This is a genomic window from Bradyrhizobium paxllaeri, from assembly GCF_001693515.2.
Lineage (GTDB): Bacteria > Pseudomonadota > Alphaproteobacteria > Rhizobiales > Xanthobacteraceae > Bradyrhizobium > Bradyrhizobium paxllaeri.
In genome coordinates this window covers 3,580,452-3,803,821 of sequence record NZ_CP042968.1, presented here as the reverse complement: position 1 = coordinate 3,803,821, position 223,370 = coordinate 3,580,452, and the positions used below count along the sequence as shown (strand labels likewise).

The 223,370-nt window shown below is 62.6% G+C and carries 235 protein-coding genes, 1 tRNA gene and 3 pseudogenes (1 of these 239 only partly in view); 88 read left to right on the top strand and 151 right to left on the bottom strand.

The features are described 5' to 3' along the window. The 5 genes from LMTR21_RS18090 to LMTR21_RS18065 form a co-directional block, all read right to left on the bottom strand. A protein-coding gene (locus tag LMTR21_RS18090) for an SNF2-related protein (protein WP_065755130.1) crosses the window boundary here: on the bottom strand, positions 1-225 show its 5' end (the start). The gene continues 2,259 nt to the left of window position 1, outside the view; only the first 225 of its 2,484 coding nucleotides appear in the window; it begins with the start codon at positions 223-225; its stop codon lies beyond the left edge, outside the window. 339 nt (positions 226-564) lie between these two features. Beyond that, entirely contained in the window at positions 565-1,308 is a 744-nt protein-coding gene (locus LMTR21_RS18080; protein ID WP_065755131.1) for a DUF899 domain-containing protein, read from the bottom strand. A gap of 55 nt (positions 1,309-1,363) precedes the next feature. Further along, positions 1,364-1,900: an SRPBCC family protein gene (locus LMTR21_RS18075; RefSeq protein WP_065755132.1), complete on the bottom strand. Its 537-nt coding sequence runs from the start codon at positions 1,898-1,900 to the stop codon at positions 1,364-1,366. Between the two features lie 14 nt (positions 1,901-1,914). Further along, the gene (locus LMTR21_RS18070; protein WP_430642563.1) at positions 1,915-2,292 is read right to left on the bottom strand and encodes an ArsR/SmtB family transcription factor; all 378 of its coding nucleotides are present in this window, start codon (positions 2,290-2,292) and stop codon (positions 1,915-1,917) included. Between the two features lie 26 nt (positions 2,293-2,318). Next, entirely contained in the window at positions 2,319-3,404 is a 1,086-nt protein-coding gene (locus tag LMTR21_RS18065; RefSeq protein WP_065755134.1) for an adenylate/guanylate cyclase domain-containing protein, read from the bottom strand. A 121-nt stretch (positions 3,405-3,525) separates the two neighbouring features. Between LMTR21_RS18065 and LMTR21_RS18060 the strand changes: the two genes are divergently transcribed. Then, positions 3,526-3,981 carry an SRPBCC family protein gene (locus LMTR21_RS18060; protein WP_065755135.1) on the top strand — a complete coding sequence of 152 codons (456 nt, stop codon included), beginning with the start codon at positions 3,526-3,528 and terminating at the stop codon, positions 3,979-3,981. A gap of 32 nt (positions 3,982-4,013) precedes the next feature. Here the strand turns inward: LMTR21_RS18060 and LMTR21_RS18055 are convergent, their stop codons facing one another. The 3 genes from LMTR21_RS18055 to LMTR21_RS18045 form a co-directional block, all read right to left on the bottom strand. Beyond that, the gene (locus LMTR21_RS18055) at positions 4,014-4,715 is read right to left on the bottom strand and encodes a GNAT family N-acetyltransferase (protein WP_065755136.1); all 702 of its coding nucleotides are present in this window, start codon (positions 4,713-4,715) and stop codon (positions 4,014-4,016) included. 33 nt (positions 4,716-4,748) lie between these two features. Then, positions 4,749-5,726, bottom strand: coding sequence for an SDR family oxidoreductase (locus LMTR21_RS18050; protein ID WP_148635979.1), 978 nt, complete (start codon positions 5,724-5,726; stop codon positions 4,749-4,751). Positions 5,727-5,790: 64 nt separating this feature from the next. Then, the gene (locus tag LMTR21_RS18045) at positions 5,791-6,207 is read right to left on the bottom strand and encodes a MarR family winged helix-turn-helix transcriptional regulator (protein ID WP_065755138.1); all 417 of its coding nucleotides are present in this window, start codon (positions 6,205-6,207) and stop codon (positions 5,791-5,793) included. A gap of 261 nt (positions 6,208-6,468) precedes the next feature. Here LMTR21_RS18045 and LMTR21_RS18040 point away from each other — a divergent pair, with 261 nt between their 5' ends. Further along, complete coding sequence (locus LMTR21_RS18040; RefSeq protein WP_065755139.1) at positions 6,469-7,134, top strand: VOC family protein; 666 nt, start codon at positions 6,469-6,471, stop codon at positions 7,132-7,134. An 85-nt stretch (positions 7,135-7,219) separates the two neighbouring features. After that, entirely contained in the window at positions 7,220-7,711 is a 492-nt protein-coding gene (locus tag LMTR21_RS18035) for a cupin domain-containing protein (protein ID WP_210250582.1), read from the top strand. A 7-nt stretch (positions 7,712-7,718) separates the two neighbouring features. Here the strand turns inward: LMTR21_RS18035 and LMTR21_RS18030 are convergent, their stop codons facing one another. Further along, complete coding sequence (locus tag LMTR21_RS18030) at positions 7,719-8,930, bottom strand: MFS transporter (RefSeq protein WP_065755140.1); 1,212 nt, start codon at positions 8,928-8,930, stop codon at positions 7,719-7,721. 186 nt (positions 8,931-9,116) lie between these two features. Here LMTR21_RS18030 and LMTR21_RS18025 point away from each other — a divergent pair, with 186 nt between their 5' ends. Then, on the top strand, positions 9,117-9,617 hold the full coding sequence (locus LMTR21_RS18025; protein WP_065755141.1) for a peptide deformylase: 501 nt from the start codon (positions 9,117-9,119) through the stop codon (positions 9,615-9,617). A 28-nt stretch (positions 9,618-9,645) separates the two neighbouring features. On the opposite strand, the gene LMTR21_RS18020 is transcribed toward LMTR21_RS18025, so the two are convergent. Together LMTR21_RS18020 and LMTR21_RS18015 are read right to left on the bottom strand one after the other, a co-directional pair. Beyond that, positions 9,646-10,143 (bottom strand): GNAT family N-acetyltransferase, encoded by a 498-nt coding sequence (locus LMTR21_RS18020; protein ID WP_246175661.1) that lies wholly within the window; start codon positions 10,141-10,143, stop codon positions 9,646-9,648. An 18-nt stretch (positions 10,144-10,161) separates the two neighbouring features. Next, positions 10,162-10,896 carry a class I SAM-dependent methyltransferase gene (locus LMTR21_RS18015; protein WP_065755142.1) on the bottom strand — a complete coding sequence of 245 codons (735 nt, stop codon included), beginning with the start codon at positions 10,894-10,896 and terminating at the stop codon, positions 10,162-10,164. Between the two features lie 187 nt (positions 10,897-11,083). On the opposite strand from LMTR21_RS18015, the gene LMTR21_RS18010 reads away from it, so the two are divergent. After that, positions 11,084-11,434 carry a hypothetical protein gene (locus LMTR21_RS18010; RefSeq protein WP_065755143.1) on the top strand — a complete coding sequence of 117 codons (351 nt, stop codon included), beginning with the start codon at positions 11,084-11,086 and terminating at the stop codon, positions 11,432-11,434. 173 nt (positions 11,435-11,607) lie between these two features. Here LMTR21_RS18010 and LMTR21_RS18005 read toward each other — a convergent pair whose 3' ends face one another. The 4 genes and pseudogenes from LMTR21_RS18005 to LMTR21_RS17990 all read right to left on the bottom strand — a co-directional run bounded on the left by LMTR21_RS18005 (position 11,608) and on the right by LMTR21_RS17990 (position 16,599). Beyond that, complete coding sequence (locus LMTR21_RS18005; RefSeq protein WP_084030845.1) at positions 11,608-11,739, bottom strand: DUF1963 domain-containing protein; 132 nt, start codon at positions 11,737-11,739, stop codon at positions 11,608-11,610. Positions 11,740-11,762: 23 nt separating this feature from the next. Further along, positions 11,763-12,398 (bottom strand): class I SAM-dependent methyltransferase, encoded by a 636-nt coding sequence (locus LMTR21_RS18000; protein WP_065755144.1) that lies wholly within the window; start codon positions 12,396-12,398, stop codon positions 11,763-11,765. Positions 12,399-12,527: 129 nt separating this feature from the next. Further along, positions 12,528-13,179 (bottom strand): annotated as a pseudogene (locus tag LMTR21_RS17995) (glutathione S-transferase family protein). Positions 13,180-13,287: 108 nt separating this feature from the next. Next, entirely contained in the window at positions 13,288-16,599 is a 3,312-nt protein-coding gene (locus tag LMTR21_RS17990; protein ID WP_065755310.1) for a DEAD/DEAH box helicase, read from the bottom strand. Between the two features lie 311 nt (positions 16,600-16,910). Between LMTR21_RS17990 and LMTR21_RS17985 the strand changes: the two genes are divergently transcribed. The 3 genes from LMTR21_RS17985 to LMTR21_RS17975 all read left to right on the top strand — a co-directional run bounded on the left by LMTR21_RS17985 (position 16,911) and on the right by LMTR21_RS17975 (position 18,689). Beyond that, the gene (locus LMTR21_RS17985) at positions 16,911-17,375 is read left to right on the top strand and encodes an Rrf2 family transcriptional regulator (protein ID WP_065755145.1); all 465 of its coding nucleotides are present in this window, start codon (positions 16,911-16,913) and stop codon (positions 17,373-17,375) included. Beyond that, positions 17,365-18,066 carry a class I SAM-dependent methyltransferase gene (locus tag LMTR21_RS17980; RefSeq protein ID WP_065755146.1) on the top strand — a complete coding sequence of 234 codons (702 nt, stop codon included), beginning with the start codon at positions 17,365-17,367 and terminating at the stop codon, positions 18,064-18,066. The genes LMTR21_RS17985 and LMTR21_RS17980 overlap by 11 nt, the downstream gene beginning before the upstream one ends. 149 nt (positions 18,067-18,215) lie before the next feature. Then, positions 18,216-18,689, top strand: coding sequence for a VOC family protein (locus LMTR21_RS17975; protein WP_065755147.1), 474 nt, complete (start codon positions 18,216-18,218; stop codon positions 18,687-18,689). A gap of 934 nt (positions 18,690-19,623) precedes the next feature. On the opposite strand, the gene LMTR21_RS17970 is transcribed toward LMTR21_RS17975, so the two are convergent. The 3 genes from LMTR21_RS17970 to LMTR21_RS17960 all read right to left on the bottom strand — a co-directional run bounded on the left by LMTR21_RS17970 (position 19,624) and on the right by LMTR21_RS17960 (position 22,337). After that, positions 19,624-20,235, bottom strand: a complete 612-nt coding sequence (locus tag LMTR21_RS17970; RefSeq protein ID WP_187399366.1) for a helix-turn-helix domain-containing protein — start codon at positions 20,233-20,235, stop codon at positions 19,624-19,626. 267 nt (positions 20,236-20,502) lie between these two features. Continuing rightward, positions 20,503-20,934: a nuclear transport factor 2 family protein gene (locus LMTR21_RS17965; RefSeq protein WP_065755149.1), complete on the bottom strand. Its 432-nt coding sequence runs from the start codon at positions 20,932-20,934 to the stop codon at positions 20,503-20,505. Between the two features lie 143 nt (positions 20,935-21,077). After that, entirely contained in the window at positions 21,078-22,337 is a 1,260-nt protein-coding gene (locus tag LMTR21_RS17960; protein WP_065755150.1) for a serine hydrolase domain-containing protein, read from the bottom strand. Between the two features lie 137 nt (positions 22,338-22,474). Here LMTR21_RS17960 and LMTR21_RS17955 point away from each other — a divergent pair, with 137 nt between their 5' ends. Further along, the gene (locus tag LMTR21_RS17955) at positions 22,475-22,705 is read left to right on the top strand and encodes an AbrB/MazE/SpoVT family DNA-binding domain-containing protein (protein WP_065755151.1); all 231 of its coding nucleotides are present in this window, start codon (positions 22,475-22,477) and stop codon (positions 22,703-22,705) included. Continuing rightward, entirely contained in the window at positions 22,695-23,099 is a 405-nt protein-coding gene (locus LMTR21_RS17950) for a PIN domain-containing protein (protein WP_065755152.1), read from the top strand. Before LMTR21_RS17955 ends, LMTR21_RS17950 begins: the two co-directional genes overlap by 11 nt. 77 nt (positions 23,100-23,176) lie before the next feature. Here the strand turns inward: LMTR21_RS17950 and LMTR21_RS17945 are convergent, their stop codons facing one another. Both LMTR21_RS17945 and guaA read right to left on the bottom strand, forming a co-directional pair. Continuing rightward, a complete protein-coding gene (locus LMTR21_RS17945) occupies positions 23,177-24,076 on the bottom strand; it encodes an HNH endonuclease (RefSeq protein ID WP_065755311.1) in 900 nt (299 codons plus the stop codon). 44 nt (positions 24,077-24,120) lie between these two features. Beyond that, positions 24,121-25,719, bottom strand: a complete 1,599-nt coding sequence (gene guaA / locus LMTR21_RS17940; protein ID WP_065755153.1) for a glutamine-hydrolyzing GMP synthase — start codon at positions 25,717-25,719, stop codon at positions 24,121-24,123. 171 nt (positions 25,720-25,890) lie between these two features. Between guaA and LMTR21_RS17935 the strand changes: the two genes are divergently transcribed. Both LMTR21_RS17935 and LMTR21_RS17930 read left to right on the top strand, forming a co-directional pair. Beyond that, complete coding sequence (locus LMTR21_RS17935) at positions 25,891-26,265, top strand: nuclear transport factor 2 family protein (RefSeq protein ID WP_065755312.1); 375 nt, start codon at positions 25,891-25,893, stop codon at positions 26,263-26,265. A 124-nt stretch (positions 26,266-26,389) separates the two neighbouring features. Then, positions 26,390-26,722, top strand: coding sequence for a DHCW motif cupin fold protein (locus LMTR21_RS17930; protein WP_065755154.1), 333 nt, complete (start codon positions 26,390-26,392; stop codon positions 26,720-26,722). Between the two features lie 211 nt (positions 26,723-26,933). On the opposite strand, the gene LMTR21_RS17925 is transcribed toward LMTR21_RS17930, so the two are convergent. After that, positions 26,934-28,232, bottom strand: coding sequence for an RsmB/NOP family class I SAM-dependent RNA methyltransferase (locus LMTR21_RS17925; protein WP_148635978.1), 1,299 nt, complete (start codon positions 28,230-28,232; stop codon positions 26,934-26,936). A 10-nt stretch (positions 28,233-28,242) separates the two neighbouring features. Then, the gene (locus LMTR21_RS17920) at positions 28,243-28,665 is read right to left on the bottom strand and encodes an MAPEG family protein (RefSeq protein ID WP_065755156.1); all 423 of its coding nucleotides are present in this window, start codon (positions 28,663-28,665) and stop codon (positions 28,243-28,245) included. A 175-nt stretch (positions 28,666-28,840) separates the two neighbouring features. Between LMTR21_RS17920 and LMTR21_RS17915 the strand changes: the two genes are divergently transcribed. From LMTR21_RS17915 to LMTR21_RS17905, 3 genes are all read left to right on the top strand, one after another. Then, positions 28,841-29,533, top strand: a complete 693-nt coding sequence (locus LMTR21_RS17915) for an acriflavin resistance protein (RefSeq protein WP_246175660.1) — start codon at positions 28,841-28,843, stop codon at positions 29,531-29,533. Positions 29,534-29,711: 178 nt separating this feature from the next. Beyond that, complete coding sequence (locus LMTR21_RS17910) at positions 29,712-30,680, top strand: dienelactone hydrolase family protein (RefSeq protein ID WP_065755157.1); 969 nt, start codon at positions 29,712-29,714, stop codon at positions 30,678-30,680. Between the two features lie 202 nt (positions 30,681-30,882). Next, positions 30,883-31,722 carry a metallophosphoesterase family protein gene (locus tag LMTR21_RS17905; protein WP_065755158.1) on the top strand — a complete coding sequence of 280 codons (840 nt, stop codon included), beginning with the start codon at positions 30,883-30,885 and terminating at the stop codon, positions 31,720-31,722. A 6-nt stretch (positions 31,723-31,728) separates the two neighbouring features. Here the strand turns inward: LMTR21_RS17905 and LMTR21_RS17900 are convergent, their stop codons facing one another. The 6 genes from LMTR21_RS17900 to LMTR21_RS17875 all read right to left on the bottom strand — a co-directional run bounded on the left by LMTR21_RS17900 (position 31,729) and on the right by LMTR21_RS17875 (position 36,114). Then, positions 31,729-32,004 carry a hypothetical protein gene (locus tag LMTR21_RS17900; protein ID WP_065755159.1) on the bottom strand — a complete coding sequence of 92 codons (276 nt, stop codon included), beginning with the start codon at positions 32,002-32,004 and terminating at the stop codon, positions 31,729-31,731. Positions 32,005-32,112: 108 nt separating this feature from the next. Beyond that, complete coding sequence (locus tag LMTR21_RS17895; protein WP_065755160.1) at positions 32,113-33,135, bottom strand: NADP-dependent oxidoreductase; 1,023 nt, start codon at positions 33,133-33,135, stop codon at positions 32,113-32,115. Positions 33,136-33,371: 236 nt separating this feature from the next. Then, on the bottom strand, positions 33,372-34,862 hold the full coding sequence (gene guaB, locus LMTR21_RS17890) for an IMP dehydrogenase (protein WP_065755161.1): 1,491 nt from the start codon (positions 34,860-34,862) through the stop codon (positions 33,372-33,374). 223 nt (positions 34,863-35,085) lie between these two features. Beyond that, positions 35,086-35,334, bottom strand: a complete 249-nt coding sequence (locus tag LMTR21_RS17885; protein WP_065755162.1) for a hypothetical protein — start codon at positions 35,332-35,334, stop codon at positions 35,086-35,088. A gap of 119 nt (positions 35,335-35,453) precedes the next feature. Beyond that, positions 35,454-35,864 carry a helix-turn-helix transcriptional regulator gene (locus tag LMTR21_RS17880; RefSeq protein ID WP_065755163.1) on the bottom strand — a complete coding sequence of 137 codons (411 nt, stop codon included), beginning with the start codon at positions 35,862-35,864 and terminating at the stop codon, positions 35,454-35,456. Positions 35,865-35,871: 7 nt separating this feature from the next. Continuing rightward, a complete protein-coding gene (locus LMTR21_RS17875) occupies positions 35,872-36,114 on the bottom strand; it encodes a type II toxin-antitoxin system RelE family toxin (RefSeq protein WP_065755164.1) in 243 nt (80 codons plus the stop codon). Between the two features lie 430 nt (positions 36,115-36,544). On the opposite strand from LMTR21_RS17875, the gene LMTR21_RS17870 reads away from it, so the two are divergent. From LMTR21_RS17870 to LMTR21_RS17860, 3 genes are all read left to right on the top strand, one after another. Beyond that, positions 36,545-37,912 carry a tyrosine-type recombinase/integrase gene (locus LMTR21_RS17870; RefSeq protein ID WP_065755166.1) on the top strand — a complete coding sequence of 456 codons (1,368 nt, stop codon included), beginning with the start codon at positions 36,545-36,547 and terminating at the stop codon, positions 37,910-37,912. Positions 37,913-37,990: 78 nt separating this feature from the next. Then, positions 37,991-38,953, top strand: coding sequence for a hypothetical protein (locus tag LMTR21_RS17865; protein WP_065755167.1), 963 nt, complete (start codon positions 37,991-37,993; stop codon positions 38,951-38,953). A 64-nt stretch (positions 38,954-39,017) separates the two neighbouring features. Further along, the gene (locus LMTR21_RS17860; RefSeq protein WP_065755168.1) at positions 39,018-39,293 is read left to right on the top strand and encodes a hypothetical protein; all 276 of its coding nucleotides are present in this window, start codon (positions 39,018-39,020) and stop codon (positions 39,291-39,293) included. A 128-nt stretch (positions 39,294-39,421) separates the two neighbouring features. Here the strand turns inward: LMTR21_RS17860 and LMTR21_RS17855 are convergent, their stop codons facing one another. The 12 genes from LMTR21_RS17855 to LMTR21_RS17800 all read right to left on the bottom strand — a co-directional run bounded on the left by LMTR21_RS17855 (position 39,422) and on the right by LMTR21_RS17800 (position 53,258). Next, positions 39,422-39,763, bottom strand: a complete 342-nt coding sequence (locus tag LMTR21_RS17855) for a thermonuclease family protein (protein ID WP_430642562.1) — start codon at positions 39,761-39,763, stop codon at positions 39,422-39,424. Then, positions 39,729-39,968, bottom strand: a complete 240-nt coding sequence (locus LMTR21_RS41830) for a thermonuclease family protein (protein WP_430642561.1) — start codon at positions 39,966-39,968, stop codon at positions 39,729-39,731. The genes LMTR21_RS17855 and LMTR21_RS41830 overlap by 35 nt, the downstream gene beginning before the upstream one ends. 56 nt (positions 39,969-40,024) lie before the next feature. Then, positions 40,025-42,004 (bottom strand): ATP-binding protein, encoded by a 1,980-nt coding sequence (locus LMTR21_RS17850; protein ID WP_187399365.1) that lies wholly within the window; start codon positions 42,002-42,004, stop codon positions 40,025-40,027. A gap of 128 nt (positions 42,005-42,132) precedes the next feature. Continuing rightward, the gene (locus LMTR21_RS17845) at positions 42,133-42,795 is read right to left on the bottom strand and encodes an SOS response-associated peptidase (protein WP_065755170.1); all 663 of its coding nucleotides are present in this window, start codon (positions 42,793-42,795) and stop codon (positions 42,133-42,135) included. A gap of 203 nt (positions 42,796-42,998) precedes the next feature. Beyond that, positions 42,999-43,409: a hypothetical protein gene (locus LMTR21_RS17835; protein WP_141688495.1), complete on the bottom strand. Its 411-nt coding sequence runs from the start codon at positions 43,407-43,409 to the stop codon at positions 42,999-43,001. Positions 43,410-43,744: 335 nt separating this feature from the next. Further along, positions 43,745-45,373, bottom strand: a complete 1,629-nt coding sequence (locus tag LMTR21_RS17830; RefSeq protein WP_065755172.1) for a type I restriction-modification system subunit M — start codon at positions 45,371-45,373, stop codon at positions 43,745-43,747. Further along, positions 45,370-46,575, bottom strand: a complete 1,206-nt coding sequence (locus LMTR21_RS17825) for an AAA family ATPase (RefSeq protein ID WP_065755173.1) — start codon at positions 46,573-46,575, stop codon at positions 45,370-45,372. The genes LMTR21_RS17830 and LMTR21_RS17825 overlap by 4 nt, the downstream gene beginning before the upstream one ends. Before the next feature lie 3 nt (positions 46,576-46,578). Further along, positions 46,579-47,664, bottom strand: coding sequence for a restriction endonuclease subunit S (locus LMTR21_RS17820; protein WP_148635977.1), 1,086 nt, complete (start codon positions 47,662-47,664; stop codon positions 46,579-46,581). A gap of 202 nt (positions 47,665-47,866) precedes the next feature. After that, positions 47,867-50,890: a type I restriction endonuclease subunit R gene (locus tag LMTR21_RS17815; protein ID WP_246175659.1), complete on the bottom strand. Its 3,024-nt coding sequence runs from the start codon at positions 50,888-50,890 to the stop codon at positions 47,867-47,869. A 271-nt stretch (positions 50,891-51,161) separates the two neighbouring features. After that, a complete protein-coding gene (locus tag LMTR21_RS17810; RefSeq protein ID WP_187399364.1) occupies positions 51,162-51,983 on the bottom strand; it encodes a hypothetical protein in 822 nt (273 codons plus the stop codon). A gap of 449 nt (positions 51,984-52,432) precedes the next feature. Beyond that, positions 52,433-52,828, bottom strand: a complete 396-nt coding sequence (locus LMTR21_RS17805) for a hypothetical protein (protein WP_141688497.1) — start codon at positions 52,826-52,828, stop codon at positions 52,433-52,435. After that, the gene (locus LMTR21_RS17800) at positions 52,821-53,258 is read right to left on the bottom strand and encodes a hypothetical protein (RefSeq protein ID WP_141688498.1); all 438 of its coding nucleotides are present in this window, start codon (positions 53,256-53,258) and stop codon (positions 52,821-52,823) included. Before LMTR21_RS17800 ends, LMTR21_RS17805 begins: the two co-directional genes overlap by 8 nt. 139 nt (positions 53,259-53,397) lie before the next feature. On the opposite strand from LMTR21_RS17800, the gene LMTR21_RS17795 reads away from it, so the two are divergent. Further along, positions 53,398-53,817, top strand: coding sequence for a helix-turn-helix domain-containing protein (locus tag LMTR21_RS17795; RefSeq protein WP_065755178.1), 420 nt, complete (start codon positions 53,398-53,400; stop codon positions 53,815-53,817). Positions 53,818-53,901: 84 nt separating this feature from the next. Continuing rightward, positions 53,902-54,213 carry a hypothetical protein gene (locus LMTR21_RS17790; RefSeq protein WP_141688499.1) on the top strand — a complete coding sequence of 104 codons (312 nt, stop codon included), beginning with the start codon at positions 53,902-53,904 and terminating at the stop codon, positions 54,211-54,213. Positions 54,214-54,312: 99 nt separating this feature from the next. Here LMTR21_RS17790 and LMTR21_RS17785 read toward each other — a convergent pair whose 3' ends face one another. The 29 genes from LMTR21_RS17785 to LMTR21_RS17650 form a co-directional block, all read right to left on the bottom strand. Next, positions 54,313-54,801 (bottom strand): hypothetical protein, encoded by a 489-nt coding sequence (locus LMTR21_RS17785; protein ID WP_065755180.1) that lies wholly within the window; start codon positions 54,799-54,801, stop codon positions 54,313-54,315. Further along, positions 54,801-55,211 carry a hypothetical protein gene (locus LMTR21_RS17780; RefSeq protein WP_065755181.1) on the bottom strand — a complete coding sequence of 137 codons (411 nt, stop codon included), beginning with the start codon at positions 55,209-55,211 and terminating at the stop codon, positions 54,801-54,803. The genes LMTR21_RS17785 and LMTR21_RS17780 overlap by 1 nt, the downstream gene beginning before the upstream one ends. 3 nt (positions 55,212-55,214) lie before the next feature. Beyond that, a complete protein-coding gene (locus tag LMTR21_RS17775) occupies positions 55,215-56,255 on the bottom strand; it encodes an endo-1,4-beta-xylanase (RefSeq protein WP_065755182.1) in 1,041 nt (346 codons plus the stop codon). A gap of 8 nt (positions 56,256-56,263) precedes the next feature. Further along, entirely contained in the window at positions 56,264-56,701 is a 438-nt protein-coding gene (locus tag LMTR21_RS40050) for a hypothetical protein (protein ID WP_187399363.1), read from the bottom strand. After that, positions 56,682-56,903 carry a hypothetical protein gene (locus tag LMTR21_RS17770; protein WP_065755184.1) on the bottom strand — a complete coding sequence of 74 codons (222 nt, stop codon included), beginning with the start codon at positions 56,901-56,903 and terminating at the stop codon, positions 56,682-56,684. The genes LMTR21_RS40050 and LMTR21_RS17770 overlap by 20 nt, the downstream gene beginning before the upstream one ends. Then, complete coding sequence (locus LMTR21_RS17765; RefSeq protein WP_141688500.1) at positions 56,885-57,130, bottom strand: hypothetical protein; 246 nt, start codon at positions 57,128-57,130, stop codon at positions 56,885-56,887. Before LMTR21_RS17765 ends, LMTR21_RS17770 begins: the two co-directional genes overlap by 19 nt. Next, on the bottom strand, positions 57,127-58,047 hold the full coding sequence (locus LMTR21_RS17760) for a lysozyme family protein (RefSeq protein WP_065755186.1): 921 nt from the start codon (positions 58,045-58,047) through the stop codon (positions 57,127-57,129). Before LMTR21_RS17760 ends, LMTR21_RS17765 begins: the two co-directional genes overlap by 4 nt. A gap of 12 nt (positions 58,048-58,059) precedes the next feature. Continuing rightward, positions 58,060-59,190: a phage late control D family protein gene (locus LMTR21_RS17755; protein WP_065755187.1), complete on the bottom strand. Its 1,131-nt coding sequence runs from the start codon at positions 59,188-59,190 to the stop codon at positions 58,060-58,062. Then, positions 59,187-59,450: a tail protein X gene (locus tag LMTR21_RS17750; protein ID WP_246175658.1), complete on the bottom strand. Its 264-nt coding sequence runs from the start codon at positions 59,448-59,450 to the stop codon at positions 59,187-59,189. Before LMTR21_RS17750 ends, LMTR21_RS17755 begins: the two co-directional genes overlap by 4 nt. Then, a complete protein-coding gene (locus LMTR21_RS17745; protein WP_065755188.1) occupies positions 59,450-59,905 on the bottom strand; it encodes a phage tail protein in 456 nt (151 codons plus the stop codon). The genes LMTR21_RS17750 and LMTR21_RS17745 overlap by 1 nt, the downstream gene beginning before the upstream one ends. Beyond that, the gene (locus LMTR21_RS17740; protein ID WP_065755189.1) at positions 59,902-62,547 is read right to left on the bottom strand and encodes a phage tail tape measure protein; all 2,646 of its coding nucleotides are present in this window, start codon (positions 62,545-62,547) and stop codon (positions 59,902-59,904) included. Before LMTR21_RS17740 ends, LMTR21_RS17745 begins: the two co-directional genes overlap by 4 nt. Continuing rightward, a complete protein-coding gene (locus LMTR21_RS17735) occupies positions 62,547-62,978 on the bottom strand; it encodes a hypothetical protein (protein WP_141688501.1) in 432 nt (143 codons plus the stop codon). Before LMTR21_RS17735 ends, LMTR21_RS17740 begins: the two co-directional genes overlap by 1 nt. 3 nt (positions 62,979-62,981) lie before the next feature. Continuing rightward, positions 62,982-63,527: a phage major tail tube protein gene (locus LMTR21_RS17730; RefSeq protein ID WP_065755191.1), complete on the bottom strand. Its 546-nt coding sequence runs from the start codon at positions 63,525-63,527 to the stop codon at positions 62,982-62,984. 26 nt (positions 63,528-63,553) lie between these two features. Then, the gene (locus LMTR21_RS17725; protein ID WP_065755192.1) at positions 63,554-65,344 is read right to left on the bottom strand and encodes a phage tail sheath protein; all 1,791 of its coding nucleotides are present in this window, start codon (positions 65,342-65,344) and stop codon (positions 63,554-63,556) included. Between the two features lie 18 nt (positions 65,345-65,362). Beyond that, positions 65,363-65,584 carry a hypothetical protein gene (locus tag LMTR21_RS17720; protein WP_065755193.1) on the bottom strand — a complete coding sequence of 74 codons (222 nt, stop codon included), beginning with the start codon at positions 65,582-65,584 and terminating at the stop codon, positions 65,363-65,365. A gap of 4 nt (positions 65,585-65,588) precedes the next feature. After that, a complete protein-coding gene (locus tag LMTR21_RS17715; protein WP_065755194.1) occupies positions 65,589-66,242 on the bottom strand; it encodes a DUF4376 domain-containing protein in 654 nt (217 codons plus the stop codon). A gap of 3 nt (positions 66,243-66,245) precedes the next feature. Continuing rightward, a complete protein-coding gene (locus LMTR21_RS17710; protein ID WP_141688502.1) occupies positions 66,246-66,941 on the bottom strand; it encodes a hypothetical protein in 696 nt (231 codons plus the stop codon). Between the two features lie 4 nt (positions 66,942-66,945). Next, the gene (locus LMTR21_RS17705) at positions 66,946-68,076 is read right to left on the bottom strand and encodes a hypothetical protein (protein WP_065755195.1); all 1,131 of its coding nucleotides are present in this window, start codon (positions 68,074-68,076) and stop codon (positions 66,946-66,948) included. A 13-nt stretch (positions 68,077-68,089) separates the two neighbouring features. Further along, complete coding sequence (locus LMTR21_RS17700) at positions 68,090-68,314, bottom strand: hypothetical protein (RefSeq protein ID WP_065755196.1); 225 nt, start codon at positions 68,312-68,314, stop codon at positions 68,090-68,092. Between the two features lie 10 nt (positions 68,315-68,324). Further along, complete coding sequence (locus LMTR21_RS17695) at positions 68,325-70,574, bottom strand: hypothetical protein (RefSeq protein WP_065755197.1); 2,250 nt, start codon at positions 70,572-70,574, stop codon at positions 68,325-68,327. A gap of 17 nt (positions 70,575-70,591) precedes the next feature. Beyond that, entirely contained in the window at positions 70,592-71,845 is a 1,254-nt protein-coding gene (locus LMTR21_RS17690) for a phage tail protein I (RefSeq protein WP_065755198.1), read from the bottom strand. After that, a complete protein-coding gene (locus LMTR21_RS17685) occupies positions 71,842-72,798 on the bottom strand; it encodes a baseplate J/gp47 family protein (RefSeq protein ID WP_065755199.1) in 957 nt (318 codons plus the stop codon). Before LMTR21_RS17685 ends, LMTR21_RS17690 begins: the two co-directional genes overlap by 4 nt. An 11-nt stretch (positions 72,799-72,809) precedes the next feature. Continuing rightward, entirely contained in the window at positions 72,810-73,298 is a 489-nt protein-coding gene (locus tag LMTR21_RS17680) for a GPW/gp25 family protein (RefSeq protein ID WP_246175657.1), read from the bottom strand. Continuing rightward, positions 73,298-73,513, bottom strand: a complete 216-nt coding sequence (locus tag LMTR21_RS17675) for a hypothetical protein (protein ID WP_065755200.1) — start codon at positions 73,511-73,513, stop codon at positions 73,298-73,300. The genes LMTR21_RS17680 and LMTR21_RS17675 overlap by 1 nt, the downstream gene beginning before the upstream one ends. Positions 73,514-73,531: 18 nt before the next feature. Then, entirely contained in the window at positions 73,532-74,389 is an 858-nt protein-coding gene (locus LMTR21_RS17670; RefSeq protein ID WP_065755201.1) for a phage baseplate assembly protein V, read from the bottom strand. Next, positions 74,379-75,137 carry a hypothetical protein gene (locus LMTR21_RS17665; RefSeq protein WP_210250581.1) on the bottom strand — a complete coding sequence of 253 codons (759 nt, stop codon included), beginning with the start codon at positions 75,135-75,137 and terminating at the stop codon, positions 74,379-74,381. The genes LMTR21_RS17670 and LMTR21_RS17665 overlap by 11 nt, the downstream gene beginning before the upstream one ends. Before the next feature lie 71 nt (positions 75,138-75,208). After that, positions 75,209-75,589: a hypothetical protein gene (locus LMTR21_RS17660; protein WP_141688504.1), complete on the bottom strand. Its 381-nt coding sequence runs from the start codon at positions 75,587-75,589 to the stop codon at positions 75,209-75,211. A gap of 85 nt (positions 75,590-75,674) precedes the next feature. Then, complete coding sequence (locus tag LMTR21_RS17655; RefSeq protein WP_065755204.1) at positions 75,675-76,013, bottom strand: DUF2190 family protein; 339 nt, start codon at positions 76,011-76,013, stop codon at positions 75,675-75,677. Between the two features lie 59 nt (positions 76,014-76,072). Beyond that, entirely contained in the window at positions 76,073-78,604 is a 2,532-nt protein-coding gene (locus tag LMTR21_RS17650; protein ID WP_065755205.1) for a prohead protease/major capsid protein fusion protein, read from the bottom strand. 353 nt (positions 78,605-78,957) lie between these two features. Between LMTR21_RS17650 and LMTR21_RS17640 the strand changes: the two genes are divergently transcribed. From LMTR21_RS17640 to LMTR21_RS17625, 4 genes are read left to right on the top strand one after another with little or no spacing between them, the layout of a single operon-like run. Continuing rightward, on the top strand, positions 78,958-79,263 hold the full coding sequence (locus LMTR21_RS17640; RefSeq protein WP_065755206.1) for a hypothetical protein: 306 nt from the start codon (positions 78,958-78,960) through the stop codon (positions 79,261-79,263). Continuing rightward, on the top strand, positions 79,263-79,598 hold the full coding sequence (locus tag LMTR21_RS17635) for a DUF6804 family protein (RefSeq protein WP_065755207.1): 336 nt from the start codon (positions 79,263-79,265) through the stop codon (positions 79,596-79,598). The genes LMTR21_RS17640 and LMTR21_RS17635 overlap by 1 nt, the downstream gene beginning before the upstream one ends. A 25-nt stretch (positions 79,599-79,623) precedes the next feature. Then, a complete protein-coding gene (locus tag LMTR21_RS17630; RefSeq protein WP_141688507.1) occupies positions 79,624-79,989 on the top strand; it encodes a hypothetical protein in 366 nt (121 codons plus the stop codon). A gap of 46 nt (positions 79,990-80,035) precedes the next feature. Continuing rightward, entirely contained in the window at positions 80,036-81,430 is a 1,395-nt protein-coding gene (locus LMTR21_RS17625; protein ID WP_141688508.1) for a hypothetical protein, read from the top strand. Positions 81,431-81,610: 180 nt separating this feature from the next. Here the strand turns inward: LMTR21_RS17625 and LMTR21_RS17620 are convergent, their stop codons facing one another. The 6 genes from LMTR21_RS17620 to LMTR21_RS40890 all read right to left on the bottom strand — a co-directional run bounded on the left by LMTR21_RS17620 (position 81,611) and on the right by LMTR21_RS40890 (position 87,805). Then, complete coding sequence (locus tag LMTR21_RS17620; protein ID WP_065755210.1) at positions 81,611-81,847, bottom strand: hypothetical protein; 237 nt, start codon at positions 81,845-81,847, stop codon at positions 81,611-81,613. Further along, positions 81,807-83,042: a hypothetical protein gene (locus LMTR21_RS17615; RefSeq protein ID WP_065755211.1), complete on the bottom strand. Its 1,236-nt coding sequence runs from the start codon at positions 83,040-83,042 to the stop codon at positions 81,807-81,809. Before LMTR21_RS17615 ends, LMTR21_RS17620 begins: the two co-directional genes overlap by 41 nt. A 341-nt stretch (positions 83,043-83,383) precedes the next feature. Continuing rightward, positions 83,384-85,072: a phage portal protein gene (locus LMTR21_RS17610; RefSeq protein ID WP_065755213.1), complete on the bottom strand. Its 1,689-nt coding sequence runs from the start codon at positions 85,070-85,072 to the stop codon at positions 83,384-83,386. Further along, positions 85,069-85,344: a phage head-tail joining protein gene (locus tag LMTR21_RS17605; RefSeq protein WP_065755214.1), complete on the bottom strand. Its 276-nt coding sequence runs from the start codon at positions 85,342-85,344 to the stop codon at positions 85,069-85,071. The genes LMTR21_RS17610 and LMTR21_RS17605 overlap by 4 nt, the downstream gene beginning before the upstream one ends. Before the next feature lie 12 nt (positions 85,345-85,356). Continuing rightward, complete coding sequence (locus LMTR21_RS17600) at positions 85,357-87,321, bottom strand: terminase gpA endonuclease subunit (protein ID WP_246175656.1); 1,965 nt, start codon at positions 87,319-87,321, stop codon at positions 85,357-85,359. Next, positions 87,206-87,805, bottom strand: coding sequence for a hypothetical protein (locus tag LMTR21_RS40890; protein ID WP_246175655.1), 600 nt, complete (start codon positions 87,803-87,805; stop codon positions 87,206-87,208). Before LMTR21_RS40890 ends, LMTR21_RS17600 begins: the two co-directional genes overlap by 116 nt. A 134-nt stretch (positions 87,806-87,939) precedes the next feature. Here LMTR21_RS40890 and LMTR21_RS17595 point away from each other — a divergent pair, with 134 nt between their 5' ends. From LMTR21_RS17595 to LMTR21_RS17580, 4 genes are all read left to right on the top strand, one after another. Continuing rightward, complete coding sequence (locus tag LMTR21_RS17595; protein WP_065755217.1) at positions 87,940-88,572, top strand: hypothetical protein; 633 nt, start codon at positions 87,940-87,942, stop codon at positions 88,570-88,572. 91 nt (positions 88,573-88,663) lie between these two features. After that, complete coding sequence (locus LMTR21_RS17590) at positions 88,664-89,047, top strand: DUF6876 family protein (protein ID WP_065755218.1); 384 nt, start codon at positions 88,664-88,666, stop codon at positions 89,045-89,047. Between the two features lie 71 nt (positions 89,048-89,118). Next, entirely contained in the window at positions 89,119-89,346 is a 228-nt protein-coding gene (locus LMTR21_RS17585; protein WP_065755219.1) for a hypothetical protein, read from the top strand. Between the two features lie 11 nt (positions 89,347-89,357). Continuing rightward, a complete protein-coding gene (locus LMTR21_RS17580; protein ID WP_065755220.1) occupies positions 89,358-89,618 on the top strand; it encodes a hypothetical protein in 261 nt (86 codons plus the stop codon). A 47-nt stretch (positions 89,619-89,665) separates the two neighbouring features. Here the strand turns inward: LMTR21_RS17580 and LMTR21_RS17575 are convergent, their stop codons facing one another. The 16 genes from LMTR21_RS17575 to LMTR21_RS17500 form a co-directional block, all read right to left on the bottom strand. After that, positions 89,666-89,962, bottom strand: a complete 297-nt coding sequence (locus tag LMTR21_RS17575; protein ID WP_141688509.1) for a hypothetical protein — start codon at positions 89,960-89,962, stop codon at positions 89,666-89,668. 539 nt (positions 89,963-90,501) lie between these two features. Then, positions 90,502-90,762, bottom strand: coding sequence for a hypothetical protein (locus LMTR21_RS17570; RefSeq protein WP_141688510.1), 261 nt, complete (start codon positions 90,760-90,762; stop codon positions 90,502-90,504). Beyond that, positions 90,759-90,968, bottom strand: a complete 210-nt coding sequence (locus LMTR21_RS17565; RefSeq protein ID WP_065755223.1) for a hypothetical protein — start codon at positions 90,966-90,968, stop codon at positions 90,759-90,761. The genes LMTR21_RS17570 and LMTR21_RS17565 overlap by 4 nt, the downstream gene beginning before the upstream one ends. A 2-nt stretch (positions 90,969-90,970) precedes the next feature. Then, on the bottom strand, positions 90,971-91,156 hold the full coding sequence (locus LMTR21_RS17560; protein WP_065755224.1) for a hypothetical protein: 186 nt from the start codon (positions 91,154-91,156) through the stop codon (positions 90,971-90,973). A 37-nt stretch (positions 91,157-91,193) separates the two neighbouring features. Then, positions 91,194-92,450, bottom strand: a complete 1,257-nt coding sequence (locus LMTR21_RS17555; RefSeq protein WP_065755225.1) for an SGNH/GDSL hydrolase family protein — start codon at positions 92,448-92,450, stop codon at positions 91,194-91,196. Next, positions 92,450-92,680, bottom strand: a complete 231-nt coding sequence (locus LMTR21_RS17550) for a hypothetical protein (RefSeq protein WP_141688511.1) — start codon at positions 92,678-92,680, stop codon at positions 92,450-92,452. The genes LMTR21_RS17555 and LMTR21_RS17550 overlap by 1 nt, the downstream gene beginning before the upstream one ends. Positions 92,681-92,695: 15 nt before the next feature. Continuing rightward, positions 92,696-93,241, bottom strand: coding sequence for a hypothetical protein (locus LMTR21_RS17545; RefSeq protein ID WP_065755226.1), 546 nt, complete (start codon positions 93,239-93,241; stop codon positions 92,696-92,698). A 257-nt stretch (positions 93,242-93,498) separates the two neighbouring features. Next, entirely contained in the window at positions 93,499-93,852 is a 354-nt protein-coding gene (locus LMTR21_RS17540) for a hypothetical protein (RefSeq protein WP_141688512.1), read from the bottom strand. Between the two features lie 13 nt (positions 93,853-93,865). Further along, the gene (locus LMTR21_RS17535) at positions 93,866-94,471 is read right to left on the bottom strand and encodes a hypothetical protein (protein ID WP_141688513.1); all 606 of its coding nucleotides are present in this window, start codon (positions 94,469-94,471) and stop codon (positions 93,866-93,868) included. Then, a complete protein-coding gene (locus LMTR21_RS17530; protein ID WP_065755229.1) occupies positions 94,404-94,937 on the bottom strand; it encodes a DUF6362 family protein in 534 nt (177 codons plus the stop codon). The genes LMTR21_RS17535 and LMTR21_RS17530 overlap by 68 nt, the downstream gene beginning before the upstream one ends. Further along, positions 94,934-96,655: a DnaB-like helicase C-terminal domain-containing protein gene (locus LMTR21_RS17525; protein ID WP_246175654.1), complete on the bottom strand. Its 1,722-nt coding sequence runs from the start codon at positions 96,653-96,655 to the stop codon at positions 94,934-94,936. Before LMTR21_RS17525 ends, LMTR21_RS17530 begins: the two co-directional genes overlap by 4 nt. 57 nt (positions 96,656-96,712) lie before the next feature. Further along, positions 96,713-97,450: a hypothetical protein gene (locus LMTR21_RS17520; RefSeq protein ID WP_210250580.1), complete on the bottom strand. Its 738-nt coding sequence runs from the start codon at positions 97,448-97,450 to the stop codon at positions 96,713-96,715. Between the two features lie 79 nt (positions 97,451-97,529). Further along, a complete protein-coding gene (locus LMTR21_RS17515; protein WP_065755232.1) occupies positions 97,530-97,874 on the bottom strand; it encodes a hypothetical protein in 345 nt (114 codons plus the stop codon). Then, positions 97,871-98,407 (bottom strand): hypothetical protein, encoded by a 537-nt coding sequence (locus LMTR21_RS17510; protein WP_065755233.1) that lies wholly within the window; start codon positions 98,405-98,407, stop codon positions 97,871-97,873. The genes LMTR21_RS17515 and LMTR21_RS17510 overlap by 4 nt, the downstream gene beginning before the upstream one ends. After that, the gene (locus LMTR21_RS17505) at positions 98,404-99,240 is read right to left on the bottom strand and encodes an MT-A70 family methyltransferase (RefSeq protein WP_246175653.1); all 837 of its coding nucleotides are present in this window, start codon (positions 99,238-99,240) and stop codon (positions 98,404-98,406) included. Before LMTR21_RS17505 ends, LMTR21_RS17510 begins: the two co-directional genes overlap by 4 nt. Positions 99,241-99,507: 267 nt before the next feature. Continuing rightward, positions 99,508-99,885, bottom strand: a complete 378-nt coding sequence (locus LMTR21_RS17500; RefSeq protein ID WP_141688514.1) for a hypothetical protein — start codon at positions 99,883-99,885, stop codon at positions 99,508-99,510. Between the two features lie 486 nt (positions 99,886-100,371). On the opposite strand from LMTR21_RS17500, the gene LMTR21_RS17490 reads away from it, so the two are divergent. The 23 genes from LMTR21_RS17490 (at position 100,372) to LMTR21_RS17380 (ending at position 113,184) form a co-directional block, all read left to right on the top strand. Further along, positions 100,372-101,148 (top strand): XRE family transcriptional regulator, encoded by a 777-nt coding sequence (locus tag LMTR21_RS17490; RefSeq protein WP_141688516.1) that lies wholly within the window; start codon positions 100,372-100,374, stop codon positions 101,146-101,148. A gap of 194 nt (positions 101,149-101,342) precedes the next feature. Continuing rightward, the gene (locus LMTR21_RS17485) at positions 101,343-101,552 is read left to right on the top strand and encodes a hypothetical protein (RefSeq protein ID WP_141688517.1); all 210 of its coding nucleotides are present in this window, start codon (positions 101,343-101,345) and stop codon (positions 101,550-101,552) included. Then, a complete protein-coding gene (locus tag LMTR21_RS17480; protein ID WP_084030852.1) occupies positions 101,549-102,535 on the top strand; it encodes a PD-(D/E)XK nuclease-like domain-containing protein in 987 nt (328 codons plus the stop codon). Before LMTR21_RS17485 ends, LMTR21_RS17480 begins: the two co-directional genes overlap by 4 nt. Continuing rightward, complete coding sequence (locus LMTR21_RS17475) at positions 102,532-103,983, top strand: recombinase RecT (RefSeq protein WP_065755238.1); 1,452 nt, start codon at positions 102,532-102,534, stop codon at positions 103,981-103,983. Before LMTR21_RS17480 ends, LMTR21_RS17475 begins: the two co-directional genes overlap by 4 nt. Beyond that, complete coding sequence (locus LMTR21_RS40045) at positions 103,958-104,257, top strand: DUF3850 domain-containing protein (RefSeq protein WP_065755239.1); 300 nt, start codon at positions 103,958-103,960, stop codon at positions 104,255-104,257. The genes LMTR21_RS17475 and LMTR21_RS40045 overlap by 26 nt, the downstream gene beginning before the upstream one ends. A 3-nt stretch (positions 104,258-104,260) precedes the next feature. Next, complete coding sequence (locus tag LMTR21_RS17465; RefSeq protein ID WP_141688518.1) at positions 104,261-105,790, top strand: type IV pilus assembly protein FimV; 1,530 nt, start codon at positions 104,261-104,263, stop codon at positions 105,788-105,790. Further along, a complete protein-coding gene (locus tag LMTR21_RS17460; RefSeq protein WP_065755241.1) occupies positions 105,765-106,091 on the top strand; it encodes a hypothetical protein in 327 nt (108 codons plus the stop codon). Before LMTR21_RS17465 ends, LMTR21_RS17460 begins: the two co-directional genes overlap by 26 nt. Further along, complete coding sequence (locus tag LMTR21_RS17455; protein ID WP_065755242.1) at positions 106,088-106,327, top strand: hypothetical protein; 240 nt, start codon at positions 106,088-106,090, stop codon at positions 106,325-106,327. The genes LMTR21_RS17460 and LMTR21_RS17455 overlap by 4 nt, the downstream gene beginning before the upstream one ends. Continuing rightward, on the top strand, positions 106,296-106,688 hold the full coding sequence (locus LMTR21_RS17450) for a hypothetical protein (RefSeq protein WP_141688519.1): 393 nt from the start codon (positions 106,296-106,298) through the stop codon (positions 106,686-106,688). The genes LMTR21_RS17455 and LMTR21_RS17450 overlap by 32 nt, the downstream gene beginning before the upstream one ends. Then, positions 106,688-106,939 (top strand): hypothetical protein, encoded by a 252-nt coding sequence (locus LMTR21_RS17445; protein ID WP_065755244.1) that lies wholly within the window; start codon positions 106,688-106,690, stop codon positions 106,937-106,939. Before LMTR21_RS17450 ends, LMTR21_RS17445 begins: the two co-directional genes overlap by 1 nt. 13 nt (positions 106,940-106,952) lie before the next feature. Then, entirely contained in the window at positions 106,953-107,420 is a 468-nt protein-coding gene (locus LMTR21_RS17440; protein ID WP_065755245.1) for a hypothetical protein, read from the top strand. Between the two features lie 91 nt (positions 107,421-107,511). After that, positions 107,512-107,820, top strand: a complete 309-nt coding sequence (locus LMTR21_RS17435; protein ID WP_065755246.1) for a hypothetical protein — start codon at positions 107,512-107,514, stop codon at positions 107,818-107,820. 2 nt (positions 107,821-107,822) lie between these two features. Next, positions 107,823-108,341 (top strand): hypothetical protein, encoded by a 519-nt coding sequence (locus tag LMTR21_RS17430; protein ID WP_065755247.1) that lies wholly within the window; start codon positions 107,823-107,825, stop codon positions 108,339-108,341. Beyond that, positions 108,338-108,931: a hypothetical protein gene (locus LMTR21_RS17425; protein ID WP_065755248.1), complete on the top strand. Its 594-nt coding sequence runs from the start codon at positions 108,338-108,340 to the stop codon at positions 108,929-108,931. The genes LMTR21_RS17430 and LMTR21_RS17425 overlap by 4 nt, the downstream gene beginning before the upstream one ends. Next, on the top strand, positions 108,931-109,122 hold the full coding sequence (locus tag LMTR21_RS17420) for a hypothetical protein (protein WP_065755249.1): 192 nt from the start codon (positions 108,931-108,933) through the stop codon (positions 109,120-109,122). The genes LMTR21_RS17425 and LMTR21_RS17420 overlap by 1 nt, the downstream gene beginning before the upstream one ends. Further along, entirely contained in the window at positions 109,119-109,337 is a 219-nt protein-coding gene (locus tag LMTR21_RS17415) for a hypothetical protein (protein WP_065755250.1), read from the top strand. The genes LMTR21_RS17420 and LMTR21_RS17415 overlap by 4 nt, the downstream gene beginning before the upstream one ends. 2 nt (positions 109,338-109,339) lie before the next feature. Continuing rightward, positions 109,340-109,639, top strand: a complete 300-nt coding sequence (locus LMTR21_RS17410) for an HIRAN domain-containing protein (protein WP_065755251.1) — start codon at positions 109,340-109,342, stop codon at positions 109,637-109,639. Next, positions 109,617-109,847: a hypothetical protein gene (locus tag LMTR21_RS17405; protein WP_065755252.1), complete on the top strand. Its 231-nt coding sequence runs from the start codon at positions 109,617-109,619 to the stop codon at positions 109,845-109,847. Before LMTR21_RS17410 ends, LMTR21_RS17405 begins: the two co-directional genes overlap by 23 nt. Positions 109,848-109,856: 9 nt before the next feature. After that, positions 109,857-110,303, top strand: coding sequence for a hypothetical protein (locus tag LMTR21_RS17400; protein ID WP_084030856.1), 447 nt, complete (start codon positions 109,857-109,859; stop codon positions 110,301-110,303). After that, positions 110,303-110,626 carry a helix-turn-helix transcriptional regulator gene (locus tag LMTR21_RS17395; RefSeq protein ID WP_187399362.1) on the top strand — a complete coding sequence of 108 codons (324 nt, stop codon included), beginning with the start codon at positions 110,303-110,305 and terminating at the stop codon, positions 110,624-110,626. Before LMTR21_RS17400 ends, LMTR21_RS17395 begins: the two co-directional genes overlap by 1 nt. Positions 110,627-110,673: 47 nt before the next feature. Further along, the gene (locus LMTR21_RS17390; protein WP_065755255.1) at positions 110,674-112,152 is read left to right on the top strand and encodes a DHA2 family efflux MFS transporter permease subunit; all 1,479 of its coding nucleotides are present in this window, start codon (positions 110,674-110,676) and stop codon (positions 112,150-112,152) included. 212 nt (positions 112,153-112,364) lie between these two features. Next, complete coding sequence (locus LMTR21_RS17385) at positions 112,365-112,835, top strand: phasin family protein (protein ID WP_084030858.1); 471 nt, start codon at positions 112,365-112,367, stop codon at positions 112,833-112,835. A 124-nt stretch (positions 112,836-112,959) separates the two neighbouring features. Next, positions 112,960-113,184 (top strand): hypothetical protein, encoded by a 225-nt coding sequence (locus LMTR21_RS17380; protein WP_065755256.1) that lies wholly within the window; start codon positions 112,960-112,962, stop codon positions 113,182-113,184. A 16-nt stretch (positions 113,185-113,200) separates the two neighbouring features. Here the strand turns inward: LMTR21_RS17380 and LMTR21_RS17375 are convergent, their stop codons facing one another. From LMTR21_RS17375 to LMTR21_RS17365, 3 genes are all read right to left on the bottom strand, one after another. Next, positions 113,201-113,935, bottom strand: a complete 735-nt coding sequence (locus LMTR21_RS17375; RefSeq protein WP_065755257.1) for a Crp/Fnr family transcriptional regulator — start codon at positions 113,933-113,935, stop codon at positions 113,201-113,203. Between the two features lie 295 nt (positions 113,936-114,230). Continuing rightward, positions 114,231-114,920: an RlmE family RNA methyltransferase gene (locus LMTR21_RS17370; RefSeq protein ID WP_065755258.1), complete on the bottom strand. Its 690-nt coding sequence runs from the start codon at positions 114,918-114,920 to the stop codon at positions 114,231-114,233. 139 nt (positions 114,921-115,059) lie between these two features. Next, positions 115,060-116,103, bottom strand: coding sequence for a Ppx/GppA phosphatase family protein (locus tag LMTR21_RS17365; RefSeq protein WP_065755259.1), 1,044 nt, complete (start codon positions 116,101-116,103; stop codon positions 115,060-115,062). 202 nt (positions 116,104-116,305) lie between these two features. Between LMTR21_RS17365 and LMTR21_RS17360 the strand changes: the two genes are divergently transcribed. Then, entirely contained in the window at positions 116,306-118,678 is a 2,373-nt protein-coding gene (locus LMTR21_RS17360) for a xanthine dehydrogenase family protein molybdopterin-binding subunit (protein ID WP_065755260.1), read from the top strand. Positions 118,679-118,823: 145 nt separating this feature from the next. On the opposite strand, the gene LMTR21_RS17355 is transcribed toward LMTR21_RS17360, so the two are convergent. The 3 genes from LMTR21_RS17355 to LMTR21_RS17345 all read right to left on the bottom strand — a co-directional run bounded on the left by LMTR21_RS17355 (position 118,824) and on the right by LMTR21_RS17345 (position 120,706). Beyond that, positions 118,824-119,204, bottom strand: a complete 381-nt coding sequence (locus LMTR21_RS17355) for a rhodanese-like domain-containing protein (RefSeq protein ID WP_065755261.1) — start codon at positions 119,202-119,204, stop codon at positions 118,824-118,826. A gap of 84 nt (positions 119,205-119,288) precedes the next feature. Then, positions 119,289-119,909 carry a 2-hydroxychromene-2-carboxylate isomerase gene (locus tag LMTR21_RS17350; protein ID WP_065755262.1) on the bottom strand — a complete coding sequence of 207 codons (621 nt, stop codon included), beginning with the start codon at positions 119,907-119,909 and terminating at the stop codon, positions 119,289-119,291. 2 nt (positions 119,910-119,911) lie between these two features. Further along, positions 119,912-120,706, bottom strand: a complete 795-nt coding sequence (locus LMTR21_RS17345; RefSeq protein WP_065755263.1) for a hypothetical protein — start codon at positions 120,704-120,706, stop codon at positions 119,912-119,914. 148 nt (positions 120,707-120,854) lie between these two features. On the opposite strand from LMTR21_RS17345, the gene LMTR21_RS17340 reads away from it, so the two are divergent. The 3 genes from LMTR21_RS17340 (at position 120,855) to LMTR21_RS17330 (ending at position 124,376) form a co-directional block, all read left to right on the top strand. Then, positions 120,855-121,349, top strand: a complete 495-nt coding sequence (locus LMTR21_RS17340) for a YaiI/YqxD family protein (RefSeq protein ID WP_065755264.1) — start codon at positions 120,855-120,857, stop codon at positions 121,347-121,349. A gap of 3 nt (positions 121,350-121,352) precedes the next feature. Then, positions 121,353-123,164, top strand: coding sequence for an ABC-F family ATP-binding cassette domain-containing protein (locus tag LMTR21_RS17335; RefSeq protein ID WP_065755265.1), 1,812 nt, complete (start codon positions 121,353-121,355; stop codon positions 123,162-123,164). Between the two features lie 129 nt (positions 123,165-123,293). Further along, on the top strand, positions 123,294-124,376 hold the full coding sequence (locus tag LMTR21_RS17330; protein WP_065755266.1) for a D-TA family PLP-dependent enzyme: 1,083 nt from the start codon (positions 123,294-123,296) through the stop codon (positions 124,374-124,376). Between the two features lie 106 nt (positions 124,377-124,482). On the opposite strand, the gene LMTR21_RS17325 is transcribed toward LMTR21_RS17330, so the two are convergent. The 8 genes from LMTR21_RS17325 to LMTR21_RS17285 all read right to left on the bottom strand — a co-directional run bounded on the left by LMTR21_RS17325 (position 124,483) and on the right by LMTR21_RS17285 (position 133,885). After that, entirely contained in the window at positions 124,483-125,718 is a 1,236-nt protein-coding gene (locus tag LMTR21_RS17325; RefSeq protein ID WP_065755267.1) for a TIGR03862 family flavoprotein, read from the bottom strand. Positions 125,719-125,836: 118 nt separating this feature from the next. Then, positions 125,837-126,754: an SDR family NAD(P)-dependent oxidoreductase gene (locus tag LMTR21_RS17320; protein WP_065755268.1), complete on the bottom strand. Its 918-nt coding sequence runs from the start codon at positions 126,752-126,754 to the stop codon at positions 125,837-125,839. Positions 126,755-126,871: 117 nt separating this feature from the next. After that, on the bottom strand, positions 126,872-127,351 hold the full coding sequence (locus LMTR21_RS17310; RefSeq protein ID WP_065755269.1) for a MaoC family dehydratase: 480 nt from the start codon (positions 127,349-127,351) through the stop codon (positions 126,872-126,874). A gap of 3 nt (positions 127,352-127,354) precedes the next feature. Further along, complete coding sequence (locus tag LMTR21_RS17305; protein ID WP_065755270.1) at positions 127,355-129,085, bottom strand: AMP-binding protein; 1,731 nt, start codon at positions 129,083-129,085, stop codon at positions 127,355-127,357. A gap of 11 nt (positions 129,086-129,096) precedes the next feature. After that, positions 129,097-129,984 (bottom strand): 3-hydroxyisobutyrate dehydrogenase, encoded by an 888-nt coding sequence (mmsB, locus tag LMTR21_RS17300; RefSeq protein WP_065755271.1) that lies wholly within the window; start codon positions 129,982-129,984, stop codon positions 129,097-129,099. Positions 129,985-130,016: 32 nt separating this feature from the next. After that, positions 130,017-131,090: an enoyl-CoA hydratase/isomerase family protein gene (locus tag LMTR21_RS17295; RefSeq protein ID WP_065755272.1), complete on the bottom strand. Its 1,074-nt coding sequence runs from the start codon at positions 131,088-131,090 to the stop codon at positions 130,017-130,019. Beyond that, complete coding sequence (locus tag LMTR21_RS17290; RefSeq protein ID WP_065755273.1) at positions 131,087-132,232, bottom strand: isobutyryl-CoA dehydrogenase; 1,146 nt, start codon at positions 132,230-132,232, stop codon at positions 131,087-131,089. The genes LMTR21_RS17295 and LMTR21_RS17290 overlap by 4 nt, the downstream gene beginning before the upstream one ends. A 156-nt stretch (positions 132,233-132,388) precedes the next feature. After that, positions 132,389-133,885, bottom strand: coding sequence for a CoA-acylating methylmalonate-semialdehyde dehydrogenase (locus LMTR21_RS17285; RefSeq protein ID WP_065755274.1), 1,497 nt, complete (start codon positions 133,883-133,885; stop codon positions 132,389-132,391). A 102-nt stretch (positions 133,886-133,987) separates the two neighbouring features. Here LMTR21_RS17285 and LMTR21_RS17280 point away from each other — a divergent pair, with 102 nt between their 5' ends. Next, entirely contained in the window at positions 133,988-134,902 is a 915-nt protein-coding gene (locus tag LMTR21_RS17280) for a LysR family transcriptional regulator (protein ID WP_065755275.1), read from the top strand. 98 nt (positions 134,903-135,000) lie between these two features. Here the strand turns inward: LMTR21_RS17280 and LMTR21_RS17275 are convergent, their stop codons facing one another. Beyond that, entirely contained in the window at positions 135,001-135,618 is a 618-nt protein-coding gene (locus LMTR21_RS17275) for a TetR/AcrR family transcriptional regulator (protein WP_065755276.1), read from the bottom strand. A 62-nt stretch (positions 135,619-135,680) separates the two neighbouring features. Continuing rightward, positions 135,681-136,217 (bottom strand): PaaI family thioesterase, encoded by a 537-nt coding sequence (locus tag LMTR21_RS17270; RefSeq protein ID WP_065755277.1) that lies wholly within the window; start codon positions 136,215-136,217, stop codon positions 135,681-135,683. A 140-nt stretch (positions 136,218-136,357) separates the two neighbouring features. Between LMTR21_RS17270 and LMTR21_RS17265 the strand changes: the two genes are divergently transcribed. From LMTR21_RS17265 to LMTR21_RS17250, 4 genes are all read left to right on the top strand, one after another. Further along, positions 136,358-137,128, top strand: coding sequence for an enoyl-CoA hydratase (locus tag LMTR21_RS17265; RefSeq protein ID WP_065755278.1), 771 nt, complete (start codon positions 136,358-136,360; stop codon positions 137,126-137,128). Between the two features lie 12 nt (positions 137,129-137,140). After that, a complete protein-coding gene (locus LMTR21_RS17260; RefSeq protein ID WP_065755279.1) occupies positions 137,141-138,832 on the top strand; it encodes an FAD-dependent monooxygenase in 1,692 nt (563 codons plus the stop codon). Beyond that, positions 138,829-139,014 (top strand): hypothetical protein, encoded by a 186-nt coding sequence (locus LMTR21_RS17255; protein WP_065755280.1) that lies wholly within the window; start codon positions 138,829-138,831, stop codon positions 139,012-139,014. Before LMTR21_RS17260 ends, LMTR21_RS17255 begins: the two co-directional genes overlap by 4 nt. Before the next feature lie 202 nt (positions 139,015-139,216). Then, positions 139,217-139,564, top strand: a complete 348-nt coding sequence (locus LMTR21_RS17250; RefSeq protein WP_065755281.1) for a hypothetical protein — start codon at positions 139,217-139,219, stop codon at positions 139,562-139,564. A 440-nt stretch (positions 139,565-140,004) separates the two neighbouring features. On the opposite strand, the gene LMTR21_RS17245 is transcribed toward LMTR21_RS17250, so the two are convergent. Together LMTR21_RS17245 and LMTR21_RS17240 are read right to left on the bottom strand one after the other, a co-directional pair. Then, positions 140,005-141,204: an IS91 family transposase gene (locus LMTR21_RS17245; protein ID WP_065756975.1), complete on the bottom strand. Its 1,200-nt coding sequence runs from the start codon at positions 141,202-141,204 to the stop codon at positions 140,005-140,007. Between the two features lie 14 nt (positions 141,205-141,218). Further along, positions 141,219-142,094 (bottom strand): tyrosine-type recombinase/integrase, encoded by an 876-nt coding sequence (locus tag LMTR21_RS17240; protein ID WP_187399165.1) that lies wholly within the window; start codon positions 142,092-142,094, stop codon positions 141,219-141,221. A gap of 514 nt (positions 142,095-142,608) precedes the next feature. Here LMTR21_RS17240 and LMTR21_RS17235 point away from each other — a divergent pair. Beyond that, on the top strand, positions 142,609-143,895 hold the full coding sequence (locus LMTR21_RS17235; RefSeq protein ID WP_065753035.1) for an MFS transporter: 1,287 nt from the start codon (positions 142,609-142,611) through the stop codon (positions 143,893-143,895). A gap of 117 nt (positions 143,896-144,012) precedes the next feature. Here LMTR21_RS17235 and LMTR21_RS17230 read toward each other — a convergent pair whose 3' ends face one another. Together LMTR21_RS17230 and LMTR21_RS17225 are read right to left on the bottom strand one after the other, a co-directional pair. Next, the gene (locus LMTR21_RS17230) at positions 144,013-145,572 is read right to left on the bottom strand and encodes an acyl-CoA carboxylase subunit beta (RefSeq protein WP_148635975.1); all 1,560 of its coding nucleotides are present in this window, start codon (positions 145,570-145,572) and stop codon (positions 144,013-144,015) included. Continuing rightward, entirely contained in the window at positions 145,502-146,479 is a 978-nt protein-coding gene (locus LMTR21_RS17225) for an IclR family transcriptional regulator (RefSeq protein ID WP_065753037.1), read from the bottom strand. The genes LMTR21_RS17230 and LMTR21_RS17225 overlap by 71 nt, the downstream gene beginning before the upstream one ends. A gap of 141 nt (positions 146,480-146,620) precedes the next feature. On the opposite strand from LMTR21_RS17225, the gene LMTR21_RS17220 reads away from it, so the two are divergent. The 4 genes from LMTR21_RS17220 to glsA all read left to right on the top strand — a co-directional run bounded on the left by LMTR21_RS17220 (position 146,621) and on the right by glsA (position 152,159). Beyond that, positions 146,621-146,842, top strand: coding sequence for an acyl-CoA carboxylase biotin carboxyl carrier protein subunit (locus LMTR21_RS17220; RefSeq protein WP_065753038.1), 222 nt, complete (start codon positions 146,621-146,623; stop codon positions 146,840-146,842). A gap of 160 nt (positions 146,843-147,002) precedes the next feature. After that, positions 147,003-148,166, top strand: a complete 1,164-nt coding sequence (locus LMTR21_RS17215) for a TAXI family TRAP transporter solute-binding subunit (RefSeq protein ID WP_065753039.1) — start codon at positions 147,003-147,005, stop codon at positions 148,164-148,166. A gap of 59 nt (positions 148,167-148,225) precedes the next feature. Continuing rightward, entirely contained in the window at positions 148,226-150,277 is a 2,052-nt protein-coding gene (locus tag LMTR21_RS17210; protein ID WP_430642556.1) for a TRAP transporter permease, read from the top strand. 22 nt (positions 150,278-150,299) lie between these two features. Beyond that, complete coding sequence (glsA, locus tag LMTR21_RS17205; protein ID WP_065753041.1) at positions 150,300-152,159, top strand: glutaminase A; 1,860 nt, start codon at positions 150,300-150,302, stop codon at positions 152,157-152,159. Between the two features lie 153 nt (positions 152,160-152,312). On the opposite strand, the gene LMTR21_RS17200 is transcribed toward glsA, so the two are convergent. Beyond that, the gene (locus tag LMTR21_RS17200; RefSeq protein WP_065753042.1) at positions 152,313-154,646 is read right to left on the bottom strand and encodes a Tex family protein; all 2,334 of its coding nucleotides are present in this window, start codon (positions 154,644-154,646) and stop codon (positions 152,313-152,315) included. Positions 154,647-154,873: 227 nt separating this feature from the next. On the opposite strand from LMTR21_RS17200, the gene LMTR21_RS17195 reads away from it, so the two are divergent. Then, the gene (locus LMTR21_RS17195) at positions 154,874-156,130 is read left to right on the top strand and encodes an Hsp70 family protein (protein ID WP_065753043.1); all 1,257 of its coding nucleotides are present in this window, start codon (positions 154,874-154,876) and stop codon (positions 156,128-156,130) included. A 24-nt stretch (positions 156,131-156,154) separates the two neighbouring features. On the opposite strand, the gene LMTR21_RS17190 is transcribed toward LMTR21_RS17195, so the two are convergent. From LMTR21_RS17190 to LMTR21_RS17125, 14 genes are all read right to left on the bottom strand, one after another. Next, a complete protein-coding gene (locus tag LMTR21_RS17190; RefSeq protein ID WP_065753044.1) occupies positions 156,155-156,682 on the bottom strand; it encodes a carboxymuconolactone decarboxylase family protein in 528 nt (175 codons plus the stop codon). A gap of 530 nt (positions 156,683-157,212) precedes the next feature. Continuing rightward, a complete protein-coding gene (locus LMTR21_RS17185) occupies positions 157,213-157,572 on the bottom strand; it encodes a Zn-ribbon domain-containing OB-fold protein (RefSeq protein ID WP_065753045.1) in 360 nt (119 codons plus the stop codon). Beyond that, positions 157,569-158,705 carry a thiolase family protein gene (locus LMTR21_RS17180; RefSeq protein WP_148635974.1) on the bottom strand — a complete coding sequence of 379 codons (1,137 nt, stop codon included), beginning with the start codon at positions 158,703-158,705 and terminating at the stop codon, positions 157,569-157,571. The genes LMTR21_RS17185 and LMTR21_RS17180 overlap by 4 nt, the downstream gene beginning before the upstream one ends. A gap of 126 nt (positions 158,706-158,831) precedes the next feature. Then, on the bottom strand, positions 158,832-159,998 hold the full coding sequence (locus tag LMTR21_RS17175; protein ID WP_065753047.1) for an acyl-CoA dehydrogenase family protein: 1,167 nt from the start codon (positions 159,996-159,998) through the stop codon (positions 158,832-158,834). Positions 159,999-160,007: 9 nt separating this feature from the next. Next, positions 160,008-161,210, bottom strand: a complete 1,203-nt coding sequence (locus LMTR21_RS17170; RefSeq protein WP_065753048.1) for a CaiB/BaiF CoA transferase family protein — start codon at positions 161,208-161,210, stop codon at positions 160,008-160,010. Between the two features lie 121 nt (positions 161,211-161,331). After that, positions 161,332-161,541, bottom strand: a complete 210-nt coding sequence (locus LMTR21_RS17165) for a hypothetical protein (RefSeq protein ID WP_057856960.1) — start codon at positions 161,539-161,541, stop codon at positions 161,332-161,334. 126 nt (positions 161,542-161,667) lie between these two features. Next, positions 161,668-162,837, bottom strand: a complete 1,170-nt coding sequence (locus LMTR21_RS17160) for an acetyl-CoA acetyltransferase (protein ID WP_065753049.1) — start codon at positions 162,835-162,837, stop codon at positions 161,668-161,670. 55 nt (positions 162,838-162,892) lie between these two features. Beyond that, positions 162,893-163,543: a bifunctional 4-hydroxy-2-oxoglutarate aldolase/2-dehydro-3-deoxy-phosphogluconate aldolase gene (gene eda, locus LMTR21_RS17155; protein ID WP_065753050.1), complete on the bottom strand. Its 651-nt coding sequence runs from the start codon at positions 163,541-163,543 to the stop codon at positions 162,893-162,895. After that, complete coding sequence (locus LMTR21_RS17150; RefSeq protein WP_065753051.1) at positions 163,540-164,478, bottom strand: sugar kinase; 939 nt, start codon at positions 164,476-164,478, stop codon at positions 163,540-163,542. Before LMTR21_RS17150 ends, eda begins: the two co-directional genes overlap by 4 nt. A gap of 33 nt (positions 164,479-164,511) precedes the next feature. After that, entirely contained in the window at positions 164,512-165,498 is a 987-nt protein-coding gene (gene denD / locus LMTR21_RS17145; protein WP_065753052.1) for a D-erythronate dehydrogenase, read from the bottom strand. A gap of 48 nt (positions 165,499-165,546) precedes the next feature. Next, positions 165,547-166,473, bottom strand: a complete 927-nt coding sequence (locus LMTR21_RS17140; RefSeq protein ID WP_065753053.1) for a carbohydrate ABC transporter permease — start codon at positions 166,471-166,473, stop codon at positions 165,547-165,549. 83 nt (positions 166,474-166,556) lie between these two features. Then, positions 166,557-167,510: a carbohydrate ABC transporter permease gene (locus LMTR21_RS17135; protein ID WP_065753054.1), complete on the bottom strand. Its 954-nt coding sequence runs from the start codon at positions 167,508-167,510 to the stop codon at positions 166,557-166,559. Positions 167,511-167,612: 102 nt separating this feature from the next. Further along, positions 167,613-168,932 (bottom strand): ABC transporter substrate-binding protein, encoded by a 1,320-nt coding sequence (locus LMTR21_RS17130; protein ID WP_065753055.1) that lies wholly within the window; start codon positions 168,930-168,932, stop codon positions 167,613-167,615. 51 nt (positions 168,933-168,983) lie between these two features. Next, the gene (locus LMTR21_RS17125; RefSeq protein ID WP_065753056.1) at positions 168,984-170,051 is read right to left on the bottom strand and encodes an ABC transporter ATP-binding protein; all 1,068 of its coding nucleotides are present in this window, start codon (positions 170,049-170,051) and stop codon (positions 168,984-168,986) included. A 193-nt stretch (positions 170,052-170,244) separates the two neighbouring features. Here LMTR21_RS17125 and gntR point away from each other — a divergent pair, with 193 nt between their 5' ends. From gntR to LMTR21_RS17105, 4 genes are all read left to right on the top strand, one after another. Then, a complete protein-coding gene (gntR, locus tag LMTR21_RS17120; RefSeq protein WP_065753057.1) occupies positions 170,245-171,276 on the top strand; it encodes an HTH-type transcriptional regulator GntR in 1,032 nt (343 codons plus the stop codon). A 191-nt stretch (positions 171,277-171,467) separates the two neighbouring features. After that, complete coding sequence (locus LMTR21_RS17115) at positions 171,468-173,288, top strand: IlvD/Edd family dehydratase (protein ID WP_065753058.1); 1,821 nt, start codon at positions 171,468-171,470, stop codon at positions 173,286-173,288. A 112-nt stretch (positions 173,289-173,400) separates the two neighbouring features. Continuing rightward, on the top strand, positions 173,401-174,135 hold the full coding sequence (locus LMTR21_RS17110) for an SDR family oxidoreductase (protein WP_065753059.1): 735 nt from the start codon (positions 173,401-173,403) through the stop codon (positions 174,133-174,135). A gap of 11 nt (positions 174,136-174,146) precedes the next feature. Further along, positions 174,147-174,893 (top strand): SDR family NAD(P)-dependent oxidoreductase, encoded by a 747-nt coding sequence (locus LMTR21_RS17105; protein WP_065753060.1) that lies wholly within the window; start codon positions 174,147-174,149, stop codon positions 174,891-174,893. On the opposite strand, the gene LMTR21_RS17100 is transcribed toward LMTR21_RS17105, so the two are convergent. Then, on the bottom strand, positions 174,890-175,804 hold the full coding sequence (locus tag LMTR21_RS17100; protein ID WP_065753061.1) for a DMT family transporter: 915 nt from the start codon (positions 175,802-175,804) through the stop codon (positions 174,890-174,892). The genes LMTR21_RS17105 and LMTR21_RS17100 overlap by 4 nt on opposite strands. Before the next feature lie 91 nt (positions 175,805-175,895). On the opposite strand from LMTR21_RS17100, the gene LMTR21_RS17095 reads away from it, so the two are divergent. From LMTR21_RS17095 to LMTR21_RS17085, 3 genes are all read left to right on the top strand, one after another. Continuing rightward, positions 175,896-176,807, top strand: coding sequence for a LysR family transcriptional regulator (locus LMTR21_RS17095; RefSeq protein WP_084030610.1), 912 nt, complete (start codon positions 175,896-175,898; stop codon positions 176,805-176,807). Positions 176,808-176,817: 10 nt separating this feature from the next. After that, complete coding sequence (locus LMTR21_RS17090) at positions 176,818-177,498, top strand: site-2 protease family protein (RefSeq protein WP_065753062.1); 681 nt, start codon at positions 176,818-176,820, stop codon at positions 177,496-177,498. Between the two features lie 61 nt (positions 177,499-177,559). Continuing rightward, positions 177,560-177,970, top strand: coding sequence for a hypothetical protein (locus LMTR21_RS17085; protein ID WP_065753101.1), 411 nt, complete (start codon positions 177,560-177,562; stop codon positions 177,968-177,970). A 24-nt stretch (positions 177,971-177,994) separates the two neighbouring features. Here the strand turns inward: LMTR21_RS17085 and LMTR21_RS17080 are convergent, their stop codons facing one another. Next, entirely contained in the window at positions 177,995-178,906 is a 912-nt protein-coding gene (locus LMTR21_RS17080) for a helix-turn-helix domain-containing protein (RefSeq protein WP_065753063.1), read from the bottom strand. A gap of 170 nt (positions 178,907-179,076) precedes the next feature. On the opposite strand from LMTR21_RS17080, the gene LMTR21_RS17075 reads away from it, so the two are divergent. Genes LMTR21_RS17075 through LMTR21_RS17050 form a run of 6 tightly spaced genes read left to right on the top strand, consistent with a single transcriptional unit; the run spans position 179,077 to position 185,093 of the window. Then, positions 179,077-180,303 carry an amino acid ABC transporter substrate-binding protein gene (locus LMTR21_RS17075; protein WP_065753102.1) on the top strand — a complete coding sequence of 409 codons (1,227 nt, stop codon included), beginning with the start codon at positions 179,077-179,079 and terminating at the stop codon, positions 180,301-180,303. Positions 180,304-180,333: 30 nt separating this feature from the next. Continuing rightward, positions 180,334-181,203 carry a branched-chain amino acid ABC transporter permease gene (locus LMTR21_RS17070; RefSeq protein WP_246175652.1) on the top strand — a complete coding sequence of 290 codons (870 nt, stop codon included), beginning with the start codon at positions 180,334-180,336 and terminating at the stop codon, positions 181,201-181,203. After that, on the top strand, positions 181,200-182,144 hold the full coding sequence (locus LMTR21_RS17065) for a branched-chain amino acid ABC transporter permease (RefSeq protein ID WP_065753064.1): 945 nt from the start codon (positions 181,200-181,202) through the stop codon (positions 182,142-182,144). The genes LMTR21_RS17070 and LMTR21_RS17065 overlap by 4 nt, the downstream gene beginning before the upstream one ends. Next, positions 182,141-182,890 (top strand): ABC transporter ATP-binding protein, encoded by a 750-nt coding sequence (locus LMTR21_RS17060; RefSeq protein ID WP_065753065.1) that lies wholly within the window; start codon positions 182,141-182,143, stop codon positions 182,888-182,890. The genes LMTR21_RS17065 and LMTR21_RS17060 overlap by 4 nt, the downstream gene beginning before the upstream one ends. Then, positions 182,883-183,617 carry an ABC transporter ATP-binding protein gene (locus LMTR21_RS17055; protein WP_065753066.1) on the top strand — a complete coding sequence of 245 codons (735 nt, stop codon included), beginning with the start codon at positions 182,883-182,885 and terminating at the stop codon, positions 183,615-183,617. Before LMTR21_RS17060 ends, LMTR21_RS17055 begins: the two co-directional genes overlap by 8 nt. Positions 183,618-183,641: 24 nt before the next feature. Next, positions 183,642-185,093 carry an aldehyde dehydrogenase gene (locus tag LMTR21_RS17050; RefSeq protein ID WP_065753067.1) on the top strand — a complete coding sequence of 484 codons (1,452 nt, stop codon included), beginning with the start codon at positions 183,642-183,644 and terminating at the stop codon, positions 185,091-185,093. On the opposite strand, the gene LMTR21_RS17045 is transcribed toward LMTR21_RS17050, so the two are convergent. From LMTR21_RS17045 to LMTR21_RS17030, 4 genes and pseudogenes are all read right to left on the bottom strand, one after another. Further along, the gene (locus LMTR21_RS17045; RefSeq protein ID WP_065753068.1) at positions 185,090-185,881 is read right to left on the bottom strand and encodes an energy transducer TonB; all 792 of its coding nucleotides are present in this window, start codon (positions 185,879-185,881) and stop codon (positions 185,090-185,092) included. The two genes, LMTR21_RS17050 and LMTR21_RS17045, sit on opposite strands and share 4 nt — an antisense overlap. Beyond that, complete coding sequence (gene exbD / locus LMTR21_RS17040; RefSeq protein ID WP_065753069.1) at positions 185,878-186,345, bottom strand: TonB system transport protein ExbD; 468 nt, start codon at positions 186,343-186,345, stop codon at positions 185,878-185,880. Before exbD ends, LMTR21_RS17045 begins: the two co-directional genes overlap by 4 nt. Before the next feature lie 3 nt (positions 186,346-186,348). Next, positions 186,349-187,287 carry a tonB-system energizer ExbB gene (gene exbB / locus LMTR21_RS17035; RefSeq protein WP_065753070.1) on the bottom strand — a complete coding sequence of 313 codons (939 nt, stop codon included), beginning with the start codon at positions 187,285-187,287 and terminating at the stop codon, positions 186,349-186,351. Beyond that, positions 187,284-187,897: pseudogene (locus LMTR21_RS17030) on the bottom strand (Fe2+-dependent dioxygenase). Before LMTR21_RS17030 ends, exbB begins: the two are co-directional and overlap by 4 nt. Before the next feature lie 485 nt (positions 187,898-188,382). On the opposite strand from LMTR21_RS17030, the gene LMTR21_RS17025 reads away from it, so the two are divergent. The 3 genes from LMTR21_RS17025 (at position 188,383) to LMTR21_RS17015 (ending at position 193,318) form a co-directional block, all read left to right on the top strand. Beyond that, a complete protein-coding gene (locus tag LMTR21_RS17025; RefSeq protein ID WP_065753104.1) occupies positions 188,383-189,555 on the top strand; it encodes an efflux RND transporter periplasmic adaptor subunit in 1,173 nt (390 codons plus the stop codon). Next, entirely contained in the window at positions 189,552-192,695 is a 3,144-nt protein-coding gene (locus LMTR21_RS17020; RefSeq protein ID WP_065753072.1) for a multidrug efflux RND transporter permease subunit, read from the top strand. The genes LMTR21_RS17025 and LMTR21_RS17020 overlap by 4 nt, the downstream gene beginning before the upstream one ends. 62 nt (positions 192,696-192,757) lie before the next feature. Further along, positions 192,758-193,318: an invasion associated locus B family protein gene (locus tag LMTR21_RS17015; RefSeq protein ID WP_065753105.1), complete on the top strand. Its 561-nt coding sequence runs from the start codon at positions 192,758-192,760 to the stop codon at positions 193,316-193,318. Positions 193,319-193,497: 179 nt separating this feature from the next. Here the strand turns inward: LMTR21_RS17015 and LMTR21_RS17010 are convergent, their stop codons facing one another. Next, on the bottom strand, positions 193,498-195,786 hold the full coding sequence (locus LMTR21_RS17010; protein WP_065753106.1) for an arylsulfatase: 2,289 nt from the start codon (positions 195,784-195,786) through the stop codon (positions 193,498-193,500). Between the two features lie 150 nt (positions 195,787-195,936). On the opposite strand from LMTR21_RS17010, the gene LMTR21_RS17005 reads away from it, so the two are divergent. Both LMTR21_RS17005 and LMTR21_RS17000 read left to right on the top strand, forming a co-directional pair. Then, entirely contained in the window at positions 195,937-196,629 is a 693-nt protein-coding gene (locus LMTR21_RS17005; protein WP_065753073.1) for a TetR/AcrR family transcriptional regulator, read from the top strand. Between the two features lie 190 nt (positions 196,630-196,819). After that, positions 196,820-196,893, top strand: a tRNA-Gln gene (locus LMTR21_RS17000). A gap of 41 nt (positions 196,894-196,934) precedes the next feature. Here LMTR21_RS17000 and LMTR21_RS16995 read toward each other — a convergent pair. The 15 genes from LMTR21_RS16995 to LMTR21_RS16925 form a co-directional block, all read right to left on the bottom strand. Next, entirely contained in the window at positions 196,935-197,792 is an 858-nt protein-coding gene (locus LMTR21_RS16995; protein WP_065753074.1) for an ABC transporter ATP-binding protein, read from the bottom strand. A 79-nt stretch (positions 197,793-197,871) separates the two neighbouring features. Further along, a complete protein-coding gene (locus tag LMTR21_RS16990) occupies positions 197,872-199,221 on the bottom strand; it encodes an ABC transporter substrate-binding protein (RefSeq protein ID WP_210250579.1) in 1,350 nt (449 codons plus the stop codon). Positions 199,222-199,279: 58 nt separating this feature from the next. Further along, positions 199,280-200,347, bottom strand: coding sequence for a branched-chain amino acid ABC transporter permease (locus LMTR21_RS16985; RefSeq protein ID WP_065753075.1), 1,068 nt, complete (start codon positions 200,345-200,347; stop codon positions 199,280-199,282). 26 nt (positions 200,348-200,373) lie between these two features. After that, positions 200,374-201,276 carry a branched-chain amino acid ABC transporter permease gene (locus LMTR21_RS16980; RefSeq protein ID WP_065753076.1) on the bottom strand — a complete coding sequence of 301 codons (903 nt, stop codon included), beginning with the start codon at positions 201,274-201,276 and terminating at the stop codon, positions 200,374-200,376. Between the two features lie 9 nt (positions 201,277-201,285). Beyond that, a complete protein-coding gene (locus LMTR21_RS16975; RefSeq protein ID WP_065753077.1) occupies positions 201,286-202,110 on the bottom strand; it encodes an ABC transporter ATP-binding protein in 825 nt (274 codons plus the stop codon). A gap of 2 nt (positions 202,111-202,112) precedes the next feature. Continuing rightward, complete coding sequence (locus tag LMTR21_RS16970) at positions 202,113-204,056, bottom strand: AMP-dependent synthetase/ligase (RefSeq protein WP_065753078.1); 1,944 nt, start codon at positions 204,054-204,056, stop codon at positions 202,113-202,115. A 738-nt stretch (positions 204,057-204,794) separates the two neighbouring features. Next, positions 204,795-206,015 carry a cytochrome P450 gene (locus LMTR21_RS16965; protein ID WP_065753079.1) on the bottom strand — a complete coding sequence of 407 codons (1,221 nt, stop codon included), beginning with the start codon at positions 206,013-206,015 and terminating at the stop codon, positions 204,795-204,797. 142 nt (positions 206,016-206,157) lie between these two features. After that, positions 206,158-207,231, bottom strand: a complete 1,074-nt coding sequence (locus LMTR21_RS16960; RefSeq protein WP_065753080.1) for a DUF3616 domain-containing protein — start codon at positions 207,229-207,231, stop codon at positions 206,158-206,160. A gap of 262 nt (positions 207,232-207,493) precedes the next feature. Continuing rightward, positions 207,494-208,444: a catechol 2,3-dioxygenase gene (locus tag LMTR21_RS16955; protein WP_065753081.1), complete on the bottom strand. Its 951-nt coding sequence runs from the start codon at positions 208,442-208,444 to the stop codon at positions 207,494-207,496. Between the two features lie 88 nt (positions 208,445-208,532). Next, positions 208,533-209,378 carry a substrate-binding domain-containing protein gene (locus LMTR21_RS16950; protein ID WP_084030613.1) on the bottom strand — a complete coding sequence of 282 codons (846 nt, stop codon included), beginning with the start codon at positions 209,376-209,378 and terminating at the stop codon, positions 208,533-208,535. A gap of 7 nt (positions 209,379-209,385) precedes the next feature. Next, positions 209,386-210,078 carry a 4-carboxy-4-hydroxy-2-oxoadipate aldolase/oxaloacetate decarboxylase gene (locus LMTR21_RS16945; protein WP_065753083.1) on the bottom strand — a complete coding sequence of 231 codons (693 nt, stop codon included), beginning with the start codon at positions 210,076-210,078 and terminating at the stop codon, positions 209,386-209,388. After that, complete coding sequence (locus LMTR21_RS16940; RefSeq protein ID WP_057857039.1) at positions 210,075-210,800, bottom strand: PIG-L deacetylase family protein; 726 nt, start codon at positions 210,798-210,800, stop codon at positions 210,075-210,077. Before LMTR21_RS16940 ends, LMTR21_RS16945 begins: the two co-directional genes overlap by 4 nt. A 55-nt stretch (positions 210,801-210,855) precedes the next feature. Continuing rightward, positions 210,856-211,860 (bottom strand): Bug family tripartite tricarboxylate transporter substrate binding protein, encoded by a 1,005-nt coding sequence (locus LMTR21_RS16935; RefSeq protein ID WP_065753084.1) that lies wholly within the window; start codon positions 211,858-211,860, stop codon positions 210,856-210,858. Between the two features lie 15 nt (positions 211,861-211,875). Next, entirely contained in the window at positions 211,876-212,745 is an 870-nt protein-coding gene (locus LMTR21_RS16930; protein ID WP_065753085.1) for an amidohydrolase family protein, read from the bottom strand. Positions 212,746-212,780: 35 nt separating this feature from the next. Beyond that, positions 212,781-213,506: a TetR/AcrR family transcriptional regulator gene (locus LMTR21_RS16925; protein WP_065753086.1), complete on the bottom strand. Its 726-nt coding sequence runs from the start codon at positions 213,504-213,506 to the stop codon at positions 212,781-212,783. A gap of 101 nt (positions 213,507-213,607) precedes the next feature. Between LMTR21_RS16925 and LMTR21_RS16920 the strand changes: the two genes are divergently transcribed. The 4 genes from LMTR21_RS16920 (at position 213,608) to LMTR21_RS16905 (ending at position 219,517) form a co-directional block, all read left to right on the top strand. Beyond that, positions 213,608-214,408: a transporter substrate-binding domain-containing protein gene (locus tag LMTR21_RS16920; protein ID WP_246175651.1), complete on the top strand. Its 801-nt coding sequence runs from the start codon at positions 213,608-213,610 to the stop codon at positions 214,406-214,408. A 57-nt stretch (positions 214,409-214,465) separates the two neighbouring features. Then, entirely contained in the window at positions 214,466-215,443 is a 978-nt protein-coding gene (locus tag LMTR21_RS16915; protein WP_065753088.1) for a Bug family tripartite tricarboxylate transporter substrate binding protein, read from the top strand. Between the two features lie 258 nt (positions 215,444-215,701). After that, positions 215,702-218,104 carry a hypothetical protein gene (locus tag LMTR21_RS40885; RefSeq protein WP_246175650.1) on the top strand — a complete coding sequence of 801 codons (2,403 nt, stop codon included), beginning with the start codon at positions 215,702-215,704 and terminating at the stop codon, positions 218,102-218,104. A 12-nt stretch (positions 218,105-218,116) separates the two neighbouring features. Next, the gene (locus tag LMTR21_RS16905; RefSeq protein WP_065753089.1) at positions 218,117-219,517 is read left to right on the top strand and encodes an esterase/lipase family protein; all 1,401 of its coding nucleotides are present in this window, start codon (positions 218,117-218,119) and stop codon (positions 219,515-219,517) included. On the opposite strand, the gene LMTR21_RS16900 is transcribed toward LMTR21_RS16905, so the two are convergent. The 3 genes and pseudogenes from LMTR21_RS16900 to LMTR21_RS16890 all read right to left on the bottom strand — a co-directional run. Beyond that, the gene (locus LMTR21_RS16900; protein WP_065753090.1) at positions 219,510-220,169 is read right to left on the bottom strand and encodes an ABC transporter ATP-binding protein; all 660 of its coding nucleotides are present in this window, start codon (positions 220,167-220,169) and stop codon (positions 219,510-219,512) included. The two genes, LMTR21_RS16905 and LMTR21_RS16900, sit on opposite strands and share 8 nt — an antisense overlap. Positions 220,170-220,231: 62 nt before the next feature. Then, entirely contained in the window at positions 220,232-221,494 is a 1,263-nt protein-coding gene (locus LMTR21_RS16895; protein WP_065753109.1) for an MFS transporter, read from the bottom strand. 82 nt (positions 221,495-221,576) lie between these two features. Then, positions 221,577-223,346: pseudogene (locus tag LMTR21_RS16890) on the bottom strand (putative bifunctional diguanylate cyclase/phosphodiesterase); the annotation flags it as partial. Between the last annotated feature and the right edge of the window lie 24 nt (positions 223,347-223,370).

Genomic DNA, 223,370 nt, shown 5'->3' with positions numbered 1-223,370 from the left:
GACGCGGTAGCTGGACTTCGAAGCGGGATTACTGACCCGGAATTCGGAGAAAAACGGTTCGCTGCCCAGATTTTCAAGCCCGAAAGCCTGCTCGCGACCGAATTGGCGGCGCAGGCTACGTTGCCACTCCACCGGCGAAAGATCGGCGGGCGCATGGGTTCGCGACAGCTTGGGTTCCTTCTTCGAACGGGCGGCGGCGTTCGGGTTTCGGCGTTCGGGTTTCATCAAGGCACGTTCCGTTCTGCAAGACTGCACGCGCCAGACTACCATCCCTTGCATCGCGAATTGCATTCGCCCGTGACTTTCCCACACCTGTGGCGATCAGCTTCAGCCACGGCGCCAAATGAAAGACGCTCATCAGCATGTACATCGGGATCATCCCGCCCACCGACGAGGCGTTTGCGGCCGAACAAAGGCCATCCAGTGGGCCACGGCCAGCAACAGCCGTAAGCAACGCCATCATCGCAAACGTCGGCGCGGCCGCGAGATACAGCCCGTTGGCTGACTTGAGCGCTGCGGCGCTCCAATGGATCACGCCGCTACTGCCATCGGCGCAAGTCTGGCTCATGACCCCGCCTGCTTGTTGCGGAATGCGGCCTCGCCGGCGTCCGACACCTCGACCCACCTCTTGTCGGGCGCAGCGCCCTCAACGTAGCTGTCGTGCCAATTCCACCATTTGTAGGTCGGCGTCTGCGGATAGCCTTCCGGCGAATCCTCCCACACCTCCTGGCGGCCGAGCGGCGTGATGTCGAGGTAGTTCCAGGTGCCTCCCATCTGCTCGTCGCCGCGATTGTTGATGAAGTAGGTGCGGTAGATCCTGTCGCCGTTGTGGAAGAACACATTGGTACCGTGCCACTCGTCCACGCCGAAATCGGCATCGAAGCTGTCGGTAACGGTGACCCAGGGGATCATCTCCCATCCCATTTGCTTCTTCAGCCGCGCGATGTCCGCCTGCGACGCGCGCGAGGCAAACACCAGCGTCGTATCACGGGCGTTGAGATGGGCGAGGTGCGCGACCTGGTCGGCCACCATCGAGCAGCCGCGGCAGGCATGGTCCGGCCAGCCGAACACGCCGGGTTCGTAGAAGGCGCGATAGACGATCAGTTGATGTCGGCCCTCGAACAGGTCGCGCAAGCTCGCCTTGCCGTTGGGGCCGTCGAACTTGTACTCCTTCTCGACCGCCAGCCACGGCATCCGCCGGCGCTCGGCGGCGAGCGCGTCACGGGCGTGGGTCACCTCTTTTTCCTTCGCGAGCAATTGCTGGCGTGCCGCTTCCCATTCCTGCGCCGAAACGGTGTGAATCTGCATGGCTAATCTCCTGTTTGTCGTGATGCTTGTTGCTTGAGTCGATCGATTTGCAGCATCAGGCCGGCAGACGGGCGTCGTATTCCTTCATCAGGCCGCTCCAGCCATCCCAGAACGGCGCCGGCTCTTCGCCGCTTGTGCGGGCAACCAGGACATCGAGATGCATGTGCCAGCCGGCCATGTGCTTGAGCAGCGTGGCGCGGTCGGGAAAGCGCCGATGCACGATCGTGAGCAGAACGCCCTTGCCTTTCGGCTCCAGTTCGAACGTGACATCACCGGTGCTGTTCCAGGTGATCGACAATTTTCGCGGCGGATCGAATTCGGTGATCCGGCTCTGCATGCGATGCTCGCCACCGCCGAAGCCGGCCGGGCGCTCGCCGGGCGGGTTTGTCAATTCGTCGTTGCGCCAGACGAGTTCGAGGGGCGCGCCGACCTTCGCATCCATATCGCCTGCGGCCAGCCATTTGCGGCGCAGTTCGCTGTCGGTGAGATAAGCCCAGATGCGTTCGATCGGCCCCGGCAACAGCCGCTGGATTTTCAGCGTTCTTGGCTCGGGCAATTCGCCATAGGCTTCGGGCTTCGTCGTTGAATTCATCGCTCCACACTCCTTCACTTCCTGCCCTTCGCCGCGTCTTCTGCGCGCAACAGCGCTTCCAACCGGTCGAGATTGTCGCTCCAGAAACGCTCGTAACGCCTGAGCCACGCATCGGCTTCCGCGAGCCGGGCCGCTTCGAGGCGGCACAGATGGGTACGGCCGCGCACCGTGCGTTTCACGAGGCCGGCATTCTCCAGCACCCGCACATGTTTCGAGGCGCCGGCGAAGCTCATGTGGAACGGCGTCGCCAGTTCCCCGATCGTGCGTTCGCGTTCAGCCAATTGTCCAAGCATCGCCCGCCGCGTTGGATCCGCGAGGGCATGAAAGACGGCGTCGAGATTTTGTTCAACCATGTGGTTTAATATAGCCGCGCGGGGCGAACAGTCAACCATTCGGTTTAACGTTTTCGTGATCCGCCCTAGCTGTCCGGCACGGTGTAGACGGCGCAGGGCGCTTCAATGCCGCGCAGCGCATGTGTTCCCATCGGAACCAGGGTCGTCATGGTTTCGGAAGCCACCGCGCCTGAGATCAGAACTGTTCGGCCGAGCGGGCGGCAAAGCCCTTCGAGCCGGCTGACCAGATTCACCGCCGGCCCGATCGCGGTGAAATCCAGCCGGTCGGCAGCGCCGACATTGCCCCACAGAATTTCGCCAAGATGCAACGCGACGCCGAACGACAGCGAGGGCAACCCTTGCCCTCTCCGCTCGACGTCGAGATGCGCCATGCCGGCCTTCGCGGAAGCAACGGCGCGCACGGCCGCGTCGCAGGCATCGCGCGGCTTGTCCCCGACCGGAAAGATGGCGAGCACGCCGTCGCCGATGAATTTCAGCACCTCGCCACCGAACGCGTGAACCGAACCGGCGATGCAGTCGAACCAGGAGCCCAGCGCTTCGATGACGGAAGCCGCAGGCTCGGCCTCAGACAGCGCGGTGAAGCTACGCAGATCAGCAAAGAGCAACACGGCCCGGATGGTCTCGCCGACTTCGCGCCGCAGCGGTCCCGCCAGCACGCGCGCGGCGCTGCGCCGGCCGAGATAAGCCTCGAGCGCGGCCGACAGCGTCGCGCGCGCCGCGAGCGCGGCAAGCGGCGCCGCGGCAAAGCGGGCGGCTTCGCGCAATCGACCCGCTTCCGCTTCGGTGAAGCGGCGCGGTCCGATCCATCCGAGCAGCGGCCCGCCCTCGCCTGCGCCAACGCTGTCTTCATGCACCGCACCGCCCGCGAGCGCCGCCAGCCAGCTCCGCCCCGCATCGCCGGATGAATGCCCCGCGCTTGCGAATCCCGCCGGTGCAAATCCCACCGCCTCGATCACCTCGCCGTTCCCGGCCCGCCATAGCCAGGTGCGGCGGGCGATGATCGGATGCGGCACGGCGAGTGTCAGCGCCCCGCCGGCAAGCGGCACGCCGTCCGCGATCAGGCGCGTGCCGAGTTCGGCCAGAAACCGGTCGGCGCCCGGCGACGCGCTGGCCGCATCGACCAGCCATGTCAGCGTCGAGCTCAGTTGCATGGGCCGACCACCCGGCAGGAACGATTGATTGTCATCCTCGCTACTTGGTAAATCGTCGCGCCGGCATATGTTCTCGTGCGGGTTGCACGATCCGTCATGCCAGAGAGCAACGAGGTCTTCGATGCCAGAATCATTTGTGGTCCAGCGCGAGACCCAGATCGCCGCGCCGCGCGCCAGCGTGTTCGCCTTCCTGACGGACCCCGAGAAGATCGTGCAATGGATGGGCAGCGAGGCCACCACAGAGATGCATCCCGGCGGGCTGTACCTGCTGAAGGGCGTGGGCAGTGCCACCGCGCGCGGCACCTTCCGCGAGGTGGTGCCGGTGCATCGCCTCGCCTACAGCTTTGGCTGGGAAGGCAATGATGAGGTGCCGCCGGGATCAGGCCTGATCGAGATCGACCTGATCGAGCACGATGGCGGCACGTTGCTGCGAATGACCCATAGCGGTCTTCCCAGCGCGACGCATCAGGCAAGCCATGCCAAGGGTTGGGCGCACTATATCGGCAGGCTGACGCTGGCAGCCGCCGGCCAGGATCCCGGCCCCGACCGGGGCCCAAACGGCACGCGCAACGCGTGAGGATGGCAGCGACCAAGGCATTCATCGCCGGACTATCCATCCGCTTTCTTCAACACCGTCACGTGCAGGCGACGGCGGATTTCCATCCCCTGCCGCCGGTAGAGCGCGATAGCCGAGTGATTGTGGGTGAACACGTGCAGGAAGGGAATTTCGCCGCGCGACACGATGTGGCGGGAGATGGCGGATAGCAGCATCTGCCCGTAACCGCGGCCGCGGTAGGATGGATGCACGCAGACCGCAGTGATCTCGGTATAGTGAGCGGGCTTCATGCGCTCACCGATCATCGCCACCAGTTGTCCGTCGACGTGGATGCCGAGGAAGGTGCCGAGTTCATGGGTTCGCGTGCTGAACGGGCCGGGCTTGGTGAGTTCGGTCAATTCGATCATCGCGGGAACGTCGTCGACGCCGAGGGTGACGATGTCGACGCCATTGGCCGGCGTTTCAAGGATCGTCCCGATCATCTGTTCGCCGGTATCGGCGAGAGCGATCTTGAAATCGGCAGGCAGCGTCACCGGATCGGGCGTGAACAGCACGGCGATATCCTGCGGCGACATCAAGGCGCCAAGCGCGGCAAAACTCTCGGTGGACATATCGGGCATATCGGCGAATGGCGTGATCGCCGTCGGAAAACGCCGCGCACGAGCATCGCCTTCCGCCAGCGCCTGTTGCGTCGTGGTCAGCGCAGTCCAGATCGGGTGGTCGAGTGGATGGGTGGAGCTGTCATGAACGGACATCGGGCTACCCTCATTCTCACATGCACATCAGAACTAGCGATAGTCACCTGGGTCCGCCACCTTGCCGCCTTCCCTCACCTCGGCGGTGTAACGCCAGATGTCGGGCCGCGTGCCGTCGATATCCGTAAAGCCATAGTGGCTCGCGAGTTCGCCGGAGCTGACTGACTTTTGATTCCATCTGCCGCGATCGGGATCGGCGGCGAGCGCCGCCACGGCGCGGCCGACGTAACGCGGCGATTCCGACAGCGCGAAATCCGGCGGCGCCTGATGCTTGCTGCCTCCCCGTTCCGTTAGCGCCTCCCGCCAGTTCGTTTCGGTGACGCCGAAATTTTGCAGCATCATTTCGGAGCGCAGCCAACCCGGCGTGATCGCCACCGCTGTCGCGCCGTGCGGTGCAAGTTCGTGGCCTTGCGAATAAGCGAGACGGTTCACGCTCTGCTTGACGAGATCGTAAAACACCGAGATCCGGTAATGCGTTGCGTTGTAATCGGCCGTGCCGTCGGTGACTTCCACCAGCAGACCACCGGGCTGCGCGACCAGCAGCGGCAGCAGGTAATGCGAGGTCACCAGATGTGTCTCGATGCCGAGCCGCAGAATCCGCAAGCCCTTCTGCAGGTCGAGCTTCCAGATCGGCGTATTCCACTGCGGCGGTCCGCCCTTCAGCACTTCGGCGCCCCAGATATCGTTGACGAGCATGTCGATGCGGCCATGCTCGGCGCGGATACGCTCGGCCAGCGCCGCGACCTGCGCCGGTTCGAGATGGTCGACGGGTATGGCGACGCCTTTGCCGCCAAGGCTAGTCACGAGTTCGGCGGTCTCCTCGATCGTCTCCGGCCGGTCATAGTCGGATCGCGTCGGAGCATCGGCGCGAGCGCTGCTGCGCCCCGTGCAGATCACCGTCGCGCCGGCCTCGCCGAGCGCAGCCGCGATGCCGCGGCCAGCGCCACGCGTCGCGCCTGCCACAACGGCGATCCGTCCGCGAAGCGAAGTCTCCTGTGACACAACATTCATTGCACCGTCCCCTACACGCGCCGCCGCAATCGCATCAAAGCGCCGCTCGAGCGCATTGTCATGCCTACTCTGCCGTCGCCTTGATCAGATTGTCGCGAAGTGTGACGACGTTTTCCTGCAACCGCGCGAACTCGTCGGGCTTCAATCCGGTCGCGCTCACGAGATTCATGTGCATGCCCTTTTCGCGCAACCGCCGGCCGGCCTCGGTCAGGCTGATGCGCACTTGCCGTTCGTCCGCGGGATCGCGCTGGCGGCGCAGATAGCCCGCCGCCTCGAGCTTTTTCAGGATCGGCGTCAGCGTGTTGGATTCCAGAAACATCTTCTCGCCGAGTTCGCTCACGGTCTGGCCATCCTGCTCCCACAGTGCCACGATCGCGATCCATTGCGGGTAGGTCAGGCCGAGTTCGTCCAGGCCCTTCTTGTAGGCCCGCCCGAAGGCCAGATTGGCCGAATAGACCGCAAAGCACAGGAAGTCGCCCAAGCGACGCTCGCCGCCGGCCGGCTTGGGCTTCGGGTTAGTCTTTGAACTGTCTCTGGAATTGTCCCTGGTCCCGGCAGTTGAACCGGACCTGGAACCGTCACTGGGTCTCATGAGGTCGTCCTTTCCGACACGAACATGTGAAGTCTCGCATCCATATATATCGCATCCGATTAAATCGGAAGGCTTGACTTTACACCACGGTGAAGCTTTATAACCCGCATCCGAATATATCGTACACGATCTAATAACAGGAGAGAAACCATGAGCGCTACAGCCCCCCGTACTCCCGCCGTCGACCTGAAGCTCGAAGTCGTCGTCATCCCCGTTGCCGACGTCGAACGCGCCAAGCAATTCTACGCGAACCTTGGCTGGCGGCTCGATGCCGACTTCGCCGGCCCCGACGACTACCGCGTGATCCAGTTCACCCCGCCCGGCTCCAGCGCCTCCGTCATCTTCGGCAAGAACGTGACCCCGGCCGCGCCCGGCTCCGCGCAGGGCCTCTATCTGGTCGTCTCCGACATCGAGGCCGCCCGCAAAGAGCTGCTCGACCGCGGCGTCGCAATCAGTGACGTATTTCACGCAAATGGCGATGTGCACGTCGGCACGGACGAGCCCTATCTGTTCGGACGCAATCGTCTGAGCGGTCCGCATCCTGAGCGCGGCACCTACCGCTCCTACGCTTCGTTCAGCGATCCCGACGGCAATGGCTGGCTGCTGCAGGAAGTCACCGCGCGATTGCCCGGACGCGTCGATGGGAATGCGACGAGCTTCGCCTCTTCCGCCGACCTCGCCGCCGCGTTCCGCAGGGCTGCTGCGGCGCACGGCGAATACGAGAAGCGCAATGGCGGCCAATACGATGTGAACTGGCCGGACTGGTACGCCAACTACATCGTCAACGAGCAGGCGGGCCGACAGCAGGCCGCGTGAGCCGTCGATGCGACGACAAATGTTGGCGGCGGCTCCCGCAGAGTTCGCTGCCAACGCCTCACCCAATGCGTAATGGAGATCTGCAATGCGCAAATTATCCGCGGGCTTCTCACTCATTCCAATGACTGCGCTCGCGCTGTTCATGATGCTTTCAGCCGGACCGGCGACGGCTCAGACCACACAGGGCACGGCCGCCAATCCGCCTGCGGCTGGATCCGAAAAGCCGCATGACGATCTGGCCGGCAAGCTGGTCCGCCGCGTGATCCAGCGCGCCCCGTCATCGATACCCGGCCGCGAGATCGTCCAGGTGGAGACGGAGATTCCACCCGGCGTCGAATCCGGATGGCATGTGCATCCCGGCGAAGAGGTCGGCTTCATCGTCGCCGGCAAGGTCGAGATGCAGGTCGAGGGAAGACCCACCGTCATTCTCAATGCCGGCGACGGCTTCCTGATTCCGCCGCGCACGCCACATAACGCGCGCGACCTCGGCCCGGAGACCGGGCGCATGCTGTCGACCTACATCGTCGAACAAGGCCAGCCGATCGCCACGTTCGTGCATCAGCACGCCGGGAAGTAGGCCTGCCTCACGCCGGAACCGGCGCCGTCCGCACCGCCGGCACCGGCCTGAATGTCATCATGATCAGGAACGCGCCGAGGCCTATGATCCAAGAGCCGATATAGAGCCAAGCGTAGCTCGCAAAGGTGTCGTAGATCAGGCCGCCGGCGAGCGGCCCCGTCGCCATGCCGAGGCTGCCGGCCATCGCCGTGCCGCCGATCACGGTGCCCATCATTCGCAACGGAAAGTTTTCGCGCACCAGAACAGCGTAGAGCGGCATGGTGCCGGCATAGAGGAAGCCGAACAATGCGGCGACGGCATAGAACGCGGCGAGCTCGCGCACGAAGACGTAGCCGAGCGCGCCGAACGCCTGTGCCAGCAGGCCGAACACAAGCACGCGTTTGGCGCCGAAGCGGTCGCCGAGCAGGCCGAAGGCGATGCGGCCGCCCATCCCCGCCAGGCCCTCGATGCTGTAGATGGTGACGGCGGCGATCATCGGAATGCCGCAACTGATGGCGTAGCTCACGGTGTGGATGATCGGGCCCGAGTGCGTCGCGCAGCAGAAGAAATTCGTCAGCAGCAGGATAATGAATTGCGGCGAGCGCAGCGCTTGGGCGAGCGACATTTCCGGTTCCGCCGACGCGGTGGATAGCGCGGCCGACTTGCTTTCGAGCGCGGGCGCACGGCGCACCAGCAGCGAGACCGGGATCATGATCGCCGCGACAACGAGCGCCACGATCTGCATCGAGGTCCGCCAGTCGTGGTTCGAGACCAGCCAGGCGGCGAGCGGTGACATGGTCATGGGCGCCATGCCCATGCCGGCGGAGACCAGCGACACCGCAAGGCTGCGATGGGTGTCGAACCAGCCGGTGACGGTCGCCATCATCGGCGGCAAAATCGCAGCCGCGGCGCCACCGACCATCAGCCCGAAGACGAACTGAAATACGACCAGCGACGTCGCGACGCTGGCGAGTCCAAGACTCGCCGCCAGCACCACCGAGCCGGTCAGCACCACCGGCCGCGGTCCGAGCCGGTCGGACAAGGTGCCCCAGGCCATGCTGGTGAAGGCCATCGCCAGGAAGCCGATGGTCATGGCGCTGGATATGCCGGTCACCGACCAGCCGGTGTCGCGCGCGATCGGCTGCAAAAACACCGGCAGTGAAAACATGCCGCCGATTGCGACACAGCCGAGCAAGCCTCCGGCTGCGACGATGACCCAGCGATAACGCGCGTTTTCCATTCCGTATCTCCACCTTTGGGTTTCTCTGGGTGGAAGACGAATGGGATGGGCCGAAAGCTACAGGTCGCCGGGCACACCGCCTCACTTTTTTGCGAGCAGGAGGCGGCGCGACCTTGCCCTCCCGGCAATAAGCGCGCGCTCGCCGGCCTTGGCGCAAACGGCTAACGGTATTATGCCTGCCGGATCATGGCCATCCGCCCCATTGTTCGCTATCCCGACTCCCGGCTTGCGCTCCCGGCCGAGTCCGTGACCGCGTTTGACGGCGCGCTGCGCGAGCTCGCCATCGACCTGCTCGACACCATGCATGCCGCGCCGGGGATCGGGATCACCGCACCGCATATCGGCATCTTGTTGCGGGTCGTGGTGCTCGAACTCGACCCGGTCGAAGGCGCGCGGACCTATGTCAATCCGGAGATCATCTGGGCATCATCAGAGACGATCATGCATCGGGAAGGCAGCGTCTCGATGCCCGGTGTCAACGACGAGGTGAGCCGTCATGCGCGGGTCCGGATCAGCTATCACGACGTCGACGGCAACCCGCAGACCGAGGAATCGGAAGGCCTGCGCGCCGTCTGCCACCAGCATGAGATCGACCAGCTCGACGGCGTGTTCTGGATCAGGCGACTGTCCCGCATGAAGCGCGAGAGACTGATCAAGCGGTTCGACAAGATGTCGCGTAACGCTTAGAGCGGGCTATCCGAGCGGATGATCGGCTTCACCGGGGCGCCAGCCGCTTCTCGTAGCGCCAGACTTCCAGGTCGAACGAGCCATCGGCCGTGTCGAGGCGACTGACCATCGTTCTGGCGAGATACCATCCGCACTTCTCATAGAATCTGGCGGCGCGCGCGTTGCCTATCGCGCAGGCGAGCCACGCCGTTTCGACCCCGCGCTCCGACAACCGCGCTTCCGCGTCTGTCATCAGCGCGGCGGCCGTGCCGACGCCGCGCGCTTCCGCGGCCACATAGAACTGGTAGAGTTCATCGCCCTTCAGCATCGCGAAGCCTAGCGGCGCGCGTTGCGGCCCGATCACCCGCACGTCGGCGAGCGCGGCGGCCATCCGCTCGGCAAAGCTTTCAAGCGTGCGCGCCTGCGCTAATTTTGGCGGCAGGATCGCGGCGTGGGCATCCTGCCAGCCGTCGTACCACAGGCGCGCAAGCACACCGGTCTCGGACGGATCAGCAGGCCGCACCGTCATCGCAACATCGTCCACCATCGTTCACCTTCATTTGGCCTATGGTTCGACCATCGGCGCGACCTTGCGACCGGCGACTCCGGTGGCGCAGCCGAAAAAGTATTTTGTGAATTTTACCTCAAGGCCGTGGGCGCGCAGCATGGCCGCGATCTCGGCCGCATTGCCGAAATTGGTGCTGTAGGTTCCGATCATCGCAAAATCCTGCGCGCCGCGCAGGAGCGTGCGCTCGATCAGCGGCAGAACCGCCTTGAGGTGAAGCAGGTACAGCGGCCGAAGCCACCACCCTTTCGGGTCCGAAGCCTCGATCATGGAGAAGACGCCGCCGGGCTTCAGCACGCGCGCGAGCAAGGCGGCCAGGCGGGCATGCTGCTCCGGGTTGAATGTCTTCAGGCCGAAGGTGGAGATGACGAAGTCCGCGCTCTCCGGCGGCAGATCGCTCGCCAGCACGTCGTCCTCGATGAACTCGATCCGGTGGGCACGGTGGGCGTGCAGCCGCTCCATGGCGCGGCGATGCATGCCGGAGGAGATATCGACCGCGGTGATCGCGCCGACATCGTCAAAGCGCTGCAACAGATGCGGCCAGACCTCGCCGGTCCCCGCCATCAGATCGTAGCCGCGCGCACCGCCACTGGGAAGCGCCGGCATCGCCGCCACGCATTGCCGGCGCCAGCGCTCGGTGAAGCCGAACGAACAGAGCAGGCTGAAGGTGATGTAGCGGTCCGAGCAGCGATCGAAGACGGCCTTCACGAACTGGGGGTCGTAGATGTCGCCCATTGCGCCTGTTTGTACCCCCTGCTCTCTTCAATCGGACGTCGGTCGCGAGCCCTGGCCGCGCGACCTGGAGAGCACCGCACCATTAAGATTACGCTTTAACCAATAATTAATTATGTCTTTGCGGGCACGAAAGGCCCGGCTTAGCGTTTTGGGAATGCTGCCCAGTAACCTCCCATGGGTGAGTGCCATGACCTATCGAACGACGTTTATTGCATCCCTCAGCGCCGCCGCGCTTGTCCTTGCCACGGGCCAAGCATCGGCCGATCCGGCCGCGGCACGCGGTGCGGGCGCGGCGCCAACGCGTCCGGCTTTCCCGGCATTCCCCAACTCGGGGCACCATCATCACCATCACCGGGGCGTAAGCGGTTTCTGGCCTGGCGGCATCGTCTACGGTCTGCCGAGCGATATCGACCGACCGGTGATCGTAGAGGCCCCGCCGCCAATCAAACAGTCGGACGACCTCCGTTACACCTGCGTCTATGACATTCCCTGGGACTACGTGCATCGCTGTCCGCAGTACAATACGCCGCGGTACTAGTTTTGCGCTTGGTGCAAGGTATTGATACTCCGCGTCTGGCCACGTCATTGCGAGCGCAGCGAAGCAATCCATCTCACGGCATAACGGAAGCATGGATTGCTTCGTCGCTTCGCTTCTCGCAATGACGTGGATATAGTTTCGCGATCTCGCGGCATGTTTGCCCGAGGTTTGCATCAATGACATTCGATGAACATCTGCGCCCTTGAGAAATCCTGCTTCTTCAGCGCATCCGGATTCAGGAAAACATAGTAGGCGCCGGCATCGCCCCAGCACCAGCGCATGGCGTCATCGGTCGCGATCGTCACAACACCCGAGCGGCTAACGACAATTACTTCCTTGCCACAACGAACGGCCGCGCATCCTTGCCGCGGGAGGCATGGCGGGCACGTTCGATGATTTCAAATCCGGCCGCCGATATCTCGCGCTCCAGATCCTCTGCGGACAGAAACGCCACATAGGGCGCCTTGCCGACGAGCTGCATCAGGGGCAGCGCGATGCGCAGCAGCGAATTCATTTCCTTCAGGCACGGGGTCTTGGAAATGAAGTGCCCGCCGGGCCGCAGCAGCCGATGGACACCCCGCAACGCTGCTTCGCGCTCCGCCACCAGATGCAGAACGTTGAAGCCGAAAGCAACATCGAAGCTCCCGTCCGGCCACGGCGCCGCCTCGGGCCGCGCCACCTCGAAGGTGGCATTGCTGCAACCTTCGGCCTTCGCCTTGTCGCGCGCGATCGCAATCATCTCGCCGGATACGTCGGTCGCCACGATGCGCCCGACCGATGGCGCAAGCTTCAGCGCCGTCGTTCCCGTTCCACATCCGAACTCGAACGCCGCCTCGGCCCCCTTCAGGTAATCTCGCGTCCGCTCGAGCGTGCGCTCATAGCCCGCCATATCGGCGATCGGATCGCCGGCATATTTGCGCGCAGCGCGGTCCCAGAACTGCGCGTCATTGACGATACGAAACATGGCGGCCCTCCTGCGCGGCGGCTTGTAGCATATGCGCGGGAATTGAAAACGGCAGATGACAGTCCGCAGGGCGGGCCCCGCAAATTGAACGAAGAACTCGGAGACTTCGAGCCCAGGACGGGACCTCAATCAGCCGGTCAGCGGCTTGCCGGTGTTGACCGCCAGTTGAGCGGCGAAAGCCCGTTGGTAGGCAGGCCGCGCTTCACCGCGGGCGAGATAGGCTGAGAGGTTCGGATATTCATCCAGAATGCCCGATGATTTCAGCCTGAGCAGCACCGATACCATCATCAGGTCGCCCGCACTGAACCCACCATCGAGCCAGCCGGCATCGCCCAGGCGGACGGAAAGTTGTTTCAGCCGGTCGCGAACGCGATCCTCGACCAGAGGCAGGCGCGCGTCATGCCAGGGCTTGTCCCCCTCCAGGATCTTGGCGGTCACAAGTTCAAGGATCGGCGGCTCCACCGTGTTGACCGCGGCAAACATCCAGGTGATCGCGCGCGCCCGGGCATTGGCGTCGTCAGGCAGAAGGCCCGCGTGGCGCTGCGCGATATGGAAGACGATCGCCCCTGTCTCGAACAAGGCGAGATCCCCCTCCTCATAAGTCGGAATCTGGCCGAAAGGATGAAGTGCCAGATGCGCGGGCTCCTTCATCGCACGAAACGAAACAAGGCGAACCTCGTAGGGCTGGTCCACTTCCTCAAGCCCAGCGAACGCGCGTATCACGCGCCAATCCCCTGCCGCCATCGGGTGACCGTTCAAAGGCGGTAATGGTGATGGTCATCGTGAGGCTCCTCCGTAGCCAAAATCATCGGCTTGGCATCGGAACGACGAACGGGGTTTTCGGAGGCCGACATTCTCTGCAAATTTTTCCCGACGGCCGAGGCGCTGCTCAACCTTCAAACAGCGCCCGCACGTCCTCTTCCGTGAGGGCTGAGGAGATCTGCCCGTCCCGGTCGAACAGGCTGTCAGCCAGGGCTCGCTTTCGTTCCTTGAGCTCTTCCATTTTTTCCTCGACCGTGCCGGCGGCCACGAGCCGATAGACGAAGACCGCCTTGTCTTGGCCGATGCGATGGGCACGATCGATCGCCTGTTCCTCCACGGCGGGATTCCACCAAGGGTCGAAAATGATAACCGTGTCCGCAGCCGTCAAATTGAGGCCGACGCCGCCAGCCTTCAGGCTGACTAGGAAGACGTCGTTCGTGCCGTTCTGAAAACCGTCGATCGCGCGCTTACGGTCCCTCGTCTCTCCAGTCAGCACGCCGTAGCGAACACGTTCCGCGTCCAGGCGCCTTCGAACCAGGTCGAGCATCGAGGTGAATTGCGAGAAGACGATGATCTTCCGCCCCTCGCTCAGCAGTTCCAGCACCATTTCCATCAAGCGGTCGAGCTTGGCCGACGGCCGCTCGACACCGTCGTCGAGGTTCAGCAGCGCCGGATCGCAGCAGGCCTGCCGCATTCTCAAAAGCGCCTCGAGCACAACGATGTGGCTCTTGGCCAGGCCGCGCTGCTGGATCGCCTTGCGAACCTTGTCCGACATCGACAGGCGGATCGCGTCGTAGAGGTCGCGCTGGCTACCCTCCAGGGCGATCCGCTCGACGATTTCGCTCTTGGCAGGCAGCTCCGCCGCCACCTCCGCTTTGGTCCGGCGCAGCAGAAACGGCCTGACCCGCCGGGCGAGTGCGGCGGCACGGACCTTGTCGGCGCGCTTCTCGATCGGGGTCCGCCACTGACGGGTGAAGCCGGCCTTGTCGCCGAGATAACCAGGGTTGGCGAAACTCATGATCGACCAGAGTTCGCCAAGATGATTTTCCATCGGCGTGCCCGTCAGGCAGAAGCGGTGTCGCGCCTTGATCTCGCGCAGCCAACGGGTGGTCGCAGCGTCGGGGTTCTTGATCGTTTGCGCCTCGTCCAGCACCGCCATATGCCAGTCGCGCGACAACAGGACTTCCCGGTCGCGCGCAATCAGGGGATAGGTGGTCAGCACGATGTCATGCTCGGGTATCGCCGCGAAGCTGTGCTTTCGATCGGGACCATGCAGCACCAGCACTTTCAAATCCGGCGTGAATTTCTGCGCTTCGTTGAGCCAGTTGGTCATCAGGCTGGTCGGCGCGACGATCAGCACCTGTTGTGTGATGTGCCCCCGCGCCTTTTCCAGCGCGAGGAAGGCCAGCATCTGCACGGTCTTGCCGAGCCCCATGTCATCGGCCAGCACGCCGCCCAGATCGCTTTCGCGGAGCAGATCGAGCCAGGCCACGCCCTGCGCCTGGTAGGGCCGAAGTTCGGCGCGAAAGCTCTCCGGCAGGCGCAGCTCATTCAGGCCGTGAGATTGAAGCAGACCGGCGAGACGGCGAAGATTATCGGTGCCCCGGAATACGAACTTGTCGTTCTCGACCGCGAGGAGCGGCACGACGTCTGCACGCGACAACTTCAGCTTTCCCGAACCGTCAGCGGAAATCCCGCTCAGATTCAGGCCATGCAGCGCCAGCACCAGCGGAAGGAAGCGGTCGGCGGCCAATGAAACATGGCGGCCGTCGGCAAGCGGCAGGTAGAAATAGTCGCTGTTCTCGGCAAGCTCTTTGATCAGATCGGGAGTGAAGTCCGGCTTCGAGACCAGCGCGGCCAGCATCGGCGCAAGATCGCGCCGCTCACCGTCAATTTCGATTCCGAGCGCGAGCTCGAACCAGTCGATGCCGCTGGATTCGAAGCCGGCATCGAAGTCGCCCGACGCCGCCAGCCGGTAGGGAAAGTCGTCGGCGATCTCTATCTCGAAACCCTGCGCCCGCAATTCAGCCGCGTCCAGGTTGAGAAAGTCGAACCAGTCGTAAGGCTCGACGAGCGTGAGGTCGCGGGCATGGCTGGAATCGAGAAAGGAATACTTCGACCTCGCGTCGACGAAACCCAGTCCGGTCAGGTGCTTGCGCGCCTCCTTCTCCTTGGGCTGGCGGCGCTTGATCGCGTAGACCTGTCCGGCGTGAAATGCTTCGATCCGGCTCGCGCGTTCCGACAGGTCGATCTCGACCGGCCCGTAGCGGAAGCCGAGCTGAGCGACTGCGACCGGGCCGCTGGTTGTTCGCGTGTCGCGATAGCCATAGTAGTAATGCTCTGTCGTCTGGCCCCGTCGCAGGCGCAACACCGGGACCGGCTGCTCGTCGATGTGCACGGCCGGCGCGGGCGTCCCTGGCAACAGGTCGTGATGACGTTCCGGCAAACGCTGGCCGAGACGGCGCGATACTTCCATGACCTGGTCGCGCGGAATCTCCGGCGCCGACAAGACCTGACGGGCGAGCCTGGGCGGCAGGCTCAACTCCACCGGGCCGATCGTCCCGTTGAACTCGTCGATATAAACCGGCGGCTCGGCATTGAGCGTAGTCGTTCCCGGCACGAGCAGGCGGGGAACAACACCCCGTTTGCTGGCCTGGCGCCACTCGATCCGTCCTTCGCGCTTGTCTCCCCACCGCAGCGGCTGGCGTTTGTGATCGAGCCAATAGGCACGGCCGGTTGCCACAATCCGCTGCAACAGCTCACCTGCAAGCGGCCGAGCACCATAGTAGGCTCCCCTGGAGGAGGCCGAAAGTTGACTCACAAGATCGATATCGGTGTCGCGGAAATATTTTGGGGCGCGCTCTGGCGCAAAATCGGACACGTGGGGTTGCGTGTAATTGCCGCCGAACTCGCCGCCCTTCGCTATCTTCACCGAGAGCAGCGATATCGCCAGGACAGGGGTCTGCACGCTCTCTCCGGAGGGATGCAGGCGATACAGCAGCCGCTGGTTCAGTTCGGCCGGATAATCGTCGCCGTGCACCGCGTTGCCGACATTCTCGAGCCAGGTGATGACTGAGTGACCCAGAACGGGCGGCTGGGAGGCCACATCTTCCGTCGGCGCCTTCACGCTGTCGGCCTGCAATGGCTTCCCGCTGGTGGCTTCGAGCAGGGTTGCGGCCACATGCTTGCAGTTGAAGGACATCGGACAACTACAGTCGCCGTCGAGCTCGGCGAGCCGGTCGCCCTTGAAATCGAGCTGAATATCGACGCGATATTGGTTCGATCCGCTTCCCCGCACGCTGGCGCGAACGTGCGTCAGGTCTTCGCTGATCTGCAATCCCTTGACGCGCCCTTGCGCCTGATAGGTATGAGCCTTCTCGAAGGCCGAGCGGCTGAAGAAGTCGTAGAGGTCCTTGCGCTTCAATACGTCGGAAAGCACGCGATCAATTTCCACGGCGGTGGCGATTGGTTACATCAGAGGATGAGGCTTGGGCGCCGCCCCTGCTCCACTCGATAATGTACTTTGACCATAGAGTGCCTTGCACTTCCAAGATTTTTCCCAGCGACGGCAACTACGCTGTTGATTTTCCCCAAGGCAGATTCCGCCACATTTTACTCGCCCGCACCATCCGAGGATATGGTTCCGCATTCTCGCGGCGATACGTCCGAGCTTTGCATCTTCTTTTGCCCTCCATTCATCCGTTCACTGCTACTTGACCGGCCGTCCTATCATGTAATATCATTAGTTACATGAGAAGAGACACTCGATTATCAGGCGTGTTGCATGTCCTGCTGCACATGGCCGAGCAGAAAGAGCCGGTGACGTCAGAGGCGCTGGCGAAGGCCATGGACACCAATGCGGTGGTGATACGGCGGATGATGGCCGGGCTGCGGGATCACGGCTTTGTGCGATCGGAAAAAGGTCATGGCGGTGGATGGACCCTCGCCCGCGACCTCGCGAAAATATCGCTGCGGGACATTTACGAGGCGCTCGGCCAGCCGTCGCTGTTCGCTGTGGGGAACAGAGCGGAGTCACCGAAGTGCCTTGTCGAGCAGGCCGTGAACGCCGCGCTCGACCAGGCGTTCGACGACGCGGAGGCGCTGCTGCTGTCGCGCCTCGGCAACGTGACGCTCGCGATGCTGAGCGCTGACTTCCAGAAACGCCTGGGTGACGGGCGCAACCGTCACCGCCTGGAGACCGCCCATGCATCCTGATTCAGCAGCCAAGGTGTGGCAGGCGCACTATGCCGATCCCGAGGCCGTAACACGCTATGCCGAAGGGCCGCCGCGCTTCGTGCCTGGCTACGCGGACATGCATCGCATGACCCGTATCCTGCTCGCGGAACGGGTTCCGCCAGATGCGAAAGTGCTGGTGCTCGGCGCCGGTGGCGGGCTGGAATTGAAGGCATTGGCGGAGGCAGAGCCGCGCTGGCGCTTCGTCGGCGTCGATCCCGCCGAGGCGATGCTGAAGCTTGCCGAGCAGACGCTGGGGCCATCCAACGCGCGCGTGCAGTTGCAGCAGGGTTATATCGACGATGCACCCGATGGGCCGTTCGATGCCGCCACCTGCCTGCTGACGCTGCATTTCCTCGACGCGGAAGAACGACGGCGAACGGCAAGGGAAATCCACCGCCGTCTCAAACCCGGCGCCCCCTTCGTGGCCGCCCATTCCAGCTTTCCGCAAGCCACAGACGAGCGCACGCGATGGCTATCGCGCTACGCAGCGTACGCGATCGCTTCCGGCGCCGATCCGGACAAGGCCAACAACGCGCGTGCGGCGGTCGATGCCAGCCTGAGCCTGCTCAGCCCGGAACAGGACGCGCGAGTTCTCAGCGAGGCCGGCTTCCGGGATGTCGAGTTGTTCTACGCCGCGTTCACCTGGCGCGGCTGGGTTGGCTACGCCTGAGAGCGGACCCCGGGTAACCCTCTGATCTTTCTGCTCTCGCCACCTGCAAAAAAATTCGGTGGCGATGTCGGGACGCCGGATGTTCGAACGTCCTTTGCCAAGAACCAGCCGTCACCGCCGCCCTGAGCGGCTAATCAAGGAGAGGTCCGATGAGCAAGAATACGATCTGCCTTTGGTACAATCACGACGCCGAAGAAGCCGCACAGTTTTACGCAAAGACGTTTCCGAACAGCAGCGTCGACTCTATTCTTAAAGCACCATCCAACTTTCCCGGCGGCAAGGCTGGCCAGGTGCTGACGGTGCAGTTCACCGTGTGCGGCGTGCCGTGCGTCGGCCTCAACGGCGGCGACATGTTCAAGCACAGCGAGGCCTTCTCGTTTCAGATCGCGACCGAGGACCAGGCCGAAACCGACCGCTACTGGAACGCGATCGTCGGCAATGGCGGCACCGCGAGCGCCTGCGGCTGGTGCAAGGACAAATGGGGCCTTTCGTGGCAGATCACCCCACGTGTGCTGACCGACGCGATGGCCAAGGGCGGCGACGTCGCCAAGCGCGCCTTCGCGGCGATGATGCCGATGGGGAAGATCGACGTCGCGAAGATCGAGGCCGCGGTGCGGGGATAGAGCGAAGCGGCGTCAGCCTCCCGCCATCATTCCGCTCGCCCGATCGGCGTGCCGAGACCCTGGTCGTCATGCACGACCTCTATCCCTCGAAAGAAGCTCTCGACGGTGCCATCGGTCATGAAGTCCGCCTCTAGCTGATCTACTTTTCAAAGAGCATGAGGGTGTGAACTCGCATTCTCGCGGCGCGTTGCGTCCGAGCTTTGCATCTTCTTTCGCCCTTCTCTTGTTCAGAGGGCGCAGGGAAGACCGGGTGCTTGCTGCACCCGAGGTCCCGTGTGCGGTTGCGCATGGCAAAAGATGCACACGAGCATACAGGTACAGCGGAAACACTCCGGCCTTCCCTGCGCAATGGCTTTACGGCTTACTTCGTGCTCTTCCCGGAGAACGGCTCTTTTGCCTCCGTCGCCTGCGCTCCTTATCGCACGCTTAACGCCAGCACCGCGGCGCCCGAACCACACGACTTCACCGTACGCTTCCGGCGCGTACGTCGAGCGCGCCATCTGCGTCCATCGCATCTCACCGCACGTTCGTGACGATCGCGAAGCGCCCCTCATCCGCCGTGAGACGGGCGGAGTTATGCGACTGATTTGGGTGAGAACGAAAGCGGAATATTTTTGATTTGCAGGATTGACACGATTTCTGAAAATCAGAAGTGATTTGCCTGCCGCATATGACGGCGCCGACCTCGTGATCGCTCAAGTTTCCGCATCGTCATGGCCGGGCTTGTCCCGGCCATCCACGTCTTTGCTGCAGCGAGAAAGGAAGACGTGGATGCCCGGGACAAGCCTGGACAAGCCCGGGCATGACGAGTTTGCGGACACACCGAACCACTACATGACCGCATATGCGATAGCCTGCCGGGGCGCCATGGATTGCTTGGAATAAAACGTAGCTTGGGAGCTCAGTCGTCGGATAGTTCAGCGCACTGTCACCGTCATTCCGGCTCCCGATCATCGAGCCCCGCGATCGCCACGCTGGGTGACAGTCCGAACATGCTGCTGAATACGCGTGAAAGATGGGCGGTATCGGCGAAACCGGCATCCATCGCTGCCGTCCGCACCAGCTCGCGCTCGGCCATTCTCGCCGCAGCATGCTGCAGCGCCGACCACAGCTTGAACCGGCGAAATGTCAGCCCCGTCGCCGCCTTGAAGCAGCGGAGCGCCCGCGTCCGCTCCATGCCGAGACATCGCACCAGTTCGTCTTGCGACACGCGGCGCATTGGATCGACCTGCATCGCCCGTATGATCTCCGCCACCTTCGCCGGAATCGGATTGGTCGCGAACGCGAGCCTTTCCCGCAATTCCTCCGTCGCGCAGGAATCGCCACCAATTGATCGGCGCGCCAGCTGTTCCAAATTGCCTTTCAGCGCGACGGCCAGCGGGGCCTCGAACGGAAATGTCAGTCCGTTGAGGTAGACGACATCAGCACCTCGACCGAGCCAAACGCTGTGAACGATCCCCGGCCGGACCAGCAGGACGTCACCTGTGACGCTCACGCCTGCATGCTCGACCGTGATCGGCCCCGCCCGCCCCACCAGCACCGCCATGACGACATTCGGATGCGCCGCGAGGCGTGAGACCCCGATGGGTAATATCGTGCTGGTGAAAGGCGTTTCCCCAAACGGCATGGTTCCCTACTATCGGCAACTCCGTGGTTTGGCGCAAATCCTCTAGCCGCACAACATGGCTGGCGTCGGATGCATCCAGCGCATGCTAAAGCGTGATGACTTTTCTTCGAATCGTCATCCCGCTTTATCTTCTTGTTTGAGCATGATCTTTTCGGAAAACCGCTGCGCACTTTTCCGGATCATGCTCTAGCGCTTTATCCCGGCCCGGGCGAACGCCGCCTGTGCTTCACCACCGTTCATGTAGACGTCCTTGCGCGCTACCTCGCCGCGGGAATTGACCGTCACGACATCAAGCATCTCGACCTTGGCCGTGAACGGCGCGCCGCCCGGCTCCTTGAGCGCGAGGACCATTGTCCATTCGAAGACCCAGTGATCGTCGCCATAGAGTCTGCGGCCCATCTCGAACGAAAAGTTGAACTTTTCGAAGGTATCAATGCAGCGCTGCCGCAAGGCCTCCCGCCCATGGACGGCGTCGGATCCGTCGTGGATATGGAAGACCGTGTCCTCTGAATGGAGCGAGGCGATCAGGTCGGGGTTCCTGGTCTCCCAGCCGACATGATAGCGTTCGAACACATCGCGAAGCGAAGTTGCGTGTTTTGCAAGTGCTGTGGCTGTCATTGGTTTTCCTCCCTTGGGTGGGGAGGAAAACTAGCGCATGTGTGAGTTTTCGCGTTGAACAAACGTGCCACCGCGATCATCAGTCCGTGGAGCGAGTTAACGAAAGCGTAGCCCGTCCCTCGATCAGCTATCTGGCGACGGCGTCAGCCGCCCGCCATCAAATCCTTTGCCAGCGCCATGTAAGCCGGCAGCGTCACGGGATCGTTGGCGGCGTTTCCGGCGGCCGGATGCGAGGCATAACGTGCGATCACCATCTCGGCCTTCGGATCGATATAGATGCCCTGCCCGTGAACGCCGCGCGCCATATAGGCGCCGTGTGCATTGTGCGTGATCCACCATTGATTGCGGTACGAGGCGCCGGGCAACGTGGTGTAGCCGGCCGGCTTGAATTTCAAGGGATCGCCGCCGTGCGCGATGTCCTCGACGACTTGAGACGGCACGATCTGGCGGCCGTTGAAGCGGCCGTGATTGCGGATCGTCTCGCCGAAGCGGGCGAGATCGCGCAGCGTCGTCGAAAGGCCGCCGCCGCCGCTTTCGGTGCCGATGCGGTCGACGTGATAATGCGCGTCCTCTTCCGCGCCCATCGGAATCCAGATGCGCTCCGACAGTAGATCGGACAGCGTCATCCCGCTCGCCCGCCGGCAGATCCAGGCCAGCACGTCGGAATTGACGGTCTTGTAGGCAAACGCCTTGCCGTGCTCGCCCTGCTTCTTCTGCGCGCACAGGAAATCGAAAATGTTGGTCGCGCCCTCATAGCCCGGCTCGATCGGCGCCATGCCGTTCGCGCGCCTGAGCCCAAATACGCCGGAACTCTTGTCGGTGTAGACCTCGGTGTATTCGAGTCCCGTGGTCATATCCATCGCCTCGTGCACGCGTGCGTCGCCGAACGCGCTGGCCTTCAGCTCCGGCACATAGTCCGTGACCGGCGCCTGCGGATCGATCCTGCCTTCCGCGATCAGAATGCCGGCCAGCGTGCCGGTGAACGATTTCGTCACCGACATCGCAATATGCGGCTTGTGCGGCTTCAGCGCGCCGAAATAGCGCTCGTAGATCAGCTTGCCCCGGTGCAGCACGGCGATGCCGTCGGCATAGGTCTCCTCGAGCATGCGGGCAAACGTCATGGGACGACCGTCCATCGTGACCGACGCGGACGCGCCGATATCGTGGTCCTCCCGCGGCAGCACCGACGTGGGCCCTGCCCCGCGCCAGACATTCACCGTCGGCACCAACTGGCGGATATTGCTCCACGCCCAGCGCAGTTCGGGGAAGCTGCGGAACGAGCCGTTAGGGAAAGTGATGAGTTTGTCCGGCGGCGGCGGGAAGCCTTGCATCCAGCCCAACGTTTGCGGATCGGTCTCGGCGGCGGTCGGGGTGGATTGGCTAGGGGCGGTCACGACAGACATCAAGCCTCACTCCAAAACGGCGATGCCGACGTCGTATCATGCGGTCACGCGCTGCACATCCCGCGTTTCCGCCTGCTTGACCTTCGCTGACTGTAGATATACATTGTACACTGTGTATATCCACGGAGGGCTTAGGCATGCAGGTCGCAAAATGGGGGAACAGCCTCGCGGTTCGCCTTCCCGCCGTGGTGGTCGAAGCGCTCGGACTCAAGGAAGGCGATGAGATCGAAATCCACGTCGCCGACAGGCGACAGTTCGGGGTGGCGCGCAAGCCCGGGCGCGACGAGCTGTTGAAACGCCTGCGCGCATTCCGCGGCCGCCTCCCTGCCGATTTCAAGTTCGACAGGGACGAGGCGAATGCCCGTTAGTTTTTTCGATACCAACGTCCTCGTCTACCTCGTGTCCGGCGACGCTGCGAAGGCCGATCGGGCGGAAGCGATCATTGCTGGCGGCGGCTCAATCAGCGTGCAAGTTCTGAACGAACTTGCCAACGTGGCGCGCCGGAAAATGCAGATGTCCTGGGACGAGACCCATGCATTGCTGAACACGTTGCGTGGCCTGCTGACGGTTCATCCCATCACCGTCGAGACCCACGACGCCGGACTCCGTATCGCCGAACGATACGGCCTTTCAATTTATGACTCGATGATCGCCGCCTCGGCCCTGGAGGCCGGTTGCGACACGCTTTGGTCGGAGGACATGCAGCATGGCATGAAGCTCGACGAGGGCTTACGCATCGCCAATCCGTTTCGTGGTGTGTAACGGATTGCGGCATCTGTTGTGGTCCAGCCTCAGCGCACGACGGAGACCGTGCAGCCTGCAGCTAATCCACCTTACGGTTATTGCTTGAAGCAATACTCTCGGTGCCATTTTAAGAAATGCGGGTGCGGGCGATCAGACATTCGAGTAGGCGCAAGCGCACGACCGGACTTGTTGATGATTGATCGTATTCCCTGAAGATCATTTGTCTGTCGCGAGATAAGTATCGCTAGGTCGTCGGCCAAGCTAATAAGGCCACGATCAAACATCCAATGCGCAGTGCCGGAAAGGGCTATCCCATTGCTGACAATATCTGGGCCGCTTGCTTCCACAGGTCGGATATGTGCGGCCGCGACTTCTGCCCGACCTCTTCCGTTGATGAGTTTCAGCCCTGTGATAGCGCAGCGCTCGTCATAGGCACGCAATACAACGCGACGGAAGACGCGATCACGCAAGATCCTCGACATCGTGACACTAATGCGGTCGCGCTGTTGGTCGAACCTGAAGGGTGTCTGCTCCTCGTCAAGGCCCTGCAGCGGCATTTCATTGTCGAACCGAGGCAACAGAGGTGTCCTTTCCTCGAATCCGAGTTCGACTATGCTCTTAAAATCTTCGGGAGAGATTGGACGGACCGCTGATTGAGCGCGCCCCGAAATCCGTCCCTGATCGTTTAGGACACCCCGCTCAATTGGTCCCGTCGCTCCGTTGAAAGGAACCGGATTAGCAAAGTCGAGATAACTTCCCGGCTCTATCAACGCGAGATACATCTCTGGAGAACTTGGATCGGGAATAACGTGTCGAACCCTCGCAATGGCAAAGTAGCCGCGCGTGTCGGCGACCTTGCTTGGCTCGTAGTAGATTATCCAGTCGCCGATACAGGCTTCAACGCGACGCAAGTATTGGCGCGGGAATTGGTATTGTTCAGCCGGGCTGTCCTCGTAGATGGAATCGGATCGATGGATGAAGACTCCAAATCCCAAGGCCCTCTCGCGCGATCCCGGCAATTAATCCGGAGATGCTTGCCCTACTCCCACTCAATCGTCCCCGGCGGCTTGCTCGTTACGTCGTACACCACCCGGTTCACGCCCTTCACCTCGTTGATAATCCGCGTCGCGGTTTCGCCGAGGAATTTCATGTCGAAGGAATAGAAGTCGGCGGTCATGCCGTCGGTGGAGGTCACCGCGCGCAGGCCGACGACGTATTCATACGTCCGCCCGTCGCCCATCACGCCGACAGTCTTCACCGGCAGCAGCACGGCAAAGGCCTGCCAGATCTGGTCGTAGAGGCCGTGCTTCCTGATCTGGTCGATATAGACGGCGTCCGCGTTGCGGAGGATGTCGAGTTTTTCCTTGGTGATGTCGCCGGGACAGCGGATGGCGAGGCCGGGGCCTGGGAACGGGTGGCGGCCGACGAAGATTTCGGGGAGGCCGAGTTCGCGGCCGAGCACGCGGACTTCGTCCTTGAACAGTTCGCGCAAGGGTTCGACCAGCTTCATGTTCATGCGATCAGGAAGGCCGCCGACATTGTGGTGCGACTTGATGGTCACCGAGGGGCCGCCGGTGAAGGAGACGCTCTCGATCACATCAGGGTAGAGCGTGCCCTGCGCCAGGAATTCGGCGCCGCCGATCTTCTTGGCTTCCTGCTCGAACACGTCGATGAAGAGGCGGCCGATGGTCTTGCGCTTCACCTCGGGATCGGTGACGCCTTCGAGCTCGCCGAGGAATTGCTTCGATGCGTCAACATGCACGAGCGGGATGTTGTAGTGATGGCGGAACAGGTCGACGACGGTCTCGGCTTCCTTCAGCCGCAACAGGCCGTGGTCGACGAAGACGCAGGTGAGCTGGTCGCCGATCGCTTCATGGATCAGCACGGCGGCGACCGCGGAATCGACGCCGCCGGAGAGGCCGCAGATCACCCTGCCCTTGCCAACCTGGGCGCGGATCTTCTCGATCGCCTCCTCGCGGAAGGCGCGCATGGTCCAGTCGCCGGTGAAGCCTGCGACCTTGCGGACGAAATTGCGCAGCAATTTTGCGCCGTCGGGCGTGTGCGCCACTTCGGGGTGGAACTGCATGGCGTAGAATTTGCGCTTGTCGTCCGCGATCACCGAGATCGGCGAGCCGGTTGCCCGCGCCACGGCGCGAAAACCGTCAGGCAGCGTGGTGACACGGTCGCCGTGGCTCATCCAGACGTCGTAACGCCCGCCCTTCTGCCAGACGCCGTCGAACAGCGCGCAGTCGTCGGTGACCTCGATGGTGGCGCGGCCGAATTCGCGGTGATGCCCGCCCTCGACGGTGCCGCCGAGCTGCTGGGCCATGGTCTGCTCGCCGTAGCAGATGCCGAGCACCGGCACGCCGGCCGTCAGGATCGGCATCGGCGCCGCCGGCGCATTGTCGTCGAGCACGGAGGCCGGACCGCCGGAGAGGATCACCGCTTTCGGCTTCATCTCGTTGAAGGCAGCTTCGGCCTTCTGGAACGGCACGATTTCGGAATAGACGCCTTCTTCCCGCACCCGGCGGGCGATCAGTTGCGTCACCTGACTGCCGAAGTCGACAATCAGAATCTTGTCATGCGCCGAGGCCACTGAAGGCGTCGACGACTCGCGGGCTTTTTGTGCGGCTGTCATGGCAAGCAGATACGCGACAGGGGGCGGCCTCGCAACTGCGGCAAGGCTTTGGCCCACATGCTTCTACGGGGATGGACAAATCGCTATAGGTCAGTATTATTGACCTAATTTGTTCCGCTAAGGGCCGGTCGGGACGATTTGCACAATGCAAATCGCGGAATGGAGGAAACCATGCAAAGCCAGCACTACGCAGCGCCAGACATGGCCGCGCTGGGCCGAGAATGGATCGCGGCCTGGAACTCGCACGACCTCGAACGCATCCTGGCGCTCTATGCCGAGGACGCGGAAATGACCTCGGACAAGATCCAGGCGCTTGGCCTGGAAGAAAGTGGCACGCTGCGCGGCAAGGCGAGCTTGCGGATGTACTGGGGCAAGGCGTTCCGGTTGCTGCCCAACCTGCATTTCGATCTGATCGACACGTATGTCAGCCCGGACAGCGTGGTCGTGTTTTACCAGAATGAGCGCGGCGCGCAGATCTGCGAATATTTGCGGCTCGATGCGAGGGGAAAGATCAGGCAGGGTTCGGCCAATCATCTGGCGCATTAGAGTTAGCTGTCATTCCGGGGCGATGCGAAGCATCGAACCCGGAATCTCGAGATTCCGGGTCTGGTGCTAACGCACCATCCCGGAATGACGAGACCTCTCCCTCCTCTCTCAGGATCATCCCCGCATGAAAATTCCTACCCTGCCCTTTACCGTCACCGACTGGAGTCAGATCGCGGCGACGACGCATCCCGGAGAGACCGGCGAAGCACGCTGGCGCACGCTCAACATCGGCGATCTCCGCGTGCGGATGGTCGAGTATTCGCCGGGCTATCTCGCCGATCACTGGTGCGACCGCGGGCATGTGCTCTACGTGCTGGAGGGTGAGCTCGATACAGAACTGCGCGACGGGCGGAGGTTCAAGCTCACGCCAGGCATGAGCTATCAGGTCTCGGATTTCGGCGACGCCGCGCACCGCTCATCGACCAGGACGGGCGCGAAGTTGTTCATCGTGGATTGAGGCTCTCTCACCGTCATTGCGAGCGCAGCGAAGCAATCCACCTATCCGTTATGCCGCGACATGGATTGCTTCGCTTCGCTCGCAATGACGCAGAATCAGCGTTCACGCCTTGCTCAGAAATCGTAGGGTGGGCAGAGCGCAGCGTGCCCACCATTTCGCGACACATGCTGTTGATGGAGGGTGGGCACGCTTCGCTCTGCCCACCCTACGATCATCGCTTCTTCAACACCGACACGAAAAACCCATCCGTGCCCGTCCGCCGCGGCGTCATCAGCCAGCCTTCTGCAGATTTTAGCGCAGCCTTCTCGAAATCTTCCGCCTTGTCCCAGAGCACGCTCGCCGTCTCGTTCAATGGCTGAATCGAAAACTGCGGATGTCGCGACACGAAGCCGCGCACCTGCTCGCCGTTTTCGGCCGGCAGCACCGAACAGGTGACATACGCGATGCGGCCGCCGGGCTTCACCATCGCGGCTGCGCGATCAAGCACTTCGGCCTGGTCCTTCAAGCGGACCTCGAGCGCGCTGGGGCGCATGCGCCATTTGGCGTCGGGATTGCGGCGCCAGGTGCCGGTGCCGGTGCAGGGCGCGTCGATCAGCACGAGATCGGCTGACGCCCTGATGTCGGCCAATGGATCAGCGTCGCCCTTCGGCGCGCGGATTTCGGCATTGTGGACGCCGGCGCGCGAGAGACGCTCGTAGATCGGCGCGAGCTGGCGCTTGTCGCGGTCGGTCGCGATCAGGCGGCCCTTGCCTTGCATCATCGCCGCGAGCGCCAGCGTCTTGCCGCCAGCGCCGGCGCAGAGGTCGATCACCTGCTCGCCGGGTTTGGCGGCCGAGAACAGCGCGGCGAGCTGCGAGCCCTCGTCCTGCACCTCGATCGCGCCCTTGATGAAATCTTCTTCCGCGTGGATGCCGGGATTGCGCGCGTCGGCGCCGAGTTCGATGCGCAGGCCGATCGGCGACCATGGCGTCGGCGTAGCGCCGAGATGCCTCAGCGAAGCGAGCACCTTTTCGCGCTTGGCCTTCAGCGTGTTGACGCGCAGATCGAGCGGCGCGCGGCTCGCCATTGCGGTGGCTTCCGCGACGCGGCCGTCGCCGAACACGGCTGCCAGATGCGGATCGAGCCATTCCGGATAGTCGCCGGCGATGTGCGGCGGCGCGCCGTCGAGGCTGCGCGAGGTGAGCGCGGATCGTTCGGCCTCGCTCAGCGGTTCCGGCGCGAAGCGGCCGCCGTCGCACAGCGCCGAGATCGCCTCGGTGGTCATGCCGCGCTCGAGCCTGAGCATGCCGAGCACGCGGGCGCGCGGCGTGTCGGCATCCATCAGCCAGGCGCTCGACGCGCGCCGGCGCAGCACGTCCCAGATCAGGCCGGAGATCGCGGCGCGGTCGCCCGAGCCGGCATAGCGATGCGCGGTGCCCCACTCCTTCAGCGCCTTGGCCGCGGGAACGCGGTCAGCGTCGATGGTGTCGATCAGTTCGATGGCAGCAGACAGGCGGGCAGCGGGAGTCATTCAGGACTTTCTAGATCAGAAGCAGGAGCTTCAGCGCGAAGTAGATCCACATCGCCAGCAGCACCAGCGCACCGGCGAACCACGCCAGGCTGCGCTGCTGGATGTTGTTGGAAGTGACGAAAATGCCGGCATGGGCAAAGCGTGTCACCACGAACACCCAGGACATCAGCACGATGAAGAGATCGGCCCGCCGCAGCGGCAGCGCCAGCGCGATCAGGATGTAGAACAGGAGCGGTACTTCGAACTGGTTCGAGAAGCAATTGCCGATCTGGGCGACGCGCGAGGGATATTTCGGTTGCCCCGCCGCGATGTCCTTCAGGCTGGTTTCCCGCGCCTTCACCGCCTTTGTCCGGGCGGTCACCATCCAGAACATCAGGAAGAACGTGAGCCCGATCAGGACAAAGACCGGCAGCAAAACCATTTGAACCGACATGAGAATCTCCCCCGAAGCCCGTGTGAGGCCCTAAAGCAATAACGAGACGTCCCTCGCCTGACAAATCCACTTAACGGGCTCCGTTGAACCGCAAGGAGAGCCCCGGCGACCAACTATCGAGAATTGCAAAAGTTCTGATCACAAACCGGCCTTCAAGCACCCCCGCGAGCTGGCGATGAACATCACCTCCCCGATCCTGACCGGCGCCGGCCGCGCCGCCGAGCTGCCCGGCTACTCCGTGAGCTCCCTGCTCCACGCCGCAGGCTTCAGCGATGGGCCCGATGGCGGCCTCGGCATCGTGATGTCAGCGCTGGCCGGCATCGCCGCGGCGCTGGCGGTCGCGATCGTGCTGTCAGTCTATTTCCGCAGCGGCCACCGCAGCCGCCACGACCTCATCAAGCACGGGCTGGCGGCTTCCGCGGTGCTGGTCCTGCTCGCCTTCGTGGTCTCGGACATGAGGCACGCGGCGCAGGCCTATCTCGGCCTCAATCCGGCAAAGCCTGCGGTGGAATTCGAAATCCGCCTGCCGAAGGCGGCGCTGACCACCGCCGCCGATATCCAGATCGAATTGCTGACCGACCGTAACCAGAAACTGGCCAAGATTCAGGAGGCGCTGGCCGCCGCCGCCGACGGCCGCAGCATCTTGCGCGGCACGGTGACGCTCGATTATCGCACCACCGAGCGCACGATGGTGCTGAACCTGCCGGGTCAGCTCCACAGCACATTCCGGCTGCGGCTGCCGGCAAGCCCCTCGTATCAGCCACAGTTCGGGCCGTGGCATCTGGCCGACGGCATCGTGCCCGTCAACGGCGACGCGGTGAAGACCGAAGTCCACGACGCCTTCGCGATTCGCTACCGCGTGCTCTGACGCATGCGCACCAGGTGTGCCCGCCACCATGCAGATGGTGCGGCGTCGCTGCCCGTTCACATCGAGAAACAAGCCGCCGCAAAACCGCCGGGCACATTTGCTTTGACGGGAACAACCAGGGCTTTACTCTATCCCCGACGGCTACCACACCAAGAGCAGCCGCAGGAGGAGTGTAACTTTGCGATTTCGCGATCAGGACATTGTCTTCGCCAACGGCGCCAAAGGGCAGAATTTCGAAATTCCGACAGCTAATCCAGTCAATTACTTCCACGTCATCAGCAACGCCTCCGACCTGCCGAAGCTGATCATCGACGGCAAGCTGTTCCTGCCGGCCTCGGATCGCCGGAAAGCCGACGGAAAATGGCCGCTGGTGATCGTGGTGCCGGGCAGCCTTGGCGTAGCGCCCTCGCATCTGGCGCATGCCGAAACCGTGTCCAATGACGGCTTTGCGGCGTTTGTGCTCGACGGGTTTGGCGCGCGCGACGTGACGTCCACCGTCGCCAACCAGACCCAGTTCTCATTCGCAGCCAGCGCCTATGACGTGCTCGCAGCCTGGAAAGTGCTCGCAACCCATCCCGAAATCGATACATCGCGTATCGGCGCGCAGGGCCACAGCCGCGGCGGCTCGGCCGTGCTGACGGCGGCGACGCGCCGCTTTGCCGATGCGGTGGTCGGCGCCGGCGCCGGCTTTCGCAGCGTGCTCGCCGCCTATCCCTGGAGCGGGCACCAATTCCTCGACCCATCCGTCGACGAGACCGAGATCCGCGTCATCATGGGCGATGCCGATGAATGGTGCTCGCCGATGCAGGTGCAGGGGCACTGCCAGGCCATCCGCCTGTCCGGCGGAAGAGTGACGATGCGGCTGATCGGCGGCGCGCAGCACAGCTTTGACCGCGGCACTGCGATCGAGAACGTTCCCGACGCTTCCGTCTCCCCCGCCGCGCCGACGATCTACATCGCCAATGACGGCGCCTTCATCCATCCGCTTCATGGCGTCGCCGACAGCCAGCTGACCGACCGCGACCTGATGGTCTATGCGCTGAAGGCCGGCTACGGCCGCAAAGGCGCCCGCATCGGCAGCCGCGACGGCGATGCCGAGCTGTTCAAGGCGGACATGCTGGCGTTCTGGCGAAGGACGCTGGGGTGAGCGAGATGCGCCTCGCGTTGCGCCACACAAACAGCTGTCATCATCCGCGAATGCGGATGATCCAGTATCCCAGAGACGCCAGCGCTTGAATCGAGAGGCCACGGCGTATTGGGTACACCGCTTTCGCGGGGTACGACGATTGAGGGTGGCGTCATCGTTCCGACTTCAGGTCCGGCTATGATCGGACCGAAAGGGATGCTGCATGACCGAATTTCGCCTGACGCAAATTTCCGATACCCACCTTTCCCGCGCCGCCCGCTTCGCCAAACTCACCGACAATTTTCATCGCGTCAGCGAGCATATCGACACGGCGCGCCCCGATCTCGTGATCAACACCGGCGATATCTCCTTCGACGGGCCGACCAGCCCGGACGATCTGAAATTCGCAAAGGAACTGCACGACGGGCTGCCGGTCCCCTGCCGTCATTTGCCGGGCAATCACGATATTGGCGACAACCCGACGGAGATCGGCGCCGCGCCGAAGCAGCCGGCAACCGAAGAAGAGCGGCAGAAATATCTATCCGTGATCGGCGAAGACCGCTGGCGTTTCGATGCGGCCGGCTGGTGCTTTATCGGACTGAACTCGCTGATCATGAATACAGGGATCGAGAGCGAGGCCGAGCAGTTCGGCTGGCTGGCCTCGGAGCTTGGCCGCATCAACGGCAGACCCGTCGCGCTGTTCCTGCACAAGCCGTTGTTTCTGAGCGCGCCCGACGATCCCGAGACAGAGGAAACGGCGATCCGCTATGTGCCGCAACCGCGGCGCAGAAGCCTGATCGAGTTGTTCTCTGCGATCGATTTGCGGCTGGTCGCCTCAGGCCACGTTCATCAGCGCCGCGATTTCACTTATCGGCACACGCGCCACGTCTGGGCGCCATCAACCGGCTTCATCCTTCCCGATCGAATTCAACCCGTGATCGGCACCAAGGAAGTCGGGCTGGTGGAGTATCGATTCCAGCCCGACGCCCTTGAGGTCCGCCACGTCAGAGCGCCGGGACACACCGATATCGACGTGGATTCGCTGTTTGACAGGAAGTCCTAGAACGCATCACCACTGGCGCTCCACGATGCCATAGGAGGAGGACCCGTCATCCCAGGGTGCGGTTGCAAATGCGCCGACGCGCGGGGCCGGATGAAACCGGTTACCGTAATAGTAGCCCGGTCCGGGCGCGGCTCTTACACCGTATCCTCCAGTCGTATAGCTGGAGTTCGGGTAGTTGAATCCCATCACGCCCGGTTCCCGATAGACCTCTTGAGCCATCACCGGAGTGGCCAGCACCGTGCCGGCAACCAGGCCGAGCGATAGTTTCTTGCAGTTCATCATTTGGCTTCTCCATTGGATGTCAAAGCCAAACGATGCTTACGAAGAGCCGTTCCCCTATTCGCCTCAAGTGACCGTGAGGCTCACTTTGCGTGTTCCCCACGGCTCACTTCAGGCCTTATCGGGCCCGACGCGCACGAGTTGCTTGCCGAAATTGGCGCCCTTCAACAGACCCATGAACGCGGCCGGCGCGCTGTCGAGGCCTTCGGTGACGAACTCCTTGTGCTTGACCTTGCTCTCGCGCACCCAACCCGACATGTCGCGCAGGAAGTCGGCGTGACGGGCAGCGAAATCGCTGACGATGAAGCCGCGGATGGTGAGCCGCTTGGTCAATACGTTGCGCATCATTGCCGCCGCCCATTTCGGCGCCACGGCTTGCGTATCGTTGTAGTGCGCGATCAGGCCGCAGACGGGAACGCGCGCAAAGGCGTTCAGCAGCGGAAACACCGCCTCGAACACCGCGCCGCCGACGTTCTCGAAATAGACGTCGATACCCTTCGGGCACGCGTCCTTCAGTTTTGCCGCCAGATCCGGATCGCGGTGATCGAGGCAATCGTCGAAGCCGAGCTCGTTCTTGACATAGGCGCACTTGTCCTTGCCGCCGGCAATCCCGATCGCGCGCGCGCCCTTGATCTTCGCGATCTGGCCGACCGCCGAGCCGACCGCGCCGGAAGCGGCCGCGACCACGACGGTCTCGCCGGCCTGCGGCTTGCCGATATCGAGCAGGCCCGTATAGGCGGTCATGCCGGGCATGCCGAGCACGCCCACCGCAGTCGAGATCGGCGCGATCTTCGGGTCGATTTTCGCCAGGCCCTTGCCGTCGGAAATCGCATGCGTCTGCCAGCCGGCGCGTGACAGCACGATGTCGCCCTTGGCGAAGGCGGGATTGTTCGAGGCGATCACCTCGCTGACGGTGCCGCCTTCCATCACGCCGTCGATCGGCACCGGCTGCGCATAGGACGGCCCATCGCTCATGCGGCCGCGCATGTAGGGATCGAGAGAAAGCCAGATGGTGCGCAGGAGGACTTCGCCGGCGCCGGGTGTGGGGACCGGGCAATCTTCAAGGCGGAAGTCGGAGGGTTTTGGCTCGCCGACCGGGCGAGAGGCGAGAACGATGCGTTTGCCCTGGGACATTTGATTTTCCTCCGGTTCTTGTTGTTGAAACTCGTCATTGCGAGCCTAGCGAAGCAATCCACAGCTCCGCAAGCTGTGAAATGGATTGCTTCGCTGCGCTCGCAATGGCGGCTGAGGGAGAATGACGTCTCGTCCGACGCCGTCATTCCGGGGCGGTCCGCAGGACCGAACCCGGAATCTCGAGATTCCGGGTCTGGTCCTTCGGACCATCCCGGAATGACCGCGAATGGCGAGAACTACACCCCGCCCGGATAGTTCGGGCTCTCACGCGTGATCGTCACGTCGTGGACGTGGCTTTCGCGCAGGCCTGCGCCGGTAATGCGGACGAACTGGGCCTTCTCGTGGAATTCGGCGAGGTTGCGGGCGCCGACATAGCCCATCGCGGCGCGCAGGCCGCCGGCGAGCTGGTGCATGACGTTGCCGACCGGGCCCTTATACGGCACCTGGCCCTCGATGCCCTCGGGCACCAGCTTGAGCGTGTCCTTGATGTCCTGCTGGAAGTAGCGGTCGGCCGAGCCGCGCGCCATCGCGCCGACCGAGCCCATGCCGCGATAGGCCTTGTAGGAGCGGCCCTGCCACAAAAACACTTCGCCGGGCGTTTCGTCGGTGCCGGCGAGCAGCGAGCCGACCATCGCAATATCGGCGCCGGCGGCTAGCGCCTTGGCCAGGTCGCCGGAATATTTGATGCCGCCGTCGGCGATGACGGACACATTTGCTTTCTTGGCAGCCTGAACCGCGTCCATGATCGCGGTGAGCTGCGGCACGCCGACACCGGCGACGATGCGCGTGGTGCAGATCGAGCCCGGGCCGATGCCGACCTTGATCGCATCCGCCCCCGCATCGATCAGCGCCTGCGCGCCCTCTTGCGTGGCGATATTGCCGGCGATCACCTGCACGGCATTGGAGAGCCGCTTGATGCGGTTGACCGCTTCCAGCACGCGGGAGGAATGACCGTGCGCGGTGTCGACCACAATCAAGTCGACGCCGGCATCGATCAGCCGCTCGGTGCGCTCATAGCCGCCCTCGCCGACGGTGGTTGCCGCGGCGACGCGCAGACGGCCATGCGCGTCCTTGCTGGCGAGCGGATGCGCGACCGCCTTTTCCATGTCCTTGACGGTGATCAGGCCGACGCAGCGATACTGATCGTCGACGACCAAAAGCTTCTCGATGCGGTGCTTGTGCAGCATCCGCTTCGCCTCGTCCTGGCTGACGCCTTCGCGCACCGTGACGAGGTTTTCATGCGTCATCAGCTCCGACACCTTCTGCTTGGGGTCGGTGGCAAAGCGGACGTCGCGGTTGGTGAGAATGCCGATGAGCTTGCCGGGCGAATTCTTGCCGGCGCCGGTGACAACGGGAATGCCGGAGAAGCCGTGATCCTTCATCAGCGCCAGCGCATCCGACAGCATCGCGTCGGGGCCGATGGTCAGCGGATTGACCACCATTCCGGATTCGTACTTCTTGACCTGCCGCACCTGGGCGGCCTGCCCTTCGGGATCGAAATTGCGGTGAATGACGCCGATGCCGCCAGCCTGCGCCATCGCGATCGCCATCCGCGCTTCGGTCACCGTATCCATCGCGGACGCGATGATCGGAATGTTCAGCGGGATCGCGCGGGTGACGTGGGAGCGGATATCGGCCTCGGAGGGCAGGATATCCGAGAGACCGGGCTTGAGAAGCACATCGTCGAACGTAAAGGCTTCACGGATAGCCTGAAGTCCCTGCGCCATTGCCAACTCCTTTCGGCGGCACTCGCCGCGATCAGTTCTTATGGATGAACGCCGCCCTCGGCGATGCTACCGGCATCGCCGTCGAATCGGAGCCCATCGGTGGGGTTGACGGTGGTCGATAGCATGGCAGCACGCCGAATCAAAGCGTTTGACTGCTATGCACAGGCTTTTCGGGAAATGCCGTAATCCCAATGGCTTAGCGCAAGGGCTTAGGGCACACCTTTTAAGGCCGGTAGCCCGGCGGCGGGCCGTGCTGGCGGATCGCCTCCACGACCTCGCGGTGCCGGCGGTCCCCCCGCTTCATGTGGACCGCGATCAGGGCATGCGCCGAGGGCACCAGCAGCAGGACGTGGAAAATCAGCCCGAAAATCAGGCAGAACACGATCAGGACCAGGTTGAAGATCGCCGAAAGCGGCTGCCCATTCAGGAGCAACCCGAGCGGCGGCAACAAGGCGGCGAGAACGTAGATCATTTAAGGACCTCCGGCGTCTGGCGCGTGCATACCAGCGTCACGCAGGATTTAGGTGCTGATCCGGCCTGGACAATAGCTGAAGCCTGTCAGCGAACCAACGAACCCAGCACGATGCCGACCTAGTCAATCAGAAGGTCGATCGGCACGCCAAGCGCGCGAGCAAACTTCTTTTGCAATTCGGCGGGTCCCTTCCGCCGACCATTTTCAATTTCCGACAGGTAGTTCTGGCTGATCCCGACCGCTACCGCCAATTCACCTTGAAGCATGTTGCGCCACTCGCGGAGGACGCGCACCGCGTTTGCACCATTTGCGAGACGATCAACGACGGCCTTGGGCAGCACGACCTCCCGCCCTTCCCTAAGAGCCCGAGTGGAATTGCGGACGATCCGGCTCGCGGCGGCATCCTCCTGAGCCTCAGCGGCTAGCGTGACCAGCCGATTATATTCGCTACGCGGCAGCACGGCGAGATCGTCGCCACCCGGCGTATGAATGAATTGAACGTTGCTCTTTACGGTACCGGCCTTTGCCATGGTCTCCTCACTCGTAAATTTCGCGGCGGTGCCCGACAGCGTGGATCGTGATGGTATTGCCCTTGATCGTGAACAAAACCCGCCAGTCACCGGATCGCAACCGCATACCCGACGATCCCTTGAGCGCCTTCACGTCGCCGATCCCCGTTTCCGCGAACGCTTTTAATTTGAGATCAATCTGCGCGCGGGTAGTGGCGGTGAGTTTACGCCATTGGCGGACTGCGGCAGAGGTAAACTCAATCTCTTTCACGCCACATCCATCGCATATTGCGATACAAAAATCAAGAAATTTCGCATAATGCGATATACCTCTCCTCCGCAATTGTCGCATCGCACATCGATCAAAAGCGCTGTCACGTAGGATTTAGCTGGTTTGCCCGGATCCGCAATGGCTTGTGCCGCAGGGGGATGATACAGCGCCCTCGCCTGCCTCTCTTTTCCGAATCCCCCTGATACGATGGACAAGCAACGCCTGATCCCGCTGATCGTCGCTACCGCCCTGTTCATGGAAGACATATTATGGACGCGCTGAAACTCAGTCTTTCTCAGCGGCATCGCAGAAACCCTTGTTTTTAAGGGCCTTCCTCGCAAGCTCCTGAAGAGGCTGACTTCGCCGAGTAGGTTCGGACAGCCTCTTTTAGGGCTGAGCCCTACTCGCCTCTCAAATAGGAGCAAGGCGCATGGCGCGAGTGAAAGAAGCGCTGACGGACGCTGTCTGTCAGCAGAAGGTGACGAAGCAAACCAAGGTTTACGACAACCGCTGCAAAGGCCTGTACGCCAGCATTGCCGCCTCGGGCGGCGCGACGTTCATGCTCAAGTACTACGACAAGCAGGTCGCCAAGCAGCGCACGCATAAGGTCGGCGAATTCCATCCGACCGGCTTCACCGTCGAGATCGCCCGGCAGTGGGTTTCCGTCAATCGCAGCAAGGTTGAGGCTGGCCTGTTGGCTGGCGTCGTGCGCGAGACCAGCGGCGGCATCACCTTCGACGAACTGGCCGAGATTTATGTCGAGTACTGCAAGGAAGAGATCAGCAAGCCGGTCTCGAACCGCCCGGGCGAAGTTGTCGTCGAGCCGCGCCTGCGCACGTGGGAGCATACCCAAAGCTTCCTGAAGCGGCCTCGGGAATTCTTCGCTGGCCGCGCCGCTTCATCGCTGACGAAGGATGACATCGGCGCGGTCCTCGACACGATCAAATCGCCATCGTCGTCGAACCGCACGCGGCAGAACCTGTTTGCGATGTGCCGATGGGCGATGGAGACGACGAACCCGAAAACGCGCAAGCCGTACTTTGCGACGAGTTGGTTCAACGATTTCACCAAGCGCCGCAAGAAAGAGGCACGCGTGCAGAAGCGATTGAAGGGCGAGCCGGTCGGCGAATTCTGGCACGCGCTCAACAATCCGGAGTGCCCCGGCACCGATCACGCGAAGCGCGCGCTGCAACTGATCCTGTGCACGGCGCTGCGGCCGAAGGAAGTTCTCAACATGCGCCGCGCCGATGTCGTCGATCTTGACGGCGACGATCCGCGCGTCGTGATCCATCCCGGCACCGTCAAGAAAATCCGCTACATGGTTGTGCCGCTCAACAGCCTTGCGGTCGAGATCGTCAAGGCCGCGCTGGCATCGCATGACGGCGAATGGCTCTTCCCGGGCCAGAACCCGAGCGAGCACTACGTGCGCGCGTCGTTGTCGTCTCTGATGACCGGCTGTGAGAACAAGGTCGGTATCATGGAATGGCTCGGCTGGAAGGGCAGCCCGGCCAAGCAGATCACGCCGCACGCGCTGCGCCGCACTGCGGCGAGCCTGCTGCGCGCCAAGGGCTTCGGCTACTCGCTGGAAGAGATCGCCTTCATCCTCGACCACCAGAGCGACGAAGAGCACAAGACCACCAGCGGCTATGCCGACGACTTCATCGTGCACGACGACAAGGGCGACGACTTCCACGAGAAGCGGCGGGACTTGGAGCTTGCGCTTGAGAAGGCCTTGCGCGCGGTGATCGACACGCCGCCGCCAGCATCGAACGTCACCCCATTTAGGCAAGCGGCCTGACGCGAGAAACGACACGGGCAGCGGTTCGGACCCACTGCCCGCGTCTAACCACCGAAACCGAATAGGAGCACGGTTCCAATGGCTGAAGACCACACTGCATCAATCATTCCCCTGCATCAATGCCCTCGCCCGGCGGCCAAGGCACCGATGACGCCGGCCCAGCGCGCCAAGGCGTACCGCGAGCGCAAGCGGCAGAAGACCGAGGCTGCGCCGGCCGAGCGCAAGGCCGCGCCGGTTCCAGCTGTCACGGCACCCGAGCCCGCGCCGGCCGAGCCCGTGGCCGTCACGGCGCCGGAGGCCGAGCCCGTCACGCCGGCCGTGACGTCACGCGTCACGCCGTCACGCGAGTCAATCGCCACGATCGCCAACGGCGAAACCAGCGAAAGGCCGCCACGCCGGCCGGTTGCCTCGATCGCCCTGGTCGTCGCATCGTTTGCCCTGGCCGGCGTCGGGATCACCATGAACGGATGGTTCGCCAGGTCGCTCGGTTCGAGCGAAATCGCCGGATGGCTGTTCCTAGCCATTGGCGTGGCCGCTGATCTCGTTGCGCTCGCGGCGCCCTCTTGTGCCGCCTCGCTCTGGCAAGCGCACCAGCGCGGCACAGCGCTGGCGGGTTGGGCCATTTGGGCGATGACCTTCGCCTTTGCCGTGAACGCCGGCATCGGCTTCGCCTCGGTGAACATCACGGACGTGACGGCCGCGCGCGCGTCACGCGTCACGCCGGCCGTGACGACGGCGCAAGCGGCGCTCAGTGACGCAATGGCGTCACGCGATCGGGAATGCGCCGGCGGTGTCGGCAAGAACTGCCGGCAGCGGGAAGAGACCGTCAACGAACGCCGTCACGCCCTCGACCTCGCCATGCGTGGCGTCCAGGAAGCGGCCGACCCGCAGATCGAGGCCGCGACCAGGATCGTTGCCTGGTTGAGCGGTGGCGTGATCAAGCCGAGCGCGGATGACTTCGCGATGCTGCGCCTGGTGCTGCTCGCCCTTCTGCCCCAGGTCGGCGGCATTCTGCTCATGGTCGGGCGCGGCACGCGATAGCGCCGCTAACATTTTGTCAAGCGAGGGCCGCCCTTGTGGCGGCCTTTTGCGTTATGGTTGCACCATGACGCGCTACGTCCTCACAGTGCTGCTCGCGATCGACCAGCTGTTGAACGCGCTGCTCGGCGGCTATGCCGACGAAACGATCTCCTATCGCGCCTCGATCGCGGCGGCCGAGGGCCGTGCATGGGGCTGCATCTTCTGCAAATGGATCGAACGCTGGTGGCCGAGCCATTGCGATCTTGAGCAGCCGCCGAAGGCCTTGAAGCTGTCGCGGGGCGCGACCTGGCCGGGACCGCTCGCCAAGGCCCAGGCCGAATTGCTCGACCGAGGTGTGTGATGCCGGTGGCCTTTCTGGCCCTCGCCATTGCAGCGGCGGTCGACGGGGCCTACGCGGTGCAGCTTGATCTTCTTCACGTTATTGGCGGCCAAGACGTGAGCGACCGAATGTCGGCACTGGTTGACCAATCATGGATGCACGTTCGCGTCATCCGAGCAGCCGCCCGGCCTCCCGCCCGCCCGGATGCAGGCACGATAGAGCCAGCGCGCAACGTAAGACCCCGCCCATATGCCGCGCCCGGCCCGCTCGGCCTCGCGCTGCGCATCGCCGTACTTGCCACCCGAGTAGCGCGGCCAATCGAGTGCATAGCCGTTGCGGACGAGCCAGTCCGCAAGGTCAATACCACCAACCGAGCACGTCGCCACCGTGCGCCCGTATTGATCCAGCGACATGGGGACGCAGATCACCGGCCGGCGCGCGATGAGGGCATCCAGATCATTCGCCGCCTTGGCCCCGCAGCGATATGACAAGCTGTCGTCGCCCCGGCAGAATTTGCGTGCTCTCCGGCGCGTCGATGCCCGACAGCCGGATGCGGGTGCCGTGGATTGCGAGCGTGTCGCCGTCCATGACGCTGGCCTTGCCGGTGAGGTCGGCAGTCAAGGCTGCGCTGGTACACGCAACGAACGACAGCAAGGTGGCGGCGCAATATCGGAAGGCCGTCAGGCACAAATCCAAATGATCATCCTGTCACTCATCTTTCTGATCAGACATATCGCTTCGGTGCTCCCCAGTTAAGTCAGGTCCTCACGATCAAGCGACGCAATCTTCGCCTTCACTTCTTCACTCAGGTAATTGGGATTGACCGTCCTTAGATACCGCAGCGCCTCCATATCGTTGGCTTTGTATTCTAGTCGCCGCTTGTAGAAGGTGAGCCGTCCTTCGGCTTCGGAAATAATCTGGCCCCAAGTTTTCACCCAAACCCGGACCTTTGGATCGTCGTACTCGGCAACTAACCCACGCGGTTTGCCCGTTTGCCGTGTTTCAATCTCGGCATCACGGGTCAAGCCATTCGACACCGCAACGAAATCCCATTCCACACCAGGGGCTTTGAAGCGGTCATCTGAGGCCACAGCCTTTGCGTACTTCTTTACCTGCGAGATGATGTCTTCGTTGATGGGCTGGCTGGGTCTTTTGAGCTCCACCACGAGGTGTTTGCGCTCGTAGTCGGTTGGTGTCGGCATACGGCACGAAAGCATGAGATCGACTATGGCGGGCTTACCTTCGGTGTCGAGCACGGGCTCGGGAGATAGCTCGGTTCGATCGCGCCCAAGCAACTTGAGATGGCTGCGCAGAACAGCAGACAGGTCTTCATCGTCGTTCATCAGGTTAAATTCTTCACCGAAAATCCAAGTTTCCTCGGCGATAATGCGATGGAGCTGTGAGCGCTCGAGAAGTTGTCGCTTTGACTGCGGGTTGAAAACGAGAATTTGCAGAGCCTTCAAAAAATCGAGACGGTCGGTGACAGCTCGCGCAGCATTGATGACTGCCGTCAGCGTCGTCTTCCGCAATAACTCGGCGAGTTCATCCTGCTTTTCTTTGGGAAGATCGATAACCTTTTCTAGGATGGCAGGAAGTGCGGATGGGCCAGTTTCGATAGCCGCCTTGACTAGTTGAAGAATGAGCTGCTGCTGCTTCTGCGGTGCCTTCTCAAAGTCATTGCTGTAGTCGGCAAGGTTCAGAGCTACCACATCGAAAACTTGGCGCTCGTTCCGCTCGATCGGATTGGCTATTGTATCGTCGCCATATGGGTAAATCTTCGCGTCTTTCCATTCCTGAATTTTGCTACGCGATCGTTCGGCCTCTTTGCCGCGAAAATGCTCGCGCAGCTTGGTCTTGGCGGCATCGATCAGCGCGTTTGCAGATGGATTGAGTTCGACCAGCCCCTCGGTGTTTTCGTCAGCCATTTCTTGAAACAAGTCGGCGGTCAGGTAGGCCGTAAAATCAAACCCGCGGGCGTGAATGCCGGGTGCCATAACGTGGAAGCTAAATCGGCCCGGGAGGCAAAGCATCAGCTTGCGCTCGACCCGCTTACGCCATTCTACGATTTCCAGTTTTCCGGAGATCGTTGCGCCATTTTCTAGGGCGGCAGTAACGTCATAGGGTGTTACATCCCGGATTGCCTCGCGTGCGTCAATGCGTTCGCCGTCATAAAAAATCTCAAAGCTGGGGTCCTCGTAAAGTTGGAGCGCGAAAACATCCCTGATCTGATCGCCAAATCCATGTTCGCCCCTTATCTCGAAATCCTTCTGGATTTCACTGATCTCCACAGTGCATCCATGCGCTGCTGTTGGAAAAATGTCGGATATCGTAAATTTCTTGAGGTTAGAGCGATGTCCGGAAATTGAGTAGCGTCCGCCGCTTGCACTCGAAATCCATGTTACGCTTGCGCCAAGCGCAAAGGCTTTAAAGCGACCCTGTCCTCGCTCGCCATGAATGAAGCGCCCCCGCTTCGTCTTCATTCCTTTCCGCTTCCAAGACCCTCCTAGCGACTGAAAAAAACCGTCTACCCGATCGTGAGGAATTCCGTCGCCATCATCCTCGACTTGTATAAGCGAAAGCTTCGTGAGGGCGTCGCCCTGAAAATTCACGGAAACTCTGGAAGCGTCGGCGTCGTATGCATTCCAAATCAGTTCAGAAAGCGCGACGATCGGCTTGGCGCTGGTGACCCGTTCTATGTGATCGTTTTCGACTTGTACGAGGATTTCTTGCAAGGACCTGCTCTTTTCGAAATGAAATAGACGACTAAACAACCTGTAGTCGTTCCACAAATCTGCCGAATTTTCAATTGGGCAAACGGCTATCCTATGCGGCTGGACAATCCGGACCCATTTCATGGGTTTTATGCTGCGGCGCGATCTTCCTTATCTTCACCACGCATTACGATCTTGAGCGCACCATCTGGCAATGGCCGCTGCAAAGCCTTGGCCTCATCCCACGGCGCGCGCATCCAGACGTCGCGCTCCTCGTCGGTGGTCAAGATCACCGGCATTGCCTTGGGGTGGATCGGCTCGACCACGGCGTTCGGCGCCGTCGTCAGGAAGCCATAGACTTGATGCGGGCCGGGGATCGGCTTCGACTTCGTGCCCCTGTCACCGTTGAACGTCGTCCAGATGCCAGCGAAGGCGAACAGCGGCCGATCCTGGCTGAGCGCGAACCACACCACGTCTTTCTTTTTTGTCTCCGGGTTCGGCTCTGGCGCATACTCGGCGAAGCTGTTGGCGGGCACCAAGCACCTGTTCTCCGGCTTGAGCCATCCGCGCCAGTGCGGCGATGACGTGTTGCGGATGTTGGTGACCGGCGGCCCACCGATACGCGGCGGTGGCGGCATGCCCCACCTCATCAAGACCAGCTCGCTGCCTGTGTCGCTGTTGCGAATGACCGGAGCCGGGTAATCCGGAAATACGCCTGGCATTGGCGGCAGGTTGCCGACGTAGCGGTTAATCACACGGAAGAGCGCGCGGACGGCTTCTTGGTTGGTGGTGATGCTGTACAGATTGCACATTCGTGAAACCTAATGCCGCCAGCCCTTCTTGTCGAATTCGGTCCTGAAGCCCTTCGGCGGTCGCGGTGGATGGCCCTTATTGCTCGGATTGCAGCGCGGGCATGGCGCGCCAGCGCCGCCGCAAGTGCAGGCGTGCTCGCCTTCCCATGGCCTGTCCGGGTGATTTTCGCAGACCCAGCCGCAGTCCTCGCACAATGTGCACTTCATCCGGCCGCCGCCGTCCGCTGAGCGGCATAAATGTGCTCGCGATGGACGTAGCTCCCTCCCGGATCGTGGCTGTCGAAGGTCCGGCCGCAAGGGCACTTCATCATCGTGTTCGGCAGTTGTGTGGGCAACTTTTCGCCGCACTCCCACATGGCATATTTCCGCGTGGTCCAATCGCGCTGTCGCCGCCATTCCTCGAAATCAGCATCCGTCCGCTTGGACAGGAACACGGCCCAGGCCGCCATGAATGCGTTGCGCGCTTGATCGAATGTCGCGGCGGTGCCGGCGGTACACTCGCCAGGGCTTGATCCCGGATAGAAGCCGCAGCTCCATTGCCACGGGTCGGTATCGACTGGATTGCCGGTGCGCCGTCCGATGCAGCCAACCCGGACATCGCCGTAGTAGACCAACCAGCTTTCTTGTGAGGCGTCAGAGTCGCGGCGGCGGGTTAGCGTGGACATACCCTAATGATTGCGCCAATTGGGCTGATGGTGAAGCCGCTACCGATTGGGCCGGCGGCGCCGCCTTGGCACAGGATAGGCTGGCTCGCCATGCCCAAATGGAGGTGGAGGGCTCCAGGTGCCGCCCGCCAGGTTCTTTCCCTGTCCGCCCTAGCCTCATGCCACTCATCAAAGTCAGGCGATACGCACCAATGTGCTGCAGCTGTTTCTTGCAAAGAATAATTCGAAAAAAACATCCTCGTAAATCCATTTTCATCTTCACCGGCTGAATAGCCTCGCCTCGATTACTCATCGGGCGCTGGCAAGGGGGATAGTCCAAGTTCCTTCAGGAACGTGTTGTGCTTCGCCGTTGACTCGCGAATCTGCTTCTCGATTTCGACCAACTCGCTATGCGTCGCCGACAGATCGATCGCGACCTCCTGCTTGGCCGTGCTGACATAGCGGGAGATGTTCAGGTTGAAGTCGTTGGCCTCAATCTCGTCCATGCCTACACGTCTGGCGTACCGTTCGATGCTCTCCGGACGCTGTTGGTAGGTGTCGACGATCTTCCCGATATACTCGTCCGACAGGTAGTTCTGTCGCTTGCCCTTCTCGAAATACTCGGATGCGTTGATGAACAGGACATCATCGGGTTTCTTGCACTTCTTAAGGACGAGGATGCAAACCGGGATGCCGGTCGAGTAGAACAGGTTTGTCGGCAGGCCGATGATGGTATCGATGTGCCCGTCGTCAAGGAGCTTGCGGCGGATCTTCGCCTCCGCGCCGCCACGAAACAGTACGCCGTGCGGCAGGATGATCGCCATCACTCCATCATCCTTTAGGTAGTGAAAACCGTGCAGCAGGAACGCGAAGTCCGCCGCCGACTTCGGTGCCAGTCCGTAGTTTTTGAAGCGCACGTCTTCGCCCAACGCCTCGTTCGGGTCCCAGCGATAGCTGAACGGCGGGTTAGCGACCACGGCGTCGAAGTAAGGCTTCTTCGCCGGGTTCGTCTCGCGGAGCACGTCCCAGTCGTTAGTTAGCGTGTCGCCATGGTAGATTTCGAACTCCGAGTCCTTCACCCCGTGCAGTAGCATGTTCATCCGCGCCAGGTTGTACGTAGTGATATTCTTCTCTTGTCCGTAGATCTTGCCGATACCGTGCGGGCCCATGCGCTTGCGAACGTTCAGCAGTAGCGAGCCCGAGCCGCAGGCGAAGTCCATCACGCTGGCGAGGTGCTTCCGCTTGCCGGTCTTCGGCTCCTGGCTGTCGAGTGTGACGATCGCAGAGAGGACGTCGGAAATCCGCTGCGGCGTGTAGAACTCACCGGCCTTCTTGCCCGACCCAGCTGCGAATTGGCCGATCAGGTATTCGTAGGCGTCACCCAGCGTATCGCTATTCGTCGAGAACTCCGCGAGGCCTTCGGCTATCTTGGTGATGATCGTGCAGAGCTTCGCGTTCCGGTCCGAGTAGGTCTTCCCGAGCTTGTCGGAGCCTAGATTGATTTCCGAAAAGAGCCCGGAGAACGTGCTCTGAAACGATTCGTTCTCGATGTATTTGAAGCCGGCTTGGAGCGTGTTGAGCAGCTCGCCGTTCTGGGTGCGGGCCATGTGGGCGATGCTGGCCCAAAGGTGCTCGGGGCGGATGACGTAATGGGCTTTGAGCCGCATCTGCTTCTCGAAGGCCGACACATCGGTGGGGTTCTGCTCGTACCAGACAGACAGGGATGACCGCCCGCCATTACCGATAGCATTCGGGTCAGGGTAGTCGCGCCCAAGTTCCTTCTTCGCGGCCTGCTCGTAGTTGTCCGAGAGGTAGCGCAGGAACAGGAACGCGAGCATGTAGTCCCGGAAGTCGTCCGCGTTCATCGCCCCGCGGAGTTGGTCGGCGATGGCCCAGAGCGTCTTGCCGAGCTGTTTCTGGTTCTGCCCTGTCATGTGGATTTGCTCGTTTCTGTTGCCGGCTCGCTCGGGAATAAGGCGGGGTTAAAGGGATACCGATTGATGAACTCGTGGAGGATCTTCCGGAAGTACCGCTTATTCTCCTCCAGCATCTCCTGCGGCTCGAACAACGAATAGTTGCCGTGGCTGAGGATGTTGATCAACCGTGTGTGAAGGATGCCGTCTTCATCGCCAGCATCGCGTTTGATGCACGCCGAGAAGCTCTGGTAGCCATGAAAGCTTGCGGTCTTCTCCAGGATTGCGCGAAGCATGTTGAAGTGATGGGTGTATAGCCTGCCATCGCGATCCGCCTCGTAGAGCTCAGCGAGCGCGGCTACATGATGGAAGAATGGCGTATCTCCGGTCTTGCGTAGGAGAAGCCCCTCCGGCGACCCGTCGCGGCTCAGAAAGTACTTGTTCGCCTTGTTTAGCTCGTTGCACAGCACGTTGAAGAAAAGTGTGTGGTGCGTTGAGATCACCGTCTTGATCCGGCTCTCCGGCCTCTTGAGCAGCTTTGCCAGATGATTTGCTACGGCGATGGCGTTGTGCTCATCGAGCGATGAGATAGGGTCGTCAATGTAGATGTGCTTGACCCAGTTGTAGGGACCGGTTCCATCGTCATCGAGCGCGAGCTCGACGATGGCAAGGAAGAAGCACCAGATGAAGATGTTTTCCTCGCCCCGGGAGACCTTGATGGCCTCCTCGCGGCGGGTTTCGTACTCGCGCCCACTTTCGTCCTGGTCTCCCCCAGCAATAGCTTCCACATTAGCGGTGGCATCGGTCTTCTTCACCCTCAATTCGCGAGTGAAGACTACCTCCCATCTGGTTGTGTCGATTCGAAACTCGAAATCAGCGTAGCGGTCCAGGAGTGCGCGGATGCGGTTGTCCATCTCCATCGACTCGAGGCCCGCGAAGAAGCTTGAATCCGTGTTGAGCTTCAGCTTCCGTTCGCTGTCCTTCTCCAGGTCGTTGTCCCATGAGAACAGGTCTTCGGTGAATGCGTTGAAATAGAGCGTGTCACGCTGGTCAGTTTTGCCATCGGCGTTTACGTCTTTGCCGAGGTCCTTGAAGGCGGTGGATAGCCGCGTCTTGCCTGTGCCGTTATAGGCATAGAGCAGGATGAACTTCTTGTTTTCCAGCTCTTGCCGCAGTTGTGCGGCGAGGGCATTGAGATTAGTGAACGTCGTTGCGTCGTTCATGACTCACGGGCTCTCTACCGACGGAAAGAGCTGCTGCAGCAGACCCCGCTTGTGTTGCTCGAGCGTGTCGAGCTTGCGGGCTTGTAGGTCGATGTGATCGTCGAGGACGGAGAAGCAGTCGGCGATCTTCTGTTGCTCGGCCAGAGCTTGTCTGTCAGGAGGTAATGGGAGCGGCATGGAGGCATACTCGGCACCGTTGATTCCGGGTTGTCCACTTCGTGCTGAAGTGAGATGAACCCAATCCCAATAGCGCCAGGTCGACAGGTACGCGGCCAAAAATCGCGACAATAACCGCTCTGGATTAGGCCTCACTCGAATCAGGAATCCGGCATGAACCAGACGGCCGTCCTCCTCACGATAGCGATATGACTTGCCAACACTGGCCCCGGTCCGTGCAAGCACGATATCACCATCCTCAAGATAGTGATCATCGGTGGCGTCAATATCGACTGAAGCCCGAGCACTTGAGTCAAACTGACCGTCGTCGTTGATGTCCGTGATCCGAATGTAGGTTGGCAGGCTCTCGGAAAATGGTACCGCGGCAGCACTCACGCCGTAATCAGGTGACCGATCCAGAAGAGTTCCAAGCGTGACCTCTTCCCACTCTGGAGCATCCTCAAACTCTGGGAAGCGAAGCCGGGGCACGGTCTCGCCAGGCTGGGGGAAGAGCTGCTGCATAAGCCCTTGTTTGTGCTGCCGCAGAGCTTCGAGCTTCCGGCCCTCCGCGGCGATCAGGTCTTCCAGCGAGCCGAGGCAGTCGGCGATCTTCTGCTGCTCGGAAATATCCGGCAATCTCAATCGCAGTTGCGAGAGGTCGTCATAGTAAATCCGTACACGGACGCCACCATCGCCGGCTTCAGTAACGAATGCGTCCCATTGGTCAGAGTGCCGAAAGTGGTCCAGATAATCCGCAGAGAGTGCCCTCTGATCTGACCCATCAAGACATCGGAAAACCACATAGTCTGGACTGACGAGAATATCGCTGTCGCCGTGCCACCGCGCGATCGAGCCGATGTTGAGGCGCATCGGGTTGTAGGCGAACCAATTGCTGCGGACGATCTTGTACCGCGAGATATCCGCGGCGACCAATCGCTCCTCCATCGGAACAATGCCATCCTCTTTCCTGACCCCCATCACCGAGGCTTGAGGAAGCTTACTGCCGTTTCTAGTCGTGGACTCCTCAGTCACTTCTCGTAGCTGAACATCATGCAACGACTGTCCCACGAACTCCGGGAATCGCCGCTTTGCTGCTCGACTTGATGGCAAGTTTACCGCCACTTCTCCGCTTCCCCTAATGCTCGTAGGCGTTAAGGCCTGAGATGTCCCGGCCATGCGCGCGTTTGTTCAGGAGCGGGACAAGGTCAGCCATGAGGGCGAGTTCGCGCTCGCGGCGTTCACGCCAGCCGAGGCCGAGCGGCTCCATCAGATCGGTGAGCTGCTCGCCGTCGAAGATCATGCGCTGGAGGATGGTGTCGACGAAGGCCACGAGGGACGCAGTCGGCAGACCATGGGCCTTAGCGAGATCGGCGATCTGCTTGGCCTGCTTCTCGGCCTTGAACTGCTCGTAGCCGGCGCGGATCGCGGCCTCGTCGAGACCTTCGCCCTCCTTGAGTGAGCGGACGTATTCGGTGATCTCCTCCCGCTCGTCGAGGAACTTGGCATCGGACTGGATCAGCCCGATGAGCTGCTCGCGGGTGATCGTGAGCTTCTTCGGGTCCTGACCCGAGTACTTGGCGATCAGCTTCATGATGTAGTCATAGTCGATGACGGCGGAGGCAAAGAGGACGAACTCAAAGTCGAGCTGGTCGACCTCGGGGTTCGCCGGCTCGCCGCCCTTTCCGGGCGTGCCTTGCTGCTCTTTCAGTCGCTGGGCGGTTTCGAGATAGACGCCGCGGAAGGCGCGGAGGTCCTCCTTGGGGAGGGCCTGCTCGACCTGCTCCCGCTGCTCGTCTGTGAGGTCGGTGTACTGGTCAAGCTGGGTCTGGAGGCGCTGGACCTCCTTGAAGCGTTTGATGAACTGGGTACGGGCGTCGTCGCCCATGAGGTTGTTCACCTGATCGGGCCTGGCTTCGAGGCCCTGCGACTGCATGAATTTGCCCAGGTCGGCGACGGCCTGCTTGAAGTTGTCGATGACGACGGGAGACTTGTCGACCAACCAGATCTCGCGAGCCCGGTCAGCTTGCGCACCGGAGAAGAGAGCGATGGCAGCGTCGACGCTGTCCTGCTGGTTGCGGAAGTCGAGAACGTGGCCGTAGGGCTTGGTCGCGTTGAGAACGCGGTTGGTACGAGAGAAGGCCTGGACCAGGCCGTGGTGCTTGAGGTTCTTGTCGACATAGAGCGTGTTGAGGAACTTGGCGTCGAAGCCGGTGAGGAGCATGTCGACGACGATGGTGATGTCGATCTTTTCCTGGCCCTTGCGAGGCAGGTCGCGGTTGGGGAACTGCTGATCCTTGATGCGCTGCTGGACGTCCTGGTAGTAGAGGTCGAAGTTGTTGATGTCGTGGTTCGTGCCATACCGCTGGTTGTAGTCGGCGATGATAGCCTTGAGCGCGGTCTTCTTACCCTCAGGGTCGTGCCGGTTGTCCTCCTTCTCCTGGGGGAGGTCCTCCTGGATCTGCTGAACGTCCTTATTGCCCTCCGCAGGCGGAGAGAAGACGGCGGCGATCTTGAGAGGGACGCACTCTGCGTCGGCTGCCTGGCGCTCGGCCTGGAGCTTCTTGAAGACCTCGTAGTACTCGATGGCGTCGTTGATCGAGGCGGTAGCCAGCAGCGCGTTGAAGCGCCGGCCTGCGGTCGCGGCATCGTGCTTGTCGAGGATGGCCTGGGCGACCGCCTGCTTGGCGAGCGACTGACCGGGCTTGAGGACGGGGGCGTCCTTGGGCTTGTAGTAATCGACGTGGAAGCGGAGGACGTTCCGATCCTCGATCGCGTGAGTAATTGTGTAGGCGTGGAGCTCTTTCTGGAAGAGGTCCTTGGTGGTTCGAAGAGTGGCGACGTCTCCCTCGATCTGCTTAATGGTCGCGTTGTCCTCGAAGATCGGGGTGCCAGTGAAGCCGAAGAGCTGGGAGTTCGGGAAGAACTCCTTGATGGCCTTGTGGTTCTCGCCGAACTGCGACCGGTGGCACTCGTCGAAGATGAAGACCATCCGCTTGTCTCGGATCTGCTCGAGCCGCTGCTTGAACGTTGACCGCCCCTGAGCGATGCTCTGCTTGTTGTGCTTACTGTTCTCGTCGAGGGCGAGCCCGAGCTTCTGGATGGTCGTGACGATGACCTTGTCCGCATAATCGTCGGACTCTAGGCGACGGACGAGCGCCGCTGTGTTGGTATTTTCCTCGACGCAGTTCTCTTGGAAGCGGTTGAACTCCTCACGGGTCTGGCGGTCGAGGTCCTTGCGGTCGACGACGAAGAGGCACTTGTGGATGCTCTCGTTGGTCTTGAGGAGCGTCGAGGCCTTGAAGGAGGTGAGCGTCTTGCCCGAGCCGGTCGTGTGCCAGATATACCCGTTGCCGCAGTTCTGATCGATGCAGTCGACGATGGCCTTGACGGCGTAGATCTGGTACCCGCGCATCATCAGGAGCTTCTGCTCGCTCGCGATGAGGACCATGTACTTGCTGATCATCTGGCCAAGCGTGCACTTAGCGAGGAACCGATCGGCAAAGTCGTCAAGGTGAGTGATCTTCGTGTTGTCCTCGGCCGCGAACTGGTAAATCGGAAGGAACCGCTCGTCCGCGTCGAAGGCGAAGTGCCGTGCGTTGTTGTTGGCGAAGTACCACGTGTCTGTGCGGTTGCTGACGATGAAGAGCTGGACGAAGCAAAGAAGCGTCTTAGTGTATCCGTTACCCGGGTCGTTCTTGTAGTCGACGATCTGCTCCATCGCCCGCCGAGGGCTGATCCCAAGCGTCTTGAGCTCGATCTGAACGACGGGGACCCCGTTGATCAGGAGTATGACGTCGTAGCGGTGATGGCTGTTGTCCGTATTGATGCGGAGCTGATTGGCTACCTCAAAGGCGTTCTTGCACCAGTCCTTGATGTTGACGAGGGTGTAGTTGAGCGGTGTGCCGTCGTCGCGGATGAACGCTTCGCGGTCCCGGAGGGCCCGGGCGGCTCCGTACACGTCCGGTGTGACGATCTCGTCCAGGAGGCGCTGGAACTCGCCATCGGTGAGTGTGACACGATTCAGGGCTTCGAACTTTACCCTGAAGTTTGCTTCAAGCGTGGCTCGATCGCGGATATCGGGGCGATATTCATACTTGAGGTCCCGTAGCTTCGTGACGAGCGCCTCTTCTAGTTGGCGTTCGGGTGCGATCATCGCCATCGCGGGGACTGTCTCCTTTTGCGCGGTGTTGAATGCGAACGCGAGCCGAGCTCGACTTTGACGCCGCGGATGTTGGCTTGATCCATTCTTTTGTCTTCTCGCTCGTGCTTGAGTGGGCTATCAGAGGTGGCGATTCTTGCCAATGCTCTACCCGTTTTTGGTTAATTTTGCCAACAAAACAAGGGCTTCCGGCTTCCGGCGAGAGGCCATTTCTCAAATCTGTGCACATTTTCCAGCGATCACGGCGGGGCCTCTAACCGCGAGACGGCCGTCACCTGGCGTCTCTTGCGCGACCCTTTCCGTGAGTCAGATCGTGCATCTGAAAGCGGTTAGATAAATCCCATCCCTTTGGGATACGGGTGCGATCGCAAAGCATACAGCGGCAGGGGCGGATGCTTCTGGTCCTATTCTTCGATAGGAAATCGCGTACTGCTCCAGTCGCGCTGCCCGACGGATGAGGAAGTGCGACAACGCGCCTTGGGTTGATCCCCGCAGCCTTGGCTGCGTGACGGACGATTCTCGGGCCTTTTTGGCCAAGCGCCACGATGGCGGCATCGGCTGGTACGCTGGCAAGCTCCGCGGCGAGGCAGGTTTCCACGTACTTCCTAAGTTCTGGGTGTTCGAGAGAGTCGATTTGATTGTTGAACAGTTCGCCGTTGATGAAGGTTGGATATCGGATGGTTGACGTGAAGTGCACTTTGGACGCCTCTTTGGTCCAAAGATTGTCGATGTCCTCAATGCCAGCGCCTTCGGCCAAGCCACCATGTTCCAATATGGACTTCAAGTTCGGTTCGATTACGTCGCCGCGGAATGATGCCTCGGCCTTTATTCTTTCAAGGTCTGCCTGGGGATCTTCTCCTTTGGCGACGGCCATTCGCACCGCTTTGTAGCTGCGTCGCGCTTGGTTCGGTCCGGGCGTTACTCCAACGATAACGATCCGGGCGTCTCGGTTTACGAAGTCAAACGGAGCCCAAAGGATCTCGATGTCATAAGCATCGCTGACCCCACGCGGCGGATAAAGACGGAGCGCATTTGGCTTGTTCAGTTCTCCTTCCAAGTCATGATCGGAGAGTGCCAGGAAGGTGTTCATCATCGCAGTATTCCAGGAGTGGTGACATGGAGGGGAGTGCTGTGTCCCATCATAGAGCAGAGCTAGACCTCTAGAGAAGTGTACCATAGAGGTTGCTGGCTTCGGCTTCGTGAGCGGCACGATCCAGCCGGTCCGCACCGCCTTGCGACGGACGCCGAAACTGCTCCCGCGGCCAACCGCGCGCCCATTCTGAAGCAAGCCGGAGCCGCGCTCGGCGCGCAGCGCCCGATCCCATAGGGCGGTTGCCAGATGGTTGTACGGCAAGCCGTCGAGCTTGCCCTGCTCATTGCAGAACACGAAGCATTCTCGCGGCTGCCATCTTCCATCACCATGCTGGTGAAGCCTGGCACAAGCTCGATATAACCGCCGACCGCGCGCTGCAGGTCTTTGAGCGGTGCTTCGGCCGTGATCTGCGTGCGCGTCTCTTGCCTTCCGGTGTGAGGATCAGGAACTCACCTTGCATTTCCGTTGCTCTTGCCGTTGGTCTTTTTCTTCGAGGGCTTGCGATTCTTCCGCTTCGCGAGCAGCGCCCGGTGCAGCTTGAACTGCTCGCGCGCCTTCGGAATCTCACGGTCGTAGTTTGGCGCTTCGTCGCGCTGCAGGCCATATTTGTAGCCCATGGCGCCAGCCATCTTGGCGAACGTCGCATGATGCGGCCGACGCGTCTTGCCGCCGAACATGTTCTTGACGGTCGAGAGCGAGAGCCCCGCGAGCACCGCGAGGTCGGATTCCTTGATCCGCTCCTTCTGATACTTGGTGCGGAACACATCGATCTCCGGGTCTTTGTCGACGTTATTGTAAGAGCGGTGCAGCCAGAGCATTCCCGAATTGTGACCGATCTTACCCATGCTTCGCGCCCCCGCCGTTCATGGGAGCGGGCAGCGCCTTCAGCGCGGCGCCTTTCTTGATCAGCTGGTATTCGCCAGGCGCGATGCGCTTCACGACATTTTGCTTCAGGAGTCCATCGAGCAGCGCAGAGCAGGACGCCTTCGCGCGACCATCCTGCTCGAAGCGCTTTTGCATTCGTGCAAGCGAGACCGGCCTGCCCTTGGCGAGCATGCGCAGCAATACGCGCAAGCCTGACTGCCGAAATTTTGGGCGACCGCCGCCGCCATTGAGCCGCGACTTATTCTGCCGGAAAGCGGCCACATCCGTGACTAGTTCGAACCCGATGTTTTGCATGCCGGCGACGGTCAAGAATTCCAACATGCTACCGACCTGATCCCGCTGGACTTCAAAATGCATTCGGAATCTGCTGCTTACCTCGGGCTTCGGCATGTGGTTCCCCTAGTTTTTTATGGGTGCGATGGGCTAACGATAAACTTTCAACTCCAAGCTTTGCAAGCGTCGCTTGACAGAAATACGAAATAGACACAGACGAGAAAAATCCGATTCAACCACAAGAGACGGGGAACTAATGGCAAAGAAGAGAAAGGTGACGACAGTGGCCAGACGAGCGAACGGAGACGATACGCTGGTCGGCCAGCGCATACGCGCAGCACGCCTATCGGCAGACATCAGTCAGTCCGATCTCGGAACGAAACTCGGCGTGTCGTTCCAGCAAGTGCAGAAGTACGAAAGAGGCACCAATCGGGTGAGCGCGGGAAGGCTGCGACAGATAGCCGATGCGCTCGACAAGCCGTTCGGCTATTTCTTCGAGGGCGCGCAAATGAAGCACGGCAAACCCGAGCCGTCAGACCTGGATGCAATCCTCGCGAACCGCGAGGTGATCGACCTCTTGAAGCTGCTCGCCAGGCTCAAAGACGCCGGCAAGCGCCGCGCCGTGTACAACTGCGCTGTGCAGGTCGCCAGCGTCATTGTCAAGGAGGACACCTGATCATGCGCAAGCTGATCGCTGCCACCGCGCTGGTCCTGTGCGCGACCGTGCCGGCGCTCGCCGAGCCGGTGATGAAGTTTCCGAATGCCTACAAGAAGCGCTTCGCCGAACGGTATTTGCCTCGGCGCGCGGCCACACTTCCAATGCGACTACACCACGCGCACCTGCATGCGCGGCAGCGTCAACTTCCAGGGCGGCTTCATCGGCGAGATACTGGCCGAGGATCGAAGCACCGTGATCGCACACGTCGAGTGCACCGGTTACATCTGCACCAACTTCGACACCGGCGAGGTCACCTATCAATCGCCGAATGCACCGGGACGAATGGACCCGCTGACCTCGGACGCTACCGAGGCAGATGCCGAACGCATGCGCCGCGAGCGCTGCCCAACATAAAAAAAGCCCCGGCCGAAGCCGGGGCATAGTTTTCTCTAGGGAATACACCAGCAAAAGCTGGCCGCTAGGCCAACTCTTCTTCGTCGAGGTCTGTTCCTTTCACTTGCCGATCATTGCCTTCAGCCGGTCCGTCAATGATCCGACGCCAGGGCCGGCGCGCAGTCCCATCACACCGAGACCGAGCAGGCCGGCGAGCAACAGATAGGCCCACTCGACCGTGGTACCGCTCGACGGATAGCGCCACTCTGCATTGCCGTACTCGCGCACGATCAGCACAATCAGCGGGATGAAGAACTGGTGCCAGACCAGCACGAACAATTGCGACAGCGTCGCCACTGCCCAAACGCGCTGCATCAAGACCGAGGTCTGCACGGCGCCGATGAATGCCGTGTACATCTTGACCAGAGCCTCGGCGTGCGCGACCTCGATCGCCTTCACCGCTTCAAGCATCAGGCCGTAAAGCTGCGTGGCCAGTTGCTCTTTGGTGATCAGCTTTTGCTCATGAGCCTTGAAGGCTTCGAGCGCCTTGTCGAGGATGCCGTTGACGATGCCCATGCCAAATTGAGAGAAGATCGCAGTAAGCATCATCAGCCCTCACCAGGCGGTCGCGGCGCCGAATAGAACGCGGCGGCTTTGCGCTCTTCCAGCGGCTCGGTCGTGATCCTGCGCAGCCATTCGAACAGGATGCCAGACCCGAAGAGGAAAGCGGCCAGCGCCAGCGGCCGATACTTCTCGGGAAGGAATTGCGCGAACTCGTTGACGATCGGCGTCCAATCGGCGCCCGCCGCAGCGATCAGATCGTGAAACGCGACCACGATGCCACCAACCCAATAGAGACGCGCGGCCAGGATCGTGCGCGAGTTGTCCCACAGGTACGCCTCGGCCCTGTTCACCTTCTCGAAGAGCACCGGGAAGCGTTCGCCGAGCTTCGGCCGGATGAAGAGCACATAGGCCCAGATCACAAAGATGATGATGCCGGCGATCGTCAGGAAGTTCATGGTTCACCTCCGACCAGCATTGATCAGCGCGCGCTCGATCGCGAAGGCGAGCGGCTTCGGCTGATATGAGTTATCGAAAGGAAGTGGGCGCGGATGCTGGCTGTAGAGCCAGGAATACTTGTCCACCAGCTGCCAGGTGAGCAGCGCCTTGACGCATTTGAATTGCATCACGTCGGCGAGCATAGGCGCCACGAATTCAGCGACCGCCGCGTCGATCGTTGCAGCGTCCGAGCCAAGCGCTACCGCCTGGCCGCTGGCGCCGGCGTGTGCGACGTCTAGCTCGGAAATGTGCACGTCGAGGCCGCGCCGATCCAGCGCGTCGACCAGCCACAAGACGCCTTCGTGACTGACCATCGCCCACATGATCAGGTGACTTTCGAGGCCGACGCCATGCAGCGGGATTCCGGCATCGAGCAAGCGGTCGACCAGCGCCAGAAACTTCACCCGGTTCGGCTCATAGTTGAACCGTTCGAGCGACTGTTCATTTAGGAACAGCTTGGCAGAAGGGTTCGCTGCATGCGCCCGCGCGAAGGCACGCTCGACATACTTCGGTCCCCATACCGTCATCCAGGTCTTGGCGCGCATGCCGTCGCTGCGCTTGTGCGCCGGCTCAATCGCTTCGTTGACGACATCCCAAATCTGGATGCGCCCGGCGTAGCGCTCCACCGTCTCGGTGATGTGCTGGTCGAAACAGCGTTTCGCGTCCTCGACCTTGATCGGCGAGGTCAACGCGCCATAGTTCGGCGCTGTGCTGCTATTCGTCCATAGCCATGCCGGATTGTATTCGTTCCAGATCAGGGTATGACCCTTGACCTTGATGTTCGATGCCTCGGCCCAGGCCAGCAACGCATCGGCTTGCGTCCAAACCGGAGCCATGTCGCTCGACGGTCGCACCGTCCCCCATTTCAGCGCGATGTCGGTCGTGATCAAGCCGCAATGCTCTCGGTAGAGCGCGGCGAGCGAAGCATCGGTCAGAAGCGGCGGCCCAGCCGCTGCACCGAATATCAGGCCGTTGGCCTGTGCGGTTGCATGCAGGCTATCCATGATCGCACCTATGAGAACCCATAGTGACCGACCGCGTTTATCGCAGCATAGAGCAGCGTGGCACTTCCCGCCGCGATCCAAGGCCAATCGCCAAAGCGCGGGCGAGAAAGGACGCGGATCATCCAGAGAATGCCGAGCGATGTGATCGCCGATCCGATCAGAGCAAGGTGGAGTTGCCATTCCGACATCTGCTCACCGCTGCCGAATTGCCGCCAAACCCATAGACTGCCGCGCGTGAGCGCAAAGCCGAATGCCGCCACGGTTATCGATAGCGCCAAACTCAACCCTGCCGGATAGTCGAATAGATCGCGCCAGGAGAGATCGCGGCGATGCAACTCGGCCTTGATATAGGTCACCAAGAACGCCAACAGCACGGCAATCAAGATCACGCTCGTACCGTTGATCATCTCCAGATAGAAATTCACCTCACTGTGCTCGCGGACCATTGCCGGCTCGCATCTGCCGTTGGTTGAACAGGTCGGTCATCAGCGCCACCAGCGGATCGTCAGCCTCCATATAGGGCCGCAGCATTGACGACAGCTTGCCGACATCCCGGCGCAGTTCACCGGCCGCTTGCTTGACCAGCTGCGCGTTGTCGTGCCGGTGCGGCCGACCGGTCAGCTTCTCGATTAACCGCGCGAAGACCATTCGCGTCTCCAGTGGTGCGGATGCGACTGGTTACCGAAGATCGTCACCAGCTGCGCGACCATCGATTTCAGTTCGCTCATCGCGACTGCCGATTGCTCGGCGATCTCCCGCAATTCCCGCTGCGCATCCTTGCGCTCATCGCGCTCCAACCAATAGAGCACCGCAAAGATCGGAGCGGCGAGCCCGCCCGCATTCTTGATGTACTCCATTAGCTCGGGAAGCGTCATGATGGTGCTAGCGCCGCGCCGCCGTCCGGGTTCCTGTTGCGATACCAGAGCCACCACGCTGTCACACCGGCGAGAAGTGCAAGGAAGACGAGAAAGATCGCAAGGCCGATCGAGATCAGGCCATGCGACTGCGCCTGTTGTGCGGCGATGGCGCCGCCGATCGCGATTGCACTGGTCGTGGTGTTCTGCGTGACCGTGGTTGACGGCGGCTTGGTGCGCGCCAGTTCATCTTCGCGCGAGCTTTCGATCACCGTCGTGTCAGGCTTGGCCGGCGCCGGCGGTACGATGGGCGAGGCGACCTCCAGGGTGGTCAGCCCCTTGTTCCACAGGGCAGCCTCTCGATCGCGCCGGCCGCGTAAGCCCTTGCTGTTGGGCCATAGCCGCTTCATCGCGCGAATGTCATCGTCGACCAGGTCCAGCTTGCCCGCCCCGATATGCAGCTTGATCGCGTGCATTTCCCTGTAGCGGTCACTGGTCAGGTTGAACGATGCGCCGCGATTGTAGGCGATCGAGACAATGATGCCGAGGCAGGTCGGCGACAGCTTGTCGGCAGCTGGAATGATCTTGAGGACTTGCGCGGTCCACTGGGGAATGTCGCGGTTGGTGAAGACCTGCATCGCCGCTTCCCAGGGGATCGTGATGCGATTGTGCATCCTGGCGGAAAGGCTCTTTGCCGCCGTGCCCCTGACGCCGACGCATTCGATCATGGCGGCGAGCATGTCAGAGTCGACCAGCGCCCCCCAGTCCGCCTTGACCTTGGCTGCCGTGGCATAGCCGAGGTCATAGCCGATGCCGATGGTGACGCCGCTCTTCTCACCAGGCCATTCCGTATGCGTGTAATGGCGTTTGTAATAGGCCTCGCTGGAGACCTCTTCGGCAACGATCAGATTGATGGATGATTGCGAGATACGCAGCATTGGCCCTGATCCTTAAGGGTTCTGCGGCAGCGTCGGGCTCGCCCCTCCTTCCGTCCCGCTCGGTGCCTTGGCCATCGGAAAACGCAGCTTCAACATCGTGGTGTAGCCACCGCCGCGTTCATACTTGTGATGTGCTTCGTCGATCACATACGTGCCGTCGACATCCGGCCTCGCCCCTCTCACGCTGACAACCATGCCGCCCCGGGCTTGCGGCTCACCGTTGATGCTCACCCATCCGGCGCCCCTGGCCGCATTGGCGAAATTGTTCGAGCCATCATTGCCCTGCTCGGCAACACTCGCGTTCGGCGCCGGGTTCGGCAGCTGCGTGATCGCGTTGGCGCCGCCGAACACGCCCTCGCCGCCGAATTGTTTCTTGGTCTCTTCCCAAATGCTTTGCGCGATATTGAAATGGTCTTGCTTCGAACCTCCCCATTGCGTGCGGCCGATGTAGGGCCTGATGCGCCACTCGATCAGGTTCTTGCCCCACACCGCTTCGATGCCGCCGGAGAGATCAGGTGCGTCGCGCAGGTAAGCCGTCTTGCCCTTGATCTTGAAGTAACCGCCAAGCTCGCTCGCCAGGCGCTCGCCGAAGTGCATGAAGCTCTCGGTCTGCATTGACCAGTAGTCGCGCATGACGTTCTGGAATGACGCCCCGATCTGCACCGTGAAACCGGCCGCCTTCGCCGCTTCCTGGAGCACTTGCGAAAGCGGAATCTTCTGGCCCTCTTGCTGGCCAGGCGGCGCGCCCTCGCCCCAGTTCTTTACTGACGGGCTCTTGCCTTCATTGCGCGGCGTGCCGGTGGCATCGATCCATAACCGCCGGCCGCCGGTACCGCGGGAGAAGCCGCTTTCGACATCGGTGACCCAGCCCTCGAAGGTGTAATAGGTGCTCTCGCTATGCCAACCGATGAAGACCGCGACATAGGACGACCAGGCCACCGGAATTTTCAGCCGACCGTCGCGGTCATCAAGCTCTATGTGGCATTGGTCGACACCGCCAAGCGTGTCGATCGCGGTGACCGATAGCAGGTGCGGATCGAAGCGGCTGGTGACGTCGACCCCATCGATAATGATCGTGCAGCGGACCTTGCGCCGCGTCGACTCGCGCTTGTTATGCCAGGGATCAGTGTCGACGTAGCTCATAGGTTCGGACTAGCCGTCCAAAGCTCGATTTGCTTCGGCTTCGGCCCCTTTGCGATCAGTTCGGCATCGATGGGAATCCGCACCTGCGTGCCGACCGGAATGAATGGCCCTTCGCGATGGATGCGCGCCAGGTGCGGGTTTGCATCCAGCATCGCTTCGACAATGCCAGGCGCGCGCACGCGGTAGCGCCGCCATACGATCAGGTCTGCCGTCACGTTGTCGCCCTTGACGGTCAGCATTTCGTAACTGGTGATGGCCATCAGGTCGGCGCCAATAGGCTCCAGAGAACGGGGAATTCGTCCTCGGCCGAAGGGATTGGCACGCGCGCGAACAGACCTTCGAAGCTGATCTGCTTGCCGAAGCCCTCGACATCGATGAACGTGTGATTGCGCACCAGGCGCTCGCACACATACCAGCCGAGCGAACGGCCCTCGCCTTGGCCGCCGCGCATCATGAGCGCAGCGATACCCTGCCGGCGCATCGTCTCCATCACTTCAAGCTCTTCGAGCCCGCCGAGCTTGAGCGGAAATACCTTGCCACGCAGGTGAAGCTCTTCGTCGCCTTCACCGGTCCACTCACGATAGACCGCAGCGCCGGCGATCTCCTTCCGCGCCCAGTCGGTTTTGCTGTAGTGATCCAGTTCGTGATAGTTGAGCGGCCAGACCTGGAATTGCAGAAGGCCCCACTGCATCAGAACGGGCGTGCTGTTGGTCATGCTGCACCAATGTCGGAATAGGACAGCCAGCGCGCATCGCGTACCTCACGCTGCAGGCTCTCGCGCGCGCTGGCACGGCGGAAGCGCGGCACCAGCTGGCTCGGCATCTGCGGCGCCTCGACCGACATCTTGATCGGCCGTTCGAGGTCACTGCGCAGCCGCTGCGCATCCTCCAGGCTGCTCTGGCGGCCCCTGTACGCGGCGCCAAATCGCTCATCAAACGAAGGCGCCTCGGGTGCACGAAGCTCTGGCGGCGCTTCGGTCGGCGTGTCCGGCATTTGTGTGAGGGCGGGCTGATTCAGCCCGGCTGCCCGCTCCGTGTCGAGGCGTTGCCGCCAGGCGAGATAAGCAGCCCGACTTGCCCGACCACCGCCGCCCCATCCTGGTGAGAAGAAGGTTTCCGTGCCTCGTGTGCCAGTGCCGCGCCCGCCAAACTCGGATTGGAATGTGAACTTGCCCGGTCGCTGTCCCGGCCTGCCATAGCCGCCCATGGCGCCGCCGTATCGTTCGGTATAGGCGAGGCCCTGCGATGAATTGTCGGTCGCATAGTTGGAGACGTTGCTGCCCCCGCGCGCCCGGCGAAAATGCTCTTCAGCCATCGCGCGCATGCGCGGATTACGCATATTCCGCGCGCCACCGCTGAATGTGGTCCCAGGATAGTAGCCGCCTCGGCTGACGTCCTTCATTGCCTCTTCAAGCGAAGTGCCGCGTTGCGACGCGCGATTGTAGATCGTTTCCATAACGGCCTGGTTGGCCTGCGGATCGGTGTTCTCGCCAAGCGAGATTTGCATCATGCGCTCGGCAAGCCATGGCTTCTGCGCGAGCTCGGCATCAAAGCGGGCGCGATCGGCCGCGAGCGCCGGGTCGCTACCGGCAGAACCCTGCGGCTGGTAGTTCTCGAGTCCGCCACCACCGCCACCGACCGCCGGCGGCATCGATTTCGGGACCTGGCCACCGCCTGGCGCGCTCGGGCCTGGTGTGATCCCGCCGCCACCACCGCCGCCAGCGCCACCACCGCCGCCGAATTGCTGGCCTTGCACCGAGTAGCCGCCGCCCGAACGGAAGCCCCGAGGCACGGCGCCGCCTTCCGGCCCACCGAGGCCGCCGAGGCTGGTCGGCATGTAGCTTGCCGGCGCCGCACCGGCGCGCTTGCGCAGTTCGTCGGTGAGGTCTTTCAGCGCCTTGGTGTTCTCTTCCTGGCCGCTGTCCTCGCCACGGAAGCGCTTGTCGAATTCGGTCTCGCCGCGTCCGCCGCGATTCAAGAAGTAGTCCATCATCATTCGTTGGGCAGCGAACGGTGCAGTTAGCGGGTTGGCCAGCTGCGGCCCTCTTCCGAACAGGAAGGAGCTTGGATTCATCGCTCCCTGGAAGAAGTCGCCAAGCTTTTTCAGCGCGCCCATGATGTCGCCCTTCTGGAGCAGTTCGAGCGCTTCCCGGACGTTGTCGATCGCCTTCTTCAGATCATTCAGCGCGGCTGTAAATTGCTTCATGCCAGCGCCGGCACCGAGCGCGTAAGACGTCTCGCCGATCGAGGTTTGCAGTTCATCCCAGGCGTTCGATAAAAGGTGGATGGCCCTCTTAGGGCTCTCGCCCCCTTCCACCATCTTCCGGTTGGTCTCGCTAACTGCAGCGGCGGCTTCGCGCGCGCCGTTTCTGATCGATCCCATATGGTCGCGGATCGCGATCAGCGCGCGCTGCGATTCCGAGTTGACGCCAAGCTTTTCAGCAATGAGCAACCCCTTCTCTGACGGGTCGAGCGCCCCGATCGAATCCAGTTGCCCGATAACTTTTTCCAGCGCATCGGTCAGACCGCTGCCCGCTCGGACGGCTTCATAGAACGTGTGGGCGAGTACCGGCGTGCTGCCGATTGCGCCTAACGTAGCCTGGAAGTGATTGCCGGCGGCCCTGGCATTGCCGAACGTGGTGCCCAGCTGGTTGAAGATCGCGCCAAGCTCGATCGCATTCTGCCGGCCGGTCAGACCGAACCGCGCCATTTCGGCCGTGGCGCGCGGCGCCGCCTCGGCGAATTCGTCCATCGAGCCGGGCAATTCCTTCACCCAGGTCGCCATCACGCCCTTCATGTCTTGCTGTGAGACCTTCAGCGTTCCCATCGCCGCGACATAGGCGCGCGTCATTGATGGTATCTCGACGCCGGCATAGCTCGCCGCCCTCGCGATGTCCCCAAACGCGCTTTTTGCGGCCTCGCCAGTCAATTCGGTCTTGCTCTGGAAGTCGCGATAGGCCTTGCCGATTTCGTCGAAGGCGAACTTGGTCTGGTTCGCGAGCGTGGTGAATTCACGCCGCAGGTTCGCCACCTGGTCTTTCGTAAGATTGCCCTCGCGCCCGATGCGGCTCATCATTGAACTGACGTCCGCGAACTTTATCACCGATTGCCGCACCGTCTCGACGGCGCCGCCGACCGAGGTCACCAGGCCGAGCGTGCCGATCGTGGCATCGGCAATCGATTTCGCGAATTCGTCGGTCGATTCCTTCGAGCGGCGCATACTCTGTTGCGTCGCCTGGCCAGTGCGCCCCACTTCAGTGGCGAGGGTCCGGATATTGCGCGCCGCTTCCGCAAGAATGCGCGCGCTTTCGTCCTGCGCGAGAAGCCGAAGTCTGGCGTCCAGCTGCGGACCGGACATTACTGCTCACCTACATCGAAGCCGACGCCGTGATCCGGCTCCGGTGCCGCCATGGGCGTCGGCGCCACGCCGCGCGCTTGCGCCGCGTCACCCGCCACCGGCACCACGCCCTTTTCGATGTCGGCACGGATCGAGGCCGGCAGCAACGTCATGAACAGCGCCATCACGCGTTGCGCGTCCACCTCGATCATTTCGCGCAACGTCGCCTGGTCGAGGCCAGTCAATTCAGCGAGCAGCGCCGTGCTACCGCCCTCGAACTTGCCTTCGTTCCAGCGCAGCGTGTGATCGAATTTGACCGGCGCGATTTCGACCGAGGTGATGGTCCGGCCCGCGCGCGTGATCGGCACATACAGCGGTACGGAAATAGACAAAGCGCCCGTCTTGGGTTCGGCGGGCGCATCTTTACGGAGAGGTGCAGCGGTCGCGGTCACGGTTTAACCACCCTCACCAATCGGAATCCGCAGAATGCGATTGATGTCGCGATTGATGTCGACACCGCCCGTTCGCCGCGTGTTGAGGAAGAAGTCCCAATAGAACATTTCCTCGCCTTCGAGCCAAAGCGCATAGTGCATGATCGCGCGGATCGAATACTCATGGCTTTGCAGATCGCCACGGCGCCAGTTCTGCGGATTGACGCGACCGAGCCGGCCCTGCATCACGGCCTTGCCTTCGAGGGCGCGGCCATTGCGGCGGTCGCGGATCACGCCGTAGGCCGTGAAGACCTGGTTGGCCGTGGTCGACAATCCGATCATGGTCTGCACCTGCGGCTGCCAGCCGGCGAGCGTGAAGGTTGACTCCAGGCGGTTCATGTTGGTGTCGACCTCGACTGCGATCGGTGCGCCGCCAGGGCGATGGTCGACATAGTTCTCGGCCAACTCCGGAAGCTTCAAGTCCGAGATCGTCAGATGGTTCGAGAGCGATGGATCAGCATCGCCGCAAAACAGGTTGGCGGCTTCCATCACATAGACGTTTGAAGACATCGCGTGCTCCTTTCAGGGCCGAAGCCTCACGCAGCCAGGTTAAGCTGCTGTTCGAGTTGCGACACCATGGCGTCGATCGCCGGCCGGTACCGCGCCGACAGCGTGGTGATCTTGCGCAGCACTGGCGGCTCTTCCGCCGCAAAGCCGACCGTCAAGTGACCGAGGCGGATCTGCTCGGCGCTATTGTACGAACCCTTGAAGTCGACCTTGTAGCCCAGGATATGGTCTTGGGCCTGCAGGTCGCGCAGGAAGAAGTTCATTGTGTTGACGATCGCCTGCACCGTGTGGCCGCTGATGTTGAAGCGACCGAGATAAGTGCGCAGCGCGCGCAATAGCGACAGATGGATGAAGTCGCGACCGCGCGTCACGTTGTAGAACTGCCAAAGCGGATCGTCGCCGGCATTGTCGGTTCCAACGAAGATGAAGCCGCCCGACGAAATGGCGAAGTCCGAACCGGTCTCGCCGCGCACCAGGATGCCGATATTGTTCGCAAGCAGCTGCTGGCCTTCGTTGTCGCCGTCGACCAGGGAGAAGCTGATTGCGCGCGCAGGTCCGACGATGCCATTGACCGGTTGATTGGCTGCCGAGTGGAATGGCGCACCGGTTTCCTTGTCGCGTCGCACCAGGATGCCCGCAACGCGCGGCGCGAGCGGCCTGACCACGATCTCGGATGTGTCCGGGTCCATGATCTTGACGCCGCCAGTGACCGGGATCAGCCGCTGCGAATTCATCGTTTCGCGCCAGTTTTCGTCGGCAACTTCGCTGGTGCCGACCGGCTCGACGATGGCGTGCCCCAGTATCTGGTTGAGCACACCAGGCAAGGCTGCGCACACCGGATTGGCGCCCGCTGCGACCGCTGCGGTCAAGGTCGCCGTGACGACGGCCGGCGCCGCCGGAATGGTGGCGGTCGGCGGCTGCGTCAGGTTCGCGCCAGGGCTGTCGAGGTACAGCTGCTCTTGCCCAATCGCGCCGCTTTCGTCCGCCGTGGCGTGGCCGGTCGGCAGCACCTTGCCGGCATCGGCACCGCCGCCGGCGAAGGTGATCGGATAGACCTCGCCCGGGACATAGCCAGCGCCGGTGGCGCCGATCACAAGCTCACTCACCGCGCCGTTGTTGATCGCGGTGGTCAGCGTCGCCGTCACGGCAGCCGGTGGCGCCGGCAAGGTGACGTTGGGCGCGCCGGTGTACCAGGCGCCATAGGAGTCGATCATCAGATCGGACTGGCGGATTTCGCCGTTGGCATTGGCAATCGCGTGGCCCTGCGCCTGCACCACCGTGCCGACCGAGCCGCCGCCGGTGAAGGTCATGTCATAGCGCTGGCCCGGGATGTAGCCTCGCCCGACCTGCGTGAGATTCAGTGTCGACAGCGAGGTCGCCATCTGGCCGGTATAGCCAGGCGCGCAGATCACACGCGGTGTCACCGCAAGCAGTTCTGGCGACATCAGAAAGGCATGCACGCCAGTCCGGTCGATCGACGAACCCATGATCTTGCCGATGGTTTGCTGCGCGCGAACGGCCGGATCAGGATCGGTGCCTTCAGCGGTGCGCACGATCACCAGCGTGGCTGCCGCGTCAAGCTCGCCAAGCTGATCGTTGATTCCGTTCACCGCGTCGGCGAGATAGCCGGACTCGCCGAGCTTGTTGAGCGTGACGGAGTCGTTTGAGTAGACCTTGACCGGCGTATCGAGCGGAAAGGTGTCGGTATCGGCACTGGATGCCGGACCGATCAGACCGATGGTCGAGAGGTCGGCGGCGATAACCGGCCTCGGCTCTTCGTCGACCCTGCGCAGTACTACGCCAAAGACTGGATCGGACATTGCTCTAAGTCTCCTTTTTCAGAAGGTTTGCACCGGTGCGGTCAGCGATAACGCCGCAGCTGTCGGAGCGGTGAGCCGCAGCGTGAAGAGCAAGGGCCGCGTGCCGCTATCGTCGGCAGCACCGAACGCCCTGACCTCGCGCACATAGACATTGTTCTCTTCGTCTTGGACGGTCTCAGAGATCGTGACCATGTTGACCTCGGAGACCTCGGTCGCTTGCTGGATCGTGGTGATCGCCATGTGACTACCCTTGGGCCTGTGCCGCCATTGCGGCTTGAAGCGCGGACGTCCCTTGGCTGATGCCATCGCGTATCGCGGCTTCGACCTGGTCGATTGTGGTCAGCGTGCCGGCGTCGATCTCCCCGACGACGTGCGCTTCAGCCGAGAAGCACACCTCGATAAACTGTGAGACGGCGGTGCCGACCATGATCACAGTCGCTGCATCGAGCGTGACGAAAGTGCCGTCCGCCGCCTTCCATTTGCAGGTGAAGGCTGGATTGGCCATCGCCGCGACCACCGCCCCGACGATCATTCCTTGGCTTTCGCGGTCAGTCGCGACCGGCAGGCCGTTGGGCAGCGTCATGCCCGCCATTTCAATATTCCATCGCAGATTGGCGGCGACCGCTTTCAGCGCTGGCTTGTCGATCACATAGTCGTAAATCATCACGACCTTGCCATCGCGCCGCTCGAAGCGGCGACCTGTCACCGCCAGCCCAGGGAAGGGCGCCACGTCCTCGACCTGATAGATGCCGTGCGTTTCCTGGATTTCTTCCGACCATGCCAACCACACTTGCGGCGGGTGCTGAATGTCGGGCATTCCGTTGGCGCGTTCGATCACGCTTGCCTCGCGGCTCTGATTAACGAACACGTTCGGCGATGTCTCGCGCACAAACTGCATCGCTCAACTCCAAGACACATAGGCAGTGCCGGAACCTCCGGTTGCTGGATATTGTGTAGTCGTGTAGCCCGTGGAGGTCCCATTTGCGCCGGCGCTGCCGGGGCTGCCGACGGTCAACGAGAACGTCCAACCTTCCCAAGTGCGGCAATTGGTGAATGTCGAATAGACCCGCGCGCCATTGCCGCCAATCCAGCCATAGAACGTTGTGCTGCCCTGCCATGTCCGGCCCTCTACACCTCCAGCACGTCCGCCACCGGTGACGTTGCCCTGCCCGCCAGAGGCGGTGCCGTGAGCGGTTTGACGACCTGGAGATTGAGACGCTGCGTCAAAAGCACCGGCTGGCCCGCCATTGCCGCCATAGGCAACGAGGTTGCAAATGCCGTCCCGGTAGAACTGCATGTAACCGCCAGCGCCGCCCGGCGAGCCCGGTACCACGCCGTTCCAGTATGCGACCGCTCCACCACCGCCGCCGCCTGGCGCGTACATGTCAATCGAGAACGTATCGCAATACGGAAAGACGAATGTGTACGACCCGGCTGATCCGTAATTGGTCGAGCCTGGCACAGGCTTCCTCGCACCAACCGGCAATGGCGCGATGCCAGGAATTGCAAGGCGCGGTCGCAGCACGCGCCGCTGCGGTATCAGCACGCGCCGCGTCGGCACCAGCAAGGACGATTGCTTGCGCGCGGCCAACGCCATGGGATCAGCCCGTCAACTTGCCGCCCGTCACCGTGACCAAGCCGGCGATGCACTGATAGGTCAGATAGTTCGAAGCGGTGGCGACCGTCGACAGCGTTGGCCACTGCGCATTGAGCGGATACCATTGATTGCCGTAGGAGACGGTGCGTCCGGCGCCGCTGCCCTGATAGATGTAAATGCAGCCGGACTGGCCGTTCTTGCCATTGATCGGGTTGGCCAGCGTGATGCTCCCGGCAAGCGGGATGTAGAAGTTGATCCCGGTCGAAAAATCCAGCGTCACCGTGCCGGATTGATCGGGCAGTTGCACTTGCGCCGCCGCATCCCAAACCCCTTCTGCGGTCAGAAGTTTGTTCGCTGCCTTCGCCCGGAAGTTTGCAGCGGTGCCGAAGATGTTGCTCGCCAGCTGCGCCCAGCCGACCGTGTCTTGCGTCGCGAGCAGCTTCAGGCCGAGCGCGGTGCGCGCCGCCGCGACGTCGGTGAGATCCGAAAGGTTTTGATTCTTGGCGAGCAGTCCCGACAGATCGACGCCAGGGATCGCGGCGATGGCTGCCGCAATGGCCGCATCCGCAGCGGCGATCGTGTACGCGCCGACCTGCGCGGCCGTGGTCTGGTGCGGGTTGTCGGTGCGGTCGGCATGGGTGAGGTCGATCGGTGCGCCGACGCGGATCAGCCAGTCTTCGAACGTACCGGCGCCTTCCGCGTGCACGACATTGACATTCAGCGCCTTGGTGGCGCGATTGAAGCTGATGACCTGCGCCAGCATCAGATTCTGCGTCGCTGCCGCAGGGCGGATATTCACATAGTCCGTATAGACGTACATTTCCGCCGTTTCGTCGGTCAGCGTGAACGTCTGCGGACCGGTGACGATCGTATGCGCTTCCAGGCTTTCAGCGGAGAAGGAAGCACCGAGATTGTTGAGCCTGGCCTGCGCTTCCAGGATCAGCGGCGTGAATGTGTCATTCAGTCGCTGCAGCGCGACCGCCTCCAACGCGTCGACCACAGCGTCAATCCTGGTCGCGTCTAACTCGCGCGCTGTCATGCGATTGTCGAGATCGCGGAAGCGCGGATTCCAGAACTCGGGATCGGCGAGATTGTCCCGCCGCTTGACGCGATAGCTCTCGAACCTGGAGACCATCGGGGTTACTCCGTCAGAGCTTCATCGCCCAAATGACGACATCACCAAGCTCGCGTGCCTTGGCACCGGAGACCACAACCTTCGGCGACGCCGGCCGCGCCCAAAGGCCCGGCGCAAGCTCGACCGCGCGCGCGACCTTGATGTGGTATTGCGCGCCATCCACGAACTTGGGCAGCGTTTTCATGGGCTCGATCGGTTCGATCGTGCCGCTGAAGTTGGTCTGGTTATTGCTCGCCATGTGGCACTCCCTATGCGACCCAGAACACACGCTCGGCGACGTGGAAGATGCTTGCCGGCGAGTTGGTGCTTCCAGACATGATGACGATGAAGTTCTGTGTCGACGGCGTCGTGAAGTGGAAGGTCCGCGCGACCCGCTTCAAGTTGACGTCGAGCACTTCGTCGGTGAATCCCGTCGCCTGCACCGTGGTGTTAGCGACGCGAAGGGCACAGGAAAAATCGTGCGGCGTATCGTCGAAACGCTCCAGGACGCATTTGACGTAGATCGAAGTCGAGGCTGCCGCTAGCGTTTGCTGCTCGGAGACATGAACGAAGGTGATCTTCGGCCTGGAGACGTAGGCGCGCGAGCCGGCGATCATGAGGCCAGGCTGCACGTCGCGGGTACCGATGAACCGTGCCCGGAATTGACAGAGCGGCGGCGCGGCGACCAGCGCCGCGACATTGGTTGGCGTCAGCGGCTGCCATTCGCCGGCGCCATTCGGCCGCATTTCATAGACCAGGTCGCACGATGCCGGGACGATGGCGCCGGCCGTGATGTCGATATTGCGCAAGCCGCCGTCGAGATTGATCGGCGCAAACTCGATCGTCACCTGTGCAGAGCGGAATTTGGCGCCCCACACCTGGAACAGCATGTCCTTCATGAGGTCGCCGAGGTAATACTGACCATCGGTCGAATAGAAGAACGTGCCATCCAGATAAGTCTGGCCGTATGACATGCCGATGCGATGGTTTGCGTTCGATGTCAGCACGATCGCATAGCGCTTGCCGCGCTCCAGGAAGGTCGGAACGATGTCGATATGATTCCAGCCGACCACAATGTTCGCCTGGTTATGCACCTGGTGTAGGATCACCTTCTCCAGGTCCGGCATGCCAGTGTTCACTTCCGTCAGCGATACGATGATGTTCTCGGCCGCCGCTTTCGCGGTGACATAGAACGACAGCCGCGTCGCCCACATGTCATTCGCAACCAGGAAGGTTTGGGCGATCTGCGCACCAGTGATGGTGTGGTCGATCGTCTCCAATTCCCAATAGGACTCGGTCCAGCTGTCGTGCCACCAGTAATCGAACTGATTCCAGACATGGCCGACGAAGCCAGGTCCTGTCATTTGAACGGTCTGATAGGTCTGGAAGTCGGGCAGCCAGAACGGCGCCTGCTCGCCGGTGCCGGTATTCATCCGGGCGCCGTTGGTGCACTGCGTGTAGCCGCCGCCGTAGCGCAGGCGCTCCTTTTTGATTTTGCGCTGAACCAGCTGGTATGTCTGATAGCCGTATTGCGACATGCCCAGGTCGTCGTGATAGGCCGTGTTCGACAGCTTCACTTCGCGGTCATAGGCCGGCAGCAACATGCCGTTCTGCAGGGCTGCATTCGGATCGTTGGCCGAGAACAATGAGATTTCGAAGATGTCGGCATTCGCCGCTGCGAACCGGGCGCCCATTTCGGTGAGCGCGTCATAGCCAAGCTGCAGGCTATTATCGGTGTCGGAGTCGGTCGGATCGACGAAATAGTCGGCGCCGTACTGCGAATAGGCCGCCGGCAGTCCCGCCTTCTCCTTCACCTCGGCGAGATCACGGAAGATCATGCTGACGTCGTATTGCTGCGCCGACGCCCTGACCAGCGCTGCGAGCGCCGCAAGATCGGATGCGAGCGAGGAAACGCGCGGCCCGATCTGCCCCTGAAACGTCTCCAGCGCATCGGCGCGGTTGTCGAGGTCTTCGGTCGACTGCACCGCGAAGTCGGTCAGCATCTGCACCGACACGACCTGCACCGGATCGAGCGTGACATACGCGACCGGCGCATGACCGACCGGGATGGCCGGCGGCTGCGGATCGGATGATTCCGAGCCGGGGCTGATGGCAATGATGGCGTCGCGCGATGTCGTGGTCGAGACCGCCTGCGGCTCGGTGCGTCCGGTGTCGACGTCGACCAAGAAGTCGCGTTCCTCAACGTCGGCTTCGTTCTCGATGCCGTACACCGAGATCAAGACCTTCCGTTGCGCCACCGCCGGCAGATAGGTCAGCATTGACTGCACAAGCGTGGTGTCGCGATGATAGATGGCGCCGAGCACGTCATAGAAGCGGCCAGGCGCGACCTGGATTTCCGCCTGCGCCGTCTTGATCACGGTGAAGCCGGCATAGCGCCTGGTCTTCGTCACCACGTCGAGCGTGAGGTGATCGAGCGACGACCGCGCAAAGGCCTGCAGATCGTTGTGATCCTGCGCCTGCTGCTCTTGATAGTCGCGAAAGAGTACGCGCTTCTCCATTACAGTTCTCCGTATTGTCAGCCGGCCGGCATGGTGTCGATTTCGGCCATGACAGGCTTCTCACCGGCCAAGAACTTCGGCTCCGGTCCGGTCCGCAGCAAAATCCTGTCGCGAAGCGCCTTCGCTCCCTGCGCGGCCAGCTTGACCTGCTCGATCGCCCGGCCGTCGTGTGGCATGAAGAACCTTATGCCAGGCACCAGGTAGCCGAAGCCGGCGGCCTTTGGATGGATGACGCCCCTGACTTCGACGTGTACGCGTGCGGTGAAGGCCGGGAAGCCGTAACGACCGACGCCCATGAATTGGGTTGGCGGCCTTCGAAGCTCACGCACGGTCGGATCGAGCACCGCATAGCGCTGATAGATGCGATACGGCGCCGTGGTTGGCACGAAGAAATTGGCAAGCGGCGTATCGCAGAACACCCCTCGCCCGCGCGTGCCGTGAACGGTGACGCGTTCGGGTTCGGACGTCACGGCCTGCATCGACGGCGTGTTCGCCGAGCGCCAGGGCATCGCGGCCCTCGGCTCGATTGTGATCAGCCGCTCATCGGCCGTCGAGGGCAGGTAGTGCCGACCGAGGCCGAACGGTCTTCCGGAGAACACCGAGCCGTTTTCGACGCCAGCCTTGTGCAGCTGGAAGTATGAGCCGAAGTCCGACACGTGAATGTCGGTCTCGACGCCATGTTCGATCCAGCGCGCGCGGCGCTTCAGGCGCGTGATCGCATCCGATGGTATCGACGCGGCGCCACCGAGGTGGAAGCGGCGGTGGCGCAGGCGGTTCGCAGCGTGTGAATTGTAGAAGCTCTTGTAAGGCGCCGCCGTGCCCTGTTCGTTGATGCGCCATACGCGCACCTGCGGCAGCCGCGCCAGCCAGGCTTCGCGCTGCTCGCGCGTGAGCGATGGCCCGGAGAACACCTTCTGAGGCCGCGCCATGACCTTGGTGACCTCATAGCCCCATGGCGATATGTCGCGCCCGGCGTAATCGACGGCAACTTCCAGCGCCTTGCGGGTGCCGCGCGTCGATTTGAATTCCAGCTGATAGGCAACCCAGGCGCGCTTGGTGGTCTCCGACCAATCGTCATTCCAGTACTCGACGCCCATCGCCCAGGCGAGATACGACAGTACCCGCAAGGGACATGTCCAAGGGTCCCATATCGCCTGGATCAGTTCGACATTGGTGTCGGTGATCCGGAAGCCGTCGACATCGGCAAGCGCCCTTTCCAGGCCCGTCGCAGTTCGATAGAGCAGCCGAGAACCGAGGTCGGTCGCAGTCACGTTGGCTCGGTCGGCTCTTCGAAGCCGCCACGGCCGGCATATCGGATCGTGACCTGCCCCACCTGCACCGCTTCATGGCGATCAATCTCGACGTCGGCCGCGGGCTCGATCACCTTGATCTTGTAGACGCCGGAGCGCTTCAGCGCCGCGTCGATCGAGTCGATCGTGTGCGAGTAGCCGAGCCAGCGCTGCTTCTCGATCAGTTCGGCCGCCGCGACATAAAGCTCTGGCATCATAAGGTCGACGTCCCAACTCGGGAAAAGCCAGACGTCGATCTTGTAATTCGTCTTGACGATCTTCGGCGCGCGCACGCTGACGACGTCGGTCAGCGCTTTGCGCGAACTGTTCTCGACGTAACTACGCACCACGTCGATTTGCGGGATCGTCGGCGTCGGGCTCGGAAACGTGGTGATGCCGTTCTTCGCCGCATTGGCCTTCACCGGCGTGCCGTCCGCCATGATGGTGATCGCCACGTTCGGCGTGCCGCGCTGCGCCACCGCCGTGGCATCGCGCAGCGTCTTGTCGGCGGTCAGCGCCCAAAAGACATAACTCTCATAGACGCCATGCGGCGAAAGCGTGTTGGCCGAGAGCCAGATGCGCATGCGATAGTGGTCATCACTCTCGCCCGACAACCGAGGCATGCCGCCGGGATAGCGCGAGCCGATCGCATCCAGGTCCGACCCCGATGCAAACGCCAACGTGACCGCCTTGGCCGCCTGGTTGACGCGGTCGCGCACCAGAAGCTCGAAATAGGTTGAGGCTTCCTGCGTGATCTTGATCGGATCGAACTCAAGGTTCTCGACGTCGTACTCGGCGCCCGCCGGCGGATCGTGGCTCTTCCAGAGCGCAACGAACTGCGCCATGCGCGCGGAAAGGATGGACTCCGAGTCCAGCTTCTCCAGCACCTGCATCGCCGGCAGCTGATCAAGCTCAATGACACCAAGTCTGGCCATGTCTCACCCTGTCAGGCGGTTGCATCCCATAGCCCCTCGCCGCGACCGACGAAGCCGCCAGCGCGCCGCTTCTCCGGCGTCGGATCGCCGAGGTGGCCGCGCGGCCGATACACGCCGTTATTCTGGAAGGTGAAATTGCCGAGCCGCACCGTTTCGGGCGAGACGTCCGGACCGACCAGTACGCGCTGGATGGAATAGCACGGCTCCCATAGGTCGATCGCGCTGGCAATCGCCCAAAAGAACCTGGTGATGATGCGCGGCAGCGCGCTTTCGCCGAGCAGGTGCGGCACGAATGAGCCGACATAGCGGCGCAGCACGCGCTCATGGTACCGCGTCGAGAAGATCACGCCCATGGATTGCTGCACGTGCGGCCAACCGACCAGCACCTTGCCAGTGCGGCGATCGACGCCGACCCGCACCGGCGCCAACGGCACCTTGCCGGCAATGAGGTCCGGCCAGATCGCCAGGTCCGGGTCATAATACTGGATGGGGTCGGCCATCAGCTGGCTTTCTTCTCGGCCGCCGCCTTCTGCGGTGCCGGCGCTGGCGCATCGAGCTTGATCGCCCCGTTCTCCAGGTACCACTTCGCCTGTCCCGGCGTCATCTGCACGATGCGCTTGTCGCCGCGCGTCTCGACCTTGACACCTCCGAGTTGACCGAGCGCATCCGGCTTAATGCGGTCGTCAATGATCACATAGGTCTGTTTCCTGATCATGGCCTCGCGTTCTCCTTCTCAGATGGCATAGACCTTGGTTGCGCAGCTGTCGTCGCAAAGCTTCACCTGGATCGAAGCATCCTCGCCGCCGAGCAGGCATTTCTCCTCGACCTGCAGCACGACCACCTTCGACTTGTGCGTGATCTTCTCGGCTTCGATGATCGAGTGCGAGTCGTCGACATAGGCATCGATCTTGCCGTCCGTGATCTTGACGAAGGTCTTCTCGCCAACCTGAAACGTGACCGATTCCTTGAACTTCAGAAGCAAGACGCCCTTGGGCTTTTCTTCCTCTTCCTGCTGCTCTTGCGCGCCGGACGCGCCGCCAGCTTGCTGCTGCTGTTTCTGTTTCGGCTTTTTACCAATGCGGATCAGGGCGACGCTCTTGTCGGAGTCCGTGACTTTCTGACTTTCGCCACCGCCTTGACCGCTGCCCGCCTCGCCGCCCGAACCTTGCTGCTGACTTTCGTCGTCGGCCAACCACAATTCGTGACTGGTCTTCGTGCGGGACTCGCGCAAGTGCTCGTATTGATAGCTCTCGCTGGAATCGGTCGCGTGATCCGGTCGCTTGTGCTTGTCGTTCTCCGCATAGGGGAAGATTTGCGCCTGGCGCCAATCGCCGTTCGGCGCGATCAGCATCACGTTCTGACCCTTCTTGTAGCGCGCCTCTTCGCGCGCGCCACCGCGATGGTCAGAGGAGTGCAGCCAGGGCGACAGGATGTCCTCGCCCTGGCCGTCCTTGCCGAGCTTCATGCGCAGCTTCTGCTCACCGCTGCCGGATTTGACCTCTTCCACCGAGCCGACGCGCACCATCTGGCCGAGCCGGCGCTTCAGATCAGCGACCTCGAAAATCAGCTTCTGGATGTCATCAAGCGCCATACTTGTCTGCCTCGGACGGATACGGCTCGACCACGGTCGAGGTCTGATCTGGTTTGACGTCGGTCAGCGCCGGCGTCTCTTCGTCGGGCGCCTCGGCATCGCTCGGCTTAACCGGTCCCATGCCGATCGCGTCGACCTCGCCGCGCGTCAGACCGAGCAGGCCCTGCACACGGCGCCAGGACCAATCGTCGCTGATCGCGATCTCGCTGCGCAGGAACTGCACGGCCTTGGCGATGTCGAGCCGTTCGGCCGAGCCCTCGGCGGCATCCAGGAAGAGCGCGATTGCGCCGTCAGAAGCAAGTGCACTGCCTGGCGCCAGGTCCCCGATCGTCTCCAGCTGATAGATGATCTGGCGTGCTGCGAAGCGCGCGCCTTTCTCGGCACCGGCGCCGCGCTTGCGCGACACACTGAGAACGCGCGTCGTCAGTGACCGCATATGCTCGCCCCATATCGAGCGCGGATCAGTGAACAGCGCGTAACCGATCTGCCGATCGAGCGCATCAACGGCAAGCTCGAAGGAAGCGTCGGTCGGCGGGATTGCGACCTTCGGTCCCTCGCCCTCTTGCTCGGCGGCCGGTATCGGCGCGGCGATGCCGAATTCAACAATCATGATCATGATGCGCGTGCCACTATCCAGGTCATGCGCCTCGGTGTCGGTGCCGTCATCATCGTCGGTGTAGACCGTGGCGTAAGGCTGCGGCGTTTCCTTCACCGCGTCTTCCAGCGGCGTGTTGTCGGAGTCGTACACGTTCACGCTTTGCCAAAGCCGATCGCGTAGCGCAGCGACGGCGCACACGCGGACGCACGATCTGATCAGGCTCATTCTTCCGGCGCCCGCAACATGTAAACCTTCGAGCGGCTGATGCCATCGCCCGAAATGCGGTTGATCTCGAAGGTCTCGCCATTGGTCTCGAACGTCTCGGCCCTGACCTCGATCCGATCGCCCTGCCTGGCGCCGGCGCGCTGCAGGTGCGCGGTATCGATCGACAGCCAGACATCGAACTCGGCCATGCGGCCCTGGAAGCCGCCCGAACCGCCGCCGGCAGCGACCACTGCGTCTTCGCCGTAGAACAGCACGCCGGGCGCCGTCACCACTTCGCGGCCGGGATCGGCGCGACCGGCGTCATAACTACCCTTGATCCAGGGCACGATGCGCACCATGCCCTTCACGCCGAAGGTGTTGTCGATCGTGCGGTTCATGGCCCCAGCCAGGCGGTCAAGGTCCACCATGACGACACCCGTTCCGGGAATGGCCCACCTCGATTAAGACAGCGGGCCGCCCCAATCAGAACGACCCGTTCAAGCGAACGCAGCCCCGTGCATCAGCGGCGGCGGCGGTCTCGAAAACGATGCCGATCTTCATGTTTGCGCCGGCGGTCAGCGTCGCGACCTTATTGGCGTCGTCCCAGTACACGGAGGCGCCGATATTCGGCCAGGCCTCATTGGCGGTCTTCGGCAGCTGGTGGGCCTCGCCCAGCTGCAGGTCAACCGACACGCCTTGTGCCGCCGATACCTGTGCAACGCCGAATGCGGCGCCAATGATGTAACCCATGCCGGACACCACGCCGCCGGCCGGCGCATTGATGCGCAGCGTTTTGCCTTCGCCACGAAAATACCTGGTCATTTCGATCTCTCCTGATGTTAGGGCGAAAGGCGGCGGAAGCCGCCGCCTTTATCCAGCTGCTACGGACTGCCGATTTCGTCAGCGTTGACGACAGTGACCGGGAAGGATGGCGTGGTCGCCGCCGCACCGGTGTCCTTGTAGGCGCCGCGATAGTCGATCGCGCCGACACCGAAGTCGTGCTCGACCTTCACGCGGATGCCCTGCACCGTGAACGGTTCATCCGTTGCGGTGCGCGGACCGGTCGCGCCAGTCAGGAAGCCATAGACGAAGTTCGGAATCGTCTGCGGGTTCGCGAACAGGTACCACTCATGACCAGTGATCAGGCCCTCTACGACCGGGCGCAGCTTACCGGAGAACGGGTTCACCGCGCCGGTTTGACTCGCGTTGATCGTCGCGACCAGCTGCTCGGCCCTGGTCTCATGCTCGCCCGGAATGAGCAGGATCGAGGCCTGCACATTCAGCGGGAAGTTATCGATGTCGGTCTGCTTGCGCATCGCAGCACGGGCGAGGCTGATCGCTCCTGGCACCGGCTCATTGCCGCTTGCCGACAGGTTCTTATGGTCGACATGGAAGACCGACTTGTTATCGGTCTTCAGCACCGGGTTCGAATTGAACATCTTATAGAATTCGATGTTCTCGAAATTCAGCACCATGGTGCCGGCCGAGCCGATGATGTCATCGATCGCGCTCATGTCGTCATTGACCAGCACTTGCCGGGTGATCGGGAAGTACTTGCCATAAGGCGCGACGCGGGCCGATTCCTTGCTTTCCGCCGCTGCGCCGGCCCTGATCTCACCGGCCTCGTTGATCGGCTCCAGCATCGGGAATTGCCCAATGCGATACATCGGATGGTCGCGGAAGTCGTTGAACCGTTTCTCGACCGCGATCTCGCGATAGGTCGGCAGTGCCAGCTGATAGCGGCTCAACAGCACCTTGTGCATCGCGTTCTCCAGCACCAGCGGGAAGTCGCTGGTGGTCATGAAGGCGCGGCGCATCAGTTCATAGCCCTGGTCTGCCGAGCGGATCGAACCGGTATAGCCGAGGCAGGTGGCGGCAAGCTCGACGATCGAAGCGCCGAGGAATTGCGTCGTGCGCTCGACGTCCGGCTTCTGCCGCCCATCAAGAACCTGCCACGACCGAACCACTTCGTCGGTCAGGCCCATGCGGCGGACATAGTCCGCTTGCGCCTCGGTCTGGATCACCGGCGTGCGGTGCGATGCCATGATGCGACGCGCGAGCGCTTCGGTCATGGCCTCGGTGCGCTGATGCGTTTCGCGGTTGATACCGACCACGAAGCGGCTGCCGGCAAAGAAGCCGTTGCTGCCGTCCTCACCGTCGAAACCGTTGCCGTGAATGCCGGAAGTCGGCCGCTTGTTGTTCTCGTTGGCGACGTTGGCGAGCGCTCGCTTGGAGAACGCTTCAACGGTCTCCTTTGCGCGAATTGCCTTCATGATTTCGTCGTGCGAGAACTTGCCCTGCGTGCCGAGCGCGAACATTTCCTCGACGTAACGGGAATGCTCTTCGACCGCGCGCTGCGCGACCTCTTCGCTCGCCGAGCGCTGGCGCTCTTCCTCCTGCCGCCTGCTCCGTTCGGCGGCTGCAGCCTCCGCAGCGCGGCGCTTTTCTTCCTCAGTGGGCGCGGTGGCCGCGCCCGTCGCATTTCTAACGGACATAGGATTTTCTCCGTGTTGCGGGCCAAGCCCATCCGACGCAGACCGAATGCCGGCGCCATTCTCATGTGGGATAGGAGCGTAAGACACTTCGAACGGCTCCCAATCCACGGCGGTCCGTGTTGGCGGACTCGTCGTCGCGTCAATGACTTCACGATAGGTGCGATAACCGACCGACACCGGCACCGTGATGCCATCCATCAGGTTGCGGGCGAGCATGTCGCCCTTTTCATTGCGTGACAGCTTGAGCTTGGCCCAAAGCTCGCGGCCTTCGATGCGCGCGGTACCTGGCACGACGGCGCCGAGCACCGCGTCGAGGCCGCGCCAGGCCTGGTGCGCGTCGAGGAATTGCGCACCGGCATTGAGCCGCTGCAGCCTGACTGAGCGCGCCGAGACGTCGAGCAGTTCGTCGAACTCGCCTTCCCAGGACATACGACGCACGCGCGCGCCGGTCGAGATCATGACGTCGCAGGTGCGCGTGCTCGCGTCATAGCTATTCGCCTTGATCTTGATCGTGGTGTTCGCATTGGCAACGTCACGCGTCAGGACGTCGAGGTTACGATCGAACGGCTCGGCCGAGCGTCGAGGACGGCGACCGGTTTCGTCATCGTCGTCTTCTTCGTCGTCTTCCTCGTCTTGGTCCTCGATCTCTTCGGGATCGATCTCTTCATCCTCCAGCGCCGCTTTCTCTTCCTCGGTCAGAGGCCGGCGCCTGGCGCGCGTCTGCAGGTCGCCGCCGGTGCGTCCTGCCGCCGCAATCTTCTGGTCGACCGCCTTGTTCGCCGTCGCGACCGCCTTGCTTTCGTCGCCGTCGTACTCTTCGAGCGCGGCGTTCGCAGCTGACGCCCACGCCTTCTGCAGAGCGGGCTTTTCCTTCGTCTTCGAGTTGTGCTTCGGAGCGTCTTTCGCTGACCACGGCATAGCAGACCATTCGGCGCGATTGCTCGCGCCGCCTCTCTCTTCGTTGACAGTTTTCGGGGTACTTCAGCGCGTCCTTCTGCGCCTGGAATCGTTGAGTTCGTAGCGAATAATTCAAGGCTCCGTTTGAGCGCTTGAATCACACCCACGGCCGGATCATCAACCCGCAACGGCCCATAGCGTGGCCGCTAACGTTCTGAATTGACTTCCGCTTTCGGCGTCACAGCGGACATGGCTGGACTTGCCGCTGGGTCGCCCGTTGTAGCGAATAACCCACAGCCGACATGGGGCCGTGAAACAGGCCATTGCGATCTAAGGTTTATGCTGCCATCATAATCGCCAAGGGGGAATGTCGCATGCAGGTTATTTTCGCCGTCGCGTATCTGGCTGTAGGTATTGCCCAGATATTTGCCTACGTCGAGGGAATGCATTTGTACTTTGGCTTAGGCGGATTTCTCAGCTTCATTGCTTTTCTTTTTGGCTACAGCATCCCGTTGTTGGGCACGGGCTTCGTGGCCGTCATGACGTATTACGGCGCGAGGTATGGCTGGCACTGGGAATGGTGGCAGGCATTGTTACTGGCGGTGCCAGGCCTAATCATAATGATAATTCTGATGGCAGCCGGCGGGCTATCGTCGTTGTTTGAACGCCGAGCGTATTGATGCGCACGTTGCCTTGGTTCTTATGGCTCATTGCCGCCGCGGTCGTTGCGGCGGCAACCGCGAGGTGGCCCTACGGCTACTACACCTTCACCCGTCTCGTTGTCTGCGGGTTCTGTGGCTATCTCACCTTCGTTTCGTGGACCGAGAAGTCTTATGTTTGGGGCGTTGCGCTTGGCATCACTGCAATCCTCTTCAACCCGATATTACCGATTCACCTAAACCGGGCAGCGTGGTTCTGGCTCGACATCGCCGCTGCGGTTCTAATCCTCGCGCATTTGGCAGTCGCTAGATTGAGCAAGCGTGATGCGGCAGCGGATCAGCGTGGCTCTCGCTAGGGTCCGAAACGTCAGAGAGGGGCACATGTTATTGAAGGTTCTCTGTCTCATAGCTTGTACCGTGCCTTTCACTGTAATGACGGTTTCTGCACAGACCTCGACCGATGACCTTTGGAACAGCGGATCTGTATTCGCCGCAGGAATTGAATGCGAAACGAAAGGTTACATGCGTGAAGGACAGGTCGTGCCATTGATGACCGCGTTCCTGAAGCGCGCTGCCCCTGCCGCCGCACAGAGCTTCCGTTACGGATATCAAGAGGGCATGAAGCGAACAGCGATCTATTCCCAAGCACGATCTGGCTGGTTTCCATACCCGCAAACTGAAGCAGGCTGCTCGCACATTCAGAAGGCGATCAACCAGTACAAGATTGCTTTTGACGCTCTACAATAATCCCGTCGGGGTCACAGCGACATACCGCCTTGCGAAGGACAGAGACATGGCCTTGTGGCCGTTTGGACGAAAAGCTCCAGATACCTCGTTCCCACCCGAGGTCCAGCGCATTTTTGATAAGGTTGTTCGGTTTCTCGATGATGAGGCCGCCCAAAACAGCGCACTCCCCGAAGACTTACGACAAGTTCTCGCAGGCAGTCCCTCATGCGACTACGTACCTAACGCCTTCGGCGATTTTGGACGGACGCTGACAAACCCAGTGCCCGTGAATGGGCCAGTAGGTGAACTTGTCTACCTCTCCCGGCTGCAGATGGCAGACGGCAGTGCGATTGCTTTCCATAGGTTGGGGGCGTTCGACAAAGTGGACGTGTTCGAAGTCGTGTCGGAAAACGGTCGCCATTGGGACGTGCTGTATTTGTCTCTGTACTTCGCTCGCAAATCGAAACAGGTGCCTTCCGGCTATCGCATGATGACCGACAAGGCACGTCGCGATCTCATTCGAGGTACGACCCTATACGTTGACGGTTTCCCAAAAGGGGCTTACGCCGCATCGCTGGAGTGCACAAAGCGGATGGTCGGTATTCCTATTGGGGATTCCCGGCTCAAGGCGTTCGATGCGCGAAATGATCTGGTGCGACCGCGCAAGCACCTCGAAGCACTATCGCAACTGAAATTCACCAGTAACACACCCGCGCCCACCGATGGCAGGAGACCGAGCGCACCCGATGGGCGATCCGGCGGTGCGGAGCCAGACCTGAGTTCGAGCCTGCCGCCGCTAACTGAGAGTTGCGTGAAACTGGCTGACCCCGCGAACCTCTTCCAAGTCGCCGATAAGATGACCAAGAAGCGTTCAGCGGGAACGGACAACCGCGCCACGGTCCTATCTCTCATCCTCATGGCAGCAGCGGGCCACTTCGTCACAGAGACGTTGCAATGGGATGAGGGTGTTATGTGGAGAAGCTCGCGTCAGTTACTTCGCAACACGAACCTCGATGTCATCGCGGCAGAGACCATCGTATGGATGGCGTTCTTGATGGGACAGCTTTGGAAGGCCGATGCGAAACAGGACCGCGAAATGTTTGAGCGGATCGGCCACGTCACGACCGCCGTCGCAGGACGGCTTGCCCTCGGCATAGTGCACGACACAACAGGCGTGGACTTTGAGAGAAGGGCCAGAGAGAGCAGAACCCTTTATCTTGATGCGTTGAAAGATCCGACCGTAACATTTGAACCATTCGCAAGCGTCGTGCTTCGGTCTATCGGCTGCCAATCGCTCTCGGACCCTTTGAAACATATAGGACCCATACCCCCGGCAGAGTGGACCCCACTCGCACTTCACGTCGGCACCTTCTATTCGACCATGCCGTTGGGTTCTTATGACACTTTCAAAAACTTTTTACGTGAATGGTCAGACCGTTTCCCGCACGACGAAGATATCTGACGTAGGGAACAATCATTCGGTCCCAAGCCACGCCGCGACCGCGATCAGAACAATGATCGAGCCCGCCAATGGCAGCTTGTGGCCCTTAGCGTCTTTTCGCTGCGATGCGGAATTTGGTCCGCCATCGGCGCGCATATCGGACATCGAGTAGCAATCAAGCTCGATTTGTGGGTACGCGCCCTAGCCCTGGAACGCCCGTTCGCCACTCTTTGGGCCAACCAGAGCCTCGATTTCAGCGTCGGACAGCCCAAGCCTGGCCATCACCTCACGGCTGACCGCATGCGCCGCGTCCTGGTCGCCGTCCTCCAGGATAGGTTCATGCAGGCCGGAGTCCTGCCGGCTGTCCTCCTGGTCGAGGTAGAAGAACTCTTCCGCCTTACGCCGCTGCGGCTTTTTTCGACTTGCCGACGTAGGCATTGAACCGGTCCATTGTTTCCTGGTCTTTAAGGTTCAAGGTGCCCCACCAATCGGTGCCTAGAAGTAGCTCCTTGCCCTTTTCGGAATCCGCGATTGCCCATAGCGCCTTTGGATCGTTGCTGCGCGCAAGCTTGCGCAGTGCATCAGCTTCATCGTCGCTGACCTCAACGGGTTCAACGTCCTCGGCGTCCTCATCCTCGATCTCGATCTCTGGCAGCGCGCCGTTGTCCTCTGCCCATTGGAATTTGTCGCGTTCGCGCATGCTCTCCCAATACTCGGCCTGATAGTCGGCAACGTTCTCGGCAAGATAGTCGGGCGGGTCCATGTTCTCGGCGTCGGTTTGCGCCTTGTCATTGAACGCCTCGGTGAGCTTGTCCGTGATGTCGTCGCGCATTTCCTGCGTCAGGTGCGCCGACAGATCGGGCTGTTCGATGCCCGGCAAGTTCATCTGCTCTTTCGGCGGCGCGTTGCTCGGCTCTTTGAGCTTGTCGTCATCGAAGGTGAAGTCCGGGTCTTTCTCCCCATCGTATCCGGTCTGATATTCCTCGACCGAGATCGCAGCGAGGATTTGCTGCGGCGTATAGGGTATCGGTGTTTCGTCGGCCGACCAGTCTTCGATCACATCGCTGACCGCGTCGACTGCCCAATCTTCGGTGCCCTCGAAATTGCTGGCGAGCGAATACTTTGCTTCGTCAAGTGCCTGTCCGCTCTCGCGCCAGCTGTCGATTTCACTGTTGATGAAATCCTCGCGCGTGGCGTCCATCCACTTCTCTTTAATCTCCTCCTGATCGCTGTCGCTGATCTCTTCCCAACTCTCTGGCGTATAGGTCGAGCCGCCGCCAGGACCGCCGCCGCTTTCCCGATCGAGCTTGCGCGCGATCTCGGAGGAAAGGCTGCCCCACGATGACAGTGTCGGGACATAGCCGTACTTCGCCCAGGCGTAACCACCGACATCGATGTTAGCGTGCACCTTGACCTTCTCGATGCCCATCTGCCGGTACTTCTCAATGTTGCCGGCCAGCACCTTCTTGCCGGTATCCTTCCCGGTGGCGCTGCGGTTTAGCTGGAAGTAACTCGACTCAGCGGTCTTGGTCTTCCAATCGATGTTGCGCTGATACTCGCCGATGCGCTGGCCGTTCTCATAGATGTCGCCATGGATAAGCCAGCTGCCGTCCGCCCGCACATCAATGCGCATCGTGGCGTCATCGACACCGCCGAGAAATTCCGTTTTGAACTCGGCCGGCGCCTCGCCGACGTGAGCTTCCCATTCCTCGACGAACTTGTCGGCTTTCGCTTTGTCACTGGCGAACGAACCGAGGGCGACCTTGTCCTTCGCAAAGTCTGAGATCTTCGGCTTGACCTTCCCTTTCGTCTTCGCCTGGCTGCCGGCGGTCGCCTGGCTGGCGCCAGGTCCGGTCAGCTGCTTGACGTCGGGCTTGCTGCTGGAGCCGCCACCACTGCCGCCACCTTTCGCGAATTGTCCGCCCTTGGGACCGCCGGCCGGCTCGCGCGGCTGATCCGGGTCATAGCGGTACGTCAGTGCAGGGGAAAAGGGCGGCCGTCATGGTCGGCCTCCCTTCTGTTGCGCAGATACGCGCGCGCTGCAGCCGCGCCATTGGCGCCGCCGTTCATCAGATTCTTGCCGTTGAGTCCGGTATCGGCGTCCTCGGCATCCTCATCAGCCGCGTTGTCGGCGTCCTCATTCTCATTGGGCGGCGCGCCCGGCTCCTTCTGCATCGGCACCGCGCCGCCGGCGCGGGTGCGCTGGCGCGAGTCGATGTCGAGAATGACGCCTTCCTTGTCGACTTCCTTATTGAACTCCGCGCGGTCGCGAATCTGCTTGCGCCAATCGACGCCCCACTTCGCGCAGAATTCCTGATAGCTCATGCGGCCATCGCGCACGGCCTGCGCATCGGCTTCATTGTCGACGGCCGGATTGATCGCCAGCCAGGTCGGCGTCACCCAGTCGCAGGGATAGCCGCCCGATCGGCGGCGCAACATGCCGGCGAGGATCGCCCGTTCAATGAAGCGCTCCCAAATCACCTGACAAAATTGCGGAATGAACATGCCTTCCTGGATGGCCGCGATGAAGCCATAGAATTCGAGCTTGCCGGCACGCAGCGAAGAATAATTCGCGCCCGTCAGGTCCGAGGTCAGCTGGTCATAGGTGACACCGATCGCAGAAGACATGGCGTAAAGGCACATCTTCATGACCGGATCGAACTGGCCGGCACCGGATGGCGTCGCGAACTTGATCGTTTGGCCAGGCCGCAGCTGCGTGATCGTGCCCGGCTCTAGGTTGCTGACGACTGCGCCGTCTTGCTGCGGCGCACCGCCGAAAGCGGTATCGAGCACCGGGCCAAGTTGTTCTTCGTTCTCAATGAAGCCGGAAAAGCACGCCTCGACGCGCGCCTTGACCAGCGACGCATCCAGGAAGTCATTGAAGTCGCGCGCCATGGCGAGCATCGGCGCAAACCAGGTCACGCCGCGCACCTGGCCAGGCCGCAGCGGCCGAAAGACATGCAGAACCTGATCGCGCTTAAAGAAGGTCGACTGCAGCTTCTTCAGCGACTCCGGTGTTTGGTTATCGCCAGGATGCGATGGATGCAGCCACACGCCGGTGCGCACATCGAAGTCGCCGAGTCCGACGCCAAGCCGTGAGCGCTTGGTTTCGCGCGTAAGGCCTTCGCCCTCGACGAATAGGCCATCGCGACCATGATCGATCAGGTCGCTTTCGAGCAGCTGCAGCTTCAGCGGCACCCGCCCGCTCGAATTCGGTCCGGTCTCGACGAAGCGGCACAGCACCTCGCCCGATTGGATGATCGAGCGCAGCGCCAGTTGCTGCATCGCGTTGAAGGTCAGCATACCTTCCGCGTCGGCGCTCTTCTGCCACTCTTCCCATAGCTTGGTGACGCGATTGTCGAGGCCATCGCTGCCGGTTCGCGGCACCGGCATGATCCCGGTGCCGACCGCATTGTTCACGATGATGTCGATCGCACGCGGCGCATGCGTGGTGTTCTGCACCAGGTGCCGCGCCCGATCGCGCAGCGGCCCCAGGCTCCAGCCGATGTCGGAATTCGCGGAAGAGCCGAGCTTCGGCTTCCAGTTCGTCGACCGCCGGTCACTCATCGCGCCTTCATAGACGCGGATTGCCGCGCGCGCGCGAGCACGGCGCAGCCCCCGCTCCGGTGAGACCGCCGCGATGACGCGATCGAAGATGTTCATTCGCCGCCGATGTCGAAGGGTCGCCGCGCGGCAACACCGCGCCCATCATTATGCGCAACGCGGAAGATCGAAGGCTGGCGCTGTCCGACGATGCCGAGGTCAGCAGCGATCAGGTCGCGGATTTCCAGCATTTCCTTAAGGCTGTTGTACGTCACCGAGCGGTCGGCGATATGGACGCTGCGCGCACCGGAGACGATCGCTGCATTGATCGAATGCCAGTCGTCAATGGTGAACGCCGTGCCGTTGCCGTTGCTATCGTCGCCATTGGCCATGTCGATTAACTCCTATCGGCCAAACCACCCGCGCCGACCAACCCAAGGGTCACGCGGCGGCATGGCTGGCATTTGTGGTGTAGGCTCTGCCGGCGCCGCTGGTCGGACCGGCTTGGCGGCCTTCTCGCCGGCGTGCGTCATGCCGAGCGGAATCTTCTGCGCTCCGATCATGTGGCCCGCCGCTTCGTTCATCGCCTCGACGTCGAGGAAATGGTTCTGCCGCGAGACCTTCACCCATTCCGGCTTGCCGCTTGGTGCGACGACGCGCACCTCCGAGACCAGCTGCTTGCAGTAGTCGTCGGTCGCATCGGCCGACAGATGGAAGCCACCAGGCTGATCGTGCGGCCAGGCCAGGCGCTCATGCAGGCGCGTCTTCCAGAAGTCGGTATCGAGCCGAACGATGTCGATCTCTTGCTGCGTGCCGCGACCCGGGATCGTCACCTTGCCGACGCCGCGCTTGATCGGCGCGTCGAGCTTGTCATAGCCCTTGGTTGGCCGGCAGAACGATTTGAAGCGCCGGCAGAACTCATAGACGACATTGGTCCATCCCTCTTCCGGCTTGTCGGGCCTGAAACCGGAGTCGATCAGCGCCAGCGATACGTGCAGGCCTTCGCAGTCATCAAGCAGCACGTTGGCGAGATCGGTCCAAACCTCGGGCTGGTCGGTGTAGCCATGAAGGAAGCCGCTCTCGATCTGCCAGCTCGTACCGCGCTCGCCCCAGCCGCGCTTCGACCAGTACAGAGCGGTCTTCTGCACGTCGACCGCCGCCGTGACGCGAACCACCTTGTCGGGCACCTCGCCGAAGCGGTGCGGCAGACGGCGCCGCGCGATCTGTTGCCACTCTTTGATGTCGCGCCCGCCTGGCGCGTAAAGCTCGCCGAAACCGGCATTAACCGAGCGCTGCACCATCGCGCTGTCGCCGAGCGCTTCAGCTTCGATGTACTCGGCAGCACGCTCGCCGAATGTCACGAACGGCGAGCACAGGCCGGATACCCAAAACGAAATGGTCAGCGTCTTCTCTGGTTCGCCGTCAACGAACCCGTTGGCGTTGACGGTCTGGCCTGGCGCCACATAGCGCCCGCGATCGTTGAGCAGGCGCTTGTCCTGATCTTGCATGACGCCGCCGCATTGCGGACGCGGGCATTCGATCCAGGCGTTCTCGCGCGCTTCCGTTGCGGTCGCGCCTTCCGGCCAACGCAGGCGATCGAAGCGCGGCACGAAATATTCGCCGCAGTGCAGGCACGGCCAGCACCAATGATGCCGCGTACCTTGCTGCCACAGATTCCAGATCGGCGACTCGCGAACGTCGTCAGATGGTGCCTTGCCCCAAAACGCCAGGCCGCTCTTCTGATCAAGCTCGGGATGCACCACGCCCTTTTTAGGTGTCGACGTAACAAGGCAAACGAAGTCGGCGAAGGTGTCGCCGCGATGCTCGACCAGGCCGAGCGGATCGCCCTGGCCTTTCACGTTGGCGAGCATTTCATCGTATTCGTCGACGAAGGCGAGGCCCGCCGGGTCCGACTTCAACGCGGCAGAAGAGCCGGCATGCGCCAGGCGCACCGGCACGCCGGCGACCACCTTTCGCGTCTTCGTCGTCTTCTTTCCGCGCTGCACTTTCGCCATCAGCGTCGGCGCCTGGTCGAACAGCGACACGACACGCGGCTCGAACTGTTCGGTCACGAACTGCTTGTTCGGTCCGACATAGAGGCAAGGCACCGGCCGCTGGTCGAGGCGATGGCCCATCAGGTCGAGGATTGATTCCGACTTGGCCGACTGGGACGCGGTGACTAGCACCACGCGACGCCCGCGACCTTCGGCGACAACGCGCTCGGGTTCGATGATGTACGGCGTCAGGTACGGATCACGCGGTCCCGGCCGGTCGGCCCATACCGGATAGGTCCGGTTCTGCGTTGCCCATCGGTCCGGAGTCGTTCGAGGCGACGGCGTCAACAAGGTCCCTGCCCTGTCGAAGAGCATGGCCAATTTGTCGTTGGCGCCGAGCAATGCGGGTAAGGCTGTCATTCACTTCCGTTTCGATGGTGCGCCGCAAGCCGACATCGCGCGTGCAGCGCGGGGCAATGCCGGCGGCCTCGGTGCGCACGACGCCGCAGATCGCATCGATCGCCGCCGCCGCGTCGGTCAGCGGAATCAACTCGCGCGCCTTCATCGCTGTCGCAAGCTCGATCTGTGCCGCACGCGCCTGGCGGACTCGGTTGTCGGCCTGGCTTTGCGAGGATGACCGGCGGTCGGCGCGCAGCCGCGCCATCACCTGCGGCACAAGCTCGCCGAGCGCGTAACTGTTCGGCGCCTTCCTGGTCACCGCGCCTTCCTTCACGAAGGTCTCCAGGCGCTGCCGGCTAATCCCGCAAAGCGCCGCCGCCTCCGGCGTGGTCAGTTCGATGCCCGCCAGTTTTGCCGGGATATCGCTGGAGTTCGGGTCTTTCTTGCCGGATTTCGCCATCTAAGCCCTTGAGTTCCCGAAAGACAATAAAATGATAGCGCCGCTTTACAAACCGGACTCTAAGTCCTATTTATTGGCCGTGGCCGAATCCCCGGCCGCCTCACCAGGGCAGAGCCAAGCCCGGAGAACCGGAAATGTCATACGTCACCATCAAAACCGAATATGGCCGCCAGAACGCTTCGATCGACATCAAGCGCTTCGCCGCCGATCTCACCAAAGAATTGGGCGGCCAGCTGCTCGAGTCCGGCAACTTCGACCAGCAAGCGATCAAGGTCGGCGCCGATGTGCTGCACCTGTCGGCCAACAACTGGAAGCGCGTCGTGCACGCCTGGATCAGCGCGCCGGAGGTCCCGCATGGTGACTGGTCGACTTACGACAAAGAGCAGAAGACGGTCGACGCCAACGTGAATCCCGATGGCCGCTCGATCGCCGCGATTGCGAAAGACCTGAAGCGCCGCGTGATCGATGCCAACCAGGCCGCGCTGGCCAAGCGCCGCGCCCATGCTGCGCAGCAAGCGGCGAACCGCCAGAACGTCGCGAAGCATGCGGCGGACCTGAAGGCGGCTGTGCCTGGTCTCGATATTCGGGTCGACGAACGCAACCAGTCTGCCGCGATCTATAGCGGGCCGCAGTCCTATTACCTGTCGGGCCGCATGGGCTGCGATGGCCAGGTCTCGATCGATCGCATCGGCTCGGTGTCGCTCGCGACCTTCCAGAAGATCTGCGCCGTGCTCGACGGCGACAAGCGCGCCGGCGACGACCGCTAAGATTGCATCGCCAGGGCGGCGCCACGCGCGCCGCCTCACGATGCAATCCCGCATCACCTCAAGGGCCGAGCCAAGCCCGGAGACATGACCCATGACGACGAAAATCACCGAACGTGACCTCGCGCAGTTCACCGGCACCGAGCAATGGTACCGGCATTCCTTGATCCGCAGTGTCCTTTACACCGATGGCGTCAAGTACCTCGCCGAGAAGGCCAGCGCTTACTGGCTGATCGACAAAATCGCGACGCTGCAAACGCTACGCAAGATCGGCGCCGAACCCTTCCAGGTCTGGAAGCTCGAACTGTTGCCAGCCGGTCACCGCGCCAAGCTGACCTGCGCGGATGGCGGCAAGGCCGAGAACGCTGGCAAGGCCGTCACGCTCTACAGCGAGGTGATCGAATTCACCGACTTCCCGCTCGAAAAAGTCGAGCTATGGGTCGAGGGCGGCGTGATCCTGTTGCCGAGCGAGCATTAAGGTTGTCACGCTTGGCAGCCGGATTGTAAAGCTGACCTTGACAACGCCGCCGGGATCGAAAACATCGCGGCATGACGAAGCCGGAAGAGATCACGATCGACACTGCCACGTATGAGCGCGAGCGCGGCCACAAGCCGCGCGGACGCGAATACTGGCGGTTTGTGCTTTGCACCAGCCGGGTGACCGAAAAGGATCACGTATTCAATTCGAAGACGGCAATGTCCTACGACAAGGCCTTACAGGAAGCGAAAGCCCTTGCAGCGCGCCGGCGAGCGAACTGCATCCGCGTGCTTCCATAGGAAAGACGACCATGCGCAAGATGACCGCCGAGCAATTCCAGGCAGCACTCGATAGCCTCGGCGTGACGCATGGCGGCTTTGGCCGCCTGGTCGATCTCAACGAACGCACCGTGCGCCGCATGGCGAACAACGAACGCGAGGTGATGCAGTCGATCGCGATGCTGATCTGGCTGATCGAGAAGTACGACGTCACCCTGCCGAAACTCTTGAAGCTCATGAGCGACAAGCGCGATCCGGCAAGCTTCGGCGATCAGCGCTTGAGGTCAGAGTGACAGTTAGATGGCGCCGGCCAATGCAGCCGGCGCCATCTGTTTTTTGATCAAGCGACCGAACCATCACCACCAGTTTCCGGCGGCGGCTCTGGCGTTGGCGTCGGCTCCGGCACTGGCTCGGCCGGCGCCGGCGTGTTCTGCGTCACCAGGGCGCCGAGGCGCGTCTGGTTTGCCCTGATCGAGTCGAGCACCATCTGCAGCCGCGTCGTGTCGACGCCGCCAGCCGCGAGCGCGTCGGCCTGCTCTTGCACCTTCGCGGTCATGTTCTGCACCAGGGTCTCGACCGACCCCACCACAGACGTGTTCGCCGCGACTTCAGCTTCGATATCGTCCAATACGCTCATGAGCGCAGTCTCCGTTGTTATGATCTTCCGTAGGAACGGAAAGATCAGCCTGTTTTGCGCGGCAATGCGCCTTTGCTCGTTGAGGATCGCCAGCAACAGCTGACGATCTTCGCGTGATAGCCGCATGATCGCGCCTTCCTCTCCCAGTCCAAGCCAGGAGCACAACCGCGCCAGAAAGCTCTGAAGTTTAATGCAAGCGCGACTTTCCATTTTCCGAATATGTTGAGATTTCGGGCGGCAGCGGCACCGCAGGACCCAGGTTCCCCCGGGAAGGACCCGAGGAACTTTTGTTCCGATGGCACCTCCCCCCGCCTCACATCCCACTGATGGCTTGGCCTCGGCCCCTCATTCGCAGACGTCTGCGCTTGCTGGGCAGGTCTGCCCTAACCCCACACCAGGCCGGGCGATGGCCCCTCAGAGGCCGCCCCTGGCCTTCCTGGCACGCAACTGGCGCTATCCTTTCGGGCAGGTTCACGAGGGTTCCGCCGCTTGACTGCGAACCAGCTGGTTAGCGCGCGGCTCTCCCCTCTGGCATAGCTTCACCCGTTCCCCATGGTGTTCTGGATCACTACGCGCGGATGTTGCTTCCAGGCTTCCCGCAATTCGGCGAGCTTGGCGAGATACTGCGATGCGACGTCGTCACTGTGATGGGCGAGCAGTTCGCTTATCACATGACCGAGCGCAGTAAGGGCTTCGGCTGTATCGATCGGACTGACACCGCCGCCCTCGCCTAGCGCATGTCCGAAGATCGCCGCACGAACCCGGCACTCCATACATTCGCAGGGTTTGCCAATGGTCACCCCATCAGCCATTTGGTCGCACCGAGGATCAACGCCGCTGCAATGTTGCTGCCGATGATCGTGCCGAGTGCCGGGCCAACGCGTTCAAAGACGCCGCGCCAGTCTTTGCCGAGCAGGATCAACACTGCGACGAACAGACCGCCGAGCATGATTAGGCCTGCATCGAAGACGCCGAAGTAGAACACCAGGGTCGGGTACCATCCCATGGTCACCCTCCGTTAGATCGTGATGACTTCAAGCGCACGGCCTCAATGTCGAGGAAGGCGACCGATTCAGTGAGTGCTTCTAGCAAGGACTCGCGCTCGGCCTCACTGGGGAAGACACATTCGCGCGTCTTCGTGGTGTCGTAGGAATAACGCTCTTCGCCTTTTTCGTCGAATACAGCCACGCGCATCGTTTGCTCCCGAGGTTGTCCCGCCCCCAGTGATCAATCACTGTCCGGCCGGCACCTTGCGGAGATACGGGCGGCTAAATGTGATGTCGGCCGCTACGGCGCCAGCGGCAAAGGTCAGGACGTTTTGGATGGCGGTCGCCGTATCAGCCCCGGCAAGCGGCGTGGTGATGGCCGTTCGCATAGTGCCGGAGATCGCCCCAGCGCCATCCATCAAGAACGTGGTCGTCTGATTTGGCGACGATGCGGTATCGCAGGCCATATAGAACGACCGCAAATTTTGATATCCAGCGGCCAGCGAGAAATCGATACTGGCTTCCACCATATCGCCAGCGACGCCGGAATAGGCCACGGTTGGAATTTGGAAATTGACGAGACGGCCTGCCGTGCCGACATTGCCCGAGACGACAACCCGCTGCGCCTCCGCACCGTTAAGCGCGCTCTTGGAGCCGACCACATTCATCGTATCGTTATCGGTCAGCGTCCAGGCATTAGCGGCGACGCCAGTTGGTGTCGTCGTGCCGTTGAGCGCGCCTGTCGTTCCGGTCAGTGCCGGATTTTTGGCAGTCCCAACAAGCAAATTGCTGGCATCGAGATAGAGATCGGTGAGCGTGGCTGTCTGGTCGACACAGGCATTTATCGCATCGGCAAAGGCGTTGCCGAGCTTGATCGCGCCGAGCCAGTTCGGATGCAGGCTGTCGACGCAATCCGTTGCCGGATTGAACGTGCTGGTGAGATCGGTCGCAAGCTTGACACGGCCGGCGTAACCCGCCGCCAGCAAAACAGGGTCGGTCGGCAGGCCCGCAATCAAGCCATTGAGAATTGGAAGATCGTTTCGACGGGCCGTGCTCAACGCCAACCAGGTTGCATCGTTGCGCGGCAGCACGCGCGACACCACGACGTAACTCGCGCCGCCGTCGAGGTAGCCTTTCACGCACGCGAGAATGTTCGCATAGATCGTCGCCGGCGTATCGGACGAACCAGCGAGATCGTTGGTGCCAGCCAGGAAGGTCACCAGTTTCGGCAGCGGCGCCATGGTCGCGGCAATTTGCGTCGCCATCTGCGCGGCGGTCTGACCGCCGACAGCCTGATTCCAGTTTTGCGGATTGAACAGGCGACCGCGCGTCGCTACAATTGCCTGCCAGGACCACTGCGGACCGCTCGACCCCGCCGTGATGCTATCGCCTTCGGCTATCCAGCGCGCCGACAGCGGCAGTTTCGGCAGACTGACCACCCCGCCGCGACGGTGCGGCCGTTCGGTGATTCCAGCGCCGAGGCCGATACCAAGCGGGCTCATCAGTACAGCGCCCACACGTCGTTGACGGTGCCAAACGTCACCTTGGTCACCTCCAACGGATTGTAACCTTGCTGCAGCGGCACATCGGTCAGCGTGGTGCCCGTCGCATCCACAAGCGTACCGGTGCCGGCCGTGCCGACCAATAGCGCGCGACACCTCGCAAACGTTTGGCCGCTGGTCACCTTCACAAGTTTACCCGATGGGCCACTGTCGACTGCAATACGCGGCATGGTTGGTTCTCCAGATCAGGATTGCGACTTTGGTTGCTGAAACAGCCGCTCGACTTCGTGCAGCACACGGCCCGGGAAGTCGCGCTTGGCGACTTCGTCCCAGGCCTTCGGCACTTCGTCTTTGACAAGCTCTTTCGGCAGCGCCGGTCCCCACAATTTGCGGATTGGCAGGCGCTTTTTGCTCTCACGCACGAATACCTGGCCGCCGAGCTTGTCGACGATGAACGTATGCGGAAACACCCGACGCGTGGCCCATGGTGCGGCCGATACGCCGGCCCTCACCTGGCGCGCGCCGAAGTCTTTCAGTCCGAGCGGTCGGCCCGACACGCCGATCGAGTATTCCAGATCGGTCGGCCTTGACGGATAGGTGCGGATTTCAGCGCGCACCTTGCCGTAGCGCAGGCCGGTCTGTTCGGCGAGCGCACGGCCTGCAGCGGTGCGCGCCTTGTTGCCAACCCAGTTGAGCGCACGCGACAGCGCCAGCGGCGTTTGCTTGCCGATCTGATCATAGACATCGCCGACCTGGATCAGTTCGCGGGCATCGATCGAGAGATTGAACATGATCGCTTCCCGTTAAGCCGCTTCAGTGAATGCGAGGCTTGCACATGCAAAACCCCGCTCGCTTTCACGAACGGGGCTTTGGGTTCACCTTTGCCCAGGAAGCATGGCACGAAGGAAGACAGAGTCCAGGACTTCACGCGTGCGCGCGTATAGAAGCTGGCCAATCGAGCCGACGTCAACAAAAACTTCTTGCGCGCCATGTCAAGCGCAGCTTGCGCGCGGCGAATTCTCGCCCAACGCTCAAGGCGTTAGTGACATTAAGTAGAAAATTTAGTTTTCGGCCAAACCGGCTCATCAAACACGATCGCCGGGCCTGCGATGTAGGGCAGCGTTTCGGGATCACGGTGCGGATTGCCGCGCAACGCCGCTGCGCGGAAGAGCGCCGTTGCCGCTTCATTGCGGCGCAAGTGCTTCAGGTGACTCTGTTCGTCGACAAACATGTCAGTGCGGCGATCTTTTTGCAGCACGACCACGTGCTCGGCGGCGCCGCCGTCCAACAGGTGGTTAACCACCTGGCGAACATCATTTGGACTAGGATGGCTTGGCAGCGTCGCCACACTATCGATCTTGCGGCCATCCGGCGTTAGCACACGATAGGCGACGTATCGCACGGTGCCGCCCCTCCTAGTCCCAGGCATGAAAGACCTCATCCACCACGGTCTTGTCGATCGCACCATCTCTTGCGAGCCGAGCGATCAAGACTCGGCGGAAACGCATTTCGGCCCTCCGAAATGACATGAACCGAACGCCGCGCTCCGCCGCATTGCGCCGCCGGGTCTGATATTCTTGATGGAAGAAGCTTAAAGCTCCGCTAGCTCTTGCGAGACGCAGACCACGTTCTAATTCAAGCGCCGTCTCTTGCGCACGTGCGATTGTTTTGTCGTGCTCGGCGTACTTGAGCCCCAAACTTCGCGCTGTTTTTCGTACATCACGCTGCTGCCGCTTCTTTGCTGTTCTTACTATGCGGCGAGCAACCCGGCGGTCACTCACCCAGATCAGGTCGTCGACCACACCATAGAATTGCTGGTGACGGTCCATCGCTGCTGCTTGCACTATTCGCGCTTCACCGCGCCCCATGACGATAGCCACCGCCCCAGTGGCCGCCAAGTACTGGAAAGCAACGCTCTCGATTGAAACAACGGACGCAGGTTCCGTCAAGCTGTCAGAAAATTGGACAATCGTCGCGTCGCAGTCCGGCGGCGATCGTGTCGAGGCCTTTGCGGTTCTCATTCCGCACTCCTTTTGCGCTACGTTTTAGCCGTCGAGCGATGGCGTGCAGCGGCACCTCACGCGCGCGCAGCATCGCAACGCGTTGGACAATTCGCCGCATGGCTGTGTCGTTCACATAGCGTGCTGGCCATACAATCGCGGCTTCCATGCGACTGATCGCGCCAGCGTCCGGCATCAAGCGCGTGCGGTTCTGTACTGCGGCGTCGCGCTCGCGATCGTACTGGTCATGGTCGGTCAGGTCGCCGAATTCATAGGCATATTCCGGCCATGCAGCGCCGTAACCTGGAATGATCAGACCAGGCAAACGGGCAAGCGTAGAGAAAGCTTGCACCAGGCGCAGACCGACATGCGGACCGTCCCATGCCGGCGGGATGTATTCCGGCGCCGGTCCGCTGCACTCCAGCGGGTTCCATTTCTCGGCCGCCGGGATCAGCTGCGCGACCTGGTTGAGCCTGGCGCGGGTCATGCGGCCACCTGGTCGAGCCGGTGATAGCGGCCGGCTTCGCGATCGAATTTCATCTTGATCATGCCCTTCTGACCGGTGCCTTCGAACTTGCACTTGGCAATACGAATTGCCGCTTCATCGCTGAAGTCATTCTCGCGGTGGATGATCAGAAAATGATCAGCCTTATTGTACCAATGCGCCGAGCCATCTGCGTCGTATGGCGTCGGTGCTCTGCCTTTGCCGTCTTTGCCGACCTCCTTTGTCGGATGGATCAGCACAATCACCATGACGCCGTAGTTGTGCCGAAAACGGTTTATGAGGCGCAACGCGCGGCCAGTGTACTCGGTCAGGGATTCGCGCGGGCCTCGCGATTGCTCAACCTCATTCCAAGGGTCGACCACCAGCACGCGGATCGCATGCCGGTGCACACAATCGACCGCACGTTCGATCAGCCAGTCGAGATAAACTTCGTCATCGCCCTGCCCGAGTGGATCTGATGCGATGAACAGGAAATGATCGTTGATCCACTGGTCGACCTCACGCAAAGCGTCGCGATCGAGATCACCGAGCGCGTTGCCGTACTTGGCACGCATGACCGGCGATGACATGCGCACGCGCCGAAGTTTGTCGCGCATGTGTGGCACGGTCGGCTCTTCCGGCGCGAACATCGCAATGCGCCAGCCGTATTGCTCCGCGAAGTTCGCTGCCAGGTTTGTGACCAACGCGCTCTTGCCATGACCCGGGATGCCGAGCACGAACATGATCTCACCGAGGAATGGCCGAACGTATTCGTCGAGCAGCGGCCAGCCGGTCGAATAGGTTTGCAGCGCTGGCAGGTCGGGGAATTCCGAAAGCGTGTAGACGCCATGCACTGGAAACGGCTTCGCCGCGTTGAGCACGCGCGCGACCTCTTCCGGACCATGCTTCGTGCGCACCGCGTTAAGGTCTTTGCAGCCATCGGGATACTCGACGAACATGCAGCGGCTCGGCAGCAAGCGTCGGACAAGCTCGGCGCGCAATCGCTTGCCGACCGGGTCATCGTCGGTTGCGAGCACGAAACGCTTGATCACCTTCAGGCGCTGTCGATTATTGAAGACATAATCGAATTCACCCTGCGCATCCTTGTCGACATCCAGCGGGTCGAGGTCTTCCGGATCACGGCCCATCGGCACTGTCGGACCGCCACACGGTACCGAGACGGTGAACGGGAATCCGCAGTCGATCGAGGTGAGCCCGTCGATGCGCCCCTCGGTGATGATCAGCGGCATGTGTCCATCGGCGAGCGCCGGATCGTCCATCACCTCGCAATTCCAGAACGTGCGCTTGTTGCCGTTGCGCTGCCAAATATCCTTGTCGCCGTCCTGCTTGTTCTCGCGGTACTCCTCCGCGACCACGACGCCGTGCTCTTCCGTCGGGAAGACCAGCACATTGCCGGCAGGATCAGGATCGACGCGATCGAACTTGCGCCGGTGCGGATTGTCCGGATCAGGCTTGAACAGCTTCCTACCCGTATACACCCCAAACCGAGCGGCGGTTTCCGCGCTGATCCCGCGTCCCTCGAAGAACTCCACGCCGATCCCGCCGAGAATTTTTTGGTTCATACAGTTCGCCTCCCTTCCATGGGCAGTGGTGACAGCGCCAGCGCACGCCGATCTCGGTGATCTCGACGCTAAGGCAGGTGTCGCGTTTTTTCTTTCGTGATGCCGAGCAGTTCGGGCACGTGGTGTAGAACCGGCCACGCCCTGGCATGCGTCGCGTTTCGATGCCGTGAGCGCGCAGGATGTCGAACGCGGTTTTCATATTCCGGTGTCCCATAGCTCGCCGCTGGTCTGACGACCTCGACCTCGGATGACGGCGCCGACGTACTCGCGCGGGTCTGCCTTGGTGGAAGCGTGTTCGATGGTGGCGCGTGCAAGCGCGACGTTGCCGCCGTGGTGTTTCTTGAGGTCGGTGATCAGGCCGCCGCAGTTCTTGCCGAGCACTTCGCGGCCTCGGCGGTATAGCTCGGCGTCCGGTGTTGGCGGGTCGGCTGGTGGCGGCTTGGCAGATGGTGCCCCTTGCACTGCAAACAAACCCGGCTCGGCGCCGCCAGGCGCCTTCCCGTTAGGGAAGGAAGAATCTTTCTTTTCCCTTTCCTTTTCCCTCGCATTGCACCCGGATTGCGAGCCGGATTGCGACCGCTTTGCGGGCGCATCTGCGCCCGCATTTAGCTTTTTCTTGTTTTCCCACCGCTTGTTAGCGGCGTTTTTCCGCTGCCTTAGTGCCTTCAAAGACTCTTTTACGGCCTTGCAGATGGTCGGATGATAGAGCCGGCCGTCACTACACTCGATGAATCCGCGCAGCGCCATTTCGCGCACGCTGTCGAAGTCCGGGATGTTGGCAAGCGACCGCAATGCGACCGCATCATTCGGCAGGGAACCGGCCGGCACCTGGTGCCAGGCGCGGCACCACAATGTGACTGCAGCCTTCGCGGCCCAGCCGTCAGCCATCGCCCAAGTGTCGCTGTTGAGAAGCGCGACCACGTCGAGCTTCATGTAATTCCACTTTCGCAGGTCCGTGCCGGCGGCAATGAGTGGCTTCGGTCGCGTGTCTGTTGGGCTGCCGGCCATGGCATCACCCGATGAATGCGTGCGCTGCCTGCTCCCGCTTCATCGCGGCAAGGTCGTCGTCGAGTACCGCATCGAACATGTCGTCGTCGATCACCGCGATCAGCAAATGCCGCACCAGGTCATCCGTCTTAAGACCTCGACGTCGCGCTTCGATGTCGAGGCGATCCTTCTTCGGCTTCGGCAGCAATACGCGCACGCGATGTTTGCGCAGGCTGATGCCGTGCTCCGACGCCTTCACGACCACAGAGCCGGGCGTCGAGTCCAATGCGTAAGCGATTTCGTCGACTGATGCTATCTCAGCCATGTTGCGTAGCTTGGTGATGGCTTCTTCATCCCATTTCTTGTTCATGGCATGCTCCCGGCTGTACGCGGTAGAAACAGGTCCGAAGTCTGGATGGCCAGCTTCGAATCCTGGGAGGTGCAGGCGTAATGCCAAAGCGCGCATGCATCGGCTTCGTTATCGTCCCTGACTTCCCAGCCGAACAATCGACAGCGCTGCATGGTCTCCCGCTTGGCGATCTCCCGCTTTGGATTGCGATGGATGAAGTGCAGCCGCACATCTTGCACCCGCGCCTTGCGCGCGTCGTGAATCCCGAGGTTGTGTGCGACGCCCTGGATGATGGCCGGCAGGCCATAGGCGATTTCGTCATTGCCGGCGCGGCTCTTGCCGCCGCGAAACTGCATCGGCTCTTCATAGACGTACTGATCCGGCGCGAGCTCGGTGAACATCGCCTGCGCCCAATTGATCGCGTGACCGAAGATCGCCTCATGCGAGGCGCCAGCGCTCGCAAAGCGGATCGAGCCAAAGCGCGGCTCCTCACCCGGACAGCCGAAACACCAGCCGGTGCGCCGAGCGAAGTCGAAGGTGAGAATCTTTTTCATGCCGCCTCCGGAGCTTCGTTGCCCCAGGACACCCATCCGGCGCGACCGGATCGCGCGTTAAGCTCAATCTTCGGCAGCGTCGGGAAATACGCTTCGATCAGTTCGTATTGCCAATCCGGCTTCTGGGAGTGCTCGCGCCGTTCGCCATGCTTGCTCGACGGCCATTGCTCGCCCATCGCAGGGCACGGCAGATTGCCTTTGATGCCGAGCAGCAAAAGCTCATGCGTTTCACGATTCCAGTAGCCAGTACCAAGGCCGTCTTTCGTCCAGGCCCAGTTCGTCACATATCTGTAGCCGCGCAGTTCGAGCACCTTGATCCCGGTCGAGAGGAAAGGATTCGGTACCCACATGAAGAGCGCGCTGTCATCGGCCGCGACCGATGCGCGTTCTTTGGTGCGCTCGACGATCTCTTCAGGCGTATGCGCTTCGGCCGCTGTCGGATAATGATTGCTTGCGTGTCGATCCATGCCGGTGATCCGGCTGAAAGTCTCGAAGTCCCATTCGAAGTCTTCGAGGATCACGCCGAACTTCTGTTCCGGCAGCGCCATGATCTTGGCGCCAAGAGCCTGCTCGCGTTGCGTGCGGCTTTCCTTTTTCCACCATGGCCGCGCGACCCTGATCAGGTCGGTAAAATAGAGAAGCCGGTCGTCAGCTCGCGCACGTTCGAAGGCTTTGATCAGTTCGGGATCGGGCAAGGTGCCGATGCGCTGCGCTTCGAGTGCTGTATCTTTCTGAAGCCCGATCTTCTTGAGGAAGGCGCGAAAAGATGTCGAGAGGCCCGACACCTTTTTCCCGCGACCAGGCCCTGTGCCGCGTTCGACCTCGGCCAGCAACTGCCCGAGCTTCCACCGCGCGCGCATGCGCGTCTCGTTGATTGGGCGTATTTCCTCTTTGGTGAAGAGGCCGGTGTCCTCCATGTAGGTCTGGTACGCCGCAAGCCGCGCTTCGATCTCAATCGCCTGTTTGGGATCGGTCGCATCGTCGAGCGTCAGCCACAACTGACGGGCGAAGACCTTGGGGTCTGAAACACGTTCGGGTGGTGACGTGCGATCTCGAACCGAGAGGATACCGGCCATCTTAATACCTCCGTTATACCCAGATCAGGAATGGAGGTGCTGGCCGTCGTCCTTTCCGGCGCCATTGAGCGCCGCAAGACCGAGCGGCAGATCGGCGAGGTCGCCAAGCTTCTGCACGATCAGATCAAATTCGTTCTGTTCGTCCGCCTCCAGATCGGTGCGGCACTTGTCTGCTTTTTTCAGATAATTGTGCTGTTTTACCTTAGCTTTCAGCACCTTCTTTGTGACGCCCGCTTCCTTGGCTTCGTCATAGACCGTCTTCATGTCGCCACGTATCGCGCGACACGTCTTCATGTATTCGCTCTGCGCTTGTTCCAAGCGCTTTTCGTGCGACAATATTTCTTCAAAGGCTTCACGGATGACTTCCGCATTCGGTTCGTTCGCTTGGGCGTCTTTCGCCATGGTCATTAGCTCCGCTTATCTTCTGTTCGACTTCCGAAACCCTCGGAAAAGGTGGTTTCCCTGCCCATAGCGCTGTACAAGAAATGGTAAGCTCGCCTTGACACCTCATCTGGTTTGAGGTGTTTTAGCGAAGCTCAACCAACGGTTGGCGGTGCCGGATAGATGTCGGGTCGAATGAGGTGCGGCGGTCTACCGGTGATGGAGGAGACCTTGAGCACTCGATTCACTGGGACCTGTTTCCACTGGAAGACAGCCTGGCGACGAATGCCAAGCTCATCCGCAATGGCAACTTCCAACCTTCGCTCACGAATAAGCGCGATGGTCGGGTCTTCCTTTGAGAAAGATCGCCGCCGGCGACGGCGCTCCGAGGTCGCGCTCTCACCCTCAGACATTTGGGGAGACCTCACTTTCGTTTTCGGCGCCCCGCTTTCATTAAATTAGAAAGACCCGCTTGACGTCAAGACACAAGAGGGAAGGAACAGGATCGTGTCCATCGTAGCCCCGTCAAAATGGGACAGCCCCGAACAGATCGGCCGGCGCTTGCGTGCAGTGCGCAAAGCCAGGGGAATGGTGCAAGCGCAGGTCGCTCGGCTGGCCGGCAAGACACGCGCTGCCGTCAGTCAATGGGAACTAGGCGAAGTACAGGCCGACATCAAAAGCATAGAACTCGTTGCTGCAGGTCTATCTTGCGATTTGAACTGGCTGATTTCCGGCGAGGGCAATCCGCCCGAAGGCGTACTGGTCAACGGCAGAAAGTCCAAGGCGAAGATCGGACGTCCAAAGCTCGCGATCGTGCGCGACCGCCCTGGCGTCGGTAGGAGCCGCGAGAGCATGCTGAAGCCGCTTTATCTTGGCGTGATCGACGAGGCCGCTGCCGGGATCGGCGCCGGCGACGCGACGGCTGATGCGAATGGGATGTTGGATTGGTGGCGGTTGCCGCCGCACGTGTTCAATGAATTTCGCTGCGATGCAGAGACATGTCGGCTCTATCGCGTACTGTCCGACTTGATGCATCCCTCCATCAAGCGAGGCGCATGGGTACTGATCGACCACGCGCAAAAAACTCCGCAAGACGGACAAGTCTTTGCAATCGATAACGGTTTCTCGATCATTTTGAAGCGGCTCTTTCTTTCGCCACAAAAAAAGAAGTCGCGCGAGATCACCTTGGTGTCGGATTCCGATCGGAACAATCGCATCACCGTTGCACTGCGCGACCTCAAGATCGTTGGTCGACTGATCGCGCAACTATCTCCCATCACTTAGAAATTGCAGGAAACTCGTCTGGCGTCTTGAGCGCTAAACCGTTTGGCGAGCGGTTTGGCGCTTTCGTTTGGCGGCTGTATTTTCGTTGTTTACGCAAGTCGCGCTTGACTCTGGCGAGCGTGGAGTCAGACTGACTCGCACGGCAGGGACATCGAAGCTCAAGAACAATAAGCCTGATGCTCTGGAGGCATGCCATGGCCATGTCCGCGCGCGAACGCCTGCTCTCACTCAATCACGAACTCGCCGACTACAACGAGAAAACGCTGCGCGCGATGGCGCGTCACGCGCCGGACCTTTTCGATCACACGGTCGAAGCGGCCATGACCGCGATCATCGGCACCATCACTGAAGTGAAGGGCGAAGACTATGTGCTGCGCATCCTCGACGGAGCGCGCCGGCCATGATGGTGATCCGTCCTTGGGACGGTAAGCCGATCAAAGAGCCCGGCATCTATAGCGGCATTCCGATCGACGTTTACCACGGTCCCCACATCTGCGACGGCTTCAAGCTGTCGTCGAGCGGCGCCAAGACGATCTTCTACGATCCGGCCAAGTATTGGCTGCAGTCGCCATACAACCCGCGCCGCCAGGTCAAGGTCTCGACGCGCGCCAATTCGCGCGACGAAGCCAAGCGCCTCGGCCGGGCCGCGCACATTCTCCTGCTCGGCTCCGAGCCGTTCTCCGAGCACTACGTCATCCACCCGACCGAGCTTCTGAATCCCGAAACCAAGCGCATGCGGAAGTGGCATGGCAACAATCCGGAATGCAAAGCTTGGCTTAAGACGGTGCCGGCCGGCATCGAAGTCTTGTCGGAAGACGAAGTCGAGGCAGTGCGCGGCATGGCGGAATCGCTCGGCTGGCATCCGCTGGTGGCCGATGGCCTGCTCAGTGGCGAGATCGAGTGTTCGATGTTCTGGCGCGATCCGGAGACTGGGCACTGGTGGTCAGCGCGGCCGGACGTGATCCCGACGCACTCGGGCGAGTTTGCCGACCTCAAGACCACGTCGTCGACCGAATACTTCAACATGCAGCGCGCGCTCAAAGACTTCGGATATGCGCAGCAAGCCGCGTTGGTGGTCGACGGCGCGCAAACCCTCGGCCTGCCCTTTGAGGCCTTTGTCGACGTCTTTGTCGAAAGCGAGCCGCCGCACAGTGTCGCCACCGAGCGGCTGAAGGACGCCGCGATTGATCTCGGCGCCAAGATGAACCGCGCCGCGATGAATCGCTTTGCCGAATGCATCGAACGCTACGGCACGCGCGACGACAGCCGCTGGCCTGGCCCGCGTGGCGAGCAACAGGATGTCGAATATCTCGATTTCACCGAGCGCGACCGCACCTTCATCGTCGATCGCCTGAAATTTGAATTTGGAATCGAGGTCGCTGCATGACTGATACCACGGTTGATCAGCGCGTCACGCGCGGCGATCTCGCCGCCGGCAAGGTCGACAAAGTGCTGTCCGATCGCACCGCGCTGGTCGCGGTCGACGACGTGGTCGGCGGCCTGAAGTTCGAAAACGCGCTGCAGATCGCCGAGGCCGCCAAGATCATGGCGACGGCCGGATCAATGCTGCCGCCCTGGCTGCAAGGCAATGTCGGCGGCTGTTGGGGGATCATCCTGCGCGCGATCGAACTGCGCATGTCGCCGATGACGCTGGCTTCAATGACCTATGAGGTCGAGAACAAAGGCGTCAGGCAAGTCGCCTATATGTCGAACTTCTTCCGCACGATCGTCGAGCAGCGCGCGCGGATCAAAGAGAAGCGCCTGCGCACGCGCTATGAGGGCACCGGCGATGACATGGTGTGCTTCGTCTATGCGACCTTCGACGGCGATGACCAGCCATGCGAGTGGCCACCGCGTGAGGCCGCCGAGCAGTACACCCTGAAAAAGCTCCGGCCTGGTCGCAACGATCGCGGCCAGATCAGAGGCTCGCCGCTATGGGAGACCAAGCCGGCGCAGCAAATGTTCTATGCCATGAGCCGCGATTGGGCGCGCGTCTATTGCTCCAGCCTGGTCGCCGGCATGTACACCGAGGAAGAACTGCGCGAGCAGGAAGCACGCGCGCAGACTGCCAAGGACGTCACGCCGCACGACAAGCAGCCCGAGCTTCGTTCGCGCCTGCGTGGCCGTGAAGGGCGCGAAGGATTCCACACCGACATTTCCAGGAGCATTGACAACGCGATCTCGCGTGCGCGCGGCGGTCCGACGCTGGCGCCGATGCTCCAGGGCGAGGTTACCGAAAACCGCGACGGCACTGAGGGCGAACGTCAGCCCCCTGCCCAGTCCTCGGACGTCGCGGCACCGCCGGCGGCTGAAAAGTCGTCGGCGGACCAATCTCTTTCATCGGCACGGACGCGGAAAGCCGGCGCCGGTGAACCCGCCGGCGATGCAGGTCCTCCAGATACGAGTGAGCGTGGTGCATCGTCGGCGGACCAATCCAAGTCATCGGCAGGTAACAGTGGACATGCTGCCGATGAATCCGCCGGCGACGATCCCCTGCCTCCTTCGTCGTCGGCGGGTCAGTCACCGCTTGCATCTGAGAAAACGCAGGCAGACGCGCCCAAGGCCTCGCCGGCCAATCACGTGTGGTGTGTCCGTTGCGGCATGTACTTTGCCGTCGAACCCGACATCTGCGTTTGCGGTAGCGGCGATTTCTCAACGCAGGCCACCGAGCCGGCGAAGGCCGCTGCGCATCAGCGCGGACTCGACGATCGAAAAGCCGAACGCAAGCGCTCGGCAACGCCGCCCGAATGGCGTGGCCCGGAAGCGACAGCACTTGCCCTCGCATGGATCGAAGGCTGGAGGGAAGAAGATGACCGGCAACGCAGCGCCACTTGATCGCGTGCACCACGTCAAATGCTGGCGCGTGTTTTTCGACGACATGCAGACCGGGCGGAAGTCGTTCGACGTTCGCCGCGATGACCGTGACTATCAGATCGGCGACATCATGAACTTCAAAGAGTGGGCGCCGGCCGAGACCCGGTACACCGGGCGCGAGACGCGCAAGCTGATCACCTACATCGTGCATGCAGGCGAAGGATCATTCGCGCCGCTCGCCGGTCTGAAACCTGGCTTCTGCGTGCTCGGCCTGGTCGAGGTCCCGGAGGTGTGAGCGATGATGCGCCCGCAGACCATCCACCTCGGCTATGAAGACGGCACTGGCCTGCCGGTCGCGATCCCGCTGCAGCACCTGGCGGTGACCGGGCAAACCAGGCTGTCGGGCAAGACGACGACGCTGGAAGCGCTGGTGACGCGCGCCGGCCTGCCGGCGATCACCTTCATCACCAAGCGCCACGAAGGCGGCTTTGCCAACGCGCGCCAGGTCCCGCCCTACTTCCGCGAGAAGGCCGATTGGACCTTCGTTGCCTCGGTGCTCGAAGCGACGCTGCGCGAGAAGATGCGCTTTGAACGGCCCTGGATCATGCGGGTCTGCAAAGGCGCGATGTCGCTGCGCGACGTGCAATATAACGTGCGCGAAGCAATGCGCTCGGCGAAGGGCCTCGCCGCTGACGTCTATCTCACGCTCGACCATTACCTCGACATCGTGGTGCCGCAGGTCGCTGGGCTGCCGATCGGCCGATGGGCGCCGATCGAGCCCGGCGTCAACGTCATGGACCTCACCGAGTACCCGACCGAGGTGCAGGGCTTGGTGATCCGCAGTGTGCTCGAATACGTCTACATCAATTGCACCAACACGCTGGTCGTGATCCCGGAGGCTTGGGAATTCATCCCGCAGAACCGTGGCTCGCCGGTGCTCTATGCGGCCGAGCAGCTGATCCGCAAAGGCGGCGCCGGCGGCAATTTCGTGTGGCTCGACAGCCAGGACATCGCCGGCGTCCACAAGAACATCCTGCGCCAGGTCGGCGTGTGGCTGCTCGGCGTGCAGCGCGAGATCAATGAGATCAAGCGCACGCTCTCACATATCCCGGCCGGCGTGCGCAAGCCGACGCCCGACATGGTGCGCTCGCTTGGCATTGGTCACTTCGTCGCCGCCTTCGATCGCCGCGTCACCATCACCTATGTGCAGCCGGCCTGGATGCCGGAGGCGACCGCGATTGCGATCTCGAAGGGAGAAACGCCACTCGAAAGCATGGAGGGCCAGACCGTGAATGAACAGGAAGCCGCCGAACTGCGTGCCGAGAACGCCCAGTTGAAGGGCGAGGTATCCCGCTTGCAATTGCTGATCGAGGAAATGACGCGCGCGCCGGCGCCGGTCGCCAGCGATAGCCCGCCACTGCCGAGAACGGTGCCCGAGCAGAGCGACAAGCTCATCGCGATCGATGACGATCTCTATGAAGCGCTCAAGCAGCGGCTGCTCGAAGACCAGGTCGTGCTGGCGCTTCTATCGCAGCGGCGCGAGATCGAAGTACGGGTCGAGCGGCGCGTGCTACAGGTCGACGGCGCCACCACCAAGGGCCGCATCGCCAGGCTGATCAGCGAAGGCTTCTTCGATGCCGGCGCCACCAACTCCGGCACGCGGACCGAACTAAAGCGCACCGGCGCCGACGCCAACAATGCCACGATCGCCCGCGTGTTGAATGATCTGAAGGCCGATGGCTTCCTGACCGAGGAAGGCGACCGCTTTCGCGCCGTGGTCGGCATGAAGGTTCACGTGGTCGATGCTGGAGCGCGCCATGCTGCATAGCGTTGACGACGGCGACACCATCGTCGAGGCGCCGGCCGATTGCCGCTGCCTGCACTGCACGGTGCAGAAGGTGCTCGCGCTGTTGCATCCAACCGGCGTCCCCAGGGATCAGATCGATAAGACCATTTCGATTGACCCTGACTTTGCGGCCAAGGCCCTGATCAAGATCGTCGGCATCTTCAGCGTGCTGCTCGACGATCAAGACTTCTCTGACTTCATCATGGCGCTGCACGAAGAGCGCGAGAACGCGCGGGATGAACCGCTGTTCGAAAGTCAGCTGCCACCGGCGGGGAATGCATGACCGAGTTTGATCACATCAAGGCTCTGAAGGAAGAGATCACAGGCCTCACCGAGGTCAGGGCGACGCTCGGCAAGGAAGAGCGCTATGCCGAAGAAGCTCTTGGCCTGGCCGAAGCGAAGATGAACGCACTCCGTAAGTTGCGCGGCTTTGTCGACATATCGATCGCCGACAAGCGCGAGCAGCTGCGGCGCCTGGAGCAAGCTGATGACCAGTCCAACGAAACCACCTCACGGTGAGCGCTGCAACGGTTGCGGCGAATGCTGCAAAGCAGAGCTATGTCCGCTCGGTTACGGCCTGTTCGGTTACTGGCAAGGACCCTGCTCGGCTCTGGAGCCGGTGGTCGGGGATACCTATGCCTGCGGCCTGGTGCAGCATCCGGAAGTGTACCGCATGGCGAACACGCTGGTGCACGGACGCGTGCGCATGGTCGAGGCTGCGCTGCTCTTGATCGGCGCCGGGCGGGGCTGCGATGCGCAGCTATCGAATGAACCATACAACGAGGAATTCGGCCGGCACATGCGGGCGAACAGGTCGCCGGAGCACGTCATCACTCGCGCGCTGAAGGTGTGGGGAGTCGAGGTGCGGAGGGTTCTGTGATGGCCGAGGGCGATGGCAGGTACTTCGCTTGGGTTCGCTGCGTCGCGCCGTGGACCGAGCCGAAGCTGCATCCGCAGATCATCCGAGACCTCGGCGTGGTCGACTACATCGAGACGCAACAGCGCCTGACGCATGAACGGCGCTTCGCAATTGTCGGGGGAAAGCACGTGCTCAAGATCGAAGAGTACGACCTGACGATCGCGCAGCTGGAGACAATCTATCCAGCGCCGCCACTGAGTGAAGAGCCCTAACCAGGAGGATGACATGCTGCGACGCCAACCGACTGCCGCCAAAGTCTTCGACATTGCCGAGGTCGAGCAGGACATCGAGGAAGGCATGCGATCGATACACCCGAGCGACCGCCCCGGCGACTTTGCGCCGCCGGTGCTGCGCACGCCGGCACCCCAGCTGCCTGGCTATGTCTCGCATCGCGACGACGTTTCCGAGATTGGCAAGCTGTCGGCCGAAGCCATGGTCAAGCAATTCGATGACGCGGCCAAGGAGATCGAGGCCATGGCGAAAGAACTGACCGATGCCGCCAAGCGGTGCGAGCAGATGGTCGCCGGCGCCCATGAGGCCGCCGGCAAGTGCATGGAAGTGGCGAAGACCTATCGCGAGCAGGGCAAGCGCCACTTCGCCGAGATCGAGGCCTGCTCGGCGATGACCGAAGAGGTCCGCAAGACCTGCGATGCGATGATGGCCAAGATCACTTCGCCGGTGACGCTGTCGTGACGATGCACGCCGCATTCCCGTACCTGGTGGCGGCGGCACCATTTGCCGTCGTCATGATCGCCTCTCTGCTCTGAAGCGCGGAGGACACCGAATGGCCGAGCACATGGAGAGACTGCCGATTGAGGCCCGCAGCGTCGAATGGCAGGCGATGGAGGAGAACTTCCGCAAGCAGGTGATCAGGATGTCTTCGATCGCGCTGCGGACCACGATCTTCCGCGAACTGCCGAAGAGCGAGCAGATCGAGTGCCTGATCGCCGGCGTGATGACCGGCCTGATGTGCTCATGCCTGGCGACCGTGAAGCCGGAGACCTATCAGATCGTCGAAGACTACATGGCGCGGTGCGTGGCCGTTGCACGCACGAACGCGGAAGAACTCCTCCGGCAAGCAGGGAGCAAGTGATCATGCGGCTCGCCACCATCGCGCTCGCGCTTCTCGCCACAGTACAGACCGCCGAGGCTGCACGTCATTGCCTCAACCGAAGCGAAGCGGCGCGCACCTGGCCGACGCGCCAGCTGGTCAAGGATGCCGATGGCTGTTGGACATACGAGAAACGGCGCCGGGAGGCTCCAAACCCGGCGACGGCGGGCGACGGTGTGAAGTTGGAACAAGCCCTTTCTTCCCAGTCGCCCGCACCCAATGCCGTCACGCCGGCCGACTTCAAACAATGGTCCGATAGCTTCGCAGCCGCAGCGGCGGCGATGCCGGCTGGCAAGCTCCAGCCGGCGAAGTTCGAAGACCGGCCGATGATGGACCGCTGGCCCGAGGTCCGCGAAGTGACGCTGCCGGCTGCCGAGCCATTCGTCGAGCCTAAGCCGCTGATGACCGCGCGGAATGTCGCCATGGTGATCGCGCTCATGCTCGCCCTGGTCGCGGTGATCGAGGTGACGTTCGGCGGCATGATCCATAGGAGCAAAGCGTGAGCGACAACGAAAAGCCGAAGGTTGGAATCGTCATGGGCACCGGCGCCGGCGGCTTTCGCGCGCTGACCGGCGCCGGCCAGGCCGAGGTCAAGCGACCGGTGCCGATCACGCCGGACGTCGCCGGCCTGCACGGCTGCGCCTGGAAGTGCAACGTGCCGGTGCTATTGGCGCTGCGCAACTTAAAGCTGGAAGACGACGCATGCCTTGGCATGTGGGTGATCGAGGCGCCTTGGGCGCATCCGATCTGGCATAGCTATCTGATCACGCTGGTGCACCTGCGGCCGATGCCGAACAAGCCGCCGCCGATCATGCACCTGGCCGAGGCCACGCACGAATTCCTGTTGTATGCGACCGATCCGGACGCCGACCGCGAAGCGATCATCCGAGGGCAGCTACTGCCGTTCGAGGCGATGCTGACGCCGGTGAACTTCGGCGCGCAGCTGGTCGAGGTCAGTGACGACCTGGCGATGGCGCGCATTGTCAAAGCCATCCAGGAAATTTGCGACGGCCGACTGTCGCCCGATACCGACCATCAACGGCAATGGGTCGACCGGTTCGGCAACAACATGATCAAGAAGGAATTCCGCTGATGCCGGATGACCTCGACGTCGACCGCGAGGTCGACCGCATCATGGCGCTGCTCGACGTCGGCCTCGACGCCGTGAAGAAAGGCGACGGCGATGTCGCGGTGATGGCGCTCGAAGAGGCTTACGCGAGCGCCAAGCGGCTGCCGCCGAAAGTGATCTGCCTGCCCGATCGATCCGGGGAGAAACCGTCATGACACCGCAGCAAGTCTCAGAACTCAAATTCGTTGCGCTCCAGAATGACAGCGCGGTGCTGCATTCGGTGCTGCGACTGCGCGACCAGTTTGCGAGCGACGAGGCATGGGCGGTATTCGCAATCACGAAGCTCGCCGAGGAAGGCAAGAGCTATCGCGAGCGCTTGCAGCGTCTCACCGCGAACTCACCGGTGCCGCCGGCAATCCTGGAGCGATGACGATGAAGTCGCTCTATACGCTGGTCGGGATGAAGTACCGCAAAGCCGACGCGCTGGTCGCGTCGCTGCCGCAAGGTGCGGTGCTGCGGCTGCGCCGCGACCGCGACAACCAGCATGATCCGTTCGCGGTGGCCGTCTATTTCGGCCATGACCATGTCGCATTCATCAAAGGCACCGAGGTGGTGCAGCTGGCGCGGTGGATGGATCAGAACAACCAGGATCACTTGTCGGCCAGGCTGACCTTTGACGGTTCGCGCTGGCCGCATGCGGAGGTCGATCATGACCGAACTGACCAGCAATGAGCACCTGTTATTGACCTGGCTCGCCGAGGGCGATTGCCAATACGGTGAGTGCTACGGCCCATCCCTCGATACCCTGATCGCGAAGGGTTACGCCGTGGTCGGCGGCGAAGAGACCGGCTTCGAGAACGGCTTCATCGCGAAGGGCCGCGACATCATGTATCGCGCCGTGAAGATCACCGACGCCGGGCGCAACGCGCTGTTTCAATGAGGCGCGGCGATGACACCGAGGATGCGCGAGATCATCAGACAGGTGGCGGCCGAGCACGGTCTGCACCCGGTCGAGGTCGCGACCAGGAAGACCAAGTCGCGCTATGTCCTGGCGCGCGTTGATGCCGCCAGGCGGCTGCGCGCCGCCAGATACTCGACCATGCAGATCGGCGCGGCCCTCGGTGTCGATCACTCGACGGTGTCGCTCTATCTCGGCCACCACACGCGCAAGCAGCCGCCGACCATGGGCCGCTGGCACAAGCCGCACGTCCGCTTAATGCGCGGATCGCGTTTGCGGGCCTTCCTGCGCGGCGAGAAGCTTTCCGACTACCTGGCGCGGCAGCTGGCGCTGCCGGCGCCCGACTCGGCCCAGAAGCCGCCCAAGCGGCGCCGGCGCTACCTGGTGCCCTATGCCGGCGCCGGCCCAGACTATCAATGGAAAGTCAGGAGTCCATGATGACCAAGGTCGCAGAGAAACAGCCGCTGGTGACCGAAGCCGAAGCGCCCGCTGCCGAGGTGAATGTGGACGGTGGCAGGGCGACCGGCATGCAGCCGCGCGCGATGATGACCCTGGAGCAAATCCTCGCGTTGATCCCGGTCAGTCGCACGACGCTGTTTCGCATGGAAAGCGAAGGCCGGTTCCCTAAAGGCGTTTACATTTCTGGCAATCGTAAGATTTGGTTCGCCGACGAAGTGATCGGCTGGCAGAACGCGGTGAAGCTCAAAGGCTCTCGGAACCGGCCGCCGCGCGGTGGCGGCAGGCCCCGCTCGCAAAACTAGCTGAAACATGCTGTTTAGGGCTCAAAGTAGGGCTCAGAAAAGCAGCGATGAAAAAACATCAACGATTAGTGCCACTTATTGTCGCTTGCGCCCTGTTCATGGAAAACATGGACTCGACGGTCATTGCGACCTCGCTGCCGGCGATCGCGGCTGACATCGGCACCAGCCCGCTGACGCTGAAGCTCGCCATCACCTCCTATCTGCTGTCGCTTGCGGTGTTCATTCCGGCGAGCGGCTGGACCGCCGATCGCTTCGGCGCGCGCATGGTGTTCTCGATCGCGATCGGCGTGTTCATGATCGGATCGATCGGCTGCGCGCTGTCGCAGAACGTCACCCATTTCGTCATCGCTCGCATCCTGCAAGGCATGGGCGGGGCGATGATGACGCCGGTTGGGCGGCTGGTGCTGTTGCGCTCGATCGACAAGAGCGCGCTGGTCAATGCGATGACATGGGTGACCGTGCCGGCGCTCATAGGCCCCGTGATCGGCCCGCCGCTCGGCGGCTTCATCACCACCTATTTCTCCTGGCATTGGATCTTTTTGATCAATATCCCGATCGGGCTGCTCGGCATCTTCATGGCGATGAAATACATCGACCCGATCAAGAGCGAGGATCCCGAGCGCTTCGATCTCTACGGGCTGGTGCTGGCCGGCATCGGGCTTGCCGGCATCGCCTTCGGCCTCTCGGTCGCGGGGCTCAACCTCTTGCCCTGGCCTGTCGTCGCGGGCCTCGTCGCGGTCGGCACAATCTCGATGACGCTCTACGTCATGCATGCGAAGCGGACGGGATCGCCGGTACTGGATTTCTCGCTGCTGCGGCTCTCCACCATGCGCGCCAGCATCATCGGCGGCTTCCTGTTCCGGCTCGGCATCGGCGCGCTGCCGTTCCTGCTGCCGCTTCTGATGCAGGAAGGCTTTGGGCTGACGCCGTTCCAGTCCGGGCTCGTCACGTTTGCCTCGGCGGTCGGCGCGATGGGGATGAAGACGGTGGCCGCGCGTATCATCCGTGCCTTCGGCTTCCGCTACATGATGACGGTCAATGCCGTCATCAGCGCGGTCTTCCTCGCGGCCTGCGCGCTGTTCACGGTGACGACGCCGCTGTTGCTGATCTTCATCATCCTGGTCGTCGGCGGCTTCTTCCGCTCGCTGCAATTCACCGCGATCAACACGGTCGCTTATGCAGAAGTCGAACCGCCGCAGATGAGCCGCGCCACCACGCTGGTCAGCGTCAACCAGCAACTGGCGATTTCGGCCGGCGTCGCCGTCGGCGCGTTCTCGGTGGAATCGACCATGCTGTACCGGCATGTCACCGAGCTGAGCGCCGACGTGTTTCCGCCGGCATTCCTCGTGGTCGCGGTCATCTCGGCGGTGTCGGCCTACTTCTTCTGGCAGATGCCCGACGATGCCGGCCACGAAATCTCGGGACGCAAGGTCGTGGAGATTTCGAGCCGCAAGGGGGCGGAAAAGGCAGCGACCAAGAAGGCCAGCGAAGGCACCGAGGACGCGCGCGATCAGCGGCTGGGCTAGCTCGGGGTGAGCCCTCCGCGGGATTGTCCCATTGCGCACCACTCGGAACACCCTGAGCCGCAAGGAAGAATTCTGACCTGAGCGTCAGAAAGCGAACGGAAGCTTCCGCCATCATCAGCCATATCTGGCTCGTCGCCGCGCGGGACCGTTCCGTGTCGGGACCCCGCCACGATGGGCGCTTAGTTCAGTTTCGAGTGAAAGGACGAAGACGCGTGAATCAAGCCAATACGAAGGAAACGAATATCGATCCGAAAGCTGGTGCCGACGAAAAGCTCTCTAACACGTCATTCTTTGGAATGCCCGGCATCTTCAATGGGCTCGCCGAGCAGAACGTAATCCGGGCAAAGGAGAACATCGAGAAGGCGAAGGTGGCATCGGGAGCGGTCAATGACGCGTTCCGGGAAGCCTACTCAGCCAATGCAAAGGGCGCGGCCGACTACGCCTCAAAACTCATCGAGTTTTCCAGCGCCAATACCAGCTCGGCCTTTGATTTTCTCAGCCACCTCCTGGGCATGAAATCGCCCTCGGAAATCCTGCAGCTCTCCGCCGCGCAGGGCTGCAAGAACTTCGAAGCCACGACCGCGCAGAGCCGGGAACTCTGGCAGCTTACGCGCAAGATCGCGACCGAGACGGCCGATCCGCTCAAGAAGAGCTTTGCGAGCGCGCTGCAGAAGGCGGCCTAATTCACAATCGAACCTTTGCGGTCCGCCAGGATCGGCTGGAATAAGCGCCCCGTGAGAAGGGCGCGTTCCAGCCGATGGCGCGGCCTTGCCGTCGACACAAAAAATCCAGCAACGGAGGAACAGGATGGGCGTGGTCATGATCAAATGCCCCGGGACCGGGCGCGCTATCCCGACCGGAATGAAATCGGAGCGCGACAGGTTTCGATCCAGCCCGGTGTTTTTCGCGCGCACCTTCTGCTCGATCTGCCAGACCAATCACGAATGGTTTGCCCGGGAAGCTTGGGTTCACGAGCCGGAAGAGGAATGGCGCATGTCCCCCCGCGCCGGATTCGCCCTGCAACCGGCATAAGGGGCTCTGCGGGCTTTCAATGCTGCCGCGGCCGTTGGCCGACCACTCCCCGCGCCGGCGAGCGCCGCCGCTCTTCGTGCACGTTGGCAAACACAGGAAGATCGGCCTCAAGCGGCAGCGGCTTCGTCTCCTCCGTCAGGACGATCTGATCGATCCTGCTGCGCATGAGCTGGTAGCACTCGCATGCCGCCGCCTCGAGCTGCGGTCTGTCGATCTCGATCGAGCCCCGCCGATTGGACCGGATTCCACCCGCGTCGCGCAACTTGCCGACGATATGAGTCACCGTGGGGCGGCGCACGCCGAGCAATTCCGCGAGCGTGTCTTGTGTCAGCGGCAGCGTATCGCCCCCGGCCCGATCGTGGACCTGCAGCAACCAGCTCGCCAGCCGCGCCGTTACCGAGTGTAGCGCATTGCAGGCTGCGACGTGCTGGAATTGCGCCATGAGCGCTCTGGTGTGGATTTGAACCACTCCCCTCAACGCGCTGCTGCGCTCAAGCGCCGCCTGAAATTGTACCGGCGAAATCTGCAGGGCGGTCCCCGCCACCCGCACTACCGCCGTCATCGCAGAGCGGGTCGGCCCGAGCGCCGTCAGGACCCCCACAGCGCCCTCGTTGCCGACGACGGCGGTCGCGACCGTTTGTCCGCTTGGCATATCCATGACGAAGGCGATCAGGCCGGTAAGCGGGAAATAAAGCCGTCCAATCGGATCGCCCGATCGCACCAGCACGGCGTCCCGTTCAAGCGAAACCATTCGGAAATGACGCACAAGCAAATCGAGGTCTGCTGTCGGCAACGCAGCTAACAGTCGATTACCAACTCTGGTCCTATGCTCCATCACGGGAACACTCCTTCCCAGACGGAGACGCGGCTCGCTGCAGAAATTCCCGTGGCGTCAGGGCTGCATGCGGATGAACAGACCGCGCCTGACTCAAGGAATACGCCCTTCCGGCGAAAGTTCCAACAGGATTCGCAAGGCCCGGCGCCCGCCAGCCCTCACGCAGCAACCGTGGAAGACGATGCCCGGGCGTGGCGCCGCAAGGCTGCGCTTAAGGCTGATTGCGCTGCCCGCGAAATCCCATCGCCAGCACGTAGCGTTCAGACGAATCCTGGCGGCTCGACGCCGGCTTGACGTGGCGCACGCTGGAAAAATCGCGCTTCAATTGGGCGACCAGTTCGGCATCGGCGCCGCTCTGAAACACCTTTGCCAGAAACGTACCGCCGGGATTGAGCACGTCGGCGGCAAAGGCCGCCGCCGTCTCGACGAGGCCGATGATGCGCAACTGATCCGTCTTGCGATGGCCGGTGGTGTTGGCCGCCATGTCGGACATCACGACATCGGCGCGCCCGCCCATCATCGCGATCAGTTTCTCCGGCGCATCCTCAGCCAGGAAATCGAGTTGGGCGAACTCGACGCCGGGGATCTCCGGCATCTCCAGGAGGTCGATCGCGATCACCTTGCCCTTGCCATTGACCGCGCCGACGCGCCTGACCGCGATCTGGCTCCAGCCGCCCGGGGCGGCGCCGAGGTCGACCACTGCGAGGCCCGGCTTCAGCAGGCGATATTTGTCGTCGATCTCGATCAGCTTGTAGGCCGCGCGCGAGCGATAGCCGTCCCGCTTGGCTTTCGCCACATAGGGATCGTTGAGCTGCCGCTCCAGCCAGAGTTTTGACGACAGCTTGCGCTTGCCGCCGGTCTTGACCGTGACGTGCAGCCGTCCGGTGGTGTCTTTCGCCATGCCAATTCCCATCGTCATTCCGGGATGGTCCGAAGGACCAGACCCCAGGTGTGCAATTGCACACCTGGAAATCTCGAGATTCTCTGATGTGCAATAGCACATCATAGTTCGCATCTTCGATGCGCCCCGGAATGACGTTTTAACTTATGTTCAGCGCGCCGTCCTCGCGCATCATTTCGACCAGCATGCCCTCCCGCAGGCCCCGGTCGGCGACGCGCAGCCGCGGCAGCGGAAAGGCATCGCGGATCGCGTCGAGGATGGCGCAGCCGGCCAGCACCAGATCGGCGCGCTCGACGCTGATGCAATTATTGTCGGCGCGCTCCTGATAGCTCATGCCGAGCAGCCGCTGGATCACGGCCGTGACGTCAGAACTGTTCATCCAGATGCCGTCGATGCGGCGGCGATCATAACGCGCGAGATTGAGATGGACACCGGCAAGCGTCGTCACGGTGCCCGAGGTGCCAAGCATGTGCATGTCGCGCAAATCCGTGCCGTGCTCGGCCGCGAACGGCGCCACATATTGCGTGACCTCGCGCACCATCTGCGCGTAGGTATCCTCCGTTACGTCGCGCCCGCCGAAATGCTCGGCCAACGTCACGACGCCGAGCGGGACCGACATCCACGCCTTGATCCGCGGCGGCGCATTCTGCTGGTCCGGATCGCGCTCGATCCGCACCAGTTCGGTCGAGCCGCCGCCGATGTCGAACAGGATCGCGCCCCGCCCCTTTGGATCGAGGAGCGGCGAGCAACCGATCACGGCCAGCGTTGCTTCGGTCTCGCGATCGATCACCTCGAGGCGGATGCCGGTCTCGCTCGCGACGCGGGCCCGAAAGCTCTCGGCATTGGCGGCGGCACGGCAGGCCTCGGTTGCGATCAGCCGCAGCCGCTTGGCCTTGCGGTAGCGTATCTTGTCGCTGCAGATGCTGAGCGCCGCGATGGCGCGCTCGATTGCCGCCTCGCTGATGGAACCGGTTGCGGAAATGCCCTCGCCGAGCCGGATGATCCGCGAAAACGAATCCACCACGCGAAAACTGTCGCCGACCGGGCTGGCGATCAAAAGCCGGCAATTGTTCGTGCCAAGATCAAGCGCAGCATAGACACCGTTTGCCGTTGCCGCCGCAGCCGACCCTGACGCGCTGGCGCCGGCCTGAAGGCCTTCGCGCAGCCGCGTATCCTCATCCATCAAAACTGTCTTTCCGCGGGCCGCTTCCGGCCGCCGAGAAAAATTACCGTTCACGGAAAGTTTAGCAGCGCCAAGGGGCTACGCAACAACCCATCACATAGGACTATGCCCAATCAGGCGTTGTCCGGAATGTTACGGTGCGTTATCTGAGCGGGAACCCACGAAATCCAAGAAAATCCCAAGCATTCCAGGTGTTTTTTCGATGCAAGATCACACGTCGGCCTCCTCCCTGGACAACGCTATCGCACTGCAAAAATACGGTGTGGGGCAGCCGGTGCGCCGCAAGGAAGACGACACGCTGGTGCGTGGGCGCGGCAAATACACCGACGATTTCACGCTGCCCGGCCAGGCCTATTGCTGGATGGTACGCTCCAGCCATGCCCACGGGATCATCAAGGGGATCGACACCGGCGCCGCCAAAGCGATGCCCGGCGTGCTCGGCGTCTGGACCGGCAAGGACCTCGAAGCCGCCGGCTATGGCCCGTTCACCTGCGGCCTGCCGCTGAGGAGCCGCGACGGCTCGCCGCTGTTGCAGACCAACCGTCCGGCGCTGGCAACCGACAAGGTGCGGTTCGTCGGCGATCCCATCGCCTTCGTGGTCGCCGAAACGCTGGCGCAGGCGCGCGATGCGGCGGAAGCGGTCGAACTCGACATCGAGCCGCTGCCGGCAGTGACCGATGCGGCGGAAGCGGCCAAGCCCGGCGCGCCCCAGCTCTACGATCACATCCCGAACAATGTTGCGCTCGACTATCACTATGGCGATGCCGCCAAGATCGATGCGGCGTTCGCTGCCGCCGCGCATGTGACCAAACTCGACATCGTCAACACCCGCGTGGCTGTCGTGTCGATGGAGCCGCGCGTGGCGCTGGCGGCCTATGACAAGGCGGCCGAGCGCTTCACGCTGCAGGTGCCGACACAGGGCGTCTCCGGCAACAAGGTGACGCTGGCGAAGATCCTCAACGTGCCGAACGACAAGGTGCGCATCCTCACCGCCAATGTCGGCGGCTCCTTCGGCATGAAGAATGTCAGCTATCCCGAATATACCTGCATCCTGCACGCGGCGAAGGCGCTGGGCCGTCCGGTGAAATGGACCGACGAACGCTCGACCAGTTTTCTGTCCGATAGTCACGGCCGCGCGCAACTCATTCACGCCGAACTGGCGCTCGACGCCGAGGGCAAATTCCTCGCGGTGCGCCTCGAAGGTTACGGCAATCTCGGCGCCTACATCACCGGCGTCGCGCCCGGGCCGCTGTCGCTCAACACCGGCAAGAACCTGGCGAGCGTCTACCGCACGCCGCTGCTCGGCGTCGACATCAAGACGGTGTTGACCAACACCACGCTGATGGGCGCCTATCGCGGCGCCGGCCGGCCCGAGGCCAACTACTACATGGAGCGGCTGATCGACCGCGCCGCCGACGAGATGGGCATCAACCGCCTCACCTTGCGTAAGCGCAACTTCATCAAGCCGGCGCAACTGCCGTTCGCGGCAGCAAGCGGCGTCACCTATGACAGCGGGGATTTCGCAGGCGTTTTCAACAAGGCGCTGGAGATTTCCGACCATGCCAATTTTGCCAGGCGCAAGAAAGAGAGCAAGAAGAGCGGCAAGCTCCGCGGCATCGCCGTCGGCTCCTATCTGGAAGTCACCGCGCCTCCCAGCGGCGAACTCGGCAAGATCACCTTTGAGCCTGACGGTTCGGTGAAGCTGACCACCGGCACGCTCGATTACGGCCAGGGCCACGCCACGCCGTTTGCGCAGGTGCTGTCGGCGCAGCTCGGCGTGCCCTTCGAAAAGATCACGCTGGAGCAAAATGACAGCGATCTCGTTCGCTTCGGCAACGGCACCGGCGGCTCGCGCTCGATCACGGCGACGGGACAGGCGATCGTCGAGGCCTCCGCGCTCGTCGTCGAAAAAGGCAAGCAGGCCGCCGCGCATCTGATGGAAGCGTCCGAAGGCGATATCGAATTCGGCAATGGCCGCTTCACCATCGCCGGCACCGACCGCTCGATCGGCATCATGGAGCTGGCGCAGCGCGTGCGCGAAGACAAGATGCCCGAAGGCGTGCCGCTGTCGCTCGACGTCGACCACGCCACCAAGGACACGCCGTCCACCTTCCCCAATGGCTGCCATGTCGCCGAAGTCGAAATCGATCCCGAGACCGGCATCGTGGCCATCGTGCGCTATTTCGCCGTCAACGATTTCGGCACCGTGGTTAATCCGATGATCGTCGCCGGCCAGTTGCATGGCGGCGTGGCGCAGGGCATCGGCCAGGCGCTGATGGAGCAAGTCAGCTACGACGCCAGCGGCCAGCCGATCACCGGCTCGTTCATGGACTATGCCTTGCCGCGTGCGGAAGACATTCCGCCGATGGAGATCGGCGATCACCCCTCGCCGGCCAAATCAAATCCGCTCGGCACCAAAGGCTGCGGCGAAGCCGGCTGCGCCGGCAGCCTCGTCTGCATCGTCAATGCGGTGGTGGATGCGCTGTCGGAGTACGGAATCACGCATATCGACATGCCGCTGACGCCCGAACGGGTGTGGCGGGCGATTCAGGATACGAAGGCGAAGGCGGCGTAGGCTGCTCCGCTCACTGCACGCAAGCTGTCGTCGCCCGGCTTGACCGGGCGATCCAGTTTTCCAGAGACGCCAGCGATAGAACCGGGAAGCCGCGGCGTACTGGATTCCCCGCCTTCGCGGGGAATGACAGGTCGCGAAACGCGCGTCACACCTTCTCGACCGCGCCGCCGCTCTCGGCCCAGCCTTTGAAGCCGCCAAGGTTACGCACGTCCTTGTAGCCGAGATCCTGCAGCGTCTTGCCTGCAAGCGCTGATCGCCCGCCGGAGGCGCAGTACACGATCACGGTCTTTTCCCGATCGAACGCATTGTCATAATACGGGCTCTCAGGATCGGCACGAAACTCAAGCATGCCGCGTGAGACATGCTTCGCTCCCTGAACCTTGCCGGTGCTTTGCAGCTCGGTGCCGTCGCGCACATCGACCACAAGAACCTTGCCGCCTTCAATCAGAGCTTTTGCATCCTGTGGGGAGATGGTTGGAACTGAACTGTTCGCGGCTGCGAGTAAATCCTTCACTGAATTGGGCATCGTGCACTCCCGTTCTCGCTTTCTCGTTAGACCCGGATCATAGCGTATTTTTCGGCTGCGTTACGTCGATGCGGCCTGACTTTTTCAGCGCGCGTTGCCGCGGACCATCTTCAATGCGCGCTCCAGAAGCTCCAGCCGGTCCTGGCCCCAGAATATCTCGCCCGATGGCAGCACGTAGCTCGGCGCGCCGAACACACCGGCCTTCAGCGCGTCCTGCGTGAATTGCTCGTACAGCGCATCGAGCTCCGAATCCGGCGCACCGCCGGCGCGCAAGGCCGCCGCGTCCAGACCGGCGCGCTGCGCGGCCGCCGACATGGCCGCGGCGTCAGCAAGCGATTCCTCGCGTTCCCAGATCGCGCGGCCGAACTCCAGCGACAGACGATGCGCGTCCCTGCCCTGCAGTTTGGCCGCGATCACAAGACGGACCGCCGCGAGGTCATCGCTCGGAAAATATTTGGGCTCGAGATTGATCGGAATGCCCCTCGCCTCGCGCCAGCGCTTGAGCTCCATCAGCCGGTAGGCGCGCCGTTGCGGCGAGCGTTTAGGCAACGGGAGGCCACCGGTCTGCTCGAAGATCGGGCCGAACTTGCAGGGCTTGACGTTGACGGTCGCGCCATATCGGCGCGCGATCTCGGCAAACGGCCCGCTGCCCATATAGGTCCAGGGCGAGTTGAGCGACAAATAATAATCGATGGTGACGGGCATGATTACGCCACCGCCTGTTCGCGCGGCTGGTAGATCGCGACGTGGTGGCAATGCGCCAGCGGCGTCTGGCCGTTGGCAACCACCAGCGCGTCGAGCTCGACGAAGCGGTGGCCCTTCTTGTCGTAATTGCCAATCACCTTGGCGCGGGCCGTGATGACGTCGCCGGCCTTCTTTACCGAAAGCAATTGCATACGGCTGCCGACGTGAATCCATGGGCCCAGGATGGCGTTGTCGACCAGCAGCCGGTTCATCACCCGCTGCAGCAGGCCGGGATGACCCAGACCCTCCTTCGCGTAGATCGGATTGGCTTCCCTGATATCCCGGAGATACTCGCTGGCCGCCTCGCCCGCCCAGTCGCGCGGCGCGGTGCCGAGCCATTTGCCGACTTCGTAGGAAGTGGCGTTGACCGGCTTGCGCTCCGCGACGGCCTCGACTTCCTGGTAGTCCGAAATGGAAACAGCCGGTGCGGAAGCCGGCAAGGACGCGGTGCCGGTGGCGCAGGACTCGCCGCGGCTCTGCACCTCGATCGAAAGCACGCCGTTGTCTTCTTCCGCCGTGAGTTCGGCCATCTCGCCGTCATAGACCGGCTTGACGAAGCGCGCCTCGATCAGGCCGCGTTCGAGGAAGGCGCGGCCCCATTTCTTGACCGGCTGGTGCATCATATAGGCCATCACGTCGACGCCGGGGACCAGCCCGCCCGAGAAGCCGAACCGCTGTGCCACGGTGTCGTCGTGCATCTTGTTTTCGGACTGTTTGGCGGTGTTGTAGGCCTCGACGCGATACGGCTCGATCGGCATGCCATTTCCTCTTGTTTTTGGTTGTTTTTCCGCCGGTTATGGTACGCAAAGAATGTACCGTGGCAAGCGTGTTCCCGCCCCTGTTTTCCTCGCATTCCGGCATCGAATAGGCTACCACCCGCGGGCATGACTACGTTGTCGAATCCGTATGCCTGACGTGAACCCAACCCGCATCTATGTCGATGCCGACGCCTGCCCGGTGAAGGACGAGATCTATCGCGTCGCTGCCAGGCACGGTCTGCCGGTCAGCGTGGTCGCGGGCAATTTCATCCGCGTGCCGCAGGACCCGCTGATCGAGCGGATCGCCGCCGGGTCCGGCATGGATGCCGCCGACGATTGGATCGCGGAGCGCGCCGGCAAAGGCGATATCGTCATCACAGCGGATATTCCGCTCGCCAGCCGCTGCGTCAAAGCCGGCGCCGACGTGATCGCACCGAACGGCAAACCGTTCACGGAAGCATCGATCGGCATGACGCTGGCGGTGCGCAACCTGATGACGGATCTACGCTCATCCGGCGAAGTCACCGGCGGCCCAAGATCGTTTGCCCCGCGTGACCGCTCGGCCTTCCTGTCCACGCTCGACCAGACCATCCGCCGCATCCAGCGCCAGCGCGCGCAGCAGCCTGCGCCGAACCAGGGTTGAACGATGGCGCCGCCGCTGATTCAATTGAAGGACATTCACCTGACCTTTGGCGGCACGCCATTGCTATCGGGTGTCGAGCTGTCGGTGTCATCGGGCGAACGCGTCTGCCTGATCGGCCGCAACGGCTCCGGCAAATCGACGCTGCTGAAGATCGCCGCCGGCCTGGTCGAGCCCGACGGCGGCAGCCGCTTCGTGCAGCCCGGCGCCACCATCCGCTATCTGCCGCAGGAGCGCGATTTCGGCGACCACAAGACGACGCTGGCCTATGTGGAGGCCGGCCTCGGCCCCGGCGACGATCATTACCAGGCCCGCTACCTCGTCGAACAGCTCGGGCTCTCCGGCGACGAAGACCCCGCGCATGTCTCCGGCGGCGAGGCGCGCCGCGCGGCGCTGGCGCGGGTGCTGGCGCCCTCGCCCGACATCCTGCTCTTGGACGAGCCGACCAACCATCTCGACCTGCCGACCATCGAATGGCTGGAAGGCGAACTGGCGAGCCGGAAATGCGCGCTCGTCATCATCAGCCACGACCGCCGCTTCCTCTCCAACCTGTCGCGCTCCACCGCCTGGCTCGATCGCGGCCAGATCCGGCAGATCGACCGCGGCTTCTCGGCGTTCGAGGCCTGGCGCGACGAGGTGCTGGCGGAGGAAGAGCGCGACCAGCACAAGCTCGACCGCAAGATCGTCAACGAGGAGCACTGGCTGCGCTATGGCGTCTCCGGCCGCCGCAAGCGCAACGTCAAGCGGCTCGGCAATCTGCACGCGCTGCGCGACCAGCGACGCAATTACCGAGGTGCTGCCGGCAATGCCAACCTCGCCGCCGCGGAAGCCGAGAAATCGGGGCGGCTCGTCATCGAGGCCAAGAACATCGCCAAGGCTTACGGTGAGCGCCAAATCGTCGAGGGATTCTCGACCCGCATCCAACGTGGCGACCGGATCGGCATCGTCGGCCCGAACGGCGCCGGCAAGACCACGCTGGTTCATCTCCTGATCGGCAACGATCCGCCGGACTCCGGCACGATCCGGCTTGGTGCCAATATCGAGATGGCAACGCTCGACCAGCACCGCGAGAGCCTCGATCCGAAATCGACGCTCGCCGAAGCCCTGACCGGCGGCCGTGGCGACCATGTCATGGTCGGCGACAAGCCGAAACACGTCATCGGCTACATGAAGGATTTCCTGTTCGCGCAGGAGCAACGCGGCACGCCGCTGGAAGCGCTCTCGGGCGGCGAACGCGGCCGCCTGATGCTGGCGCGCGCGCTGGCGAAGCCGTCGAACCTGCTGGTGCTGGACGAGCCGACCAACGACCTCGATCTCGAGACGCTGGATGTGCTGGAAGAGATGCTCGGCGATTACGAGGGTACGGTGATCCTGATCAGCCACGATCGCGATTTTCTCGACCGCGTGGTGACATCCGTGATCGTGCCCGAGGGCCAGGGTCGCTGGATCGAATATGCCGGCGGCTACACCGACATGCTGGCGCAGCGCGGCGAGGATTTGTCGCGCGAAGTGCCCAAGACGGCTACACCGGAAGAAAAGAAGGAAGCAAAAGCGGCTGCCCCTGTCGCCGCGCCCAAACGCCGGTTGAACTTCAACGAGAAGCACGCGCTGGAAACCCTGCCGAAGACAATGGCGAAACTGCAGGCCGAGATTGCGAAGCAGCAGAAGCTGCTTGACGATCCCGATCTCTACGCCAAGGATCGCAAGAAGTTCGACGCGGCCTCGGCAGCGATTTCGAAGGCGCAGGAAGAGCTATCGGCTGCCGAGGACCGGTGGCTGGAGCTGGAAGTTTTGCGGGAAGAGATCGAGCAGGCATAGAGCGTAGGGTGGGCAAAGCGAAGCGTGCCCACCATTCAGATCGTGATCGAGGATAGATGGTGGGCACGGCGCAAGTGCGCCTTTGCCCACCCTACCGGGTTCGTACAACTTCAAAACAGAGAGAAGAGCATGACAACGCCCCTCGCCGCCAAGATCGCCCGCGAATACGGCACGCCCTGCGCCGTGATCGACATGGACCGTGTCGAGCGCAACATCGCGCGCATCCAGGTCGCCTGCGACACGGCCGGCGTCGCCAACCGCCCGCACATCAAGACCCACAAGAGCCCGATGCTGGCGCAGATGCAGGTCGCCGCCGGTGCCAAGGGCATCACCTGCCAGAAGATCGGCGAGGCCGAGGTGATGGCGGAAGCCGGGATCGACGACATCCTGATCAGCTACAATCTGATCGGCGAGGAGAAGATGGCGCGCCTCGCCGCGCTGCAGGCCAAGGCGAACATGACGGTGGCCGCCGACAACTCGACCGTGATCGCCGGCCTGCCGCAGGCAGCAGCCGCTTCGGGACGGCCGCTCTCAGTGGTGGTCGAATGCGACACCGGGCGCAAGCGCGCTGGCGTCGAGACGCCGGCGGAGGCGATTGCGCTGGCGCGCGAGATCGCCGGCTCCAAGGGGCTTCAATTCGCAGGCTTCATGCTGTACCCGACCGAAGCCGGCTGGACCGAGGCGCAGAAGTTTTTCGATGAAGCGCTGGCCGGCGTGCGCGCGCACGGGCTGGACGCGACGATGGTTTCGACCGGCGGCTCGCCGAACCTGAAAAATCTCGGCAAGCTCAAGGGCGCGACCGAGCACAGGCCGGGCACCTATATCTATAACGACCGCATGCAGGTCGCGGCCGGCGTCGCCGAGTGGGACGATTGCGCGCTCAATATCTACTCCACCGTCGTCAGCCGCGCCGGCCCGGACCGCGGCATTCTCGACGCCGGCTCGAAGACGCTGACATCCGATCCCGGCGGCGGGCTCGACGGTTACGGGCTGATCCTGGAGCACCCGGAAGCCAAGATCGCGCGCTTTGCCGAAGAGCACGGCTTTCTCGACCTCGCCCGCAGCAACACGCGGCCTGTCGTCGGCGACGTCGTTCGGATCGTGCCCAACCATGTCTGCGTCGTCGTCAACATGATGGACGAGGTAGTGATGGTGCGCGGCGACGAGATCGTCGGCGTGCTGCCGGTAGCGGCACGGGGGAAGCTGCGGTAAGCGCGACCGCCCCACCACCGTCATTGCGAGCGAAGCGAAGCAATCCATTTCACCGCTTGCGGAGGAATGGATTGCTTCGTCGCTGTCGCTCCTCGCAATGACGGGGTTAGAGTTTGCACTCCAGCCACTTCAACGCGCCCCGTCCCGCGGCGGCTCCCGTCGCAAACGACGCCTGCAACAGATAGCCGCCAGTCGGTGCTTCCCAGTCCAGCATCTCCCCGGCGGCAAACACGCCAGGCAAACGGCGGATCATGAAATCGTCGTCGAGTTCGTCGAAGGCGATGCCGCCCGCCGTCGAGATCGCGCGCGCGATCGGCGCGATGCCGTTGAGCTCTACGGGCACCGCCTGAATCAAACGGGCGAGATCGGTGGGAGAAAGCCCGGCCAGCGACAGCCCGGATGCTTTGGCAGCCTCCTGCAACAGGCCGATAGCGACGGGCGGGAGATTGGCCGCCTTGCGGAGGAAATTCGAAAAGGACTGCTTGCCCTTCGCTGCCGACAATTTCGCGATCAGGTCGCCGGTCTCCACATCGGGCCGCAAGGCGATGTTCAGCGTGGCCCGTCCATCGCGCAGGATCGCCTCTCGCAATTCGGCAGACAGCGCATAGACCGCGCCGCCCTCGATGCCCGAGCGCGTCACGATGGCTTCGCCACGAACGCTGTGCAAACCAAAGTTCAACGCGATGCACTTGAGCGGCTGGCCTTCGAACCGGTCGCGAAATATATCCGACCAGCTTACGCTGAAGCCGCAATTGGCCGGCCTGAGCGGGGATACGCTCACGCCCTTTGCGGCGAGTATTTCCGCCCACGCGCCATCGGAGCCCAGCCGCGGCCAGCTTGCGCCGCCGAGCGCCAGGATGGTTGCGGACGACTCGATAACCCGCACTCCATCAGGCGCATCAAACCGCAAACGGCCCTGTTCGTCCCATCCGATCCAGCGGTGACGCAGTGCCAGTTTTACGCCCTGTGCGTCTAGCCGCCGCAGCCATGCCCGCAGCAAGGGGGATGCCTTGAAAGCTTTCGGAAACACCCGGCCGCTGGAGCCGACGAAGGTCTCCTGCCCCAGCGCTTCGCTCCAGTCGCGCAAGACCTGCGGCGGCAACGCTTCGATGGCGGATTTCAGGTGTGGCATCGCCTCGCGATAGCGCGCGAGGAATTGCGGCAGCGGTTCGCTATGCGTGAGGTTCAGCCCGCCTCGCCCCGCCATCAGGAATTTGCGGCCGGCCGACGGCATCGCGTCGTAGACGGTGACCGCGGGGCCGCCCTGCGCAAGCACTTCGGCGGCCATCAGGCCGGCCGGGCCGGCGCCGATGATGGCGACGTGTTGTGAAGTAGAAGACATGGGGCGAATGTCCGGTTGCCCAGCAGAACGCCGTCATTCCGGGATGGTCCGAAGGACCAGACCCGGAATCTCGAGGTTCCGGTTCGATGCTTCGCATCGCCCCGGAACGACGGAAATTTTACAGCTTGATCCCCGCCCTTGCCGCGGCCTGCGCCACATACTTCTGCGTCTGCTCGAATGCGCCCTGCAACGCCTTCGCCTTCGACACGTCGTCGATCTCGGCAAAGTGCGCAGCGATCGCATCGGGCGTCCAGTCGGACTGGGCCAGGTTGATGCCTTCGGTCTCGATGATCTTGATCACCGCAAACGAGCCGGCACCCGCACCCATGATGGTCCGGGTCGGTGCGTCCTCGCTCAGCAGATATTCAACCGCAGGCGTGATCGCCTCAGGCTTCATAAGCTCCAGCGCCTGTGGCGGCAGCAGCTCTTCCGTCATGCGCGTTGCCGCCGTCGGGGAAATCGTGTTGACGCGGATGTTGTTCTTGCGGCCTTCCTCGGCCAGCACGTTCATCAGGCCGACCATGCCGGCTTTGGCCGCGCCGTAGTTGGCCTGGCCGAAATTGCCGAACAGGCCTGACGACGAGGTGGTCAGCACGATGCGGCCGTAGTTGCGCTCGCGCATGCCATCCCACACCGCCTTGCAGCAATAGAAGGTGCCGACGAGATGCACGTCCAGCACCTTGGCAAAGTCCTGCACCTCCATCTTGCCGAACGACTTGTCGCGCAAAATGCCTGCATTGGCGCAGAGCAGGTCGACGCTGCCCCACTCCTTGGTGGCGCGATCCACCATCGCCTTCACCTGCGTGAAGTTCGAAACGTCGGCGCCATCGGCCATCGCGATGCCGCCGGCTTTGCGGATTTCCTCGACCACGGCTTCGGCCGGCGACAGCGACCCGCCGGTGCCGTCGCGCGCGCCGCCGAAATCGTTGACCACCACCTTGGCGCCGCGGCTCGCCAGCCCCAGCGCATGCGCCCGTCCCAGACCATTGCCCGCGCCGGTGACGATGGCGACGCGTCCGTCAAACCTGATTGCCATGAGTTACTATTCCTGGATTCTCGTCATGCCCGGGCTTGACCCGGGCATCCATCAAAATTGAAGAGCTTTTTGAGCAGCGATGGATTGCCGGGTCAAGCCCGGCAATGACGGCGAAACCTAGTTGAAATAGATCAGTCCGATCCAGTCGGCGACCAGCGCCGGCTTGTCCTCGCCCTCGATCTCCACCGTAACATTGGTGCGCGACTGCAGTTCCTTCGGCTTGCGCAGCTTGGCTTCCATGAGCGTGAACCGGCCGCGGACCCGTGAACCCGCGCGGACCGGCGAGAGAAAGCGGAGCTTGTCGAAACCGTAATTGACGCCCATCGCCGTGCCTTCGATGACCGGCATTACCTCGTAGGACATGATGCTCATCAAGGACATCGTGAGAAAGCCGTGCGCGATGGTGTTGCCGAACGCGGTTTCCTTCTTTGCCCGTTCAGGATCGACATGGATGAACTGATGGTCCTCGATCACGTCGGCATAGACGTTGATCCTGTTCTGGTCGATCAGGTGCCACGACGACACGCCGATCTCCTTGCCGACCATGGCCTGATAGGTCTCAAACGAGACCGGCGGCTTCTTCCAGACTTCATTCATAATTCAGCTCTCCAGCCCGGCGGTCCGCACCTTCTGCAGTTCCGGGAAATCATCCTCGCGGAATTCTTGCCCGCGCAACGCGTCACTGCGGTTATTATCATGTTCGAGCCGGCGCAACTGCACGCGGCGGATCTTGCCGGAAATCGTCTTCGGCAATTCCGTCACCAGTTCGATCTTGCGGATGCGCTTGAACGGCGCCAGCCGCGTGTGCAGGTGTTTGAAGATCGACAACGCCGTCTCCGGCGTGCGCTCCGCGCCCGAGACCAGCAGCACATAGGCCTTGGGAATCGCCAACCTGATCGGATCGGGACTCGGCACGACGGCGGCTTCAGCGACCTGATCGTGCTCCAGCAGCACGCTCTCCAGCTCGAACGGGCTGATGCGATAGTCGGACGATTTGAAGACATCGTCGGAGCGGCCGACGAACGTCAGATATCCTTCGTCGTCGGCAAACACCACGTCGCCCGAGCGGTAGAGATCGCCGTCGGCCCCGCTCAATTTGCCGTCCTCGCCCTGATAGCCTTGCATCAGGCCCGCCGGGCGCTCGGCGCCGAGCACCAGCGTCACCTCGCCCTCTTTGGTGATGTTGCCGTCGCTGTCGGTGATCCGCACGCGATAGCCCGGCAGCGGGCGCCCCATCGAGCCGACCTTGACCTTCTGGCCCGGCGAATTGCCGGCCAGCGCCGTGGTTTCGGTCTGGCCATAGCCGTCGCGGATGACGAGGCCCCACGCCGCCTTCACCTGATCGATCACTTCCGGGTTGAGCGGCTCGCCGGCGCCGCAGACCTCGCGCAGGCTCACCTTGAAGTCGGCGAGCTTCTCCTGGATGAACAGCCGCCACACCGTCGGCGGCGCGCACAGCGTGGTGACGCCGCAGCGGCCGACGATCGCCAGCAAGGCTTTTGCGTCGAAGCGCGGCTGGTTGACCACGAATACGGTCGCCCCCGCATTCCACGGCGCGAAGAAGCAGCTCCAGGCATGCTTGGCCCAGCCGGGCGAAGAGATATTCAGATGGACGTCGCCCGGCTGCAGGCCGAGCCAGAACATCGTCGACAGCGCGCCGACGGGATAGCTGCGCTGGCTGTGCCGCACTAGTTTTGGTTTTGCCGTAGTGCCCGAGGTGAAATAGAGCAGCATCGGCTCGTCGGCGTTGGTCGGCCCATCAGGCGTAAACGCTTCCGACGCACCCGCCGCCCCTTCGAACGGCAGCCAGCCGTCGTGCTGCGAGGTCGCGCCGACCACGATGCGGACGAGATCGTCGCTGCCGAGATTTGCAAACTTGGCGACCTGATCCTGCGAGGCGACCACCACCCTCGCCTTGCCGCGATCGAGCCGGTCGCGCAGCTCATCGGGCGTGAGCAGCGTCGTCGCCGGGATCACGACCACGCCAAGCTTCATCGCCGCCAGCATGGTTTCCCACAGCGGCACGACATTGCCGAGCAGCAGCAACAGATGATCGCCGCGCCTCAAGCCCTGCGCGCGGAGGAAGTTCGCGACCTGATTGGAGTGGCGCGACAGCGTGGCGAAGGAGAGTTTCGTCTCCTTGTCGCCGGGATCGACGATCCAGAGCGCGGTGCGGTCCCGGCTATCGGCTTGGCCGGCGAGTTCCGCATCGAACCAGTCCAGCGCCCAGTTGAAGGGAACCGGGTCGGGCCAGCGGAACCCTTTCACGGCCGCATCATAATCCGTGCGGTTTTTGAGCAGAAAGGCGCGCGCTTCCTGAAAACTCGTCACTCAGGTCTCCGTTATTTCCCAGCAAGGTTCCTAACGTGCTGGATAATACCGGAAAAATCTACCCCGCCATGGCCGGCGGCATCGAACGCCTTGTAGATCTCCTGTGCGTGCTTGCCGAGCGGCGTGACAGCCCCGGCGGCATTGGCCGCGTCCTGCGCCAGCGTCAGGTCCTTCACCATCAGGTTGGAGGCAAAACCCGGCTTGTAGCCGTTGTTCGCAGGCGAAGCCGGCACCGGGCCCGGCACCGGGCAATAGGACGTCAGCGCCCAGCACTGGCCCGAAGAGGTCGAGGCGACGTCGAACAGCGCCTGGTGCGACAAGCCCAGCTTTTCGGCCAGCGCAAAGGCTTCGCCGACGCCGATCATGGAAATGCCCAGGATCATGTTGTTGCAAATCTTGGCCGCCTGCCCCGCGCCGGCGCCGCCGCAATGCACGATCTTCTTGCCCATGTTTTCCAGCGCCGGCTTCGCCACCGCAAAGGCCTTGTCCTCGCCGCCGCACATGAAGGTGAGCGTCGCGCCCTTGGCGCCGCCGGTGCCGCCCGAAACCGGGGCGTCGACCGACAGCGCGCCATGCTTTGCGGCGAGTGCATGCGCCTGCTTGGCGCTTTCGACGTCGATCGTGGAGCAGTCGATGATCAGCGTGCCCTTGGCCATCACGGGAACGACTTCGTTCCAAACCGAGAGCACATGCTTGCCCGCCGGCAGCATGGTGACGACGACGTCAGCGCCCTTCACGGAAGCCACCGAACTCTCGGCAATGGATGCGCCGTCGGCCTTGGCTTGATCGCGCGAGGCCGCGACGAGATCGAACGCCGTGACCTTGTGGCCGGCCTTGACCAGATTGGCCGCCATCGGCCCGCCCATGTTGCCGAGGCCAATGAATGCGATGTTTGCCATGATGCTCCTCCGCTGGGGCGTTTCTGTCTGACTTATGGAAATTTCAGTTCGTCGGCGCCGATCTCGGCGAAGTAAGGCGCGACCATTTCCGGCGTCACGTCTTCAATGCGCGGCGGCGACCATTTTGGATTGCGGTCCTTGTCGATCACGGCGGCGCGCACGCCCTCGCGGAAATCGTCGCTGGCGAACACTTCCAGCGCAGCGCGATACTCCCGCACCAGGCATTCCTCCAGCGAGTTCGACTTGCGCGCCAGTCGCAATAGTTTCAGCGTCACCACCATGCCGCGCGGCGACTTTTCGCCGAGCGTCTTCAACGTCGCCTGCGCAAAATCCGAACCGTCGCGCTGCAGCGCTGCGACGATATCCTCCATACGATCGTGGGCGAACAGCGCATCGATCTTCGCCTGCCGCGCGGCGACCGGCCCGGCGGTCTCTCCGGTCGAGAAACCGTCGATCAGCTTCTTCACATCAGCCGACGTCGTGCCGGGCCGCACCTTCGTCAGCGCCTCGCGCAAGGCCGGTAGTTTTGATGACGGCACCACCGCATCGGCAAACCTTGCATTGATAGCATCGGGACCGTTCATGGTCTGCCCGGTCAGGCCAAAATAGGTGCCAATCTCGCCGGGCGAATGCGACAGCAGCCAGGTGCCGCCGACATCAGGAAAAAAGCCAAGGCCGACCTCGGGCATCGCCAGCTTCGTCTTCTCGGTCACGACGCGGTGGCTGGAATGCGCTGATAGCCCGACGCCGCCGCCCATCACGATGCCGTCCATGAAGGCGACATACGGCTTTGGGAATTTCTTGATGCGGGCGTTGAGGATGTATTCGTCGCGCCACAGGATCTTGCCGAGGTCGCCCTTGACCTTGGAGCTTTCCCAGAGCGCGCGAATGTCGCCGCCGGCACACAGCCCGCGCTCGCCCGCGCCTTCCAGCACGATCACTGCGACATCGGGATCGGCCTCGAAGGCGTCGAGCGCCTTGTCGACATCGTGGAACATCTCCAGCGTCACGGCATTGATCGCCTTCGGCCGGTTCAGGCGGATGATGCCGGCAGAACCTTCCTTGCGCGCGATCAGGTCGCCCTCTGCCACAGCCGCATCCGTCATCGCGCGCCCTCGATCATCTTGCGCGACACGATCAGCCGCATGATTTCGTTTGTCCCTTCGAGGATCTGGTGCACCCGCAAATCGCGCACGATCTTCTCGATGCCGTATTCGCTGAGATAGCCGTAGCCGCCATGCAGCTGCAGCGCCTGGTTAGCGACCTCGAAGCCGACATCGGTGCCGAAGCGTTTGGCCATCGCGCACAGCATGGTGGCATCAGGGTCCTTGCGGTCGAGCGCCGCCGCCGCGCGCCACAGGAAGGTCCGCGCCGCCTCCAGCTCGGTTGCCATGTCGGCCAAGCGAAACTGCAGGGCCTGAAACTCATCGAGGCGCTTGCCGAAGGCCTTTCGCTCCTTCATGTAGGCCAGCGATTTGTCGAGCGCGCTCTGCGCACCACCGAGCGAGCACGCCGCGATATTGAGGCGGCCGCCATCGAGCCCGGCCATCGCGATCTTGAAGCCGATGCCCTCCTCGCCCAGCCGGTTCTCGACCGGCACGCGGGCATTCTCGAAAATCACCGCGCGGGTCGGCTGCGCGTTCCAGCCCATCTTGCGCTCGTTGGCGCCGAATGACACGCCCGGCGTGTTGCCGTCGATGACGAGCGTTGAGACCCCGCCCGGACCATCGCCGCCGGTCCGCACCATCGCCACCAGGAGATCGGTGCCGCCGGCCCCCGAGATGAACTGCTTCTGCCCGTTCAGGACGTAATGATCGCCCTCCCGCACCGCGCGGGTCCGCAGCGCCGCGGCGTCCGAGCCCGCGCCCGGCTCGGTGAGGCAGTAGCTTGCAATCAGCTCCATCGTGCAAAGTTTTGGCAGCCACTTTTGCCGCTGGGCGTCGTTGCCATAGGCATCGATCATCCACGACGCCATGTTGTGGATCGAAATAAACGCCGACACGGTCGGGCACCCCGTCGCCAGCGCCTCGAAGATCAACGCCGCGTCGAAGCGGGTCATCGCCGAACCGCCGACGTCCTCCCTGATGTAGATGCCGCCCATGCCGAGGCCTGCGGCCTCGCGCATCACGTCGACCGGAAAATGCTTCTCCTCGTCCCAGCGCAGCGCATGCGGCGCGATTTTCTCGACCGCAAACGCCCGCGCCATGTCGCGAACCGCGATCTGATCCTCGTTGAGAGCGAACTGCATCTTGCCGTTTACCCCTGAAGGTTACCCATCGTCATTGCGAGCGCAGCGAAGCAATCCATATCTCCGCATCGGGGAAGAATGGATTGCTTCGTCGCCGCGCTCCCTTGCGCAAACGCTTCGCGTTTGTCGCAGGCAATGACGGCGCCTGGCACACGGCTACTTCATCAACGGGATCGAGAACTCCGCGCCCTCCTTGACGCCGGACGGCCAGCGCGAGGTCACCGTCTTGGTCTTGGTGTAGAAGCGGACCGAGTCCGGACCGTGCTGGTTGAGATCGCCGAAGCCAGACTTCTTCCAGCCGCCGAAGGTATAGTAGGCGATCGGCACCGGGATCGGCACGTTGATGCCGACCATGCCGACATTCACCTTGGCCGCGAAATCGCGGGCGGCGTCGCCGTCGCGCGTGAAGATCGCGACACCATTGCCGTAGTCATGCTCGGACGGTAGCGCCAGCGCCTCCTTGTAGTCATGGGCGCGAACCACCGAGAGCACGGGCCCGAAGATTTCTTCCTTGTAGATCCGCATGTCCTTGGTGACGTTGTCGAACAGCGAACCGCCGAGATAGAAGCCCTTCTCATAGCCCTGCATCTTGAAGCCGCGGCCGTCGACGGCTAGCGTCGCGCCTTCCTTGATGCCGATATCGATGTAGCTCTTCACCTTCTCGACCGCCTCGCGGGTCACCAGCGGACCGTAATCGGCGGACGGATCGACCGAGGTGCCGATCTTGAGCGACTCCACGCGCGGGATCAGCTTTTCCATCAGCCGGTCGGCGGTGGTCTTGCCGACGGGAACGGCGACCGACACCGCCATGCAGCGCTCGCCGGCCGAGCCGTAGCCTGCGCCGATCAGCGCGTCGACCGTCTGGTCCATGTCGGCGTCCGGCATCACGATGGCGTGATTCTTGGCGCCGCCAAAGCACTGGCAGCGCTTGCCGGTCTGGGCGGCCCGCTCATAGATGTATTGCGCGATCGGCGTCGAGCCGACGAAGCCGATCGCCCTGATATCGGGATCGTCGAGGATGGCATCGACGGCTTCCTTGTCGCCGTTGACGACGTTGAGGATGCCGGGCGGCAGCCCCGCTTCCATCATCAGTTCGGCCAGCCGCATCGGCACGCCGGGGTCGCGCTCGCTGGGTTTCAGGATAAACGCATTGCCGCAGGCGATCGCCGGCGCGAACTTCCACATCGGGATCATCGCCGGGAAATTGAACGGCGTGATGCCGGCGACGACGCCAAGCGGCTGCCGCAGCGAGTAGATGTCGATGCCGGGCCCCGCTCCCTCCGTATATTCGCCCTTCATGAGATGCGGAATGCCGCAGGCGAATTCCACGACCTCGAGGCCGCGCTGGATGTCGCCCTTGGCGTCCGGAACGGTCTTGCCGTGCTCGCGCGCCAGAAGTTCAGCGAGCTTGTCGTAGTCGCGCTGCACCAGTTCAAGGAACTTCATCATGATGCGCGCGCGGCGCTGCGGGTTGGTGTTGGCCCATTCGGGTTGGGCCAGCGCGGCGTTCTCGACGGCAGCGCGGACTTCCGCCTTGGACGCCAGCGCGACCTTGGCCTGGACCTCGCCGGTCATCGGCTCAAAAACGTCAGCCGTCCGTCCCGAGGTCCCCTTGACCTCCTTGCCACCGATAAAATGTCCGATTGAGCGCATGAATGATCTCCCTGGCGTCCCTGCAGGATCGCTTTCGAGCCCCTTTTTGACCTGCATTTCTTAGGATACAAGTCCGATAAATTGCACCATAGATGTGCGGAAATGCTGGATCAAGGTGACCGTTCGATCGACTGGGATGACTTCCGTTTCGTCCTCGCCATCGTGCGCGGCGGATCGGTTTCCGCTGCCGCCAAGCAGCTATCGGTCGACCATGCCACGGTGATCCGCCGCGTCGACCGGCTGGAGCGGCATCTCTCCGCCAAACTGTTCGATCGCCGCAAGACCGGCTACCTCCTGACCGAAGCCGGCCAGCGCGTCGCCGACAGTGCGGAGGCGATGGAATCCACCATCGTCGCCAACCAGGAGGCGGTCGGCGGCTCGCGCGCCCAGCTCACCGGCACGGTCCGGATCGGCGCCCCCGACGGGTTCGGCAGCCATTTCCTGGCCGCGCGGCTTCTGAAATTCACCGAGCGGTATCCCGATCTCGATCTGCAGCTCGTCGCCACCGCCCGGCTGTTCAGCCTGTCAAAGCGCGAGGCGGATATCGCGATCAGCCTGACGATGCCCAAGGAAGGGCGGATCGTCGGGCGCAAGCTGCTCGACTACAGCCTCGGCCTCTACGCCGCCCCCGCCTATCTCGACCGCGCGCCGAAGATCGTCTCGCGCGGCGACCTGCCTGGGCACCGCTTCGTCGGCTATATCGAGGAACTGCTGTTCACGCCGGAACTGGATTACCTGCCGCAGGTCTCGCCGAAGATCTCGGCCAAATTCCGCAGCGCCAATCTGATCGCGCAGCTAAACGCGACTATTGCGGGGTTCGGGATCGCGGTGCTGCCGCACTTCATGGCGACGGCGCATCCCGAGTTGCGGCCGGTATTGCGTGATGAGGTCAGGATCTCGCGTACATTCTGGATGCTGATGCACGCCGACAGCAAGGATCTGGCGCGCATTCGCGCGGTGGCCGATTACATCTGCGAGACGGTGGAAGGTGAGCGCGCGTTGTTCGGGGGACGCTGAATTGTAGGGTGGGCAAAGCGCAGCGTGCCCACCATTTCACGACGAGCCAGTGGAAAGATGGTGGGCACGCTGCGCTTTGCCCACCCTACAGCGACCGCTTAATTCGCCTTCGGCCGCGCCTTCTTCGCAACCGGCTTTGCTACCGCGCGGCCCAGCGCCGCCTCGCGACCGGCGTGAAGAATCTCGTCGGAGAGTTCGCCGCTGCCGGCGACGCGCGACATCACCAGCGTCCCCATCATCGTCGCCAGCGTGCCCATCGCCTGCTTGCGCGCGGTCTTGCGCGGCACGTCCAGAATCTGGTCGGCCATCACGTCGATCAATTGTTCCAGCTTGGCGGAAAAGGCTTTGCGGGTCTTTGCGCTTTCGCGGGCGATCTCCGCGCCAAGCGTGGGAACCGCGCAACCGCGGCCGGGGTCGTCGCGATGCACCGTCGACACGTAGGAATCAACGATGGTCGACAGCCGTTTCTCAGCCGGCGTTTCAGCGGCGATCTTGCGCCAGTGCTCGACCGAGCGGTCCATCGCGTAAGCAAACGCCTCGATCACCAGCGCCTCGCGGGAATCGAAATGCGCGTAGAAACCGCCATGGGTCAAGCCGGCCTCCTTCATCAGGTCGGCGACGCCGATGCCGTGCGCGCCCTTCTCGCGAAGCCGCACCGAGGCCTTTTTCACGATCCGGGCGTGGGTCTCCTGCTTGTGCTCTTTCGAATAGCGCATTGACGCGTCCCATTAAATGTCTGCAGTCATATAATAGCAGTTGTGCGCGGGAAATGCTGCATCTATTTCGCGTTTCCACCCGTTATCATCGAGAACGTTGCGGTTGCGTGCACTGCAAGATTGCCAGCGCCATCGCGGACGAAACCTTCGGCATAGCTGGTCTGGCGGCCGAGTTTTACCACCCTGCCTTCCGCCGCGATCGTGCCCGATCGCACCGACAGCGGCCGCAGAAAGGTCAGCTTGAGGTCAAGCGTCACAGAAGTCTGCCCGGCCGGCTGCATAGTGGCAATGGCACAACCCATGGCAGTATCCAGTAACGCCGCAGCAGTCGCGCCATGGAGCAGCCCGATGGTATTTTCGAGGCTCTCGTGCGGATCGAGTTCCATCACGATGCGGCCGGCTTCTGCGACGGCCATCCGAAAGCCGATCAGCCGGGCCATCGGCGGCGGTGGCAGGATGCCGTCACGGATCGCGCACATCGTCTCCAGCCCGGACATGCCGGAGGCCGCCTTCGCCACCGGTCCGGGCGCCTGCCAGTCCACCACCCGCTGCCTTCGCGCGGTTGGCGAGAAGAGATCGACGGTATCGGTCATGGTCATGGCGGCCCCTTTAAATGATGATTGTCATTTTATACGGAAGGACTCCCCCGCGCAACCGCCCGGCCCGCCTGCCCTTGACAAGCCGGCGCAATGTCCCGGAAGTGGCGTCACCATCCAAAAACAAGGCCCGGAAAAACAAAATGGAAATGCTCAATCCCCATTGCGGCATCGACCGCGACGCCAGAGGTGTCGTTCGCCTCTCGATCTGCAACGCGGGCAGCCTCAATATCCTGTCATCCGCCGTTACCAACGGCGTCCGCGAGGGGTTCGAGAAGCTCGCTAGCGACAAGGACATTCGCGCGATAATCCTGGCCGGCCAGAGCGAGAAGAGCATGATCGGCGGCGCCGACATCAAGGAGATGGCGAAGCTCGACCAGAAATCGGCGGAAGCCTTCATCACGCGGTTGCGCGACCTCTGCGAGGCCGTGCGCCAGTTCCCGGCGCCTGTCATCGCGCGGCTGCCAGGCTGGTGCCTCGGCGGCGGGCTGGAAGTCGCCGCCGCCTGCGATTTCCGGATTGCGGCCCACGACGCCAAATTCGGCATGCCCGAAGTGCGCGTCGGCATCCCTTCGGTGATCCACGCGGCGCTGTTGCCGCGGCTGATCGGCTGGGGCCGCGCCCGCTGGCTGGTGATGACGGCGGAAAATATCGACGCGCCCACCGCGCTCGCCTGGGGCCTGGTCGACGTGGTCGCCAAGGAAGGCGGGCTCGATGCCGCGGTCGAGCATACGGTGAAGGCGCTGCTCGAATGCGGACCCGAGGCGCTGCGCATCCAGAAGTCGCTGCTGCGGCAATGGGAGGAACTGCCGCTGACCGAATCCGTCAATCTGAGCGTCGGCGTGTTCGGGCAGTCCTTTTTGACTGGCGAACCGCAGCGGCTGATGGGAGATTTTCTCGCCCGCAAGAAATAGACGGAGGGAGGCATGAGACCTGCCGGCAAGGGACCGCTGGAGTCGCTCTATTTCGACTATCCGCGCTTTGCGGCGCGGCGCGTTCCCGAGCTTGAAGGCGCGACGGCGCGGCATCCCGTCCTGATCGTGGGCGCCGGCCCGATCGGCATGACGGCAGCGCTGGTGCTGGCGCGTTATGGCATCAGGAGCGTGCTGATCGATCGTAAGGATACGTTCAATGATGGCAGCCGTGCGATCTGCATCGCGCGTCCCAGCATGCACATTCTGGAACGGATCGGTGCGGTCGCGCCGTTTGTCGAAAAGGCGCTCGGCTGGCGGTTCGGCCGTAGCTATTACCGCGGCGAACAGATTTTCCGGCTGGAGATGCCGCAGCCTCCGGGCGAAAAATACCTGCCGATGTACAATCTGCAGCAGCAGTATATCGAGAAATTCCTGCACGACGCGGTGGCGGCCAACAATCTCATCGACATGCGCTGGCAGAGCGAACTGTCCGGTCTCGAACGCCACGTGGACGGTGTGTCTGCCCGCATTTCATCGCCGGCGGGGGATTACTTTCTCGACGCGCTCTATCTTTTGGCCGCCGACGGTGCGCGTTCGCCGATCCGGTCGATGCTGGGGCTTCGCCTGAAAGGTGACAATTACGAAGGCCGGTACGTCATCGCCGACATCCGCATGGACCATGATTTTCCGACCGAGCGTCGGGCGTTCTTTGAACCGAGCGGCAACCCCGGCGGCACCGTGCTGATCCACAAGCAGCCGGACGATATCTGGCGGGTGGACTACCAGCTTCGCGAAGGCGAAAGCGAGGCCGAGGCCCTGAAGGAGGAGAATATCCGCGCACGCGTCAGTGCGATCCTTGCCGATATCGGCCACACAAAACCGTGGGAGCTGGAGTGGTGGAGCGTTTATTCCGCCAACACCCTGTGCCTCGATGATTATCGGCACGAGCGCGTGTTCTTCATTGGCGATGCCGCGCATATCGTACCGATTTTCGGCGTGCGCGGATTGAACAATGGCCTGGCGGATGCCGAAAACATCGGCTGGAAGCTTGCGCTTGTCCTCCATGGCGAGGCCGACGACCGGCTGCTCGACAGCTATTCGCCGGAGCGGCGCGGCGCCACGCTCGATGTGTTCGCCAACGCCACCAAGAGTACGCGCTTCATGACCCCGCCGACGCGCGGCTGGCGGCTCGCGCGCGAGGCTGCCTTGTCGCTCAGTCTTCGCCACGAATTTCCGCGCGGCCTCGCCAATCCGCGCCAGATGCAGCCCTACACATATTCGGACAGTGTGCTGACGCCCTATGCTATCAGCGATGCCGCCTTTGCCGGCGGGCCGGTCTGCGGCAGCGTCGCGCCAAACGCTGAGTTCATCGACGGAAGCCACCTGCTCGATTACGCCGGCCACGGCCTGACGGCGATCCTGTTCTGCGAAGCGCACCCCACCGCCGAACAGGCCGCATCGCTCGAACATCTCGGCCGGATCGACAAGCGGTTCGCTGCCATTGTCGTGGGCTCACAGACCTCCATATCCGGCGCAAAGGCAATCGCGGACCATGACGGCGAAATCGCCCGCCTGTTCGCCGCCGCGCCCGGCACGCTCTATCTGCTGCGGCCGGACCTGCACATCGCCGGGCGATGGAAGGCGGCTGTCCCCTCCGAGATTCTGAAAACCGCGGAAGTTTGCCTGGGAGGCGTGACGCCATGAGCGCGATGCCGTTTGAAGACTTCGAGACCGCCTACGAGACGCTGGCGACGGCGATCGATACGGCCGGGCCCGACCGCGAAGCGCTGTTCCTGACCCGCCTTGCGCTGGTGCTCGGCCACGAACTCGGCGACATCGCAGCTTTCAGGAAGGCCATCAAGACGGCACTCGAGGGGTTGGACTAGGACGTGTACTTATAAAGCTGACTGAAAAGTAGCCCACCGGCCGCGATCGCCAGTTGGGGGTAAAGCGGACCTCGAAGGCCGGGACTGGCATGTCTGCCAATGACTCCAAAGCGACTGTCGAACGGGTTTGAGGAGCCTGACATCAGGCAAGCTAATGATCCCCCTCAACTCGGCATTAACTCCCGCGACCTAAAATTGTGGCATGAAACTCATTGGCTTCGTGCTGCTTCTCCCGACCGTTTTAATCGTGGCCATGGGTGTGGACGCGGGGTCGGGTGGCGCCCCAATCGCGTTCGGCCTGTGGATGTTCTTCGGATTGCCAACGATGGTGGGCGCTATCTTCATGTTCAAAAAAGATCGGCCAGTGGTTCAGTATGCAGTGGTGGAAACTGAGCAACCGCCAAGCGACGCGAATGTCAAGATGATGGCGGCTATGGAGCGTGCGATCGACGCCGAAGCGAAGAACAAGATGATCGCGGCTACGGACCATGCGATCCAAGCGATGCCAAAGAAGCCTACGGGCGGCGTCTTCGGAAAGCGCAGTGGTTAGAGGCAGGAGCTTAGTACACAGCCACCCGACACACCCAAATATTAGCCCGAGGTACATTATCACGCTGACCGCAAGCGGACCCGGTGCGATATCAGCTTTTGTGAAGGGTTTCGGATGCCGGCCGCTTGAGGGACGGCGCCGCGTGCTCGGCGGCCGGCGTCCGAAAGCCTCCAAGGGAGGAAACCGCGCTTAAGGGAACGTACGGCGGTGCGGCAGGCGCTATGGGAATTTGAGTGCCGCGGGCGCGCTGGCTGATTGGGATCGAGCCGAAGCAACGCGTTGTGCGACGGTGAAGCGGCTGACGAACGAGCGGCGGATGACGCTGAACTGCATAAGCTGTCCGACGATTTGCGACGGTGGGCAGAGAGCTGGGCGCGCTCTGCCGTGGCTGGCGGAGGGGCAGCGGGCGCGACGCGCAGATTTGCGGGATTGTAACGCGGTCATGAGGTGTCGATCCTGATGACGGTCGCTGGAGCTGTCGGCCGATGCCGTGGCGTTGCGCCGCGTTCGAAGACCTCAATGATGATCATACGACCGCCGCAGCATGGACAGCTCGGCTTTTTGGGATCGACGGCGGCAGCGGTAGGCTGGTCGTCAGGTTTTGCAACGGCGAGCAGTTCACGGGCGCGGGCGATGTTGTCGGCACAAGCGCCTTTGGCGAACAGGCCGTAGTGGCGGATGCGGTGCAAGCCTTTGGGCAGGACGTGGATGAGGAAGCGACGGATGAACTCGTCGGTGGTGAGCGTCATGTGCTTGTATCGATCGCGGCCCTCGCTGCGGTAGTCCTTCCACTTGAAGGTGACGCCGCGATCGTCGAAGGCAATCAAGCGGCTGTTGGCGATGGCAACGCGGTGGGTGTAGCGCGACAGATAGGCCAGCACCGCCTCGGGTCCGCCGAACGGGCGCTTGGCGTAGACGATCCACTCGGCCTTGCGCAGCGGGGCGAGATAGGCCGCGAAGGATCGCGCATCGGCCAGATGGATGTTCTCGCCGAAGAAGCTGAGGCGGCCGGTCTGGTGGGCGGCGATGAGCTTCTCCAGGAACAATCGGCGGAACAGGCGGGAGAGCACGCGCACCGGGAGGAAGAAGCCCGGCCGGCAGGACACCCAGCGCTGGCCGTCGGGCGAGATGCCGCCACCCGGGACGATCATGTGCACATGCGGGTGATGGGTGAGCGCCGAGCCCCAGGTATGCAGCACGGAGGTGATGCCGATCTTGGCGCCCAGATGCTTCGGATCAGCGGCGATCGTCAGCATGGTCTCGGCCGAGACCTTGAACAGCAGGTCGTAGATCACGGCCTTGTTCTGGTAGGCGATGTCGGCGATGGCCGCCGGCAGCGTGAACACCACGTGATAGTACGGCACCGGCAACAGCTCGGTCTCGCGGTCGGCAAGCCAGTCTTTCGCGGCGGCGCCTTGGCACTTCGGGCAATGCCGGTTGCGGCAGGAGTTGTAGGCGATCGTCGTATAGGCGCAGTCCGCGCAGCGCGCGACATGGCCGCCCAGCGCCGCCGTGCGACAGCGCTCGATCGCCGACATCACCTTCAACTGATCGAGGCTGACATGGCCGGCATGGGCTTGACGCCATGCCGGGCCATGGTTGCGGAAGATATCCGCAACCTCCAAGGCCGGGCGCGACACGAGCGGCCTGCGCGTCAGCTGGGCGGTCGGCTCTCCTTGAGCTTGAGCGCGATATGCTCCAGCGGGCTCATGACCTCGCTGATCGTCTTGGTGGCGACGCGGGTATAGAGCGCCGTGGTGTCGAGCTTGGCGTGACCGAGCAGCACCTGGATGACGCGGACATCGATGTTCTGCTCGAGCAGGTGGGTGGCGAAGCTGTGCCGCAAGGTGTGCAGCGAGACGCGCTTGCTGATCTCCGCCATCTGCGCGGCGGCATGACAGGCACGATTGAGCTGGCGCGTGGTCATCGGCTGCGCCGGATCGCGGCCCGGGAACAGCCAGCCCTGTGGGCGCGCCGCCTTCCACCAGGTCCGCAGCAGGTCGAGCAAGCTCGGCGACAGCATGACATTACGGTCCTTGCCGCCTTTGCCCTGCTCGACGCGGATGATCATGCGCTTGCTGTCGATGTCGGAGACCTTGAGCGAGACCACCTCGGTGGCGCGCAGACCGGCGCCGTAGGCCACGCTCAGTGCCGCCTTGCATTTGAGCCCCGGTGCAGCATCGAGTAGCCGCGCCACCTCCTCGACGCTAAGCACCACAGGGAGCTTGCGCGGCTCGTGAATGATATGGGTATGTTCGACGATCTCGTGCCGCTTCAGCGTGACCCGGAACAAGAACCGCAAGGTCGAGACGGTCTGGTTGATCGTCGGCACGCCAACACCGCTCGCCGTCAGGTGAAGTTGGTAGCGGCGGACATCCTCGAAGCTCGCCGTATCGGGTGATCGCCCGAGAAACGCAGCGAAGTTCTTGATTCTTTGCACGTAGTCATGTTGGGTCTTCGGCGCGAACTTGCGGATCGTCATGTCTTCGATCATGCGCCGGCGCAACGGGCTCACTGCCTCGTCGGTCATGGGGATGCTCCTGTCTTGAGTGAGGTTGTCGAACCCCTCGATCTCAAGGCAGGACGCCCCGTTGCGCTATCCTCTTGGCTCCGTCGCCAGCCGCGGCGCCCTACCGCGCGAGCGGTTTAGTCCTCTGGCCCAAAGCGGACATACCGACCAGTCTGACCGATGTCCGCTTTCGAGCGTAAAGCCTGCAGGAGCCAGGCGCACCATTCTTTGGCGCATCGGCGCAGATCGATCAATTTGCCTCATGCGATCGCAGAGGATGATCATGGGGCCATCCGCGCTTTTTATGGGATGGCCGGTTGCAATTTTTGCAGCGCATCATATGATGGATATCATTTAACAGTGGAGCTCCGGACGGCCGCCGCTTCCGACCCTGTCGTCCTCCGGCGCAGCGTATCGCACATCGGTTGTAGATGTCTGGAAATGAGGGAAGTCTGACATTCAAGTCATGCCAGCATCACGATAGAATGTGCAAAAGCAAATCAGGCAAGCCGCCCAACAGAATTCCTGAGGCCCAATGATCTCGAACTGGCTGTCTGCCGTCCTCGCCCGCCACAACATCCATTACGGCTGGGCGATGGTCGCCGTGACCTTCCTCACCGCCCTGATCTCGGCCGGCACGGTCGGCGCCCCCGGCGTTTTCATCGTGCCCCTGCAGAAGGAATTCGGCTGGAGCACGGCGGAGATTTCCTCGGCGCTGTCGATCCGCTTCATCCTGTTCGGCCTGATGGCGCCGTTCGCCGCGGCGCTGATGAACCATTACGGCCTGCGCAACGTGACGCTGCTGGCGTTGCTGATCGTGGTGTCGGGTCTCGTCGCGTCGCTGGCGATGACGCAGGTCTGGCAATTGATCCTGCTGTGGGGCGTGGTGATCGGGATCGGCACCGGCATGACGGCGCTGGTGCTGGGCGCGACCATCGCCGCGCGCTGGTTCGTAGCGCGGCGCGGCCTTGTCGTCGGCATCCTCACCGCCAGCGTCGCCACCGGACAGCTCGCCTTCCTGCCGCTATTGGCGAGCCTGACCGAGGCCTATGGCTGGCGGCCTGCGCTCGCGCTGGTGTGCGTCATGCTAGGTGTCGCCGCCTTCGCCGTGCTGATGGTCATGCGCGACCGGCCGAGCGATGTCGGCCTGCGCCCGTTCGGCGACGCAGGCACCGAGCCGCTGCCGGCGCCGCCGCCCAACACCATGCCGATCATGGCGGCGGCGCTCGGCACGCTGCGCGATGCCTCGAAGTCGGGCGTGTTCTGGATCCTGTTCGCCACCTTCTTCATCTGCGGCGCCTCGACCAACGGCCTGGTCCAGGTCCACCTGATCCCGATGTGCCTCGATTTCGGCATTCCGCAGGTGCAGGCGGCGAGCCTGCTGGCGGCGATGGGCATCTTCGATTTCGTCGGCACCATCGCCTCGGGCTGGCTGTCCGACCGCTACGACAACCGTTGGCTCCTGTTCTGGTATTATGGGCTGCGCGGCCTGTCGCTGCTGTTCCTGCCCTTCTCGGATTTCTCCCTCTACGGTCTGTCGCTGTTCGCGATGTTTTACGGGCTGGACTGGATCGCCACCGTGCCACCGACGGTGCGGCTCACCACCCAGCGGTTCGGTCCCGAACGCGCCAATCTGGTGTTCGGCTGGATCTTTGCCGGCCATCAACTCGGCGCGGGCGTTGCCGCCTTCGGTGCCGGCGTGTCGCGGACGGTGCTGCAGACCTATCTGCCGGCGTTCTTCGTCGCCGGTGCGCTGTGTGTGGTGGCGGCGGTGATTGTGCTGGCGATCTCGCGGACACCGAAGCCTGTGGCGGCAACATAGGTGCCGTAGGGTGGGCAAAGGCGCTTGCGCCGTGCCCACCATCTACCTCGATCGCGATTCTGAATGGTGGGCACGCTTACGCTTTGCCCACCCTACGATTCCTGCGTTCCTGGCAATCTACGGCCGCGTCGACATGTTGGTCGGCGGCCCTACCGTGCGGATCGGCTCCGCCAATCGCGCGAATTCGCACAACAGCGAACGCGTCTTGCGGGGATCGATGACCTCCTCGACCCAGAACTTCTCGGCCGAGCGGAACGGCGAGCGCAGCTTGTTGAGCCGGTCCTCGATCTCCTTCAGCTTCAGCGCCGGATCATCGGCCGCATCAATATCGGCACGGTAGGCCGCCTCGATGCCACCTTCCAGCGGCAGCGAGCCCCAATAGGCCGACGGCCAGGCATAGCGCATCGAATAGCGGTTCGCCGGCTGATGCACGACACCCGCGACGCCGAACGCATTACGCACGATAATCGTGCACCAGGGCACGGTCGACTGGTTGACCGCCGCCATCGCGCGCACGCCATGGCGGATGGTCGCCGACTTCTCGGCCTCGAGCCCGATCATGAAGCCGGGGCAGTCCATCAGATAGACCACCGGCAGATGGAAGGTTTCGGCGAAATCGACCCAGCGCACCACCTTCTGGCACGCCTCCGCCGTCCACGACCCGCCATAATGGAAGGGATCGCTCGCCAAGAGCAGCACCGCACGGCCCTCGAGCCGGGCCAGCCCGGTGATGATCGGCCGGCCGAAATTGGCATTCACTTCGAAGAACGAACCCTTGTCGACGACGGCGTCGATGATCGGACGCATCTTGTAGACCTGGCGGCGGTTGCGCGGCACTGCCTTCAACAGTGATTCCTCCGCGCGCTCCGGATCGTCCGTGCACGGCGTGGTCGGCGGCAGGTCGTAGACGGACGACGGCAGATAGGACAGGAAACGCCGCGCGCGTTCGAACGCCTCCTCCTCGGTATCGACGGCATCATCGACGCCGCCGGCGCGGGTCTGAATCTCGGCGCCGCCGAGCTCCTGTTTGGTCAGATCCTGGCCGAGGCGTTTGACGACCGGAGGGCCAGCGACGAACATCGCGGAGTTCCGGGTCATCACCGAATAATGGCTCGCGGCCAGCCGCGCCGCGCCAAGCCCCGCGACCGAGCCAAGCCCGAGCGCGACGACGGGCACGCGCGCCATGTTCGCCGTCGTGAACCAGTACCAGCGCGTGCCGCCGACGCCGCCCGGCAGATTCGCAGCGCCACGCGTCTCGATCGTCTTCACCGAACCGCCGCCACCCGAGCCCTCGATCACACGGATGATCGGCAGGCGGAAATCATGCGCCATTTCCTCGGCCATCAGCGGCTTGGCCGAAATCGAGGCGTCGGCCGAGCCGCCGCGCACGGTGAAATCGTCGCCGACTACGACCACGGTGCGGCCGTCGACCTTGCCGCGGCCGAACACGCAGTTGGCCGGCGTCAGGTGCTTGAGCTCGCTGCTTTCGTCGTATTCAGCGATGCCGGAAATCGCGCCTATCTCGTGGAAGGAATTCTTGTCGATCAGTCTGTCGATGCGCTCACGAACCGTGAGCCGGCCCTGGTCATGCTGGCGCTTGACCTTGTCAACGCCTCCCATCTCGCGCGCGAACGCTTCGCGCCGAGCGAGCTCGTCGAGCTCCGGCTTCCAGTTCATTCGTATCCTCCGTCTTGATGATCTTGTTGTTATTGTGGGGGCGCGCCGGAAGCGGCTTCCGTTCGATACGGTTGGCGAAGATGTCGCCTTCGGCGCCTTCGAGCAGGCCGCCGATCGCAACGCCGAGTTCGAGCATCTGCGGCGCCACTTCCTCGTGCAACCGCTTCTCATCGAACATCGCGGCGAGAAGGCCGATCGTCACGACGACGAAGGTTTGATATTGCGGCGACCAGATCGGCACCGCACAGCCGTTGATATGCGGGCTCCAGGTTCCGCAGCCGACGACATAGCCGTGTTCGCGCAAATGGCGGCGATTGTCCTCGATGCGCGACTTCAACTGTGCTGCATTTTCCGGAATCTCGCGTTCCATTTCGGCGATCAGGGCGTTGCCGACATCGGTATCGAGCGCTGCGGTGTAGGCAAAGCCGGCCGCGGTGCTCGTGATCGAAATGCGGCTGCCGGTGCCTTCGTGCAGGCCGAGCGCGTTCGCGGCGCGGGCAAATTCGAGATAGACCAGATGATAGCGGTCCGGAATCACGAAGCCGACGGTTCCCGGCAATTGATCGGCGACATCCTGCAGCCGCAGCCGGATCAGGTTCCGAAGCTGCAACCCCTTCATCATCGAGGTGCTCATCGCCACTGCGCTGGGGCCGATGCGGTATTTCTGGTCGCGCGGTAGATAAACCAGCTGGCCCATCCGCGTCAGCGTGTGGGTGAGCCGCGATACCGTCGACCGCGGCAGGCCGCAGCGACTGGAAATTTCCAGATTACCCAGTCTGGCTTCATGACCCTCGAAGCAGCGCAGGACGTCGAACGCCCGCGATACCACCTGGATCACGTCACCCTCGCCCGCCAGATCGCTGGCGAGCATTCCCTGTTTGCTAAGCCTTTCCGAGCGTCTTCCCATTGTTATGGCTCCATGGCCTAATTTCGCCCTGCGGAATAAAATTCCACTTGCAGAACAAACTACCTCAGGCAATCTGCGGCCACAACAAAAAGCCGTTCACGAGGACAGCCTGTCCGTCAGACGGTCCCCGGGAGAAACGGAATGCCAGAAATCAAGATCGTCACCGAAGTCGCCGGCCGCGTGTGCGCGCTTCCCGTCACAACCGGTGGCAAGGTCGACGACGGCGACGAGATTGCTTTCGTCGAAGCGATGAAGATGGAAATTCCGGTTACCTCGACGGCCGCTGGAAAAATCAAGGCCATCCTTGTCGAACTCGACGACGTCATTGCCGAAGGACAAGTCGTCGCCATCATCGAAGCTTAGGCGCGCCATCATACTTTTGATGCGTGACAATGTGTCTGCCTGGCGTTATCCGCAACGAAGCGGTCGTGCCTCTGCTCGGGCGTTGCCTTCGCCATGCTGCGATGACATGATCAATGCCAACGGAAGAATTTCACATCGCGAAACAATCTAAGGGGAGAATATGATTCATCGTTTGAAGGCGCTCGCGCCAGCCGCACTTGCAGGCATTTCATTGCTGACCTTGTCCGCAGCATACGCTGACGAGGTCAAGCTGCCGCCGACCATGGTGGTCACCGCCTATGACACCGGCACCGCCGGCTTCAATATCGCCGTCGGCGTCGGCAAGATGATGAAGGACAAATACGGCACCGACGTTCGCGTGCTGCCCGCCGGCAACGACGTGGCGCGGCTGGCGCCGCTGCGCGCCAAGCGCGCGGCCATGTCCGCCATGGGCTCCGGGTCGTATTTCGCCCAGGAAGGCGTGTTCGAATTCGGCACCAAGGAATGGGGGCCGCAAGCCCTGCAATTGGTGCTGTCTACCGTCGATTGCAACGGCGCTTCGCTCGGGGTCGCCAAGGATACCGGCGTAACGGAGATCAAGCAGCTCAAGGGCAAGCGCGTCGGCTTCGTGGTCGGTTCACCGGCGCTGAACCAGAACGCGCTCGCGGTCCTCGCATTCGGCGACCTCAAGCAAAGCGACGTCAAGGTCGTCGAGTTCTCGAGCTATGGTGCGATGTGGAAGGGCATGGTCAACAACGACGTCGATGCCGCCTTCGCCACTACCATTACTGGTCCGGCGAAGGAACTTGAGACATCGCCGCGGGGCATCGTCTGGCCGCCGCTGCCGCCCGGCGACAAGGCCGGCTGGGAACGCGTGAAAAAGGTTGGCTCGTTCTTCTTCCCGCACGTCGCGACCTGCGGCGCCGGCATCTCCAAGGACAAGCCGATCGAGCTAGGCAACTATCCCTATCCGATCTTCGTGTCTTATGGATCGCTGGCCGCCGACGAGGTCTATGCCATCACCAAGGCGATGATCACGGGCTACGACGCCTACAAGGATTCCGCGCCGGGCGCGGGCGGCCTTGCCGCCGACCGCCAGACCAAGAACTGGGTGGTTCCGGTGCATCCGGGCGCGGCGAAGGCGCTGAAGGAAGCCGGTCAGTGGACCGACGCACAGGAAGCCCACAACAAGGAATTGCTCAAGCGCCAGCAGGTGCTGGCCGCCGCTTGGACGGATTATGGCAAGTCCAATCCGCCCTCGGATGACAAGGCGTTTCTCGAGGGCTGGATGAAGGCGCGCGCCGCTGCGCTGGCGAAGGCGAATATGCCGAACGGCTTCGAATAGTCCTGCGCCTTCGCTTAAGCGAAGTCGAGCACCATCTCGGGGGAACGATGTCATCTTCTATGAGCGGCAGCGTAGCCGCGCCGGCACCGCGTGTTGAGTTCGATGACCCGCATGCCAACATGCAGGAAGCCGAAGTCACGCGCGTACGAACGTTGCGCGGGGCGTGGCGCTGGGGGCTGGTAGTTGCGACCGCAGTAACCATCCTGCTGTGCATCAACCAGCAATTCTCGCTGCGTTTCTTCATCGGCTACACGCAGCTCAACACGGAGTATTTCTATCTTCTCATCGCGCTGATGCTGCCGTTCACGTTCCTGATCTTTCCAGGAACCGGCAGCGCGCCGCTCGACCGAATTCCCTGGTACGACATCCTGCTTTTTGTCGTCACCTTCGCCTGCGCCATTCTCCTGATGCGCAGCGTCCGCAAGGCGGCCGAGGCCGGCTGGGAATTCGGCGGCGCGCCGACGGACGTGATCGTGGCCGGCGTCATCATGTGGGTGGTGCTGATGGAGGCGTTGCGCCGTACAGGGGGCTGGAGCCTGCTCTTGAGCGTGCTGCCGTTTACCGTCTATCCCCTGTTCGCCGATGCCAAGTGGCTGGGACCGTTCCGCGGCACCGAATCGACGCTCGAACAGGCGACCGCGTATCACGTGCTTTCGGGTGAAAGCCTGCTCGGAATTCCGATCCAGGCCTTTGCCGATACCGTGATCGGCTTTCTGGTGTTCGGCACCGCGCTGATGATGACGGGCGCCGGGAAATTTTTCATCAACCTGTCGTTTGCGATGTGCGGCACCTTCCGCGGCGGCGCCGCGAAGGTCTGCATCTTTGCCAGCGGCCTGCTCGGCATGATGTCGGGTTCGATCATCTCCAACGTGCTGACCGCGGGCACCATGACGATTCCCGTCATGAAGAAGAGCGGCTTCCGCGCCTCCTATGCCGGTGCGATCGAGGCCTGTGCATCGACCGGCGCGGTGCTGGCGCCGCCGGTGATGGGCGCAACCGCCTTCGTGATCGCGCAGTTTCTCAATGTCAGCTACGCCGAGGTCGCGGTTGCCGCGATCATTCCGGCGACGCTCTATTATGTCGGCCTGTTCATGCAAGTGGATTCCTATGCCGCCCGCCACGGGTTGAAAGGCATTCCACGCGCCGAGCTGCCGAAGGTCTGGGACACGATCAAGGACGGCTGGTACTACGTTTTCGTGATCGCGCTGCTGATCGTGATGCTGCTCTACTTCAAGCGAGAGAGCCATGCGCCGTTCTACGCCACTGCGCTGCTTTTGGTGTTGAACCAGCTCTTCTCCAAGGATACCCGCTGGACGTTTGGGACAATCAACAAGTTCCTTGAGGTCAACGGCCGCACCTTCGTCGAACTGGTCGGCATTCTCGCTGGATGCGGGCTCTTGATCGGCGCGTTCTCGATGACCGGTGTGGTATCGAGCCTCGCCAACGACCTGTTGCGGATCGCCGGCGACAATGCGCTCCTGCTGCTCGTGATGTGCGCCTTTACCAGCCTCGTGCTCGGCCTCGGCCTGACCACGACGGCCTGCTACATCTTCCTGGCCATCCTGGTGGCGCCGGCGCTGGAAAAGCTCGGCCTTAACCGCATGGCCGTGCACATGTTCATCTTCTACTGGGGCATGCTCTCCTCGATCACGCCACCTGTCGCCATCGCCTCGTTTGCGGCGGCCGGCATCGCTGGCGCGCCGGCGATGAAGACGGGATGGGAATCGATGTGGGTCGGCAGCATCATCTATTTCATCCCGTTCTTCTTCGTGCTGAACCCGGCGCTGGTGCTGCAGGGACCAAGCCCCTACCTCGAAGGGCTTGGGCTGATGGCGCTGGCAGGTGTCGGCACGCTGTTCATCTGCGGCGGCATTCAGGGTTATCAGGTCTTCGTCGGCGACCTTCGCGGCGCCGGCGTGCTGGAATGGCCACTGCGAGTGCTCCTGGTGATCGGCGGCTTCGTGATCGCGACACCCGGCGGCGGCATCATGCCGCTGTCGCAGATGCAGGTCACGATGATGGGGCTTGCCATCCTGGTGCCGACGGTGCTCGTCGCGCTGTTCCTGGTCAAACGTCAGGCACCGGCGGCGAACCAGTTGCACGCACCCTGATTGCGTTGCACAAGAGGAGGCGATGAAACAATCGCCTCCTCCGTTTACGGCCGGTCCCGCAGCTTGGGCCAGCTCGAAGCCGCCCTTGCTGCGGTTCCTCAACGCCTGTCACGCCGACTTCACGCCCTCGACCGGCGGCGCGGTCGCCGATTACATCCCCGAGCTCGGCAAGGCCGACCCGGACCATTTCGGCATCAGCCTCGCGACCCTCGACGGCCATGTCTATGAGGTCGGCGACACCCAGGTCCCCTTCACCATCCAGTCGATGTCAAAGCCGTTCGTGTTCGCGCTGGCGCTGGACACGCTGGGAGCGGCACGCGTCGAGAGCGTCATCGGCGTCGAACCCTCCGGCGATCCGTTCAACTCGATCCGCCTCAACGCCGAAAACCATCCCTTCAACCCGATGGTCAATGCCGGCGCGATCGCCTGCTCCGGCCTCATCTACGAAGCCAAGGGCGACGCCGCGTTCGACTACATCCGGCAGGCGCTGGGGCGGTTTGCCGGGCGCGAACTCGATGTCGACGACGCCGTCTATGCTTCCGAAAGCACCACCGGCGACCGCAACCGGGCGATCGGCTATCTCTTGCGCACCAACGCCGTGATCAAGGATAACGTGGCCGCGGTGCTGGAGGTCTATTTCCGGCAATGCGCCATCCTGGTGACAGCACGCGATATCGCCGTGATGGCGGCGACGCTGGCCAATCGCGGCGTCAACCCGGTGACTGGCGAACAGGTGTTGAGCGCCTACGCCATCTCGCGCACGCTTTCCGTGATGACCAGCTCCGGCATGTACGACTATGCGGGAGAGTGGATCTACCGGATCGGCATTCCCGCCAAGAGCGGCGTCGGCGGCGGCATTCTCGCCGCCCTTCCGGCGCGGCTCGGGCTCGGCAGCTATTCGCCGAAACTCGACAAGCATGGCAACAGCGTGCGCGGCATCAAGGTCTGCGAGACGCTGTCGTCGCATTACGACCTGCATATGCTCAACCGCAGCGACGACGCCCGCAACAGCATCATCGCCGATTACGACATCGGCAACAGTCCGTCGCGGCGCGTGCGGCGCGCGAAGGAGCAGAACATCCTTGCCGCGCATCACGCGGACGTCCGCGTCATCGAGCTGGTCGGGACACTGTCGTTCTCAAACGTCGATTACGTCTCGCGGCAGCTGGCGGCCAAGCCACGCCCGCAATTGGTCATTTTCGACCTGCGCCGCGTCACCGCCATGACCCGCGCCGGCGCCCGCCTGCTCGCCGAGGAATTCCGCGAGCTCGCCGCGCACCACGTCACGGTGATTCTATCCGGCATCCGGCGCGCGTCGCCGGACTGGAACATGATCGCGGAATGGACGGAAGGCCTCACCAACATCCGCAACTACTACCTGCTCGACGCCGCGATCGAATGGGCGGAAGACCAGTTGGTCTACCGCTACGGCGGCGCGATCGACTTCTTCGATGCCACTGAATTGTCCGAGCAATCGCTGCTGGCCGGATTGACGGACGAGGAACTGACCGATCTCGTCTCGCTCGCGTCGACCAGGACCTATCAGACCGGCGAGAAGATCATCTCCGCTGGAGAACCCGCCACATCGCTGTTCTTCCTCCGCAGCGGCGCCGTCCATGTCACCCTGCCCGACGGCATCCGCCTGGCGACGCTGACCGCGGGAATGCCCTTTGGCGAAATGGCGCTGCTGGAGCCGCATCGCTCCGCCGACGTACTGGCCGACATGGCCGCGACCGCCTACGAAATTTCGCTCCGCGATTTCGAACTCTTCCGGAAACAGCATCCCCGCGCCGGCGAGCGCATCATGCGCAACCTCGCGCAGCTGCTGGCCGATCGCCTGATCCTGGCCAATGCCAAGCTGAATGTGCTGACGTCGGGTTAGATTCGGGCCACATGGTTCGAGACGCTCGGCTCTGCCGGGCTCCTCACCATGAGGGTCTTGGACTTCCTCCGGCGACGCTGCCAGACCTCATCCTGAGGAGCATCGCAAAGCGGTGCGTCTCGAAGGATGAAGCCATCGTCGCGTGCCGCTTGCCTACCCCGCCTTGCCCCGTCCGCTCTTCTCCGCCGCGCGGCGCAGCGCCTCCGCTAGCGCACCGCCCTGCTCCTGCGGCTTGCGTGGTGACGACGACGTCATCGACGCCTTGGAAAACTCGCGCGGCTTGCCTTGCGGCGCACGGTCGCTCTTGGCGCCGACTTCGTCGTCGAGGCGCAGCGTCAGCGCGATGCGCTTGCGGGCGACCTCGACCTCCAGCACCTTGACCTTGACGATATCACCCGGCTTCACCACCTCGCGAGGGTCCTTGATGAAGTTCTTCGACATGGCCGAGATGTGCACCAGGCCGTCCTGGTGCACGCCGATATCGACGAAGGCACCGAACGCAGCGACGTTGGTCACCGTGCCTTCCAGGATCATGCCGGGCTTGAGGTCCTTGATCTCTTCGACGCCTTCCTTGAAGACGGCTGCCTTGAAAGCCGGGCGCGGGTCGCGGCCGGGCTTTTCCAGTTCGCGAAGGATGTCGGTCACCGTCGGCAGGCCGAACGTTTCGTCGACAAAGGCCTGCGGCTTCAACTGGCGCACGACATCGGCATTGCCGATCAGCGCCTTGATGTCGCTCTTGGTGGCCGTGAGGATCCGTCGCACCACCGGATAGGATTCAGGGTGCACGCCGGACGCATCGAGCGGGTCTTCGCCGCCATTGATGCGCAGGAAGCCGGCGCATTGCTCGAACGCTTTGGGCCCGAGCCGTGGCACCTGCTTTAGGTCTTTCCGCGACTTGAACGGGCCGTTGGCGTCGCGATGCTGCACGATGCTTTGCGCGAGCCCAGTGCCGATGCCCGACACCCGCGCCAGCAGCGGCGCGGAAGCGGTGTTGGCGTCGACGCCGACGGCGTTCACGCAGTCTTCGACCACGGCATCCAGCGAGCGCGCCAGTTTCGATTCGCCGAGGTCGTGCTGGTACTGGCCGACGCCGATTGCCTTCGGATCGATCTTGACGAGTTCGGCGAGCGGGTCCTGCAGGCGCCGCGCGATCGAGACCGCGCCGCGCAAGGTGACGTCGAGCTCCGGTAATTCCTCCGATGCAAAGGCCGAGGCGGAGTAGACGGACGCGCCCGCTTCCGACACCACGATCTTCGACATTTTCAGATCCGGCAGCAGCTTGACCAGTTCGGTCGCCAGCTTGTCGGTCTCGCGCGAGGCGGTGCCGTTGCCGATCGCGATCAGGTCGACGCGATGCTGGACGGCGAGCTTGCCCAGCGTCGCCAGGGCCTCGTTCCATTGCCGCTGCGGTTCGTGCGGATAGATCGTGGTGGTCGCCACCACCTTCCCCGTCGCATCGACGATGGCGGTCTTGACGCCGGAACGGTAGCCGGGATCGAGCCCCATGGTGACGCGCGCGCCGGCCGGCGCCGCCAGCAGGAGGTCGCGCAGGTTCGAGGCGAACACCCGGACGCCCTCGGTCTCGGCCGCCGTCCACAACCGCATGCGCAGATCGATGTTGAGATGCACCTGGATCTTGGTGCGCCAGGCCCAGCGCGCGGTGTCGACCAGCCAGCGATCGCCGGGACGCTTCTGATCGGTGATGCCGAAACGCTGCATGATCTTCAGTTCATAGGCGCTGGGGACGCCGGCCTCGGGCACGGTGGCCTCGGGCTGGATCTGCAGCTCCAGAACTTCTTCCTTCTCGCCGCGGAACAGCGCGAGAATGCGATGCGACGGTAGCTTGTGGAGGGCTCCGTTGTATTCGAAATAGTCCTTGAACTTCTCGCCTTCGGTCTTCTTGCCCTTGCGCACCGTGGATGTCATCACCGCGCCGGCCCACATCTCCTCGCGTAAGCGTCCGATCAGGTCGGCGTCTTCGGCGAATCGCTCGACCAGAATCGCGCGGGCGCCTTCGAGGGCGGCAGCCACATCCGCTACCTGCTTCTCCGCGTTGACATAACTTGCCGCAACGACCTGCGGATCGTTCTGCGGCTGCGTCAGCAGCAGCTCGGACAACGGCTCGAGGCCGGCTTCCTTGGCGATCTCGGCCTTGGTGCGGCGCTTCGGCTTGAACGGCAGATAGATGTCTTCCAGGCGGCCCTTGGTGTCGGCTGCCATAATCTGCGCTTCCAGCGCGGCGTCGAGCTTGCCCTGCTCGCGGATCGAATCGAGGATCGCCACCCGGCGCGCTTCGAGTTCGCGCAAATAGGTCAGGCGCTCTTCCAGGGTACGCAATTGCGCGTCATCGAGCCCGCCGGTGATTTCCTTGCGGTAGCGCGCCACAAACGGCACCGTGGCGCCGCCATCCAGCAGTTCGACGGTTGCCGCGATCTGCTCCTCGCGGACGCCAAGCTCTTGCGCAATCTGTCGGTTGATATTTGCCACGCGACCTCTTTTTAAAGCCGTTTGCGGCGGGATAACCGGCCGCGGGGACGCAGCTTATGGACCATCTCGGATTGATTTGCCAACCCGCCGCACGAAAGAAATTGATCTGTGGATCGGCCCTTTCGGCCCACCTCGAGCACCCGGGAATCGCAGGGAAAACACGCCGAGATAAGGGTAGATTGATGGCCTCGTAATGTGTAAACGGGCGCTCCCTCCCGGAGCCTCCCATGTCGATCTGCGGCCTTGATTTCGGAACGTCGAACACGACGCTCGGCACCATTGACGGCCGGGCACCGGTTCTGGCGCCGCTGGAGGCGGCGCACACCACGATTCCCAGCGCGATCTTCTATGAGCCGAATGGCAACGTCCTGATCGGCCGCAGGGCCATGGAGGCCTATGTCGAAGGCACGGCCGGCCGGCTGATGCGCAGCCTCAAATCGGTGCTCGGCACCTCGCTGATCGAGGAAACCACCCGGCTCGGACGCGCCCGGGTCGGCTTCCGTGACGTGATTGCCTATTACGTCGGGGCGGTCAAACGCCGCGCGGAACAGGCCACGGGTCGCGAACTGCGCCGTGTCGTCCATGGCCGGCCCGTGCATTTCGTCGACAATGCGCCGGATGCCGACCGCAAGGCCGAGGAAAGCCTGCGGTCGATTGCGAAGGGAGCAGGCTTCGACGACGTCACGTTTCAGTTCGAGCCGATTGCGGCGGCGTTGGATTATGAGCGGCAGATCGCATCCGAGGAACTCGCATTGATCGCCGATATCGGCGGCGGTACGTCGGACTTTTCGATCGTGCGCCTGGGACCCGAGCGCCACGGCAAGGCTGATCGCGCAGCCGATATTCTCGCCAATGACGGCGTGCGCATCGGCGGCACCGATTTCGACCGTCAGCTCAGCCTCGGCGTCGTCATGCCTCTGTTCGGATTTCGCAGCGCCATGAAGCGTGCCGGGCTTGACGTGCCGTCGAGCTATTTTCACGACCTCGCCACCTGGTCGAGCATCAACCGCATGTATGAGTCGCGCGTGATGGCCGATATCCGTCAGGTCCGCCAGCAGGCGAGCCGGCCGGAACTTCTCGACCGCCTGATACGCGTGATCCACGAGCAGCGCGGTCATACGCTGGCGATGGAAGTCGAGGACGCCAAGATCGCGCTCTCCGAGAAGCCGCGGGCGGGCATTCCGCTGGAATGGGTCGCTCCCGGTCTCAGCGCTGACATCGGCCGCCCCGATCTCGTCAGCCACACAAAACAGTTGGCCGATCGGATCGCGGCGCGCATCAGGAACTGCCTGGTTCAGGCGGGGCTGGCGGCCGGCGATATCGATTCGGTTTTCCTGACCGGCGGTTCCGTAAAACTCGCCCACGTCCACAAGGCAATCACCAAGGCCGTGCCGTCGGCCCGCATTGTCGAGGGCGACATCTTCGGCGCCGTCGGCAAGGGGCTGACGCTGGAGGCGCTGCGGCGCTACGGGCCCGCGAATTAAGATCGTTCGCGGAACAATCGCTGTTCAGCCCACCACTTCCGTCACCGGCTGCATGTCGATGGCAAAGGTTTCCAGAAACTTCGACGTCATGATGTAGAAGCCGACCGAGAGCTGCAGTTCGATCAATGCGGCCGGGCTCAGCTTGGCGGCAATCGCGCTGAAGGTCGCTTCCGTCGGCTTGTGACGCCGGACGATCTCATCGGTGAAGGCGAGCGCCGCGCGCTGCACATCATTGAAGCACGTTGCCGATTCCCAGTTCTCCAGCGCCTCGTTCTGCTCGTCGGTGACGCCGACATTCTTGCCGATCCGCTTGTGGGCGACGATTTCGTAAGGCGCCTCGCACAGGATGCCGGTGCGGGTGATGGCGAGCTCGCGCACGATCGGGTCCAGCTCGCCCTTGTGCCTGATGGCACCGCCGAGTCGGCAATACTGTTCGAGATAGCTCGGCGAATGCGCCATCATCCGGAAAATGTTCGCATTGCGGTTTTTGCCGAGCAGTTCTCGGGTGCGATCATTGTGCTTGGCGGGATCGCTATATTCAATGCGGGCCATTCGTCCACCTTGGGCTTTGCATTTTTCTGATTTGCTGACAGAGGGATCATGCACCGCAGCAGGAGCCCGATCAACCGTCGAAACGCGGCCGCCGCGGGTTCGAGCCGGCAGCCAAGCCCTTAGACCTGCGCCAAAAAACTCCCTTTCTCGCGCACAAACCGGCTGCGAGCGAGACAAATTGCCGCCTCAATGCTGGTCGATTCTCAGCACTGTCGATATTCGCTGAGTGGGGACTCAAAAGAGCGAATACTCGTCGCGCGGGGTGTTCCGAGTAAAACCAAACTGAGCTCATCAGGCCTTCACGGGCAAGGATGACTCATGCCCAAGTCTAGGGAGTTAGGCATGAAGGAAGCCACCAGGAAGGCGGCCTCGGAAGCGTTCGCGCAGATGTTGGCGGTATCAGCGATGCTCGTTATCGCCAGCGTTGTGTTCTACTGGCACTGAATGTTGACGCGTCGAAGCACTCAGATTTTTCACCCGTTCCGCGTAATTCTGGGTTGCTTCGTTGCGTGAACATTATGCTGAACACGTCACTTTTTCTTCTCGAAATACGGGACCAGCTTTCCCGCAAACGGCCGGTAACTTGCGGTGACTGTATCACCGATGGCGAGATCGTTGTCGCCATGGGCCATCATGCGAAAGCCCTCTTCCGCATCGACCAGCACGATGTTGTAGGGAACGTGCGCGCGCGTCTCCGGTGTCGCGGCACGGCACACCAGCGATGTCGCGTAGACAGTCGCGGTCCCGCTGGCTCGCTTCTCCATCGGGTCCGGCGCACCACAGGCGGCGCAGAAGCTGCGGCGGAAATATTGCGCGTTCCCGCAGGCCGGGCAGGATTGATAGACGATGGCCTCGGCGCCCTTGGTCCAATCGGCTGACCTGCCGCTCATCGCACCCGCTCCAGGAACATGCTGACATGGGACGACAGCACGCCGCCGTCGCCGTGCAACAGCGCGATCGAGGCATCGCGGACCTGCCGGGGACCGGCTCGCCCCGTCATCTGCAGATGCGTCTCGACCAGATGCGCCATCGCGCCGCCAACGCCGCAATGGCCGTAGCTCAGAAGGCCGCCATGGGTGTTGAGCGGCATGGCGCCGTCGCGGCCGAAATGCCCTGCCCGCACCCGCGCCGCCGCCTCGCCGCGCCCGGCCAGGCCGAGGTCTTCCAGCAGCATCGCCAGCGTGATGGTGAAGCTGTCATAGACGGCGGCGTAGCGCACATCCGATATCGCAACGCCGGAAGCCGCCTTGGCCTTGGCGATCGCGATCTCGGCGCCGAGTTCGCTCAAGGCCGGCGCGGCCGTGACGTGCTGGTGGGTGTGTGCCTGCGCGCAGCCGCGCACGCGGATGCCGGTCGCGCCGGTGCACTCGCGGCTGACCACGAACGCCGCGCCGCCATCCGACACCGGGCAGCAGTCCAAAAGCTTGAGCGGCATCGCTACCGGCTTTGAGGCCATCACGTCGGCGACGGTGATCGGTTCGTGAAACTGCGCGCCGGGATGGGTCATCGCGTGCGCGCGCATCAGCACCGCGAATTCGGCGAGGTCTTCCTGGGTGACGCCATACTCATGCATGTAGCGCGAGGCGACGAGGCCGTAATAGGCGGGGATCGTCGGCCCCAGGCTCACCTCGTAATCGGGATGGCCGACCTGCGCCAGCGCCTGGATCGAGGCGTCGCGGCTCTGGCCGGTGAGACGGTTTTCGCCGCCGACAACGAGCACATGCTTTGCGACGCCGGCATCGACCAGATGATGCGCCAGCATCGTCATCGCAAGTCCGGTGGCGCCGCCGACCTGCACGGCGTGGGCATAGGACGGCTGAATGCCAAAATGCTCGGCGAATACGGTCGCCAGCATGATGTGCGGGGAGACCGTCGAATAGCCGCAAAGAATGCCGTCGACCTCGGAGCGCTTCAGACCGGCGTCGGCAATGGCTGTTTCAGCGGCCTTGCTCATGAGATCGAGCGAGGACGAGCCTTCGTGCTTGCCGTAGGACGTCAGTCCGACGCCGGTGATGAAGCTCATCGATGTTCCGTTTCTCTCTCCGTCATTCCGGGGCGCGTCAAAGACGCGAACCCGGAATCTCGAGATTCCGGGTTCGATGCTCCGCATCGCCCCGGAATGACGTCGTGGAGAGACTGTCTTCCACTTTTAATACGACTTCGGCAGACCGAGCACCTTCTCCGCTATAAAACTGAGAATGAGCTGCGGGCTGATCGGCGCGATGCGCGGGATCAGCGATTCCCGCAAATAGCGTTCGACATGATATTCCTTGGCGTAACCGAAGCCGCCATGCGTCATCACCGCCTGCTCGCAGGCGTGGAAGCCGGCTTCGGCCGCGAGATATTTTGCGGCATTGGCAGCCGGCCCGCATTGCATGCCCTGGTCGTATTGCCAGCCGGCGGAGAGCACCATCAGCCACGCGGCCTCCAGCTCCATCCAGTTCTTGGCCAGCGGATGCTGAATGCCTTGATTCATGCCGATCGGACGGTTGAACACGATGCGGTTCTTGGCATAGGCCGCGGCGCGCGAAAGCGCGACCTGGCCCAGCCCCACCGCTTCCGCTGCGATCAGGATGCGCTCCGGATTCATGCCGTGCAGGATGTATTCGAAGCCGCGCCCTTCCTCGCCCAAGCGGTCCTCGACGGGAATTTCAAAATTCTCGAAGAACAATTCGTTGGAATCGACGGGCTTGCGGCCCATCTTTTCGATCTCGTGCACCGTGACGCGCTGCTTGTCGAAGTCGGTATAGAACAGGCTCAGGCCATGGGTCGGGTTCTTCACCTCTTCCAGCGGCGTGGTGCGCGCCAGCAGCAGGATCTTGTTGGCGACCTGTGCCGTTGAAATCCAGACCTTCTGGCCGTTGACGACATATTTGTCGCCCTTGCGCACCGCGCGGGTTTTCAGTTGCGTGGTGTTCAGTCCGGTATTGGGTTCGGTCACCGCAAAGCACGACTTGTCGCGTCCGTCGATGATCGGCGGCAGCATGCGCGTGCATTGTTCCTTGGTGCCGAACACGACGACAGGATTGAGCCCGAACACGTTCATGTGCACGGCGGAGGCGCCGGACATGCCGGCGCCGGATTCCGAAATCGTCCGCATCATGATCGCGGCGTCGGTGATGCCGAGCCCGGAGCCGCCATATTCCTCGGGAATGCAGATGCCGAGCCAGCCGGCATCCGCCAGCGCGCGGTGGAAGTCGGCGGGGTAGCCGCCCTCCTTGTCCTTCTTCAGCCAATAGGCATCGTCGAAGCGCGAACAGATCTTTCCGACCGCATCACGGATCGATTCCTGGTTGGCGGATAGCGCAAAATCCATATGTTCGTCCTATGTGTTTGGCACGGCCTTGGTGACGCCTTCGCGCACCAAGGTGGCAATCTCGTCCGCCGAGAAGCCGGCTTCGCTGAGAATTTCGGCGCTGTGCTCGTTCAGGCGCGGCGCCAGCCGCTTTGTTTCAACCGGCGTTTCGGAAAACCGCGTCGATGGCCTCATGTTGCGGATGCGCCCCTCGGTCGGATGCTTGACGACCGGAAAGAACTTGGTCGCGACGATGTGGGGATCGCCGAGCAGGCTTTCGAGATCGTGCATCGGCATCACAGGCACGTCGGCCTTCTCCAGGATCGCGGTCCACTCGGCGGTGGTCTTGGTCTCGAGGATGCGCGCCAGCTCGGCATAAACCGTGTCGATATTGGCGGCGCGGCCGGCGAAGGTCGCAAATTTCGGGTGGACGCGAAGATCGTCGCGGCCGGTGGCATCGAAGAAATTCTGCCACTGCTTGTCGTTGTAGACGATGACGCAGATGTAGCCGTCTGACGTTTTGTAAGGACGACGGTCCGGCGACAGGTGACGGGCGTAGCCGCCCTTGTCGAGCGGCGGCTCATAGGTGAGACCGCCCATGTGGTCGCCCATCACGAAGCCGGCCATGGTTTCGAACATCGGGATGTCGACGCGCTGGCCACGCCCGGTGCGGTTACGATCGACCAGGCTGGCGCAGATGGCGCCGACGGCCGTCAGTCCGACGATGCGGTCGACCAGCGCGTTGGGAACGTACCGCGGCACGCCGTCGGCGGTCTGCGCCATCAACGCCGGAAGTGCGGTCGCGCCCTGGATCAGGTCGTCATAGGCGGGCTTTGCCGCATAGGGGCCGTCCTGGCCGAAACCAAATACACCGGCATAGATCAGGCGTGGATTGACTTCGGATACCACGTCGTAGCCGAGGTTCAGTCGCGCCATCGCCTGCGGGCGCACATTGTAGACCAGCACGTCGGCGGTTTTGATCAGCCGGAGCACGGCGTCCCGCCCGGCCGGCTTCTTCAGGTCGAGGCAGATGGAGCGCTTGCTGCGGTTGGTGTTGAGGAACACCGGTCCCATGCCGGGATGGCGCGTCGGCCCGATCTGCCGCGTCACGTCGCCGTCGAGCGATTCAACCTTGATGACGTCGGCGCCGTAGTCGCCGAGCATCTGGGTTGCATAGGGCCCCATCAGCACGGTCGTCATGTCAATGACCTTGATGCCCGCCAATGGTCCCATGGATCAGCCTGCTCCCGATACGCGGCCATCGCCGGCCGCATGTTGTGGGAACCAAGTAACGGCAGCCGCTTGCGAAGATCAAGGCGCGCCCAGCGTATGGCCGTATGCGCGATGGCGGCGGCTATGTCGTCGGCGGCTTGGATCTGGCGTCGCGCTCCCGGGTCAGGCGTTCCAGCTCTTCATTCTGATGGTGGAGGCGATCGGCGATGCGCGCTTCGTTCTGTTCGCCGGAGGCGGCGGCAGCCTGTTCGATCAACTGCCGGATGTTGTCCTCCAGAATCCTGATCCGGTTATTCAGCTCTGCCGATGACAACGAACTTTCGTTGCTCATAATGTACGCTCCGGAAATTGTAGGGTGGGCAAAGCGAAGCGTGCCCACCAGCCTCATCTCGCGGTACTCATGGTGGGCACGGCGCAGATGCGCCTTTGCCCACCCCCTAGGATAGCACGTTCTCGGCTACTTTGCGGGCTCCAGCACGGAGACGTAGTTCGCGACCGCCGCACCGCCCATGTTGAAGATGCCGGCTAGCTTCGGGTTCTTGAGCTGCATGCCCTCCGGCGCCTGGCCGGCGAGCTGCATCGCGCTCATCACATGCATGGAAACGCCGGTGGCACCGATCGGGTGGCCCTTGGCCTTCAGGCCGCCTGACGGATTGACCGGCAGTTTGCCGTCCTTCAGCGTCCAGCCCTCCTTGATGGCGCGGGCACCCTGCCCGCGCGGCGTCAGGCCCATCGCTTCATATTCGATCAGCTCGGCCACCGTGAAGCAGTCATGGGTCTCGACAAAGGAGAGATCGCTGAGCTGCACACCGGCCTGCGCCAGCGCGCGCTGCCAGGCCACCGTACAGCCTTCGAACTGCAGGATGTCGCGCTTGGACATCGGCAGGAAATCCTGCGCATGCGCGGTGGCGCGGAAGTTCACCGCCTTGCCCATGGTCTTCGCGGTTTCCAGATCTGTCAGCACCAGCGCGGCCGCGCCGTCAGACACCAGCGAACAGTCCGTGCGCTTCAGCGGGCCGGCGACATAGGGGTTCTTCTCGCTCTCGGAGCGGCAGAACTCGAAGCCAAAATCCTTGCGCATCTGCGCGTAGGGATTGGCGACGCCGTTCTTGTGGTTCTTGGCCGCAATCAAAGCGAGTGCATCCGACTGGTCGCCGTACTTCTGGAAATAGCCCTGCGCGATCTTGCCGAACACGCCGGCAAAGCCGCCGACGGTGTCGCCATCCTCAGGCAGATAGGACGCCTTCAGCAGGTAACGCCCGATATCGGCCGAGGGCGTCCGTGTCATCTGCTCGACGCCGACCACCAGCACAATGCGAGCCGCACCCGAAGCAATCGCCCGGATGCCCTGATGCACCGCTGCCGTACCGGTGGCGCAGGCGTTCTCAACACGGGTTGTCGGCTTGAAACGCAGCTTGGGATCGGCCTGCAGCACCAGCGAGGCCGTGAAATCCTGCGGCGAGAAGCCGGCATTGAAATGCCCGAGCACGATCTCGTCGACATCCTCGGCGGAAATACCGGCGTCGGCCAGCGCTTCGGTCGCAACCTTCACCACGAGGCTTTCGACGGTTTCGGCGTCGAATTTGCCGAATGGCGTGTGCGCCCATCCGACGATGCTGGCTGTCATGGTCGTTCTCCCTGTTCCGGTTCTGAAGCCCTTGTAGCCTATCGGGAAAAAGACTTCACGCCGGTTTCAGCGATTTCAGAGTGCGCTGGCACATGGCGGTTATGCCGGCCCAGTTGCCGGACCGTATATCTGCCGCTGGGCAGAGCCAGGAACCGCCGACCGCCACCACGTTCGGCTCGGCCAGCCAGGACGCCGCATTGGCCTCGCCGATCCCGCCGGTCGGGCAGACCCTGATATTTGGGAACGGTCCCGCCAGCGCCCGAAGTGCCTTGATACCGCCGGCCTGCTCGGCGGGGAAGAATTTCACGAGATCGAAGCCCGCGGCCAGCGCCTGCATCAGCTCGGAAGCGGTCGCGATCCCCGGGGCAAACGGCAGGTCGCTTGCGGCGGCCGCCTTCAGCAGCTCCGGCGTCGCACCCGGGCTGATGCCGAATTTGGCCCCGAGCGCCCTCGCCCGCGCCAGATCGTCTCCGTTCAGGATCGTACCGATGCCGACAATGGCCTCCGGCACCTCCGCGATCATCGCCTTGGCGGCCTCGACCGCAACCGGGGTCCGCAGGGTAACCTCCAGCACGCGCACCCCGCCGGCGACCAGCGCACGCGCCAGCGGCACCGCATCTTCGGGCCGCTCGATAGTGAGCACAGGGATGACGATGGCGGACTTGAAGATGGCGGCGAGTTTTTCCTGCCGGGAAGCTGCGCTCATGGAGATGCCTTGCGAGAGGTAGCGGGAAGGAGGCCGGGCGGCATCGCCGCGCGCGGGATGATGGCTCCGGGATGGCATACCACAACCCCGGCAAGCCGGTGTCCCGCCCGCGCCGCCTCGATCGGGTCCGCGCCCATCAGGCGCGCGGCAACATAGGCGGCCGCAAAACTGTCGCCGGCCGCAGTGGTATCGACGACGGGCGCTTTCAATGGTTCGGCCCTGACCGGATAAAACGCGCCCTGGAGCCGAAGCATACTCGCCGGTTCGGAGAGCTTCAGCACCACCTCCGCGCCCGGAATCCGCGCCAGCAAGGCGTCGTTGCTTTCCCCGGGATAGAGCGGAGCCAAATCCTCGGTAGACGCCAGCACGATATCGGCTGCGGCAAAGGCCTCCCGGAAAACGGCGCGGGCGACGTCGAGATCGGGCCAGCCGCGCGCCCGGAAATTGGTGTCGAAGGCGAAGCGTGCCCCGGCTTCGCGCGCGCGCTGAATCGCCGCAAACAGCTGCGTCCGGCCCTCGCCGCCGTAGAGCGACAGCGTGATCGCCGAGAGATAGATGACGTCATAACCCGCCAGCGAATTCAGGATCTCCGGCGTCTGCGGCAAATCCATCAGGCTGCGCGCGGCGGCGCTGTCGCGCCAGTGGAAGAACCGGCGTTCGCCCTTGTCGTCGGTCTGGATCATGTAGAGGCCCGGCAGTTTGCCGGCCAGCCGCGCCACGCTGACGGTGCCGACCCCCTCGGCTGCCCAGCCGGCAATCATCTCGTCGCTAAGGCTGTCGTCGCCAAGCGCGGTGATGTAGTCGGCGTCGGCACCGAGCCGGGCGAGATAGACCGCGGTATTGAGCGTGTCGCCGCCATAGCCGCGCGAAAACAGGCCACCCTCAGCCTGCTTCAGCTCGACCATGCATTCGCCGATGCAGGCTACCCTGCTCATGACCGCATCCACGCTGGGAAACGTGAAGTCACGTCAGCCTGCGAACTTGCCGCCGAGTTCATCCTCGATGTGGATCCGGATGATGTCGTCGAACGTCTTCTCGGCCGTCGTAAAGCCGAGCTTGAGCGCGCGGTCGGTGGAGAAATCGCGCGGCCAACCCGAGACGATGCCGATGATGGTCGGATCGGGCACGCGCTTGATGCGCGCGGTGACGTTCTTGCCGGCGACGCGGTCGAGTGCTGCGATCTGCTCACCGACGGTCACGGACATGCCGGGCATGCTGAGATTGCGCCGCGGCCCCATCGCGTCGAGATCCATCGTGCCGGCGTGGACCAGAAAGCCGACCGCCGATTTCGGCGAGGCGTGCCAGTGCCGGACATCCTCGGACACCGGCAGGATCGCCTCCTCGCCCGCCAGCGGCTCGCGGATGATGTTGGAGAAGAAGCCGGACGCCGCCTTGTTCGGCTTGCCCGGCCGCACGCAGATCGTCGGCAGGCGGATCGAGATGCCGTCGAGCAGACCCTTGCGCGTGTAGTCGTTGATCAGGAGTTCGCAGATCGATTTCTGCGTGCCGTAGCTCGTCAGCGGCGTATGGAAGAACTCGTCGCCGATCTTCTCCGGGAACGGCGCGCCGAACACCGCGATCGAGGACGTGAACACCAGCCGCGGCTTGTAGCCGCCGCCGGCATGGCGGATGGCGTCGATCAGATGGCGGGTGCCGTCGAGATTGATCCGGTAGCCCTTGTCGAACTCGGCTTCCGCCTCGCCCGAGACGATCGCGGCGAGATGAAAGATCACTTCGGGACGACCGGCAATCAGCTGCGCCGCGGCGCCGGCATCGGCAAAATCGGAAGCCACGACCTCGATCGGGATCGACGCGTTAGCCGGCTTGGTGGGCGCCACCACGTCGTGCAGCGTCATGCGGGTGATTTCGCCGCTGCCGAGGCGGCCGTCGCGTAGCAACCGGTCGGTCAGCTTGCGGCCCACCATGCCGGCGGCGCCGAGAATCAGAACGTGCAAGACCCGTCTCCTTTTTGAACCCTGTTATACGACACGGGCCTCGAGCGCCTACTCTTTCACGGCTCCCGTCATGGCCGACACATAATGCTCGACGAAGAAGGCGTAAAGGATGACGAGCGGCAAGGAGCCCGCCAGCGCGCCCGCCATCAGCGAACCCCAGCGATAGACGTCGCCATCAACGAACTCGTTGACGATCGCGACGGGCACCGTCTTGTTCTGCACCGATTGAAGGAAGGTGAGCGCATAGATGAATTCGTTCCAGCACAGCGTGAAGCAGAAAATGAAGGCCGATATCAGACCGGGTATCGCCAGCGGAAGCACGATCTTGATCAAAATCTGCCAGCGGCTGGCGCCGTCGATCAAGGCGCATTCCTCCAGCTCGAACGGGATGGTCTTGAAGTAGCCCATCAAGAGCCAGGTCGAGAACGGGATCAGAATGGTCGGATAGGTCAGGATCAGCGCTAAGGGCGAGTCGAACAGGCCGTACTGGAATACGACGGTGGCGAGCGGAATGAACAGGATCGACGGCGGCACAAGGTAGGCGAGGAAGATCAGGCCACCGACCAGGTTGGCGCCCCTGTAGCGCAGCCGCACGATCGCATAGGCGGCGAGCACGCTGGCGACGATCGACAGGAAGGTAGCGCAGACCGCCACATACATCGTGTTCCACAGCCACATCGGATAATGGCTTTCGAACAGCAGCTTGTAGAAGTGCTTGAAAGTCGGATTCCACGTCCAGAACGGGCTGTAGGTATCCATATCCAGGAGCTGCGCGTCCGGCTTCACGGCGGTGAGTGCCATCCAGTAGAACGGGAACAGCAGCACGAACACAATGATCGACAGCGGCAAATAGAGCGTCACCAGCCGGCGCGGTACCGACTGCAGATAGCTCATGCCCTCGGAATGGTCTGCGGTCGGCGCGGAAGACGTCAGCACACCCTTGAGATTGACGTGCGTGGTCGGGAGATCAGTCATTGTTTTCTCCCTGCTGCCACTTGCGGCGTTGCGCGCGCGGGGCTTGCCCCGTTCGCGCCAAATAAGATGCAGCGATACGGAGATCAGTCATTGTTCTCTCCCTGCTGCCACTTGCGGCGTTGCAATCCGAACCAGGAGATCATGATGGCGGCGAGCAGGAACGGGATCATGGCGCTTGCAATCGCGGCACCCTCGCCGAGTTGGCCGCCGATGATCGCGCGCTGATAGGACAAGGTGGCCATCAGGTGCGTCGCGTTGACCGGGCCGCCGCGGGTCATCGCCCAGATCAGCTGGAAGTCGGTGAAGGTGAACAGCACCGAGAAAGTCATCACAACCGCAATGATCGGCGTGAGCAAGGGATAGGTGATGTGGCGGAACATCTGCCAGCGCGATGCGCCGTCGAGCGTCGCCGCCTCGTAGAGCGAGGGCGACACCGTCTGCAGGCCGGCGAGCAGCGTGATCGCGACGAACGGCACGCCGCGCCAGATATTGGCGAAGATCACGCAGATCCGGGCCCAGGTCGTGTCGCCGAGGAAATTAATGTTCTGGGTGATCAGGCCCATCTGCTTCAGCGACCATGAGATGATCGAGAATTGGGAATCGAAGATCCACCAGAACGCCAGCGCCGAGAGCACCGTCGGCACGATGAAGGGGATCAGCACCGCGGCGCGCAGCATCGCCTTGAACGGCATGTTCTCGTTGAGCAGCAACGCTAGATAAAGGCCGATGCCGAATTTGATGGCGCTGGCGAGGAACGTGTAGAGCAGCGTGTTGAACACCGACAGCCAGAACACCCCGTCGTCCCACAGCCACTCGTAGTTCTCGTAGCCGATGAACTGACCGACCCTGCCGATCTTGGTGTCGGTGAAGGAGAGCCAGATGCCCAGGCCCAGCGGATAGGCCAAGAACAGGATCAGGAACGCCATCGCCGGCACCATGAACCAGAAGCCGAGCCAGTTCCTGTTGTGCTTGAGCTGGTCCCACGACGTCGCTTCGCGGATCTGCGATTTTGCCGGCGTGAGTGCGATGTCAGCCATGAGCCAGTTTCCTTGGGCCAGCCGATCCTGGCGATATTCTGGGCGTGTCCCGTTAGCCTAGTTCGAACGGGCGGCGGACGAGCCGCCGCCCGCTTTCAACTCTTAGCGATAGATACGCTTCAACTGCCGCTCGGCCTCCGCCATGGCAGTCTTGGCATCCTTGGAGCCGGTGCAGTAGTTGGCAAACATGTCGACCACGACGAAGTCGGCGATCGCGGTCGCCGCCTTCTCGCCGACCTTGCCGATACCGGAGGCCGGCAGCGCGCGTTTGGAGGCCTGGGCGAAATACGCATTCTTCGGATCGGCGGTCCAGACCGGCGAAGTTTCGTAGGCGTTCAGCGTCTGGGTGAGATAGCCCCGCGCGCCGGTCAACCATTTGTCGTAGTTTTCCTTCTCCAGCATGAAGGCAACAAAGGCCTTTGCGGCGTTCGGATATTTGGTGAAGTTGAACGCCAGGATCGGCACCGCGAGTTGCAGTTCGGTCGGCTTACCGATCGGACCGACAGGATATAGCGCGTGATAGGTATCCTCGGTCAGTTCCTTCTTGGTCGGGTCGTCCTTGGCGGCGACGTAGATCGAGATGCCGTTCGCGGTGCAGAACAGTTCGCCCGCGAGGAACGCCTTGTTGTTGGAGCCGTCATTCCACGACGCGGTGCCGGGAATGAAGGTATCGGAAAGCGCCTTGCAATATTCCAGCGCCTTCGCCGTCTCCGGCGAGTTGATGATGACCTTGTCGTCTTTGTCGACGGTCCAGGCGTTGTGGCCCCACAGGATCCAGTGCAGCCAGCCGTTGGCGTCGCCGGTGGCGTGACCGAGCGCAAAACCGGCGGGCGTATTGTTCGCCTTCAGCGCCTTGCACATTTCGAGGAAGCCCGGGAAATCCTTCGGGAACTCCTTGAATCCCGCCTTGTCGGTCGCCGACTTGCGGTAGGTCATGTAGCCGCCGATGGTGGCGACGGGAATGCCGAGCCAGTCGTTGCCCAGCATGCAGGTCTTCTGCGCCGCGTCGGTCCAGCCGCCGTATTTCTTGCCGAGGTAATCGGCAACGTCGTTCATCTTCAGCACCTTGGTGGGGAAGAGTTGCGGCAGCGTATGCAGGCCCCAGACCAGATCGAGGCCCGAACCCGTATTGGCCGAGACCGACGCCTTCGGCTGCACGTCCTCGAAGGCCTCGCTGAACACGTTCATCTCGACGCCGGTCGCGGACTTGAACGCGGCGACCATGGCGTTGAAGGCTTCATCTTCCGCCGGCACGAAGCGCCTCCAGCGCATCACCGTCAGCTTGGCGCCAGATTCCGGCTTCCATGGCGCGGCCTGTGCCCAGGCCTTGGCGAAATCGAACAGTGCCGGTCCGGTCAATGCGCCGGCCGCTGCTAACGCGGTGCCCCCCTGAAGCAGAGAGCGGCGGGTAAAGTCATGCATGGTCCATCCTCCCTTTGAATATTTTTTAGTTATTGCTCAGCCACTTATTACTCAGCCATTCAGTCGCTTGCCCGTCGTCTCGTCGAACAGATGCACGAGTGACGGATCCGGCTTGAGCCGGACCTTGTCGCCCGGACTGAATTGATGCCGCTCGCGGAACACGGCGACCACCTGCTCTCCGCCGAGCTTGGCGAAGACCTGGGTTTCCGAACCGGTCGGCTCGACCACCACGATCTCGGCTTCGGCGCCGTCATCGGCGATGGTGAAATGTTCGGGCCGCACGCCGTAGACCGCCGGCTGGCCCTCGGAATTGGCGGGCGCCGTTTCCAGCGGCAGCTTGACGCCGTTCGGTCCCTCGAACCCGGCGCTGCCGTTCGACTTCACCTTGCCCTTGAGGAAGTTCATCGCCGGCGAACCGATGAAGCCCGCAACGAACTGGTTGGCAGGGGTGTCATAGAGTTCGAGCGGGGTGCCCATCTGCTCGACGATGCCGTCATGCATCACGACGATCTTGTCAGCCATGGTCATGGCTTCGATCTGGTCGTGGGTGACGTAGACGGTGGTGGTCTTCAGCCGCTGGTGCAATTCCTTGATCTCGGTGCGCATCGCGACACGGAGCTTGGCGTCGAGGTTGGACAGAGGTTCGTCGAACAGGAACACCTGCGGATCGCGCACGATGGCGCGGCCCATGGCGACGCGCTGGCGCTGACCGCCCGACAACTGCCGCGGATAGCGGTCGAGCAGCGGGGTCAGTGCGAGGATTTCAGCGGCACGCTTGACGCCGGTCGAGATCTCCTCGGGCTTCGCGCCGCGCAGCTTGAGCGAGAAGCCCATATTGTCGGCGACGGTCATGTGCGGATAGAGCGCGTAGTTCTGGAACACCATGGCAATGTCGCGCTCTTTGGGCTGGACATTGTTGACCACGCGGTCGCCGATCGAAATCGTTCCGGAGGTGATGTTCTCGAGGCCCGCGAGCATCCGCAACAAGGTCGATTTGCCGCAACCGGAGGGGCCGACCAGCACGACGAATTCGCCATCCTCGATCGGAATCGACACGCCGTGCAAAACTTCAAAATTGCCGAACGACTTGCGCACGTCGCGAATCTGTACCGACGACATTCGAATTCACTCCCCTCATTGTCTGTTATTGGCGCCACAAGCGGGCGGCGACGCCTTGCTGTCTTTTCGACTCTAATGCCGGAAGCCGAATTCAACGGTCATTATCATCCGCAGTTTGGCGGTTTTTAGCAATCCGATGGTAGCGCTGTCAATAATTGTTCAAACGTCTAATTTGTTGTGGTATGAGCGCAAGATGGGACGAAAACAGACAAAGTCTGGCAAAATCCGCCTCACCGAGGTCGCCAAGCTCGCTGGCGTCAGTCCCATCACGGCATCGCGTTTTTTCAGGAACCCCGAAGCGCTGTCGGAGAGCAAGCGGGAACGCGTCGATAGCGCCGTGAAGGAACTGGGTTACGTTCCCAATCTCGCCGCGCGCGCACTCGCCTCGCACCGCACCGAAGTCATCGGTGTCGTGATTCCGTCCCTCACCAACAACGTATTCGCCGATGTGTTGCGCGGCATCTACGATTCATCCGAAGGCAGCCGCTACTCGATTCAGCTTGCCAACACGCGCTACAGCATCCTGCAGGAGGAAAAGCTGCTGCGGCTGTTTCGGGCGCAGAAGCCCGCAGGGCTGATCGTTACGGGCATCAATCAGACCGCGGAATCGCGCACGATCCTGGAGTCGATGAATTGCCCGGTCACGCAAATCATGGAGATCGGCGACAGCCCGGTCGACATGATGGTCGGCTTTTCGCATTACGATGCCAGTTTTGCCGCGATCTCGCACATCCTGGAGCAAGGACACCGCCGCATCGGATTTCTCGGCGCACGAATGGATCCGCGCGTGCAGCGGCGGTTCGAAGGGTATCGTGATGCCATGAAGGCGGCATCCCTGTTCGATCCGAACCTCGTCGTCACCACGTCGGTGCCGACGACCGTCACGCTTGGCGGGACGTTGTTCGCCGATCTTCTGACGCGGGCGGCCGAGATCGACGCCGTATTCTGCGTCAACGACGACCTGGCGCTCGGCGTGCTGTTCGAATGCCAGCGCCGCCAGATCGCAGTACCGCGCGACCTGGCGATCGTCGGCTTCAACGACCTGGAGTTCATGGCGTCCGCGGTCCCCTCCCTCACCAGCGTGCGGACCAACCGCTATGAAATGGGAAGACACGCCGTCACCATGGTGATCGACGCGATCGAAGGCCGCCGGCCGCGAGAGCCCGTGCTCGACCTCGGGTTTCAACTCATGGTCCGCGAAAGTTCGATGCCGCAAACCACGTGACGATAACGCCAGACACAAGGTCGCAGCGGATGACGAAAATGGTAGCGCTACCTTTTGGGGCGAATTAGGATTGACTTATCTGAAACCGATTGGCGCGGACGAGCGCGTTTGCAGCAGATGAAATTTTCAGCATTGTGCAATCGCTGCCTCGATTTGAACCGCTCACCGGGTTTGCAGCGCGGGAGGAACCAATGAAAAAGAACGACAACAAGACTGCCACCAACGGCAAGGGTCGCCGGCTGCGCTCCCTCGAGTGGTTCGACAACCCGCACAATCCGGGCATGACGGCGCTCTATCTCGAGCGCTATCTCAATTACGGCCTGACCCGGGAGGAATTGCAATCCGGCAAGCCGATCATCGGCATCGCCCAGACCGGCAACGACCTCTCGCCGTGCAACCGGCATCATCTCGAACTGGCGCACCGGGTACGCGAAGGCATCCGCGCGGCCGGCGGTATCGCGATGGAGTTTCCGACGCATCCGATCCAGGAGACTGGCAAGCGGCCGACGGCGGCACTCGACCGCAACCTCGCCTATCTCGGCCTGGTCGAAGTGCTGTTCGGCTATCCGCTCGACGGCGTGGTGCTGACCACCGGCTGCGACAAAACCACGCCGGCTTGCCTGATGGCTGCGGCGACGGTCAATCTGCCCGCGATCGTGCTCTCGGGCGGCCCGATGCTGAACGGCTGGTTCAACGGAGAACGCACCGGGTCCGGCACCATCGTCTGGAAACAACGCGAGCGGCTTGCCGCCGGCGAGATCGACTACAACGAGTTCATCGAAATCGTGGCTTCCTCGGCGCCGTCGGTCGGCCATTGCAACACGATGGGCACCGCCTCGACGATGAACTCGCTGGCAGAAGCGCTCGGCATGTCGTTGCCGGGGTGCGCGGCGATCCCCGCGCCCTATCGCGAGCGCGGCCAGATCGCCTATGAAACCGGAAAACGGATCGTCGAGATGGTCTGGGAGGACTTGAAGCCCTCGGACATCCTGACTCGCAAGGCGTTCGAGAACTGCATCGCTGTGAACTCGGCGATCGGCGGCTCGACCAACGCGCCGATCCACATCAACGCGCTGGCGCGGCATATCGGCGTCGAACTCTCGATCGACGACTGGCAGAAGCACGGCCACGACATCCCGCTGCTGGTGAACATGCAGCCGGCCGGCTTCTATCTCGGCGAGGAATATCATCGCGCCGGTGGCGTGCCGTCGGTGGTGCGCGAATTGATGGCGAAGAAGCGGATCCATGAAGACGCCGTTACGGTCAACGGCCGCACCATCGGCGAGAACTGCCGCGAGGCGCCCAAGCCCGACGGCGACGTGATCTGGAGCTACGACAAGCCGCTGGTGAAAGATGCCGGCTTCCTGGTGCTTCGCGGCAACCTGTTCGATTCCGCGATCATGAAGACCAGCGTGATTTCGAAGGAATTCCGCGAGCGCTATCTGGTTAATCCGAAAGACCCGAATGCGTTCGAAGGCCGCGCCATCGTGTTCGAGGGACCGGAGGATTATCACGACCGGATCGACGATCCCTCGCTCAACATCGACGAGCACTGCGTGCTGTTCATTCGCGGCGCCGGGCCGATCGGCTATCCCGGCGGCGCCGAGGTCGTGAACATGCAGCCGCCGGCGGCGCTGATCAAACGCGGCATCCTCTCGCTACCCTGCATCGGCGACGGCAGGCAATCCGGCACGTCGGGCTCGCCCTCGATCCTCAACGCCTCGCCGGAAGCTGCCGCCGACGGCGGGCTCGCGATCCTGCGGACCGGCGACAAGGTTCGCATCGACCTCAACAAGGGCGACGCCAACATCCTGATCACGAGCGATGAACTGAAGAAGCGTCGTGCCGAGCTGAAGGACAAGGGCGGCTTCCCCTACCCGGCCAACCAGACGCCGTGGCAGGAGGTCTATCGCTCGACCGTCGGCCAGCAGGCCACCGGCGCCTGCATGGAGCTCGCCACGCGCTATCAGAATATTGCCGGCACGGTCGGCGTGGCGCGGGATAATCACTAACCACCGTCATTGCGAGCGCAGCGAAGCAATCCATTTCTCCGTTGAGGAAGCATGGATTGCTTCGTCGCTTCGCTCCTCGCAATGACGAAGAGGAAACAAGGAGAAGAAAAAAATGTCAGATCGCCTGAAGGGCAAGCGCGCTTTTGTCACCGCCGCCGCTGTTGGAATCGGCCGTGCCTGCGCGGTTGCTTTTGCGCGTGAAGGCGCAACCGTATTTGCCACTGATATCGACGAAGCCAAACTCGCTGCGCTCAAGAGCGAAGGCATCGCCGAGGTGGCGATGCTCGACGTGCGCGACAGCGCAGCCGTCGCCGCCATGGCCAAGCGCGCCGGCAAGACCGACATCCTGCTCAACGCCGCGGGCTTCGTGCACCACGGCACGGCGCTGGATTGCTCCGACGAGGATTGGGATTTTTCGTTCGACCTTAATGTCAAGTCGATGCACCGCACGATCCGCGCGTTCCTGCCGGGCATGCTGGAAAATGGCAAAGGTACAATCGTCAACATTTCCTCGGCAGCCGGCGTGGTGAAGGCTGCACCCAATCGCTACGTCTACGGCGCCACTAAAGCTGCGGTTGCGGCGCTCACCAAGTCGGTAGCCGTGGACTTCATCACCAAAGGCATCCGCTGCAACTGCATCTGCCCCGGCACCGTCGAGACGCCCTCGATGCTCGATCGTGCGGCGGCTGCAGGCCCCAACGGCCGCGAGATGTTCATTGCGCGGCAGCCGATGGGGCGGCTCGGCACCGCCGAGGAGATCGCCTCGCTCGCCGTCTATCTCGCCAGCGACGAGAGTGCATTCACGACGGGCGTCGCGCACGTCATCGACGGCGGCTGGACGTTGTAGGAGAAAGACCCATGAACAAGATCGATCTGAACGGCCGTTGCGCCGTCGTCACCGGCGGGGCTCAGGGTTTTGGGCGCGCGATCGCAGAGCGCTTTGTCGCATCGGGCGCGAAGGTCGCGATCTGGGATCACGACCTGCCGTTTGCAGAAAAGACCGCGAAGGAAATCGGCCCTGATGTCTCGGCGTTCAAGGTCGACGTCTCGGATCTCGCCGCGGTCGAGAAGACCCGCGACGAGACGTTGAAGGCGCTCGGCAAGATCGACATCCTCGTCAACAATGCCGGCATCGCCGGCGTCAACGCCACCGTGTGGGAAACCGATCTCGACGAATGGCGCAAGGTGATGCGCATCAATCTCGACGGCCCCTTCATCTGCTGCAAGGCCGTGGTGCCGGCGATGCTCAAGCAGAAGTACGGCCGCATCGTCAACATCGCCTCGATCGCCGGCAAGGAAGGCAATCCCAACGCGGCGCATTATTCGGCCTCGAAGGCCGGCCTGATCGCGCTGACCAAGTCGCTCGGCAAGGAGCTCGCACAGCACGATATTCTGGTCAACGCAGTAACGCCTGCGGCGGCGAAGACCGCGATCTTCGACCAGCTCACGCAGCAGCACATCGATTTCATGCTGTCGAAAATTCCGAAGGCGCGTTTCGTCCTGGTGGAAGAACTCGCGGCGATGGTGGCGTGGCTGGCGTCCGAGGATTGCGCGTTCTCGACCGGCGCGGTGTTCGACATCTCCGGCGGCCGGGCGACGTACTAGTCAATCGGCGCTCGCGACAATCGTGTCGCCGGTTTAGGACGTCGGCCCGCAGTAGTCGCGATCCAGATTCCTGCGAAGACTGTCACGATGCCGCCAACGAGATTCCAGCGAAGCGGTTCATCCAGCAATGCCGCGCCGACCAGCGACGCGGTGATCGGATTGACGGTGACCGAGATCGCGACGCGGGTCGGCGTTGTGCGCTCCAGCGCGAATGCCCAAAGATAAAATGTCAGCGCGCTGCCGAAGGCACCGAGATAGATGGCAGCCAGCCATTGCGGGACCTCGAAAGCTGCGACGGGCGCAAAACTGCCGTGCCAGAGCGAGATCAGAACAAGACATGCAGCACCAACCCCCATGGATACGGTGGTGAAGGGTATTGGTCCGGAACGAGCGATGAATGGCTTGGACCAGATACTGTAGAGCGCCATGCAGAGGGCCGCGGCGATCATCAGCAGATCGCCGCGCCACGCCCCCGGCGGCGCAGCGGCGAGGCCTGACAGAAGCGCCAGGGCGACCCCGAGCGTTGCGGTCACGACGCCGATCGATTTGCGTATCGTAAGGGCCTCGCTGCCGAGCGCCGCTCCCACGACCATCGTCAGCAGCGGAAGCGTCGACAAAGCAAGGGCGCCGCGCGCCGCGGTGGTGAAAATCAGAGACGCATTGAACAGGATCGGAAACAGGGCGAAGTACAGAACGCCCAAGCCGGCAACGTTCAACCAGTCGGAGTGGCGCGGCCAATGCACGCCTTGCAGAAGGGCCGCCGGCAACAACATCAGAAATCCGATGCCGAACCGAAACGAACCGATCGCCAACGGATCAACCGCATTTACCAGATAGCGCGTCGCCCCGATCGAGGTCCCGCCCAGGCCGCTCGACAGGATCGCCGCCAGCACGCCCCATGCCTCGCTCATGCACTCTCCCCCTCCCGGCTTGCGGCGAACGTAGGGAAGGTTTAGTAATCAAGAAATCGAATTTCTATGATAGAGGAAATAACGTTTATTTATGAGCGCGCCTGTCCTCGATCCGGATCTGTTGAAGGCTTTCGTGGCGGTGGCCGACAGCCGCTCGTTCACGCGCGCGGCTACTCAACTTAACCGGACGCAATCTGCCGTCAGCATGCAGATCAAGCGCCTTGAGGAACGCCTCGGCGTCGAGCTGTTCACCCGTACCAAGGCGAACGTCGATCTGAGCTCCGCCGGCGAAGGCCTGCTCGGATACGCGCGGCGCATTCTGACGCTGAACGACGAGGCAGTCGGCAAGCTGCAGGAACGCAAGATCGAAGGCGTTGTGCGGCTGGGCGTGATGGACGACTACGGAACCTTGATCGTTCCACCCGTGCTGGCAAGCTTCGCCGCGTGCTATCCGCTGGTCCACGTCGAGATGGAGATAGGGCTCACCTCTTTCATGCCCTCGCGCCTCGGCAAGGCCTATGACCTTGTCATTGCCATGCACCCGGAAGGACATGGCGAGGGTGAGTTCCTGCGGCGCGAACAGGCTGCTTGGGCAACCGGTGCATTTCACCCCGTGGAGCAGCAGAATCCTTTGCCGCTTGCGCTCTATCCGCAGGGCTGCCTGTTCCGAAAATGGGCAATGGAGGCGCTGGACGCCGCGAAGCGGCCGTGGCGGCTGGCCTTCGTCAGTCACAGCCTTGCAGCCGTCGAGTCAGTTGCGGCGCAGGGACTAGCAGTGACAGTCGTAAAAGCCAGCACATTTCCGCCGAAGCTGCGCCCCCTATCGGAGCGCGACGGCATGCCGCGACTACCGGCTGCAGACATTTGCCTGCATCGCACGGCGAATTTGTCCCGAGCGGGCACGCTGCTCGCGGATCACTTGCGCTCAACCATCTCAAACCATCTTGATGAAATTTCGGTGAGGCGTGCTACTCGCGACGCCATCCCGATCGCCTTCAACTGAGCGGTGTCTCGTGGACATTTCATTGTACGCAATCTCGGTCTGGATCCTCCCCCTCCTCATCGCCATCACCTTCCATGAGGCCGCCCACGCGTTTGTCGCCTGGCGGCTTGGGGACAATACGGCCCAACAGCTCGGCCGAGTCAGCTTCAACCCGCTCAAGCATATCGATCCCTTCGGCACCGTGATTCTTCCGGGCCTGCTTCTGCTGTCGCATTCGCCGTTTCTGTTCGGTTATGCCAAGCCGGTGCCGGTGAATGTCCGTAACCTTAACCATCCGCGGCTCGACATGGTCTGGGTGGCGCTGGCGGGCCCTGCCATCAACATCGTCCTGGCGATAATCGCGGCCTTTGCGTTCCATGCCCTGCCCCTGGTACCTTCCGATGCTGCCAAATGGACTGCGGACAACCTCAAAAATACGTTCCTGATCAATATCGTGCTGGCGATCTTCAACATGATGCCGATCCCGCCGCTGGATGGCGGCCGGGTCGCCGTCGGGTTGCTGCCGCGGGTGCTCGCTTACCCGCTGTCGCGGCTGGAACCGTACGGGATGTTGATCCTGCTCGGTCTTTTAATCGTGCTCCCGGTCGTCGGCGCGCAACTCGGCCTAAATCTTGATGTTATTTCGGCGATACTGCGGACACTCATCGGATATGTGATCAGCGCGCTTCTCTTCATCACCGGCAACGCTTAAACTTCGAAAAACAGCTGATAGGGAAGAACCGACCCCAGCCATGGCGACAAAAGCTGCGGACATGTTGATTGCACGGCGCGCCGATACGCGCGCGAGGGCAGATTTCGCAACCTGGAAAATGCTGGCCAAGCTTAACGGCTTCTCCGCCCTGCCCGCCGAAGCGCAAAGCTTTCTTGAGGGCTACCGGCAATTGCTGGCGAGGATGACGGAAGCGGACGCATCCGAGGCCACCATCCAGCTCATGTACAAGAGCTATTATGCCGAGATGGGCGGCTCCGGAACGCCACCCGAGATTCCTTCGCGCGCGAGCGAGCCGGCCAAGGATGCCGGCAACGTCACCGCGTTCCGACGGCCGCCGCCGCGGCCCAAGCCTGCCGCATCGGGACCTCAGACCAAACCACGGCTTCCGGTGGCGCTGATCTTTGCGTGTCTCGCCATTGTCTATGTCAGCATCCGCCTGTACTGGCGCTGACACAGCCGCTTCGAACCATCGTACTCATGGCCACGCCGCGTAGGACGGACCGCTGCGTGCGTGCTCCAGTCTGATCTGCCGGCGATAGTTGCCCGGTGATGCGCCGCGGTACTTGCGGAAGAAGCGGTTGAAATAGGCGGGATCGCGAAAACCCAATCCGTATCCGATCTGCTCGACGGGAAGATCGAGCTGTTGCAGCCGCGTGCAGGCTTCACGGACCAGGCGCTCGTGGATGATCGCGCGCGGGCCGCAGCTCTTCTCACGCTGGCAATGCGCATGCAGCTTGTCGGACGTGACGCCGAGCGCGTTCGCATAGCGCGCCACCGGCCAGCCGTCGCGGTAATGCAGTTCGACCATCTGCAGGAAATTGCCGACCAGCGCCGGACCGCCACCGCGCGCCGCAACCTCGTGGCGCTCGTCATGCGAGGCGCTGAGCCGCCAAAGCTGCAGACACAGCAGAAGCAAATGCGAGGAGATCAGCGTCGCGCCGCCAACGCCGGGCGCACGCAGCTCAGCCACGATGGCCCGGCAGGATTCGGCGACCGTATCGAGAGAGGGTGGAAGCGCTTCGCCTGATATCAGCGCAACGCGCTCGGTGGTCCTGCGCAGATGCAGCGCCTCGGCGGTGCCGGCGATAATCTTGATCAGGAAATCGTCGTCGACCGATAGCAGGAAGCCGTCCGCGCCGGGGCCCACTTCGATCGTCGCGTCGGTGCTGCCCGGCAGCCAGAGCAGCGCTGGCGCTTCCAGCGCAACACTGGTCCCATGCCATGACGCGCGGCCGCGGTCCGATTGCAGCAGCAACAGATGCGCCCGCCGTTCAGACTTCTGGCGGATCACCCATGACCGTGCCGCCAGATCAGCCGAAAATGCCTCCGCACGCACCGCCAGCGCAATGCCGACCGGCAGTCCGTTCAGTGCTGGTGATGCCGCCATGCCCGCCCCTCCTGAGACAATCCGCCGCCAGTAAACCGGGGCGTTTGCCAGAAAAGTACAATCTTTCCCCGGCTTCGTCCAATTCCAAGCCTCCCGGGACCTCCCCTAACGTCAGCACGATCATGAGCGCCAGTTCAATGGCGCCGGTCGAACCATCCCGGGAGGAGAACATGACGACAAGTTTGACGCGGCGTGCCGCACTGCTGGCCGCCGCGACCTGCGCCGCCACCATCGGCCTGACCGCCATTGCCGAAGCCCAGACCTCGATCAAGATCGGCTACGCGATCTCGCGCACCGGTCCGAATACCGGCGGCGCCGCCGTCACCACGATTCCCAACTACGAATTGTGGGTAAAGGAAGTGAATGCCGCCGGTGGCATCAAACTCGGCGACAAGCGCGTCCCGATCGAGGTGGTGCAATATGACGACCGCTCCAACGCCGAAGAGGCAGTGCGCGCGCTGGAACGGCTGATCAACCAGGACAAGGTCGATTTCATCCTGCCGCCATGGGGCACCGGCCTCAACCTCGCGGTCGGTCCGACGCTCAACCGCGAAGGCTATCCGCACCTCGCCGCCACAGCCGTGACCGACCGCGCGCCGGAACTCGCCAAGCGCTGGCCCAACAGCTTCTGGCTGCTCGGCACATCAGCGGACGCCGCGAAATCGCTGGTCGAACTCCTGAACAAACTGCGCGATGAAAAGAAGATCGGCGACACCGTGGCGATGGTCAGCATCGCCGACGGGTTTGGCATCGATCTGTCCGGCGCGGCGCGGCCGGCACTCACCAACGCGAAGTTCAAGCTCGCCTACGACAAGACCTATCCGATCGGCACGCAGGACCTTGCGCCGATCGTCAACGAGATCAAGGCGCTCAATCCCGACGTCTTCATCGCCTTCAGCTATCCGCCGGATACGCTGGCGCTGACCGAGCAATCGCGTATCGCAGGCCTAAATCCAAAAGTTTTCTACACCGGCGTCGGCACCGCCTTCCCGCTCTACAAGCAAAAGTTCGGCAAGAATACTGAGGGCGTGATGGGCATCGGCGGCTGGAGCGGCGACAGCCCGGCGATCAAGGATTACCTCGCCCGCCACAAGGCCTCCGCCGCCAACGGCGCCGAGCCGGACCGCTGGGCGAGTGCGGTGACCTATGCCAGCCTGCAGATGCTGCAGCAGGCCATCGAACGCGTCGGCAAGGTCGACCGCGCCGCCGTGATCAAGGACCTGCAGACGGGCATGTTCGATACCGTGATCGGCAAGGTCAAGCTCGAGAACAACATGCCGACGCGCTACTGGTGGGTCGGCCAGTGGCAGGATGGCGAGTTCTACGGCATCGCACCGGCCGGCAACGAAGGCGCGCGCAAAGCGATCGTGCCGAAGCCGGCGTGGGTCGCGCCGTAACGTCAAGACAGAGATACGGCCGGCTAAACCATGACCAACGCCATTCTGACCGGCCTGATGCTGGGCGGCATGTATGCGCTCATCGCCATGGGGCTCACGCTCCAGTACGGCGTTGCGCGCATCATGAACCTTTCCTACGGCGAGTTCCTGATCGCCGCCGCCTTTGCATCGCACTGGCTGTTCACGGGCTGGGCCGTCAGCCCCTTCGTCGGACTGGCGCTGGTCGTGCCCCTCGCCTTCGCCTTGAATTTCGCGATCTACAAGCTACTGCTGACCCCGCTGGTGCGCCGCGCGCCGAACCGCGATGCGCTCGAGGTCGACAGCATTCTCGCAACCTTCGGCCTCACCTTCGTCATTCAGGGCTCGATGCTCGCGCTGTTCGGCGGGGCCTATTACAGCTATTCGTTCCTGGCCTTCCCGGTGCAGTTTCTCGGCGAGACAGTCGCCGCCAACCGCCTCACCGCGCTCGGCATCACCATCCTGCTCGGGCTGGCGCTTTATGCCGCGCTGACGCGCACCCGCGCCGGCACGGCGGTGCGCGCGGTCGCCGTCGATCCCTTCGCGGCCCAGCTCGTCGCCATCAATGTACCGCAGGCCTCTGCGCTGACTTTTGCGCTCGGCGGAGCATTGGTCGCCGCAGCCGGCGTGCTGGTCAGCACCTTCCTCACTTTCAGTGCGTCATCAGGCGTGGTCTTCACCATGAAGGCCCTGATCGTCGTGGTGATGGGCGGCGTCGGCAACATGCTGGGCTGCCTGGTCGCGGGGCTGGCGCTTGGCCTCAGCGAGGCGCTGGTGGCGTCCTATGTCGATCCCGGACTTACGCTCGCGGTGAATTTCGCGCTGTTTCTCGCCGTGCTGCTGGTGAAGCCGGCCGGCCTGTTTGGCAGGGCCACACGATGAGCGCGCGTATCGCCGGCTTCAGTGCCCTCGCGCTCGCGGCGCTTGCGCTGCTCGCGCTCGTGCCGCGTCTCGGCAACGCCTACTATCTGGCGCTCGCCATTAGCCTGCTGCAATACACCGTGCTGGCGACGGCCTGGGGCCTGTTCTCAGGTCCCACGCGCTATGTCTCGCTGGCAACGACCGCTTTCTTCGGCGTCGGCGCCTATACCGTTGCCGTGCTCGGCGAGATCCTGCCCTGGCCGCTGGTGCTGCTGACCGCCGCGGCGCTCGGCGCCATCGTGGCTGCTATCGTCGGGCTGTCGACGCTGCGCCTCAGCGGCGTCTACTTCGTCATCTTCACCTTTGGTCTCACCGAACTGATCCGCCAGCTCGTGGTCTGGTTCGAGGTCAACAAATCGCGCGTGCTCGGGCGCTACGTCTTCGTCAACATCACGCAGGCCGACATTTACTGGCAATTGCTGGCGCTGACCGCAGCCGTATTCCTGCTGGGCTGGCTGATCGCGCGTTCGCGTCTCGGCTTTGCGCTGCGGGTGATTGGCGAGGACGAGACGGTGGCAAAGCATTGCGGGATCAATACCACCTTCGCCAAGGTCGCCCTGTTCACGATCAGCGCTACCGTCATGACGCTGGTCGGCGCGATCATGGCGCCGCGCTGGACCTATATCGAGCCGTCGATCGCCTTCAATTCGATGATCTCGTTTCAGGTGCTGATCATGGCGCTGCTCGGCGGCGCTCACCGGCTGTGGGGTCCGGTGCTCGGCGCCGTGCCGCTGACGCTGCTGTTCGAGCTCCTGAGCGCGCGCTTTCCCAATACGTTCACGATCATCCTCGGCTGCGTCTTCCTGTTGATCGTCTACATGCTGCCGCGAGGCGTCGCAGGACTGTTCGAAAAGCTGTCGACGAGGACGAGCGGCAAAACCACGCAGCGGGTGGCCGCATGAACCAGGACACCGCAACACGTGTGCTCGAAGTTGAAGGCCTGCGGCGCGCGTTCGGCGGGTTGGTTGCGGTGAACGATCTCGGCTTTGTGGTGGGGCAAGGCGAAATCATGGGCCTTCTCGGCCCCAACGGATCGGGCAAGACGACGGCGCTCAATTTGATCTCGGGCGTCTTGCGTCCCGATGCCGGCACCATCCGCCTGATAGGCCAGAATATCGCGGGCCTGGCGTCGTATCGGATCGCACGGCTCGGCCTGGCGCGGACATTCCAGCTCGTCCGCGTGCTCGACGGCATGGACTGCCGGGAGAACATCAAGGCGGGACTTGCTTTCCAGAGGCCGCATCTGTCCGTCACCGAAGCCGAGCTTCGGATCGACACGCTCCTCGACCGCGTCGGCCTCGCTGGACACGGCCGGCGGCCCGCGGCCGACCTCACCTATATCGACCGAAAGCGCCTGGAGCTTGCCCGCGCTCTCGCCGCAAGGCCGCGGCTGTTGCTGCTCGACGAATGGCTCGCCGGCCTCAACCCATCTGAGCTTGCGATCGGCATCGACCTGATCCGGTCGTTGAAGGCGGACGGGATCACCATCGTGCTGGTCGAGCATGTGATGACCGCGGTGCGCGCCCTGTGCGACCGCTGCATCGTGATGAGCAGCGGCCGCAAGATCGCGGAAGGCGCGACCGCGGACGTGCTGAGCGATGCGGCGGTCGTGAAGGCCTATCTCGGCGGGGTGGCCGCCGATGCTTGAGGTCAAGAATCTCAGCCTCGCCTATGGCCTGCACCGCGCCCTCGACGGCGTCGCGCTCAATGTCGGCCGTGGCGAGATCGTCACCATCCTCGGCGCCAATGGCGCTGGTAAAACATCGCTCCTGAAAGCCATTGCAGGCGTCGTGCGTACGCTGCCCGGCAAGCAGGTGAGCCTCGGCGGCCGTGACATTTCCGTGCTTCCCGCACACGACATCGTCGAAAGCGGACTGGCGCTGGTGCCCGAGGGCCGCGGCATCTTCGGCGATCTCACGGTGAAGGAAAACCTCCTGCTCGGCGCCAACCCGAAGCGCGCCCGCGACGGCGAAGCGGCGCGGCGCGAGCAGGTGTTTTCGCTGTTTCCGCGCCTGCGCGAACGCGCCGCCCAGATCGCGCGCACCATGAGCGGCGGCGAACAGCAGATGCTCGCGATCGGCCGCGCGCTGATGTCCAATCCGGATATTCTGCTGCTCGACGAGCCCTCGCTCGGGCTGTCGCCTGCCATGGTGCAGGAACTGTTCGCCACCTTGCATCGGGTGCGCGAGGCCGGCGTCGGATTGCTGCTCGTCGAGCAGAACGCGCAGGAGAGCCTGCGGATCGCCGACCGCGGCTATGTGCTCGAAAACGGCATCATCGTCGGCCACGGCAGCGCCGATCAATTGAAATCCGATCCCGCCGTCCAGCGCGCCTATCTCGGTGGCGTGCCGCCGGCCACCGCATCATCGTCGTAACGCCCTGCCTGAGGAGAGAAAGCCATGTATGAAATTTCGCTGCTGCTCGAAAGCAAGGATGTGCCCGCATCGAACGGCGCAACGTTCGATCGCCTGAACCCCGTCACCGGTGATCTCGCAAGCCGCGCCGCCGCCGCCCAGATCGCGGATGCGAAGCGCGCGGCCGACACGGCCGCAGCCGCCTTCCCCGCATGGTCCGCCACTGGCCCGAATGCAAGGCGCGCGATCCTGCTGAAGGCTGCCGATCTCCTGGCGTCGAAGACCCCGCAGTTCATCGAGCTGATGGCCGCGGAAACCGGCGCGACCGCCGGCTGGGCCGGCTTCAACGTCCACCTTGCCGCCGGCATGCTGCGTGAGGCCGCCGCGATGACCACGCAGATTTCGGGCGAGGTCATCCCCTCGGACAAGCCGGGCTGCATCGCGATGGCCGTGCGCCAGCCCGCCGGCGTGGTGCTGAGCATGGCGCCGTGGAACGCGCCCGTTATTCTCGGCGTGCGCGCCATTGCGCTGCCGCTGGCCTGCGGCAACACCGCGGTGCTGAAGGCCTCCGAAATCTGCCCGGGCACCCACCGGCTGATCGCCGAATGCCTGCACGACGCCGGCCTGCCGCCCGGCGTGCTCAACGTCATCACCAACGCGCCGGAGGATGCCCCTGCCCTGATCGAAATGCTGATCGGCCATCCCGCCGTGCGGCGCGTCAATTTCACCGGCTCGACCCGCGTCGGCCGCATCATCGCACAGGTGGCGGCGAAGTATCTCAAACCCGCATTGCTCGAACTCGGCGGCAAGGCGCCGATGATCGTGCTCGACGATGCCGACATCGATGCCGCCGTAGCCGCCGCAGCCTTCGGCGCTTTCATGAATCAGGGCCAGATCTGCATGTCGACCGAACGCCTCGTCGTCGACGAGAAGATTGCCGACGCGTTCGTCACAAAACTCGCGGCGAAAGCCGGATCGCTGGTCGCCGGCGATCCCCGCAAGGGCAATGCGCCGCTGGGATCGCTGATCGGCACCGATGCCGCGGCGCGCATCCAGACCCTGATCAACGACGCCGTCAGCAAGGGCGCCAAGGTGGTTGCAGGCGGACGCAGCGAGGGCACGCTGATGTCGGCGACCGTGATCGACGGCGTCAACTCGTCGATGCGGATCTATGGCGAGGAATCGTTCGGCCCGGTGGTCTCCGTCGTGCGCGTCAACGGCGTGGACGAAGCCGTTCGCGTCGCCAATGACACCGAGTATGGCCTGTCGGCGGCCGTGTTCGGCCGCGACATCGCCCGCGCGTTCGAAGTCGCCAAGCGGATCGATTCCGGCATCTGCCACGTCAACGGCCCAACCGTTCACGACGAGGCGCAGATGCCGTTCGGCGGCGTCAAGGCGTCAGGCTATGGCCGCTTCGGCGGCAAGGCCGGCATCGCCGAATTCACCGAATTGCGCTGGATCACGATCGAGACCGGACCGCAGCATTACCCGATCTAACTCTTGGTCTTGACGCGGAAGATCACGGGCAAGGTGAAGCTCAGGCCTTCGTCGGCGACGACAGGCGGCGGCATCGGCACCGGATCGGAGCGCCGCACCATCGCCAGCGCCGCCTCGTCGAAGGCCGGATCGCCCGAGCCCTTTTCGATCTCGGTCGAGAGCACGTGGCCCATGCGGTCGAGCGTGAAGCGAATCTGGATCTCGGCGGATTTCTGCTGCCGCTCCTTCGGATAGCGCTTGTGCTTGTCGAGATGCGCGACCAGCTCCTTTTGCCAGGTCACGCGCGCACGCCGCGCGCTCTCGCCAGTGCCAATCACCGGGGCGACCGAACGCTGCCCTTCCGGCATTTCCTCGGAACTCGGCGTTGCGGTGGCTTCGGAGGCAATCGACTCGGTGGACGCCTGCGTCTGCACCGCCGCGACCTTCGGGTCGTCCTCTTTCGGCTTCTTGGACTCGGTCTCCGTGACCACCCGATCGGCCTCTTCAGGCTCGGTCGGCTTGTCCTGCGGCAGATCGGTTTCCTTCACCTCGGCCTGCTGCTCGTTGAGCTGCGGCGACGCCGCGGATGCCTCGGTATCCGGGCCCGGCGGCAAGTCCGTCACCTCGCGGCGCACGGCGGCCATTTCGAGCCCGACCTCGATCGCCGTTGCGCCGAGGGCGTCATCGGATTCTTCGGTCTGCAAATGCGCGATCGCGAGCGCGGCACCGCCAACGTGAAGCGCGAGCGCGATCACCGCGGCTGAAATCCAGAGCCGCCGGGAGGGTTTTTGGTCGTCGAGCCCGGTCAAGGTTTTGCCGGCGCCGCTTGCGCCGCCGCTGCTTCGGGAACGCCTTCGAGCGCCACCAGCTTGAGCTTGGAATAGCCGCCGGCGCGCAGGATTTCGAGCACATCCATCAACTCGCCATAGGGCACGGCGCGGTCGGCACGCAGGAAGATGTAACGCTCCTTGCTGGCGTCCGGCATCGCATCGAGCGAACGCACCAGATCGACGCGCTTGACCATGTCCTCCCCGATCGCAACCGAGAGGTCCGGCTTGATGCTGACGTAAGTCGGCTTGTCCGGTTTCTTCTGCGGGGTCGCGGTCGATGTCGGCAGATCAATCGGCAGATCGACGGTCGAGAGCGGCGCCGCGACCATGAAGATGATCAGGAGAACGAGAATGACGTCGATGAACGGCGTGACGTTGATCTCATGCGATTCCGCGAAATCGCTGTCGTCATCGTAGTCATGTTCTGCGATCGAGGCGCCCATCGCCTACTCCGCTGCCGTACGGGAATGCGAGGTGACATGGGTACGGTCGAGATCGCGCGACAACAGCCGCGCCGCGGCGCCCGATGCCCGGCTGACCAGCTCCATGTAGCCCTTGGTCACGCGCGAAAAGTGATTGTAGATGATGACGGCGGGAATCGCCGCGACCAGACCGATGGCAGTCGCGAGCAGCGCCTCGGCGATGCCGGGCGCCACCACGGCAAGGTTCGTGGTCTGCGATTTCGAAATGCCGATGAAGCTGTTCATGATGCCCCAGACCGTGCCGAACAGACCAACGAAGGGCGATGTCGCACCGATGGTCGCGAGCAGGCCCATGCCGAGCCGGATACGCCGCGCTTCAGCGCGCACGATTTCCGCAAAGCTCGATGCGGCGCGCTCCTTGATGCCGGCATCGCTCGAGATGCCCGCCGACAGCCGCGCCTCGCGCATGGCCGCCGCCAGGAAGGACGCCAGCACGCTGCCCTTGGCGCCGAGCGCGAATTGCGCTTCCGCCAGCGACCGCGCGTCCGCGATCTTGGCCAGCGCCGAGCGCACCTTGCGCTGAACCACAGTCAGCTCAAGCATCTTGGCGATGAAGATCGTCCAGGTCACCAGCGAAGCAAAGGCGAGACCGATCATGACCGCCTTGACCACCACGTCGGCCGACTTGAACATCGACCACGGCGACAATTCCTTGAGCTCTGCGGCCGCCGCCTTCAGCTTACCCTCACGCTCTGCCTGCGTCGCAGCTGCGTCCGAAGGCGCAGCCGGTGCAGCCGCTGCCTGGGGCAGCGCGGCCGGTGGCTGCGATTGCGTTACGGCGGGCGATGCCTGAGCCGCAGGGGCCATGCCCTGCTGGGCGGATAACGGCGCCGTCAGCGACAGCATCGCCAGCGCCGAGATCATCACCAACGTCGTCACGCGAGAAAGAGTCATGTTCTTCATACTTCGGCCCAGCAGCGGATCAGGTTGCGATTGGTCAATTTGACCGTTTCAGGGTCGTCTCGCCCGAGCCGCTCTACCAGGGCCTGGATCGCGGTAACGAGATCGAAGACGAGGCTGCGGGCGTGGCCATCCCGTACCACGCTCTGCAGCCAGAAAAAAGACGCAACACGCATACCTCGTGCGACCGGCGTGACCAGATGCGACCTAGACGCAGGATAATGCACGAGGTCCCCGGCCCCGAACTTGATCTCATGTGAGTCATAGAGGTCCTCCACTATCACTTCGCTACCGTCGTATTCGTCCGGTTCCGACGAGCACAGCGTCACCGAAAGGTGGCTCCGGATCTGCAATCCCGTAAGGCAATCTCCCCTCACCGCATTGTCTACATGAAGGCCGAATTGGTGGCCGTCTAAGGCCGCGTAGCGGTTAAACAGCGGCGGAACGATCTGCAGCAGGGTCGCCGCCGAGATGAATTCTGGACTGGCGGTCAGCGTCGAAAGCACGCAACGGCCGAGCATACCGCGCACCGCGCCTGCGGTGGAGCGGCCATCTTCCGCTCGGGCCGCGACATGATGCGGCGGAGGTCCGCCACACCGGTCGCGCGGTACATTGGCGATGCGGACCAGCATTGCAGCCGTCCCTTAGAATTTGTCTAGAACCGTGCCGAGAGCACCATGCTCACGCTGCATCCAGGTGCCACGAACACGAACGGCGTCGCGCCCCAATCAGAGCGCATCGTAGCCGAGCTCGCTTGTCAGGTTTGGCGACCAACCGTTTTGCGTTCCGGTTCCTGTTAACCTCCCTTACAAGCGTTCTAAAGAATGCCGGGAAATCCTGGCAGTCAGGCACTGGTTGTTCGTCCAGCTTTCGTCAATCAAACCGTGCCGGCGGCTGCACGACGGCGACGCGCGCAATCAGTCCCATCTGCGCGCACTCACGCCCGGAGCTCGCAACAGAATGGCGACGGCAGCGAGCCGCCCATCGCGACGGCCAACCTTTCCAATTGTTTAGGATTCTCAAGCCTTAGTGTTTGTACAGGCTGAGCACGCGAACGTTATATCGGAGGAATTGGGGAACTTCCGGAAATCCATGATCATGTCGAGGTCGCGCACCAACCGTTGGGCTTTGCTGATCGTAGCGATCGCGGCGTTGGGCTATCTGGGCTGGCAGCGATACCTGAGCGGGGATCATCCGGCGCAAGCTGAAGCGCAGAAGGCCGCGCCCGCCCGTGCCGCCGTTCCGGTGCGGATTGCCACGGTCGAAAAAGCCGATTTTCCGGTCTACCTGACCGGCCTCGGCACCGTGCAAGGCTTCAACACCGTCGTCGTCCGTACCCGCGTCGACGGCCAGATCAACCGGATCGCCTTCCAGGAAGGCCAGGTCGTCAAGGAAGGCGACACGCTGGTCGAGATCGACCCACGACCTTTCCAGTCTGCGCTCGATCAGGCCAAGGCCAAGAAGGCGCAGGACGAAGCCAACCTCGCCAATGCCAGCCTCGACCTGCAGCGCTATACCAAGCTCGGCGAATTCGCGACCCGGCAGCAGACCGATACGCAGCGCTCCACCGTCGCGCAGCTCACGGCGCAGATTCAGGCTGACGCGGCGATGATCGAAACCGCGCAGACCCAGCTCGATTACGCCACCGTCAAGGCGCCGATCTCCGGCGTCGTCGGGCTGCGCCAGGTCGACGTCGGCAACATCGTCAATGCCGCGACGCAAACCGGCATCGTGACCATCGTCCAGATCGAGCCGATCGCCGTGATCTTCACTGCACCCGAAGAGCAACTGCCGGATATCAAGGCGGCGCTCGCCGCTTCCCCTCCCAAGACGATCGCGCTCTCCACCGACGGCAAACGCGTGCTCTCCACCGGCACGCTTTCCCTGATCAACAACCAGGTCGACACGTCGAGCGGCACCGTTCGCCTCAAGGCCGTGTTCGACAACAAGGATCACGCGCTGTGGCCGGGCCAGTCGGTTTCGACCCGTCTGCTCATTGCGACGTTGAAGGACGCGACCGTGATTCCCGACGACGCCGTTCAGCATGGCCCCAACGGCCTTTACGCCTATCTGGTCAACAAGGATAACAAGGCCGAACTCCGCAAGATCAAGGTGACGCGCTCGATCGATGGCCGCTCCGTGGTCGATGAGGGGCTAGCGCCCGGCGAGCAGGTGATCACGGCGGGCCAGTTCAAGGTTCAGCCGGGCACGCTGGTGACGACGGCGGTCGCCAGCTCGGATCAGGCTCAGGCCAGGACGACCGACGAATGAGCGAGGGAATCTCCGCGCCCTTCATCCGCTATCCCATCGGCACGTCGCTGATGATGGCCGGGATCCTGTTCGTCGGCCTGGTCGCCTATCCGCTGCTGCCGGTCGCGCCGCTGCCGCAGGTCGATTTTCCGACCATCCAGGTTTCCGCGTCGCTACCCGGCGGCAGTCCGGAAACCATGGCCTCATCGGTGGCGCAACCGCTGGAGCGTCAGCTCGCACAGATTCCCGGCGTCGCGCAGATGACTTCGACCAGCTATCTCGGCACGGCAGCGATCACGATCCAGTTCGATCTGAACCGGCAGATCGACGCCGCTGCCAACGACGTGCAGGCCGCGATCAACGCTGCCAGCGGCCAGCTACCGAAGAGCCTGCCCTCGCCGCCGACCTATCGCAAGGTCAACCCGGCGGACTCGCCGATCCTCCTGCTGTCGGCAACATCGGACACGCTGCCGCTGACGACCGTGAGCGATGCCGTCGACGCCCAGCTTGCGCAGCAGATCAGCCAGATTTCCGGCGTCGCGCAGGTCATCATCGGCGGACAGCAGAAACCGGCGATCCGCATCCAGATCGACCCGGCGAAACTCGTGGCCAAGGGACTGTCGCTGGAAGACGTCCGCAGCCAGATCGCGATCACGACCGTCGACAGCCCCAAGGGCAATATCGATGGCGAACACCGCGCCTACACCATATACGCCAACGACCAATTGCCGAACTCGAAGGACTGGAACGACGTCATCATTGCCTATCGCAATGGCGGCCCGTTGCGGATCCGCGATATCGGCCAGGCCGTCACCGGCCCCGAAGACGCCAAGCAGGCGGCTTGGGCCAACGGCAAGCGCGGCGTATTCCTGGTGATCTTCAAGCAGCCCGGCGCCAACGTCATCGAGACCGTCGACAAGATCAAGGCGACGCTGCCCCGGCTGGTCGGTGCCATTCCGCCGGCGATCAAGATCGAGGTCATCAGCGACCGCACCCAGACCATCCGCGCCGCGGTGGAGGACGTGCAGTTCACCCTGCTGCTGACGATTGCGCTGGTCGTCATGGTGATCTTCGTCTTCCTGCGCAGCTTCTGGGCCACCGTGATCCCGACGGTGACGGTTCCATTGGCGCTGCTCGGCGCCTGCGCGCTGATGTGGGTGTTCGGCTATACGCTCGACAATCTGTCGCTGATGGCGCTTACCATCGCCGTCGGCTTCGTGGTCGACGACGCCATCGTGATGCTGGAAAACATCACGCGCTATATCGAGGAAGGCGAAAAGCCGCTCGCCGCCGCGTTCAAGGGCGCCCGCGAAATCGGCTTCACCATCGTCTCGATCAGCATCTCGCTGGTCGCGGTGCTGATCCCGCTATTGCTGATGGGCGGCATCATCGGGCGGCTGTTCCGCGAATTCGCGGTGACGCTGGCCATGACCATCTTCGTGTCGATGGTCGTGTCGCTGACGTTGACGCCGATGATGGCCTCGCGCTTCCTGCGCGCGCACGGCGAAACCAAGCATGGCCGATTCTACCAATGGAGCGAAAGCGCCTTCGACGCGATGCTGCGCGTCTACGAGCGCGGCCTTGACCTTGCTTTGCGCTGGAAGCTCTCCACGCTGATGATCTTCTTTGCCACCTTGGGATTGTCAGTCTATCTGTTCGTCATCATCCCAAAAGGCTTCTTTCCGCAGCAGGACAACGGCCTGATCACAGCCACTTCGGAGGCCAGCCAGGACATCTCCTTTGCCGACATGAAGCGGCATCAGGAAGAACTCGGCAAGATCGTGCAGGCCGATCCAGATGTGGCCTCTGTCGCGATGGCGATCGGCGGCAGCGGCCGGGCCGGCAATAACGGCAGCCTGTACATCACGCTGAAGCCGCGCGACGAGCGCAAGGCGAACGCGCAGCAGATCATCGCGCGCCTGCGTCCGCAGCTGGAGAAGGTCGAGGGCGCCCGCCTCTATATGCAGGCGGCGCAGGACGTGCGGCTCGGCGGCCGGCCGACGCGCACCCAGTTCGAGTTCACGCTGCAGGACGCCGATTTGGCCGAGTTGAACGAATGGGCGCCAAAGATCCTGGCAAAGATGCAGACCCTGCCCGAACTGCGCGACGTCGCCACCGACCAGCAGACCAACGGCACCACGCTGGAGTTGAAGATCAACCGCGATACCGCCGCACGCTATGGCATCCAGCCGCAACTGATCGACGACACCCTTTATGATGCGTTCGGCCAACGCCAGGTGACGCAGTATTTCACCCAGCTCAACACCTACAAGGTGGTGCTGGAAGTGCTGCCGGAGCTACAGGGCAGCCTCGACACGCTGAACAAGATCTATGTGAAATCACCCACCACGGGTGATCAGGTGCCGCTGTCGACCTTTGCCACCTGGACCAGCGTGCCGGTGCGGCCATTGTCGATCAGCCATCAGGGCCAGTTTCCGGCGATCACGATCAGCTTCAACCTCGCGCAAGGCGTGGCGCTGGGACAGGCGACCGACGCGGTGCAGAAGGCGATGGTCGAACTCGGCGCACCGACGACGCTCAATTCGAGCTTCCAGGGCACCGCGCAGGCGTTCCAGCAGTCGCTCGGCACCGTGCCGCTGCTGATCCTCGCCGCGCTCGTGGTGGTCTATCTGATCCTCGGCATCCTCTACGAAAGCTACATCCACCCGATCACGATCTTGTCCACCCTGCCGTCAGCAGGCGTCGGCGCACTCGCCATCCTGATGCTGTTCGGGTTTGACTTCAGCCTGATCGCATTGATCGGCATCGTGCTCCTGATCGGCATCGTGAAGAAGAACGGCATCATGATGGTGGACTTCGCCATCACGGCCGAGCGCGACGAGAACCTGGAGCCTGAAGGTGCGATCCGCAAGGCGGCGCTGCTGCGCTTCCGCCCGATCATGATGACGACGATGGCGGCGCTGCTCGGCGGCGTGCCGCTGATGCTCGGCACCGGAACGGGCTCGGAAATCCGCCAGCCGCTGGGCTATGCCATGGTCGGCGGGCTGCTGGTCAGCCAGGCGCTGACGCTGTTCACGACGCCGGTGGTCTATCTCTATCTCGACCGGCTTTCCAACGCGTTTGCGCGGTGGGGCCGTTCGTCCAATCCTAACCATGCGCATTCGGACACTCACGGATCGGTCAAGCAGGCGGCCGAATGACTTGACTTTAAGTTGCAACCAGCACATCCGAATGAAGTTCATTTCGGAGTTGGATAGTGACAATTCCTATAAAGCTTGCGGTTGCAGCCGTCATAACGCTCTCCTTTTTCGCACAAAGCCACGCCCAGGCGCCCAAAGCCAAAAATGCCCCCGCGACGGCCCAGGCCGCGCCGCCTCCCGCCGCTGCTACGGCCGACGGCGCAAACGCGCCGGCGCCTCCCGGCTGGATTGCGCGGTGCAGCAGCGCCAACCGCAGCGCGCCGCTGGAATGCGCGATCGAGCAGACCGCGGTTCTGACCAAGACCGGGCAGCTCATCGTGCTGATCAATGTCCGCGTGCCCGCCGACACGCGCGCGCCGATCGCCCTCGTGCAGTTACCGCTTGGGCTCAATCTGCCGGCCGGCGCCAAACTTCAGGTCGATGACGGCAAGACGTCCGACCTGCAGATCCAGACCTGCGAGGCCCGCGGCTGCTACGCCAACCTCCAGATTTCGCCCGAGATGCTCACCGCGTTGAAATCCGGCAAGCAGTTGAAGGTCTCGTTTCAGAATCTCGCCAAGGAAACGATTGCGATCCCGATGCCGCTGGCGGACTTTGCAGCGGCGTATGACAAGATCAAGTAAGGCGAGTTCAAGTCTTAGCCCCGTCATTGCGAGCAGCGATGACGTCGCCCCACAAGAGGCCGTCATACCCCGCGAATGCGGGGTATCCAGTACGCCGCGGCTTATCACTTCATCACCAATGTCTCTGGAATACTGGATCGCCCGCCTGCGCGGGCGACGACAGTTCAGGCGACTGATGGCTACTGCCGCGCCATCTCAGCGGCGCCTACCCCCTCGCCATCCAGCTTCTGGTCCTCATGCATGTCGACCGTCACCTTCAGCAATTGCCCGGTGAACTCGAACGGCGCCGCGTAATGCGAGACCGGGCTTGCGCGGTCGCGGCCGATATCGAGGCCGGACCACGAGATGAAATTGTTGAAGGCGAACTGGGTCTGGATCGAGCCTACCGGCTCGCCGTCGATCAGCAGCGTATAGGCGGTCGCACCGGTGCGCGAGCCCTTGGCGGGCGGCTCCTTGCGCACCAGACGTTCGACATGCACGCCGAGCCGGTGTGCGCCTGACGGCACCTTGCGGTCGGAGGTCACGATCTCATGGCCGCCGCCGATGTTGAGATCGTGCACCAGAAAGCCGTCCTTGATGTAGAGGCTGTAGCCTGAGGTCGCGTCGCCATGAGCGATCAGCACGCCCTCCGCCCCCTCCTCGCCGATCTCGACATGGGCCTCGATGGTGTAGCTGCGGCTGCGCACATCGGGCGCAACGTCGGTCGGCACATGCCCCATGCCGGCGTGAAAGGTGAACCTGTTGCGCGCGCCATGAAAGCGCGCTGCATTCTCGGCGAAGCGCGGGCCGAAGCGGTCGTCGAGCGGCAACACATTGTGCTTCTCGGCCTCGCTCCACCACAGCTTGATCATCGCCTCCAGCCGTCCGGGCTCTTTCGCCGCGAGATCGTCGGTTTCCGAAAAGTCCTGCGCCAAATGAAACAGCTCCCACTTGTCGTTCTCGAACGGCGTGCCCGAGGGATGGAAGGAGACCGCTTTCCACCCGTCATGCCAGAGGCCGCGATGGCCGAACATCTCGAAATATTGCGGTGACGATTTTGACGGCGCAGAGGGATCGGTGACGGAGCGCGCAAAGCTCTCGCCCTCGAGCGGCATCTGGGCAACGCCACCTATGTCCGAGGGCGGCGCGATGCCGATCAGATCGAGCAAGGTCGGCGTCAGGTCGCAGGCATGCACGAACTGGTGCCGCACCTCACCTCGGCCTGCGATCCTGTTCGGCCAGGTCATGATGAAGGGATCGCGGATGCCGCCACCATGGGTGTTCTGCTTGTAACGCCGCAGCGGGGTATTCGACGCCATCGCCCAGCCATGCGGGAAATTGCTGTGCGAGTCCGGTCCGCCGATGTCATCGATCCGCCGCAGCTTTTCCGCTGGCGGTTCGGGGCGGAAATTATACGGCCCCATCGCGTTCACAAAACCCCATGGCCCGCCCTCCTGACTGGCACCGTTGTCCGACAGCACCAGGATCAGCGTGTTGTCGCGGATCCCCGCTTTATCGAGAAAGCCGATCAGCCGCGCCAGATGCTGATCGGCGTGATCGAGCATGCCGGCAAAGGCCGCCTGCAGCCGCGTGAACACGCGCCTTTCGTCGGCGCCATGCTCGTCCCATGCCTTCACGCCGTCATTGCGCGCTGGCAATCGAGTCTCCTCCGGCACGAGGCCCATCGCCTTCTGCCGGGCGATGCGCTGCTCGCGCTCGACGTCCCAGCCATGGGCGAACTTCGCATCATAGCTCTTGATGATGTCCATCGGCGCCTGGTGCGGCGCGTGGCAGGCGCCGAGTGCAACCCAGGTCAGCCAGGGAATATCGGGGCGATCGGCGGTGTGATCGGCGATGAAGCGGATCGACTGGTCGATCAGATCAGATGTGAGGTGATAGCCGTCGGCATACGTCCCGGGTGGATCGACGTGGGCATTGTCGGATACGAGCTCCGGCGCGAACTGATCCGTCTCGGCATCGAGAAAACCGTAGAAGCGGTCAAAACCGCGGCCGAGCGGCCACCCGTCGAACGGCCCGGTGGCGCCGCTTTCGGTGAGCGGCGTGACATGCCATTTGCCGACCATGTAGTTGCGATAGCCGTGCGGCCGCAGCATCTCCGCCAGCGTCCCCGCCTCGCGCGCGATCTTGCCGCGATAGCCGGGATAGCCGCTGTCGAAATTGGCAAGGCAGCCGACGCCGACCGAATGATGGTTACGCCCGGTCAATAGCGCCGCACGCGTGGTCGAACACATCGCGGTGGTATGGAAGCTGGAATAGCGCAGGCCTTCGGCCGCAAGCCTGTCGATGGTCGGCGTCCTGATGGCCGAGCCGTAGCAGCCGAAATCGGAGAAGCCGACATCGTCGAACAGCACGACCAGGACATTCGGTGCGCCCTCCGGCGGCTTGGCGGCTTGCGGCCACCAGGGCTTTGAGCCCGCCACCGTCTTGCCAATGGTGCCGCCGAACGGTTTTGCGCTGCCTGCCGCCATCGCCTGCTCCCTCATTATCCGCGACCCGGTTGATCCCTGGGGTTTGCCGCATGCCGGCCGTCCATGCCCGGCCAGCCGCCCATGGCCATTGCCTGAAATCATAATCCGAATTATCATTATGATTACTTCGAACGGAGAAGCAAGTTCCGGATGCAGCGATCGGCCGAACTCGACCTTCCCGGCGTTACCCCCTCGCGGCAGAAGCGCAGCCGTGAGACCACGGCCGCCTTGCTCCAGGCCGGCGCGGAGATGCTACGCACCCACAGCCTTGCGGAATTGTCAATCGAGGCCCTGTGCCGGCAGGTCGGCGTCACCGTCGGCGCGTTCTACAGCCGGTTCGAAAGCAAGGACGCCTATTTCAATGCACTGATGGCGCTGGCCGCGCGCGATGGCGAAAGCAGGCTCGCGCGCATGACCGAGGACAAGCGGCTGGCCGATGCGGACCTTGCCGATCTCAGCCGCCTCCTCGTCCGCGGCACCATCGGCTGGATCCGCAAGCACGAAGGCGTGCTGCGCGCCGCGCTCCAGCACGACGACACGCGGCCGGACCGCTGGTCCACGTTCAAGGAGCTGGCGCGCGCCAACGTCGCCAATGCCACGCCCATCCTGCTTGCCGTCATGGGCCGCGACCGCAAGGCCGCGAAGACCCGCACCATCGCCTTCGGCTTTCAGGTCGTGCTGGGGACGCTGGTCAACGCGATCCTCAACGACCCCGGCCCGCTATCCGTTCATGATGAGGAGCTGGAGCAGCGGCTGGCGAATTGCCTCCTGCTGTTGCTGAAAGCGGAGATCACGCCCGCAGCGCCCGCCCGCGCTGCCGCGCGCCACAGGCGGAAGAAGTGACCGCCGCTTGAGCTGACGATGCTTCGAAATCCGAAGGCGGAGGCCAAAATGCCTCCTCTTCCACGCTTGCCAAAGACAGGATCAAGCGGGTAGAACGACGCCAACCTTGGCGCGGTGATTTGTCCAGATCCCGCCGCCGGCGATTTATCCAGATAATCAGATAAGCCATTGATTATATTGGATAATCCATTGGGGAATGGTGTAACGGTAGCACAACAGACTCTGACTCTGTTTGTCTTGGTTCGAATCCAGGTTCCCCAGCCAGCCTCGCGGCGGCACCTTCCGTAGGCTGATTTCAACGCCCCTCAAACCCACCTCTTTCGCCGTCGGTACGACTTGATGTCGCGAAAGCTCTTGCGGCCCTCCGACGACATCCCGAGATAGAATTCCTTGACGTCCTTGTTCTCGGCCAGCGCTTTCGCCGGTCCGTCGACCATGATGCGGCCGCTTTCCAGGATGTAGCCATAGTCGGCGTATTTCAGCGCGACATTGGTGTTCTGCTCGGCCAGGAGGATGCTGACCCCTTCCTTCTGATTGAGGTCGCGGACGATCTCGAAAATCTCCGCCACGATCTGCGGGGCGAGGCCCATCGACGGCTCGTCGAGCAGCAGCATGTTCGGCTTGGCCATCATGGCGCGACCGATCGCCGTCATCTGCTGTTCGCCGCCTGACGTGTAGCCCGCCAGGCTGCTTCGCCGCACCTTCAGGCGCGGGAAATAGGCGTAGACCCTGTCCAGCGCGTCGCGCAATTGCGCGCCCTTGATCGGCCGCGTGTAGGCACCGGTGATCAGGTTTTCCTCGACCGTCAGATGGCCGAAGCAGCGTCGCCCCTCCATCACCTGCACCATGCCCATGCCGACGAGATCGCCGGGGGTGAGCCGGTCGGTGCGCTTGCCGCGGAATTCGATCGAGCCTTTGGTCACGGCTCCCCGCTCGGAGGCAAGCAGCGTGGAGATCGACTTCAGCGTCGTGCTCTTGCCGGCGCCGTTGCCGCCAAGCAGCGCGACGATTCCGCCTTGTGGCACTTCGAGGGACACGCCGCGCAGCACGAGGATCACGTGGTCATAGACCACCTCGATGTTCTTGACCGCGAGCACAGGGCCCGCCGCCACCGCGGCGGCTGGCGCCTCTGTCGTGCCGGCTGATGTGACGGAAACGTTCATGGCCGCATTCCCCAAAAGTCAAATTCGAATGCGGGTGGAAGACCGCCTTCCACCCGCTCGTCGTGTCAAAAGCGTCCGCTCAGGAGCATTGGCGGATCGGCAGGTTGTTCTCCTTCGCGTATTTCTCGGCCGATTCTTCGATCAGCTTGCGAATGAAGGCCGGGTTCGGTGCAGGCACCCAGTCCGTCAGGAGCTGGAATTGCTTGCCGTCCCACTGCATCATCCGGAAGCGCTCGGAGCCGTCGTGTTTGGCGCAGGACATCTTGAACGGCGCCGACATGCCGAGGATTCCGATCTCCTTGAGCTTGTCGTCGGTGACATCCAGCGCCTCGTAACCGTCGCGGAATTCCGCACCCGTGACGGTCTTGCCCACCTTGTTGTGAATCCGCTGGGCGTTCTTCATCGCCTCGACCCACATCACGGCCGCGCCGACGCCGCGGTTGTAGTAGACCGTGCCGACGCGTTGCGGGTTCTGCATGTTGCCCTTGCCGGCGCCATACACGACCTTTTCGATGTCCTGAATCAGCGGGAATTTGCCGGGCGCGGCGTTGGCGGCGACATAGGTGCCCTTCGCGGCGTCGCCGGCCGGGATCATGTCCTCCTCGGCGCCGCCGAAGGTCACATACATCATCTTTTCCCGGGGGAAGCCAACGCGGGCGGCCGTGGTGATCGCCGTCGAGTTCATGCCGGAGCCTGCGCCCCAGAAGGTGACCCAATCGGCCTTCTCGCGGCGGATCTGCAGCCATTGCGACTGCTGCTCCAGTCCGGGCGGCGGCACGGCGATTTCGATCAGCTTCACACCCCATTCCTTGGCGATTTCACGCATCGCCGGAATCGGTTCCCGACCATAGGCCGTATCGATGTGAAGGTGCACGATCGTCTTGCCCTTCATCTTGTCGATGCCGCCTTCCTTCTGCGCCATGAAGTTCATCTTCACGGCGATCTGCCCCCAATAGTGGCCCGCCGCATTGAACACCCACGGCCAGACGCGGCCGTCGGCAGCGTCAGTGCGGCCGTAGCCGTACTGAGCGAGCACGACGTTATCCGGCGCCATGCGGCCGATGACGGCGTAAGCGCCGGGCGTACCCAGCGTATCGAACACGACCATCTTCTGGTCGCCCTTGTTCAGCAGACGCTGGTAGCATTCGACGGTGCGGGCCGCGTTATACTCGGTCTCGCACTCGTCATAGGTCAGCTTCACGCCGTTGACGCCGCCGTGCTTCATGTTGACGTAGTTCAGATAGTCGATGATACCGCCGTAGTAGCCGGTACCCATTGCCGAGTAGGGTCCGACGCGGCTGCTGGGAATCCCGAAATACTGTTCCTGCTCCTGCGCCATCGCGGCCGAGGATGCGGTTGCGACCGCGAATGCGGCCCCAAGCGCGAAGATACCAGGCATGGCCCGGCGGAGAATCGTATCGATCATCATGACGCCTACTTGCTCCCCTTGTTGACGACTTTCTTGTTGTGAACGAACGACATCCGGCTCAGTGGCGGAACGGCCAGAGCCGCAACCTTTCCTTGGTCAGTTGCCACAGACGCGCGAACCCGAGCGGTTCGAAAATCAGGAACACGATGATCAGCACGCCGAAGATCACCTGCTCCAGCGCCGAGGTGATGGTGGCGTCGACCGCCTTCCCGAACGCCTTGTGGAAGAACACGTTGAGGAACACCGGCATCAGCAGAATGAAGCCCGCGCCGAGAAAGGAGCCGAGAATGGTGCCGAGCCCGCCGATGATGACCATGAACAGGATGCGGAACGACAGGTCGATGGTGAACGCCGACGGCTCAACCGTCTGCAGATAGGCGAAGGCGAACAGGGCACCGCCGACGCCGCAGTAGAACGAGCTGATCGCGAACGCCTGCAGCTTGGTGCGCAGCAGCGACAGGCCCATCACCTCGGCCGCGACGTCCATGTCGCGGACCGCCATCCAGGCCCGTCCGGTGCTGCCGCGCGCCATGTTCTTGGCGGCGAGCGTGAGCGCCGCGACGATCAGCAGCACCACCCAGTACTTCTCTCGGGGCGACGCGAAATTATGGCCGAACATGATGATGGGCTGCGCCGTGATCACCCCGGCGGGATCGTAGTTCTTGAACCAGCCGAACTTGTCGAGCGCCCAGACGATGAAGAACTGCGAGGCCAGCGTCGCGACCGCGAGGTAGAGGCCGCGGATGCGCAGGCTCGGCAGGCCAAAGACGATACCGACCAGTGCTGCGCATATGCCGGACAGAAACAGCGCCAGCAGGAACGGAATGCCGTCGATGCGAAGGATCAGATTGTAGCAGGCGAAGGCGCCGACCGCCATAAAGCCCGCCGAGCCCAGCGAAAGCTGACCGGCATAACCCATCAGGATGTTTTGTCCCGTCGCGACCAGCGCGAGGATCAGCCACGGGATCAGGATCGCGCTCAGCCAGTAGTCATTGGCGACAAAGGGCACGACCGCGACAGCCAGCAAAAGAATGATGGCCATCCCGACGCGGTCCTGCCGCAGCGGAAGGAGTTGCGAATCTGCCGCGTAGCTGGTGCGAAACTGTCCGGCTTCCCTGTAGAACATCGAATAGATCCCCAAATTGCCGGATGTCAGACGCGTCGGATGATCTTCTCGCCGAACAGGCCTTCGGGCCGGATCAGCAGGAAGAGAACGGCGAGCATGTAGGGCGCCCAGCCCTCGATGCCACCGCCGAAGTATGGCCCGATGTACACTTCGGCGATTTTCTCGGAAGCGCCGACGATCAGGCCGGCAACGATCACCCCGGGCACCGACGTGAAGCCGCCGATGATCAGCACCGGCAGCGCCTTCAGCGCCACCCACACCAGCGCAAACTGGACGCCGCTGCGCGCGCCCCACAGCATCCCCGCCACCAGCGCAACGACGCCGGCGGTGGCCCAGACCAGCATCCAGATGTGCTTCAGCGGGATGCCGATCGACAGCGCCGCCGTATGATCGTCAGCAACGGCCCGCAACCCGCGCCCGACCTTGGTGCGGGAGAACAGCAGCGCCAGCGCCGCCACCATGATGCCGGCAACGACGCCTGCCGTGATGTCGAGCTGGCTGACGAGCACGCCCGCACTGTCCGCCAGCCACCCGATCGGCTCGTCCCTGATGCCGAGGTCGAGGCGGCGCACATCCACGCCCCAGACGATCTGCGCCACGCCCTCGATGACGAAGGCGAGGCCGATCGTGGCCATCAACAGCGTATCCTCGCTCTGGCTCACCAGCGGCCGCAGCACGAAGCGTTCGGTCGCCATGCCGACAAGGATCATCAGTCCGACCGCCACGGGCAGCGCCGCCCAGAACGGCAGACCAAGCTCCATGAAGCCGACAAAGGACAGCACCGCAAAGAACACCATCGCGCCCTGCGCGAAGTTGAACACGGAGGAGGCCTTGTAGATCAGCACAAAACCCAGCGCGACCAGCGAATACATCGCCCCGGACAGGAGCCCGCCGACCAGAACCTCGATGAAGAACCAGAAATCGACCATCGCGCTTCCTCAGTGTGCCACGCCAAGATAGGCGTCGATGACGTCCTGATTGGAGCGGACCTCCTCCGGTGTGCCGTCGCCAATCTTCTTGCCGTAGTCGAGCACGACGACGCGATCCGAGATGTCCATCACCACGCCCATGTCGTGTTCGATCAGCACCACGGTGGTGCCGTAATGGTCGTTGACGTCGAGGATGAAGCGGCACATGTCCTGCTTCTCCTCGATGTTCATGCCGGCCATCGGCTCATCGAGCAGCAGGATGGTCGGTTCGGCGGCGAGCGCACGGCCGAGCTCGACGCGCTTCTGAAGCCCGTAGGGCAAACGCGCCACCGGCGTCTTGCGGATGTGCTCGATCTCCAGGAACTCGATGATCTCCTCGACCGCGGCGCGGTTTTCGGTTTCCTCGCGGCGAGCGCGGGGAAGCTGCAATGCCACCTCGACGAAGCTCGCATGCATGTGCAGTTTGCGGCCGGCCATGATGTTGTCGAGCACCGACATGCCCCGGAACAGCGCAATGTTCTGAAAGGTGCGCGCGATGCCGAGGCTCGCGGCGTGCGTCGGCGTCATTTCGGACAGGCGCTCGCCCCTGACGGTGATGCTACCTTCCTGCGGCACATAGATGCCGTTGATGACGTTGAGCATCGAGCTCTTGCCGGCGCCGTTCGGACCGATGATGGCGCGGATCTCGTGCTCGAGCACGTTGAAGGAAATATTTGTCAGCGCCTGCACGCCGCCGAAGCGCAGCGAAATCGAGTCAAGCTCCAGAACCGGCGAACCGAAAGCAAAGGCGCGTTGCGCGGACTGCAGCGTCGAGGATGGCACGGATATCGTCATGTTCAGGCGGCTCTCCGGGTCTGCGCGGGTGCAACGACTTTGGCGTCGCGGATCTTCATGTCGGCCGGTGTGGTCCCCTCGCCGCCTCCGGCCGCGAAGCGCACTTCGGTTCGGCCGTCGTACATCGCATCCACCAGCGCCCGGTATTGCTCCGCGATGACCTCGCGGCGCAGCTTGCCGGTGCGGGTGAGCACGCCATCGTCGGCGGTCAACTCCTTGTTCAGGACGATGAAGCGCTGGATCTGCGATGACGCCAGCGACGGCTCCGACGCCAGTTGCGCATTCACCTTGGCAATGCAGTCCGCAATCAGCGCATAGACTTCGTCCTGCGAGGCGAGATCGGCGTGCCCCGTATACGAGATGTTCTGCTGGTCGGCCCACCGGCCGGTGGCGGCAATGTCAATGTCGATGAGCGCGCAGACGCTGTCGCGCCCGTTGCCGAAGGCTACCGCTTCCTTGACGTAAGGCAGGAACTTGAGCTTGTTTTCGAGCAGCCTGGGCGCGTACGGCGTGCCGTCGTTCAACGCGCCGACATAGGCCATGCGATCGATGATCCGCAGGTGCCCATCCTGATCGAGATAGCCGGCATCGCCGGTATGAAACCAGCCCTCGGCGCTCTTTGCCCGCGCCGTCGCCTCGGAGTCGCCATGGTATTCCCTGAACAGGCCGGGTGAGCGCACCAGGATCTCACGCTCCGGCGTCAGCTTCAGCTCGACGCCTTCGAGCGGAGGTCCGACCGCATCCGGCTTGATCGCGCCGTCGCGCTGCATCGCTACAAAAAATCCGGTTTCAGTCGAGCCGTAGAGCTGCTTCAGATTGATGCCAAGGGCACGGAAAAACATCAGCAGGTCGGGATCGATCGCGTCGCCGGCCGTGTAGGCCAGGCGCACCTCGCTCATTCCGAGCACGTCGCGAAGCGGACCGCGTATCAGGAGATCGCTCGCCATCGACACCAGACGATCGCCAATGGAAATAGCTTCGCCGGCCAGCTTCCGCGCACTGACCCGCTGTGCGACCGGCATGCAATAGCGGTACAGGCCCTGATTGAAACCACCGGTCTCCTCCATACGGAGCGATACCTGCTTGAGCAGCGCCTCAAGCACGCGCGGTGTGGCGAGAAGGTATGTCGGACCCATCTCGCGCATATCGGCAAGCATGGTGTCGGAAGATTCGGGGCAACAGATGCAATAGCCGACGACCATCGGCTGGACATAACCGAACAGGTTCTGGCCGATCCATCCCGGCGGCAGATAGGCCATCGCCACGTCGGCGTCCGTCAGGCTGCCCGCCGTCGCCGCGACGCGCGCGCGATCGATCAGCGAGGCGTGGGTGAGAACGACGCCCTTGGCGGGACCGGTCGTGCCCGATGTAAAGAACACAAAGGCCGAATCCTCGCCGCTGCCGCGCGCGGCCTCGGCTTGCAGGAAGTCGCGCTTTTCGGCGAGGCGTTCCCGGCCCTGCTGCAGAAGCGCGGCGTAGCTGACCAGTTCCGGCTGCCTGTAGTGGCGCATGCCGCGGTCCTTGTCGTAGACGATGCATCGGACCGTGGGGCAGCGCGGCAATATTTCGAGCAGCTTGTCGACCTGCTCCTGGTTTTCGGCAAAGACGTGGGTAATTTGCGCGCGCTGGATCGACGTCGCAATCTCGTCGGCCGCCGCATCCTGATAAAGCGGCACCACAATGGCGCCGAGCCACTGCGCCGCGCACATCGCCGCATACAGCCGCGGCCGGTTGTCGCCCAGCAAGGCGACATGCGCACCGCGCTGCAAGCCTCGCTCCGATGCCGCTACTGCAAGCGCCGCAGCTTCCTCGCCCAGTTCGCGCCAGGTGACGGTGCGCCAGATGCCGCGGCTCTTTTCACGGATGGCCGGACGTTCAGCCCGTTCGCTGGAGTGATGCAGGAGCAGCTTCGGAAAAGTATCCAGATCCAAATTCGCAGTTGTCATTTTCTGCTTTTCCCCATGCTCCCACTATCGCCATGGCGCGCGAAATGCACCTCGGCAACCCACCCATAGAATGTCGGAATGTAATGAACTGACGCGACGCGATCAGCGTGCAACAAGGTGCAAACAAGCGAGGCGCACATGGCGCATAACGTTTGCAATCACCTTGTGCTGCGTCGGAATCGATAAGTGGTTGATGCCTTGTTGACGTTGTCCCTTCGTCAACCACGACAGGAATCGAAGACTGCGCAAGCCACGACCTGAACTCAAGGTCGTCGCCTCGCGACTCCAGACTCGATCGCCCCGTTTCCGCCCGCATTCGTTCTCTCTGAGAGATGCTTACATGCTGCCGCGCCAATGAGTTTTTTTTAACAGCATGCAGCATCAATCATGCGGAGTCGATTTCAGATTGTATTTATTCCAATTTGCGTGTGCGCGAATGACAGATGCACATAGGCTAAGCCTATGGGGCCGCGGACCTCACACCGAATGGCTGCAGCTCGTCATCGAGCCGCGCTTCCAGCACCAATATCAATCGTTAGAGTTTCACTTTGGATCTATTCCAGTGTGCGTGCACTCGCACGACCGAAACAGATGCCATAGGATGAACCTATGAGCGCAAAGGCATCGTCTCGTTGATTGCATCCTTCAATCGAGCCATTTGAATAGTTGATCGACGGTGGATCTCAGCTCTTGATCAGAGCTGTACGGCGAAGCCTGTCCGCCTCCCACATTCCTTCGTCACGTCCCTGCTGCACCAGCCACCACCGGTAGCGCCGCGATCATGCGAATGCCGGGCCGCCTGCGCCAATGAATTTGTGACGGCTCGACCGCCAACTTCAGTCCGGGCCAGCGCGTGAACAGCGCCTGCAGCGCGCAACTTGCTTCGATCCGCGCGAGCTGGTGACCGAGGCAGAAATGGATTCCGGTGCCGAACGACAAATGCCGGTTCGGCCGCCGCTCGAGATCGAGCCGATCGGGACACTCGTTCGCCTGCGGGTCGAGATTGGCGGCGACGAGCATCGCCATCACACGATCGCCCTTCTTCAATTTCACGCCCTCGAGATCGACGTCGTGGCGCACATAGCGCGGCTTTGAGAACTGCACCGGCGAGACGAAGCGCAGGAATTCTTCCACCGCCAGCCCCGCACGGCTCCAGTCCGCCGCAAGCCATTCGCGCCTGCCCGGATCCCTCAGCAATTCGAAAACCGATCCGCTGATCAGGTGGGTCGTGGTCTCGGAGCCGGCGTTGAGCAGCAGAAACATCATCGCGACCATCTCGTCCGGCGTGATGCGTCCGCCCTCTTTCTCGACGCGCACCAGTTCGGCGATCAATCCTTCGCCGCCTTCTTCGCGCACCACCTGCAGCCGTTCCTGCAGATAGCGGCGCATCCCGAACAGACCACCGATCAGCCGCAGAAAGCTGAACGCGTTGGTCATATGCGCCAGCGAATTGGCCCAGGCGATGAATTTCGGCCGGTCCGCCGGCGGCAGACCGAGCAATTCGCAAATCACTGCCAGCGGCAGCATCCGCGCATAACGCACCAGATCGGCAGGGATGCCTTGCGCAAAGAGCTCATCGGCGAGACGGTTGGCAATGGCGCGGATATGCGGCTCCATATCGAGCACGGCGCGGCGGCGGAACGCTTCGTCGACGATGTCGCGCAGCCGCGTGTGATCCGGCTCGTCCATCGTCAGCATGTTGTTGGCGACGGCGCCGATGACGCGCGGCATCCACCAGGGCAACCCAACCAGCGCCCCGCCTTCCTTGCGCAGCGTGAACGTCGCGCTGTCCTTCAGCACGCGCGCCGCCGCTTCGTAGGTCGTGGTGACCCAGACGCGGCCGATGATCGGAAATCGCGTGAAAACGGCAGGACCGATCGCGCGCAGTTGCGCAACGCCCGCCTGCGGGTCCCGAAAAAACGTCTCGCTGGTGAAATCGAAATCCACATGCTGTGCCATCGCGCCATTCCACGCCGCCGCACCGCCACCCAATCAAGATGGTGCGCGACAGTGAGGCCGCAAGGCTCGGGCGTTCGATCATCCTCGCCATCATTTTTTCGCGATCGATGATCCGCCCTGAACCGATGACGGAGGCATGGCGTCATGTCGGGGTCGGCAAGGTCAGGGCCCGAAAAGATTTCTGGGCCTTGTCCGCGTCCTTGCACTTTTTGGTTCCGTCGTCGGACAGCAGTATCATGTTTGAACTGCCGGGAATTGCAAACACCGCTTCGGGTGCAAAATCGTCCGGGAGTTTGACCTTCATCATGACCGGTTCGGTGTCGCTCTCCTTGCCACTCCAGGTAAACAGGGCGAATGGCGGCTCGATATCGGACTCCTCGGCGTCGCCGTGCGGCCCCGCGACGATGACGTAGGTGTTGTTGATCCATTCGATGCTGCGGATGCCGCGCCCTTTGAGCTTGCCGAGTTGCCGTGGATTGCCGAAAACAGGCGTCTTTCCTGCGTCCACCACCTCGGCCGGATTATCGAGCGAAATTACCAAGGCCTTCTTGCCGGGACGCGGGTTGCGGAATCCAATCAGAAGCCGGCCATCCGGCGTCGCCGCGAGGCCCTCGATGTTGAAGCCGTTCTTCGATTCCGGAGTTGGTCCCTCCTCCTTGCCGGGCGCATAGGCATCGGAAAGTTTGAAAGGTTTCAGCTTTTTCTTCAGCTTCGCATCATCGAACATCGCCTCGCGCAAGTCCTTGTGGGCACCGGATCCGATCGGCTCCAGCCGAGGGCCATCCGCCTGCGACACGATGCGGGTCGCAAACAGGCGCGACCGACCCGGCTCGACCTCGCCCTTGGAATCGCGGGCGTGCGAAGCGATCCAGTAGATGCGATCGCCGATTCGCGCCGCCCCCTCGAGGTCGACCTCTTTGAAGTCGGGTTTGCCGTCCGGTCCCGGCTTCTTCTTCGTCGGCGCCTCAAGGAAAGCATCCAGGGCGAGTTCCTGAACGGCGGCCGCCTGCCCTATGCGGTAGACGTTGAGCACATTGCTCTCGTCATCCGCCACGGCGAAAAAATTCTGATCGAGCCCAACTGCCGCCGAACCGTCGCAGGCGCCGCGATAGGTTGTAATCTCGTCTGCGGCCTGTGCTTCCGCCAAGAAGAAAGCCGGGAAGGTGGAAAGGGTGACGATGGCCAACAAGCGCGATGCAGGGATGAACTGAAACATGCGTCATCTCCCAAAAAATATATAAAGCGCCCACACCGCACCTGCAGCGCCAGCGTCAAACCTGAAAATGCAACTTGATAAATGCATTTGGCGCAATGCCTGCGGCACTTTATCTCTCGGACGTCGCGCAATGTATGAAGCTCGTCACATGTTGACGAACAGTTGCCGCGTCATCAATCGCCTCCCTCAGAACCGGTAGCGTAGCTTTGGCGTGCAAGGAATCGCCACCTGAGTGGTGTGAGGTTGCGGAGCTAGGCCGCCCTTACACCGGCGGCGTGCCGTGGGTGTGAAACGACTCGATCGTCTTCAGCCCCCAGGCCTGACCCTTCTTGCGTTCCTCCTCGGTCCAGACGATCGGCTTCCAGTCGGGCGCGAGGATCAGGCGGGCGCCGGCGTTGGCGACTTCGACGCGGTTGCCGCCGGGCTCGTAGACATAGAGGAAGAAGGTCTGCTGGATCGCGTGCTTGTGCGGGCCGGTCTCGATGTGGATACCGTTCTCCAGGAAGATATCGGCAGCGCGCAGGATCTCTTCCCGGCTGTCCAGGGCGTAGGTGACGTGGTGGAAGCGGCCGGTCTTGCCGTAGTGATCGCGAGTGTAGGCGAAGTCGTAGCTCTTGTTGGACATCGTCATCCACATCGCGGCTTCCGTGCCGTCGTTGAGTACGATCTGCTCGGTGGTGCGCAGGCCCAGATAGTTCTCGAAGAAGAGACGATTGGCCTTGATGTCCACCGCAAGGCAATTGAGGTGATCGAGCCGGCGGACGTTGACGCCGCGCGCGGGAAACCGCTGCGCCTGGTTCTTCAGCGCAGGCTTCAATTCCGGCGGCGCCTGATACCACTCGGTCTCGTAATAGAGCTCGACGATGTGGCCATCGGGATCGCGGCAGCGGAACGCCGGCCCCTGCCCCATGTCGCCGTCGGTCCAGCCGATGTCGAAACCGGACCCCTTCAGCGCCGCGACCCGGCGCTCCAGCGCCTGCGGGCTGCGCGCGCGCAGCGCCATGTGTTCCATGCCTGATGTCTTAGCGGCCGTCAGCTTGAGCGAATAACGCTCGTAATCATCCCAGCCGCGCAGATAGACCGATTCACCCTTCTGGCCGCTAGCGGTCATGCCCATGACGTCGACGAAGAATTTCAGGCTCTCGTCCGGCTTCGGTGTCAGCAATTCCATATGGCCGAGATGGGCGAGATCGAAGATCGGCTCTGATGTCATTGTAGGCCTCTGTCGTAGGGTGGGCAAACCGCAGCGTGCCCACCGGTTCAAACACATGGTGGGCACGGCGCGATGCGCCTTTGCCCACCTACAAAAGCGTCCGCGTAACGTCGTCGAACAGTTCGTCGACGGTGAATGGACGCGGAATGAGCTTTTGCTGCGCGGAATAATCGATAATCAGTTGCAGCGACCGCTGCATTTCGTCTCGGCCAAGGCGCGGCGCGGCAGGCGAAGCGGTGGCGGATTCGCTGAGCAGGCGATGGACCTCCCGCACCGCGTCGGGGTTCTGCTCGGACAGCGCCTGGCTCACCATCACCATATGGTTGATCGGCACCACCCCGTGCCTGTCGAACCAGGCCTTCTCTTCGGCCCCGACATCGGCAAATAGCGGCTTCAGATCCGGATGGTCGGATCTTTCGCCGAGCACGGCATCGAGCTCGCCGTCGACCAGCATCTGCACGATCTGCTTTCCCGCCGGCGCCCGTTTGGTCGCATCAACGAACTCGGCGACATGGGCATCCTCGAACGTCACCCACTCGATCGAATCGAGATCGACGCCGTAATCATTGGCGAGAATGCCGCGCAGCCAGGCGCCGGTCGTGGTGGTGAAGGAGCGAATACCGACGCGCTTTCCCGCAAGCTCGCGCGGCGTCAGCTTTCCTGCCTTCGCATTGTACAGCGCATGGCCGTGCTGAAACCGTGCCAGCACGACGTCCGGCAGCAGCACCATCGGCTTGCCGAAGGATCGTGCCATCAGGTAGGTGACGATCGCCATCTCCGAGACGTCGAACGCCCCCTCGCGGACCATCGGCTTGAAGCCCTTGTTGGTCGGCGAATACGACGCGAAATCGAACTCAACCAGATCGGACCTGATCGAGCCATCCTTGAGCGCGGCCGTGCCGGGATGGTCGCCGAGCAAGGTGCGCAGGCGCATCGCCACCTCAGTCCTCCTCCAGCTCGTCGACATAGACGAGACCCGCTTTCGCCAGCGGCTCGCGCATGTTGTACATGTCGAGGCCGAGCACACCGGCCGCGAGCTTCTGGCGCTTGCCGTCTTCGTCGGCGACGCGCTTTTCGCCTTTAACCACGACATCCGCCGCGTCCTTGCGCCCGATCACCACGACACCATCGTCATCGGCGACCACGACATCGCCCGGCTTGACATTGATGCCGGCGCATACCACGGGAACATTGACCGCCCCCAGCGTCGCCTTCACCGTGCCCTTGGCCGAGATCGCCTTCGACCAGACCGGAAAGCCCATTTCGCGAAGCGACTTGGCGTCGCGGACGCCGGCATCGATGACGAGCCCTTTGACGCCGCGCGCCGTCAGCGAGGTCGCCAGCAGATCGCCGAACATGCCGTCGGTATTGTCGGTGGTGCAGCCGACCACCAGAATGTCGCCAGGCTGGCACTGCTCGACCGCGACATGAATCATCCAGTTGTCGCCGGGCTGCGCCAGCACGGTTACGGCGGTGCCGGCGGCTTCGGCCCCGATCCACACCGGGCGCAGATAGGGCTTCATCAAGCCGAAGCGGCCATATGCCTCGTGCGCGGTGGCGACACCTAGTGCGCCGAGCCGCTTCACGAGTTCAGGCTCGGTGCGCTTGATGTTGCGGACGACGACGGTCTTCATGCCAGTTCCTCCAACGCCATCGGGAACAGCCGCTGATAGGCCTCGCCATAGGTCATCGGCTTGCCGGTATTGCGGCCGCCCTGCACGCCCCGCTGCAGCGCGACCCGCTCGTAATAGGCCCACAGATGCTTCTGGGCCGCGAGGATCTCGAATGTCTTGCGCTTGATGTCCCAGACCTCGTCGATGTTGAGGATCACCTGCGGCTTGAAATTGCACATCTCCGGCTGGTGCGGCTCGAACAGGAACACCGGCGGCGCGGAATAGGTGTATTTGGCGCCGGGCTTGTGGCCCATCGCCTGCGCGACCACGCGGGTTTCCTGGGCGAAATGCGCCGCGTTCGGATGATCGAAATTGTAGGGGTCCTCCAGCGCGTGGGTCAGCACGAAGGACGGATTGAGCTCGCGGTAGATATCGACCATGCGGTCGAAATGCGCCTCCGTCAGCCGCAGCGGATAGTCGCCGGCGTCGAAGAATTCGATTTCCGCGCCCAGCATCTCGGCTGCGCGCTGCGCCTCGTCGCGCCGTCCGGCCTTGACCTTCTCCATCGTCGCGCCCGCTTCCTTCCATGCGAACTGGCTTTCGCCGCGCTCGCCGAACGACAGGCAGGCAATCTTGACGCGATAACCCTTCTTCACATGCAGCGCGATCGCCCCGCCCGCGCGCCAGACGAAATCGCCGGGATGCGCGGTGACCACAAGGCCCGTTTTGCCAGCATTGCTCATGATCGGGATCTCCTCCTTGGCTCGTTACGCGTGGCCGGCCGCACCGGCATCGCGACTATTGTTTGGCAATTCCTGCCCGCTCGATCACTTGCGCCCATTTGTCGATGTCGGCCTTCAGGCGCGCGAGGATTTCCTCGGGCGAACTGGCCCTGGCCTCGATACCGAGCTCGAGCGCGCGCTTCTTCAAATCCGGCGCCTCGAGCACCTCGCGCAGCGCAGCGTTGAACGTGTTGATCACTTCCGGCGGCGTGCCCTTCGGTGCGAAGATGGCATTCCAGGATCGCGCCTCGAAATCACCGCCGCCCGCTTCCTTCACCGTCGGCACGTCGGACAAAAACGTGGTGCGCACGGGCCCCGAAGACGCCACCGCAATCGCCGCCTTGTCGGCAATGTGCGACTGCACCGCGCTATAGTTCTCGATCGCCAACTGGATATCGCCGCGCAACAGCGCGATCAGCACATCGGGCGAACTGCGGAACGGCACGATGGTGACATCGACTCCGGCGGTCGATTTGAACAATTGCGCGGCGAGGTTCTGGGTCGATCCGACGTTGATGGTGCCGACATTGAGCGCGCCAGGCTTCTGCTTCGCCACCTTGATGAATTCCGCCAGCGTCGGATAGGACGGCCCCGCCTGCGTGGTGAAGATGAAGTCGAAATAGCCCATGCTCGAAACCGGCACGAAATCGGTGACCGGGTTGAACGTCAGGTTCTTGAACAGCGACACTGATATCGCGGTGCCGTTGCTGAACAGCGCCAGCGTATAGCCGTCCGCGGGCGCGGACAGCACGGCGCGCGCCGCGTTGATGCCGCCGGCGCCCGGCATGTTCTCGATGACGAAGCGCTGGCCGAGCTTTTCGCCGAGGCGCTCGGTGACGAGCCGCGCGGTGACGTCGGCCACCCCGCCCGCACCAAAGGGCAGGATCAGCCGCACCGGCTTGTTCGGATAGTTTTGCGCGTGCGCGATTTGGGGAAGGAGCAACGCCGCCAGCAAGGCAGCGATACCGGCGAAGGACACGCCGCGCCGGCTGAATGTGTATCGCCCGCATTTGTCCGCCATCGCCCGCGCTCCCCCTTAGAACTCGAAAAGCCGGGCCGGATTGTCGACCAGAATCTTCTGCTGCAGTTCCGGCTCCGGCGCAAACAGCGGGATGAGATCGACCAGATCGCCGTCGTTGGGCATCACCTTGACGTTCGGATGCGGCCAGTCGGTTCCCCAGATCACGCGGTCCGGTGCGGTCTCGACGATACGGCGCGCGAACGGCACCGCGTCGTGGAACGGCGGGCCGCCGGATGACACGCGCTCGCAGCCGCACACCTTGACCCAGCACTTCTCGTCCCGTTGCATCAGATCGATCAGCGTCCGGAACGGAAGCTGGTCGAGACCGTCGGATGCCTTGACCCGTCCCATGTGGTCGATGGTGTAACGCACCGGCAATTTTGCCAGCATCTCGGCATATTCCGGCAGGTCGATCGCATCGAAATGCAGGTCGATGTGCCAGTTAAGCGGCGCGACCATCGCGACGATGCGGTGGAAGGCACCCATGTCAGGCACCCCGCCGAGATGGCGCACGAAGTTGAAGCGACAGCCGCGAAAGCCGCCCTCATGCAGCTCGCGAAGGCCACGCTCGGTGATGGTGTCGTCGATATTGGCCACCGCACGAAAGGTCCCGTTGCTCACCGCGATGGCGTCGAGCGCCACGCGGTTGTCGGTGCCGTGCACGCTGGCATTGACGATGACAGCGCGGCCGATCCCGAGCTTTTTGTGCAGCGCCTGAAAATCTTCGAGCGGCGCGTCAGACGGCGTATAGGACCGTCCGGGTGCATAAGGGTATTTGTTGCCGGGGCCGAAGATGTGCGTATGGGCGTCGCACGCCAGCGACGGCAGCTTGAATTTCGGCGTTCGCGTATCGGGATCGGGTCCGGGAATCGTGGGCTTGTTCATCGTGCCTTCTGCAGTGCATGGGTTTCGCGCGACATTCAGTCGGCTGGATTTTCTTTCCGCTTTCGAGCCGCACCAACAGCGCGCGGCTGAATTGGCTTGCTCCGGCGAGACGCGCTGTCGATGTGGTCGACATCGGAAGCCTGCAAGGAGGCCACCGTTGCCGAAACGAGTTGCTCGATCGCTTCCGCCATATCGGCGCCGTCGGCTTCGCCGCGGGAAAGCCGCGTCACCCGCTCCGGATTGACGAGGGTGTAATAGAGCGCGCCGAGCAGGAACTGCGACCGCCACACGATCGTCGTCCGCGGCAGATGCGGCAGGCTTTCCCCGATCGCGTCGATGAAGGCATGCGTGGTGTCGTCGAAGATCTCAGCGATGATACGGCCGACCACGGCGTTGCCTTCGGCCGACATCACGGCGCGCAGCCGCGTGAACCGCGCCCCACCGCCGGCGAGATCCGTAGAGGACGAAAACGCCGGCTGCACATAGGCGCGCACGATCGCTTCCAGCCGGTCCTGCACATCGCGCACGCGCTGCGCCGCCACCAATAGTTCGATACGGCGCTTGTTCATCGGGCCGCAATGGCGCTTGTAGATTTCGAGCAGCAGCCCGTCCTTGCTCTTGAAATGATAGGTGATGCTGCCCGGGTTGGCGCCCGCCTCCAGCGCGATGTCGCGGATCGATACGGCATTGAAGCCCTTGGTCGAGAACAGCAATTCAGCCGCACTCAGGATGGCTTCCCGCATGTTGGGGTTTCGCGTCATGGCATTTGCTTTCCGCTCTCGACTTTTGTACGTTTGTACAAAATATCAGGTCTAGTCAACAAACATCTGGACAGGCCGGGATGACCAGGGAGAGCGTCCGGATGCGCCGGATCATCGTTGCGTTTCTGATCGGTGCCGGCGCGCTGGCCTGGCACGGCGCCGGCCTCGCCACTGACGCCGACCTCGAAACGCGGCTGATATTGGCACCGTCAGGCGCGTTGCGGGCCGGACTCTATCCGGGCACGCCGACCTCGATCCTGCCGGACGGCGGCTCGGGCGAGCCGCGCGGCGTCGGCCACGATCTCGGCAAGGAGCTCGCGCGGCGGCTCGGCGTTCCCTATGAGCCGGTTGTGTTTGCCAAAAACGCCGACGTCCTCGCCGCCGTAAAAAGCGGAGAGGTCGATGTCGCCTTCACCAATGCGACGGCAGTGCGGGCGCGGGATATGGATTTCGGCCCACACTTTCTCGAAATCGAGCTCGGCTGTCTCGTCCCTCGCGGGTCCACGCTGACAACGCCGGCAGAAATGGATTCGCCGGGACTGCGCATCGGCGTGACCGCGGGCAGTTCCTCGGACGCCACCCTTTCGCGCGATTTCAAACACGCCGAGATCGTCCGCGCCGCCACGTTCGACGTCGCGATTGAAATGCTGTCGGCCGGCGCGATCAGTGCTTACGCGACCAACAAGGCCACGCTGTTCGAGATGGCGGACAAATTGCCGGGCTCGAAAGTGCTCGAGGGACGCTGGGGGATCGAGCGGCACGCCATCGCCATCCCCAAAGGGCGCGAGCAGGCAACGGCTTTTGTCCGCCAGTTCACGAACGACGTGAAGTCGGAAGGCGTGGTCGGCGCCGCCATCGCCCGCGCCGGACTGCGCGGCGCCACAACGTCGCCCGCGGAATAGCGATGCGACGTGGCACGTGAATTCTCAAATGATATCCAGCAACAAGGACCTTCTCTCATGATCCCACGCCGAACATTCGTCCGCACCATCGCCGCCGCAGCCCTCGTTTCACTCGCCGGCACCACTGTCCATGCGGAGACGTTCCCTACAAAACCGGTGCGTATTCTGGTGCCCTACGCGGCCGGCGGCGCGGTCGATGTGCTGGCGCGCACGCTCGGACAATCGCTGTCGAAGACCTGGGGACAGCAGCCGGTTATCGAAAACCGCCCGGGCGCCGGCGGGATCATCGCCTCGCAGGCGCTCACGCAATCGGCGCCGGACGGCTACACGCTGATCCTGGTCGCCAGCGGTCATCCGCTGAACCAGTTCTTCTATCCCAAACTGCCCTACGACACCTTCAAGGACTTCACCGCCATCAGCGAGATCGCCTATTCGCCGCTGGCGATCGTGGTGTCCAAGAACAGTCCGGTGAAGAATTTGCAGGAGTTGCTGGCGACCGCGCGCGAAAAGCCTGAAACGCTGTCGTACGGCATGTCCGGCAATGGCACCTCGGCCCATCTCGCCGGCGAACTTCTCAACTACATGGGCAAGGTCAAGATCCAGGCGATCCCCTACAAGGGCGGCGCCCCTGCCCTTACCGCCGTGATCGCGGGCGAGATTCCGATGAGCGTCAACCCGCTGCCGGAAGTCGTCGGCCAGCTCGAAGGCAATGCCGTGCGCGCCCTTGCGGTGACGACGGCTCAGCGCTCGAAGGCCTTGCCCGATGTTCCCACGGTCGCAGAGGCCGGCCTGCCCGGCTACGATGCCTCGGTGTGGTGGGGCTTTCTCGGACCCGCCGGAATGGCGCCCGACCTGGTCGCCAAGATCCACGCCGATCTTGCCGCCGCGCTGAAAGATCCGGTCGTGCTCACCGCGCTGGAGAAAATGGGCGCCACGCCGGTCGGCAATTCACCCAAGGATTTCGACGCCTTCATGCGCGCCAAAGCCGCGAAGTGGGAGCCGGTGCTGAAAGAGGCGAACATCAAGATGCAGTGAGGTAAAGGCGGCCGGCCAACGCGCCGGCCACCTTCACTGATCGAGCGGCGCCTCTGGCGCTACTTCCGCGCGGCCGACGAGACGCCCGGAAATCCCGCGACGCAACCCAACCGATCGCCGCTTTGACGGCAAGCCCCTTTGCGCGGGACAAAATTTTTGCTACATCAGCAATGACTACTTTAACGCGCATTTATTTTGCATGCCATTTCACGGGGCCGGTGCAGCGCCGCCCGTCATTTCCCAGTGGGAGCCATTTGCATGGCGAAACAACCGGGACGGAAGACCGCCACCAGAAAAGCCAAATCGAAAGCTGCGGCAACTGTAGCGGCGTCGGTTCCCAAACCACCGGCCGGGCAATCGGATCACGCGATTACGATCCGTGCGCAGGACAAGGAGTTATTCGAAGCAAGCCTTTCGCGCACCGCAAAGCTCGAACAACTGGCACAAAAATGGACCTACATACTGCGCGCGCGGTCGCGCTGGGCTCACGACCTCGAGCAACGCAAGTATTTCGGCAGCCAGGCGGTGGAAGATCTGAAGGATCTGGGGGTCAAGCGCGACTTTATCGAGCGGTTGTCGACGGTCATTCATATAGAAGTGGAACTACATCATTGGGATCCACAAGACGTGGAGGCCGCTCGAATTGGCGAGGCGGCATCGGAAATCCCCTGGGAATACCTGATCAGCGCCGCGACGCGCGCTGAAGGACGCTTTCAGCCGCTGCTCATCACAAGGCTCTTCCGCAACGGCGGGCCAGCGGTGGCACCGCCACCGCCCGATCTTGTGCTCTTTGTCGAAGGCGCGCCGGGCCGGCTTAAAGATTTGTACGAGTTTGACGACGAGGAGGATCGCATCCGCGCCGCGGTCAATGCAACCGGCACGCGGGAAGATCACATGGAGATTCTTAACACGCCGCAATTATCAGAACTTTTCGGCCATGCCCGGCGCAGAAACTGGGAAGCTATCCACGTCACCGGCGTCGACACGCATCAGGCAGGCTGGCTCCTCCCGGACTTCTACAAGGACTTGCGGGAGCATCATCCCGAACGCTTGAAGGGCGTCGTCGATTCCTCCGACAGACTCTGCGATGGAATCCTGCTGCGTGAGGGCCGCGAGATCCTGAAGCCGGTCTGTTTCGGCGATCTCGCCAAGGCACTGGTGAATCCAGACGCCCCACCCTACGTGATCACGCTCAATCTATACTATTCGGGCGCCCGCACCGCCCGCGAACTGGTCGGTCGGGGAGCGCATGCCGCTCTTGGCTTTCTCGATGAGATCAGAGACGAACTGGCCGAACGTTTCTTCCAGGCGTTCTACTGGCTATGGTGTCGGCCCGGCGACGGAGCGACCATTTCGACGTCCTTCCTCGGCGCCTGGGAGGCGATGAAGGACGAAGGGTTGCATGGCACGTCCATAGCGATCTGGATGGGCAACAGCGTGTTCGAGAAGGTCCGGTGGCTGCCCCGAAAAGACACCCGACCGAATCGAACGGCAGCAAACAAGACGGAGAGTCGGGAAGACAAGCTCGAACGATTCGCTGCCATGCCGATCAACGAGTTGCTTCAAGTCGACTTTGGCGTTGACGAGGCAGTCAACTATTCGCTGCTGCACAACAATCGAGAGCTCATCAGCAAGCTTACCTTGACCAAACTGGTGGAAGGCGCTCTGGAAGACATCACCGTGCAGGTCGAACTTTGCGTTGGCGCACAGAACTACCCCTATAGATACACACACCTTGTTCTGAATGACCACGATTTCCAACTAGCCCTGGCGCCTCAGGTAAAGATTCCATTGACCGCCAACCTTCAACGCTCGCTGCGTGAACGCGTGCAATCGACGGTCTATGCAAAGGTCACCTGTGGCGGACGCACGGCGTGGGAAGAAACCAGACGTGTAACTCTCATACCCGTCGACGAATGGGTCGACGACACCAACAATAACCCGTGGCTGCCGTCATTTGTATTGCCGAGGGATCCGGCGATCCTGGAGATCATTAACTCGTCGCGAAGATATCTCATCGGAATTACCGACGATCCAGCCGCCGGGTTTGACGGATATCAGTCGGAAGCAAACGCGGTCGACAAGCAGGTGCAGGCCATCTGGACGGCGCTCGTCAATGAATACCGGCTGCAATACATCAACCCTCCCCCGGCGTATTCCCAACAATCGCAGCGCCTGCGGACGCCAAGCGAGATACTCGCATCCAAGTCGGGCACCTGCATCGATCTGGCGCTTCTGATCGCTTCCTGCCTGGAATATATCGGCGTCTATCCGGTCCTGGTCTTGCTGACCGGCCATGCCTTCGTGGGCTATTGGAGATCCGAGGAATCCCACGACAGTCTGGTTTCCATTGAGATTATTCCGCCAAAAGTCCCAATCGTCGGAGACAAGTCTTCGCGCGAAGGTGGATTGCCGTATGTGGATCCCTATGGGTGGCGCCTGACCCGGCTGAATCTGGACGAGATCAAGGAATACGTGGCATCGGGCGACCTCGTCATGCTGGAAGCTACCTTCTTGACTGGAGCCAATGGTTTCCACGACGCCATGAAGGAGGGCCGGGCAAATCTGCGCAGCCGCAAGGAGTTCGACAGTCTCCTGGACATACAGCTCGCGCGCACGGCGGATCCTGCGGTGACTCCCCTTCCGATCATCAACGAGTGACGGAAACCGACCATGGCCCAAGATACAAGCGCAGCCTCGTTGCGATTTCTGTCGCACATCGATGCCGCCGACCGCACCGACGACCTGTTCAGCGGGCTTCATGTCGAGTTCGATCGGGAAAGCGAGTCCGTCGCCGGATTGCGGCGGCGGCGGCGGCGGGTCGCCAACAGCCCTGACAGCCCGATCAAACTTGTTTCGCTCGTCGAAGAAGACGGCGTCCTGTACTGGCGCGATGGAATCCCGGCGGCGCCTGAAAGCGTCTCGGCTCGCCGCAGGCGCCGGGCACGAGCCAGAGGCGAGCCGACCGTGAGCGAGGGAGCCATCGTGCTGGCAAAGGAATTCCCGGTGCTGGCGCCCAACCAGGTCATCGCCGCGCTTGGCAAGATCGATCAGCGCTTGAATGCAGCAATAGACGTTTCGCTGCGCTCGCGATTGAGGCTATTGCAGGGTGGCAACGGCGACTTCACCCTCGGCAACATCGAAATCTCCGGCCCTTTCACAGGCCGCACCCTGCTGTTCGTCCACGGCACGTTCTCGAACGCCAGCAACATGCTCGGCGAGTTCATGGCGACGCCGGCCGGCCAGCGATTTCTCGAGGACGCGATGAGCGGCGCGAAGAAATATGACCGTGTGATCTTCTTCGAGCACGCCACCCTATCGGTCAGCCCCGTGATCAACGCCCTCGAACTCGAGAGAGCCTTTGCGGGTTCAAGCGGCGCGATCGACGTCGTCGCCCATAGCCGGGGCGGTCTGATCGTACGCTGGTGGCTTGAAGCATTCGGAAGCTCGCTGCAGCTCCAAGGCAAGCCCGCACGCGTCGTCTTTGCCGGCTCACCGCTGCATGGCACCTCACTTGCGGCTCCCGACAAACTACAGAACGCCATGAGCCTGATTTCCAACATCGGCTCCTTCGCGGAGGTCACGCTTAAGCTTGCAGGCTCGGCAAACCCGTTTCTGTGGGTCGGGGGCAAGCTCGTCGAGGTCATCGTGTCGGTCACCGGCTCACTGGCCAAGACGCCGCTGGTAGATGCACTGGTGGCTTTGATCCCAGGACTCGCCGGCCAATCGGCCGTCAGCAACAATCATGAGATCAATCGCCTTCGGCTCGGGCCCTGTGCCGTCGATCCCCTGTACTTCGTGGTCAAGTCGAACTTTGAGACTGAGAATCCAGGATGGAAGTTCTGGCGAAATTTCCGGAAGGATCGCATGGGCGATATCGCCGCCGATGTCGTTTTCCCGGGCAAGAACGATCTCGTCGTGGACACCGCGTCGATGACGGACCTGGGAGACTCCGAGTTCAAGCTCAAACTCGCCGGAGACCCGTGCGACTTCGGCACCTCGGATACGGTCTGGCACTGCAACTATTTCCGGCAGGACAAGACCATCGCCTACATCACGGCTAAATTCAGCTAGCGCTTGGCAGCGACAACCCCTTCGCATGCCGCTTGAACAGCGCCCGCAGCTCTCTGCGCAACGGCATCAGCGCCCGCGAAACCGCGCCCAGTTCGCCGGAAGGCGCCACGATATACGCCTGCACTTCATCCGGAATGACGTGGCGGGCATAGCCCGCCTTGAGCAGCTGCTCTTCGAGTTTGGACGTGTCGTAGCCGCGCATCGCCTCGCGCGCGGCCTTGCGATAGTCATCATCGATGAAGAACAGTGCATGCGCGAGTTCGTGGGTAAGGGTCCCCTTCTTTCCGCCGTCGTAGATTCCGATGACGTAGAAGCGTCCCTGCAGATTTCTGAACAGCCCGAGCAGCCGCTTTTCCTTGCCGGTCAGCGGATCGAATTTGCCCTCGTAGAAGGGCTGGAAGGCCGTCGAAGGGACGTTGAAGCCCGACCAGTCCTGAAAGTAGGTAAAGGCGCCGTTCTCGGCGACGTACCAATCCATATATTGTTCGAGGGTGAATATCCGGCCGTGAAACCGGGGAGACTCGTAATGTTCCTGGACGCGCAGGAACGTCGACGTCAGCTCATACTGGGTCTTGAACCGAAGCAGGTAGATGCCGTCGGCGACCTTGTGCTTGATGATCCCGGTTTTCCGGTGCGGTGTGCGTTTCGCCATGCCTGTCCCGAGCCTGCCACGGACCAAGTACGCTCGCAATCGGAAGTTCTACCCGTGAACGACTACCGCGCGTTCGCCGGGGCGTGCACATGCCACAGATCGGCCCGCCAGTGCAGCACGATCGCCAGCATCAACGCGAGGCCGGCCGCCGCATAGAGCGTGCCGGTCGCCGCAAATCCGATCTCGTCGATCAGGCTGCCGGCGGCCAGCAGGCCGATCGGCAGGCCGTAGATCACCATCATGCGCACGCCCATCACCCGGCCGCGAAAATTCTCGCTCGCGGTCCGCATCAGGATGACGGCGATCGAGATCATGGCGAGGCTTTGCGAGAAGCCGGCCACGACCAGACACAGGATCGCGGTCGGCACGGTCTGCATCTGCACAAACACCAGCAACGTCACGTACCAGATCACGGTGGCGCCAATCATCAGCCGCGCCACGCGGATGCCGCCGAACAGGCTCAGCAGGATCGAGCCGACCAGCGAGCCGATCGCAAAGCTCGCCGACAGATATCCAAGCCCGGTCTGGTTGGTGCCGTAGATCGTCTTGGCGATATAGGGCAGCAAACCGTTGGAGAGCGGATAGGCGGTCAGGTTGGCCAAAAATGCCACCCAGAGCGCGGCCTGCATTCGCGGCGTGGTCCAGCAATAGGCTACACCCTCCCTGAGGTCGCGCAGCGGCGAGCGTTGCAACGCCTCGCTGGCGGCCTCGCCCACCGCGTGCGGCTTCCTGGCCGGCGCCACGATGCACAGCGTCAGCGCGGTTGCGGTGAGATAGAGGCAGACGATCGCCACATAGGCCGGGCCCATGCCGAGCGCGGCAAACAATCCAGCGCCGCTCAGCGCGCCGGCGATGCGCGCGGTGTCCATCGTCGTGCGCGAGATGCTGATCGCCCCGATCAACTGGTCATGCGGCATGATGGTCGCGACCAGCGCGCCGCGCACGCCGAGGTCTGATGGGCGGACGACACCCATTACGGCCGCGATGATGAAGACGTAGATCGGCGCGAGATGCCCCGACAGCGCCAGCGTCATCAGCGCGACCGCCAGCACCGCGTAGGTCGCGCGCATCATGCCCAGGAGATCGCGGTGGCCGATCCGGTCGCCGACGACGCCGAACATCGGCGCTACCAACGTACCGATATAGCCGAGCGAAGCGAACAGCGTGAGCAACAGCACCGAGCCGGTCTCGACCAGCACGTACCAGCCGAGAATGAGCGTCTCCATCTCGAACGCCCACGAGGTGAGCAGATCGGCGGGCCACTGAAAACGGTAGTTCCTGACACGAAATGGTGCGAGCGCCGATGGCCGCGCTGGCTCGCTCAAGATGCGTTGTCGCGATTCATCGCGGTTCACCCTGCCCTGTTTCTTATTATGCAGAACTGGATAGCAAGCCGGGGGCAGCGTTTCAAGCAGCCGACATCGCTCGTCCGCTATGCGTCAGCAACAGCCGCCTCACCTCCACGGCCGGTATCGCGGGGCTGAACAGATAGCCCTGCATCTCGTTGCACCCGAGGATGTACAGCAGGTTCCTCTGCTGCTCGGTTTCGACGCCCTCCGCCGTTGTCATCATGTCGCTGGCGGCGGCGATGTTCACCACGGCCTGGACGATCGACGAGGATGCGCCGGGGCCGGCGATATCCCGGATGAAGGAGCGGTCGATCTTGATCTTGTCGAACGGGAATCGCTGCAGATAGCTGAGCGACGAATAGCCGGTGCCGAAATCATCCAGCGCGATCCGCACGCCGAGCTTACGCAACTGATGCAGCGCCTCCAGCGCCGCGTCGTCGCGAATGAGTACGGCCTCCGTGATTTCGAGTTCGAGCCTGCTGGCAGGCAGGCCGGACGCCGCCAGCGCTGCCGCCACGTTCAATGCCAGCGACTGGCTCCTGAACTGCACCGGCGAAACGTTGACCGCGACACGGACGTGATCCGGCCAGTTGACGGCCTCCGCGCAGGCCGCGTTGAGTACCCATTGGCCGAGTTCATTGATGAGGCCGCTATCTTCCGCGATCGGAATGAATTCCGCCGGCGAGATCATGCCGCGCTCGCGGTGCCGCCAGCGCAGCAGCGCCTCGCAGGATGAGATCTTGCCATCCTCGAGATTGACCACCGGCTGATAATGGGTCTCGAGACTGCCATCGCCGACCGCCTGGCGCAGCTCGAGCTCCAGGCTTCGCCGCGCCTTGGCGCGCTGGTCCATGCCGGCCTCGAAGAAGCGGTAGGTCCGCCGTCCGTCGCCCTTGGCGCCGTAAAGCGCGAGGTCCGCATTCCTCAACAACCGGTCGAGCTCCACGCCGTCGCCGGGGGCAAGGGCGATGCCGATGCTGGCATCGGTGGTGATCAGATGCCCCGTGCAATCAAGCGGCTCTCTGATCGCCGAATAGATTTCGTCAACAAGTCCTGTGATTTCCGAGCGGTCCTTGATGGCGGTTTGAATCACGGCGAACTCGTCGCCGCCGAGCCGGGCCGCCACATCACTTTCCCTAAGACAAGCACGCAGGCGCTCGGCGACGCCCTTGAGCAACTCGTCGCCAACCGCGTGGCCGAGCGCATCGTTCACGCTCTTGAACTCGTCGATGTCGATATAGAGCACCGCCAGTTGCTCGCCCGGCCGGATCGCCGTGAGCGATTGTTCCAGCCGCTCGCGGAACAGAAGCCGGTTCGGCAGCTCGGTCAGCCCGTCATAATGGGCCAGATGCGCGATCCTCTCCTCGGCGCGCGTGCGCTCGGTGATGTCTTCGATGGTAGCGACCCAGCCGCCGGCCTTCAGCGGCCGATTGATGATCTCGATCGCGCGGCCACCCGGCGCTTCCGTGAGCTGGCGCGTGGCCTTGCCGAGCCTCACCGTCTGGATGATCGCGTTGCAGAATTCATCGACGTCGCCGTCGAACGATCCGGTTTCCTTGCGGTGGGCGATCAGCCGCTGCATGGTGCAGCCGGGCTTGGCGACGTCAGGCGACAAACCGAACATCTCGAGATAGGGCTCGTTGCAAATGATGATCCGTGCGGATGCATCATAGAGAACAAGGCCTTGCGGAATGTTGTTGACGGCAATCGAGAGCTGGCGCCGCTCGGCCGCCAGCCGCTGATCGGTCAGGCGATCACGCCTCACCAGGAGGCCTGCGATCACGGACAGAACGGCGACGAGCGCGAGCAGCGCGCGTTCGCGAAGACTCCATGCCGCCGGATCGGCCGCAAT

Bases quoted from the DNA above. Each gene is read 5' to 3' on its own strand.
- LMTR21_RS17770 (WP_065755184.1), bottom strand. From the start codon at position 56,903: ATGGTCTTCGCGCGGTTAATCGAGAAGCTGACCGGTCGGCCGCACCGG.
- LMTR21_RS18020 (WP_246175661.1), bottom strand. From the start codon at position 10,143: ATGGTGGACGATGTTGCGATGACGGTGCGGCCTGCTGATCCGTCCGAG.
- LMTR21_RS17325 (WP_065755267.1), bottom strand. From the start codon at position 125,718: ATGTCTTCTACTTCACAACACGTCGCCATCATCGGCGCCGGCCCGGCC.
- LMTR21_RS17140 (WP_065753053.1), bottom strand. From the start codon at position 166,473: ATGACTGATCTCCCGACCACGCACGTCAATCTCAAGGGTGTGCTGACG.
- LMTR21_RS17170 (WP_065753048.1), bottom strand. From the start codon at position 161,210: ATGGGACCATTGGCGGGCATCAAGGTCATTGACATGACGACCGTGCTG.
- LMTR21_RS16950 (WP_084030613.1), bottom strand. From the start codon at position 209,378: ATGCGCCTGCGCACCTTGCTCGGCGACCATCCCGGCACGGCCGCGCTC.
- LMTR21_RS17635 (WP_065755207.1), top strand. From the start codon at position 79,263: ATGCGCACGTTGCCTTGGTTCTTATGGCTCATTGCCGCCGCGGTCGTT.
- LMTR21_RS18010 (WP_065755143.1), top strand. From the start codon at position 11,084: ATGACCTATCGAACGACGTTTATTGCATCCCTCAGCGCCGCCGCGCTT.
- LMTR21_RS17075 (WP_065753102.1), top strand. From the start codon at position 179,077: ATGACGACAAGTTTGACGCGGCGTGCCGCACTGCTGGCCGCCGCGACC.
- LMTR21_RS17220 (WP_065753038.1), top strand. From the start codon at position 146,621: ATGCCAGAAATCAAGATCGTCACCGAAGTCGCCGGCCGCGTGTGCGCG.
- LMTR21_RS18035 (WP_210250582.1), top strand. From the start codon at position 7,220: ATGCGCAAATTATCCGCGGGCTTCTCACTCATTCCAATGACTGCGCTC.
- LMTR21_RS17270 (WP_065755277.1), bottom strand. From the start codon at position 136,217: ATGACCATGACCGATACCGTCGATCTCTTCTCGCCAACCGCGCGAAGG.
- LMTR21_RS17420 (WP_065755249.1), top strand. From the start codon at position 108,931: ATGCCGGATGACCTCGACGTCGACCGCGAGGTCGACCGCATCATGGCG.
- LMTR21_RS17080 (WP_065753063.1), bottom strand. From the start codon at position 178,906: ATGGCGGCATCACCAGCACTGAACGGACTGCCGGTCGGCATTGCGCTG.
- LMTR21_RS17885 (WP_065755162.1), bottom strand. From the start codon at position 35,334: ATGATCTACGTTCTCGCCGCCTTGTTGCCGCCGCTCGGGTTGCTCCTG.
- LMTR21_RS17500 (WP_141688514.1), bottom strand. From the start codon at position 99,885: ATGGCGAAAGACGCCCAAGCGAACGAACCGAATGCGGAAGTCATCCGT.
- LMTR21_RS17260 (WP_065755279.1), top strand. From the start codon at position 137,141: ATGAGACCTGCCGGCAAGGGACCGCTGGAGTCGCTCTATTTCGACTAT.
- LMTR21_RS17565 (WP_065755223.1), bottom strand. From the start codon at position 90,968: ATGGGATGGTACCCGACCCTGGTGTTCTACTTCGGCGTCTTCGATGCA.
- LMTR21_RS17670 (WP_065755201.1), bottom strand. From the start codon at position 74,389: ATGGCGCTTGATGACATCCAGAAGCTGATTTTCGAGGTCGCTGATCTG.
- LMTR21_RS17510 (WP_065755233.1), bottom strand. From the start codon at position 98,407: ATGAAAAAGATTCTCACCTTCGACTTCGCTCGGCGCACCGGCTGGTGT.
- LMTR21_RS17860 (WP_065755168.1), top strand. From the start codon at position 39,018: ATGACGCGCTACGTCCTCACAGTGCTGCTCGCGATCGACCAGCTGTTG.
- LMTR21_RS17330 (WP_065755266.1), top strand. From the start codon at position 123,294: ATGACAACGCCCCTCGCCGCCAAGATCGCCCGCGAATACGGCACGCCC.
- LMTR21_RS17970 (WP_187399366.1), bottom strand. From the start codon at position 20,235: ATGGCGGTGCTGGTGGGGCGGGCGGGGCCGATCACGGTCGAGCATGCA.
- LMTR21_RS17545 (WP_065755226.1), bottom strand. From the start codon at position 93,241: ATGTTCAATCTCTCGATCGATGCCCGCGAACTGATCCAGGTCGGCGAT.
- LMTR21_RS16995 (WP_065753074.1), bottom strand. From the start codon at position 197,792: ATGAACGTTTCCGTCACATCAGCCGGCACGACAGAGGCGCCAGCCGCC.
- LMTR21_RS17935 (WP_065755312.1), top strand. From the start codon at position 25,891: ATGCAAAGCCAGCACTACGCAGCGCCAGACATGGCCGCGCTGGGCCGA.
- LMTR21_RS17085 (WP_065753101.1), top strand. From the start codon at position 177,560: ATGTTGATTGCACGGCGCGCCGATACGCGCGCGAGGGCAGATTTCGCA.
- LMTR21_RS17445 (WP_065755244.1), top strand. From the start codon at position 106,688: ATGGCCGAGGGCGATGGCAGGTACTTCGCTTGGGTTCGCTGCGTCGCG.
- LMTR21_RS17750 (WP_246175658.1), bottom strand. From the start codon at position 59,450: ATGGCCATCACCAGTTACGAAATGCTGACCGTCAAGGGCGACAACGTG.
- LMTR21_RS17755 (WP_065755187.1), bottom strand. From the start codon at position 59,190: ATGAGCTACGTCGACACTGATCCCTGGCATAACAAGCGCGAGTCGACG.
- LMTR21_RS17705 (WP_065755195.1), bottom strand. From the start codon at position 68,076: ATGGTCTCCAGGTTCGAGAGCTATCGCGTCAAGCGGCGGGACAATCTC.
- LMTR21_RS17915 (WP_246175660.1), top strand. From the start codon at position 28,841: ATGAACATCACCTCCCCGATCCTGACCGGCGCCGGCCGCGCCGCCGAG.
- LMTR21_RS16970 (WP_065753078.1), bottom strand. From the start codon at position 204,056: ATGACAACTGCGAATTTGGATCTGGATACTTTTCCGAAGCTGCTCCTG.
- LMTR21_RS17825 (WP_065755173.1), bottom strand. From the start codon at position 46,575: ATGAACGACGCAACGACGTTCACTAATCTCAATGCCCTCGCCGCACAA.
- LMTR21_RS17180 (WP_148635974.1), bottom strand. From the start codon at position 158,705: ATGAGCTTCATCACCGGCGTCGGACTGACGTCCTACGGCAAGCACGAA.
- LMTR21_RS17780 (WP_065755181.1), bottom strand. From the start codon at position 55,211: ATGAACTTCCTGACGATCGCCGGCATCATCATCTTTGTGATCTGGGCC.
- LMTR21_RS17290 (WP_065755273.1), bottom strand. From the start codon at position 132,232: ATGCAGTTCGCTCTCAACGAGGATCAGATCGCGGTTCGCGACATGGCG.
- LMTR21_RS17660 (WP_141688504.1), bottom strand. From the start codon at position 75,589: ATGAACCGCACGATCGACAACACCTTCGGCGTGAAGGGCATGGTGCGC.
- LMTR21_RS17615 (WP_065755211.1), bottom strand. From the start codon at position 83,042: ATGCGCATTGATGTGCGGGCGGACGGCAGCTGGCTTATCCATGGCGAC.
- LMTR21_RS17715 (WP_065755194.1), bottom strand. From the start codon at position 66,242: ATGCAGTTTGTGCGCGAGACATCGCCGAACGTGTTCGTTAATCAGAGC.
- LMTR21_RS17275 (WP_065755276.1), bottom strand. From the start codon at position 135,618: ATGCGCTATTCGAAAGAGCACAAGCAGGAGACCCACGCCCGGATCGTG.
- LMTR21_RS40885 (WP_246175650.1), top strand. From the start codon at position 215,702: ATGGCGAAACAACCGGGACGGAAGACCGCCACCAGAAAAGCCAAATCG.
- LMTR21_RS17710 (WP_141688502.1), bottom strand. From the start codon at position 66,941: ATGGCGTTGGCCGCGCGCAAGCAATCGTCCTTGCTGGTGCCGACGCGG.
- exbB (WP_065753070.1), bottom strand. From the start codon at position 187,287: ATGAAGAACATGACTCTTTCTCGCGTGACGACGTTGGTGATGATCTCG.
- LMTR21_RS17790 (WP_141688499.1), top strand. From the start codon at position 53,902: ATGCCTACAAGAAGCGCTTCGCCGAACGGTATTTGCCTCGGCGCGCGG.
- LMTR21_RS17745 (WP_065755188.1), bottom strand. From the start codon at position 59,905: ATGACCAACAGCACGCCCGTTCTGATGCAGTGGGGCCTTCTGCAATTC.
- LMTR21_RS16920 (WP_246175651.1), top strand. From the start codon at position 213,608: ATGCGCCGGATCATCGTTGCGTTTCTGATCGGTGCCGGCGCGCTGGCC.
- LMTR21_RS17235 (WP_065753035.1), top strand. From the start codon at position 142,609: ATGATCTCGAACTGGCTGTCTGCCGTCCTCGCCCGCCACAACATCCAT.
- LMTR21_RS17965 (WP_065755149.1), bottom strand. From the start codon at position 20,934: ATGACAGCCACAGCACTTGCAAAACACGCAACTTCGCTTCGCGATGTG.
- LMTR21_RS17265 (WP_065755278.1), top strand. From the start codon at position 136,358: ATGGAAATGCTCAATCCCCATTGCGGCATCGACCGCGACGCCAGAGGT.
- LMTR21_RS17800 (WP_141688498.1), bottom strand. From the start codon at position 53,258: ATGCCGAAGCCCGAGGTAAGCAGCAGATTCCGAATGCATTTTGAAGTC.
- LMTR21_RS17435 (WP_065755246.1), top strand. From the start codon at position 107,512: ATGGCCGAGCACATGGAGAGACTGCCGATTGAGGCCCGCAGCGTCGAA.
- LMTR21_RS17465 (WP_141688518.1), top strand. From the start codon at position 104,261: ATGATGCGCCCGCAGACCATCCACCTCGGCTATGAAGACGGCACTGGC.
- LMTR21_RS16960 (WP_065753080.1), bottom strand. From the start codon at position 207,231: ATGTTTCAGTTCATCCCTGCATCGCGCTTGTTGGCCATCGTCACCCTT.
- LMTR21_RS17060 (WP_065753065.1), top strand. From the start codon at position 182,141: ATGAACCAGGACACCGCAACACGTGTGCTCGAAGTTGAAGGCCTGCGG.
- LMTR21_RS17105 (WP_065753060.1), top strand. From the start codon at position 174,147: ATGAACAAGATCGATCTGAACGGCCGTTGCGCCGTCGTCACCGGCGGG.
- LMTR21_RS17340 (WP_065755264.1), top strand. From the start codon at position 120,855: ATGCCTGACGTGAACCCAACCCGCATCTATGTCGATGCCGACGCCTGC.
- eda (WP_065753050.1), bottom strand. From the start codon at position 163,543: ATGAGCGCAGCTTCCCGGCAGGAAAAACTCGCCGCCATCTTCAAGTCC.
- LMTR21_RS17585 (WP_065755219.1), top strand. From the start codon at position 89,119: ATGACGAAGCCGGAAGAGATCACGATCGACACTGCCACGTATGAGCGC.
- LMTR21_RS18030 (WP_065755140.1), bottom strand. From the start codon at position 8,930: ATGGAAAACGCGCGTTATCGCTGGGTCATCGTCGCAGCCGGAGGCTTG.
- LMTR21_RS17065 (WP_065753064.1), top strand. From the start codon at position 181,200: ATGAGCGCGCGTATCGCCGGCTTCAGTGCCCTCGCGCTCGCGGCGCTT.
- LMTR21_RS17640 (WP_065755206.1), top strand. From the start codon at position 78,958: ATGCAGGTTATTTTCGCCGTCGCGTATCTGGCTGTAGGTATTGCCCAG.
- LMTR21_RS17895 (WP_065755160.1), bottom strand. From the start codon at position 33,135: ATGTCCCAGGGCAAACGCATCGTTCTCGCCTCTCGCCCGGTCGGCGAG.
- LMTR21_RS17295 (WP_065755272.1), bottom strand. From the start codon at position 131,090: ATGACGGATGCGGCTGTGGCAGAGGGCGACCTGATCGCGCGCAAGGAA.
- LMTR21_RS17225 (WP_065753037.1), bottom strand. From the start codon at position 146,479: ATGGGAAGACGCTCGGAAAGGCTTAGCAAACAGGGAATGCTCGCCAGC.
- guaA (WP_065755153.1), bottom strand. From the start codon at position 25,719: ATGACAGCCGCACAAAAAGCCCGCGAGTCGTCGACGCCTTCAGTGGCC.
- LMTR21_RS17070 (WP_246175652.1), top strand. From the start codon at position 180,334: ATGACCAACGCCATTCTGACCGGCCTGATGCTGGGCGGCATGTATGCG.
- LMTR21_RS16975 (WP_065753077.1), bottom strand. From the start codon at position 202,110: ATGACGATATCCGTGCCATCCTCGACGCTGCAGTCCGCGCAACGCGCC.
- LMTR21_RS17765 (WP_141688500.1), bottom strand. From the start codon at position 57,130: ATGACGCTTCCCGAGCTAATGGAGTACATCAAGAATGCGGGCGGGCTC.
- LMTR21_RS17345 (WP_065755263.1), bottom strand. From the start codon at position 120,706: ATGCCGATCGAGCCGTATCGCGTCGAGGCCTACAACACCGCCAAACAG.
- LMTR21_RS17580 (WP_065755220.1), top strand. From the start codon at position 89,358: ATGCGCAAGATGACCGCCGAGCAATTCCAGGCAGCACTCGATAGCCTC.
- LMTR21_RS17280 (WP_065755275.1), top strand. From the start codon at position 133,988: ATGCTGGATCAAGGTGACCGTTCGATCGACTGGGATGACTTCCGTTTC.
- glsA (WP_065753041.1), top strand. From the start codon at position 150,300: ATGAAACAATCGCCTCCTCCGTTTACGGCCGGTCCCGCAGCTTGGGCC.
- LMTR21_RS17440 (WP_065755245.1), top strand. From the start codon at position 106,953: ATGCTGCGACGCCAACCGACTGCCGCCAAAGTCTTCGACATTGCCGAG.
- LMTR21_RS17050 (WP_065753067.1), top strand. From the start codon at position 183,642: ATGTATGAAATTTCGCTGCTGCTCGAAAGCAAGGATGTGCCCGCATCG.
- LMTR21_RS17355 (WP_065755261.1), bottom strand. From the start codon at position 119,204: ATGCCCAATTCAGTGAAGGATTTACTCGCAGCCGCGAACAGTTCAGTT.
- LMTR21_RS18025 (WP_065755141.1), top strand. From the start codon at position 9,117: ATGGCCATCCGCCCCATTGTTCGCTATCCCGACTCCCGGCTTGCGCTC.
- LMTR21_RS17730 (WP_065755191.1), bottom strand. From the start codon at position 63,527: ATGTCTTCAAACGTCTATGTGATGGAAGCCGCCAACCTGTTTTGCGGC.
- LMTR21_RS16965 (WP_065753079.1), bottom strand. From the start codon at position 206,015: ATGGCACAGCATGTGGATTTCGATTTCACCAGCGAGACGTTTTTTCGG.
- LMTR21_RS17985 (WP_065755145.1), top strand. From the start codon at position 16,911: ATGAGAAGAGACACTCGATTATCAGGCGTGTTGCATGTCCTGCTGCAC.
- LMTR21_RS17740 (WP_065755189.1), bottom strand. From the start codon at position 62,547: ATGTCCGGTCCGCAGCTGGACGCCAGACTTCGGCTTCTCGCGCAGGAC.
- LMTR21_RS17865 (WP_065755167.1), top strand. From the start codon at position 37,991: ATGGCTGAAGACCACACTGCATCAATCATTCCCCTGCATCAATGCCCT.
- LMTR21_RS17395 (WP_187399362.1), top strand. From the start codon at position 110,303: ATGACCAAGGTCGCAGAGAAACAGCCGCTGGTGACCGAAGCCGAAGCG.
- LMTR21_RS17415 (WP_065755250.1), top strand. From the start codon at position 109,119: ATGACACCGCAGCAAGTCTCAGAACTCAAATTCGTTGCGCTCCAGAAT.
- LMTR21_RS17255 (WP_065755280.1), top strand. From the start codon at position 138,829: ATGAGCGCGATGCCGTTTGAAGACTTCGAGACCGCCTACGAGACGCTG.
- LMTR21_RS17150 (WP_065753051.1), bottom strand. From the start codon at position 164,478: ATGAGCAGGGTAGCCTGCATCGGCGAATGCATGGTCGAGCTGAAGCAG.
- LMTR21_RS17845 (WP_065755170.1), bottom strand. From the start codon at position 42,795: ATGTGCAATCTGTACAGCATCACCACCAACCAAGAAGCCGTCCGCGCG.
- LMTR21_RS17590 (WP_065755218.1), top strand. From the start codon at position 88,664: ATGACGACGAAAATCACCGAACGTGACCTCGCGCAGTTCACCGGCACC.
- LMTR21_RS17485 (WP_141688517.1), top strand. From the start codon at position 101,343: ATGGCCATGTCCGCGCGCGAACGCCTGCTCTCACTCAATCACGAACTC.
- LMTR21_RS17955 (WP_065755151.1), top strand. From the start codon at position 22,475: ATGCAGGTCGCAAAATGGGGGAACAGCCTCGCGGTTCGCCTTCCCGCC.
- LMTR21_RS17560 (WP_065755224.1), bottom strand. From the start codon at position 91,156: ATGCGCGTGGCTGTATTCGACGAAAAAGGCGAAGAGCGTTATTCCTAC.
- LMTR21_RS17805 (WP_141688497.1), bottom strand. From the start codon at position 52,828: ATGGGTAAGATCGGTCACAATTCGGGAATGCTCTGGCTGCACCGCTCT.
- LMTR21_RS17130 (WP_065753055.1), bottom strand. From the start codon at position 168,932: ATGCATGACTTTACCCGCCGCTCTCTGCTTCAGGGGGGCACCGCGTTA.
- mmsB (WP_065755271.1), bottom strand. From the start codon at position 129,984: ATGGCAAACATCGCATTCATTGGCCTCGGCAACATGGGCGGGCCGATG.
- LMTR21_RS17535 (WP_141688513.1), bottom strand. From the start codon at position 94,471: ATGAGAACCGCAAAGGCCTCGACACGATCGCCGCCGGACTGCGACGCG.
- LMTR21_RS17950 (WP_065755152.1), top strand. From the start codon at position 22,695: ATGCCCGTTAGTTTTTTCGATACCAACGTCCTCGTCTACCTCGTGTCC.
- LMTR21_RS16915 (WP_065753088.1), top strand. From the start codon at position 214,466: ATGATCCCACGCCGAACATTCGTCCGCACCATCGCCGCCGCAGCCCTC.
- LMTR21_RS17320 (WP_065755268.1), bottom strand. From the start codon at position 126,754: ATGGCAATCAGGTTTGACGGACGCGTCGCCATCGTCACCGGCGCGGGC.
- LMTR21_RS17475 (WP_065755238.1), top strand. From the start codon at position 102,532: ATGACTGATACCACGGTTGATCAGCGCGTCACGCGCGGCGATCTCGCC.
- LMTR21_RS17960 (WP_065755150.1), bottom strand. From the start codon at position 22,337: ATGTCTGTCGTGACCGCCCCTAGCCAATCCACCCCGACCGCCGCCGAG.
- LMTR21_RS17350 (WP_065755262.1), bottom strand. From the start codon at position 119,909: ATGCCCGTCACCATCGATTATTATTTGTCGCTCAACTCGCCCTGGACC.
- LMTR21_RS18060 (WP_065755135.1), top strand. From the start codon at position 3,526: ATGCCAGAATCATTTGTGGTCCAGCGCGAGACCCAGATCGCCGCGCCG.
- LMTR21_RS17920 (WP_065755156.1), bottom strand. From the start codon at position 28,665: ATGTCGGTTCAAATGGTTTTGCTGCCGGTCTTTGTCCTGATCGGGCTC.
- LMTR21_RS17115 (WP_065753058.1), top strand. From the start codon at position 171,468: ATGAAAAAGAACGACAACAAGACTGCCACCAACGGCAAGGGTCGCCGG.
- LMTR21_RS17625 (WP_141688508.1), top strand. From the start codon at position 80,036: ATGGCCTTGTGGCCGTTTGGACGAAAAGCTCCAGATACCTCGTTCCCA.
- LMTR21_RS17375 (WP_065755257.1), bottom strand. From the start codon at position 113,935: ATGGTTTCGCTTGAACGGGACGCCGTGCTGGTGCGATCGGGCGATCCG.
- LMTR21_RS17880 (WP_065755163.1), bottom strand. From the start codon at position 35,864: ATGGCAAAGGCCGGTACCGTAAAGAGCAACGTTCAATTCATTCATACG.
- LMTR21_RS17550 (WP_141688511.1), bottom strand. From the start codon at position 92,680: ATGCCGCGTATTGCAGTCGACAGTGGCCCATCGGGTAAACTTGTGAAG.
- LMTR21_RS18055 (WP_065755136.1), bottom strand. From the start codon at position 4,715: ATGTCCGTTCATGACAGCTCCACCCATCCACTCGACCACCCGATCTGG.
- LMTR21_RS17700 (WP_065755196.1), bottom strand. From the start codon at position 68,314: ATGGCGAGCAATAACCAGACCAACTTCAGCGGCACGATCGAACCGATC.
- LMTR21_RS18050 (WP_148635979.1), bottom strand. From the start codon at position 5,726: ATGAATGTTGTGTCACAGGAGACTTCGCTTCGCGGACGGATCGCCGTT.
- LMTR21_RS16980 (WP_065753076.1), bottom strand. From the start codon at position 201,276: ATGGTCGATTTCTGGTTCTTCATCGAGGTTCTGGTCGGCGGGCTCCTG.
- LMTR21_RS18070 (WP_430642563.1), bottom strand. From the start codon at position 2,292: ATGGTTGACTGTTCGCCCCGCGCGGCTATATTAAACCACATGGTTGAA.
- LMTR21_RS17650 (WP_065755205.1), bottom strand. From the start codon at position 78,604: ATGCCGTGGTCAGCGAAAGACGCTCCGAAGCACAACTCGAAGACGAAG.
- LMTR21_RS40890 (WP_246175655.1), bottom strand. From the start codon at position 87,805: ATGGCGAAATCCGGCAAGAAAGACCCGAACTCCAGCGATATCCCGGCA.
- LMTR21_RS18075 (WP_065755132.1), bottom strand. From the start codon at position 1,900: ATGAATTCAACGACGAAGCCCGAAGCCTATGGCGAATTGCCCGAGCCA.
- LMTR21_RS17335 (WP_065755265.1), top strand. From the start codon at position 121,353: ATGGCGCCGCCGCTGATTCAATTGAAGGACATTCACCTGACCTTTGGC.
- LMTR21_RS17010 (WP_065753106.1), bottom strand. From the start codon at position 195,786: ATGGCGGCAGGCAGCGCAAAACCGTTCGGCGGCACCATTGGCAAGACG.
- LMTR21_RS17230 (WP_148635975.1), bottom strand. From the start codon at position 145,572: ATGAACTGGAAGCCGGAGCTCGACGAGCTCGCTCGGCGCGAAGCGTTC.
- LMTR21_RS17135 (WP_065753054.1), bottom strand. From the start codon at position 167,510: ATGGCTGACATCGCACTCACGCCGGCAAAATCGCAGATCCGCGAAGCG.
- LMTR21_RS17610 (WP_065755213.1), bottom strand. From the start codon at position 85,072: ATGAACATCTTCGATCGCGTCATCGCGGCGGTCTCACCGGAGCGGGGG.
- LMTR21_RS17110 (WP_065753059.1), top strand. From the start codon at position 173,401: ATGTCAGATCGCCTGAAGGGCAAGCGCGCTTTTGTCACCGCCGCCGCT.
- LMTR21_RS17285 (WP_065755274.1), bottom strand. From the start codon at position 133,885: ATGCGCTCAATCGGACATTTTATCGGTGGCAAGGAGGTCAAGGGGACC.
- LMTR21_RS18000 (WP_065755144.1), bottom strand. From the start codon at position 12,398: ATGTTTCGTATCGTCAATGACGCGCAGTTCTGGGACCGCGCTGCGCGC.
- LMTR21_RS17575 (WP_141688509.1), bottom strand. From the start codon at position 89,962: ATGAGCGTATTGGACGATATCGAAGCTGAAGTCGCGGCGAACACGTCT.
- LMTR21_RS17310 (WP_065755269.1), bottom strand. From the start codon at position 127,351: ATGAATGAAGTCTGGAAGAAGCCGCCGGTCTCGTTTGAGACCTATCAG.
- LMTR21_RS17595 (WP_065755217.1), top strand. From the start codon at position 87,940: ATGTCATACGTCACCATCAAAACCGAATATGGCCGCCAGAACGCTTCG.
- LMTR21_RS17760 (WP_065755186.1), bottom strand. From the start codon at position 58,047: ATGCTGCGTATCTCGCAATCATCCATCAATCTGATCGTTGCCGAAGAG.
- LMTR21_RS17785 (WP_065755180.1), bottom strand. From the start codon at position 54,801: ATGATGCTTACTGCGATCTTCTCTCAATTTGGCATGGGCATCGTCAAC.
- LMTR21_RS17455 (WP_065755242.1), top strand. From the start codon at position 106,088: ATGACCGAGTTTGATCACATCAAGGCTCTGAAGGAAGAGATCACAGGC.
- LMTR21_RS17695 (WP_065755197.1), bottom strand. From the start codon at position 70,574: ATGGAGAAGCGCGTACTCTTTCGCGACTATCAAGAGCAGCAGGCGCAG.
- LMTR21_RS17530 (WP_065755229.1), bottom strand. From the start codon at position 94,937: ATGACCCGCGCCAGGCTCAACCAGGTCGCGCAGCTGATCCCGGCGGCC.
- LMTR21_RS16925 (WP_065753086.1), bottom strand. From the start codon at position 213,506: ATGACGCGAAACCCCAACATGCGGGAAGCCATCCTGAGTGCGGCTGAA.
- LMTR21_RS17975 (WP_065755147.1), top strand. From the start codon at position 18,216: ATGAGCAAGAATACGATCTGCCTTTGGTACAATCACGACGCCGAAGAA.
- LMTR21_RS17410 (WP_065755251.1), top strand. From the start codon at position 109,340: ATGAAGTCGCTCTATACGCTGGTCGGGATGAAGTACCGCAAAGCCGAC.
- LMTR21_RS17795 (WP_065755178.1), top strand. From the start codon at position 53,398: ATGGCAAAGAAGAGAAAGGTGACGACAGTGGCCAGACGAGCGAACGGA.
- LMTR21_RS18040 (WP_065755139.1), top strand. From the start codon at position 6,469: ATGAGCGCTACAGCCCCCCGTACTCCCGCCGTCGACCTGAAGCTCGAA.
- LMTR21_RS17775 (WP_065755182.1), bottom strand. From the start codon at position 56,255: ATGGATAGCCTGCATGCAACCGCACAGGCCAACGGCCTGATATTCGGT.
- LMTR21_RS17165 (WP_057856960.1), bottom strand. From the start codon at position 161,541: ATGAGCAACGAAAGTTCGTTGTCATCGGCAGAGCTGAATAACCGGATC.
- LMTR21_RS18015 (WP_065755142.1), bottom strand. From the start codon at position 10,896: ATGGGCGACATCTACGACCCCCAGTTCGTGAAGGCCGTCTTCGATCGC.
- LMTR21_RS17365 (WP_065755259.1), bottom strand. From the start codon at position 116,103: ATGGATGAGGATACGCGGCTGCGCGAAGGCCTTCAGGCCGGCGCCAGC.
- LMTR21_RS17725 (WP_065755192.1), bottom strand. From the start codon at position 65,344: ATGTCCGATCCAGTCTTTGGCGTAGTACTGCGCAGGGTCGACGAAGAG.
- LMTR21_RS17390 (WP_065755255.1), top strand. From the start codon at position 110,674: ATGAAAAAACATCAACGATTAGTGCCACTTATTGTCGCTTGCGCCCTG.
- LMTR21_RS16935 (WP_065753084.1), bottom strand. From the start codon at position 211,860: ATGGCGGACAAATGCGGGCGATACACATTCAGCCGGCGCGGCGTGTCC.
- LMTR21_RS17555 (WP_065755225.1), bottom strand. From the start codon at position 92,450: ATGAGCCCGCTTGGTATCGGCCTCGGCGCTGGAATCACCGAACGGCCG.
- LMTR21_RS17630 (WP_141688507.1), top strand. From the start codon at position 79,624: ATGTTATTGAAGGTTCTCTGTCTCATAGCTTGTACCGTGCCTTTCACT.
- LMTR21_RS17360 (WP_065755260.1), top strand. From the start codon at position 116,306: ATGCAAGATCACACGTCGGCCTCCTCCCTGGACAACGCTATCGCACTG.
- LMTR21_RS17685 (WP_065755199.1), bottom strand. From the start codon at position 72,798: ATGGCCAGACTTGGTGTCATTGAGCTTGATCAGCTGCCGGCGATGCAG.
- LMTR21_RS17870 (WP_065755166.1), top strand. From the start codon at position 36,545: ATGGCGCGAGTGAAAGAAGCGCTGACGGACGCTGTCTGTCAGCAGAAG.
- LMTR21_RS18080 (WP_065755131.1), bottom strand. From the start codon at position 1,308: ATGCAGATTCACACCGTTTCGGCGCAGGAATGGGAAGCGGCACGCCAG.
- LMTR21_RS17515 (WP_065755232.1), bottom strand. From the start codon at position 97,874: ATGAACAAGAAATGGGATGAAGAAGCCATCACCAAGCTACGCAACATG.
- LMTR21_RS17055 (WP_065753066.1), top strand. From the start codon at position 182,883: ATGCTTGAGGTCAAGAATCTCAGCCTCGCCTATGGCCTGCACCGCGCC.
- LMTR21_RS17175 (WP_065753047.1), bottom strand. From the start codon at position 159,998: ATGGATTTTGCGCTATCCGCCAACCAGGAATCGATCCGTGATGCGGTC.
- LMTR21_RS17025 (WP_065753104.1), top strand. From the start codon at position 188,383: ATGTCGAGGTCGCGCACCAACCGTTGGGCTTTGCTGATCGTAGCGATC.
- LMTR21_RS18065 (WP_065755134.1), bottom strand. From the start codon at position 3,404: ATGCAACTGAGCTCGACGCTGACATGGCTGGTCGATGCGGCCAGCGCG.
- LMTR21_RS17450 (WP_141688519.1), top strand. From the start codon at position 106,296: ATGACCAGTCCAACGAAACCACCTCACGGTGAGCGCTGCAACGGTTGC.
- LMTR21_RS17020 (WP_065753072.1), top strand. From the start codon at position 189,552: ATGAGCGAGGGAATCTCCGCGCCCTTCATCCGCTATCCCATCGGCACG.
- LMTR21_RS17005 (WP_065753073.1), top strand. From the start codon at position 195,937: ATGCAGCGATCGGCCGAACTCGACCTTCCCGGCGTTACCCCCTCGCGG.
- LMTR21_RS17210 (WP_430642556.1), top strand. From the start codon at position 148,226: ATGAGCGGCAGCGTAGCCGCGCCGGCACCGCGTGTTGAGTTCGATGAC.
- LMTR21_RS17125 (WP_065753056.1), bottom strand. From the start codon at position 170,051: ATGTCGTCGGTACAGATTCGCGACGTGCGCAAGTCGTTCGGCAATTTT.
- LMTR21_RS17095 (WP_084030610.1), top strand. From the start codon at position 175,896: ATGAGCGCGCCTGTCCTCGATCCGGATCTGTTGAAGGCTTTCGTGGCG.
- LMTR21_RS17810 (WP_187399364.1), bottom strand. From the start codon at position 51,983: ATGATGAACACCTTCCTGGCACTCTCCGATCATGACTTGGAAGGAGAA.
- LMTR21_RS17460 (WP_065755241.1), top strand. From the start codon at position 105,765: ATGCTGGAGCGCGCCATGCTGCATAGCGTTGACGACGGCGACACCATC.
- LMTR21_RS16985 (WP_065753075.1), bottom strand. From the start codon at position 200,347: ATGTTCTACAGGGAAGCCGGACAGTTTCGCACCAGCTACGCGGCAGAT.
- LMTR21_RS17980 (WP_065755146.1), top strand. From the start codon at position 17,365: ATGCATCCTGATTCAGCAGCCAAGGTGTGGCAGGCGCACTATGCCGAT.
- LMTR21_RS17380 (WP_065755256.1), top strand. From the start codon at position 112,960: ATGGGCGTGGTCATGATCAAATGCCCCGGGACCGGGCGCGCTATCCCG.
- LMTR21_RS17680 (WP_246175657.1), bottom strand. From the start codon at position 73,298: ATGGCCGACCCCATCCAGTATTATGACCCGGACCTGGCGATCTGGCCG.
- exbD (WP_065753069.1), bottom strand. From the start codon at position 186,345: ATGGGCGCCTCGATCGCAGAACATGACTACGATGACGACAGCGATTTC.
- LMTR21_RS16900 (WP_065753090.1), bottom strand. From the start codon at position 220,169: ATGGCGAAACGCACACCGCACCGGAAAACCGGGATCATCAAGCACAAG.
- LMTR21_RS17240 (WP_187399165.1), bottom strand. From the start codon at position 142,094: ATGACCGACGAGGCAGTGAGCCCGTTGCGCCGGCGCATGATCGAAGAC.
- LMTR21_RS17905 (WP_065755158.1), top strand. From the start codon at position 30,883: ATGACCGAATTTCGCCTGACGCAAATTTCCGATACCCACCTTTCCCGC.
- LMTR21_RS17930 (WP_065755154.1), top strand. From the start codon at position 26,390: ATGAAAATTCCTACCCTGCCCTTTACCGTCACCGACTGGAGTCAGATC.
- LMTR21_RS17370 (WP_065755258.1), bottom strand. From the start codon at position 114,920: ATGGCGAAAGACACCACCGGACGGCTGCACGTCACGGTCAAGACCGGC.
- LMTR21_RS17520 (WP_210250580.1), bottom strand. From the start codon at position 97,450: ATGAAGCTCGACGTGGTCGCGCTTCTCAACAGCGACACTTGGGCGATG.
- LMTR21_RS17215 (WP_065753039.1), top strand. From the start codon at position 147,003: ATGATTCATCGTTTGAAGGCGCTCGCGCCAGCCGCACTTGCAGGCATT.
- LMTR21_RS16990 (WP_210250579.1), bottom strand. From the start codon at position 199,221: ATGATGATCGATACGATTCTCCGCCGGGCCATGCCTGGTATCTTCGCG.
- LMTR21_RS17815 (WP_246175659.1), bottom strand. From the start codon at position 50,890: ATGGCGATGATCGCACCCGAACGCCAACTAGAAGAGGCGCTCGTCACG.
- LMTR21_RS17655 (WP_065755204.1), bottom strand. From the start codon at position 76,013: ATGACCAGGTATTTTCGTGGCGAAGGCAAAACGCTGCGCATCAATGCG.
- LMTR21_RS17480 (WP_084030852.1), top strand. From the start codon at position 101,549: ATGATGGTGATCCGTCCTTGGGACGGTAAGCCGATCAAAGAGCCCGGC.
- LMTR21_RS17400 (WP_084030856.1), top strand. From the start codon at position 109,857: ATGACACCGAGGATGCGCGAGATCATCAGACAGGTGGCGGCCGAGCAC.
- LMTR21_RS40050 (WP_187399363.1), bottom strand. From the start codon at position 56,701: ATGGTCCGCGAGCACAGTGAGGTGAATTTCTATCTGGAGATGATCAAC.
- LMTR21_RS16955 (WP_065753081.1), bottom strand. From the start codon at position 208,444: ATGACATCAGAGCCGATCTTCGATCTCGCCCATCTCGGCCATATGGAA.
- LMTR21_RS16905 (WP_065753089.1), top strand. From the start codon at position 218,117: ATGGCCCAAGATACAAGCGCAGCCTCGTTGCGATTTCTGTCGCACATC.
- gntR (WP_065753057.1), top strand. From the start codon at position 170,245: ATGGGACGAAAACAGACAAAGTCTGGCAAAATCCGCCTCACCGAGGTC.
- LMTR21_RS17430 (WP_065755247.1), top strand. From the start codon at position 107,823: ATGCGGCTCGCCACCATCGCGCTCGCGCTTCTCGCCACAGTACAGACC.
- LMTR21_RS17185 (WP_065753045.1), bottom strand. From the start codon at position 157,572: ATGAGCGGCAGGTCAGCCGATTGGACCAAGGGCGCCGAGGCCATCGTC.
- LMTR21_RS17830 (WP_065755172.1), bottom strand. From the start codon at position 45,373: ATGACAGGGCAGAACCAGAAACAGCTCGGCAAGACGCTCTGGGCCATC.
- LMTR21_RS17925 (WP_148635978.1), bottom strand. From the start codon at position 28,232: ATGACTCCCGCTGCCCGCCTGTCTGCTGCCATCGAACTGATCGACACC.
- LMTR21_RS16945 (WP_065753083.1), bottom strand. From the start codon at position 210,078: ATGAAGACCGTCGTCGTCCGCAACATCAAGCGCACCGAGCCTGAACTC.
- LMTR21_RS17195 (WP_065753043.1), top strand. From the start codon at position 154,874: ATGTCGATCTGCGGCCTTGATTTCGGAACGTCGAACACGACGCTCGGC.
- LMTR21_RS17250 (WP_065755281.1), top strand. From the start codon at position 139,217: ATGAAACTCATTGGCTTCGTGCTGCTTCTCCCGACCGTTTTAATCGTG.
- guaB (WP_065755161.1), bottom strand. From the start codon at position 34,862: ATGGCGCAGGGACTTCAGGCTATCCGTGAAGCCTTTACGTTCGACGAT.
- LMTR21_RS17405 (WP_065755252.1), top strand. From the start codon at position 109,617: ATGACCGAACTGACCAGCAATGAGCACCTGTTATTGACCTGGCTCGCC.
- LMTR21_RS17720 (WP_065755193.1), bottom strand. From the start codon at position 65,584: ATGGCGATCACCACGATCCAGCAAGCGACCGAGGTCTCCGAGGTCAAC.
- LMTR21_RS17605 (WP_065755214.1), bottom strand. From the start codon at position 85,344: ATGGCCAATGGCGACGATAGCAACGGCAACGGCACGGCGTTCACCATT.
- LMTR21_RS40045 (WP_065755239.1), top strand. From the start codon at position 103,958: ATGACCGGCAACGCAGCGCCACTTGATCGCGTGCACCACGTCAAATGC.
- LMTR21_RS17100 (WP_065753061.1), bottom strand. From the start codon at position 175,804: ATGAGCGAGGCATGGGGCGTGCTGGCGGCGATCCTGTCGAGCGGCCTG.
- LMTR21_RS16930 (WP_065753085.1), bottom strand. From the start codon at position 212,745: ATGAACAAGCCCACGATTCCCGGACCCGATCCCGATACGCGAACGCCG.
- LMTR21_RS17675 (WP_065755200.1), bottom strand. From the start codon at position 73,513: ATGATCAGGAAACAGACCTATGTGATCATTGACGACCGCATTAAGCCG.
- LMTR21_RS16940 (WP_057857039.1), bottom strand. From the start codon at position 210,800: ATGAGCAATGCTGGCAAAACGGGCCTTGTGGTCACCGCGCATCCCGGC.
- LMTR21_RS17600 (WP_246175656.1), bottom strand. From the start codon at position 87,321: ATGCTCTTCGACAGGGCAGGGACCTTGTTGACGCCGTCGCCTCGAACG.
- LMTR21_RS17160 (WP_065753049.1), bottom strand. From the start codon at position 162,837: ATGACAGCCAGCATCGTCGGATGGGCGCACACGCCATTCGGCAAATTC.
- LMTR21_RS17190 (WP_065753044.1), bottom strand. From the start codon at position 156,682: ATGGCCCGCATTGAATATAGCGATCCCGCCAAGCACAATGATCGCACC.
- LMTR21_RS17900 (WP_065755159.1), bottom strand. From the start codon at position 32,004: ATGATGAACTGCAAGAAACTATCGCTCGGCCTGGTTGCCGGCACGGTG.
- LMTR21_RS17620 (WP_065755210.1), bottom strand. From the start codon at position 81,847: ATGCCTACGTCGGCAAGTCGAAAAAAGCCGCAGCGGCGTAAGGCGGAA.